This is a genomic window from Ensifer sp. PDNC004, assembly GCF_016919405.1.
Lineage (GTDB): Bacteria > Pseudomonadota > Alphaproteobacteria > Rhizobiales > Rhizobiaceae > Ensifer.
Genome location: NZ_CP070352.1, coordinates 1085256 through 1310648 on the forward strand (window position 1 = coordinate 1085256; position 225393 = coordinate 1310648).

At 63.9% G+C, this 225393-nt stretch carries 211 protein-coding genes, 1 pseudogene and 1 riboswitch (2 of these 213 running past the window's edge); of the genes and pseudogenes, 99 read left to right on the forward strand and 113 right to left on the reverse strand.

What is annotated here, in order from left to right; genetic code table 11:
- From JVX98_RS04770 to JVX98_RS04790, 5 genes are all read right to left on the reverse strand, one after another.
- Positions 1-671: the 5' portion of a response regulator transcription factor gene (locus JVX98_RS04770; RefSeq protein ID WP_034787757.1), read on the reverse strand. 4 nt of this gene lie to the left of the window's left edge; only the first 671 of its 675 coding nucleotides appear in the window; it begins with the start codon at positions 669-671; its stop codon lies off the left edge, out of view.
- Positions 672-736: 65 nt separating this feature from the next.
- Positions 737-1117 carry a hypothetical protein gene (locus JVX98_RS04775; RefSeq protein WP_205235983.1) on the reverse strand — a complete coding sequence of 127 codons (381 nt, stop codon included), beginning with the start codon at positions 1115-1117 and terminating at the stop codon, positions 737-739.
- 243 nt (positions 1118-1360) lie between these two features.
- Positions 1361-1861: a hypothetical protein gene (locus tag JVX98_RS32225; protein ID WP_246764800.1), complete on the reverse strand. Its 501-nt coding sequence runs from the start codon at positions 1859-1861 to the stop codon at positions 1361-1363.
- Between the two features lie 153 nt (positions 1862-2014).
- Positions 2015-2782: an EAL domain-containing protein gene (locus JVX98_RS04785; RefSeq protein ID WP_205235984.1), complete on the reverse strand. Its 768-nt coding sequence runs from the start codon at positions 2780-2782 to the stop codon at positions 2015-2017.
- 77 nt (positions 2783-2859) lie between these two features.
- Positions 2860-3603 carry a hypothetical protein gene (locus JVX98_RS04790; RefSeq protein WP_192451169.1) on the reverse strand — a complete coding sequence of 248 codons (744 nt, stop codon included), beginning with the start codon at positions 3601-3603 and terminating at the stop codon, positions 2860-2862.
- 279 nt (positions 3604-3882) lie between these two features.
- Here JVX98_RS04790 and JVX98_RS04795 point away from each other — a divergent pair, with 279 nt between their 5' ends.
- Both JVX98_RS04795 and JVX98_RS04800 read left to right on the forward strand, forming a co-directional pair.
- On the forward strand, positions 3883-5268 hold the full coding sequence (locus tag JVX98_RS04795; protein ID WP_246764801.1) for a sensor histidine kinase: 1386 nt from the start codon (positions 3883-3885) through the stop codon (positions 5266-5268).
- A 5-nt stretch (positions 5269-5273) separates the two neighbouring features.
- Entirely contained in the window at positions 5274-5915 is a 642-nt protein-coding gene (locus JVX98_RS04800; protein WP_205235986.1) for a response regulator transcription factor, read from the forward strand.
- 53 nt (positions 5916-5968) lie between these two features.
- Here the strand turns inward: JVX98_RS04800 and JVX98_RS04805 are convergent, their stop codons facing one another.
- On the reverse strand, positions 5969-6559 hold the full coding sequence (locus tag JVX98_RS04805; protein WP_371826494.1) for a hypothetical protein: 591 nt from the start codon (positions 6557-6559) through the stop codon (positions 5969-5971).
- Positions 6560-6840: 281 nt separating this feature from the next.
- On the opposite strand from JVX98_RS04805, the gene JVX98_RS04810 reads away from it, so the two are divergent.
- Entirely contained in the window at positions 6841-7989 is a 1149-nt protein-coding gene (locus tag JVX98_RS04810) for a hypothetical protein (protein ID WP_205235987.1), read from the forward strand.
- Positions 7990-8076: 87 nt separating this feature from the next.
- On the opposite strand, the gene JVX98_RS04815 is transcribed toward JVX98_RS04810, so the two are convergent.
- The 14 genes from JVX98_RS04815 to JVX98_RS04880 form a co-directional block, all read right to left on the reverse strand.
- Positions 8077-9159, reverse strand: a complete 1083-nt coding sequence (locus JVX98_RS04815) for an ABC transporter ATP-binding protein (protein WP_205235988.1) — start codon at positions 9157-9159, stop codon at positions 8077-8079.
- A gap of 3 nt (positions 9160-9162) precedes the next feature.
- Positions 9163-10209 (reverse strand): NAD(P)-dependent alcohol dehydrogenase, encoded by a 1047-nt coding sequence (locus JVX98_RS04820; RefSeq protein WP_205235989.1) that lies wholly within the window; start codon positions 10207-10209, stop codon positions 9163-9165.
- A gap of 32 nt (positions 10210-10241) precedes the next feature.
- On the reverse strand, positions 10242-11063 hold the full coding sequence (locus tag JVX98_RS04825; RefSeq protein WP_192451163.1) for a carbohydrate ABC transporter permease: 822 nt from the start codon (positions 11061-11063) through the stop codon (positions 10242-10244).
- Positions 11063-11923: a carbohydrate ABC transporter permease gene (locus JVX98_RS04830; protein ID WP_205235990.1), complete on the reverse strand. Its 861-nt coding sequence runs from the start codon at positions 11921-11923 to the stop codon at positions 11063-11065. The genes JVX98_RS04825 and JVX98_RS04830 overlap by 1 nt, the downstream gene beginning before the upstream one ends.
- 90 nt (positions 11924-12013) lie before the next feature.
- The gene (locus tag JVX98_RS04835; RefSeq protein WP_205235991.1) at positions 12014-13291 is read right to left on the reverse strand and encodes a sugar ABC transporter substrate-binding protein; all 1278 of its coding nucleotides are present in this window, start codon (positions 13289-13291) and stop codon (positions 12014-12016) included.
- 227 nt (positions 13292-13518) lie between these two features.
- The gene (locus tag JVX98_RS04840) at positions 13519-14451 is read right to left on the reverse strand and encodes an AraC family transcriptional regulator (protein WP_205235992.1); all 933 of its coding nucleotides are present in this window, start codon (positions 14449-14451) and stop codon (positions 13519-13521) included.
- Positions 14452-14547: 96 nt separating this feature from the next.
- The gene (gene pepT, locus JVX98_RS04845) at positions 14548-15780 is read right to left on the reverse strand and encodes a peptidase T (protein ID WP_205235993.1); all 1233 of its coding nucleotides are present in this window, start codon (positions 15778-15780) and stop codon (positions 14548-14550) included.
- 153 nt (positions 15781-15933) lie between these two features.
- Complete coding sequence (gene hpaI / locus JVX98_RS04850; RefSeq protein WP_205235994.1) at positions 15934-16746, reverse strand: 4-hydroxy-2-oxoheptanedioate aldolase; 813 nt, start codon at positions 16744-16746, stop codon at positions 15934-15936.
- Between the two features lie 8 nt (positions 16747-16754).
- The gene (hpaH, locus tag JVX98_RS04855; protein ID WP_205235995.1) at positions 16755-17558 is read right to left on the reverse strand and encodes a 2-oxo-hept-4-ene-1,7-dioate hydratase; all 804 of its coding nucleotides are present in this window, start codon (positions 17556-17558) and stop codon (positions 16755-16757) included.
- Positions 17559-17561: 3 nt separating this feature from the next.
- Positions 17562-18431, reverse strand: coding sequence for a fumarylacetoacetate hydrolase family protein (locus JVX98_RS04860; RefSeq protein WP_205235996.1), 870 nt, complete (start codon positions 18429-18431; stop codon positions 17562-17564).
- On the reverse strand, positions 18428-19864 hold the full coding sequence (locus tag JVX98_RS04865; RefSeq protein ID WP_205235997.1) for a pyridoxal-dependent decarboxylase: 1437 nt from the start codon (positions 19862-19864) through the stop codon (positions 18428-18430). The genes JVX98_RS04860 and JVX98_RS04865 overlap by 4 nt, the downstream gene beginning before the upstream one ends.
- Before the next feature lie 52 nt (positions 19865-19916).
- Positions 19917-20897 carry a 3,4-dihydroxyphenylacetate 2,3-dioxygenase gene (gene hpaD, locus JVX98_RS04870; RefSeq protein WP_192451154.1) on the reverse strand — a complete coding sequence of 327 codons (981 nt, stop codon included), beginning with the start codon at positions 20895-20897 and terminating at the stop codon, positions 19917-19919.
- 33 nt (positions 20898-20930) lie between these two features.
- The gene (gene hpaE / locus JVX98_RS04875) at positions 20931-22448 is read right to left on the reverse strand and encodes a 5-carboxymethyl-2-hydroxymuconate semialdehyde dehydrogenase (protein ID WP_205235998.1); all 1518 of its coding nucleotides are present in this window, start codon (positions 22446-22448) and stop codon (positions 20931-20933) included.
- A 65-nt stretch (positions 22449-22513) separates the two neighbouring features.
- Positions 22514-22906 carry a 5-carboxymethyl-2-hydroxymuconate Delta-isomerase gene (locus tag JVX98_RS04880; RefSeq protein WP_205235999.1) on the reverse strand — a complete coding sequence of 131 codons (393 nt, stop codon included), beginning with the start codon at positions 22904-22906 and terminating at the stop codon, positions 22514-22516.
- 108 nt (positions 22907-23014) lie between these two features.
- On the opposite strand from JVX98_RS04880, the gene hpaR reads away from it, so the two are divergent.
- Entirely contained in the window at positions 23015-23503 is a 489-nt protein-coding gene (gene hpaR, locus JVX98_RS04885; protein WP_043612226.1) for a homoprotocatechuate degradation operon regulator HpaR, read from the forward strand.
- 23 nt (positions 23504-23526) lie between these two features.
- On the opposite strand, the gene JVX98_RS04890 is transcribed toward hpaR, so the two are convergent.
- The 6 genes from JVX98_RS04890 to JVX98_RS04915 are packed head-to-tail and all read right to left on the reverse strand — an operon-like array spanning position 23527 to position 29894.
- A complete protein-coding gene (locus JVX98_RS04890; RefSeq protein ID WP_205236000.1) occupies positions 23527-24534 on the reverse strand; it encodes a phosphotransferase enzyme family protein in 1008 nt (335 codons plus the stop codon).
- 7 nt (positions 24535-24541) lie between these two features.
- Positions 24542-25825 carry an aspartate aminotransferase family protein gene (locus tag JVX98_RS04895; RefSeq protein WP_205236001.1) on the reverse strand — a complete coding sequence of 428 codons (1284 nt, stop codon included), beginning with the start codon at positions 25823-25825 and terminating at the stop codon, positions 24542-24544.
- A gap of 4 nt (positions 25826-25829) precedes the next feature.
- On the reverse strand, positions 25830-27185 hold the full coding sequence (locus tag JVX98_RS04900; protein WP_205236002.1) for an aspartate aminotransferase family protein: 1356 nt from the start codon (positions 27183-27185) through the stop codon (positions 25830-25832).
- Between the two features lie 2 nt (positions 27186-27187).
- Complete coding sequence (locus JVX98_RS04905; RefSeq protein WP_205236003.1) at positions 27188-27850, reverse strand: HAD family hydrolase; 663 nt, start codon at positions 27848-27850, stop codon at positions 27188-27190.
- 8 nt (positions 27851-27858) lie between these two features.
- Positions 27859-29112 carry a Tm-1-like ATP-binding domain-containing protein gene (locus JVX98_RS04910; protein WP_205236004.1) on the reverse strand — a complete coding sequence of 418 codons (1254 nt, stop codon included), beginning with the start codon at positions 29110-29112 and terminating at the stop codon, positions 27859-27861.
- Entirely contained in the window at positions 29112-29894 is a 783-nt protein-coding gene (locus tag JVX98_RS04915) for an IclR family transcriptional regulator (RefSeq protein WP_192451146.1), read from the reverse strand. The genes JVX98_RS04910 and JVX98_RS04915 overlap by 1 nt, the downstream gene beginning before the upstream one ends.
- Positions 29895-30192: 298 nt before the next feature.
- Here JVX98_RS04915 and JVX98_RS04920 point away from each other — a divergent pair, with 298 nt between their 5' ends.
- Both JVX98_RS04920 and JVX98_RS04925 read left to right on the forward strand, forming a co-directional pair.
- Positions 30193-31644, forward strand: a complete 1452-nt coding sequence (locus JVX98_RS04920) for an APC family permease (protein ID WP_205236005.1) — start codon at positions 30193-30195, stop codon at positions 31642-31644.
- Positions 31645-31713: 69 nt separating this feature from the next.
- The gene (locus tag JVX98_RS04925; RefSeq protein ID WP_205236006.1) at positions 31714-33192 is read left to right on the forward strand and encodes an aldehyde dehydrogenase; all 1479 of its coding nucleotides are present in this window, start codon (positions 31714-31716) and stop codon (positions 33190-33192) included.
- 41 nt (positions 33193-33233) lie between these two features.
- Here JVX98_RS04925 and JVX98_RS04930 read toward each other — a convergent pair whose 3' ends face one another.
- Positions 33234-34136, reverse strand: coding sequence for a LysR family transcriptional regulator (locus JVX98_RS04930; protein WP_205236007.1), 903 nt, complete (start codon positions 34134-34136; stop codon positions 33234-33236).
- 174 nt (positions 34137-34310) lie between these two features.
- On the opposite strand from JVX98_RS04930, the gene JVX98_RS04935 reads away from it, so the two are divergent.
- Entirely contained in the window at positions 34311-36038 is a 1728-nt protein-coding gene (locus JVX98_RS04935) for an amidohydrolase family protein (protein WP_246764802.1), read from the forward strand.
- 162 nt (positions 36039-36200) lie between these two features.
- Complete coding sequence (locus tag JVX98_RS04940) at positions 36201-36908, forward strand: YitT family protein (protein WP_043614046.1); 708 nt, start codon at positions 36201-36203, stop codon at positions 36906-36908.
- A gap of 82 nt (positions 36909-36990) precedes the next feature.
- Here the strand turns inward: JVX98_RS04940 and JVX98_RS04945 are convergent, their stop codons facing one another.
- The 3 genes from JVX98_RS04945 to JVX98_RS04955 all read right to left on the reverse strand — a co-directional run bounded on the left by JVX98_RS04945 (position 36991) and on the right by JVX98_RS04955 (position 40476).
- On the reverse strand, positions 36991-38244 hold the full coding sequence (locus JVX98_RS04945) for a diguanylate cyclase (RefSeq protein ID WP_205236009.1): 1254 nt from the start codon (positions 38242-38244) through the stop codon (positions 36991-36993).
- Positions 38245-38392: 148 nt separating this feature from the next.
- On the reverse strand, positions 38393-38905 hold the full coding sequence (locus JVX98_RS04950) for a flavin reductase (RefSeq protein ID WP_192451139.1): 513 nt from the start codon (positions 38903-38905) through the stop codon (positions 38393-38395).
- An 8-nt stretch (positions 38906-38913) separates the two neighbouring features.
- Complete coding sequence (locus tag JVX98_RS04955; RefSeq protein WP_205236010.1) at positions 38914-40476, reverse strand: 4-hydroxyphenylacetate 3-hydroxylase N-terminal domain-containing protein; 1563 nt, start codon at positions 40474-40476, stop codon at positions 38914-38916.
- Between the two features lie 94 nt (positions 40477-40570).
- Here JVX98_RS04955 and JVX98_RS04960 point away from each other — a divergent pair, with 94 nt between their 5' ends.
- Entirely contained in the window at positions 40571-41449 is an 879-nt protein-coding gene (locus JVX98_RS04960; protein ID WP_205236011.1) for a helix-turn-helix domain-containing protein, read from the forward strand.
- Between the two features lie 36 nt (positions 41450-41485).
- On the opposite strand, the gene JVX98_RS04965 is transcribed toward JVX98_RS04960, so the two are convergent.
- The 4 genes from JVX98_RS04965 to JVX98_RS04980 are packed head-to-tail and all read right to left on the reverse strand — an operon-like array spanning position 41486 to position 45449.
- Positions 41486-42610 (reverse strand): P1 family peptidase, encoded by a 1125-nt coding sequence (locus JVX98_RS04965; protein ID WP_205236012.1) that lies wholly within the window; start codon positions 42608-42610, stop codon positions 41486-41488.
- A gap of 2 nt (positions 42611-42612) precedes the next feature.
- The gene (locus JVX98_RS04970) at positions 42613-43443 is read right to left on the reverse strand and encodes an ABC transporter permease (protein ID WP_205236013.1); all 831 of its coding nucleotides are present in this window, start codon (positions 43441-43443) and stop codon (positions 42613-42615) included.
- A gap of 7 nt (positions 43444-43450) precedes the next feature.
- Positions 43451-44353: an ABC transporter permease gene (locus JVX98_RS04975; RefSeq protein WP_205236014.1), complete on the reverse strand. Its 903-nt coding sequence runs from the start codon at positions 44351-44353 to the stop codon at positions 43451-43453.
- Position 44354: 1 nt separating this feature from the next.
- Positions 44355-45449: an ABC transporter ATP-binding protein gene (locus JVX98_RS04980; protein WP_205236015.1), complete on the reverse strand. Its 1095-nt coding sequence runs from the start codon at positions 45447-45449 to the stop codon at positions 44355-44357.
- Positions 45450-45612: 163 nt separating this feature from the next.
- On the opposite strand from JVX98_RS04980, the gene JVX98_RS04985 reads away from it, so the two are divergent.
- Complete coding sequence (locus tag JVX98_RS04985; RefSeq protein ID WP_246764803.1) at positions 45613-46692, forward strand: spermidine/putrescine ABC transporter substrate-binding protein; 1080 nt, start codon at positions 45613-45615, stop codon at positions 46690-46692.
- Between the two features lie 76 nt (positions 46693-46768).
- A complete protein-coding gene (locus JVX98_RS04990) occupies positions 46769-47626 on the forward strand; it encodes a MurR/RpiR family transcriptional regulator (RefSeq protein WP_113539463.1) in 858 nt (285 codons plus the stop codon).
- A gap of 15 nt (positions 47627-47641) precedes the next feature.
- Here the strand turns inward: JVX98_RS04990 and JVX98_RS04995 are convergent, their stop codons facing one another.
- The 6 genes from JVX98_RS04995 to JVX98_RS05020 form a co-directional block, all read right to left on the reverse strand.
- Positions 47642-48940 (reverse strand): amidohydrolase family protein, encoded by a 1299-nt coding sequence (locus JVX98_RS04995; protein WP_205236016.1) that lies wholly within the window; start codon positions 48938-48940, stop codon positions 47642-47644.
- A gap of 45 nt (positions 48941-48985) precedes the next feature.
- Positions 48986-49945, reverse strand: coding sequence for a GlxA family transcriptional regulator (locus tag JVX98_RS05000; RefSeq protein WP_205236017.1), 960 nt, complete (start codon positions 49943-49945; stop codon positions 48986-48988).
- Positions 49945-50940, reverse strand: coding sequence for an SLAC1 anion channel family protein (locus JVX98_RS05005; RefSeq protein ID WP_205236018.1), 996 nt, complete (start codon positions 50938-50940; stop codon positions 49945-49947). The genes JVX98_RS05000 and JVX98_RS05005 overlap by 1 nt, the downstream gene beginning before the upstream one ends.
- 157 nt (positions 50941-51097) lie before the next feature.
- Positions 51098-51859, reverse strand: coding sequence for a sulfite exporter TauE/SafE family protein (locus JVX98_RS05010; protein WP_205236995.1), 762 nt, complete (start codon positions 51857-51859; stop codon positions 51098-51100).
- A gap of 28 nt (positions 51860-51887) precedes the next feature.
- Positions 51888-52763, reverse strand: a complete 876-nt coding sequence (locus JVX98_RS05015) for an MBL fold metallo-hydrolase (RefSeq protein WP_192451130.1) — start codon at positions 52761-52763, stop codon at positions 51888-51890.
- A complete protein-coding gene (locus tag JVX98_RS05020; RefSeq protein ID WP_205236019.1) occupies positions 52756-54252 on the reverse strand; it encodes an aminotransferase class V-fold PLP-dependent enzyme in 1497 nt (498 codons plus the stop codon). The genes JVX98_RS05015 and JVX98_RS05020 overlap by 8 nt, the downstream gene beginning before the upstream one ends.
- Positions 54253-54352: 100 nt before the next feature.
- Between JVX98_RS05020 and JVX98_RS05025 the strand changes: the two genes are divergently transcribed.
- Positions 54353-54835 carry an Lrp/AsnC family transcriptional regulator gene (locus tag JVX98_RS05025; protein WP_043614014.1) on the forward strand — a complete coding sequence of 161 codons (483 nt, stop codon included), beginning with the start codon at positions 54353-54355 and terminating at the stop codon, positions 54833-54835.
- Between the two features lie 31 nt (positions 54836-54866).
- Here JVX98_RS05025 and JVX98_RS05030 read toward each other — a convergent pair whose 3' ends face one another.
- Positions 54867-55559 carry an RraA family protein gene (locus JVX98_RS05030; protein ID WP_205236020.1) on the reverse strand — a complete coding sequence of 231 codons (693 nt, stop codon included), beginning with the start codon at positions 55557-55559 and terminating at the stop codon, positions 54867-54869.
- Positions 55560-55567: 8 nt separating this feature from the next.
- A complete protein-coding gene (uxuA, locus tag JVX98_RS05035) occupies positions 55568-56758 on the reverse strand; it encodes a mannonate dehydratase (protein WP_205236996.1) in 1191 nt (396 codons plus the stop codon).
- A 201-nt stretch (positions 56759-56959) separates the two neighbouring features.
- Between uxuA and JVX98_RS05040 the strand changes: the two genes are divergently transcribed.
- The 10 genes from JVX98_RS05040 (at position 56960) to JVX98_RS05085 (ending at position 66984) form a co-directional block, all read left to right on the forward strand.
- Positions 56960-57703, forward strand: coding sequence for a FadR/GntR family transcriptional regulator (locus JVX98_RS05040; RefSeq protein ID WP_205236021.1), 744 nt, complete (start codon positions 56960-56962; stop codon positions 57701-57703).
- Between the two features lie 112 nt (positions 57704-57815).
- Positions 57816-58775, forward strand: coding sequence for a substrate-binding domain-containing protein (locus JVX98_RS05045; RefSeq protein ID WP_052201675.1), 960 nt, complete (start codon positions 57816-57818; stop codon positions 58773-58775).
- Positions 58776-58849: 74 nt separating this feature from the next.
- A complete protein-coding gene (locus JVX98_RS05050; protein ID WP_205236022.1) occupies positions 58850-60394 on the forward strand; it encodes a sugar ABC transporter ATP-binding protein in 1545 nt (514 codons plus the stop codon).
- Positions 60391-61383 carry an ABC transporter permease gene (locus tag JVX98_RS05055; protein ID WP_052201674.1) on the forward strand — a complete coding sequence of 331 codons (993 nt, stop codon included), beginning with the start codon at positions 60391-60393 and terminating at the stop codon, positions 61381-61383. The genes JVX98_RS05050 and JVX98_RS05055 overlap by 4 nt, the downstream gene beginning before the upstream one ends.
- 107 nt (positions 61384-61490) lie before the next feature.
- Complete coding sequence (locus JVX98_RS05060; protein WP_192451125.1) at positions 61491-62276, forward strand: SDR family NAD(P)-dependent oxidoreductase; 786 nt, start codon at positions 61491-61493, stop codon at positions 62274-62276.
- A gap of 19 nt (positions 62277-62295) precedes the next feature.
- Positions 62296-63408 carry a mannonate dehydratase gene (locus JVX98_RS05065; RefSeq protein WP_192451124.1) on the forward strand — a complete coding sequence of 371 codons (1113 nt, stop codon included), beginning with the start codon at positions 62296-62298 and terminating at the stop codon, positions 63406-63408.
- Between the two features lie 9 nt (positions 63409-63417).
- Positions 63418-64311 (forward strand): SMP-30/gluconolactonase/LRE family protein, encoded by an 894-nt coding sequence (locus JVX98_RS05070; protein WP_192451123.1) that lies wholly within the window; start codon positions 63418-63420, stop codon positions 64309-64311.
- Complete coding sequence (locus tag JVX98_RS05075; protein ID WP_192451122.1) at positions 64308-65330, forward strand: hypothetical protein; 1023 nt, start codon at positions 64308-64310, stop codon at positions 65328-65330. Before JVX98_RS05070 ends, JVX98_RS05075 begins: the two co-directional genes overlap by 4 nt.
- Positions 65331-65371: 41 nt before the next feature.
- A complete protein-coding gene (locus JVX98_RS05080; protein ID WP_192451121.1) occupies positions 65372-66214 on the forward strand; it encodes a fumarylacetoacetate hydrolase family protein in 843 nt (280 codons plus the stop codon).
- 20 nt (positions 66215-66234) lie between these two features.
- On the forward strand, positions 66235-66984 hold the full coding sequence (locus JVX98_RS05085; RefSeq protein ID WP_192451120.1) for an SDR family oxidoreductase: 750 nt from the start codon (positions 66235-66237) through the stop codon (positions 66982-66984).
- Positions 66985-67099: 115 nt separating this feature from the next.
- Here the strand turns inward: JVX98_RS05085 and leuB are convergent, their stop codons facing one another.
- The 11 genes from leuB to JVX98_RS05140 form a co-directional block, all read right to left on the reverse strand.
- Positions 67100-68209 carry a 3-isopropylmalate dehydrogenase gene (gene leuB, locus JVX98_RS05090; protein ID WP_205236023.1) on the reverse strand — a complete coding sequence of 370 codons (1110 nt, stop codon included), beginning with the start codon at positions 68207-68209 and terminating at the stop codon, positions 67100-67102.
- A gap of 64 nt (positions 68210-68273) precedes the next feature.
- A complete protein-coding gene (locus tag JVX98_RS05095; RefSeq protein ID WP_205236024.1) occupies positions 68274-68501 on the reverse strand; it encodes a hypothetical protein in 228 nt (75 codons plus the stop codon).
- Positions 68501-69889 carry an amidase gene (locus tag JVX98_RS05100; RefSeq protein ID WP_205236025.1) on the reverse strand — a complete coding sequence of 463 codons (1389 nt, stop codon included), beginning with the start codon at positions 69887-69889 and terminating at the stop codon, positions 68501-68503. The genes JVX98_RS05095 and JVX98_RS05100 overlap by 1 nt, the downstream gene beginning before the upstream one ends.
- Positions 69890-69899: 10 nt before the next feature.
- Positions 69900-70874, reverse strand: coding sequence for an ABC transporter ATP-binding protein (locus tag JVX98_RS05105; RefSeq protein WP_205236026.1), 975 nt, complete (start codon positions 70872-70874; stop codon positions 69900-69902).
- On the reverse strand, positions 70871-71887 hold the full coding sequence (locus JVX98_RS05110; RefSeq protein WP_205236027.1) for an ABC transporter ATP-binding protein: 1017 nt from the start codon (positions 71885-71887) through the stop codon (positions 70871-70873). Before JVX98_RS05110 ends, JVX98_RS05105 begins: the two co-directional genes overlap by 4 nt.
- Positions 71884-72744: an ABC transporter permease gene (locus JVX98_RS05115; protein WP_205236028.1), complete on the reverse strand. Its 861-nt coding sequence runs from the start codon at positions 72742-72744 to the stop codon at positions 71884-71886. The genes JVX98_RS05110 and JVX98_RS05115 overlap by 4 nt, the downstream gene beginning before the upstream one ends.
- Positions 72744-73694, reverse strand: coding sequence for an ABC transporter permease (locus tag JVX98_RS05120; protein ID WP_205236029.1), 951 nt, complete (start codon positions 73692-73694; stop codon positions 72744-72746). Before JVX98_RS05120 ends, JVX98_RS05115 begins: the two co-directional genes overlap by 1 nt.
- 152 nt (positions 73695-73846) lie before the next feature.
- Positions 73847-75322, reverse strand: a complete 1476-nt coding sequence (locus JVX98_RS05125) for an ABC transporter substrate-binding protein (RefSeq protein WP_371826522.1) — start codon at positions 75320-75322, stop codon at positions 73847-73849.
- Between the two features lie 56 nt (positions 75323-75378).
- Positions 75379-76125 carry a glucose 1-dehydrogenase gene (locus JVX98_RS05130; protein WP_205236031.1) on the reverse strand — a complete coding sequence of 249 codons (747 nt, stop codon included), beginning with the start codon at positions 76123-76125 and terminating at the stop codon, positions 75379-75381.
- 84 nt (positions 76126-76209) lie between these two features.
- Complete coding sequence (locus JVX98_RS05135; protein ID WP_205236032.1) at positions 76210-77655, reverse strand: aldehyde dehydrogenase family protein; 1446 nt, start codon at positions 77653-77655, stop codon at positions 76210-76212.
- Positions 77652-78335, reverse strand: coding sequence for a GntR family transcriptional regulator (locus JVX98_RS05140; RefSeq protein ID WP_205236033.1), 684 nt, complete (start codon positions 78333-78335; stop codon positions 77652-77654). The genes JVX98_RS05135 and JVX98_RS05140 overlap by 4 nt, the downstream gene beginning before the upstream one ends.
- 200 nt (positions 78336-78535) lie before the next feature.
- On the opposite strand from JVX98_RS05140, the gene JVX98_RS05145 reads away from it, so the two are divergent.
- Both JVX98_RS05145 and JVX98_RS05150 read left to right on the forward strand, forming a co-directional pair.
- The gene (locus JVX98_RS05145) at positions 78536-79288 is read left to right on the forward strand and encodes a DUF599 domain-containing protein (protein ID WP_371826523.1); all 753 of its coding nucleotides are present in this window, start codon (positions 78536-78538) and stop codon (positions 79286-79288) included.
- A gap of 78 nt (positions 79289-79366) precedes the next feature.
- The gene (locus JVX98_RS05150) at positions 79367-79747 is read left to right on the forward strand and encodes a DUF427 domain-containing protein (RefSeq protein WP_205236035.1); all 381 of its coding nucleotides are present in this window, start codon (positions 79367-79369) and stop codon (positions 79745-79747) included.
- A 42-nt stretch (positions 79748-79789) separates the two neighbouring features.
- Here the strand turns inward: JVX98_RS05150 and JVX98_RS05155 are convergent, their stop codons facing one another.
- Positions 79790-80701: a LysR family transcriptional regulator gene (locus JVX98_RS05155; protein ID WP_205236036.1), complete on the reverse strand. Its 912-nt coding sequence runs from the start codon at positions 80699-80701 to the stop codon at positions 79790-79792.
- Between the two features lie 91 nt (positions 80702-80792).
- Here JVX98_RS05155 and JVX98_RS05160 point away from each other — a divergent pair, with 91 nt between their 5' ends.
- Entirely contained in the window at positions 80793-81752 is a 960-nt protein-coding gene (locus JVX98_RS05160; protein WP_205236037.1) for an MBL fold metallo-hydrolase, read from the forward strand.
- Positions 81753-81773: 21 nt separating this feature from the next.
- Here the strand turns inward: JVX98_RS05160 and JVX98_RS05165 are convergent, their stop codons facing one another.
- A complete protein-coding gene (locus tag JVX98_RS05165) occupies positions 81774-82343 on the reverse strand; it encodes a helix-turn-helix domain-containing protein (protein ID WP_205236038.1) in 570 nt (189 codons plus the stop codon).
- A 204-nt stretch (positions 82344-82547) separates the two neighbouring features.
- On the opposite strand from JVX98_RS05165, the gene JVX98_RS05170 reads away from it, so the two are divergent.
- Entirely contained in the window at positions 82548-83681 is a 1134-nt protein-coding gene (locus tag JVX98_RS05170) for an aminotransferase (RefSeq protein ID WP_205236039.1), read from the forward strand.
- An 18-nt stretch (positions 83682-83699) separates the two neighbouring features.
- Here JVX98_RS05170 and JVX98_RS05175 read toward each other — a convergent pair whose 3' ends face one another.
- On the reverse strand, positions 83700-84425 hold the full coding sequence (locus tag JVX98_RS05175; RefSeq protein ID WP_205236040.1) for a glutathione S-transferase: 726 nt from the start codon (positions 84423-84425) through the stop codon (positions 83700-83702).
- A gap of 158 nt (positions 84426-84583) precedes the next feature.
- Between JVX98_RS05175 and JVX98_RS05180 the strand changes: the two genes are divergently transcribed.
- From JVX98_RS05180 to JVX98_RS05205, 6 genes are all read left to right on the forward strand, one after another.
- Entirely contained in the window at positions 84584-85585 is a 1002-nt protein-coding gene (locus JVX98_RS05180; protein ID WP_205236041.1) for a LacI family DNA-binding transcriptional regulator, read from the forward strand.
- A gap of 147 nt (positions 85586-85732) precedes the next feature.
- The gene (locus tag JVX98_RS05185; protein ID WP_205236042.1) at positions 85733-86767 is read left to right on the forward strand and encodes a sterol desaturase family protein; all 1035 of its coding nucleotides are present in this window, start codon (positions 85733-85735) and stop codon (positions 86765-86767) included.
- Between the two features lie 8 nt (positions 86768-86775).
- Positions 86776-87087, forward strand: a complete 312-nt coding sequence (locus tag JVX98_RS05190; RefSeq protein ID WP_192450521.1) for a MocE family 2Fe-2S type ferredoxin — start codon at positions 86776-86778, stop codon at positions 87085-87087.
- Positions 87088-87168: 81 nt separating this feature from the next.
- On the forward strand, positions 87169-88113 hold the full coding sequence (locus tag JVX98_RS05195) for a substrate-binding domain-containing protein (RefSeq protein WP_205236043.1): 945 nt from the start codon (positions 87169-87171) through the stop codon (positions 88111-88113).
- Between the two features lie 203 nt (positions 88114-88316).
- Positions 88317-89522 (forward strand): NAD(P)/FAD-dependent oxidoreductase, encoded by a 1206-nt coding sequence (locus JVX98_RS05200; RefSeq protein ID WP_192450074.1) that lies wholly within the window; start codon positions 88317-88319, stop codon positions 89520-89522.
- Positions 89522-90403: a sugar phosphate isomerase/epimerase gene (locus tag JVX98_RS05205; protein WP_192450075.1), complete on the forward strand. Its 882-nt coding sequence runs from the start codon at positions 89522-89524 to the stop codon at positions 90401-90403. Before JVX98_RS05200 ends, JVX98_RS05205 begins: the two co-directional genes overlap by 1 nt.
- Here JVX98_RS05205 and JVX98_RS05210 read toward each other — a convergent pair.
- The gene (locus JVX98_RS05210) at positions 90396-91337 is read right to left on the reverse strand and encodes a LysR family transcriptional regulator (protein ID WP_192450076.1); all 942 of its coding nucleotides are present in this window, start codon (positions 91335-91337) and stop codon (positions 90396-90398) included. The two genes, JVX98_RS05205 and JVX98_RS05210, sit on opposite strands and share 8 nt — an antisense overlap.
- Positions 91338-91490: 153 nt before the next feature.
- Here JVX98_RS05210 and JVX98_RS05215 point away from each other — a divergent pair, with 153 nt between their 5' ends.
- The 9 genes from JVX98_RS05215 (at position 91491) to pcaD (ending at position 100093) form a co-directional block, all read left to right on the forward strand.
- Positions 91491-92672, forward strand: coding sequence for a muconate/chloromuconate family cycloisomerase (locus JVX98_RS05215; protein WP_205236997.1), 1182 nt, complete (start codon positions 91491-91493; stop codon positions 92670-92672).
- 10 nt (positions 92673-92682) lie between these two features.
- Positions 92683-92973 (forward strand): muconolactone Delta-isomerase, encoded by a 291-nt coding sequence (catC, locus tag JVX98_RS05220; protein ID WP_192450077.1) that lies wholly within the window; start codon positions 92683-92685, stop codon positions 92971-92973.
- Positions 92974-93047: 74 nt separating this feature from the next.
- A complete protein-coding gene (gene catA / locus JVX98_RS05225; protein ID WP_205236044.1) occupies positions 93048-93986 on the forward strand; it encodes a catechol 1,2-dioxygenase in 939 nt (312 codons plus the stop codon).
- Positions 93987-94086: 100 nt separating this feature from the next.
- Entirely contained in the window at positions 94087-95445 is a 1359-nt protein-coding gene (locus JVX98_RS05230; protein WP_205236045.1) for a Rieske 2Fe-2S domain-containing protein, read from the forward strand.
- Positions 95442-95930, forward strand: a complete 489-nt coding sequence (benB, locus tag JVX98_RS05235) for a benzoate 1,2-dioxygenase small subunit (protein ID WP_205236046.1) — start codon at positions 95442-95444, stop codon at positions 95928-95930. The genes JVX98_RS05230 and benB overlap by 4 nt, the downstream gene beginning before the upstream one ends.
- Positions 95931-95964: 34 nt before the next feature.
- Positions 95965-96987, forward strand: a complete 1023-nt coding sequence (gene benC, locus JVX98_RS05240) for a benzoate 1,2-dioxygenase electron transfer component BenC (RefSeq protein ID WP_192450081.1) — start codon at positions 95965-95967, stop codon at positions 96985-96987.
- Positions 96984-97769 carry a 1,6-dihydroxycyclohexa-2,4-diene-1-carboxylate dehydrogenase gene (locus tag JVX98_RS05245; protein WP_205236047.1) on the forward strand — a complete coding sequence of 262 codons (786 nt, stop codon included), beginning with the start codon at positions 96984-96986 and terminating at the stop codon, positions 97767-97769. The genes benC and JVX98_RS05245 overlap by 4 nt, the downstream gene beginning before the upstream one ends.
- A 41-nt stretch (positions 97770-97810) precedes the next feature.
- Positions 97811-99142, forward strand: coding sequence for an MFS transporter (locus tag JVX98_RS05250; RefSeq protein WP_205236048.1), 1332 nt, complete (start codon positions 97811-97813; stop codon positions 99140-99142).
- A 165-nt stretch (positions 99143-99307) separates the two neighbouring features.
- On the forward strand, positions 99308-100093 hold the full coding sequence (pcaD, locus tag JVX98_RS05255; protein ID WP_205236049.1) for a 3-oxoadipate enol-lactonase: 786 nt from the start codon (positions 99308-99310) through the stop codon (positions 100091-100093).
- Positions 100094-100234: 141 nt separating this feature from the next.
- On the opposite strand, the gene JVX98_RS05260 is transcribed toward pcaD, so the two are convergent.
- Both JVX98_RS05260 and JVX98_RS05265 read right to left on the reverse strand, forming a co-directional pair.
- Positions 100235-100714, reverse strand: coding sequence for an SRPBCC family protein (locus JVX98_RS05260; protein WP_205236050.1), 480 nt, complete (start codon positions 100712-100714; stop codon positions 100235-100237).
- Positions 100715-100723: 9 nt separating this feature from the next.
- Complete coding sequence (locus tag JVX98_RS05265; RefSeq protein WP_060521861.1) at positions 100724-101047, reverse strand: helix-turn-helix transcriptional regulator; 324 nt, start codon at positions 101045-101047, stop codon at positions 100724-100726.
- A gap of 107 nt (positions 101048-101154) precedes the next feature.
- On the opposite strand from JVX98_RS05265, the gene JVX98_RS05270 reads away from it, so the two are divergent.
- Entirely contained in the window at positions 101155-101796 is a 642-nt protein-coding gene (locus JVX98_RS05270; RefSeq protein ID WP_192450085.1) for a dihydrofolate reductase family protein, read from the forward strand.
- A 124-nt stretch (positions 101797-101920) separates the two neighbouring features.
- Here JVX98_RS05270 and JVX98_RS05275 read toward each other — a convergent pair whose 3' ends face one another.
- Positions 101921-102982: a serine aminopeptidase domain-containing protein gene (locus JVX98_RS05275; RefSeq protein WP_205236051.1), complete on the reverse strand. Its 1062-nt coding sequence runs from the start codon at positions 102980-102982 to the stop codon at positions 101921-101923.
- 166 nt (positions 102983-103148) lie between these two features.
- Between JVX98_RS05275 and JVX98_RS05280 the strand changes: the two genes are divergently transcribed.
- On the forward strand, positions 103149-104180 hold the full coding sequence (locus JVX98_RS05280; RefSeq protein WP_205236052.1) for an AraC family transcriptional regulator: 1032 nt from the start codon (positions 103149-103151) through the stop codon (positions 104178-104180).
- An 81-nt stretch (positions 104181-104261) separates the two neighbouring features.
- Here JVX98_RS05280 and JVX98_RS05285 read toward each other — a convergent pair.
- From JVX98_RS05285 to JVX98_RS05295, 3 genes and pseudogenes are all read right to left on the reverse strand, one after another.
- Positions 104262-105440, reverse strand: a pseudogene (locus JVX98_RS05285) (Do family serine endopeptidase); the annotation flags it as partial.
- Between the two features lie 194 nt (positions 105441-105634).
- On the reverse strand, positions 105635-106081 hold the full coding sequence (locus JVX98_RS05290; protein ID WP_043618779.1) for a hypothetical protein: 447 nt from the start codon (positions 106079-106081) through the stop codon (positions 105635-105637).
- A 326-nt stretch (positions 106082-106407) separates the two neighbouring features.
- The gene (locus JVX98_RS05295) at positions 106408-107538 is read right to left on the reverse strand and encodes a citrate synthase (protein ID WP_205236054.1); all 1131 of its coding nucleotides are present in this window, start codon (positions 107536-107538) and stop codon (positions 106408-106410) included.
- Between the two features lie 75 nt (positions 107539-107613).
- On the opposite strand from JVX98_RS05295, the gene JVX98_RS05300 reads away from it, so the two are divergent.
- Positions 107614-108705 carry a citrate synthase/methylcitrate synthase gene (locus JVX98_RS05300; RefSeq protein WP_205236998.1) on the forward strand — a complete coding sequence of 364 codons (1092 nt, stop codon included), beginning with the start codon at positions 107614-107616 and terminating at the stop codon, positions 108703-108705.
- A gap of 5 nt (positions 108706-108710) precedes the next feature.
- Here JVX98_RS05300 and JVX98_RS05305 read toward each other — a convergent pair whose 3' ends face one another.
- Positions 108711-108950 (reverse strand): MurR/RpiR family transcriptional regulator, encoded by a 240-nt coding sequence (locus JVX98_RS05305; RefSeq protein WP_205236055.1) that lies wholly within the window; start codon positions 108948-108950, stop codon positions 108711-108713.
- Positions 108951-109232: 282 nt separating this feature from the next.
- On the opposite strand from JVX98_RS05305, the gene JVX98_RS05310 reads away from it, so the two are divergent.
- The 10 genes from JVX98_RS05310 to JVX98_RS05355 all read left to right on the forward strand — a co-directional run bounded on the left by JVX98_RS05310 (position 109233) and on the right by JVX98_RS05355 (position 118620).
- Positions 109233-110492: an ABC transporter substrate-binding protein gene (locus JVX98_RS05310; protein ID WP_371826524.1), complete on the forward strand. Its 1260-nt coding sequence runs from the start codon at positions 109233-109235 to the stop codon at positions 110490-110492.
- A 66-nt stretch (positions 110493-110558) separates the two neighbouring features.
- Positions 110559-111434, forward strand: a complete 876-nt coding sequence (locus JVX98_RS05315; RefSeq protein WP_205236057.1) for a sugar phosphate isomerase/epimerase — start codon at positions 110559-110561, stop codon at positions 111432-111434.
- Positions 111431-112228, forward strand: a complete 798-nt coding sequence (locus JVX98_RS05320; protein ID WP_205236058.1) for a 6-phosphogluconolactonase — start codon at positions 111431-111433, stop codon at positions 112226-112228. The genes JVX98_RS05315 and JVX98_RS05320 overlap by 4 nt, the downstream gene beginning before the upstream one ends.
- Positions 112228-113154 carry an ROK family protein gene (locus JVX98_RS05325; protein WP_205236059.1) on the forward strand — a complete coding sequence of 309 codons (927 nt, stop codon included), beginning with the start codon at positions 112228-112230 and terminating at the stop codon, positions 113152-113154. The genes JVX98_RS05320 and JVX98_RS05325 overlap by 1 nt, the downstream gene beginning before the upstream one ends.
- Positions 113151-114224, forward strand: a complete 1074-nt coding sequence (locus tag JVX98_RS05330) for an ABC transporter ATP-binding protein (RefSeq protein ID WP_192450094.1) — start codon at positions 113151-113153, stop codon at positions 114222-114224. The genes JVX98_RS05325 and JVX98_RS05330 overlap by 4 nt, the downstream gene beginning before the upstream one ends.
- Positions 114225-114228: 4 nt before the next feature.
- On the forward strand, positions 114229-115137 hold the full coding sequence (locus tag JVX98_RS05335) for a carbohydrate ABC transporter permease (RefSeq protein ID WP_052201844.1): 909 nt from the start codon (positions 114229-114231) through the stop codon (positions 115135-115137).
- Between the two features lies 1 nt (position 115138).
- The gene (locus tag JVX98_RS05340) at positions 115139-115978 is read left to right on the forward strand and encodes a carbohydrate ABC transporter permease (protein ID WP_205236060.1); all 840 of its coding nucleotides are present in this window, start codon (positions 115139-115141) and stop codon (positions 115976-115978) included.
- A 34-nt stretch (positions 115979-116012) separates the two neighbouring features.
- Positions 116013-117098 (forward strand): Gfo/Idh/MocA family protein, encoded by a 1086-nt coding sequence (locus JVX98_RS05345; RefSeq protein ID WP_205236061.1) that lies wholly within the window; start codon positions 116013-116015, stop codon positions 117096-117098.
- 34 nt (positions 117099-117132) lie between these two features.
- The gene (locus JVX98_RS05350; protein ID WP_043618747.1) at positions 117133-117699 is read left to right on the forward strand and encodes a TetR/AcrR family transcriptional regulator; all 567 of its coding nucleotides are present in this window, start codon (positions 117133-117135) and stop codon (positions 117697-117699) included.
- Positions 117700-117768: 69 nt separating this feature from the next.
- Positions 117769-118620 carry a cupin domain-containing protein gene (locus JVX98_RS05355; protein WP_205236062.1) on the forward strand — a complete coding sequence of 284 codons (852 nt, stop codon included), beginning with the start codon at positions 117769-117771 and terminating at the stop codon, positions 118618-118620.
- A 101-nt stretch (positions 118621-118721) separates the two neighbouring features.
- Here the strand turns inward: JVX98_RS05355 and minE are convergent, their stop codons facing one another.
- The 3 genes from minE to minC all read right to left on the reverse strand — a co-directional run bounded on the left by minE (position 118722) and on the right by minC (position 120674).
- Complete coding sequence (gene minE / locus JVX98_RS05360; RefSeq protein WP_034798387.1) at positions 118722-118982, reverse strand: cell division topological specificity factor MinE; 261 nt, start codon at positions 118980-118982, stop codon at positions 118722-118724.
- Positions 118979-119794 carry a septum site-determining protein MinD gene (minD, locus tag JVX98_RS05365; RefSeq protein WP_192450099.1) on the reverse strand — a complete coding sequence of 272 codons (816 nt, stop codon included), beginning with the start codon at positions 119792-119794 and terminating at the stop codon, positions 118979-118981. The genes minE and minD overlap by 4 nt, the downstream gene beginning before the upstream one ends.
- A gap of 115 nt (positions 119795-119909) precedes the next feature.
- Positions 119910-120674, reverse strand: a complete 765-nt coding sequence (gene minC, locus JVX98_RS05370; protein ID WP_205236063.1) for a septum site-determining protein MinC — start codon at positions 120672-120674, stop codon at positions 119910-119912.
- A 329-nt stretch (positions 120675-121003) separates the two neighbouring features.
- On the opposite strand from minC, the gene JVX98_RS05375 reads away from it, so the two are divergent.
- The 4 genes from JVX98_RS05375 (at position 121004) to JVX98_RS05390 (ending at position 125222) form a co-directional block, all read left to right on the forward strand.
- Positions 121004-121189 carry a hypothetical protein gene (locus JVX98_RS05375; protein ID WP_205236999.1) on the forward strand — a complete coding sequence of 62 codons (186 nt, stop codon included), beginning with the start codon at positions 121004-121006 and terminating at the stop codon, positions 121187-121189.
- A 605-nt stretch (positions 121190-121794) separates the two neighbouring features.
- A complete protein-coding gene (locus JVX98_RS05380; RefSeq protein WP_192450101.1) occupies positions 121795-122199 on the forward strand; it encodes a DUF1236 domain-containing protein in 405 nt (134 codons plus the stop codon).
- A gap of 181 nt (positions 122200-122380) precedes the next feature.
- Positions 122381-122794 (forward strand): cupin domain-containing protein, encoded by a 414-nt coding sequence (locus tag JVX98_RS05385; RefSeq protein ID WP_371826495.1) that lies wholly within the window; start codon positions 122381-122383, stop codon positions 122792-122794.
- A gap of 379 nt (positions 122795-123173) precedes the next feature.
- Complete coding sequence (locus JVX98_RS05390) at positions 123174-125222, forward strand: calcium-binding protein (protein WP_205236064.1); 2049 nt, start codon at positions 123174-123176, stop codon at positions 125220-125222.
- Positions 125223-125232: 10 nt separating this feature from the next.
- Here JVX98_RS05390 and JVX98_RS05395 read toward each other — a convergent pair whose 3' ends face one another.
- From JVX98_RS05395 to JVX98_RS05405, 3 genes are read right to left on the reverse strand one after another with little or no spacing between them, the layout of a single operon-like run.
- Positions 125233-125955, reverse strand: a complete 723-nt coding sequence (locus JVX98_RS05395) for an ABC transporter ATP-binding protein (protein WP_205236065.1) — start codon at positions 125953-125955, stop codon at positions 125233-125235.
- Complete coding sequence (locus tag JVX98_RS05400) at positions 125952-127193, reverse strand: ABC transporter permease (protein WP_205236066.1); 1242 nt, start codon at positions 127191-127193, stop codon at positions 125952-125954. The genes JVX98_RS05395 and JVX98_RS05400 overlap by 4 nt, the downstream gene beginning before the upstream one ends.
- Before the next feature lie 7 nt (positions 127194-127200).
- Complete coding sequence (locus tag JVX98_RS05405) at positions 127201-128211, reverse strand: efflux RND transporter periplasmic adaptor subunit (protein WP_205236067.1); 1011 nt, start codon at positions 128209-128211, stop codon at positions 127201-127203.
- Between the two features lie 144 nt (positions 128212-128355).
- On the opposite strand from JVX98_RS05405, the gene JVX98_RS05410 reads away from it, so the two are divergent.
- A complete protein-coding gene (locus JVX98_RS05410; protein WP_192450106.1) occupies positions 128356-129042 on the forward strand; it encodes a TetR/AcrR family transcriptional regulator in 687 nt (228 codons plus the stop codon).
- A gap of 52 nt (positions 129043-129094) precedes the next feature.
- Here JVX98_RS05410 and JVX98_RS05415 read toward each other — a convergent pair whose 3' ends face one another.
- Complete coding sequence (locus tag JVX98_RS05415; protein WP_205236068.1) at positions 129095-130831, reverse strand: penicillin-binding protein 2; 1737 nt, start codon at positions 130829-130831, stop codon at positions 129095-129097.
- Between the two features lies 1 nt (position 130832).
- Positions 130833-133289, reverse strand: coding sequence for a penicillin-binding protein 1A (locus tag JVX98_RS05420; protein WP_371826525.1), 2457 nt, complete (start codon positions 133287-133289; stop codon positions 130833-130835).
- A gap of 319 nt (positions 133290-133608) precedes the next feature.
- Between JVX98_RS05420 and JVX98_RS05425 the strand changes: the two genes are divergently transcribed.
- Positions 133609-134526, forward strand: a complete 918-nt coding sequence (locus JVX98_RS05425; RefSeq protein ID WP_205236070.1) for a LysR family transcriptional regulator — start codon at positions 133609-133611, stop codon at positions 134524-134526.
- Between the two features lie 131 nt (positions 134527-134657).
- On the opposite strand, the gene JVX98_RS05430 is transcribed toward JVX98_RS05425, so the two are convergent.
- The 11 genes from JVX98_RS05430 to JVX98_RS05480 form a co-directional block, all read right to left on the reverse strand.
- Positions 134658-136205 carry a SpoVR family protein gene (locus JVX98_RS05430; RefSeq protein ID WP_192450110.1) on the reverse strand — a complete coding sequence of 516 codons (1548 nt, stop codon included), beginning with the start codon at positions 136203-136205 and terminating at the stop codon, positions 134658-134660.
- 12 nt (positions 136206-136217) lie between these two features.
- Positions 136218-137537 carry a YeaH/YhbH family protein gene (locus JVX98_RS05435; RefSeq protein ID WP_192450111.1) on the reverse strand — a complete coding sequence of 440 codons (1320 nt, stop codon included), beginning with the start codon at positions 137535-137537 and terminating at the stop codon, positions 136218-136220.
- Between the two features lie 43 nt (positions 137538-137580).
- Entirely contained in the window at positions 137581-139530 is a 1950-nt protein-coding gene (locus JVX98_RS05440) for a PrkA family serine protein kinase (protein ID WP_043613002.1), read from the reverse strand.
- 479 nt (positions 139531-140009) lie between these two features.
- Entirely contained in the window at positions 140010-141701 is a 1692-nt protein-coding gene (locus tag JVX98_RS05445) for an aconitase X (RefSeq protein WP_205236071.1), read from the reverse strand.
- The gene (locus JVX98_RS05450; RefSeq protein WP_205236072.1) at positions 141698-142699 is read right to left on the reverse strand and encodes a 4-hydroxyproline epimerase; all 1002 of its coding nucleotides are present in this window, start codon (positions 142697-142699) and stop codon (positions 141698-141700) included. Before JVX98_RS05450 ends, JVX98_RS05445 begins: the two co-directional genes overlap by 4 nt.
- Positions 142700-142712: 13 nt before the next feature.
- Positions 142713-143960, reverse strand: a complete 1248-nt coding sequence (locus JVX98_RS05455) for an FAD-binding oxidoreductase (protein ID WP_205236073.1) — start codon at positions 143958-143960, stop codon at positions 142713-142715.
- A 7-nt stretch (positions 143961-143967) separates the two neighbouring features.
- Complete coding sequence (locus JVX98_RS05460; protein ID WP_043612991.1) at positions 143968-144690, reverse strand: amino acid ABC transporter ATP-binding protein; 723 nt, start codon at positions 144688-144690, stop codon at positions 143968-143970.
- Positions 144683-145333, reverse strand: a complete 651-nt coding sequence (locus JVX98_RS05465) for an amino acid ABC transporter permease (protein ID WP_034798414.1) — start codon at positions 145331-145333, stop codon at positions 144683-144685. Before JVX98_RS05465 ends, JVX98_RS05460 begins: the two co-directional genes overlap by 8 nt.
- 13 nt (positions 145334-145346) lie before the next feature.
- The gene (locus JVX98_RS05470) at positions 145347-146012 is read right to left on the reverse strand and encodes an amino acid ABC transporter permease (RefSeq protein WP_192450115.1); all 666 of its coding nucleotides are present in this window, start codon (positions 146010-146012) and stop codon (positions 145347-145349) included.
- Between the two features lie 71 nt (positions 146013-146083).
- The gene (locus tag JVX98_RS05475; protein ID WP_113540836.1) at positions 146084-146890 is read right to left on the reverse strand and encodes a transporter substrate-binding domain-containing protein; all 807 of its coding nucleotides are present in this window, start codon (positions 146888-146890) and stop codon (positions 146084-146086) included.
- Between the two features lie 223 nt (positions 146891-147113).
- Positions 147114-148631: an aldehyde dehydrogenase (NADP(+)) gene (locus JVX98_RS05480; protein WP_192450116.1), complete on the reverse strand. Its 1518-nt coding sequence runs from the start codon at positions 148629-148631 to the stop codon at positions 147114-147116.
- Positions 148632-148787: 156 nt separating this feature from the next.
- On the opposite strand from JVX98_RS05480, the gene JVX98_RS05485 reads away from it, so the two are divergent.
- Entirely contained in the window at positions 148788-149825 is a 1038-nt protein-coding gene (locus JVX98_RS05485; RefSeq protein ID WP_192450117.1) for an Ldh family oxidoreductase, read from the forward strand.
- 323 nt (positions 149826-150148) lie between these two features.
- Here JVX98_RS05485 and JVX98_RS05490 read toward each other — a convergent pair whose 3' ends face one another.
- Together JVX98_RS05490 and JVX98_RS05495 are read right to left on the reverse strand one after the other, a co-directional pair.
- Positions 150149-151111 (reverse strand): dihydrodipicolinate synthase family protein, encoded by a 963-nt coding sequence (locus JVX98_RS05490; protein WP_043612977.1) that lies wholly within the window; start codon positions 151109-151111, stop codon positions 150149-150151.
- 114 nt (positions 151112-151225) lie between these two features.
- A complete protein-coding gene (locus JVX98_RS05495; protein WP_090426227.1) occupies positions 151226-151936 on the reverse strand; it encodes a GntR family transcriptional regulator in 711 nt (236 codons plus the stop codon).
- A gap of 373 nt (positions 151937-152309) precedes the next feature.
- On the opposite strand from JVX98_RS05495, the gene JVX98_RS05500 reads away from it, so the two are divergent.
- The 3 genes from JVX98_RS05500 to JVX98_RS05510 all read left to right on the forward strand — a co-directional run bounded on the left by JVX98_RS05500 (position 152310) and on the right by JVX98_RS05510 (position 153643).
- Positions 152310-152456, forward strand: a complete 147-nt coding sequence (locus JVX98_RS05500) for a DUF1127 domain-containing protein (RefSeq protein ID WP_064817045.1) — start codon at positions 152310-152312, stop codon at positions 152454-152456.
- Positions 152457-152647: 191 nt separating this feature from the next.
- Positions 152648-152977 carry a hypothetical protein gene (locus JVX98_RS05505; RefSeq protein ID WP_371826496.1) on the forward strand — a complete coding sequence of 110 codons (330 nt, stop codon included), beginning with the start codon at positions 152648-152650 and terminating at the stop codon, positions 152975-152977.
- Positions 152978-153145: 168 nt separating this feature from the next.
- A complete protein-coding gene (locus JVX98_RS05510) occupies positions 153146-153643 on the forward strand; it encodes an EVE domain-containing protein (protein WP_192450118.1) in 498 nt (165 codons plus the stop codon).
- A 12-nt stretch (positions 153644-153655) separates the two neighbouring features.
- Here the strand turns inward: JVX98_RS05510 and JVX98_RS05515 are convergent, their stop codons facing one another.
- Complete coding sequence (locus tag JVX98_RS05515; RefSeq protein ID WP_043623554.1) at positions 153656-154597, reverse strand: AraC family transcriptional regulator; 942 nt, start codon at positions 154595-154597, stop codon at positions 153656-153658.
- Between the two features lie 188 nt (positions 154598-154785).
- Between JVX98_RS05515 and JVX98_RS05520 the strand changes: the two genes are divergently transcribed.
- From JVX98_RS05520 to JVX98_RS05545, 6 genes are all read left to right on the forward strand, one after another.
- Positions 154786-156249, forward strand: a complete 1464-nt coding sequence (locus tag JVX98_RS05520) for an alpha-glucosidase/alpha-galactosidase (RefSeq protein WP_205236074.1) — start codon at positions 154786-154788, stop codon at positions 156247-156249.
- Positions 156250-156359: 110 nt separating this feature from the next.
- Positions 156360-158444 carry an ABC transporter substrate-binding protein gene (locus JVX98_RS05525; RefSeq protein ID WP_192450120.1) on the forward strand — a complete coding sequence of 695 codons (2085 nt, stop codon included), beginning with the start codon at positions 156360-156362 and terminating at the stop codon, positions 158442-158444.
- 66 nt (positions 158445-158510) lie between these two features.
- A complete protein-coding gene (locus tag JVX98_RS05530; RefSeq protein ID WP_043623545.1) occupies positions 158511-159521 on the forward strand; it encodes an ABC transporter permease in 1011 nt (336 codons plus the stop codon).
- Positions 159522-159529: 8 nt separating this feature from the next.
- On the forward strand, positions 159530-160645 hold the full coding sequence (locus JVX98_RS05535) for an ABC transporter permease (RefSeq protein ID WP_371826526.1): 1116 nt from the start codon (positions 159530-159532) through the stop codon (positions 160643-160645).
- A gap of 12 nt (positions 160646-160657) precedes the next feature.
- Positions 160658-162331 (forward strand): ABC transporter ATP-binding protein, encoded by a 1674-nt coding sequence (locus JVX98_RS05540; RefSeq protein WP_205236076.1) that lies wholly within the window; start codon positions 160658-160660, stop codon positions 162329-162331.
- Between the two features lie 23 nt (positions 162332-162354).
- Positions 162355-163728: an alpha-glucosidase/alpha-galactosidase gene (locus JVX98_RS05545; RefSeq protein WP_205236077.1), complete on the forward strand. Its 1374-nt coding sequence runs from the start codon at positions 162355-162357 to the stop codon at positions 163726-163728.
- A 107-nt stretch (positions 163729-163835) separates the two neighbouring features.
- On the opposite strand, the gene JVX98_RS05550 is transcribed toward JVX98_RS05545, so the two are convergent.
- A complete protein-coding gene (locus tag JVX98_RS05550; RefSeq protein ID WP_205236078.1) occupies positions 163836-165206 on the reverse strand; it encodes a HAMP domain-containing sensor histidine kinase in 1371 nt (456 codons plus the stop codon).
- A complete protein-coding gene (locus tag JVX98_RS05555; protein ID WP_205236079.1) occupies positions 165203-165877 on the reverse strand; it encodes a response regulator transcription factor in 675 nt (224 codons plus the stop codon). The genes JVX98_RS05550 and JVX98_RS05555 overlap by 4 nt, the downstream gene beginning before the upstream one ends.
- A 227-nt stretch (positions 165878-166104) precedes the next feature.
- On the opposite strand from JVX98_RS05555, the gene JVX98_RS05560 reads away from it, so the two are divergent.
- Entirely contained in the window at positions 166105-167586 is a 1482-nt protein-coding gene (locus JVX98_RS05560) for a patatin-like phospholipase family protein (RefSeq protein WP_205236080.1), read from the forward strand.
- A gap of 46 nt (positions 167587-167632) precedes the next feature.
- Here JVX98_RS05560 and JVX98_RS05565 read toward each other — a convergent pair whose 3' ends face one another.
- The 3 genes from JVX98_RS05565 to JVX98_RS05575 all read right to left on the reverse strand — a co-directional run bounded on the left by JVX98_RS05565 (position 167633) and on the right by JVX98_RS05575 (position 174541).
- Positions 167633-168700: a GH25 family lysozyme gene (locus tag JVX98_RS05565; RefSeq protein ID WP_205236081.1), complete on the reverse strand. Its 1068-nt coding sequence runs from the start codon at positions 168698-168700 to the stop codon at positions 167633-167635.
- Between the two features lie 169 nt (positions 168701-168869).
- Entirely contained in the window at positions 168870-170429 is a 1560-nt protein-coding gene (locus JVX98_RS05570) for a radical SAM protein (RefSeq protein ID WP_192450129.1), read from the reverse strand.
- Positions 170426-174541 (reverse strand): AAA family ATPase, encoded by a 4116-nt coding sequence (locus JVX98_RS05575; protein WP_205236082.1) that lies wholly within the window; start codon positions 174539-174541, stop codon positions 170426-170428. Before JVX98_RS05575 ends, JVX98_RS05570 begins: the two co-directional genes overlap by 4 nt.
- Before the next feature lie 171 nt (positions 174542-174712).
- On the opposite strand from JVX98_RS05575, the gene JVX98_RS05580 reads away from it, so the two are divergent.
- Entirely contained in the window at positions 174713-176398 is a 1686-nt protein-coding gene (locus JVX98_RS05580) for an amidohydrolase family protein (protein ID WP_205236083.1), read from the forward strand.
- Positions 176399-176432: 34 nt separating this feature from the next.
- Here the strand turns inward: JVX98_RS05580 and JVX98_RS05585 are convergent, their stop codons facing one another.
- The 4 genes from JVX98_RS05585 to thiO are packed head-to-tail and all read right to left on the reverse strand — an operon-like array spanning position 176433 to position 178974.
- A complete protein-coding gene (locus JVX98_RS05585; protein WP_205236084.1) occupies positions 176433-177038 on the reverse strand; it encodes a thiamine phosphate synthase in 606 nt (201 codons plus the stop codon).
- Entirely contained in the window at positions 177035-177808 is a 774-nt protein-coding gene (locus tag JVX98_RS05590) for a thiazole synthase (protein WP_205236085.1), read from the reverse strand. The genes JVX98_RS05585 and JVX98_RS05590 overlap by 4 nt, the downstream gene beginning before the upstream one ends.
- 3 nt (positions 177809-177811) lie before the next feature.
- The gene (thiS, locus tag JVX98_RS05595) at positions 177812-178009 is read right to left on the reverse strand and encodes a sulfur carrier protein ThiS (protein WP_192450134.1); all 198 of its coding nucleotides are present in this window, start codon (positions 178007-178009) and stop codon (positions 177812-177814) included.
- The gene (thiO, locus tag JVX98_RS05600; protein ID WP_205236086.1) at positions 178006-178974 is read right to left on the reverse strand and encodes a glycine oxidase ThiO; all 969 of its coding nucleotides are present in this window, start codon (positions 178972-178974) and stop codon (positions 178006-178008) included. Before thiO ends, thiS begins: the two co-directional genes overlap by 4 nt.
- A 163-nt stretch (positions 178975-179137) precedes the next feature.
- Positions 179138-179257: riboswitch (TPP riboswitch) on the reverse strand.
- A 422-nt stretch (positions 179258-179679) separates the two neighbouring features.
- Between thiO and bioB the strand changes: the two genes are divergently transcribed.
- From bioB to JVX98_RS05625, 5 genes are read left to right on the forward strand one after another with little or no spacing between them, the layout of a single operon-like run.
- On the forward strand, positions 179680-180696 hold the full coding sequence (gene bioB / locus JVX98_RS05605; RefSeq protein ID WP_205236087.1) for a biotin synthase BioB: 1017 nt from the start codon (positions 179680-179682) through the stop codon (positions 180694-180696).
- Positions 180693-181838, forward strand: coding sequence for an 8-amino-7-oxononanoate synthase (locus JVX98_RS05610; RefSeq protein WP_205236088.1), 1146 nt, complete (start codon positions 180693-180695; stop codon positions 181836-181838). Before bioB ends, JVX98_RS05610 begins: the two co-directional genes overlap by 4 nt.
- Positions 181835-182473, forward strand: a complete 639-nt coding sequence (gene bioD / locus JVX98_RS05615) for a dethiobiotin synthase (RefSeq protein ID WP_205236089.1) — start codon at positions 181835-181837, stop codon at positions 182471-182473. The genes JVX98_RS05610 and bioD overlap by 4 nt, the downstream gene beginning before the upstream one ends.
- Positions 182470-183738 (forward strand): adenosylmethionine--8-amino-7-oxononanoate transaminase, encoded by a 1269-nt coding sequence (locus tag JVX98_RS05620; RefSeq protein ID WP_205236090.1) that lies wholly within the window; start codon positions 182470-182472, stop codon positions 183736-183738. The genes bioD and JVX98_RS05620 overlap by 4 nt, the downstream gene beginning before the upstream one ends.
- Complete coding sequence (locus JVX98_RS05625; RefSeq protein ID WP_205236091.1) at positions 183735-184724, forward strand: beta-ketoacyl-ACP synthase III; 990 nt, start codon at positions 183735-183737, stop codon at positions 184722-184724. The genes JVX98_RS05620 and JVX98_RS05625 overlap by 4 nt, the downstream gene beginning before the upstream one ends.
- 47 nt (positions 184725-184771) lie before the next feature.
- Here JVX98_RS05625 and JVX98_RS05630 read toward each other — a convergent pair whose 3' ends face one another.
- Entirely contained in the window at positions 184772-185773 is a 1002-nt protein-coding gene (locus tag JVX98_RS05630; RefSeq protein ID WP_192450141.1) for a LacI family DNA-binding transcriptional regulator, read from the reverse strand.
- Positions 185774-186067: 294 nt separating this feature from the next.
- On the opposite strand from JVX98_RS05630, the gene JVX98_RS05635 reads away from it, so the two are divergent.
- From JVX98_RS05635 to JVX98_RS05650, 4 genes are all read left to right on the forward strand, one after another.
- A complete protein-coding gene (locus JVX98_RS05635) occupies positions 186068-187000 on the forward strand; it encodes a sugar ABC transporter substrate-binding protein (RefSeq protein ID WP_205236092.1) in 933 nt (310 codons plus the stop codon).
- Between the two features lie 114 nt (positions 187001-187114).
- On the forward strand, positions 187115-188680 hold the full coding sequence (locus JVX98_RS05640) for a sugar ABC transporter ATP-binding protein (protein WP_371826497.1): 1566 nt from the start codon (positions 187115-187117) through the stop codon (positions 188678-188680).
- 1 nt (position 188681) lies between these two features.
- On the forward strand, positions 188682-189695 hold the full coding sequence (locus tag JVX98_RS05645; RefSeq protein ID WP_205236093.1) for an ABC transporter permease: 1014 nt from the start codon (positions 188682-188684) through the stop codon (positions 189693-189695).
- A 146-nt stretch (positions 189696-189841) separates the two neighbouring features.
- Positions 189842-190318: an RbsD/FucU family protein gene (locus JVX98_RS05650; RefSeq protein WP_205236094.1), complete on the forward strand. Its 477-nt coding sequence runs from the start codon at positions 189842-189844 to the stop codon at positions 190316-190318.
- A 40-nt stretch (positions 190319-190358) separates the two neighbouring features.
- Here the strand turns inward: JVX98_RS05650 and JVX98_RS05655 are convergent, their stop codons facing one another.
- The 4 genes from JVX98_RS05655 to JVX98_RS05670 form a co-directional block, all read right to left on the reverse strand.
- On the reverse strand, positions 190359-191405 hold the full coding sequence (locus JVX98_RS05655; RefSeq protein WP_205236095.1) for a glutathione synthetase: 1047 nt from the start codon (positions 191403-191405) through the stop codon (positions 190359-190361).
- An 8-nt stretch (positions 191406-191413) separates the two neighbouring features.
- Complete coding sequence (locus JVX98_RS05660; RefSeq protein WP_205236096.1) at positions 191414-193291, reverse strand: flavohemoglobin expression-modulating QEGLA motif protein; 1878 nt, start codon at positions 193289-193291, stop codon at positions 191414-191416.
- Entirely contained in the window at positions 193288-194112 is an 825-nt protein-coding gene (locus JVX98_RS05665) for an N-formylglutamate amidohydrolase (RefSeq protein WP_205236097.1), read from the reverse strand. Before JVX98_RS05665 ends, JVX98_RS05660 begins: the two co-directional genes overlap by 4 nt.
- Before the next feature lie 131 nt (positions 194113-194243).
- Entirely contained in the window at positions 194244-195143 is a 900-nt protein-coding gene (locus JVX98_RS05670) for a LysR substrate-binding domain-containing protein (protein WP_205236098.1), read from the reverse strand.
- 15 nt (positions 195144-195158) lie between these two features.
- Here JVX98_RS05670 and JVX98_RS05675 point away from each other — a divergent pair, with 15 nt between their 5' ends.
- From JVX98_RS05675 to JVX98_RS05685, 3 genes are all read left to right on the forward strand, one after another.
- The gene (locus JVX98_RS05675) at positions 195159-195443 is read left to right on the forward strand and encodes a hypothetical protein (RefSeq protein WP_246764804.1); all 285 of its coding nucleotides are present in this window, start codon (positions 195159-195161) and stop codon (positions 195441-195443) included.
- Positions 195444-195672: 229 nt separating this feature from the next.
- Positions 195673-195888: a hypothetical protein gene (locus tag JVX98_RS05680; RefSeq protein ID WP_371742633.1), complete on the forward strand. Its 216-nt coding sequence runs from the start codon at positions 195673-195675 to the stop codon at positions 195886-195888.
- 68 nt (positions 195889-195956) lie between these two features.
- Positions 195957-196553, forward strand: coding sequence for a nitroreductase family protein (locus JVX98_RS05685; RefSeq protein ID WP_205237002.1), 597 nt, complete (start codon positions 195957-195959; stop codon positions 196551-196553).
- Between the two features lie 49 nt (positions 196554-196602).
- Here the strand turns inward: JVX98_RS05685 and JVX98_RS05690 are convergent, their stop codons facing one another.
- Complete coding sequence (locus JVX98_RS05690; protein ID WP_192450149.1) at positions 196603-196920, reverse strand: potassium channel family protein; 318 nt, start codon at positions 196918-196920, stop codon at positions 196603-196605.
- A 410-nt stretch (positions 196921-197330) separates the two neighbouring features.
- Here JVX98_RS05690 and JVX98_RS05695 point away from each other — a divergent pair, with 410 nt between their 5' ends.
- On the forward strand, positions 197331-198890 hold the full coding sequence (locus tag JVX98_RS05695) for a SulP family inorganic anion transporter (protein WP_205236099.1): 1560 nt from the start codon (positions 197331-197333) through the stop codon (positions 198888-198890).
- A gap of 214 nt (positions 198891-199104) precedes the next feature.
- Here the strand turns inward: JVX98_RS05695 and JVX98_RS05700 are convergent, their stop codons facing one another.
- Positions 199105-199539 (reverse strand): GFA family protein, encoded by a 435-nt coding sequence (locus tag JVX98_RS05700; RefSeq protein ID WP_205236100.1) that lies wholly within the window; start codon positions 199537-199539, stop codon positions 199105-199107.
- Positions 199540-199819: 280 nt separating this feature from the next.
- Here JVX98_RS05700 and JVX98_RS05705 point away from each other — a divergent pair, with 280 nt between their 5' ends.
- The 10 genes from JVX98_RS05705 to JVX98_RS05750 all read left to right on the forward strand — a co-directional run bounded on the left by JVX98_RS05705 (position 199820) and on the right by JVX98_RS05750 (position 211978).
- Positions 199820-200344, forward strand: a complete 525-nt coding sequence (locus tag JVX98_RS05705; RefSeq protein ID WP_205236101.1) for an RNA polymerase sigma factor — start codon at positions 199820-199822, stop codon at positions 200342-200344.
- Positions 200344-201282, forward strand: coding sequence for a FecR family protein (locus tag JVX98_RS05710; RefSeq protein ID WP_205236102.1), 939 nt, complete (start codon positions 200344-200346; stop codon positions 201280-201282). Before JVX98_RS05705 ends, JVX98_RS05710 begins: the two co-directional genes overlap by 1 nt.
- Before the next feature lie 93 nt (positions 201283-201375).
- Positions 201376-203868: a TonB-dependent receptor gene (locus JVX98_RS05715; RefSeq protein ID WP_205236103.1), complete on the forward strand. Its 2493-nt coding sequence runs from the start codon at positions 201376-201378 to the stop codon at positions 203866-203868.
- A gap of 305 nt (positions 203869-204173) precedes the next feature.
- Positions 204174-205310 carry a transporter substrate-binding protein gene (locus JVX98_RS05720; RefSeq protein WP_205236104.1) on the forward strand — a complete coding sequence of 379 codons (1137 nt, stop codon included), beginning with the start codon at positions 204174-204176 and terminating at the stop codon, positions 205308-205310.
- A complete protein-coding gene (locus JVX98_RS05725) occupies positions 205307-205888 on the forward strand; it encodes an ANTAR domain-containing response regulator (protein WP_192450155.1) in 582 nt (193 codons plus the stop codon). Before JVX98_RS05720 ends, JVX98_RS05725 begins: the two co-directional genes overlap by 4 nt.
- Positions 205888-206736, forward strand: coding sequence for an ABC transporter permease (locus tag JVX98_RS05730; RefSeq protein ID WP_192450156.1), 849 nt, complete (start codon positions 205888-205890; stop codon positions 206734-206736). Before JVX98_RS05725 ends, JVX98_RS05730 begins: the two co-directional genes overlap by 1 nt.
- Position 206737: 1 nt before the next feature.
- Positions 206738-207658: an ABC transporter permease gene (locus JVX98_RS05735; protein WP_034805440.1), complete on the forward strand. Its 921-nt coding sequence runs from the start codon at positions 206738-206740 to the stop codon at positions 207656-207658.
- Positions 207659-207687: 29 nt separating this feature from the next.
- A complete protein-coding gene (locus JVX98_RS05740) occupies positions 207688-209307 on the forward strand; it encodes an ABC transporter substrate-binding protein (protein WP_205236105.1) in 1620 nt (539 codons plus the stop codon).
- A gap of 59 nt (positions 209308-209366) precedes the next feature.
- Complete coding sequence (locus JVX98_RS05745; protein WP_205236106.1) at positions 209367-210311, forward strand: acetamidase/formamidase family protein; 945 nt, start codon at positions 209367-209369, stop codon at positions 210309-210311.
- Complete coding sequence (locus tag JVX98_RS05750; RefSeq protein WP_205236107.1) at positions 210308-211978, forward strand: ABC transporter ATP-binding protein; 1671 nt, start codon at positions 210308-210310, stop codon at positions 211976-211978. The genes JVX98_RS05745 and JVX98_RS05750 overlap by 4 nt, the downstream gene beginning before the upstream one ends.
- 70 nt (positions 211979-212048) lie before the next feature.
- Here the strand turns inward: JVX98_RS05750 and JVX98_RS05755 are convergent, their stop codons facing one another.
- Positions 212049-213422, reverse strand: coding sequence for an ATP-binding protein (locus JVX98_RS05755; RefSeq protein ID WP_192450161.1), 1374 nt, complete (start codon positions 213420-213422; stop codon positions 212049-212051).
- The gene (locus tag JVX98_RS05760; RefSeq protein ID WP_192450162.1) at positions 213422-214084 is read right to left on the reverse strand and encodes a response regulator transcription factor; all 663 of its coding nucleotides are present in this window, start codon (positions 214082-214084) and stop codon (positions 213422-213424) included. Before JVX98_RS05760 ends, JVX98_RS05755 begins: the two co-directional genes overlap by 1 nt.
- 115 nt (positions 214085-214199) lie before the next feature.
- Between JVX98_RS05760 and JVX98_RS05765 the strand changes: the two genes are divergently transcribed.
- Both JVX98_RS05765 and JVX98_RS05770 read left to right on the forward strand, forming a co-directional pair.
- On the forward strand, positions 214200-214958 hold the full coding sequence (locus tag JVX98_RS05765) for a L,D-transpeptidase (protein ID WP_192450163.1): 759 nt from the start codon (positions 214200-214202) through the stop codon (positions 214956-214958).
- Between the two features lie 185 nt (positions 214959-215143).
- The gene (locus JVX98_RS05770) at positions 215144-215860 is read left to right on the forward strand and encodes a L,D-transpeptidase (protein ID WP_205237003.1); all 717 of its coding nucleotides are present in this window, start codon (positions 215144-215146) and stop codon (positions 215858-215860) included.
- A 48-nt stretch (positions 215861-215908) separates the two neighbouring features.
- Here the strand turns inward: JVX98_RS05770 and JVX98_RS05775 are convergent, their stop codons facing one another.
- From JVX98_RS05775 to JVX98_RS05790, 4 genes are all read right to left on the reverse strand, one after another.
- A complete protein-coding gene (locus JVX98_RS05775; protein ID WP_192450164.1) occupies positions 215909-216748 on the reverse strand; it encodes a L,D-transpeptidase in 840 nt (279 codons plus the stop codon).
- Positions 216749-216831: 83 nt separating this feature from the next.
- Positions 216832-217821, reverse strand: coding sequence for a murein L,D-transpeptidase family protein (locus JVX98_RS05780; protein ID WP_205237004.1), 990 nt, complete (start codon positions 217819-217821; stop codon positions 216832-216834).
- Positions 217822-218154: 333 nt separating this feature from the next.
- Positions 218155-218409 (reverse strand): hypothetical protein, encoded by a 255-nt coding sequence (locus JVX98_RS05785; protein WP_034805462.1) that lies wholly within the window; start codon positions 218407-218409, stop codon positions 218155-218157.
- 130 nt (positions 218410-218539) lie between these two features.
- The gene (locus tag JVX98_RS05790) at positions 218540-219448 is read right to left on the reverse strand and encodes an SDR family oxidoreductase (RefSeq protein ID WP_205236108.1); all 909 of its coding nucleotides are present in this window, start codon (positions 219446-219448) and stop codon (positions 218540-218542) included.
- Positions 219449-219537: 89 nt separating this feature from the next.
- On the opposite strand from JVX98_RS05790, the gene JVX98_RS05795 reads away from it, so the two are divergent.
- Complete coding sequence (locus JVX98_RS05795) at positions 219538-220110, forward strand: TetR/AcrR family transcriptional regulator (RefSeq protein WP_192450166.1); 573 nt, start codon at positions 219538-219540, stop codon at positions 220108-220110.
- 97 nt (positions 220111-220207) lie between these two features.
- On the forward strand, positions 220208-221257 hold the full coding sequence (locus JVX98_RS05800; RefSeq protein WP_205236109.1) for a serine hydrolase: 1050 nt from the start codon (positions 220208-220210) through the stop codon (positions 221255-221257).
- A 37-nt stretch (positions 221258-221294) separates the two neighbouring features.
- On the opposite strand, the gene JVX98_RS05805 is transcribed toward JVX98_RS05800, so the two are convergent.
- From JVX98_RS05805 to JVX98_RS05825, 5 genes are all read right to left on the reverse strand, one after another.
- Positions 221295-222107 (reverse strand): arginase family protein, encoded by an 813-nt coding sequence (locus tag JVX98_RS05805; protein ID WP_205236110.1) that lies wholly within the window; start codon positions 222105-222107, stop codon positions 221295-221297.
- A 333-nt stretch (positions 222108-222440) separates the two neighbouring features.
- Positions 222441-223457, reverse strand: coding sequence for a zinc-binding alcohol dehydrogenase family protein (locus tag JVX98_RS05810; protein ID WP_205236111.1), 1017 nt, complete (start codon positions 223455-223457; stop codon positions 222441-222443).
- Between the two features lie 41 nt (positions 223458-223498).
- Positions 223499-224599, reverse strand: coding sequence for an alkene reductase (locus tag JVX98_RS05815; protein WP_192450170.1), 1101 nt, complete (start codon positions 224597-224599; stop codon positions 223499-223501).
- A 59-nt stretch (positions 224600-224658) separates the two neighbouring features.
- Positions 224659-225330, reverse strand: coding sequence for an SDR family oxidoreductase (locus JVX98_RS05820; RefSeq protein WP_205236112.1), 672 nt, complete (start codon positions 225328-225330; stop codon positions 224659-224661).
- A protein-coding gene (locus JVX98_RS05825; RefSeq protein ID WP_205236113.1) for a glyoxalase crosses the window boundary here: on the reverse strand, positions 225317-225393 show its 3' portion. The gene runs 331 nt beyond the window's last position; only the last 77 of its 408 coding nucleotides appear in the window; its start codon lies off the right edge, out of view; it ends in the stop codon at positions 225317-225319. Before JVX98_RS05825 ends, JVX98_RS05820 begins: the two co-directional genes overlap by 14 nt.

Consider the following 225393-nt stretch of genomic DNA (forward strand, 5'->3'; position numbering starts at 1 on the left):
GTCGTCGCGCGCAGGAGATAGCCGAGGTTGCGGATCGCCCGGATTTCGACGCCGGCGCCGACATCGTCGAGTTTGCGGCGCAGGCGCGAAAGATGGGAGTCGAGCGCGTTGGATTCGATCTCGTCTTCCATGGCGTAGACCGATTCCTCAAGCGTCGCCCTGAGCACGGTTCGGCCGGGCCGCCGCATCAGCGCTTCGAGCGCAAGCCGTTCCCGGCGCAGGAGGTCGAGCGGCTTGTCGTCCACGGCAGCCTCCCGGTGGCGGAAGTCATAGATGAGCCGCCCGACCTTGGTTTGCTCCGATTTGAGCGTGACCGGCCGGCGGGCAAGCGCGCGCAACCGCGCCATCAGTTCTTCGACGGCAAAAGGCTTGGAAAGGTAATCGTCGGCACCGGCATCGAGACCGCTGACCCGGTCGTTGATCGATCCGAGCGCGGTCAGCATCAGGATCGGCGCCTCGACGCCGAGGCTTCTGAGCTTCGGAATGAGGTCCAGCCCCTCGCCATCGGGCACCCGCCGGTCGAGCACGACCACGTCATAGGGCCAGAGCTCGGCAACGGCCTCGGCGTCGGCGAGCGTCGAGACATGATCGACGATCACCTGGCGCCGCGCGAGCGCCGCCTTGAGGGCCGAGGCCATCTCCGGCTCGTCTTCCAGCAGCAAGATGCGCATGCGAGTTTCCCCCTGTGCCCGCACCTATGCGGGTCGCCGATCCGTCTCGTCACCTGCCTGAGGCGTCATTCGCATTCCAGCTTCGGCTGGCGGAAGTTGGTGATGTACCAGCGGCCCTGCTGCATCCGGGCGTAGAAGCTATAGAAGCACTCCTGCTCCTCGACATAGCCCGGCGTCGAATACTCCTCGTAGCGCATTCCGCGCCGGGTGTCCCTGATTTCGCCGCTCGACGAGCCGGAGACGACATTTGTCGAGATCTTGCGCCATTGATAGGCGCGCTCGTTCCAGCCAAGATCAAGAACATTGGTGGGCGGACCATAGTCGATGATGACGGATTCGACCGGTTGGCCGATATAGGTCTTCATCGTATCGGATGCACAGCCGGCCAGCAGAACGGCGGCGGCGGCGAAGCAGGCGAGGGTGCGAAACCCCTTAATGGAGAGCATGGCGGATCCCGGTTTTCCTGCAGCGCCTGCCGTCCACGGGACGCGCGAAGCCAGCAGTTGTCGTTGACGTCTCGCATGAGCGGATCGACTGCGATCCGGATCGTTGCGGCGACTGACCGGGAGCTAAAGCGCCAAGATTACAGGGGCATTGCAGGGTCGGCGTGAAGCTGGCGAAAGCTGCGCCGACGAAGCCGGCGGCGGGGCAACGGATGTAGTTTCGACCGATAAAGTGCTGCTTGCTGCTTAGGCAGCGCGGTCTGTGTCAAGGGTTTGCGTGGCCTTGGGATCCGCCGCGTAAACCAGGCCCGGCTTGACGATCCATTCGCCCGTGCGAAGCGCCAGCACGTCAAAGCCGCCGCCTGCCAGGCGCGGTGCCACACCGACGAAACGGTAGACAAGACCATCTCCGTCGCGCACGGCTTCCCGTATAGGGCAACCGCCCAGAGAGCCGATAACGGCGCCCTCGAACGCGACATCCGCCAGCATGAAATATTCCGTCGGCAGACGGCGGCTGGCTCTGGAGGAGAGTTTGAACCCGTTTGTGAATTTCATAATCTTGCTCGTCTGAGACGCTTTCGGATCCGGCAAGGCCGGTGCCGGCAAGCGTCTGCGTTGTTCTGCTCGCGTCCGGAGCCGGACGGCATGCCGCCAACGGAAAATCCGGCCGATCGCAGGAAAGGTGAATGCAGCGGCACCGGGTTGCGGCGCGGCACGTCTCAAGCCATTCAAAAGCGGCGCCAGCATGGCAGCTTGCCTGGGGCAAAACGACCTATCGGCTCATTGCCTTCAACTGCTTCTATCGCGCGGATCGGCGTAGGATTTCGCTTGGGAAGGCGGGACGGAAAGATCAGGAAAGCATAAGGGGTGGGCTGTGCACTTGCTTGATTTGGCGGAACGCTAGCAAAGCATTGCGCTATGCGCTGGGCGTATCTCACCGCCAAACAACGGGCTAAGCGTCGGCTCGGAGAGCAGGAACCCTTGCACATGCGTTGCGCCGGCGCCTTGAGCGGCCTCGAATTGCGCGTAGGTTTCAACGCCTTCGACCACGATGACGGGGGCGACGCAGGAAGCCAGGCCTACCATGTGCAGGAGGAACCGCTCCGCGTCGGGGCGTCCAAGCCGCAGGAAGAAACCGTCGATCTTCACGATATCGACCGGCAGGGACAAAAGTGCCTCCGGTGTCGAAAAACCCGTTCCGAAGTCATCGACGGCGACCCGATATCCAAGGTCACGCACGCTTCGCACGAAGCGTCCGGCGGTCGGGAGCGCCGAGATCGGCAAGCTTTCGGCGAGTTCGAGCACGAGGCGCGATGCCAGCCACCGATGGGTTGACAGCAGATCCAGGAGCAGCGCCCGGTTGCGCTCGTCACAGATGCTCTCGACCGAGATGTTGCAACCGAGGTCACCGGAGGGATGATGCGCCAGCCATTCGAAGGCAAGCGTGAGCATGTGCCTGTCAAGCGCCGCGATCCGCCCGGCCGCCTCCAGATAGCGTACGAACTCGCTGGCGGTCATGACCTCGCCGTCCGGTCGGATGATCCTTCCCAGACACTCCGAATAGAGTACGGTGCCGACATCGGCGACGGCATTGACGTGTTGAAGTGAAAACCCGACGCGGCCTTCTTTTGCTGCGTAGTCGAAAATTTCCACAACACGATCAAGCATTTAAACTCCATTGGCTTGGACGCGGGTTCGGTCGCAGCCGCCGACTCACCAGAGATGAGCCGGCGGCCAGCTTCTGGCTATTGGGCAATCTCCGGTTCGGGCTCGACGACGACCACCGTCGGCGGCGGCAGCGTGCCGCGGATTTCGTCGATCTTGCCGACGGCCGGGCCGACGCCAAGGATGCCCTTAGCTTCGTCGACCATACCGTCGGTTACCACGCCATCCTTGGTGAAGCCGGCAAGCGCCTCGCGCAGGGCTTCGTCGCTGAGCGCCGGATCGGTGGGGATGGCGTCGACGCCGTTTTCAGCCTCGAACTGGGCATAGGCAACGGCATAGGCGGAAACCGCTGACATCTTCGGATCGTTCGAATTGAGGTAGGCGTGGTAATTGCGATTGAGCGAACGGAAGCCCGGTGTTGCACCAGGCGCCAGAGGCTCGACGATCACCGGATCTGCGACAACCGGATCAATGACAACTGGCGCCGATTTTGCGGCCTTCTCGATCTTTTTCGACTTGGTTGCCTTCTCGGAAGCCTTGCCGCCAGTGGACTTCTGCTTGTGAGAGGATGTCCCGCCGGATTTTTCGCTTTTGGTTCCCTTGCTCCCTCGGGAACTGTCGGACTTGCCGTGACTGGAGCTCCCACCGTGGCTGCCGCCATTGCCACCACCGTTGCCGCCACCATTGCCGCCGCCATTGCCGCCGCCGCCGTTGCCGCCTTTGGCGTAAGCGGAAACAGTGAGCCCCAAAGTGCCGGCAGCCATTGGCGCAACGGCAAGCGTCAACACCATGATGCTTCGGGTGATCAGATTCGTCACAGGCATGATAATCTCCATACTTCCAGCCAGTTGTTCTTGGTTCCTGCATGGATTGAGCGAACAACCTAAGATGCAGCGACGATATCTGCGCCTCGTATAGCGCGCCATCGGCCCCCGACCATTGCCTTTGCAGCTAGGACCTAGGTCCTATTTCCACGGGTCAAAGGTCCGAAGCGGGCGGGCGAAATGGCGGCGTCATTGACCACGCCGCGAGAGTGGTTAGGTTGGCGGGGCCTTGCTACAATCGCGCGCCGCACAGACCGGCGGCCCGATCCGAGAGACCTGGTGCGCGTCCATCAACTTATCACCCACTGGAATTCTCAATCCCTTGCCAGGCAGTTCTTGCTGATCGGCGGAGCGGTCGCGGCTTGCGCGATGGTTCTGGTCGGCGCCTTTGTTTCCAACCGGATCGAAGATGCGGTCACCCGGAATTCCGCCGCGACGACGGCGCTTTATGTCGACAGCGTGATCGCACCGCTCTTGCCCGACATGCAGACGAACGAGGTGCTTGACGAAACGGTCGCCCGTGCGCTGGACGAGACGCTTGGCCAGGGAGCCCTGGGTGAGCGGCTCCTCTCGTTCCGGCTTTGGCGTGCGGACGGCACGCTCCTTTATGCGAGCGATCAGGCCGCCGTCGGCACCAAGGTCGAACTCAGCGGCGAATTGCAGGCGGCCTTCTCCGGCAGGATGGTCGCGCGGTTTGACCAGGACGGCGATGTTGCGACGGACAAGGGGGCGGGCGTGCCGGCGCTGGCCATCTACAATCCCGTGCTGCAGCCCTGGTCGGGGCAGGTGGTTGCGGTGTCGGAATTTCATGAAGTCGCCAATGACTTTCAGAAAAGCCTCGATCAGGCGCGTGCACACACCTGGCTGGCGGTGGCAGCCTTCACGCTCTCCTTCTTTGTCGTGCTGTCGGCGATCGTGCTTCGCGGCAGCAAGACGATAGAGAGCCAGCGGCATGCGCTCGCCCAGCGCGTTGACGAGCTTTCGGCATCGCTGGCACAGAACGAAACGTTGCGCGGCCGGCTGCAGCGCGCGTCGCAGCGCGCCACTGCCTTGAACGAAAGCTACCTGAGGCGCATCGGCGCGGATCTGCACGATGGCCCCGCCCAGCTCGTCGCCTATGCTTCGCTGAGACTGGGCAGCGAGACCCTGAAGCGCGACGCGACGCCGGCGGCCACCCGTGCGCGCGAAATCGGCGCGATCAAGGCGAGCCTCGACGAGGCGATGCAGGAAATCCGCACGATCTGCGGCGGCCTGGTTCTGCCGCAGATCGAAACGGCCGGGCTGGCAGAGATCCTGCAGCGATGCGTGAAGGCCCATCATCAACGCACCGGGTCGGCGGTCGAACTCATCCTTGCCGATCCGCCGGACCGTCTGTCGCAGGCGGCAAAGATCTGCATCTATCGTTTTGTTCAGGAAACTCTCAACAACGGCTATCGGCACGCCGGCGGCGTGAGGCAGCAGGTGTCGCAACGGACGGTCGGCGACCGTGTCACCATCGATGTCGGCGATGGCGGTCCCGGATTTGACCCGGACAAAGTTCCGCCCACAAGTGTTGGTCTTGCCGGCCTGCGCGAACGGATCGAAAGTCTCGGCGGAACGTTTGAGATCATCATCGGGCCAACCGGCACCACCGTTCGCATGACGACCAGCGTCAAGGAGATCTGACTATCATGACGTCAAGGATACGCGTTGCCGTGGTCGACGACCATCCTCTGTTTCGCGAAGGCGTGACCCGGAGCCTGTCGGAGATCGAGGGATTTGAGATCGTCGCCGAGGGCAGTTCGAAGGACGACGCGACCAGTATCGCGCAAAGCCTCGGACCGGACGTGATGCTCATGGATATCTCCATGCCGGGCGGCGGGCTGGAGGCGATACCGGCAATCCTGGAGGTCACTCCGTCGCAGAAGATCATCATGCTCACGGTTTCCGAGGACGGAGACGACGTGACCACGGCGCTCGATCGCGGCGCGACCGGCTATGTGCTGAAGGGCGTCGGCGCATCGGCACTCGCCGAGGTCATCCGCACGGTCGCCTCGGGCGAGCGCTATGTGGCGCCGACCCTGTCGGCCAAGCTTTTGTCGACGAAAGCGCCGGCTCAGCCTGGAAAATCCGGCCTGGTTGCAGGCCTGACGCCGCGCGAAAAAGAGGTTCTGCACCTGGTGGCGGCCGGCATGAGCAACAAGCATGTCGCCATCGAGCTGGACCTGCAGGAAAAGACCGTGAAGCATCACATGACGCAGATCATGACGAAGCTGGGGGTCGCCAACCGCACCGAAGCGGCGATGGTTCTGCGCGACGCGCGCGAGCTTTAGCTGCCGGGAACGACGGAAACCGCGGCCGCACCGGCGCAGATCAGCGGCGCATGCTAATGCGCGAGGGTCTCCATGCGCTGCTTGTCAGCTGATGTCGCGCGCCGGTTGATGATCGTCCTTCCGCGGGCATCCTTCATGATGTAGCGCCCCTTCCGGACCTGCTCGGTTATGCCGCCCTTGTGGCGGATACCGGTTTCGTCATCGTCGGTGGCGTCTTCGCTGGCACGGGAGGCCTTGGAGTTTCCGCCGGAACGGTTTTCGTTGGAGTTTCCGTTTCCGTTGCTACCGCCATTGCCGTTATTGCCGCCGCCGTTCCCGTTCCCTCCGCCATTACCACCACCGTTGCCGCCGCCACTATTGCCGTTCTTGGCAAGAGCGATCGCCTCGCTGATCGACAGGCCTGCGCGGGTCAGATCGAGCTTATAAGGAAGGGTCGTCACCAACAGGACCGAGGGCCAGAAGAAGGCAGCAAGAAAAATCCGGCACTTGGGCATTTCGGTCCTCTGGCGATGTCGCAGCACCGGGTTGGCACACTCCGGCGGATACCGGCAAGCTCGACTTTGCTCATGGCCGGCATGGCCAGTCAACGCGCGTCTGCGCCGGTTACGCTTTCTCAGACCTTTCCCCGGCGAAAGACCGGACAATCGTCGGAATCCCTTAGGACCAAAGTCGGGCTCCTTGCGACGTCGCTTGGCGGCCGTTACCTGCTGAGCCGCGGATCGGGGCGTGATGCAGGTCGTCGGGCCATGGCGCAATCGAAATTGTCATGCCTGCCGTTGCATCGTTTCATTTGGCCATATTCTCGACACCGAGATCGTTGACGTCTCCGGCAGGCTGGGACCACCCGGCGCTCATCGAGCGCCCGCTCCTGCGTCTCATAGGAGGCCCGGGGGCGGGCGTTTTGCGCCTATTGAAAGATCAACCATTGTCACACGACAAATCGACCGGGCACGTCAAGAAACGTATCGTGCTGCATTTTCCCGGCTTCGAGCCGCTGGATGCCGGCAAGCATCAGGCGCGCTACCAGCGATCGGCCTTGAAGACCGCCAAGCTGCAGGACTTCGCCGTAAAGGTAGGGACTGTGCAGGGCGAAGGGCGCAGCCGCTATTTCGACGTCGAGAGCGAAGGCCTCGACTGGCAGACGACAAGCCGCGTCTATCTCTTCGACCACGACGACCTCGTGAGGAATCTGAACGACCGGTCGACGCTGACGAGAATAGCTGCCGGGTTCTCAAGTGCTGCCCGGGTCGTTTGGGAAGGTGGAGCGCTTGCCTATTTTCGCCATGCGTGGCGCTTCGGCCTGTTCTTCGTCTTTCCGTTTCTGCTGGTGGCGATCGGGCTGGCACTGAGCGTGCTGATCGGCACGGCGCCCTATTGGCTGGCGCTTGAATCATCACTGCTGATTGTAAGTGCTCTCGCTGCGTGCCTGGTGTTCTTCAAGCTCTTTCTCCCCTGGTCGGAGCGGTGGCATACCTTGCATCTCTTCGCCGATTGGGAACTGGCCGTTGCCGTTGCCAGCCTGGAAAAACTCTATTTTAAACAATGGGTTGATGAATGTGTCACGTCGGTGCGCGCTGCCCTTGAGGAACCCGCCGACGAATATGTGATCAGCTCCCACAGCATGGGATCCAGCATCGCCGCGCAGGTGATCGGTGCGTTGGTCGAGCGGGACCCCGCCCTGTTCGAAGGAAAACGCGTGGTCTTCGTCACGCTCGGCGGAGCAATCCTGCAATGTGCGCTGCTGCGGTGCGCCGAGGTCCTGCGGGCGCGTGTCGGTGCGATCGCCCGTGTCAAGGAGATCTTCTGGTTCGACGTGCAATGCCTGACCGATGCAATCAATTTCTACCGCTGCCAAGTGGTCGCGCTCGCCGGCCATCGGGATGCGCCGCAACCGCCGATCGTCTTTATCCGGGTAAAGCATCTGCTTTCCCCCGAGCGCTATCGCCGGATCAAGCGCGATTTCCTGCGGGTGCATCGCCAATACGTGCTGGATGCCGATGTTCCCGCGAGTTTCGATTTTACGATGATGACCGCCGGGCCGTTGCCGGCGGCATCCTTCGCGACCGCTTACTGATAGCGGCGAACCTGCGTCGGCCCCGGAAATGCAAGACAGCCCGGCTTTGGCCGGGCTGATCTCTTGTGACAAGTGAAGGCGCCGGTCTCACGGCTTTCGCAGGGACAATCCGCTTTCCCGATCGAAGAGATGCAGCCTATTCGGTTCGAACACGAACGAGACGGCCTCTCCGGGCTTCGGGCAGGCGCTGGCCTTGACCAGCGCACCGATCTCCTTGTCTGCGAAGAGGAACGTCACCAACGCGTCATTGCCGTGAAATTCGACGAGATCGGCGGTGCCAAAGAGACGGCCTGGCCCCGTCATTGCCGGTTGCAGGTCGGCAGGGCGAATGCCAAGCACCAGCTTCTGCAGATGACGAAGCGCGAATTCGTCGTCCGAGACCGGGAAGTTGCCGCCGGCGCTGCGCAGCAGCCATCCGCCTTCAGTCTTCTCGGCGGTAACATCAATGAAGTTCATGTTGGGCGTGCCGATGAAACCGGCAACGAACAGGGTGCGCGGACGCTCGTAGATTTCCGAGGGCGTACCGACCTGCTCGATCGCACCGCCCTTCATCAGGACGATCCGGTCGGCAAGCGTCATCGCCTCCAGTTGATCGTGCGTCACATAGATCGTCGTGGTCTTCAGCTTCTGGTGCAGCCGGGCGATCTCGACCCGCATGTGATTGCGCAGCTTCGCGTCGAGATTGGAGAGCGGCTCGTCAAAGAGGAAGACCCGTGGCGTCTTGATCATCGCGCGGGCGATAGCGACGCGCTGCTGCTGCCCGCCGGACAGCTCGGTCGGCTTGCGGGCGAGATAGGGCTCGAGGCCGAGCGTTCCCGAAACAGCGCGAATCCGCGTATCGATCTCCGCCTTCGGCACCTTCATGCGCTTCAGTCCGAAAGCGATGTTGTCGTAGATCGTCATGTGTGGGTAGAGCGCATAGTTCTGGAAGACCATGGCGACGCCGCGGTCGCGAGGCGGCAGGTCGTTGACCGCCCGCCCGCCGATCGAGACGATGCCGCCGGATATGTCTTCGAGACCGGCAATCATGCGCAGCAGCGTGGACTTGCCGCAGCCGGATGGACCGAGAAACACGATGAATTCATGATCGGCGACATCGAGGTTGAAATCCTTGATGACATCAACGGCGCCGTATTGCTTGCCGACGTTGGAGCAGACGATGTTCGCCATGGCTCAATCCTTCCCACTGTCCATGCGGATCTGCAGTTTGATATCAGTCGGTCGGGCGGATGCGGCCCGCTCGAATGCCCTGATGCTGTCTTCGAAGCGAAAGGTTTCAGTGATCAGCGGCTTCAGATCGACCTTGCCGGACGCGATCAATTGCAGGGCGCGGTCGAAGATGTTGGCGTAACGAAACACCGTTTCGATCCGGACTTCCTTGGAGATTGCGCCCGGAACGTCGAATTGTACCGGTTCGACCGGCAGGCCCACCAGAACCACGGCACCGCCCGGGCGGACCAGATCGAATATCCTGGAAAAGGCCTTGGCGCTGCCGCTCGCCTCGAAGACGAGATCGGCGCCCCAGCAGCCGGTTTCCGCGGCGATGACATCGGCAAAAGGCCGCTCGGCGATGTTGACCGGGATGATGCCCGGATACTGAGCGGCGATCGCCAGCTTCTCCGCGCTGAAATCGGAGATGAAGACACGGCTGCAGCCACCGGCAAGGGCTGCGAGCGCCACCATGATGCCGATCGGCCCGCAGCCGATCACCGCGGCGACATCGCCCGGTGCAATCCGCGCGCGGGCGGCTGCCTGCATGCCGATCGCGAAGGGTTCGATCATGGCACCCTCGGCAAAGGAGACCTTGTCAGGGAGCTGGTAGGTGAAGGCGGCCGGGTGGATGACGAAAGGAGCGAGCACGCCATGAACCGGCGGCGTTGCCCAGAACCGCACCTTGGGATCGACATTGTAGATGCCGAGTTTGGAAGCGCGGGAGGTCAGTTCTGGAACACCCGGCTCCATGCAGACCCGGTCGCCGACGTCGAGCGTTTCGACATTGCTTCCGACCGCGACGACGGTGCCGGCCGCCTCATGACCGAGCACCATCGGTTCGCGCACCACATAGGGGCCGATGGCGCCGTGGGTGTAGTAGTGCACGTCGCTGCCGCAGACGCCGACCGTGTCGATGGCGATCTTGACGTCATCGGGACCAAGTTCCAGCGGGAGATCGATCTCCCGGATTGCGAGCTTGCCTTTTTGCTCGAGGACCAACGCTTGCATGAGGGATTTCCTTGTTTTTCCAGTCTTGGGATTCATTGGGTCTTGCGCTTGAAGGCGCTGTTGAGCATGCCACTTAGAACCCCGATGAAGAGCAGCGGCGGGATGGAGAGCAGCACAACGGAGGCGTTGAGGATGCCCCAGGGCACGTCGCGACCGAGCTGCGTCAGCTCCGAGGCGACGATCGGCAACGTCTTGGCGTCGGACGTCGTCAGCATCAGTGCAATCAGGAATTCGTTCCAGACGAGCACGAAGGCAAAGGCGACAGCTCCGATCAGCGACCGAAGGGCAATCGGCAGCGCGATATGGAAGAAGATCGCATAAGGACCGTAGCCATCGACGCGGGCAGCCTCCTCGACTTCCTTCGGCACCCGCACAAAGGCCGGGACGCTCAGCCAGATGATGGTCGCGAGCGTCAGCAGCGAATAGGTGACGATCATCGACAGGCGGGTGTCATAGAGGCCGAAATCGAGCCAGATCACCATCAGCGGAATGGCGATCGCGACCGGCGGCAGGAAGCGCAGCGACAGAACGAAGAACTGAATGTCGCGGGACCAGCGGTTGGGATAGCGCGCGATCGCATAGGCGGCGGGCAGGCCGAGAGCGGCACCGATCAGCACCGCAGCGCCCGATATCAGCAGCGAATTGACGAGGCCGGCAAAGACGCTTTCGCGGCCGAGCACATAGGCGAAGTTGTCGAGCGTCGGCTCGAAGAAGAAGAGCGGGGTCGGTGTCACGATGTCGACCCGGTTCTTGAAGGCATTGAGCGCGGTCCAAAACATTGGAAACACGGCAGAGAAGGCGGCGGCGGCAAGGATGAGCCGGCCAATGAAGCGGCCAAGGGCGTGGGCGGTCATCACTGAACCCTCTTCCAGATGAAGGTGAAGGCGATCGAGGTGGCGATCATCATCAGAACCGCCATGCTGGAGGCGTAGGAAATCCGGCCGGACTCGATGAAGCCTTGCGAGAAGGCGTACATGTCGAGCGTTTCGGTCGCGATGCCGGGGCCGCCGCGGGTCATGACGTAGATCAGGTCGAAGGCGCGCAGCGACTCGATCATCTTGACGAAGGCAAGCGAGATCAGCGGCGCCTTCAGCATCGGCAGCGCGATGAAGGCATAGATCTCCCATGTGCGGGCATGGTCGAGCTTTGCTGCCTCGAAGGGCTGCGGTGGCAGCGTTTCCAGGAGCTTCAAGACGATGACGGCGAAGAAGAGGCCCCATTGCCAGACATCGACCAATGCGACTGTCGCAAGTGCAGTCGCCGGATTGGACAGGAGATCGAGTGGCTGACCGGTGATTGTCTTGTAGGGATAGGTGGCGATGCCATAGAGCGGATGGAAGGCGAACTTCCAGACGAAGGCGGCCGAAACGCGTGGCAGGATCACCGGTACGAGAAAGAGGAGCGCCAGCAGGTTGCGCGTGCGCGGCGAGACGCATTCGAACAGCAGAATGCCAAGGCCGACGGCGATGGCGAGCGTTATACCGACGGTCACGGCTTCCCAGGTCAGGGAGACGCCGATCGCATTGATGAAGCGGCGGTCCGAGAAAAGGTCGATGTAGTTGGCGAAACCGACGAAGCTGCCGTCCGGACGGCTGAGTTCCCGGTTTTGGAACGATATGTAGATCGCATAGGCCGTCGGCACGAGGGCGAGAACGGCAAGGATGCCCATGGCCGGGGTGAGGAACACCGCCGGCAGGCTGTTTTTCTGCTTCATATGATCAGTCCTACGGCTGGGCTTTGAGCGCCCCCGATGGTGCGGGCCACCGGCGGCTTTGCCGGCCGATGGCCCTTGGGAGGAACCGGCTTACTGGCTGCGGGCAACCAGGTCTTTGGCGAAGCCGTCGAGTTCGTCGAGGCCTTCCTTGATGTCGGTGCGCGTTCCGGTGATCAGCTCCTCGAGGATGATGCCCCAGCGGTCGCCAAGATCAGGCCATTGCGGGTTCTGCCAGAAGTTGACGGCCGTGACCTTGCCGGTATCGGCGAGCGCCTGACCGAGATCGGGGCCGTAGAGCTCGGCGAATTTCGGGCTGGTCATGATGCTTGTGCGATTGAGTTCGCTGAACTGTCCGGCTTCGAGCCGCCGGGCCTCGTTTTCCTTCGAGGTCGCCCAAGCTACGAACAGACCGGCGCAGGCCTTGGAGGCCTCATCCTTGTTGGCCTTCATGCCGATCGCGAGACCATGGCCGTAGCCGCCGCCCGTCAACGGTGCCGGAGGCGGCAGGTAGCCGACCTTGCCGGCCACCTTCGAGGACTTCGGATCGATCGCCATGCCGACGAGCGGGGTGGATTCGATCAGCATCGCCACCTGGCCGGAGGTAAAAGCACCAACCGCCTCGTCCCAGCCGCCGGTCTGGCTGCCCGGTGCCGAGTACTTGAAGAGTTCGAGATAGGTCTCGGTCGCCTTGACCGCCTGTTCGCCGTCAAAGACCGGCGTCTTGCCGTCGAACCAGTTGCCGCCAAAGCCCTTGAAGAATGGCATCCAGCGCCAGACATTCGCGCCCGAGCCGCGCTGGCCGCGAAGGGCTGTGCCGTAGATACCCTGGTCGGGCTGATTGAGCTTCTTCACTGCGGCAACATATTCGTCGAGCGTCTTCGGCGGCGTAATGCCGGCCGCCTCAAGCAGGTCCTTGCGGTAGACCATGAGGTCCCCGCCGCCAGTGACCGGCGCAAACCAGACCTTGCCGTCATAGGTCGCGACCTTCTGGCGGCCCGCATCGAAATCGGCGTAGTCGTAGTCGGCAGGATAATAGTCCATCAGCGGCGCGACCCAGCCGGCCGACGCAAATAGCGCCACATTTGCCTCGTCGATGTAATAGACGTTGTACTTGCCGATGGTCGAGGCGTCCGCCTTGGTCTTGGCGCGGCGGTCGTTTTCGTTGAGATAGTCGATCTCGAAGGATGCGCCGCCCGAGAGCTTCTCGAATTCGGACTTGTAGTCTTCGAGCAGCGTCAGGCCGTCGCGCGGCTGGGCGAGCACCTTGATCGTGCCGGAGCATTCGGCAGCGATCGCAACAGTCGTCAGGCCGGTGGAAAGAAGGCATGCGAAGGCGATGCTCGAAACGAGCGTTTTGGCTTTTTTCATTGTGAAAAGACCTCCCCAGGTCTGCGATGCGCGCCGGATACTCCTCAGATCCAGTGCGTTTTCCTCATAGCGAACCGTTTCGCTGGGTTCGATGATAGGCCTTACGCTCTGCCGAGCTAGCGTGCGCGATGCGGCGATTCTGTACTTTCTTGCAGAAAATTGCCACATGCCAGCCGTTTGCAGCGCAGCAAACGCAAGGATTCATCGCCTGGGTGGGTGAAACGCGCCTAAGAACGGGAAGTACGACGCTGGCCTGTCAGCCGCCTGTAGGCCGAAGGCGTCATCTTGTGCTGGCGCAGGAAGGTGCGGTTGAAATTGGAGATGTTGAGGTAGCCGACCTCGAAGCAGATGTCGGTGATCGGCATGTCGGTTTCGGCAAGCAGCTTACACGCCTGCCAGATGCGCAGCTTGTTGACGTGGTCGGTAAAGGTGTTGCCGGTATTCTTCTTGAAGAAACGGGAAAAGGCCGTTTCGCTCATGCCGGCCTGCCGGGCAAGATCGGCAAGATGAATGTCGGTGGCGATGTTCTCATAGATGAAGGCCAGAGCGCCGCGCAGCACGTCAAGCGATTGTTGGTCGAGTTCTGGCGCGAATTCCGGCGAGGAGAGCAACTCGTATTCCTCGGTGTTGACCAACAGATCGAGCAGCTGGATGAACAGCGAGAAGCGCGAGAGCCCTTTCAGGCTGCCCATACGTTCGATCAGATCGGCGCCCTTGGCGCGAGCTTCGCCATGAAACACCAGGCCGCGCTCGGCGCGGGCGAAGAAGGCCCCGAGCTCGGCAAATTCCGGTAGGGCGTCGGTGATCTCGCGCATCCTGTCGGGATGGAACTGGATGACGATGTCGCGCCCTTCGATGATCTCGTCCGGTTCGGTGACCGTCACCCAGTCATGCGGCAGGTTGCTGCCGATCACTGTCAGATAGCCGGGATCGAACTGGCCAATATGATCGCCGACGAAGGCAAGGCCCGAGGCCTTGCGGATGAGATGGATTTCGATCTCCGGATGGAAGTTCCAGACGTTCCGTTCCCAGGGATAGTTGTCGAGACGCCATAGGAACGTCTCGTTGACGCCGGTGACGATGTGCTCGAAGGTCGGCGGGTTGGTCGCGAGCGAAGCGGGCTTTGCCGGCGCACGTTTTGAGCCTCGCGCCGTGCTCATCGCCTGACCCTCCTTCGCGCCGTGTCGATCGGTCGTCTCCTTTGGAGAAGGAGCGGCTGCCTATTGCACCCAAGCCGCCCCGTTTTCCGGACTATGTCAGGCGCGTTCGGCCCAGATCTTGGCGAGCTCGACCAGCGTCTTGACGCTGCGCTCCATGTCCTGGCGGCTGACCCATTCGAGCGGCGAGTGGAAGGCATGGCCGCCGGCAAAGAGGTTGGCCGAGGGCAGACCCATGAAGGACAGACGCGAGCCGTCGGTGCCGCCGCGAATGCTGCCGCGCACCGGCTGCATGCCGGCGCGACGGATCGCCTCGATGGCATTCTCGACGATCTCCGGGTGGCGGTCGAGGATGGCCTTCATGTTGCGATACTGCTCTTTGACCTCGAAGCTGTAGGTGGATCCGGGATAGGCCGTCATCACATCCTTGACGATGCCTTCGAGCATGGCTTCCTTCGTGGCCAGGCCTGCCTCGTCGAAGTCGCGCACGATGAGGCCTAGCTGCGCCTTGTCCATTGAGCCGCTGACACCGGTCGGGTGCACGAAGCCGTCGCGGCCTTCTGTGCCCTCGGGAGACACGTCGCGCGGTAGCCGGCTAATGATGTCGCCGGCGATCTTAATCGCGTTCTCCATCTTGTCCTTGGCAAAGCCCGGATGGATCGCGACGCCATGAATGACGATCTCGACGCCATCGGCGGAGAAGGTCTCGTCCTCGATATGTCCGGCTGTTTCGCCATCGACCGTATAGCAGAATTCGGCACCGAGCTTCTTCAGGTCGACCTTGTCGACGCCACGGCCGATTTCTTCGTCCGTGGTGAAGAGCAGCTTGATCGTGCCGTGCTTGATGTCGGGATTGTCGACGAGCACCTGAGCGGCTGTGACGATCTCCGCAAGCCCGGCCTTGTCGTCGGCGCCGAGCAGCGTCGTTCCATCCGTGGTGACGATGTCGTTGCCGATCTGGTCGTTGAGGACGGGATGGTCGCTGACGCGGATGACCTGCTGCGGATCGCCCATCAGCTGGATGTCGCCGCCCTGGTAGTTGCTGACGATCTGCGGCTTGACATTGGTGCCGGTGAAGTCGGGCGCCGTGTCCATGTGCGAGCACCAGCAGATGACCGGCACTGGCTTATCGACGTTCGAAGGGATGGTGGCGTAGACATAGCCGTTTTCGTCGAGATGGGCGTCCTCAAGTCCGATCGCCAGCAGTTCTTCGACGAGTACGCGACCGAGGTTTTTCTGCTTCTCCGTTGAAGGCTGGGTCTTCGACCTGGCATCGGACTGGGTGTCGATGACGACGTAACGGAGGAAGCGTTCGAGAACGGTATCGGTCATGGGCGGGATCCAGTGCTGGTGAGCGTGCAACCGCTATACTCCCGCGTCACGATTCCTCAAACCGGATTCGGTGGCGAAACGTCGAGGCTGTCGGCCCAGGCCTGTAATGTCCGGCGCTTGATGACGCGGCCCGCGTCGACATCTGAGCGCGCCTCAGTAAGACCCGCCCGACCGTTCCACCGTTCCGGCATCGCCTCTGATGCCTTTGAACTCCGCGGCCAGCTTGGAAGTCGCGCCGACCAGCAGGCTGACGTCATTGCCGACGGCGACGAAGGTGGCGCCGAGTTCGAGGTAGCGGCGGGCGAGCGCCTGGTCGGAGGTCAGAATGCCGGCCGCTTTCCCGTACGACTGGATGCGCACCAACGCCGCTTCTACGGCTTCCTGCACTTCCCGAGCGCCGGGCTTGCCGAGAAAGCCCATGTCAGCGGCAAGGTCGGCCGGGCCGATGAAGACACCGTCGACGCCGTCGGTGTTCGTGATCTCGTCGAGCGCGGCAAGGCCGGCCCGACTTTCGATCTGCACAAGTAGGCAGACCTCGTCGTTGGCGGTCTGCAGATAGTCCGGAATGCGATTAAAGGCAGATGCCCGCGCAAGCGCGGCACCGACTCCGCGCACGCCATGGGGCGGATAACGCACGGCGCGCACCAGGGCGCGGGCCTGCTCGGCGCTTTCGACCATCGGGACCAGCAGCGTCTGCGCGCCGATGTCGAGGATCTGCTTGATTATCCAGGTCTCGCCGATCGGCGGGCGGACGATGGCATGACTTGGCGACGCGGCCAGCGCCTGGAGTTGCGCGGCCAGTAGCGGTACGTCGTTCGGGGCATGCTCGGCGTCGATAAGCAGCCAGTCGAAACCGGCACCGCCGCAGACTTCGGCGGCGTATGGATTGGCAAGCGCCAGCCAGAGGCCGATTTGCGGGCGATTCTCGGCAAGCGCCTGTTTGAACGGGTTGCGGGGAGCGGGCATGGTCGATCCTATTCGAAGAAGCAGCTGACGGTGCCCGACGGACCGAAGTCGGCGACAATGGTATCGCCGTGGCGGGCCTCGATCGGGCGGATGAAGGAACCGGCAAGCACGATCTGGCCGGCCTCGATGCGTTCGCCGTAAAGCGACAGGCGATTGGCGAGCCAGGCGATGCCGCGGGCCGGATGGTTGAGCACGCCGGCGCCGAGCCCGGTTTCTTCCACCTCGGCATTGCGCGAGACGATTGCGCCCATCCAGCGCATGTCGATCGCATCGGGCCGCATTTGCCGCCCGCCGAGAACGATGCCGGCATTGGCGGCATTGTCCGAGATGGTATCGACGATGGTGCGGGCCTTCTTCGTTTCCGGATCGACGCGCAGGATGCGGGTGTCGAGGATTTCGAGCGCAGGGGTGACATAGTCCGTGGCGTTCAACACGTCGAAGACGGTGACGTTGGGGCCGACAAGCGGCGCCTTCATCACGAAGGCGATCTCGGCCTCGATGCGTGGCTGGATGAAGCGGTTGCCGGGAATGCGCGCACCATCCTCGAACAGCATGTCGTCGAAAAGCACGCCGGAATCCGGGATGTCGATGTTCAGCGCATATTGCATCGCCTTGGAGGTGAGACCGATCTTCCAGCCGATCACCCGGCGTCCCGCCGCGATCTTCTGCTTCACCCAGGCGGTCTGCACCGCATAGGCGTCGTCCATGGTCATGTCGGGGTGCTGGAGCGAGAGCAGTCCGGTCTGGACGCGCTCGCGTTCGGCGGTGTCGAGGGCGCTAGCTGCGGCCTCGATCTGGGATTTGTCGAGCATCGATCAGGCCTCGTCGGCAATGGGGTTGATGAGGGTGCCGATGCCCTCGGCCTCGACCTCGACGATGTCGCCGGGCTTCAGCCAGATCGGCGGATCGAAACGGGCACCGGCGCCGGTCGGTGTGCCGGTGACGATAACGTCGCCGGGAACCAGCGTCGTGAAGGTCGAGACGTAGCTGATGATTTTGCGGAAGGAGAAGATCATCCGGCTGGTGCGATCCTGTTGGCGCACCTCGCCGTTCACCCGCGTTTCGAGCTTGATATCGGCAAGCTGGGCCTCGTCGGTGAAGGGCACCAGCCAGGGGCCGATCGACCCCGTGCGGTCGAAATTCTTGCCCTGGGTGACATTGAACTTGGCATGGCGAACCCAGTCGCGGATCGTGCCTTCGTTGCAGAGCGACAGTGCCGCGATATGGTCGAGTGCGCTCGACTCGGGAATGCGTCGACCGCCCTTGCCGATGACGATGACGATCTCGCCTTCATAATCGAACTGTGGGCTTTCCGGCGGGCGGATCAGCGGCTGGGCGTGCCCGGTGAAGGAGCGCGGAAAACGGATGAACAGCGAAGGATTGGAAGGTGCCGTCTGCCCGTCCTTGTACTCTTCGTTGCGGTCGGGGAAGTTGACGCCGACGCAGATGATCTTTTCCGGTGCCGGCACCGGGATTTCGTAGCGAACGTCCTTAAGCGACAGGTCCGGCGACATTCCCACTGCGTCGTCGGCGAACCGGGCAAGGGCGCCCGCCTCGATCACTTCGCGCAGGGTCGGGAAGGTCGATCCGTAGCGTTTTGAGAGGTCGATCAGGCCGTTGCCGGAAACGAGACCGTAGCCCCGTCTGTCTCCGAGCGAAAAGGTGACGAAACGGGGAGGGGTCATCGGGAAGCCTTCGTCTTTTCGTGTTGTCCTTCGAGCGCTGCGGCGACCTCGGTAATGACGTCGAAGGCCACCTCGGCATCTTCCTCCATCATGTCGAACTGGCCGGCCTGGAAGCGGATTGCGACGTGGCCGTCGACGCGGGTCTGGGTCAGGTAGATGCGGCCGTCGTCGTTAATCGCGTTGACCAGCGCGATGTTATGGGCATCCGCATCGCCCTGGCTGCGATGACGGAACGAAAACAGCGACAGCATCGGCGGCGTGATGATCTCGAAATCCTTGTGGCTGCCCAACCGCTCCGCCAATTGTTCCGACCAACGCACATGGTTGCGGATCATCGTCTGCAACCCGTCGAGTCCGTGGAAGCGCAGCAGGAACCAGAGTTTCAGCGCGCGGAAGCGCCGGCCGAGCGGGATCGTCCATTCGGAATAGTTGATGATGCCGTCGCGGCCATGGGTCTTCAGATATTCCGGCTGGATCGCGAGCGTTTTCACCAGATCGCCGGGACTGCGGATGAAATGCGCCGAGCAGTCGAACTGCGCACCCAGCCACTTGTGCGGATTGAAGACGACGGAATCCGCCGTCTCGACGCCGGTCCAGAGGTCGCGAAACTCTTCGCAGATCATCGCGGCCCCGGCCCAGGCGGCGTCGACATGGACGTAAAGACCGTGCGCATGCGCGACCCGCACGACCTCGGCGATGTCGTCACAGGCGCCCGTGCTGGTGCCGCCGGTGCAGGCAATCACGCCAGCCGGCAACAGGCCTGCCGCCTTGTCCTTGAGGATGGCGGCTTCCAGCGCGCCGGTGTCCATCGCGCGTCGTGGTCCCTTGGCCGGAATGCGCACGAGGTTTTCCTCGCCAATACCTGAAACCCAGATCGCCCGGTCGATCGAGGTGTGGACCTGGTCGGAGGAGTAGATGCGGAGCTGCTGCTGGCCGGAAAGTCCCTTCTTGTTGCCCTGCCAGCCGAGCGCCTTCTCGCGCATGACCAGCACGGCAGAGAGCGTCGCCGAGGAGGCGGAATCCTGGATCACGCCGGAAAAGCCTTCGGGCAGCCCGATCGCCTGGCGCAGCCAGTCGAGCACCTTGGTCTCAAGCTCGGTCGCTGCCGGCGAGGTCTGCCAGAGCATGCATTGCGCCGCCATGGCGGTGACCAGATATTCGGCGACGACAGAGACCGGCGCGGCATTTGCCGGGAAGTAGGCGAAGAAGCGCGGATGCTGCCAATGGGTCATGCCGGGCAGGATGATCTTCTCGAAATCCTCGAAGATCGCCTCCATGTCCTCGCCCGTCTTCGGCGGCTGCGACGGGATCTGGGCGGCGATCGCGCCCGGTGCCGTCTGTGCCCGCACCGGCCGGTCGCGCAACGACGCGCGGTAGTCGGCGCCCCATTGCGCTGCCTTCAGCGACCATTCTCCGAAACTTTTCTGATCCATGTGCGTCCTCCCGTCTGCTCTCTGGCTCTACCCGACCCTTATCTCCAAACCGTCAAGGCGCGACGATCGGCTGGGCTTTCAGGATCGAGTCGCGGATCTCGGCGCCGGCGAAGGCACTGCCTTCCTCGAACCAGGATTTTGGCGCCGGCGCGCCCCAGAGCGTCTGGCGCTGAGGGTCCTTCAGATCCCACTTGATTGGCTCGAGATCCGGGTCGACGGTTTGGTAATCCGAGCAATAGATCTCGATGCGGTGGCCATCAGGATCACGGACATAGAGGAAGAAGGCGTTGGAGATGCCGTGGCGGCCGGGGCCGCGCTCGATATTGGCAAGCCAGCCGGAGGTCGACATCAGGTCGAGCAGGTCGATGATGTTGAGCGGCGTCGGCACCCAGAAGGCGGTGTGGTGAAGGCGCGGACCGCGGCCGTTGGTAAAGGCGATGTCGTGCACGCCGCCCTTGCGATGGGTCCAGGCAGCCCAGAGACGCCCCGTCTCCTCGTCGGCGGTGTATTCCGTCACCCGGAAGCCGATCTCGTTGTAGAAGGCGACAGCTTCGTCGACATTGGGCGAGAAGCAGTTGAAGTGGTCGATGCGGAGCGGCTTCACGCCGCGATAAAGGGCGTACTTCTGGTGGATTGGTGGCAGGCGGTCCATCTTCGAGTAGAACTCGAGCGGGATGCCCTGGGGGTCACGGGTGCGGAAAGTGCGCGCCTGATACGGGCGCTCGATCCACTCGACCGGCAGATCCTTGGTCTTAAAGAAATGCGCGGCCTTTTCGAGGTCCTCGTCGCCAAAAACCTTGAAGCCGAGGTCGCGTGCTTCTGCCGATGCCGCCTTCTTGAGGATGATGCAGTGGTGGCCGCGCTCCTCCATGGCCCGCAGATAAATGGTGTCCGCCGTCTCGTCGGTGACCTGCAGGCCGAGCACGTCGACATAGAAGGCGCGGGACTTGGCGAGATCGGTGACGGCGAGCTCCACATGGCTCAGCCGCACGATGTTGAAGGGCGGGTGAAGGTTCGGTTTCGGCAAGGGCATTGATGTCTCCTCCAGAATATTCTGCCAGCGCGCTCAACCGCCGAGCTTGGCGATCGCATGCGCCGAGCTGGCAAAGGCGATGTTCTTGGTTTCCATGTAAAAGTCGAACGACCAGTCGCCGCCGTCGCGGCCAATACCCGAACTCTTGACGCCGCCGAAGGGTGTCGGCAGGTGGCGCACGTTTTCCGAGTTTACCCAGATCATGCCCGCTTCGAGGTGGTCGGTGAAGCGGAAGGCGCGGGTGACGTCGGAGGTCCAGAGGTAACCGGTCAGGCCGTATTGTGTGTCGTTGGCGAGCGACAGTGCCTCCGCCTCGTCCTTGAAGGGGATGGCGGTCAGCACCGGCCCAAAAATTTCTTCCTGGGCGATGCGCATGCCGTTGTTGGCGCCGGTAAAGAGCGTCGGGGTGACGTAGCAGCCACCGCCAGGGCCTTGGAATTTCTCGCCACCCGCAGCAACAGTCGCCCCTTCCTCGCGGCCGATGCGGATGTAGTCGAGCACCTTCTTCTCGTGCACAGGGTGAATGAGCGGGCCGACCACGGTCTCGGGGTCGAGCGGATGACCGACCTTGATGCGCTTGGCTTTTTCGGCAACCAGTGCGGTGAAGCGATCGTAGATGCTGTCTTCGACGAGGAGCCGCGAAGACGAGGTGCAGCGTTCGCCGTTCAGCGAATAGATCATGAAGACGGCGGCGTCGGCGGCGCGTTCGAGATCGGCATCGGCAAAGACGATGACAGGGTTTTTGCCGCCAAGTTCGAAATGCACGCGCTTCAGCGTGTCGGCACCCTGCCGCATGATCATCGAGCCGGTGCGGCTTTCGCCGACGAAGCCGATCGCCTTGATATCCGGATGTTCGGTGAGCGCCCGGCCGGCATCTTCACCGAAGCCGTTGACGAGGTTCCAGACACCCTTCGGCAGGCCCGCTTCCTCGGCGATCTCCACCAGCAGCCGCGCCGTCAGCGGTGAGAATTCGGCCGGCTTGTGCACGACCGTGCAGCCGGCGGCGAGCGCCGGGGCGATCTTCCAGGTCGACAGCATGAAAGGTGTGTTCCACGGGGTGATGATGCCGACCGGGCCGATCGGCACGCGCGTCGTCATGTTGATCTGGTTTCCGCCGCGCAGCACCTTGCCGTCGCGCGCCTCCGGCGCCCGGTCGGCAAAGAAGCGGAAGTTTTCCGCACCGCGCAGCGCCGCCTTGGCCATGAACTTCAGCGACTGTCCGGTATCCATGCACTCGACGAAAGCGATCTCCTCGGCGCGGGCGACGATCGCGTCGGCGATTTTGTGCAGGAGCTTCTTGCGCGTCTCGCCGGGCATCGCGGCCCATTCGGCGAAGGCCGCTTTCGCAGCCTTGGCGGCGCGGTCGATATCGGCTGCCTTGCCACGCGCGATCTTTGCCAGCGGCTTCAAGTCGACAGGCGAGATTGTCTCGAAGGTCTCGCCATCGAGCGAAGGGATTGCCTCGCCGTTGATGTGGTTGAGCACGCCGTCGCTTTTGAAGCGGGCAAGGTAGCGTTCCGCCTTGGCGAGATTTTCGTCGAGCTTGGACATGGTGTTCTCCGATGCTGGCGCAGACCTTCGCCGCGCACTGCCGTGTTTTTGTGGGAGGGCCGCGCTCAGCCTTTGGAGGCGCGCAGCCTGGGGTGAATGGCGTTCTTCTTCCAGCTCAGATCCGGGTCGATCTCACGGATTTCGAGGCTGAGGGCGAAGTGCGGCGTGGCGAAAAGCGTGGAAAGTTCGTCGCTCACGGCCTTGAAGATCGCTTCGCCGGTCGCCTTCTTCTCAGCTTCCGTACGCCCGCGGCCGATGCGGAGGGACATGTCGATGAAGCCGTTCTCGGGCAGAAGATCGGCGATCGCGTAGTCGAGGCTCCGGATCGTGCGCACCCTGACCGCACCGAGCTCGAAAAGGCCGGTGCTGAGGATCGTCCTGTGAACGGTCCGGCAAAGCCGGGCAAAGTCGACCTTGGTGTCGAGATTGCCGGAATATTCGATTGTCAGGTGCGGCATCTTTCCTCCCGATGCGCCATGATTTAATTAACACGTTAATGAAATTGGCGACCGTGTCAAGTAACTCTCTTTCAGCACTTGTGGCTGACAATTGCGGAATGACGGAAAATGTCCGATAGAGCGCTTATGAGCCGTGAGAAAACCAAGACCGATCTCGGTCCCGACGCCCTTTTGCCGCACAATACGCGCCGATCGCTGCCGATCGCGCTGCTGCGAGCGCGCGAAGCGGTCATGGCGCATTTCCGCCCGATGCTCGCCCGTCACGATATCACCGAGCAGCAATGGCGGGTAATCCGCATCCTCGCCGAGGCTGGCCGGGTCGATGCTTCCGAAATGGCCGACAAGGCCTTCATCCTGGCGCCGAGCCTCACGCGCATTATCCGTTCGCTCGAAGAGCGCGGCCTGATCACCAAGCACAAGGACGCCGACGACGGACGCCGCGTGCTTCTGGAGATCGCGCCCGAGGGCATGCGGGTGATCGCCGATGTCAGCCCGGAAAGCCGCGCGATCTACGAGCAGCTCGAAGCTCGCTATGGCCACGAACGTGTCGAAGTTCTGCTCGACATGCTCGACGAGCTTGCCACCCTCAACGACTGAGGGCTTCGACAGCGCCCGGATCATCATAGAGCCAGTTCTTCGGCAAGCGTCAGCGTCTCGTCGGCGTAGTGGCGGACGCGCTCGCGGGCGCCTGGCAATTCCGGTCGTGCGGCAAACCAGCCGATATAGGTGAGGCTGCGAAGCACGAGAAAAAGCGGCAGGTGGGAGAGCGCTTCGTCCGGCAGGGCACGGCGGCTGCGATAGCCTGAGATCAGCGCGGATTGGATCGCCTCGTACGCCGGCTCGCGGCGGTTCTTCAACAGAGCGGTGGCGATGTCGAACAGGCGAAAACCATGGCCGGCATCATCGAAATCGATGAAGGTCACGGCGTTCTCGGCGACCAGAACGTTTTCCCGAACAAGATCCGCATGGATCAGCCCAAAATCCTGAGCCGGCGTCGGCAGCGTTGCCACGTGCCGTCGGAGATCATGCCGCAAGGCCGAAAGCCCGGCCGCCTGCGCCGAAGAAAGGCCGTCGCAGTCCCAGAACCTTCCCCAAAGCGGTCGCTCGCCAAGCAGCCCGTCCGCGTCCCAGGCTGGACGCCAGAACTCCGCAGGCGGCGCCCAGCGGTCGGCAATGTCGTGCATTCGCGCCATCGATGCGCCGAGTGCGGCAAAGATCGTGCTGAGCATTTCCGGCGGAAGGGCCAGCGCTTTGCCGCTTTCGCCCAATGGTTCGCCGCCCATCCAGCCGATGACATCGGCGTGCTGCGCGGCAAACACTCCATCTTCCGGCAGAGCGACAAGCAACCGCCCGTCCACTGCCGTGATCGGCTGCGGCACAGCAAGACCGCCATCGCCGAGTGCTGCCATCCATTGCAGTTCCGAGCGGAGCGAATCCTCGCCGTGATAGCCGGCACGGTGCAGCCGTAGCGCCGCCGGGCGACCATCGCCAAGCCGGACGCGAAACACCGCGTTTTCGCGGTATTTCAGAAGTTCCGGCCGTTGGTCGGAGACGCCCCAGTGCGTAAGCGCCTGGCAGGCGCGCCTGTCGAGCGCGGCGCGAAAGTGCGGAGGCAGGTCGGCGACCATCGTCGGATCACAGACCCGAAAGCACGTCGTCGAGCGTCGACAGCATGAAGTCGGCGTTGTCGCGCGTGAACGGCATCGGCGGCCGGATCTTCGTCGTGCATTGGTGGATGCCGAGCTTGCCCATCAGGATGCCGCGGTCGCGCATGCCGTTGATTACTCGGGTCGCGAGATCGCTGTCCGGCGTTTTGGCTCCGCGGTCGGTGACGAGTTCTGCGCCGAAGAACAGGCCGCTGCCCCTGATGTCGCCGATCACCCCGTGCTTGTCCGCAAGTCGCGTCAGGCCCGCCTTGGCGTAAGAACCCACCGTGACGGCGTTTTCGATGAGCTTCTCGTCTTCGATCACGTCGAGCACCGCCATGGCCGCGGCACAGGATACCGGGTTGCCGCCGAAGGTGTTGAAGTAGCGAAACGCTTTGCGGAAGGCGTTGAGCGTGTCGGCCCCCGCCACCACGCCACCGATCGGATGACCGTTGCCCATCGGCTTTCCGAGCGTGACGATATCGGGGACGAAACCTGCCTTCTGGTGTCCCCACATATGGCCGCCGGTGCGGCCGAAGCCCGGCTGGACTTCGTCGGCAATCACAAGGCCACCGGCCTTTCTGACGGCGGCGATGGCGCCATCGAGAAAGCCCGACGGCAATGCCGGAAAGCCCTCATTGGCAAAGAAGGGATCGATGATCAGCGCCGAGAAGCCGTGCGGGCTCTCTTCAAGCGAGGCGATCGCCTCTTCTACCTTGGCGGTGAAGGCGGCGGCAAAGGCGGCACCCGGTTCGCGCCCAAGCGGCCGGTAGCTGTCGGGCGCCGGCACGTGGCGCACATGGCCGCCGAAGCCGCCGACCGGCGGCATGCGGGTCGAAAGCTGCGACACGGCCGTGGTGTTACCGTGATAGGTATGATCGGTGGCGATCACTCCGGTCCTGTCGGTCACGGCTTGAGCCATGCGCAGCGCCACGTCGTTCGCTTCGCTGCCGGTGCAGGTGAGGATCGCCGTATCGAGGCTCTTGTCGAAGGTGGCGGTCAACCGCTCGACATAGTCGAGTATGCCTTCGTGCAGGTAGCGGGTGTGGGTGTTGAGGATCGACGCCTGCCTTGCGATTGCCTCGGTCACCCGCGGGTGGCAATGACCGACATGCGGCACATTGTTGTAGCAGTCGAGATAGCGGCGGCCGTCGGCGTCATAGAGCCAGACGCCTTCGCCGCGCACCAGATGCACCGGCTGCTCGTAAAACAGCGACATGTTGCGCCCGAGCAGCCGCTCGCGGCGCGCGATCAGATCCGCGTTGTCGGCCATCGCGTTATCCCCTTGCGGCGGTCAGGCCGGCGTCGAGCGCCGAGAGGATACGGGTGACGTCAGCGGCGGTGATCACCAGTGGCGGCGACAGGATGACGTTGGCGCCGGACGTCCGCACCATCACGCCGGCGTCATAGGTCACGTCCTGGACCCTTTGGACCACATCCTTCGCGGCACCGGTCTTCTTGTCGCGATCCGAAACCAGTTCGAGCGCGCACATCAGACCCTTGCCGCGCACGTCGCCGATCAGTTCGTGCCTCTCCTTGAGTGCTTGAAGACCGGCCATCAGCTCCTCGCCGCGCGCGCAGGCATTCGCCGCCACGTTCTGCTTGCGTGTCTCCTTCAGCGTTGCCAGCGCTGCCGCGGCGCCGACCGGATGGCCGGAATAGGTGTAGCCGTGTCCGATCGATCCGGCGGCCGTCTTGTTGCTTTCGAAAGCTTGCGCCACCTTTTCGGCGATCATCACGGCGCCGAACGGATAGTAGCCGTTGGTGATCGCCTTCGCCGTCGACATGAAATCCGGCTTCACGCCAAAGAGACGCGAGCCGGTCCAGGCGCCGGTGCGACCGAAGGCGGTGATCACCTCGTCGGCTACGAGCAGGATGCCGTGGCGGTCGCAGATCTCGCGCATCAGCGGCATGAAGGTTTCGTGCGGCACGATCACGCCGCCGGCGCCGAGCACCGGTTCCATGATCAGCGCGGCGATCGTGTCAGCGCCCTGGAAGGCGATCTCGTCCTCGAAAAGCCGGGCAATCGCCTTCGCAATGACGGCGCCGTCGGTCGTGTCGAAGGGGTTGCGGTAGGTGTAGGGCGCCGGCAGGTGAAAGACGCCCGGAAGCAGTGGCTCGTAGTTGCGGCGGAAATTGGCGTTGCCGTTGACCGAGGCGCCGCCGAAATGGGTGCCGTGATAGCCCTTCTTCAACGCGACGAACTTGGTGCGCTCGGGCTGGCCGTTGAGCTTGTGGTACTGGCGGGCAAGCCTGAGGCAGGTCTCGACGGAATCCGAGCCGCCCGAGGTGAAGAAGGAGCGGGTAAGGCCATCCTCGCGGAACCATTCGGCGAGCTCGTAGGAAAGCTCGATCAGCGGCGAATTGGTAGTGCCGCGGAAAGTCGAATAGTAGGGCAGCTCGTCGAGCTGGCGGCGGATCGCTTCCTTCACCGGTTCGCAGGAATAGCCGAGATTAACGTTCCAGAGGCCGCCGACCGCGTCGAGCACCTTCTTGCCGTGGATATCGACGATCTCGACGCCTTCGCCGGCATTGATGATGCGCGGTGGCGTCGCCTGCATCTCGGCCGGATGCGCCATCGGGTGCCAGAGATGGCGGGCGTTGTTCTCGATGAGGAAGTTGGTTTCGCGCATGGTCATGCTCCTGTCAGTTCAAGGCCGAGCATCTGAAGCGCTCTGGCATAGCTTTCCGCGGGGCGGGTGACGTCGAAATGGACGTGAGGCAGGCCGACGGCCCGCGCACCCTCGATGTTCTTCAACTGGTCATCCACGAAGACGCAGGCCTCGCGCGGCAGGTTGAGCTGGCTCAGCACCAGCTCGTAGGCGCGGGGGTCCGGTTTCAGGATGTTGGTGTAGGTGGCGTCGACGATCGTCTCGAAGCGATCGATCAACGGGAAACGCTCGCGGAACGCGATCCCGTAAAAGAGATCGAGCTCGTTGGAGAGGATCGCAAGCCGGATGCCGGCCCCATGGGCGGCGAGGATCGCGTCGCGTGCCTCCGGTCGGAGCACGAGTTCCGGCTCCGCCCCGCGCGCCCGCTGCACGAAGGTCTTCATGTCGCTCCAGTCTTCGCCGAGCAACTGGCCGACCTCGCTGGTGCGCGTCGTCCAATAGTCCCGTTCGGTGATCTCGCGCCGCTGCATGGCCGCCCAGAGCGGATCGGTGGCGGGTTCGAACGGCCCGCGCCAGGTGAGCGTACCGGGCTGAAGCCCGAGGGTGCGTTCGGTGACGTCATGGGTCTCGAACAGCGTGCGGGTGACGACGCCGCCGAAATCGAGGATGAGGGCCTTGGCGCTCATGTTCGTTCTCATGGCCGGCCCTCGGGCACGATGCCGCGCGCCACCCAGTCGTCGAAGATTGCCAGCGCTGCCATCGAAAACTCAGGCGCGTTGATATGGCTGTCGACCTCGTGCAGCGCGATGCCTGACGGGATGGAACGGCGCATCTCGTCGATGAAGGCGCCGAGCGCATCCGGTTCGTGGAGCGGCTCGTCCGGTTGATCCCACTCCTGAATGCCCTTCAGCGGCAAGATGAAGGCGACCTCCGCCTCGGTGTCGGCAAGTTTGCCGCCGATGACGCGGGCGATCTCGCGCCGCCCTTCGGCCGAGGTGGTCACGGAGCCGAGCAGCCGGTTGTGGGCGTGATAGGGACGGTCGGCGAAAGCGTCCGGAACGGGCTGCCAGGCCGGCAGGTCGACCATGTCGACGGCGCCGGGTGCGATGATCTGCGGGATGCCGGCGCGTCCGGCATTCTCCAGCCGGTCCGGTCCTGAGGTGACGACCGTGCCGTGGTGATGGTTGCTGACCTCCTGGATGCAGAAGTCGAAGACAGCGGTGAAGCCCTTCTCAGCGGCGATCGCCTCGAAGGCGCGCCCGCCCATGCCGGTCGAGTGGAAGACCGCGACGTCATAGCCGCGACGTTCGAGCTCGGGCTTCAGGTATTTCATGTATTTGAGGCAGCTCGACCCGAGCGAGGTCATGCCGATCAGCGGCCGCGATCCGTCCGGCTTTGTACCGAAACGGGCCGCACCGACGACCGCGCCGCAGGCCTGTGAAAGAACGGAACGGCAGATGCCGTTGAGACCGTAGAGACCGCCGGCCCAGAGGATCATCATCAGGTCGGGGGCGATGCGCTCCGGCGGAAGCAAGTGCGAATAGGCAATTGTTGAGACGATGAATTTCGGCACGCCGAGCGGCAGGGCAGCGGCAACATCGAGCGCGAGATCGGTGCCCATGGAACCGCCAAGAATGATGACACCATCGGCCTGGCCAGCCTCGTAGAGCGAGCGGGTGAGGGCGCTAGCACCTTCTGCCATCAGCGCCATGGCGCTGTGTTCGTCGCCGCTGGATGCGATCGCGGCGATGGTGACGCCGGCCGCTTCGGCGATGTCGTGGCGCGAGTATTCCGGCTGGTAGGGCGGGTCGCCGAGAATGCTGACATCCATCATCACAGGCAATCCGCCGGCTTCGCGGATGACGGACGCCATGAACTGGAGTTCGTCGCATTTGGTGTCTCCCGTACCCACGACCAGGATATTGGGGAGACGGTTCATCGCATTCATCAGCCGGCCCTCCTTGCCAGCGGATCGGCAGCAACCTGCTCCAACCCGAAAAGTCTTTCGGAAATGCGCCTGGCCGTTGCCATCGCGGCGCGGCCCATCTGTTCCACCGTCTCCTTGTCGGCCCGTGTCGCGGGGGCGGCGATCGCGATCGCGCCAACCGGCGTGCTGCCGGGCGCTCGGATCGGGGCGGCGACACTGACGACGCCGGTTTCGAGCCCGTGATGGCAGATCGAGTAGCCGCGCCGGAGCGTCTCGCCGAGTGTCTGGCGCAGCGCCGCCGGGTCGGTCAGCGTGTGGTCGGTAAAGGCTTGAAGCGGCGCCGACAGCGCCGCATCGATGTCCTTCTGCGGACAGAAGGCGAGAAAACCGAGGCCGGATGCGGTCGCGTGGAAGGGCAGGATGCTGCCGACATCGACGATGACGCGATGGGCGCGCTGCGAGTCTTCCACATGGACGGTCGAGAGGCGGCCGGCTGCGTATTCGGAGAGGTGAACGGTCTCGCCCGCAAGGCCTGCGAGTTCCCGCGCAAAAGGCGTCGCGACGCTCAGATATGGAAAACGCGCCTCGCGGATGCGGGCAAGCCGCACCGGCGCGCCGCCGAGCCGATAGCGCCGCGTTTCCGTGTCCTGCTCGACGAAGCCGTGTTTTTCCAGTTCCACGAGGAAGCGTCTGGCCGTCGCCTTGTCGAGCCCACAGTGGCGGGCGATGTCGCTCAAACCCGCTTCCTTCTCCAGGCGCGAGATCGCGTCGAGCAAAGTCAGGGCCTTACCGATGGTGCTCATCCATTCCTCCGTTGTCGAGCGCCCCGTCAGTCCTCTCGCCTGTTCCCTCCTAAGGAGCGGTAGGCCCGCTCTCCCGGTCGTTTTGGGTCGAGATACTTAACATGCGAAATAACTTGACAGGGCCAGATGCAATTTGCAAGTCTATATTTGAAGCTGAGGTTCAAATAATGAACCGAAAGACTTGCGCGGCAAAGACAAAAAGCAAGCCCCGCGCCTCAAGTCCGCTTCAGGGAGCAGCCGCCGGAGAGAAGGACCGGAGGCGAAAAGGCGTTCGCGCCAGCAAGGGGAGCTTAAGACCATGACCAATTCACCCACGCCCGTGACCGGGGCGAACCAATTGCGCAAGAACGCCCTCGGCGTCGGCGCCGTCACCTTTCTCGTCGTTTCCGCCGCCGCACCGCTGACCGCGGTTGCCGGCGGCGTTCCATTGTCGATGATGCTCGGAAACGGTGCGGGCATTCCCGGCACCTTTCTGATTGTCACGCTGATCTTGCTGTTGTTTTCCGTGGGCTACGTCGCGATGGCGCGGCACATCCGAAACGCCGGTGCCTTTTATGCCTATACGGCCCAGGGCCTCGGCGGGCTGATGGGCGGTGCCGCCGCGATGATCGCGATCCTCGCCTATAACGCCATGCAGATCGGGGTCTTCGGCCTCTTCGGCGCGGCGACGGCAGGGCTCTTCGCCGGCCTGGGGATAGATTTCCCCTGGTGGGTCTGGACTTTCGCCGGCATCGCAGCGGTCGGCATTCTCGGCTATCGCCGTGTTGACCTTTCGGCCAAGGTGCTGACCGTCCTCGTCATCCTCGAATATCTGGTCGTGCTCGTCATCGATGTCGCGATCCTCGCCAAGGGTGGTGACGGCGGTTTGGGCACGGTCTCGTTCACCCCCTCGGCCATCCTCTCCGGCTCGCCTTCGATCGGCATTCTCTTCTGCTTCGCCGCCTTCATCGGTTTCGAGGCGACGACGATCTACAGCGAAGAGGCCCGCGATCCGGAAACGACCGTACCGCGCGCGACCTATATTTCCGTGCTGATCATCGGCATTTTCTACATGTTCACATCCTGGCTGATGGTGAACGCTGCCGGTGCCGACAAGCTGGTGCCGGAACTGCAGGGCCTTGCCGATCCGACCACCTTCCTCTTCGGTCTTGCCGAGCGTTTTGCCGGTGGCTGGCTGCCGCCGCTGATGAACGTGCTCTTCGTCACCAGCCTTTTTGCCGGCGTGCTGGCGTTCCATAACGGTGTCGCGCGCTATCTCTACGTCGCCGGCCGCGAGCGGCTGCTGCCGGCCTCGATCGGCGTGACCCATCCGGTCTATCACAGCCCGCATGTCGGCTCGCTGATCCAGACGGTGATTGCCGTGCTGGTCGTCGCGCTCTTTGCGGCTACGGGCCAGGACCCGGTGCTGGCGCTCTTCTCCTGGCTGACGAATGTCGGCACGCTTGCGGTCATGACGCTGATGGCCTTCACCGCCTTTGCGATCGTCGCCTTCTTCGGCCGCAATCCTGGACTTGAAACGAACCCGCTGGTGACCAAGGTCATTCCCGTCGTCACCGGCCTGATCCTCGTTGCCGTCATCATCGCGATTGCCGCCAATTTCGGCGATCTCGCCGGCGCCACCGGCATGCTCGCCGTCTTCCTGCCGGGGCTGGTGGTGATCTTCGGGGTCATCGGGCTCTTCCTGGCGGCATCGCTGAAATCGGGCAACCCGATCGAGTTCGCCCGCCTGGGCGCCGGCCAGGAGATCTGATCTCTCGGGGACATCGCCTTTGGGCATGGTGGCTCGCCGCCATGCCTGCAACAAACGGGACAGGACACCATGCAGGACAAGATCGATCAATTGCGCAACCTGCCCGTCGCGGCTCAGAAACTGTTCATCGGCGGCCGTTGGCAGGAGAGCCTCTTGGGCGTGACGCTCGACGTCGTCTCGCCGATCGACGGTCGGCATCTGACGACGATTGCCGATGCGGCAGCCGGTGACGTCGATGCGGCGGTTCGCGCGGCGCGCGCCGCTTTCGAGAAGGGAAGCTGGTCGAAGGCTGCCCCGGCGCAACGCAAAAAGGTCCTGACGCGCATTGCCGAGATCATCGAGGCGCACGCGCTGGAACTGGCCGTTCTCGGCGTGCGCGATAACGGCACCGAAATCTCGATGGCGCTGAAGGCGGAGCCAGGCAGTGCTGCCGGCACATTCCGCTACTATGCCGAGGCGCTCGACAAGGTCTATGGCGAAATCGCGCCGACGGCCGACAATATCCTCGGCCTCATTCATCGCGAGCCGATCGGCGTGGTCGCCGCGATCGTTCCCTGGAATTTTCCGCTGATGATCGGCGCCTGGAAGATCGCGCCGGCGCTTGCCGCCGGCAATTCCGTCGTGCTGAAGCCAGCCGAGGGCGCATCGCTTAGCCTGCTGAGGCTCGCTGAGATCTGCGCCGAGGCCGGTTTGCCCGAAGGCGTGTTGAATGTCGTCACCGGCCGCGGCGCGACGACGGGCGAAGCGATCGGGCTTCACGGCGATATCGATGTACTCGCCTTCACCGGTTCTGGCGGCGTCGGTCGTCGGCTGCTCGAATATTCCGCCCGCTCGAACCTGAAGCGCGTCTATCTCGAACTCGGCGGCAAGTCGCCGAACGTCGTCTTTGCCGACGCACCCGACCTCGACCAGGCCGCACGCATTTCCGCCTATGGCATCTTCCGCAATTCCGGCCAGGTCTGTGTCGCCGGCTCCAGGCTCCTAGTTGAGCGCTCGATCTATGAAGCCTTCGCAGAGAAGGTGGCGGCGATCGCGGCCGGTCTGAAGTTCGGCGACCCGCTGCTTCTTTCGACGGAGGCCGGCGCCATCTCCAGCGATGCGCAACTTCAGAAGAACCTCGAATTCGTCGGCGAGGCCGAAGGGGAAGGCGCGCGCCTGCGCACTGGCGGCAAACGTATCCTCAAGGAGACCGGCGGCTATTATATGCAGCCGACCGTTTTCGACGTTCAGCCGGAGATGAAGCTGGCAAGGGAAGAGGTCTTCGGCCCCGTGCTCGCGGTCATTCCCTTCGACGACGAGACGGACGCGCTCCGGATCGCGAACGCGACCGAGTACGGTCTCGCGTCGGCCGTCTGGACCGCAAACCTGTCGCGCGCGCACCGCATGGTACGCGGCATCCGCGCCGGGGTCGTGCACGTCAACACCTATGGCGGCGCTGACAATACGGTGCCGCTCGGCGGCGTCAGACAGTCGGGCAACGGTCACGACAAGTCGCTGCACGCGCTCGACAAATACACCGACTTGAAGACGGCCTGGATTCAACTCTGACCCGGACGAGAAACCGTATCGGCGTTGGGCCGGGTAGCCGGCTATTCCACCGTCGTCCGCAAAGCCCGGATGATCTCCTCGGCAAACATCGCGGCGGCGAGGCCATGGCCGCGCCTTTCCCGCTGCACCAGCGAAAGCACGTTCTTGGCGAAAGTCCGGTCGCGGATCTGCAGGTAGGTCAGCACGCCGTTTCGCTGTTCCTCGGTAATGTCGAATTTGCTGAGGAAGGCGATGCCGTCGCCGGCCGCGGCGAGAAACTTCATCGCCTCGATGGAGTTGGTGAGATAGCTCGGCTCGACCGTTAGCCCAGCCTCGGCGAAGGCGTCCGCGACGATGCCATGGATCTGCATCGACTTGTCCGCGAAGATCAGCGGGTAGGGCTGGCAATAGGCAAGCGGCAGCGTCTCCATGCCGACGAGCGGATGTTCCGGCGCCACCACCGCGCCGAGGCGGGTGTCCATCTTCCAGAGTGTCTCGAGCTGCGGCGTAGACGGGAGATTGAAGGCAAAGCCGAGATCGGCCTCGCCATCGGCCACCGCCTGGGCGATATCGCGGGCAAACATCACCCGGATCGTGATCTTGAGACGCGGATGGCGTGCGCCGAAGATCGCGGCCACCTTCGGCACGATGCCGCCCGCAAGGCCGTTCATTGTGGCGATGATCACCTCGCCGCTCTGCAGCGCCTTGATATCGCGGATCTCGGCCTCGACCTGGCTGTATTCCTTCATCGTCCGGCGCACATGCGCAACGAGGATTTCGCCGGCCGGCGTCAGCCTCAGGCCACGCGGCAGCCGCTCGAACAGCGGTTCGCCGATGTCTTCCTCAAGCTGCAGCACATGCTTGTTGATGGCCGAGGCAGCGACGTTCAGCCGCTCGCTCGCCCCGCGGATCGAGCCTGAGCGCGCCACCTCGTCGATGTAGCGCAGTACGCGTGAATGCAGCATGGCCATCCCTCACAATCGTTCTCGAAAAGCGAACGGTATGAGCAGAAAATACTGCTTTTCGGAAGCGGTGCAATGACTTCTTATGGTTGGCGAGGGCGCGCTGCCGGCACCGCACCCGCTGAGAATGGCGGGTTGTCGGCAGGCGCCGACGACTATGAAAGTGGAGGATTATTCGTGAACCAGACTGAAGCCGCGCATTACGAAAAGGTGCGCGCCATCTTCGATATCCTGAACGGCGAGAGGGAAGCGGATCTTCTCCTGAAGAACCTGAACATCCTCGATGTCCATGGGGAGACCGTCTACCAGGGATCCATTCTCGTCTATGACAAGCGCATCGTTGCGCTCAACCCGGACGAGACCGTCTTGAAGGTCAGGCAAGTCTTCGACGGCAAGGGTCTTTACGCGATCCCCGGCCTGATCGACGCGCATATTCATTTCGAATCCCAGCTCGCGCATCCGACGGCACTCGCCGAAGCGATGGTGCCCTGCGGCACGACCACGATCTATGCCGAATGCCTGGATCTCTTGAGCGCTGCAGGCAAGGAAGGCATCGAAGCCGCCGAGAAACTCTTCAAGGATTACGATCAACTGCCCTACCGGCTCTATGCTTTCGCGCCGGGCAAAAAGACGGCGGCGTCGGTAACGGAAGCAGTGCTCAAGATGGAGCCGGTGATCGGCCTCGGGGAATTCGAGCATTTCACCTACAGTTCCGGCAACGATGACGATTTCCGCAAGGCGGCCTGGGTTCGCGCCAAGGGCGGCTTCATGAACGGCCACTGGGGCGTCACCGCGCTCTCCGACATGATCCTCAACTACCTGCCGGCGATCGGCGTCTCCAACAATCACGACGTCTGGAACGAGAAGGATATCGAGAAGAGCATTCGCTACGGCTTCCCGACGCACATCAAGTTCGGGGTCGGCAGCAGCGAGGTGATCAAGGTGCTGTTGCGCGCGATCGTCGACCGCAAATGGCCGACCGACAACTTCATGCTGTGCACCGACAACATCTCGATCGAGCGACTGCTGACGATGGGCCACATGGACTGGATCATTTCGCTTTGTGCAGAGATGGGCATCAACCCCATCCACGCGATCAAGATGGCGACCTACAACACTGCCCGCTCGTTCCACATGGAAGACAGGATCGGTTCGCTGACGCCTGGCCGCTTCGCCGATATCGTCTTGACCGACAGTCTGTCGAAGATCAATCCGCTCTACGTGTTCAAGGACGGCGAACTGGTCGCAAAGGACCGCAAGCTGCTGAAGAATGCCGACATCGACTATTCCGGCATGTGCAAGGACGGCGTTACCGGTCTTGCCGATCTCTCGCCGGAGCAGCTCGACATCGTGCCCCTGGAGGTGACGGAAGACGGCACGCAGGCCAAGGTCTATCTTTTCGACGTCTACGGTCGCGGCCACGCCAAATTCTACCAGGAAATCTGGGTGCCGCTGAAGGATGGCAAGGTCGTTGCCGAGCACGAGGGCAAGAAGTTGAGCCGGCTGTCGGTCGTCCAGCGTTATGCCGACGGCAAGCGCCATGTGGTGAACGGGCTGTTCAAGGGCGTGCATGTCGATCGCGGCGCGGTCGCGACCTTCTGGCCGGCGCCGAAGCCCTATTTCGTCGCCGTCGGTCAGGACAGCGCCGAAATGTGCCATTGCCTCAAGCGGGTCGATACCCATGCCGGCGCCTGCATCGTCACCGAGGAGAAGGTGGAGAAGGCCGTCATGCCGCTCGAGATCTATGGCGTCATGGCAAACATGAGCGTCGACGAACTGACGGCCAGCGCCGCGGCGATCGACGCAGCGCTCGAAGCTCTCGGCAACCGCAACGAAGGCGAACCGGTGGTCAACAAGCTGCTCAGCCTGTTCATCTCGTTGCACCGGTTCCGCTTCATGGCCTAGAGCCGTTCAGGAAAAGGAGACGGACGTTTCGGCGTCCGTCCGCCAGGAAAGTGGCGTGCTGTCCCGACAACAGGTGGCACGCCGAGGGATTAAAAAGCGCATCGCTGAGGGGGCGATGGGCAGGCGGGGCAACAAACCCGCATCGTTTCGAGGGAGGAAACAATGGCACACAATGCGGCGGAAGCCGAAATCGTCGATACCGGTAGCCTGACGCGGCGCTGGATCATGTATGTCGTCGGCATCTACGTGCTGACCTTTGGCGTCAGCCTGGCGATCCGGGCCGGCATCGGCATTTCACCCCAGAGCAGCCTGACGCGGACCATGACGCTGGTCTATCCGCCCTTCAGCCAGGGCACCTACAACTTCATGCTCGAACTGATCATGCTGTTCCTGACCTATCTGGTCTTGCCGAAGGACTTCAAGCTCAAGAACTTCGCGTCGCTGATCCCGGCTTTCGTGCTGGCGGTCTTCCTGGATTTCAACCTGGGCATCACCGAGTTCATCAAGCTCGAAGCCTATCCAGTCCGGGTGGCTTTGCTGGTCTTCGCCGACGCGGCGCTCGCTTTCGGCCTGTTCCTGATGATCCGCGCCAATCTCGTGCTGATGCCGATCGACATGTTCGTCAACACGATCTTCAAGCGCACCGGCTGGAAGTGGGGCAACATCAAGACTGGCTTCGACTGCACGCTGCTGGTGCTCTCCGCCTGTATAGGCCTGCTCTTCCTCGCCGAGGTCAAGTTCATCCGCGAGGGTACGATCCTGAACGCCATTCTCGTCGGTCAGTACATCAAGCTCTACTTCTTCCTGTTCAAGAAGTTCCAGGGCAAGCCTGCGCCGTCGCCGAAGGGCCTGGAGGCGGCCGCGGAATAGCATCCCGCAATAATGCGAGAGGGGGCGCCTAACCGGCGCCCCTTCATCATGTGTCGTGATGGATGCCCATGGGCGAACAGGCCTATCCGAAAGCGAGTTCGAGGTTCTGCCGGTCCCGCGCCACCACCTGGCACTTGGTTTCGAAACCATCACCGGCAACGACCAGGACGAGTTCGGGCGGTATACCGGCGGAATTCGAAACCGTAACCGCGGCGCCATCGGCGCCCAGCGACCGGATGGTGCAGTCGATCCGCGAATGCCTGTCATCGAAGAGGATGGTGCCGGCCTTCAGCACGCGCTGGCGCGGGCCGAGCGGATAGCCGGCTTCGAGACTGCTCCATTCGACGCAGCGGTTTCGCCCTCCGGCCTTGGCGAGATACATCGCCGCATCCGCCTGGGCGAGCAGCGTGGCGCCATCCCTGCTCTTGGTCGAAAGGGCGGCGGTGCCGAAGCTCGCGGTTACCGCCAGTTGGCCGAAGTCGCCGTGGATCGTCTGGGCGGCGATCGCTGCCCGCAGCTTTTCCGCCGCGGCCAGCGCTCCCCTCGTGTCGACATGCGGCAGCATGATCGCGAATTCCTCGCCGCCGAGCCGCCCAAAGAGGTCGCTTGCTCGCAGGTTTGACTGGCAGATGGAGGCGACTGCCTTCAAGACCTCGTCTCCCGCCGCATGCCCGTGGGTGTCGTTGACACGCTTAAAGTGGTCGACATCGAGGACGATGCAGGACAGATCATGCTGGTGCCGCACGGCAAGCGAGATCAGCTTGTCGGCTTCCTCGCGAAAGGCGCGCCGCGTCAGCGTCCCGGTCAGCCCGTCCGTCGCGGCCGAGCGGAGCAAATCGATTCGGTCCATCGCCACGCCCGCCAGTTCCGTCAGGATCGCAAGATTCGTCGCAGTGAACTGTCGTGGCGCGCGGTCGATCGCACACACGGTCCCCACCGTATGTCCGTCCCGCGTCTTCAGCGGAACGCCTGCGTAGAACCGGATATGTTCGGGGCCGGCCACGGCCGGGTGCTGCGAAAAGCGTGCATCCTTCGTCGCGTCGTGGACGACGAGAGGCTCCTCGGACGCGACGACATATCGGCAGAAGGTGTCTTTGCGCGGGACCTCGTCGGCCGAAAGGCCGGAGCAGGCCTTGTACCATTGGCGATGCGCATCGACCAAGGAGACGATGCCGATATCGATGTCGAAGACCTGTTTGATCAGCCGTACGACGCGTTCCAGGCCTTCATCCCTGGGCGTGTCGAGGATATCGAGATGTCCAAGGGCGGCCAAGCGATCGAATTCCCTGCCTTTCGCGTCCATCGTCGGACGTCCGGCTGGCCTAGCCATCACCATTCCGTTTTCCTTTCTCATTCCGCGCCTGGCAATAGACGCGTTTCGGGGAGAAAACAAAAGGCGCTGAAGAGCAACTGGATGTGGATTGCGTCGGCTCTATGGCGAAAGATGCGGTGTTGGCACCCGAACCGCGGTGCCGCGTCCGCGCCTAGCCGCCGAAACTTCCGAGCTGGGTCGGCACGTGTACGTAGTTGCGGTCGAAGTAGAGCAGCGCATTGCCGTCGCTGCGCGAACGGATGCCGACGACCCGGCCGATCAGGATATGGTGGGTGCCGAGGAGCCGCGCCTCGGCCAGTTCGCAGTCGAGCGAAACGATCGCATCCTTAACCGCGAAGCTTCCGGAGCTCATCTCCACCCAGTCGGCCGCTGCATAACGGGCGGCCATGTCCTGCGTCGCGCCGGCGAAATGGCCGGCGAGGTCCCGGTGGTCGTGGCTGAGTACATTGACGCAGAAGCGCCGGTTCTCGATGAACAGGCCGCACTGGGTGGAGTTGCGGTTCATGCAGACGAGCAGCGTCGGCGGCTCGTCGGTCACCGAGCACATGGCGGTAGCGGTGAACCCGCCGCGTCCGGCGGGTCCGTTTGTGGTGATGACGTTGACCGGCGCGCAGACCCGCGCCATGGCGTTGCGAAACTCCGTCTTTGAAACAAGCGGCTCCATGGCGGACCTCATTCGGCGGCGTTGCTGAGAACTTGGCCGTCGCTCAGCGGCGGCAGCCAGGTGTTGCCGGTCCAGCCGTTCTCGTCATAGTCGGCCATGCACTGGTCGACGAGCGCTTCCATCTCCTTCAGCCGCCCGCCACGCTCGGCGCCTTTCAGCACCTGCAGCCGCACTTCTTCCGGCGCGCCGGCATAGTTCAACTCATAAAGCGCGTGGCGGCCGCCAAACTCGGTGCCGGTCGCATCCCACAGCAGCTTCATGATCTTGATGCGCTCGATATGGCCCATGTCGTTGGAGCCGCGCACATATTGCGCCAGGTAACGATCGATTTCCGGATTGCCGAAGTCGCGCGCCGAGGACGGCAGGTAGATCAGGCCCGACGCGATTACCCTGCGGATCGTCTCGACGACCCGCGGATAGGCCTCCGACATGAAGGTGCGATAGGAAAGGGCGGCCTCCAGATTGGGAAGCACGGCGCCGTCGGCCCAGGGGATGGGGTTGTGCGCCATGGCGTTGGAGAAGCTCCAGAACATGTGACGGAGCGCGATGACCTCGCCGAGTGCTGCCTGGTTGCCACGGAACGCATCGCCGCCGGTCGCCTTCAAAGCCTTGGCGAGCAGGCCGGCGAGGAAATCGAGCTTCACCGCAAAGCGAGTGCAGCCCTGGAAGCAATAGCCGTGCATGAAGCCGGAGGCGGGGTGGAAGGAGAGGATCTTGGCGGCGTCCCTGAGGACCAGCACGTCCTCCCAGGGCACGAAGACGTTGTCGAGCACCAGGATCGCGTCGTTCTCGTCGAAGCGCGACGACAGCGGATAATCGAAGGGATGGCCGACCGTGTTGGCCGTCTGCTCGTAGGAGACGCGGCAGAACATCTTGATGCCTGGCGCATTCATCGGCACGATGAACATGACGGAGAGCGAGGGATCCTCCGTCACTGTCGCCGAGCTTTGCGCCAGGAAATTATAGTGCGTGAGCGCCGAAGACGTGGCGACCACCTTGGCGCCGGAGACGTAGATGCCGGCATCGGTTTCCTTGGTGATGTGAACGAACACGTCCTTGACCGCATCCGCCGGCTTGTGGCGATCGATCGGCGGATTGACGATCGCGTGGTTCATGAAGAGCGCGGCTTCCTGGGCGCGTCTGTGCCAGGCGAGCGCATTGTCCTTGAACGGCCCGTACCAGTTGGCATTGGCGCCCAGCGTGTTCATCAGCGCCGCCTTGTAATCGGCGGTGCGGCCCATCCAGCCATAGGACATGCGCGCCCATTCGGCGATCGCGCCCTGCTGGGCCGCCAGGTCGGTGGACGAGCGGGCGACGCGGAAATATTTGTGGGTGTAGCCACCGGAACCGGTGTCGGTCGGTGACGTCAGAATGTCTTTCTTCGCCGGATCGTGCAGCGCGTCATAGAGGCGTGCAAGCGACCGGGCGGAGTTGCGCATGGCAGGATGACTGGTGACGTCGTGCACGCGCTCGCCGTTGATGTAGACCTCGCGGCCGTCGCGCAGGCTCTCCAGATATTCGGCGCCGGTAAAGGGCCGCGTCCGGTCGGCGCGGAAATCCTCTGCTCTCATGTTCTCCTCCCTTGAGTTTCGTCAAGGCTAGGCGTTGAAATCGTCAGCCGCCATGGACAGAATGGCAAAATGACTTGGACTTTTTCGGGTGGGTATGAGCAGCAGCATTCCAAGTTTCTTCGTCTACGGCGAGCCGGAGCAACAGCTCGAGCCCGGGTTCTTCCACGTCGAGACGGTGATGGCCCGGCGCGGCCTGCATCAAGGACAGGTGAAGGCGCACAAGCACGACCAGATGGGGCAGATCACCTACTGGCTGAGCGGCGGGGGAACCTACTTCATCGATGACAAGCCATTGGACTTTTCCGCGCCCGCGGTCAGCTTCGTGCCGAGCGGCATCGTGCACGGCTTTTCGGTCGACCGGGAGACGAGCGATGCGGTCGTCGTTTCGGTCGCCGACGGCGCGCTGCTCTCGATCCGCGAGAACTCGACGCTGGCGCTCGATAGGCCGACGATGATCCGTGGCGACAGTGAAGACCGGCATTGGCGCCGCCTAGCCGAACTGCTCGATATCGTCGCCGACGAATATGCCGGGGGTGCTCCCGGCACCCAGCGGATGCTGGCGTCTCTGGTTACTGCGGTGCTGACCCAGATCGCCCGTCTGGCGGCGGCCACGCCGGACACCGCCCAGCCGACGCAGGCGATGTTGGCAACGGAATTGCGCCGGCTCATCGACCTGCGGTTCCGCGAGAACTGGAGCGTCGGGCACTACACCGAAGCGCTCGCCACCACCCCGCACCTGCTTGCCAAGGCGAGCAGGGACGCCTTCGGCATGCAAGTCAAGGAGCTGATCAACGAGCGTCGATTGCTCGAGGCCAAGCGTTTGCTGCTCTTTACCGTCCGGCCGCTCGAAGACATTGCCTATGAGATCGGCTTTGCCGATGCCGCCTATTTCTCGCGCTTCTTCCGCCTGCGTGTCGGCGCGGCGCCGAGCGACTGGCGCCGGGCGCGCGTGGGCTCAATAGGAGCCGGCTAAGTCACCGGCCCCGAGAGGTATCGGCAGGGCTGACGGTTATCGGCCATAAGCCCGCATCAGCTCCATCAGCGGTTCGTGCCGGATGGCCTGAATCTTGAAGCGATCATGGGCCGTGCCGCCGGAATCCTCAGCTGCGATCATCGCATTCACCACCGCCTCCTCGACGCTGTCGACGGTCGCGAGGTAGACAGGATCGAGCAATTCGTCGTTGACGATTTCGAGCGACAGACGCGGCGGCGCCTTATGCGCCATCGGCTGGGTGTTGGCGGTCGAGAAGGCGAGAAAGATGTCGCCGGAATTGTTGCCGCCGGGCGTGCCGTTGCGGCCGATGCCGATCGCCGCGCGGCGCGCCAGACGCTTCAACTGATGCGGCGCCATCGGCAGGTCGGTGGCGATGACGACGATGATCGAGCCGCGCTCCTGCATCTGGCTCTGCGGCGTGCCGTCGCGCATGTGCTCGCCGACCGGAACGCCGCGGATCGTCAGCCAGTCGCGCTGGCCGTGATTGGCCTGGACCAGCGTGCCGATCGTGTAGTCGCGTCCGCCGAACGCGACGACGCGGGACGCGGTGCCGGTGCCGCCCTTGAAGCCATAGGCGATCATGCCTGTGCCGCCGCCGCAATTGCCCTCCTGGACCGGGCCGGACGTGGCGGCGTCGAGTGCGGCGTGCACGTCCGTTTCGGTGATCGGCTGGCCGTTGATGTCGTTCAAAACGCCGTCATAGGTCTCGGCGACGACAGGCATCAGCCAGAGGAAATCATCGGTGTCGTAGGTCGTGCTGTAGCGTTCCAGCATCCACTTTATGGTGGCGTGATGCGTCATGCCGACCGCGTGGGTGTTGGTGATCATCACGGGTCCGAGGAAGAAACCGCCGTCCTCGATCCAGTGGGTGCCGGTCATCTCGCCATTGCCGTTGAAGCGGTGCACGCCGGCATAAACCGGGACCGGCGTTTCCGATCCGGCATGCGGCAGGATGGCGGTGACGCCGGTGCGCACCGGACGCTTTCGGCCGGGCCGCGGCGTCTGTTCCTCGATGGTGCGGAAACCGACGGCAATGCCTTCGACATCGGTGATGGCGTTGAAGCGGCCGGTGCGGCCGGCAAAGGGCAGGCCGATATCGCGGGCGCGGGCGCTGGAGGGCGTAGAGGTTTTGTCGTTCATGATCATTTCTGCCGGGAGCGAAGGTAAAGGCCGAGCGAGGCGACGACGAAGGAGAAGGTCAGCATCATCACGGCGATGGCGTTGATCTCCGGTTTGATGCCGCGCCGAAGCATGGAGAAGATGAACATCGGCAGCGTCGTGACGTCGACGCCGGCGATGAAATAGGTGATGACGAGATCGTCCATCGAGATGATGAAGGCGAGCAGCGCGCCGCCGACGATCGCCGGAAAGAGTTGCGGCAGCACCACCCGACGAAAGGTCATCCATTCGTTGGCACCGAGATCGGCCGACGCGTGTTCCAGCGTCCGGTCCATGCCGGCAAGGCGCGCCGAGACGACGATGAAAACGTAGGAGATCAGGAAGGTGCACTGGCCGATGATGATCGTCGTCAGGCCGAGCTTGATGCCGGAATTGACAAAGAAGATCAGGAGCGCGATGCCGAGCACGATATCCGGCATCAACATCGGCATGAACATCACCACCCGGTAGAAGCGCTGGCCGACGAATTCGAAGCGATAGAGGGCAATCGCGATCGCCGTGCCGAAGATGGTCGCAATCGCGGTGGTCGAGGCGGCAATGACGAGGCTGTTCCACACCGCCTGAAGCAACTGCCCGGTCGATTCGATGTAGAGCGCGCTTTCTGAGACCTTGGTCTTGAAGCCGAGAACCTGGGCGTACCATTCGGTGGTGAAGCCCGTCCAGGTCATCATGTTCACCGGATTGGCATTGAACGAATAGACGGCGATGACCACGAGCGGGATATAGATGAAGGCGAAGAACAGGCCGGTGTAGGCAAGCAGGCCACTGGCAAAAAGGGATCGAGCGATCTTCATGTGCGCCTCACCGTGCCAGCGCCGCGGCGGCAGCGCTGCGCCGTCCGGAGATGACCACTTGGGCGATCATCATGATCAGCATGACGCTCATCACCATCATCGCCAGCGCCGCACCGAAGGGCCAGTTGCGGGCAGCGAGAAACTGCTGCTCGATGAGGTTGCCGAACATCATCACCTTGGCGCCGCCAAGCACCGCCGGCACGACGAAGTTGCCGAGCGCCGGGATGAAGACGATGACGGCGCCACCGGCGATGCCGGGTGCGGTCAGGGGCAGAATCACGCGCCAGAATGTGCGCACCGGACCGGCGCCGAGATCGAGCGAGGCGCGCACCAGCGTCCAGTCGAGCTTTTCGACGCTCGCATAGACCGGCATGAACATGAAGGGAATGAACACATAGGTCATGCCGAGAATGATCGCGCCCTGGGTATAGATCAGGTCGAGCGGCCTTTCGATCAGCCCCGTGGATAGAAGCACCTCGTTGACGAGACCGGTCTGGCGCAGGATCAGCACCCAGACGAAGAGCCGCACGATCAGGCTGGTGAAGAAGGGCAGCGTGATCAGGAACAGGCAGAAATTCTTCCAGCGCTCGGAGAGCCGGGCGATGCAGAAGGCCGCGGGGTAGCAGACGAGAAGGGTCGCAAGCACCGTCAGTGCGGCGATCTCGATCGAGCGCAGGAAGATCGCGATGTAGATCGGATCGAATTCCTCGAACATCGGATCGGCAAAGCCGAGAATGCGGCCGAAATTATGCGGATAGAAGGTCCATTCCACGCCGCCATAAAGGCCGGGCGCGAGGAAGCTTGTCACGATCATGATCGCGAGTGGCCCGAGGAAGAAGACGGCGAGGAAGGCCGAGACGGGCCCGAGCAGGAGCGCAAGCTGGAAGCGGCGGCGACTGGCGATCGTCATCTTACGCCACCCCCGTGTTTGCGCCGATCAGGTGCACGGCCGCGGGGTCGTAGGCGAGCCGCGCCTTGCGGGTCTGCTCGACCGTGCCGACGAGATTGCGGCGGTTGGCCGGGATCTCGGCAACGACCTTGCGGCCCTCGGCGGTGCGGCCGAACAGCTCGAAGGTGGACCCGACGAAGACGATCTGGTCGAGATCGACGTCGATCGTCGGGAAGGGGGCGTTGTCCTCGGCGAGGAAAAACTGTTCCGGCCGGATCAGCGCCGTCGCCTCTGTCGAGATTTTCCGCTCGCAGGGCCGGTGGCGGATCGCCATGCCGTCAGCCGTCATCAGCCGGTCGCCGTCGAGCCTGCCTTCGAACAGATTGCTGGCGCCGATGAAGGTGGCAACGAAAGTGTTGACCGGATGGTCGTAGATGGCGCGCGGTGTATCGAGCTGCTGGATGCGCCCGCCTGACAGCACCGCGACGCGATCCGACATCGTCAGCGCTTCCTGCTGGTCGTGGGTGACGAAAATGAAGGAGATGCCGAGCTCGTTCTGCAACGTCTTGAGCTCGATCTGCATGGCCTGGCGCAGGTTCTTGTCGAGCGCCGACAGCGGTTCGTCGAGCAGAAGCAGCTTCGGCCGGGCGATGATCGCGCGGGCGAGCGCCACGCGCTGTTGCTGCCCGCCGGAGAGCTGGCGCGGCTTGCGTGCTTCCATGCCTTCGAGCCCGACCATCTTCAAGGCGGAGGCGACCTTCTCCCGGCGCTGCGGCTTGGCAACGCCTGCAACCTCCAGCGAATAGGCGACGTTTTCGCCGACCGTCATATGCGGAAACAGCGCGTAGTTCTGGAAGACAGTGTTGACCGGGCGACGGTAGGGCGGCCGGTCCGTCATGTCTTCGCCGTCGATCAGGATGGAGCCGCCGTCGAGTTCGACGAAGCCGCTGATCGCCTGCAGCAGAGTGGTCTTGCCGCAACCGGATGGGCCGAGCAAGGTCAGGAACTCGTTGCGGCGGACATCGAGATCTATACGGTCGAGAGCGGTCACGGTGCCGCCTTCCGGAGTGGTAAAGGCCTTGCTCGCCTCCACCAGCCGGACGATGGAATTCTGCATACTTCTGTTCCCCAAAATGTTATGCAAATAACGCTTGTGCGTTTTCGATATATGGATACCATTTGCCTATCGGAGTCAACGGCCACGAGAAGCCGTGATCCGTAAGCGGCCGGTCAAGGTCGTGTCAGGCCGTCCGGCCAGAAACCATCAGAGGAGAATTTCAATGACGACGACAAACGGGACGACCCGCGGAGGCAGGAGAGCTTTCGCGACCCGTGCACGCACAGTGGCACTTTCCCTGGCGACGCTGACAGCCCTTTTCGGCACGTCGCAGGCGGCCGAGCTCAACATCTACAACTGGGGCGAATACATCAATCCGGCCGTGCTGAAGAAGTTCGAGGAGGAGACTAAGATCAAGGTCAACCTCTCGACCTATTCCTCCAACGAGGAAATGCTGGCGAAGATCCAGGGCGGCGCCACGGGCTATGACATCGTCTTTCCGTCGGTGCACATGCAGGACATCATGGCCAAGCTCGACCTGCTGGAAAAGACCGACATCAACACTTACGAGGGCTTCAAGAACATCGACCCCACGTTCCTTCGTGCCAAGAGCGACCCGAAGGGCGAATATTGCCTGCCCTATGCCTTCGGCACGGTCGGCATCCTCTATAACCGCACACTGCTCGGCAAGGACGTAACCGGCTGGCGCGACCTGATCGAGACGGTGAAGGCCAAAGGCCTGAAGTTCACGCTGCTCGACGACATGCGCGAGGTGCTGTCGGTCGGCCTGATCCTCAACGGCCACAAGGTCAACTCCACCGATCCGGCGGAACTGCAGCAGGCAGCCGATACGATCATCGCCATGAAGCCCGAAGTCGCCGCCTTCACCTATGACACCCGTCCAATGGTGGCGGCCGGCGACGTGGCGGCCGGCCACTTCTTCGTCGGCTCGATGGTCGACGTCTTCGGCAATCCGAAGGATCTCGGCTACGTGATCCCGGAGGAAGGCGCGACGATGTATCAGGAGGATATCTGCGTCCTGAAGACCGCGCCGAACAAGGAGAACGCCGTCAAGTTCATGCAGTTCTACACGCGCCCCGAAGTGGCTGCACTCAACATCGAGCAGCAGACGAACGGCACCGCCAACGTCCCGGCGCGGCAATTGACCCCCGAGCAGATCAAGAATAGCAAAGAAATCAATCCGCCGCCGGAAACCATGCAGAAGCTGCAGATTTTCGAAGATCTCGGCCCCGGCGTGCGCCAGCTCGATCGGGTCTGGACGAAGGTGAAGACGGCGCAATAAACAGGCGATGCGACGGAGCGGGGTGTGCGGCGAAGCCTTGCCGGCATCCCGCTTTGATCATGCAAGGGGAGGGGACGTGGCACAGCGAATCCTGAAGCTGGTGCGCAGCGACGAGCTCAGACGCTCGAAATCGGACAAGCTCATCGCCAATTACATCGAGCGAAATCTCGCCGACATTCCCTTCGAGACGGCGCGCTCGATCGCGACCCGGCTCGAGGTCTCACCGATGACGGTCGGGCGCTATCTCCGGCGCATGGGCTTCGACGGTCTCGACGAGCTGAAGCTGGAGCTTCGGCGCGACGGCTCCAACAATCCGGCCTGGCAGGTGAAGGGATCGGTCGGCCGGCTGCGCGACGACAATCGCGAAGGCAAGCTGCTTGCCGGTCTTATCCAGCAGCAGATCGACAATCTCGGCATGATCTATGAGCTGACGACCGCGCCGGAATGGCAGCAGGCGATCGACGCGTTGATCTCTGCCAGCGAGGTCTATGTCGCGGCCTATCAGAACGTGCGCGGCATCGCGCAATATTTCGCCAGCCAGCTTTCCTATACCCGGTCGCGGGTGCAGTTCGTCGACGGCCTCAACGGCACCTATGCCGAGCTGCTCGACGGCTCCGTCGAGGGTCGGGTGCTGTTTCTGCACGACGTGCGCCGGTTTGCCGCCAAGGCGCGGCCCTTGGCGGAGGAGGCGCGCCGGGCCGGCGTCAAGGTTATACTCTTCACCGACGAGTTCTGCCCTTGGGCGCCCGAGGTTTCCGACATCTGCCTCATCGTGCCCGGTTCCCATGGTCCGCTCTGGGATGGGGCTGCGACGACGGTCGCGGTCATGGACCTGCTCTTGAGCAACGTCATCGTCGTGCTCGGCGACGAGGTCGGCGAGCGTGTCGCCCAGCTGACCCGGCTACAGAACGTCTTCGGCGACTTCGAGGATTGACGCCGCAGCCTCCGCTCAGGGCGTCGGCGCCTGCGGGATGTAGTCGAGCCCGATATCGATCGAGGCCGGGCGACCGTCGAGGAAGAGTTCGCCGATGCGCGGCGCTGTCCGTGCGATGACCTTGCCGGCCCTGATAACGGCGAGCCGGTTCGGCTTCAGCCTAAGGGCCTCGCTGACATCGGCCGCCTGCAACAGGACGAGGTCGGCCTTACAGCCGACATCGAGCCCATAGCCTTCGAGACCCATGGTCCTTGCCGAGTTCACGGTGATCGCATCGAAGATCTTCCGCTTGTCCTCGATGCCGCCCATCTGCGTCACATGGATGGCCATGTGGGCTACTTCCAGCATGTCGCCCGATCCCATCGAGTACCAGGGATCCATGACGCAGTCGTGCCCGAAGGAGACGTTGAGGCCGGCCGCCATCAACTCCTTCACCCGCGTCATGCCGCGGCGCTTGGGATAGGTGTCGTGGCGTCCCTGCAGCATGATGTTGATCAGCGGATTGGGGATCACGTTGATCTTGGCCTCCGCCATCAGCGGAATGAGTTTGGAGACGTAGTAGTTGTCCATGGAATGCATCGAGGTCAGATGCGAGCCGGCGACGCGGCCTTGAAGACCGAAGCGGACCGTCTCAGCCGCCAGCGTCTCGATGTGGCGCGACATCGGATCGTCGGTCTCGTCGCAATGCATGTCGACCGGCAGGCCGCGGTCGGCGGCGATCCGGCAAAGCGCTTCCACCGAGCGGGCGCCGTCCTCCATCGTGCGCTCGAAATGCGGAATGCCGCCGACGATGCCGATGCCCATGTCGAGCGCGCGGTTCAGTGACGCCACTCCTTCAGGCGCGCGAAAATAGCCGTCCTGCGGGAAGGCGACGAGCTGCAGGTCGATATAGGGTGCGACCGTCTCCTTCACCTCCAGCAGTGCCTCGGCCGTCACCAGCCGCGGGTCGGACGTGTCGACGTGGCTGCGGATGGCAAGCAGACCCTGGCTGACGGCGAGGTCGCAGTAGCGCAGCGCCCGCTCGATCAGCGCCTCCTTGGTCAACATCGGGCGCAGCTCGCCCCAGAGCGCGATGCCTTCCAGTAGCGTGCCGGAGACGTTCATGCGCGGCAGCCCGAGCGACAACGTCGCGTCCATGTGGAAATGCGGGTCGCAGAAGGGCGGGCTGAGCAGGCGGCCGCTGGCGTTGATCTCTTCGCCTGCTGTCGCGGCAAGTGCCTTTTCGATCGCTGCGATCTTGCCGCCCTTGAGGCCGACATCGAAACCTCGCCGTCCGTCCGGAAGGTTGGCATTGCGGATAATCAGATCGAACATGCTGGTTTCTCCGGTGGCGGTAACGGCGCGGGCCTTGAGCGAGGCTTAGGAGCCGAAGCTCTTTCGATAAGCCGCCGGCGACGTGCCGAATCGACGAACGAAGGAACGACGGAAGGCGATATCGTCATGGAACCCGATATCGGTCGCAATCTTTTTGAGCGGGATGCTGGTGTCTTCGGCCAGCCTGCGCCCGGCCTCAAGCCGCATGCTCTCAACATAGTCAGCCGGCGTCATGCCCACCTCCTGCTTGAATTGCCTGGAGAAGTTTCGCTCGCTCATGCCGGTGCGCCTGGCGATCGCCCCGACACCGAGATCGGCAGAGAGGTTGTCGGCAATGTAGTCCTGCGCCGCGCGAATAGGGGTCTTCTGCGCAAGCTGGCCGGCAAGGAGCGTGCTGAACTGGGTCTGGCCGCCGGGTCGCTTGAGGAAGACAACAAGTTCCCGCGCTACTTTCAAGGCGATGTGCAGGCCGAGATCCTTTTCGACGATGGCAAGTGCGAGGTCGATGCCGGCTGTCACGCCCGCCGAGGTCCAGACATTGCCGTCCTTGGTAAAGATGCGGTTGGGCTCGAGCTTCACCTCCGGAAAGCGCTTGCCGAATTCCGCCGCTTGCGACCAATGCGTCGTCGCCCGCCTGCCGTTCAACAGGCCCGCTTCGCCGAGCACGAAGGCGCCGGAGCATACCGATCCGAAGCGACTGGCACGGGCGGATGCGTCTTTCACCCAAGTCAGAAGCGATATCGGAAGCGGTCGTTTGTGAATGAGCGGGTCCCCGGCAACCAGCAGTGTATCGATGTCGGCAATGCCGTCATCCATCGCACGGTCGGGAAGGAGGGTCAGCCCGGAAGACCCACGCACCGGGGCGGTGGAGGCGCTGACTACCTCCACCGAATAATGGTCGGTGCCACTCTGACGGTTGGCCTCCGCGAACACGTCCGAAGGGCCGATAACGTCGAGGAGCTGGACGCCCTGCATTGCGACGATCGCGACTTTGTGAACGGCCATCAGCGAACCTCGAACAATCTGCCGGTGAGGATGATGCTGATCGTCCGATAGAAGACAACCGCAATCGCGCCAGCCAGAAACAGAAAGAACAGTCCAGCCAGCGCGGTGAGGACGGTGCTCTCGGCAGACGCAGCATACCGGAAGAAGGCGATCGAGAGCGCAGCAAGCGGAAAGCTGATCGCCCACCAGGCGACGCTGAAGGGGACATGGGAGCGGAATACCATCGGCGACAGGACGAGCATCAGAAACAGCGCGAAGTAGAAAAGGACCGTGGCGAAGAGATCGACCGAACCCGTGACATTGGTATAGGCGAGGAAGCCGACGGCAAAGGGGGCGACCAGAACCATGAGAGACGGCCGAGCCAGCGCCGGAAGCGGATCTTCATGGCGCAACCGCGAGAAGATCAGCGCAATGAAGACTGCGGCGATGACGCTGCCGACCGAGAAGGCAAGCATGTTGACCTCATGTGCCCAGGCGAACGGCATGGCGTGGCCGGTAACGGCGATATCCAGAGTGGCGACACCGGGGATGAGCAGCGGCGGCAGCGTCGTATCGCGCGACTGTTGCCGGCCGAGGAAGCCCCTGGCGACGACATAAGCGAGGGCGAAGGTCAGCGCCGACGCAGCCGTCCAGACGACTTCTGACAGCAGCGGGCTATAGCGGTTCAGAAAAGCTGACTGCAGAAGCAAGCCGATTGCGACCGTTGCGAAGAAGTTGCTTTGAACCGGATGGGCGAATTCGGCGGCGACCGAGGCCGGATGGCGGTGCCACTTGAAAGCGTAGCCGAGCGCAAGGCTTAGAAAGATCGAAGTCCCGAGCCAGCCGACATATTCGCCGGGAAGGGCCGGCAGACCGATCGTCCTGGTGGCTTCGCGCCAGGCGAGGCTCAGGCCGGTTACGCCCATTACCGAGGCGAACAGGTTGATCGGAAGCTGCGAGATCGACCTGCGGGTCAACGGCGTGCTGTTCGAGAGGTCCATGGATTGAACGGTCATTGGATTATTCCTGTCCGAAAGAGTGCTGACAGGATTAAAACACGCCACGCCGTTGTCTTGAATGATCCAGATAGTACGATTCCGGACTCGCTGCGTATGTTTCCGGCCAAGGACCGATCAGTCGCGCCGTCATATGGATTGCGGACGGCGAAGCCGGTCACACGGCTCCGTAGCTGCGCCAGAGAACGTAAAGGCTGACGGAAAAGATGATCGCACGGAAAATCTTGGTCAACGTATCGCGCTGGGTCGAAAGCTGCGTCGAAACGATCGTGCCGATCACGCCACCCGCGACGCCACCCAGGATGAAGTAGCCGGCGATGCGCCAATCCACCAATCCAGAGGCGGCATAGTTGATCGCGGTCGTCAGGCCGAAGGTGCCGACAGCAAGCAGCGACGTGCCCACAGCGTTGATGAGCGGCATGCCGGTCGCAAGCAGCAGTCCGGGAACGATGAGGAAACCGCCGCCGATGCCGAAGAAGCCGGAACAGGTGCCGGTCAGAAGCGCCGTCAGGCCGGTCTTGCCGTGTGTGCCGAGAGAAAGCGACTGCGGTGTCGCCGCCGTGTCGCATTTGACTTTCCGCATGGCGAAGCTGATGAACATCATCACCAGGCCGAAGAGAAACAGCAATCGCTGGCCGTCGATCAGCTTGCCGAGGCTGGAGCCGAAAAACGCCCCGAGCGAACCGGCGACCGTGAAGATCAGCGCGCAGCGCCACCAGAGATGGCCGCGAAGTGCGTGGCTGATGAGGTTGAGATAGGCGTTGGCGGATACCGCAAGCGCGCCGGTGCCAAGCGCCGTGTGCACGTCGCGGATGCCGACCACATAGATCAGGAGCGGTGTCGCCAGGATCGAGCCGCCGCCGCCGATCAGGCCGAGCGTGAAACCGGTGAGAGAACCGGAGCCGATCGCAAGCAACATCTGCTGGAAGGGATCCACCACGATGCCGCTACCCCCAGACCGAGCCGGGGAGCGCGTCGAGCGGGATCTTCAGATAGCGCCGACCGTTGTCTTCCGGCGCCGGCAGCTCGCCGCCGCGCACGTTCACCTGCAGCGCGTGCAGGATGAGCTTCGGCATCGGCAGGGTGCGGTCGCGTGCCTCGCGCAGGCCGACGAAATCGGCCTCGGTCTTGCCGGCCACATGCGGGTTCGTGGATTTCTGCTCGGCGACCGTGCTTTCCCAGCGCGCCTCCCGGCCGCCGGGGCAATAGTCGTGACCGGTGAAGAGCCGGGTTTCATCGGGCAGCGCCAGAATGGCCTGGATCGATCGCCAAAGATCGGCAGCGCTTCCACCCGGAAAATCGGCGCGGGCCGAGCCGCTGTCTGGCATGAACAGCGTGTCATGGATGAAGGCGGCATCGCCGATCACGTAAGAGATCGAGGCGAGCGTATGTCCCGGCGAATGCATCACGTGGGCCTTGAGTTCGCCGATCTGGAACATGTCGCCGTCGGCAAACACCCGGTCCCATTGCGAGCCGTCGCAGGCGAAGTCCGGCCAGTTGTAGATCGCCTTCCAGATCCGCTGCACGCCCTTCACATGTTCGCCGATACCAGTCGGCGCGCCGGTCTTCGCCTTGAGGTAGCGCGCGGCCGAGAAATGGTCGGCGTGCGGGTGGGTGTCGAGGATCCATTCGACGGAGAGGTTCTTGGCGGCGATATGGTCGAGGATCGCGTCGGCGTTGCGCGTGGCGGTCGAGCCCGATTTTTCGTCGAAGTCCAGCACCGGATCGATGATTGCGCATTTGCCGGTCGCCGGGTCGGCGACGACATATTGGATGCTGCCGGTGCGGGGATCGTAAAAGCCGGTCACATCGGGCTTATGCATAGGCGAGGGCCTCTTCAGCCGCGGCGCAGGGGAAGAAGATCGCGCGGGCGGGGTCAAAATCGTAGTCGGCTTCGAAGCTCGGCGCGTCGGCGGCCAGCTGCATGACGCAATCGAGGATGTATTTCACCTTGTCTTCCGAAAGCAGCACGCTGAAGTTCAGCCGGGTGAAGCCCGGCTTCTCGATTTCCTCGCCGGCAAGGATCGCCTGGCGGATCTGTTCGGAGTGCGCGGCATCGATCGACAGCAGCCGGTGCACGTAAGGTCCGGCGCAGGCGCAGCCGCCGCGCGCCTGAATGCCGAAGCGGTCGCTCAGCATGCGGGTGACGAGCTGCTGGTGGACGTAGCCGCCCTTGCCGTTCTTGATGCGGAACGAAAAGATCGGCAGACGGTCCGGTTCCTGCAGGCCGAGCAGCTCCAGTTGCGGAATGGCCTTCCAGGCGGCAAACGCCTGCTCCGCCAGTTCGCGGTTGCGCCGCTCCATGTTCTCAAGGCCGATGGCGTGCTTGACGATAAAGGCGAGCGCCGCCCGGATGTCGCCGACGACATTCGGCGTTCCGGCCTCTTCGCGGGCTTCGATGTTGGCGCTGTAGTCGTGCGTATCCGGCGAAACGAATTTCACCGTGCCGCCGCCCGGCCAGGTCGGCTTGTCCGTCGTGACGCTGTCGCGGCGAACGATAAGGATGCCGGAAGCGCCCGGCCCGCCGATGAACTTGTGCGGCGAAACGACGATGGCGTCGATTTCGGCACCGGACGCAGGGCACATGGCGATCGGAACATAGGGGCCGGCGCCGGCATAGTCCCAGATCATCTTCGCGCCGGCGGCCTTGACCATGCGGGTGATCGCGGCCACGTCGCTGGTGATGCCGGTGATGTTCGAGCCGGCCGAAAGCGTACAGACCATCAGCTCGGGCGAACCGGCATTCAGCGCTTCGCGAAGCTCCGTGAGGTCGGGTCCGCCCGCCGGGCACTCGGCGATCTCGACGATCTCAGCGCCGCTTTCGCGCCAGGGCAGAATGTTGGAGTGGTGCTCGTAGGGGCCGATGATGACGCGGACGGTCTTGCCGGCGGCAACCGCGTCGGTAACGCCGACGAGCTTGACCAGCCGGTTGATACCGGAGGTCGCACCGGAGCCGGTGAAGATCACGGCGTGGTCGGCCGTGGCGCCACAGAACTCACCGATCAGCGCCCGTGCTTCCCGCCGCATCCGGGTCATGAAGCCCCCGCAATAGGAGGCTTCCGTGTGGCTGTTGGCGTAGTAGGGCAGGACCTCTTCAAGCACGAAATCCTCGATCACCCGCAACGCGCGCCCGGAGGCGACATAGTCGGCATAAACCAGTGCCTTCGTGCCGTAGGGGCCGGCGATCCGCGCCTTCGCTCCGACCAGATCGTCGCGAAGATCGGCGATAAGACCCGGCCGGTTGAGGGATTGGCGGAACCGGGCGAGCGGCGAGAGCGCCTCGCAGGGCTGGTGGACGGCGGGCACGATCATCGCGCTTACTCCTCGGAGCGGACATTGACAGCAATTCTAATCCCGTCCAGGGTCGAAAACTTCACCTATCTTCTGCGGTTTCATCGAGGAATTGTGTCAAATGATCGAATCTTCGTTCAAAATCGATGCGTTCGATCTGAACATTCTTACCGCATTGCAAAAAGATTCGTCGCTGTCGCAGCGGGATCTGGCCGAGAAGGTCGGCCTGTCGCAAAACGCCTGCTGGCGCCGTCTGCAGCGCCTGCAGGCGATCGGCGTGATCCGGGGCTCGCACGCGGACATCGATCTTGACGTTTTGGGGCTGGATCTCACCGTGTTCGTGATGATCCGCACGCGCCATCATTCCAAGGAATGGAGCGACGGTTTCCGCCAGCATGTCGAGCGACTGCCGGAGGTGATCGATTTCTATCGCATCGGCGGGGATTGGGATTATCTGATCAAGGTGGTGACGCGCGGCATGCGCGGCTATGACGGCTTCTACCAGAAGCTCATCACCAATTTCGACCTCGCCACGGTCACCGGCTTTTTCTCGATGGAGGCGATCATCAATAGCCGCCCGGTGGATTTGAGCCGATTGAAGTGAGGCGCCGGGGTGCGGGCGCCTCATCCTGTGCTTACATCACACCGAAGCGCTCGAACGCCTCGACGGTGCTCATGCCGGCCTCGATGGCGAGCCGCACCTTGTTTTCGGTCTCGGCCTTTTCCAGCGCCAAGGCGATCGCCTCGCGCCCCGCCTCTTTCGGGATGACGAGCACGCCGTCGCGGTCGCCGAAAAGGATGTCGCCCGGCCGAATGCGGATGCCGCCGATCTCGATCGGGATATGGTAGTCGACGACCTTGCCGCGCGGTCCCTGGTCCTGGGCATAGGAGCCGTAGCAGAAGGTGGGGAAATCGAGCGCGAGAATGCCGGCGCTGTCGCGGCAATAGCCGTCGCAGATTGCGCCGGCCGCCTTCAGTTTCATGGCCCGCGTCGACATCAGTTCGCCCCAGACGGCGTATCGCGGCGACGAGCCGGAGCAGACATAGATCTCGTTTTCCTTCAGGCTGTCGAGCGCATGGAACATCAGGCCAAAGGGCTTGGCGCTGAATTCCGAATGACCGCCGGCCTCCGCCGTCGCGAAGAAATCCGCTTCAAGCACGGGCATCGCGCGGCCCACGGCGACCATGTCGTCGCGCAGCGCCTTGATCTGCGGCGGCAGGAACTGGTGCTGCAAGCCCATCGTGTCGAGAATGTCGCCAACCACGGCCGTGAACAGCCTGCTGCGCATGGCGGCAAAGAGTTGGGTATCGTCTTCAAAATGTTTCATGTCTTCCCTCAAGCCTTATGCGCCATGGCGGTCGCGATGCCCTGCATGACGCCTCTGATTTCTGCGAGACCCTTCAAGCGCCCGATCAGCGAATAGCCGGGGTTGATGCGCTCCTTGCCGATGTCGTCGGCAAGCAGATGCCCGTGGTCGGGCCGAAGCGGGATCTGCCAGTCGGTGCGCCCCTCGCGGACGCGGCGCTCCTGTTCCTCCATCAGCGCGAGGATCACCGCGGGCATGTCGCTCGATCCGCCAAGATGGTCGGCCTCGTAGAATGAGCCGTCCTCTTCGCGCCGGACGTTGCGCAGATGGGCGAAATGGATGCGCGGACCGAATTCGCGCACCATGGCCGGCAGGTCGTTATCCGCGCGCGTGCCGTAGGAGCCGGTGCAGAAAGTGATGCCGTTGGCGGGACTGTCGACGGCTGAGAGAATGCGCCTGACGTCGGCCGGCGTGGAGACGATGCGCGGTAGGCCATAGAGGGAAAAGGCGGGGTCGTCGGGATGAATGCAGAGCCGGATACCGACTTCTTCGGCGACCGGCACGATCTCCTTGAGGAAGCGCGCCAGGTTGTCATGCAGCGCGTCGGCGGTGACGCCGTCATATTCCGAGAGGGCAGCGAGGAAGCTTGCCCGGTTGAACTGGCGCTCGGTTGCCGGAAGGCCGGCGATCAGATTGCGTTCGATCCGGTCGATTTTCGCCTGGTCCATCTCATCGAAGCGCTGACGGGCGACGAAGATCTGCCGCTCGGAATAGCTGTCCTCGACGCGCGGACGCTTCAGCACGAAGAGATCGTAGGCGGCAAAGTCGACGGCGTCGAAGCGCAGTGCGTAGCCGCCGTTCGGCAGGGGCTGCACTAGCTCCGTGCGCGTCCAGTCGACCACCGGCATGAAATTGTAGCAGACGATCTCGATGCCCGCCCGCGCCAGGGCGCGAAGCGTGTCCTTGTACCAGCCGATGTAGCGGGCACTGTCCGATGTCGCGAGCTTGATCGAGTTGTGCACCGGAATGCTCTCGACGACGCTCCAGCGCATGCCGGCCGCCTCGATCAGCGCCTTCTGCTTCAGGATCGCCTCATCGGACCAGGGCGAGCCGTCGTAGATATGGTGCAGCGCCGAGACGATCCCCGTGGCGCCTGCCTGCCGGATGTGGCTGAGCGGCACCGGATCGTTTGGCCCATACCAGCGAAAGCACTCTTCCATCATTCTCATGCAGAACTCCTACCCGCTTCCGTGGTTATTGTTGGACCACGCTCGGCAATAATGTCCCATTGGTCCAACAATTCAAGCCTGAAATCGGCGAATTTGCGCGAAAATCAGTGATTCAGATGAGAGTATCAAATTTTCTCTTGACGGAAACTGTGATCTGGACCAACAAATAAAACATCGCAGGGAGGAGAGCCGGTGAGCAGTTCGGTACGGGAAGATGCACTGTCGGGCGTGGAGGCCGTCGAGCCGGGGAAGACCTCGGCCGTCGATCGCCTTGTCGAGCAGATCCGCGACATGATCTCCGAGCGTGGCCTTGGTGTCGGCGACGCGTTGCCGACCGAGCGTGATCTTGGCGAGCAGTTCCAGGCGGGCCGCAACACCGTGCGCGAGGCGCTGCAGGTTCTGCGCGCCTATGGCATGGTCGAGACCCGCCCGAAGGTGGGTGCCGTCATCAGCGGCGGCCACGGCGAGGCGATCCGTCGCCTCTTTGCCTTCCACAACGGTATCTCGCCGGACTCGTTTCATGACCTGCAGGGCTTCCGTCGTATCATCGAGACCGGTGTCGGCGAACACATCATCCTGACGGCCAGCGACGCCGATTTCGACCGGCTGGATGCGATCAATGCCCGCATTCTGGAGGCCGAGAGCGTCGAGGCGGCCGCACAGTGCGACTATGAGTTCCACTCGGCGATCGTCGAACTCTCGGGCAACCGCACGACGCTTGCCGCCTATCACATGCTGCGTTCTGTGATCGAGGAGGTCATGCGTCTCGGCAAGGCCGAGCGCCCGGTGCATGCGGCGACCTTCGAGGCGCATGCCGAGATCATTCGGGCGCTGCGGGCGCGCGATCGCATCGCCTATGTCTACCTGATGAGCCGTCATCTGGAGTTCGGCATTCGCTTCGTCGATGCCCCGCCGGGCGGCCTGCAGCCACGATAAGCATTTTGGAGATTGGGTCCGGACCGCGCTTCATGCGGTGCGGGCAGCCATTTGCCGGATTTTCGCCCGTTGGTCCGGCGGCACGAACAGGGCACTTGGGAGGAGAACCAATATGAGCAACATGAAACGTCTGGCGCTTGCCGCACTTCTTGCCACCGTCAGCTTCGCGCCGGGTGCGGCCTTTGCCGGCGGCAAGGCGATCGCCGGCATCGTCTTCCAGCAGGACCAGTATTTCCGCGGCATCCAGATCGGCATGGAAAAGGCGGCGGAAGCCGCCGGTGACGAGCTTCTGGCCGGCAACAGCGACAGCAAGCTGGAGAAGGAAGCGCAGCTGATCGACACCTACATCGCCCGCGGCGTGAACTCGATCGTCGTCGCTCCGCTTTCCGCCGATGCCTCGGTGCCGGCGCTGAAGAAGGCACGTGACGCCGGCATCACCGTCGTCACCTACGGAACCTCGGCCAATGGCGACGTCGCCCAGGCAACGGTGACAAGCTCGGACCGCGATATCGGCATCGGCACCGGCAAGGCCGCGACCGATTTCCTGAAGACGCTCGGCAACGGCGGCAAGGTCAAGATCGGCACGCTCGCCTTCAAGGCACTGCTGCCCGAACAGTCGAACGCCCGCGTCGACGGGTTCCTGAGCGTCGTCAACGATCAGGTCGACATCGTCGCCCAACAGGATGCCTGGCTCGCCGAAAAGGCGCTCGCCGTCGCCAGTGACATGCTGACGGCCAATCCCGATATCCAGGTGATCTATGCGGCCAACGAAGGCGGCACGATCGGTGCGGTCCAGGCGGTGAAGAAGGCTGGTCTTGAAGGCAAGGTCTTCGTTTTCGGCACCGACGGTTCCGAGCAGCTCGCCAACATGCTGCTCAATTCCGACAACGTGCTGCAGGCAACGACGGCGCAGCAGCCGCTCGAGGTCGGCAAGCAGGCGATCGAAGCGGCGCAGAACCTGCTCGACGGCAAGAAGATCGAGACCAAGGTCAACGTGCCGGTGCTGCCTCTGACCCGCGCCGATACGCAGGCCGTCGCCGCCTACAAGGAAGGCCTGAAGGCGCTGAAGTGATTGGGTTCTGACGTGAGCCGAGCGGCGGGTCATCGCGCTCGCCACTCCCTTGTCTTGCACAGCAGGAAATCCGCATGAGCTATCCGCAACCGAGTTCAGCCGCGTTGCAAGGGGTGCAGGGACGGCTGGACTTTCGGGCCGTAACCAAGCGTTACGGCCCGACTGTCGCCCTCTCTGAATTCACCCACAGCTTCGCACCCGGCCAGGTGCATGCCCTGATGGGCAAGAACGGCTCGGGCAAATCGACGCTCGTCAAGCTGCTCGCCGGCGTCACCGAGCCAACATCGGGCACGATCAGCGTCAATGGCGAGGATCGCCATTTCACTTCGCCGCACGACGCCTTTGCCGCCGGCATCGTCACCGTACACCAGGAGCTTTCGCTGGTGCCGGAGCTTTCCGTCGGCGAGAACATCTTTCTCGGCCGTCTGCCGCATCGGCGCCGGGCCGGCTTCAGCGTCGTCGACTGGACGGGCCTGCACAAACGCGCCGGCGAATTGCTTGCCGACATGGGGCTCGCAATCGACTCCCGCCAGCCGGTTTCGGCGCTCAGCGTCGGCCAGCAGCAGGTGGTGGAGATCGTCAAGGCGATGTCCTTTAACCCGTCGATCCTGCTCTTGGACGAGCCGACTTCGGCGCTGGCGTCGCGCGAGGTCAAGCAGCTCTTCACCCTGATCGAGCGGCTGCGCGCCCGCGGCGTGACGATGATCTACATCACCCACCGCATGAGCGAGCTTTTCGAGATCGCCGACACCTGCACGGTGATCCGCGACGGCCACTATATCGGCGCGGTCGAGATGAAGGCGACGACGCCGTCGGCGATCGTCGGCATGATGTTCGGCGATGCCGCCCGTGCGACGCGGCCGCCACGGCGCACACTCGATCGCACCAGGCCGGTGCTCGAAGTGCGCGACCTTAGCCGCTCCGGGCATTTTCAGAATGTTTCTTTCGATCTCTATCCCGGCGAGATTCTCGGCATTGCCGGCCTGCTCGGCGCCGGGCGCACGGAACTGATGCGGGCGATCTTCGGCGCCGACCGGATCGATGGCGGTAGGGTCACATTCGACGGTCGTGACATGACCGGCGCGAGCCCCCGCGACATGCGCAAGGCGGGGCTCGGCTACACGCCGGAAAATCGCAAGGAGGTCGGCCTGGTGCAGTCGCTTTCGACCGCCGACAATCTCTGCATGGCGAGCCTCGGCCCGATCTCCAACAAGGGCTTCATCTCGCGCCGGCGCGAACAGCCGCATGTGCGCCGCCAGATCGCCGATCTGCACATCAAGTGCGGCGATCCGGAACTGCCGGTGTCGTCGCTGTCGGGCGGAAACCAGCAGAAGGTGGTGATCGGCAAGTGGCTGAACCGGCAGCCGTCGGTGATGTTCTTCGACGAGCCGAGCCGCGGCGTCGACGTTCAGGCCAAGCGCCAGATCTTCGACATCATCTGGCAAAAGGCCGCCGACGGCCTCGCCAGCATCTTCGTTTCGACGGAGCTTGAGGAGGTGCTTGAGGTCGCCGACCGCATCCTCGTCATGCACCACGGCGCCGTTGTCGCCGAAGTGGATCCGACGAAAACCGACCTGACCGAACTTTACGGCCTGTGCATGGAAGGGGCCAAGCAATGACACTCGTAAGCCAGACCACGGAAGGCGGCGGGCAGAACACCCCGCTCAAATTCCTGAAAACCTACCCGATGGAGATCATCCTCGCCGCCTTGGTGATTTTCCTGATCTTCGTCGCACCGGGCTTTGCCTCCACCAGCAACGTCTTGAACGTGCTACGCACGGTCTCGATGCTCGGTATCATCGCCTTCGGCATGACGGCTGTGATCATCAGCGGCGAGATCGACCTTTCGGTCGGTGCGGGTGCTGCCCTTGCCGGCTGCATCGTCGCCTGGTTTGCCGATCGCTTCACCGATGTCTTCGGCGACTGGGGCGCGGTCACGGTAGGTTTTGCCGCGGCGTTGCTGCTCGGCTTCTCGCTCGGCTATCTCACCGGCCGCTTTCGGCAGTGGTTCAACGTGCCGACCTTCATCACCACGCTGGCGCTTTTCGCAGCGCTTCGCGGTGTCGCCAATCTGATCACCGGCGGCTTCCCGATGTCGTCTTTCCCGCTCGGCTTCGATTTCCTCGGCGGCGGTTACCTCTTCGGCATCCCGTTCCCGGTCTATATCTTCGCGCTGACCTTTGCGGCCATGCACTTCCTGATGAAGTACACGAGCTTCGGCCGCGAGGTTTACGCGGTCGGCGGCAACATGGAAGCGGCCCGCCTTTCCGGCATCGACATCTGGAAGGTGAAGGCGCTGACGCTGGGCCTGACGGGCGCTCTCACCGCCGTCTCCGGCACGCTGATCGCCTCGCAGATCGGGGCCGGCACCGGGACGACGGCGACCGGCATGGAGCTCGACGTGATTGCGGCCGTGATCATCGGTGGCACCTCGCTCTTCGGCGGCAAGGGCCGCATCTGGGGCACGCTGATCGGGGTGCTGTTCCTTGGCTGCATCTCCAACGGCATGACGCTGATGAATGTCAGCGAATACTGGCAATACGTCGTGCGCGGCGGGATCATCCTCGGCGCCGTGCTCCTGAACCAGGTTCTGGAACGGGTGCGCTGAGACCGGTGCGGGGTGTCCGCATCCCGCGCCCTCTATGAGTAACGATCACGCTTATGGTCCCGTGCCGACGCCGGCCCGGATCATCGCGATCCATCGCGGAGACAATCATGACTGAATTCAAGGGAAAAGTGGCACTGGTCACCGGCACGTCGGGCATCGGGCTTGCCTCGGCAATCCGGCTCGCCTCGTCAGGCGCGACCGTGCTTGCCTGCGGCAACGACGTCGCCACCAACGAGATCTTCGACCGCATCGCGAAAGAGCGTGACCTGCCGATGTCGACCCGGCTGACCGACGTCTCGTTCGAGGCGGAAGTGGAAGCGGCCGTGCGCGAGGCGGCGCTGCGCCATGGCGGCCTCGACATCATCGTCAATGCTGCGGCCGTCCATCCCTATGGCACGGTGCTCGATACCAGCGCCGAGACCTTTGCCCGCTGCCTCGCGGTCAACGTCGGCTCGATCTACCTCACCGGCCGCTTCGGCATTCCGGAAATGATGAAGCGCGGCGGCGGCGCGATCGTCAACATCTCCTCGGTGCAAGGCCATGCCTGCCAGCAGAATGTCGCGGCCTATGTCGCCTCCAAGGGCGCGATCCACGCGCTGACCCGCGCCATGGCGCTCGATCACGCGGCAGCAAAGGTCCGGGTCAATTCGGTGAGCCCCGGCTCGGTGCGCACGCCGCTGTTGGCGCTCGCTGCCCGCACCTATGGCGGCGAGGGCGTCAGCGAGGCGGAAGCCTTTGCCCGCTTCGGCGCTGCGCACCCGATCGGCCGCATCGGCGAACCGGAGGAGGTGGCCGAACTGGTCGCCTATCTCGCCTCGGATCGCGCCGCCTTCGTCACCGGCTCGGACTTCCGCATCGACGGCGGCCTCACGGCCGGCATCGGCGTCAAATAATCGGATAGGAAAAGACAAGATGAAAATCGGCCTTGGGCTCTACCGGGAGCAACTCACCCCGGATAACTTTCAGTTTGCCGTGCAGGCGGGGGCGACCCATGTCGTCGCGCATCTCACCAACTATTTCGCCGGCAAGGATCCGAAGATCGACAGCGGCGATCAGGGCGGCTGGGGCGATTGTTCCGGTGACCGGCTCTGGACTTACGAAGAGCTTTCGGCGCTGGTGAAGGACGTCAGGGCCGGCGGGCTGGAGGTTGCGGCGATCGAGAACTTCTCGCCGCGCTTCTGGCATGACGTACTGCTCGACGGGCCTGAGCGCGCTCAGCAGATCGAGGGGCTGAAGCAGCTCATTCGCGACGCCGGCCGCGCCGGGATTCCCTGCATCGGCTACAATTTCTCGCTCGCCGGTGTCTATGGCTGGACCCGTGGTCCTTATGCTCGCGGTGGCGCCGAATCCGTCGGCTTCGGCGTCGAAAACAGCATCGCGCCAAGCCCGGATGCACCGATCCCCGACGGCATGATCTGGAACATGCGCTATCGTCGCGGCGTCGCCGGCGCTGCCTCCGTTTCCGTCAGCTCGGCGGAGCTCTGGGAGCGCCTCGGCCACTTCCTGAAGGAGGTCGTGCCGGTCGCCGAAGAGGCGGGTGTCGTGCTTGGCGCTCACCCTGATGATCCGCCGGCCGAGGAACTGCGCGGCACCGCGCGGCTCGTCAACCGGCCGGAGAAGTACGATCGGCTGATGTCGATCGTCGACTCGCCCTCGAACGGGCTAGAACTCTGCCTCGGCTCGCTCCAGGAAATGCCGGGCGGCGACATCTACGAGCATGTCCGCCGCTTCGCCCGCTCCGGCCGCATCGGCTACATCCACTTCCGCAACGTGCGCGGAAAGATGCCGCGTTATGTCGAGACCTTCGTCGACGAGGGCGATATCGACATGGCGGAGATCATCCGCATCCTGCGCGACGAGAACTATCAGGGCGTGATGATCCCCGACCATACGCCGGCCATGACCTGTGGCGCCTCCTGGCACGCTGGCAAAGCTTTCGCGCTCGGCTACATGAAGGCGCTGGTGCAGAATGCCGAGGCGCTCGGCCCGTCGCGGTCGATCCCGACAAGCATCGCAGCGGAATAGGAGGTGGCGATGGCCCGTGAGCTTATCTGCGTCGCGCCTGTCGGTGACCGCTGCGGAGAGGGTGCCGTCTGGTCGGCGGACGAGGCGGCGCTCTACTGGACCGACATCAACCGGTTTCTGATCCATCGCTATGACGAGGCAACGCGAGCGGTCCGGACGTGGCTGTTCGACGAGCCAGTGGTGGCGATCTCGCTGACCCGTGAAGACGGACGGCTGCTGGTCGCCCTCGGTTCGAAGCTCATCTGGTGGTGGCCCGAAACCGACCGGCAGGAGGATCACGGCTTCGTCCTGCCCGGTTCGCCACGGGTTCGGCTGAATGACGGCCGCGCCGATCCAGTCGGAAATTTCTGGGTCGGCTCGATGAAGAACAATGTCCTTCCCGATGGCCAGCTTGGAGACGTCGCGCCGGGCGAGGGTATCCTCTACCGGATCGCGCCCGATGGTGCCGTCACCGAATGGCGGCGAGGCCTCGGCATTTCCAACACGCTGTGCTGGAGCCCGGATCGAACCACTTTCTATTTCGGCGATACGCTGGCCAACGAGATCTATGCCTTCGATTATGATGCAAGGGCTGGAGCGATCTCCGGCGAACGATACTTCTTCACCGGTTTCGGCCGCGGCGCGCCCGACGGTTCGGCGATCGACAGCAATGGGTTCCTCTGGAACTGCCGTTATGGCGGTGGCTGCATCGCGCGCATAGCGCCCGATGGGAGCCTTGCCGAGGCGATCGACATGCCGGTCACCAACATCACCACTTGCACCTTCGGCGGCGCAGACTTGAAGACGCTCTACATCACCACGGCCGGGGGAGGGCCAGCCGAGCGCCTTGCTGGCAGCCTCTATGCCATGCGTGTCGAAGTCCCGGGCATGCCGGAAAATCGGTTTGGGGTGGCAAGCCGGTGAGCGCGGAGACGACACGGCGCGCCCTTGCCTGGGCGCATGGCTGCCTCACGGTGCAGTCGCTCGGCGGCATGCTCGGCCCGGTGCTGTTCCTGCTGCCGGATGGACGCCAGGTCAGCCCCTTGCATGTGGCGCCATGGGGCAACAACCCCGAGCGGGAGACGCTGCCGGAAATCCTGAGGGAGTTGCGTGGTGAGTGGCCGTGTGTGCCTTTCGGCAGCGACACGGACCGCACGCTTCCCGCAGGCTGGCCCGTAGACGGTGAGAGTTTTGCGGGCGCCGACGTGCCGCATGGCCAAAGCTCCAACGTCCATTGGGACTGGGGCGCCTGCGACGACCGTCAGATCACCATGGAATGCCAATATCCGGAGACCCATCCGATCCGCCTGCTGCGGCGGCGGATCGTGCCGGATCCCAATGCGGCGGCTGTCGACCTCACCTTGGAAATCGAGGCTCGGCGTCCGTGCCGCCTGCCGATCGGCCTGCATCCGACGTTCCGGCTCTCGACCCGCCCCGGTTCGGTAGCCATCGAACCCGGTGCTTATGACCAAGTCTGGAGCTTTCCCGGCGATGTCGAACCGGGCGCGGCTCTGTTTTCGCCCAACCGGCAGTGGTCGTCGCTCGGTAAGGTCGATACGCGTGGCGATGCGAGCATCGACGCATCGCAGGTGCCGCTTGTCGAAGAGACCGAGGACCTGCTGCAGCTCTCCGGTATCGATGGCAGCTTGGTGCTCCACTATCGCGACGAGGGTTTTCGCGCGCGGCTTGCCTGGCAGAAGGAACATTTTCCGAGCCTTCTGCTCTGGTTCAGCAACCGCGGACGCAAGGCCTATCCCTGGAACGGGCGACATGTGGCGCTTGGTGTCGAGCCGATAGCTTCCGCCTTCGATCTCGGACCGGCGGTCTCCACAGGCGACAATCCCATCGCGGCATCCGGCGTTGCAACGGCGATTGCCTTCGAACCCGATCAGACTTTCACCACCCGCTATCGGCTGTCCGTCGAGGCCGCTCCGATCGGCTGAACGGCGTTCGCCCGGACCTATACAACTGAAAGGCCAAGAGAATGAAATTGCTGCGTCTCATCGTCGGCGGCTCCGCCGTGCCCTGCATCCTCGATGGCGAGGGCAAGGCGCGGGACGTGTCTTCGCTCGTCCAGGACTTCACGGCGGAAACTTTGCCTGGTGTCTTGGCAGTGCTCTCCGGCGCCGATTTCGCGGCGCTCCCTTTGATGCCGGTGGTCGATGCGGACATCCTGCCGCCTGTCGCAAGGCCCGGTACGATCTGGTGCGTCGGCCTCAACTACTCCGACCATGCGGAAGAGGCGGGACTGCCAGTGCCGTCCGAACCGATCCTCTTCAACAAGGCGGCCGGCACCTATTGCGGTCCGAACGCGCCGCTTCTCCACTCCGAAAACATGTCGAAGCTCGACTGGGAGGTCGAGCTCGGCATCGTTATCGGCAAGCGCGCACTCGGTATTTCTCGTGACGCTGCCATGGACCATGTCTTCGGCTATACGGTCGTCAACGATGTCTCCGAACGGGCCTGGCAGATGGAGCGCGGCGGGCAATGGGTGAAGGGCAAGAGCTTCCCGAACTTCTGCCCGACGGGCCCCTGGCTCGTGACGAAGGACGAGGTGCCGGACCCGCAGGCGCTGTCCATGTGGCTCGACGTCAACGGCGAGCGCATGCAGGCCGGCACGACCGCCCGCATGATCTTCGATGTCGCGACCATCGTCTCCTACATGAGCGAGTTCTGCGTGCTGGAGCCCGGCGATCTCATCTGCACTGGCACCCCGCCGGGCGTCGGCATGGGCAAAAAACCGCCGCGCTACCTGAAGCCCGGTGATGTGGTGGAACTTGGTATCGATGGCCTCGGCCGCCAGCGGCAGGTCGTTCAATCCCTCTAGACATGCGGAAGGATTTCACCATGAAGGAAAAGTCGGGACGATTGGCCGGGCGCATTGCCGTGGTCACGGCCGCCGGCCAGGGCATCGGCCGCGCCGTCGCCGAACGGCTGATGGCCGACGGTGCCGAGGTCCACGCCAGCGACATCAATGCCGAGCTGCTCGCCACCCTCGACGGTGCTGCGACGACGCGGCTCGATGCGACGGATCACGGGGCCGTCAGCGCCTATTTCGAAGGCTTCGATCGGGTCGATATCCTCGTGCATGCGGTCGGCTACGTGCATCAGGGCACGGTCGAGGAATGCTCGCCCGCCGATTGGCGCCGCTCGGTGAACATCACGCTTGATAGCGCCTATAACGTCATTGCCGGCGCGATCCCGAAAATGAAGGCCAATAGCGGCAGCATCATCACCATCGGTTCGGTCGCTTCTTCGATCAAGGGTTTCCCGCGGCGTGCCGCCTATGGTGCTGCCAAGGGTGGTGTTATCGGTCTGACCAAGGCAGTGGCCGCCGACTATGTATCCCAGGGCATCCGCTGCAACTCGGTCTGCCCCGGAACGGTGGCTTCGCCTTCCCTGGAGGAGCGCATCGGCGAACTCGGTGAAAAGCTTGGAAGCCGGGATGAGGCCTATCGATCCTTCATCGGTCGGCAACCGGCCGGGCGTTTCGGCACGGTCGAGGAGGTCGCCGCCATCTGCGCCTTCCTCGCCTCGGACGAGGCGGCCTTCATTACTGGCCAGGCCATCAACATCGACGGCGGCATCACGATCTGAGACCTCGTCTTCCCAAGGCCGGAAATGCAAAACACCTCCGGATGCGCTCCGGAGGTGTTTGTTTCTCAAGTTCCCGCTGGCGTCGGTGGGACGCCCGCATCTGATCTGTCGTCGTTTAAGCCGACAGCGCCTTGAACTCGGCGAGGATGGCGTCGCCCATCTCCGTGGTGCCGACCTTCTTCGCCCCTTCGGCCATGATGTCGCCGGTGCGGATGCCCTGGTCGAGCACGTTGGCGATCGCCTTCTCCAGATTGTCGGCTTCCTTCACGAGGTTGAAGGAGTAGCGCAGGCACATGGCAAACGACGCGATCATCGCGATCGGGTTGGCAATGCCCTTGCCGGCAATGTCCGGCGCCGAACCATGCACCGGCTCGTAGAGCGCCTTGCGCTTGCCGGTGACGCCATCCGGCGCGCCGAGCGAGGCCGACGGCAGCATGCCGAGCGAACCGGTGAGCATGGCGGCCACGTCCGACAGCATGTCGCCGAACAGGTTGTCGGTGACGATGACGTCGAACTGCTTGGGCTGGCGCACCAGCTGCATGCCGCCGGCGTCCGCCAGCATGTGCTCGAGCTGGACGTCGGAGTACTTCGCCTTGTGCGTCTCTGTCACCACCTGGTTCCAAAGCACGCCCGACTTCATGACGTTGCGCTTTTCCATCGAGCAGACGCGGTTTTGCCGCGTGCGGGCCAGTTCGAAGGCGACGCCGGCGATGCGCTCGATCTCGTAGGTGTCGTAGACCTGGGTGTCGATGCCGCGCTTCTGGCCGTTGCCGAGATCGACGATCTCCTTCGGTTCGCCGAAATAGACGCCGCCGGTCAATTCACGCACGATCAGGATGTCGAGGCCTTCGACCAGTTCGGGCTTCAGCGACGAGGCGGCCGCGAGCGCCGGATAGCAGATCGCCGGGCGCAGGTTGGCGAAGAGTTCAAGATCCTTGCGCAGGCGCAACAGACCCGCTTCCGGGCGAACCTCGTAAGGCACCGCATCCCACTTCGGACCGCCGACGGCGCCGAACAGCACCGCATCGGCGGCGAGCGCCTTTGCCATGTCCCCTTCCGAGATCGCCTGACCGTGGGCGTCATAGGCCGAACCGCCGACCAGGCCCTCGTCGGTCACGAAGCCGGCAGAAAGCTCGGCATTCATGTAGGCGATGATTTTGCGGACTTCCGCCATGGCTTCCGGGCCGATGCCGTCGCCGGGGAGGATGAAAAGTTTGCGGGCCATTGTCGGCACTCCTGTGGTTTTCAGTCTGTGTAAAGCGGCACGGCCGCGTTGATGATGATGCGGGCTAGGCCGCTGCCTTCGCGCCTTCGATCTGTCCGATGCGCTCACGCAGCGTATTGGCGACTGCTTGCGAGGCCGAAGACACGGCGATTTCGAGGCTGGCCTTGCCGCCATCCACCTCGATCGCGAGTTTCGAAACGCTGACGCCGAGCCGGCGAACGATGTCGAGCAGGCGGGAGACGATGTTTTCGAGATCGCCGCTCTCGATGGTGTAACGCATCGTGTCGCTCATCATGCGACCTTCGGCCAGGGGCGTTGCTCAGGGCGCATGATCTCGAAGGCACGTGCGAGGCGAAGCACGCCGATATCGTCGAACTGCTGGCCGATAATCTGCAGGCCGATCGGCAGGCCGCCTGCGGTATAGCCGCAGTTGAGCGAGATTGCCGGCTGGCCGCCCATGTTGACGGCGACGGTGAAGGCGATGTGCTCGAACGGCTTCTGCGGGTCGTTGACCGGCGAGGCCCATTCGGCCGGATAAGAGGCCGTCGGCGCGGTCGGCGAGAGGATGAAGTCATAGCCGGAAAGTGCTGCATGCAGCGCGTTGCGCATCGCCTCGATCTGGGCGAAGCCGGTATAAACCTCACGGCCGTTAAAGTCCTCGGCGGTTTTGATCCAGTCGAAGATGTAGGGCAGGATCTGCGCCTGCTTTTCCGGCGAAAGACGCGACACGTCTTCCCAGCCGCGCGCCCGCCAAAAGCGGTCGAGACCGTCGATCATCTCGCGCGTCAGGAACGGGCCGATCGGTTCGATGATCGCGCCGGCGTCGGCAAAGAGCTGGGCCGCCTTCTTGACCGCCTGCTCCGTTTCCTCCGTGACCGACTGGCCAAAGCCGGCGTCGAGCCAGAGGCCGATCTTCAGCCCTTTCAGATCACGATCAAGATCGAGCCAGGGAATGTCAGCATAGGGCAGGGACATCGTGTCCCGGGCGTCCGGCTGCGACAGCACCGACATGTAGAGCGCTGTGTCGGCGACCGTCCGGGTCATCGGGCCGGCGACGCGGCCGATGAACGGCGGGTTGATCGGCACGCGGCCGGCCGAAGGCTTCAGCCCGACGATGCCGCACCAGCCGGCCGGCAGGCGGACGGAGCCGCCGATATCCGTGCCGATGTGCAAAGGCCCATAACCGGCTGCGGCGGCCGCGCCGGCGCCGGCGCTCGATCCGCCCGGATTGGCCGAGAGGTCCCACGGGTTGCGGGCCAGCTTGTGGAAACTGGAAAGGCCGGAAGAGAGCATGCCGTAATCGGGCATGGTGGTCTTGGCGAGCAGAACGCCGCCTGCCTCACGGGTGCGGGCCGCCGGCGGTGCGTCGGCGGCAGCCGGCGTCAGCGACACGGCGGCGCAGCCGAGCGGCACGGCCGTGCCCTTGGTCGCGATGTTTTCCTTGATGGTCACCGGCACGCCGTCGATCGCCCCCAGAGGCTCCCCCTTTGCCCAGCGTTCCTCCGATGCCTTGGCGGCCTTGCGGGCTTCGGTCGGATCATAGGCCCAGAGCGCGTTCAGTTTCGGTTCGGAAGCGTCGATGCGGGCAATGACGGCTTCGGTGACCTCGACGGGGGAGAGCTTTTTCGAGCGGTAGGCGTCGACAAGGTCGACGGCGGTGAAATCGGCGAGTTCGGACATGGGGCACTTCCTAGGCAAAATGGCAGCGGGCGGACCAGGCCGGCGTCACCGGCTTGGCCTCAGGCGTTCGGTTCAGACAGATCTCCTGTCTCGCGGGACAGACGGCGGCATAGGCGCAGCCGGCTGCGGTCGTTGCGGTATGGACCGGCGTTTGCGGCGGCCCATCGGAGCGCACGCGCTTGCGCCGCCCGGAAAACGGCTTGGGTACGGCGGCGACCAGCGCCTGGGTGTAAGGATGGCGGGGGTTGTCGAAGACCTCTGATGTCGGCCCTTCCTCGACGATGCGGCCGAGATGCATGACCGCTACCCGATCGGTAATGGCGCGCACAACACCGAGATCGTGGCTGATGAAGAGGTAGGAAAGACCGAGCTTCTCTTGCAGGTCCATCATCAGGTTCAACACCTGCGCCTGGATCGAGACATCGAGAGCCGACACCGGCTCGTCGGCGACGATCAGCGCCGGCCGAGTGATCAGCGCGCGGGCAATGGCGATGCGCTGGCGCTGACCGCCGGAGAATTCGTGCGGATACTTGTCGGCCGACGCCAGCGGCAGGCCGACCGCCTCCAGCACCTCGGCGATGCGGCGGTTGCGCTCTGTGGTGCCGGTCTCGCGCTCCAGCGAAACGATCGGCTCGGAGATGATTGTCCTCACCGTATGGCGCGGATCGAGTGAACCATAGGGATCCTGGAAGATCGCCTGAAAGCCCTTGCGGGCCTCGCGCAGCCCGGCACGGTCGAGCGCATAGATATCCTTGCCGGCGATCGAGACCTGGCCAAACTGCGGTCGTTCCAGCCCCATCACGGCGCGTGCCAGCGTCGACTTGCCGGAGCCGCTTTCCCCGACGATGCCGAGGCTCTGGCCGGCGGCCAGTTCGACGCTGACGCCATGGAGCACGCGCAGGCGGCTCTGCTTCGAGAAGATCGACGGGCGCGGCAGGTCGTATTCGCGCACCAGATCGGTGGTCTTGAGGATCACCTCGCTCACGATGCCACCATCCTTTCGCGCGGATGAAAGCAGGCGGCGCGATGCTCGACATTTTCATCGGTGTTGATCAGGTCCAGCGCGGGGATCGCCAGACGACAGTCCGGTTGGGCATAGGAACAGCGGTCCGCAAAGGAGCAATGGGACGGCCGTCCGAAGGGATCGGGCACGATGCCCGGAATGGCGTTCAGCCTTGGCCGCCCTTCGCCGACTTCACGGGGCGTAAGTGCCGCTCCGTGTGGCAAGGCGGCAAAGAGGCCTCGGGCATAGGGATGCGCCATGCGCGCAAAGACGTCGTCCGTGCGCCCGGTTTCGATGATGCGGCCGGCATACATGACGGCGATGCGGTCGGTCATCTCCGAGACGACGCCGAGATCGTGGGTGATCAGCATCAGCGCCGTGCCGGTGTCTTCGATCAGCTCGTCGAGCAGGTCGAGGATCTGCGCCTGTACGGTGACGTCGAGCGCCGTCGTCGGCTCGTCGGCAATCAGCAGGTCCGGTTCGCAGGCGATCGCCATCGCGATCATCACGCGCTGGCGCTGGCCGCCGGAGAGCTGATGCGGGTAGAGATCCAGATCGAAGCGCGGCGCCGGCAGGCCGACGCGGTCGAGAAGCGCACGCGCCTTCTTCTCGGCGTCGGCTTTCGTTTCACCGAGGTGTAGCCGCCGACCCTCGGCGATCTGCGCACCGATCGACTTGACCGGATTGAGCGCGGTCATCGGCTCCTGGAAGATCATCGCCATGCGCCGGCCGCGATAGCCGCAGTAATCGGCTTCGCCCAAGCCCGCGAGATTGCGGCCGTCGAAGGAAAGTTCGCCGCGCACCCGCATGCGCTGCGGCAGCAGGCCCATGACGGCAAGGGCTGTCATCGACTTGCCGCTGCCGGACTCACCGACGATGCCAAGCCGTTCGCCGCGGTTGAGTTCGAGATCGATGTCGCAGACGATATCGACCGTGCTTTTGCCGGCCGTAAGTTCGACCGACATGCCGGCCATGTGAAGCAAGGGTCTGGTCATCGTTGCCGCCTCACGCGCGGGTCGAGAATGTCGCGCAGGCCATCGCCGAGCAGGTTGAGGCCGAGCACGGCAAAGGTGATTGCCAGGCCCGGGAAGATCGCGAGCCAGGGCGCTTGATAGATGAAGGTCTGGGCGTCGTTCAGCATCTTGCCCCAGCTCGGCATCGGCGGCTGCGTGCCGAGGCCGACATAGGAAAGGCCGGCTTCGGCAACGATTGCCAAGGCGAACTGGATTGTCACCTGGACGAGCAGCACGTGGTTGATGTTGGGCAGGATGTGCAGAAACGTGATTGCCACGTCGCCGCGTCCGGCGCAGCGCGCGGCCTGCACATATTCGCGTTTCCAGAGCCCCATCGAGGCGCCGCGGGTGACGCGGGCAAAGACCGGGATGTTGAAGATGCCGATCGCGATCATCGCGTTGGTGGCGCCGGGGCCGAAGATCGCGGTGATGATGACGGCGGTCAGAAGCGCCGGGAAGGCGAAGGCAAGGTCGCTCATGCGCATGACAAGACCATCGACCCAGCCGCCGCGGGCGGCCGCCCAGGCGCCGAGCGGCACGCCGATGCCGGCGCCGACCAGCACCGCGACGATCGAGACGCTGATGGAGTTGCGGGCGCCGACCATGATCATCGACAGGATATCGCGGCCGAAATTGTCGGTGCCGAACCAATGGGCAAGGCTCGGACCCTGCAGCTTGTCGCGGAAGTTCATCGCCGTCGGCGAATAGGGTGTCCAGACATAGGAGACGAGCGCCATCGCCACGAGGATGATGGTAACGGTGGCGCCGATCGTCAGGTTTCGGCTGTCGATGAGCTTTGAGAAGAGGCTGGGTTGCGCGGCGGCTGCTTGAGCGGACATCAGTGGCCTCCCCTCGACAGGCGCGGATCCAGATAGCCGTAGACCAGATCGACGAGGAAATTGATGGTGATGACCGAGGCCGCCAGCAGCGTCACCAGCGTCTGCACCGTCACGAGATCGCGCTGGGCAATCGCCTGGAAGACGAGGCGGCCGATGCCTGGCAGGTTGAAGACGTTCTCAATGATGATCGTACCGGCAAGCAGGAAGGAGAACTGCAGGCCGATGATGGTGACGACGGGAATGAGCGCGTTCGGCACCGCGTGCTTCCACAGAGCGCCGGCGCGGCTCAACCCCTTGGCGCGGGCGGTGCGAATGAAATCTTCGCCAAGCGTTTCGATGACGGCGGAGCGGGTGACGCGGCCGAGAATGGCGGCAAGCGGCAGGCCGAGCGCGAGCGCCGGCAGGATCAGCGAATGCAGGCCGTTCCAGATGCCGCCTTCCCAGCCGGCAAAGCCGGAGGCCGGGAACCAGGCGAGCTTCAGGGCGAAGAGCAGGATGAAGAGAAGCGCCAGCCAGAAATTGGGAATGGCGACGCCCACCTGGGCGATGCCCATGACGACGGTGTCGCCGGCCTTGCCCCGGTTGGCGGCGGCATAGACGCCGATGGCGATGGCGACGACGACGGAGATCGCCATGGAGAGCAGCGCCAGCGGCAGCGTCACCAGGATGCGCGGGCCAAGCAGCTCCCGGATCGGCACCGAATAGGTGAGGCTCATGCCGAAATCGCCGACGACGAAGCCGCCGATCCATTGGAGGTAGCGGATCCAGATCGGCTGGTCGAGGCCGAGCTGCCGGTGCAGCGCCGCGATCGCGTCTGCGTCGGCATTCATGCCGAGCATCAGCACGGCCGGGTCGCCGGGCAGCACCTGCATCAGCAGAAAGACGATGACTGAGGCGACCAGTGTCGTCAGCAAGAGCGACACGAGGCGACCGCCAATGAAGGAAATCACATCAACCTCCCGGAAAGAGCGAGCGTTGACCGGCGCCGGGTGCGGCGGCCAACGACAGATCTGCGCCCGCCCCAATCGAGAGGGCGGATGCTGGAGCGGGATGAGGAAAAGTGCATGCGGTTTCCGCCCGCATCCCGCTCAATGAACGTCGATCAGTTTTCCCAATAGGTCTGGGTCTGGTCGTCGGCCGGCACCGGCATGTTCTTCCAGAGACCCTTCACCTTCTTGTTCCAGACGCCGATCTTCGGCAGTGCATAGAGGAAGACGTTCGGTTCGTCCGCAGCCAGCTTGCGCTGGAGCTGGCCGATCAGGTCCATCTGCTCGGCTTCAGTCGAAGCCAGCGTGTAGGACTTGTAGAGCGCCTTGTACTCAGGGTTCTGGTAGTTGAAGTAGTACTTGTCGCGGGCATAGATATCGAGGTCGCGAGCTTCCGCATGGGCGATGATCGTCGCGTCGAAGTTCGAGTTCTTGAACACCTGATCCAGCCACTGCGCGAACTCGATCGGCACGAGGTTCACCTTGATGCCAACTTCGCTGAGCATGGCCGCGATGATCTCGCCGCCACGGCGGGCATAGGCCGGCGGCGGCAGCATGATGGTGATTTCGAGGTTCTGAACGCCTGCTTCCTGCAGCAACTGCTGCGCCTTGCCGGGGTCATAGGGGTAGGTTTCGTTGAGATCCACATAGCCGGGCTCGACCGGGGAATAATGCGAGCCGATCGTCGTGCCGAAGCCCGAATAGGTGCCTTCGACCAACGCCTTGCGGTCGATCGCATGGGCGAGCGCCTGGCGGACGCGAACATCGTCGAAGGGCTTCTTCGCATTGTTGAGCGCGAGCACCACCTTGCCCGAGGTGCTGCCGACCTCGACCTGCAGGTTCGGATCGCTCTGGAACTGGCTGACCAGTTCTGCGGCCTGGAACATCGGGAAGGCATCGACATTGCCGGCGAGAACGGCGGCGGCGGCAGCCGACGGGTCGCTGATGAACTTGAACGTCACTTCGCTGAGCTTGGCCGGTTCGCCCCAATAGTCGGCGTTCTTTTCAAGAACCACCTTGTCGCCCTTCGCCCACTCCTTGAACTTGAACGGGCCGGTGCCGACGGGCCTGGTCTTGTTGTCTGCGGCCGACGACGGCGCGATCATCACCGCGTCGCCCCAGGCCATGTTGAACAGGAAGTTGGAGGCCGGGCGCTTCAGCGTCACCACCGCGGTCGCCGGATCCGGGCATTCGGTCTTTTCGATCGGCTCGAACAGGCCTTTCTGCGCATTGGTGGAATCGGCCGAAACGGCGCGCTCATAGGAGAACTTCACCACGGAGCAGTCGAAGGCGGTGCCATCGTGGAACTTGACGCCCTGGCGAAGCTTGAAGCTGTAGGTCTTCTGGTCGTCGGAGACCGTCCAGCTTTCGGCGAGCAGCGGCTTCACCGTGCCGTCTTCGACCACGCGGACGAGACCCTCAAAGAGGTTGCCGTAGGTGATGTAGCGGATCGGTGCTGCGGCACCGGCGGTCGGGTCGAGGCCCGGCGGCTCGAGCACCTGGCCGACAGTGATCGTATCCTTGGCCATTGCCGGCGTCAGCGACGCGGCGATGAAGCACGAGGCAAGCGCCAGTTTCGTCAAGTTCATGATGGTTCCCCCGCTTTGCGGTTTCGTTGTTCATGGTCCCAGAAATCGGATCGAAGTAATCAGATCGAGCGTCCGCCGTCGACGTCGAGCGCCACGCCGGTGATCATCGACGCCTGCGGCGAGGCGACGAAGAAGGCGGCCTCGGCAAGGTCCTCCGGTTTCAGCAGGCGTCCGAGCGGAATGGAATCGCGGAACTTCTTGCGGATTTCCTCGGTATCCTCGCCCATGAAGGTCGAAAGCAGCGGCGTTTCGCCGGCAACCGGATTGAGCGCGACGACGCGGATGTTGAACGGCGCGAGTTCGATCGCCAGCGCCTTGGTGGCGGAAACGACCCAGCCCTTGGTGGCGTTGTACCAGGCAAGGTTCGGCCGCGGCCGGTTGGCGCCGGTCGAAGCGATGTTGACGATGACGCCGGCCTTGTTTTCCTTCATGTGCGGCAGCAGCGCCCGCGTCATCAGATAGACGCCGCGCACATTGACGCCGAGGATGCGGTCGAACTCGTCGGGTTCGACCAGTTCGGCGTTTTGCGGCTTGTGGCCAATGCCGGCATTGTTGATCAGGATATCGACGCGGCCGAACTGCTTGAGGCCTGCGGCAACGGCAGCTGCGACATCCGTCTCCTTGGCGATATCGGCAACCACGGGAAACGCGTTCTTGCCGAGTTCCTTGGCGACGCGCTCGGCGCCTGCGGCATCGCGGTCGACGACGATGACCTTCGCGCCGCCTTCGATGAACCGCTTCGCAATGCCCTCGCCGAAGCCGGAGCCTGCGCCGGTGATGAGAGCGACCTTACCTTCTAGTGACACGTGTAGTTCCTCCCGAGGAGACTTGGATCATGGGTTAGAGCGGGATGCGGGCGGAAAATCGCACACACTTTTCCTCATCCCGCTCTAGCCGTGGTAGACAGAAATGGTTTTCATGCTGGCAAAGCCGTAGAGGGCCTCGAACCCCTTCTCGCGGCCATGACCGGATTTCTTGACACCGCCAAAGGGCAGCTCGACGCCGCCGCCGGCGCCGTAATTGTTGATGAACACTTGGCCGGCGTGCACGGCGCGCGCCATGCGCAGCTGCCGTCCGCCGTCATTGGTCCAGACGCCGCAGACGAGACCAAAGGCGGTGCCGTTGGCAAGCCGGATCGCCTCCTCTTCACCGTCGAACGGCATGATCACCTGCACCGGGCCGAAGATCTCTTCCTGCACGGTGCGGTGCTCGTGCGGCACATCGCGCAAAAGGGTGGGGGCGACATAGGCGCCCTCGGCCGGCGCGTCGGCGACGATCTCGCCCTGCGCCGCAACCTTCAGGCCATCCTTGGCGGCGTCGAGAAGGAAGCCCTCGACGATCGCCTTCTGCCGCTGCGAGACAACTGGGCCGACCGAGAGATCGCTTCCGGCCGGACCGACCTTCAGCGCGCGGTATCGCTCGCTCATCCGCGCCACCACCTCTTCGTAGACGGCGCGCTCGACCAAAATGCGCGACGAGGCCGAGCAGGTCTGGCCGGCATTCTGAATGCCGGCATTGACGAGGAAAGGGACCGCGCGGTCGAGATCCGCATCGGCAAAGACGATCTGTGCCGACTTGCCGCCGAGCTCAAGCGTCACCGGCACGGCGTTCTTCGCCGCTGCCGCCTGCACCATTTCACCGGTGCGGACCGAACCGGTGAACGAGATGTGGTTGACGTCGGGATGCTCGGAAAGGGCCGCACCCGCCTCCGAGCCGAAGCCGGTGACGATGTTCAGTGCGCCTGAAGGCAGGCCCTCTTCCTCGGCGATGCGGGCGAATTCGAGGATTGTCAGGCAGGCTTCTTCCGCCGGCTTGACCACGGCCGCGTTACCCATGGCAAGGGCAGCGCCGAGGCTGCGGCCGAGGATCTGCATGGGATAGTTCCAGGGGATGATATGGCCCGTGACGCCATGCGGCTCGTAGACGGTCAGCACGGTGAAGCCGTTCTGATAGGGGATGGTGTCGCCATGCACCTTGTCGGCGGCGCCGCCGTAGAATTCGAGATAGCGGGCAAGCGCCACGACGTCGGCGCGCGCCTGGGTCAGCGGTTTGCCGACATCGCGCGCCTCAAGCTCCGTCAGAAGGTCGATGTTGCGCAGCACGCCCGCCGAAATCCGGGTCAGAACCCGGCCGCGCTCGGTCGGCGTCAAACGTCCCCACTCGCCGGAGAGCGCTGCGCGTGCAGAACGCACGGCGAGGTCGATATCATCCCGGGTGCCCCGGGCGATGCGTGCGAATTCCTGGCCGTTGGAGGGGTCCCTGACGGCAATGAACTCGCCGTTCGTTGCGTCCTGCCACTTGTTCGCGATGAAATTGCCGTAGCTCTTCACAGTCATGCCTCTTTGTCAGTCCCGCGCTCTTCAAGCAGCGCCTTCAGTCTCATGGCCGTCGCGTTGATGTGGGCGCGCGCCAGCTTCTCGGATTCATCAAGGTTGCGTGCGGCGATCGCCTCAACGATCAGCCCGTGTTCGGCGACGGCCGTGCTCGCCCGTTCGCTGGACAGCGAAAACGCCGGCGCAAACACCTGCGAGGTCATGCGCAGCAGCGGTCCGAGCGCGGCCAGCGACGCATTGCGCGAGGCGGCAACGATCGCCTCGTGAAAGACGACGTTGGATTGGGTGTAGGCGCCGGGATCCCAGTTCTCGACGATCTTGCGCTGGCGTTCGACCTGCTTTGCCAGGTCCTTGATCTCGGCAGTCGTTGCCCGCTCGGCGGCGTTGCGAGCTGCCACCCCATCCATCGCCTCGCGCACCGCATAGGCGTCCAGCAGCTTCGGCAGGTCGGCGGTTGCGACCCGCACGCCGCTGCCCGGCTTGTTGACGACCAGCCCGTCGCGCTCGAGCACCCGCAGGGCCTCGCGCAGCGGCGTACGGCTGATGCCGAATTCGGCGGCGATCTTCTCCTGCCGGAGCGTCGCGCCGGGGGCGTAGACGCCGGCATAGATGCGTTCGCGAAGGGCCTGCGCCACTTCGTCGAGCAGCCGTGACTGGCTTCGCCATTCAAAGGATTGGTTCATCGATCCCTCCCAAGATCGAGGCAAATTGTATCCAGGATACAGACCGTGTCAATCCGGTGATGGCATTTAAGTCCCAGGGATTATCGCCAAGCGCTAGCGCCGCCGCCGGCTTCGGCAATCCCGACTTGCGCCACCGCGTTGACGCGCCGCTCGTCGCGGCTTCTATTAGAAACAGCTATGGTGGGAGGCCGGCCGTGCAGATGCTTGATTGGATTGCGATTATCCTGTTCCTCGTGACCTGGGTGGGACTGGAGCCGATGATGGCGCTTGGCTGGCCGCGCCGGACCGACAGCCTGATGCTGGACATGGTGCGTGTCCGGCAGGCCTGGATGCGCGAGGTGCTGACGCGGGACAGCAACTTCATCGGTGACGCCGCCATCCTCGGTCACACGATCAACTCGGCATCGTTCTTCGGTTCGGCCAATCTCATCGTCATCGTCGCCATGAGCAGCGCGCTGTTCATCCAGCCGACGATCGGCCTTCAGTCGGGCATCATCGCGATGTTCGCGCCGATCGAGCCGCTGTGGCTGTTTCAATGCAAGGTGCTGCTCGTCATGGCGACCTTGCTGCGCGGGTTGTCCGAATTCATCTGGGCGGTCCGGCAGATCAATTATTGCCTCGCGGCGATCGGCGCGAGCCCGTCGCGCGAAGAGGCCCGCGACATTGCCGCATGGGCCCACGCCCTGTCGCTGATGATCAATCCGGCCCTTCGCTCCTTCAGCCAGGGTGTCCGCTCTTATTACTTCACCGTGGCCGCGGCGCTCTGGTTCCTGGGGCCGATCGCCTTTGTTATCGCCATCGTCGGCTCGGTCGCGCTTCTCGTCTGGAGACACAGCTGGTCGGATACGGCCAAGGGCGTGATGGAAGTGCGCAGGCTGCTCGACGAGAGCCATCCGGCGGCCGCCGCGGCAGAACCCTCAACAGCCGTCCATTCTTCGGCGGCAAACAGCTGAGGGTTTTTGGCGTGACCGGTTGGAATCGGCCGGCGAGGGTACCACCTAGTATTTGTAACGCTCTGGAGGTGGTCGCCCATGTCAGACAAACCGATCAAGATCCCCGGTCCCGATCATCCGATCACCACCGAAAGAAACCCGGGCCGCGTCGTCGTCACACTCGGCGGGCGCGTCGTAGCCGACACCCGCAATGCGCTGACCCTGCGCGAGGCATCCTATCCCGCGGTGCAGTACATACCGCGGGAGGATACCGACATGTCCCTGCTTGAGCGCACCGATCATTCGTCCCATTGCCCCTATAAGGGTGACGCCTCCTATTTCAGCATCCCTCTGGGCGGCGAGCGGTCGCGCAATGCGGTATGGACCTATGAAGACCCGCACCCGGCGGTGGCCGCCATCAAGGGGAGGTTGGCTTTCTATCCGGACCGGGTGGATTCGATCGAAGAGAGCCAGTCCTAGAGCTTCCGCGCTCACCCGACGCATGCGCTCCTGGCCGCAGGGTCACGCGTCGCGAAGCCGAAACGTTTCGCGCACGGCCTTCAAGAATTCCGCCACTTTCGGCAGATCGCCGAGTTGTTGGTGGAAGAGATAGTAAATGTGGGTGGACGGCCCGGACCACGCCGGAAGAACCGCAACGAGCCGTCCGGTGGAGACGCCGTCGGCGGCAAGCGCTTCGCTGAGCATGCCGATGCCGAGGCCCTCGGCGATCAACCGTTCGCTGATCGCCGGATCGTCGACGACGATCGACGGCGGGCGCTCGAGCGTAAACTGCCTGGTGCCGTCGGAGAGCACCCAATGGGCAAGGTCCCGCCGCATGCGCGTCCGGTAGGCGATCAGAGCCAAATGCATCAGGTCTTCCGGAGACGAGAGCGCCAATCCGGCGCAATAGGCCGGGGCTGCATAGAGGCGCGGCGCGATCGTTCCGATCTTCCTGTAGATCATCTCGCTGTCGACCGGCTGTCCCATCCTCAAGGCCACGTCGACGCCTTCGCCGATCAGGTCGACATTCTGGTGGGTGGTCTGCACGTCGACCTGGACTTCGGGGCAGAGCTCCGCATAGCGCTTCAGGATCGGCGGCAGGAAGGTGCGGGCAAAGGCGACCGATGTGGCGACCCGCAGGCGCCCCCGCGCCGTACCGTCGGCGGGCTGGAAGCCGGCGATGCCGCGGTCGATGAGTTCGACGGCACCGCCGACCGACTCCAGCAGATGTTTGCCGGCCTCGGTCAGCGAGACCCGGCGGGTGGAGCGCAGCAGCAGGGCAACGCCAAGGGCGGCCTCAAGCTCTCCCAGGCGCCGGCTGACCGTGCTCGGTGGCAGGTGCAGGCGAAGCGCTGCTGAGGAAAAGCTCTCGGAGCGGGCGACCTCGAGGAAAATCCTGAGGCTGTTGAGATCGGCAGATTGGGGGGATTTCATGCGTTTCCGGAACAATCACTTCCACGATCGCAGGATAATCGACCGGCGGTTGAATTGATAGCGTCTCGGCATCCAATCGAAGGAGCCGATCATGACCACCCGCAGACAAGCTTTGGGCCTTCTTGCCGCCACCGCCCTGTTGCCGCTCGCGCCGCGTTTCGCCTTTTCCGCCGCGCCATTCTCGACCGTCGCCAATGCCGGTTATTACCGCTTCCGCTTCGGAAAGTTCGAAGTCACCGCCTTGTCGGACGGCACCGTGGCGTTGCCGATGACGAAGATCTATCAGAACGAATCGGAAGGCGAGCTGCAGCGCAGGCTGGAGGCGAATTTCCTCGGCAAGGAGCCGCATCTGTCGATCAACGCCTACCTCGTCAACGACGGCGAACGGTTGGTGCTGATCGATGCCGGATCGGGCGCCCTGCTCGGTGCTGCCGCCGGCAAGCTCGTGCGGCATCTCACCGCCTCCGGCTACCGCGCCGAACAGGTCGACGCCGTGATCCTGACCCATGTGCACGCCGACCATTCCGGCGGCCTCATTGTCGACGGGAAGCCGCAATTTCCGAACGCGGAGATCCATCTCGCCGACCGCGAATACCGCTACTGGATCGAGCGCGAGGGCGTAACGGCGCTGACCGAGGCGCAGAAGACCGACTTTCAGCGCGCGCACGATGCCCTTGCTCCCTACATTGCCGCCGGAAAGGTGAAGCGGTTCGCCGATAATGGCGACGTCTTGCCGAACCTCGGATCGACTTTGCGTGCCGGCCACACGCCCGGGCATTCCGCGATCGCGCTGAAGGGGGATGACGGCCAGCGCCTCGTCTTCTGGGGCGACGTCATTCACGGGGATTACATCCAGTTCGACACGCCCGACGTCTTCGTCAGCTTCGACGTCGATGGCACCGCGGCGGCGGCTACGCGTGCCGTGGCGCTGGCGGATGCGGCCGATGGGCGATACCTCGTTGCCGGTGCGCATCTGCCGTTCCCTGGTGTCGGCCATGTGGCGCGCGACGAAACGCTCTATCGCTTCGTCCCCTGGAACTACGTCGAGTAGCGGGGGCTGCGTCTGCCCGGTCTACGAGATGACGTTGCGCACGAAGGTCACGACATCGTCGCCGTCATTGATGTAGGCATAGGCCTGGGCCGAGCTGTAGACGGTATAGGCGCCGGTTGCGTAGCGCTTTCGCTCGCCCGAGAGCTCGAGCGTCAGGGCGCCTTCCGTCACGAACAGCATCTCATGCCAGCCCTGCGGGTCGGGCTCGGCGTCGTAGCGTTCGCCGGGCGCCAGCGACCAGAGCCACATCTGCGCCTCGCTCGCAGCCGGGGTGGACGCAAGCAGCCGCGCCTCACTTTCCTTTTGCCGACCGCGCCAGGTCACCGCGTCGATGCTGTCGCCGGATTGTCGTTGCGGATCCCGGACGAGATCGATGAAGCCGACCTTCATGGCGGCTGCCAGCTTGTCGAGGCTGGAGAGGCTGATGTTGGCATCTCCGCTCTCGACCGCGACGATCATCCGCCGGCTGATGCCGGACGCATCGGCCAGTGCGGCCTGGCTGAGGCCGGCCGCCTGGCGGATCCGCTTCAGGTTTTCGGCGACGTGAGACAAAACGTCGGACCGATCTTGACTGTGCAATATATTGCTCATAACGTCTTTCTACAGCGACCGAACACCAATTGCCACAGCTTTTCCAGGGGGCTCCGATAGCAACGGAGTGTCTGTGCGGAGGCGTGTCAGCTCGTCGGTTCATGTCACAGCAGACGGCAATTCTCAACGAGAGCGTCGTGGCCGTCTCGACCATGGCACCGGCATGGTCGGGGCCATGCTTTCAACATTCGAAAGGAAATCCGCATGAAAATCCGCGACTTCGGCGTCGAGATCTGGATGAACCGCTACGAGAACCATTGCGAATGGAACCTCGCCGAAACCTGCGTCGAGCCCCTGACCGTCGCGGAACTCCTCGACATGGCGGGCAAGACGGATACGATCCTTGCCGAATTGCTGCCGCTGAAACTGACCTATGGCGCGATCGAGGGATCCGAGCGGCTGCGCGGGCTGATCGCGGGCCTCTATGCGAAACAGGCGATCGACAATGTCGTCACCACTCATGGCGCGATCGGCGCAAATGCGCTGGTGCACGAAACGCTGGTCGAACCGGGCGACCGGGTGATTTCGGTGCTGCCGACTTATCAGCAGCACTATTCGATCCCCGAGAGCTACGGCGCCGATACGCGGATCCTACGCCTGACGGAAGAGACCGGCTTCCTGCCCGACCTCGAGGAATTGCAGCGGCTGGCGATCCCCGGGACCAAGCTGATCGCCATCAACAATCCCAACAACCCGACCGGCGCACTGATGGACCGCGCCTATCTCGAAAGGATCGTCGAGATCGCGCGCGCTTGCGACGCGTGGGTCCTCTGCGACGAGGTCTATCGCGGCACGGATCAAGAGGGCAGCGGCCTGACAGCGTCGATCGCCGACCTCTATGAAAAGGGCATCAGCACCGGCAGCATGTCGAAGACCTTTTCGCTCGCCGGACTCAGGCTCGGCTGGATCGTCGCGCCGCCCGAATTGATCCAGGCCGTTTCGGTCCACCGCGACTACAACACCATCAGCGTCGGCATGCTCGATGACCATTTCGCGGCCATCGCGCTGGAAAACAAGGACAAGATCCTTGCCCGCAGCCAGGCGATCACCCGCACCAACCTCGCCATTCTGTCGGACTGGGTGGATGCTGAGCCGCTGATCTCTTGGATCAGGCCGCAGTCGGGCACGACGGCGCTTCTGAAATACGACCTGCCGATGACATCAGAGGCGTTCTGCCTGCAACTGCTTCAGCGAACCGGCGTGATGTTCACGCCGGGCAGCGCCATGGACATGGAGGGCTACATCAGGATCGGCTATGCCAACAACGAAGCCGTCCTGCGCGAAGGCCTGAGGCGCGTCTCCGCATTTCTGCGCGAACAGCGGGCTGCCGCCGCGTGACGTTGGCGGCGCATCTCCTCAGGGCGCGATGTCCAGTTCCGGATAGCGGCGGAAGATTCCGTTCTCGTTGAAGGCCAGCCGCCGCGGTGAGGCGAGATAGGCGGCGATGTTGGGCCGGCTTTTCACCGAAGCATGCAGCTTCAAAAGCCCGGGATATTGCGGCTCATAGTGGCGCATCGCCTTCGGGAAGGCATAACGCAGCCCTTCGATCACCTGGAACAGCGACAGGTCGACATAGCTGGGGCCGCCACCGACCGCGTGGCCGCCGCCCGCGGGGTTCTGCTCAAGCATCCGCTCGAAGTAACCGAGAAATTTCGGCATGCGGTTTACGACAAACTCCAGGGCCCGGTCCTTCGCTTCCGCCTTCTGGTCTTCGTAGTATTTCGATGTCGCGATCGGATGGTGCGTGTCGTGCACTTCGGCGATGAAATCGGTGATCGTCAATTGCAGGCCGTTGGCGAACCAGCGCAACGCTTCGTCTTTCGGCGCCAACCCCAGTTTGGGGCCGAGGTAGAAGAGGATGTTAGCCACATGCGAAATGATCTGGTCGCCGTCCCTGAGAAAAGGTGGGGCAAAGGGAATGTGCGCTTCGGTCGTGCTTTCCATCAGCCTCATCATTTCGCCGGTGCCGCGGCCCAGCTCGCGCGTGACGTCGACATAATCGGCGCCGGCATCTTCGAATGCCAGCCGCACGAACTCGCCGCGCCCCTGAATGCCGTCCCAGTAAAACAGTTCATAGCTCATGGAAGCCTCGGTGTGATTCTGAATACCGGCTTGATATAGGCGGCGAACGAGCGATGGCGAGGGCGGGCTGAACGAGGACAGACACTCTGTCGAGCAAGCCTCGCCCTATGCTAAGGCGTTACAGGCGGGCGTCGTTGGTCTATATGAGGGAAGTCTCCGTGAGCAAGCCGAACTATCGCGACATTGCCGAGCTTGCAGGCGTCGGAACCGCGACGGTCGAGCGGGTCTTGAACGGCCGCGGTGGTGTCCGCCCGGACCTCGTCGAAAAAGTCGTCGTCGCGGCGCGCGCTCTGAACTATCCGCGAACCCTTCCCGAGGCCCATCGCGGGCTGCTGCGCATCGACGTGCTGATGGTGCGGCCGGAGACGACCTTCTATCGCCGCCTGTCGCAGGCCTTCCAGCGGATCGCCGAGACGCTCGATCCGCTCGTCGTCGTGCATCGCAGCTTTACCGAGGAAATGAAGCCGGAGGAAATCGCCAGGCGCATCCTCTCGACCGAGGTCAGCCGCGCCGGATTGATCCTGGCCGTACCCAACCATCCGCTGATCAGCGCCGCCGTCGAAGCCGTGATCGCGCGCGGCGTGCCGGTGGTCCATGTCGTGACGAGGGCCTCGCACGAACTGGGCGCGTTCGTCGGCATCGACAATCATGCGGCCGGACGAACGGCGGCGCTCTTCATCGCGCGCGTGGCGCGCCAGACAGGGCCTGTCGTCGCCCTTTGCCACCCGATCTATCAGGTCCACCGCGACCGCCTCAGCGGCTTTTCGGATTATTTTGCAGCGCATCCGGGCGAGCGCCGGTTTGAGTGGCTGGGCTTTACCCGCGACGAGGAGCATTACGGTGCCGAAGCCTTGCGATGGGCGCTCGACATGTATCCTGACATGGCCGGCCTCTATAATGCCGGCGGCGCGAATGCGGCCCTGATCGACGTGCTTCGCCGGCATAAGCGCGGTAACGAGATCTTCTTCGTCGGTCATGAACTGACCGACTACACCCGCAAGGCGCTAAGCGATGGCATCATGGACGTGGTGCTCGACCAGGCGCCGGAGGCGCAGGCCCGTCGCTCGCTTGACCTGATGCTGCGCCGGATCGGGCTTTCCGAGATGGAGCCGGATACGGCGCCCATTCGCTTCATCACCATCACCGCCGAGAGCCTTTGATCTGATTTGATCAAACAAGCTTTCGCCGTTCCCACCGCCCCCTGCTAGATTTTTATCAAGAAGGAACGCGGATCGGACCGAACCGGACAGCGATCTCCTTCATCGGAGTTTGGCGGAGCGCATGCGGTCCGCCGGGAGGAGAGCGTCATGGATGATCTGAAATATGGAAAGCGCAACAAGCGCGGCGACTGGGCGCCGAACGACCCGATCGAAACCGCGCCGCTGTTTGCCTTCCCGCCAAAACTGCTGGCGCTCGTAAAGTGGCTGCCACACTATTTCTTTCCGTGGAATGCGATCTTCGCGGCCTCGGCCGTTGCCTATTGGGCCTGGGTCATCCCGCCGGTCGAGACGATGCAGAGCTTGAGCGTCGGCTGGATCGCCTGGCTCTATGCGGTCAACGCGGTCTGCGTCTTCCTGTTCTACGGCGCGTTCGAGATGCACCTCTATGTGCTGAAGCGGCAGGAAAACCGCTTCAAGTACAACGGCAAGTTCCCGGCCGAGCAGAAGAGCAAGGCTTTCTGGTTCGAGAGCCAGAACCTCGACAATATCCTGCGCACGTTCTTGTCCGGCGTGACTATCTGGACCGCCGTCGAGGTCGGCATGCTCTTCGCCTATGCCAATGGCTATGCGCCGTGGCTGACCTTCGCGGACAATCCCTGGACGCTCGCTCTGGTCGCACTCGTCGTGCCTGTCATCCACGAGTTCCACTTCTTCTGCATCCACCGGCTCATCCACACGCCGCTGCTCTACAAGTGGGTGCACTCGGTCCACCACAATTCCGTGAACCCGTCGCCGTGGTCGTCGCTGTCGATGCATCCGGTAGAGCACCTGCTCTACTTCGGTACCGCCTTCTATCACCTGATCCTGCCGTCGAACCCGATCCTGATGCTTTATCAGCTGCACTATGCGGGCTTCGGCGCCATTCCCGGTCATGTCGGCTTCGACAAGGTCGAGGTCGGTGAAGAGACCCTGGTCGATAGCCACGCCTATGCGCATTACCTGCACCACAAGTACTTCGAGGTGAATTACGGCGACGCCCTGATCCCGCTCGATCGCTGGTTTGGCACCTGGCACGACGGCTCCAAGGAGGGCGAGGCGCGGATGCAGGAGCGCTATCGCAAACGCAAGGAAAAACTCGCTAGCCGCAAGGCACGCAACACCATCGGGGAGGCAGCAGAATGAGCACCGTGATCACCTGGATACCCGCCTGCAAGCTTGACGACATCGAACAGGAAGGGGCGATCCGCTTCGATCATGGTGGCCGCACCTACGCCGTCTACCGCGGCCCCGACGATAGCGTCTATTGCACCGCCGGCCTCTGCACCCACGAGGCCGTCCATCTCGCCGATGGCCTCGTCATGGACTACGAGGTCGAATGTCCCAAGCATTCCGGCGCCTTCGACTACCGCACCGGTGAAGCCATCAGGCTTCCGGCCTGCGAGAACCTGAAGACCTATCCCGCCGAAATCGTCGACGGCGAGGTTCGCGTGGCGCTCGGCTAGGGCCGCCCACGCAAGCATTGATCAGGCCCATCGGGGCCTCCGGAATGCGATCGGGTGATCCGGCACCCTCGGGAGGAAATCATGAAATCCATGTACCTGGCGGCAGCGCTTGCCGCCTTGATGGGAAGTGCTGCCTCGGCGGAGACGATCGGCGTCTCGATGCAGAGCTTCGACAACAACTTCCAGACCCTGCTGCGCGAGGGCATCAATGCCCGGGTCGGCGAGGTCAACGGCGCCACCGTCCAGATCGAGGATGCGCAGACCGACATCTCCAAGCAGCTCAACCAGGTGAACAACTTCATCGCGGCGGGCGTCGACGCCATCATCATGACACTGACCGATACCTCGGCCGCAGCAGGGATCAGCGAAGCCGCCGAGAAGGCGGGCATTCCGCTCGTCTACCTCAACCTCGAGCCGGAGAACCTCGGCAAGCTGTCGGCAAAGCAGGCCTATGTCGGCTCGAAGGAAACGGACTCCGGTAAATTGGGCGCGGAAGCCGCCTGTTCGCTGCTGAAGGAAAAGGGCAAGGCCAGCGATGCGCAGGTCTACATCCTGATGGGCGATCTTGCCCACCAGGCCTCGCGCGACCGCACCTCGGCGTTCAAGGAAACGCTCGCTGCCGGCGACTGCAAGGGTGCCACCATCGCCGACGAGCAGTCGGCCGCCTGGACGCGCACCAATGCGATGGATCTCACCACCAACTGGATCACCGCCGGACAGCCGATCGACGTGGTCTTTGCCAACAACGACGAAATGGCGATCGGCGCCATCCAGGCGCTGAAGGCCGCTGGCGTGTCGATGGACGACGTGATCGTCGTCGGCATCGACGCGACCCAGGACGGGCTTGCCGCCATGGCTGCCGGCGACCTCGACGCAACCGTGTTCCAGAACGCCAAGGGGCAATCGGCAAGTGCCGTCGACACCGCCGTCTCACTGGTGCGCGGTCAAAGCGTCGAAAAGAACGTCTGGGTTCCCTTCGAGCTCGTCACGCCGAAGAACATGGCCGATTACGCAGCGCGCAACTGATCTTCTACGGTCCTTTGATCGTCGCCGGTCAAGGGACTGCAGGAACTCGAAGTCCTACAGCGACCGTGTCTGATCAGACGTGCGGCGCTGAGGGCCGGCGCATTTCTCCTGCCTGCGCCGGCCACCTTTTTTGAACGGACTGACAAATCTACGTGCGGTTCTGCTGAACCGCACCCGTCAACGCCTGGTCTACGGAGCAAGCCATGGATCGCATCGTCATCATCGGTGCCGGGGAATCCGGCACGCGCGCGGCCTTTGCGCTGCGTGAATCGGGCTTTGCCGGCAGCGTCACGCTCATCGGTACGGAACCGCATCTGCCCTATGAGCGCCCGCCATTGTCGAAGCCGCTCAATGGCGCGGTGCAGATGAAACCGATCTGCGGCGCCGAAGCGCTGGAGGCTGCCGGTATCGACTATATCAAGGGCGTTTCCGCGTCTCGACTGGACCGGCATGCACGCTCCGTGACCTTGAGCGATGGGCGGACACTCGCTTACGACAAGCTGCTGCTCGCCACCGGTGCCCGGCCGAGACGGCTCACGTGCCCCGGTGCCGAGCGCGCGCTCGATTTCCGCACGTACACAGATGCGGCGACGATCTTCGCCCGCGCCGATGCCGGCAGACAAGTCGCGATCATCGGCGGCGGGCTGATCGGCATGGAGCTCGCGGCCGTGCTGCGCGGCAAGGGCATCGCTGTCAGCGTCATCGAAATGGCACTGAGGCCGCTCGGTCGCGCGGTGCCGCCACGCTTCGCCGCGAGGCTCCACGCCCGGCATCTCGACGAAGGCGTCACCTTCCATCTCGGTCAGGGGATCGCTGAAATCACCGAGGATGCGGTTGTTCTTTCCGATGGCACGTCAGTGCCGGCCGATATCGTTGTCGCCGCGATCGGGGTCCAGCCGGATACAGCACTCGCCGAGGCGGCAGGGCTCGGCGTTGGCAACGGCATCCTGACGGATGGCCATCTCTTGACCAGCGATCCGAACATCTATGCATCAGGCGATTGCGCCGCCGTGGCCCAACCGGGTGGCGGGCATGTTCGGTTTGAGAGCTGGCGCAATGCCCGCGCCCAGGCGGAGGTCGCCGCCCGCAATATGGCCGGCGGCAAGGAGGTTTTTGCCGCGATCCCCTGGTTCTGGACCGATCAATATGATCTCGGTCTGCAGGTGGCGGGTCTGCCGCATCCGGACCATCAAAGCGTGACGCGCCGGCTCGACGGCGGCGAACTCGAATTCTACCTGAACGGCGGTCGCCTCGTCGCGGCCGCGGGCCTCGGTCTCGGCAATTGTGTGGCCAAGGACATCAAGCTTTCGGAAATGTTGATTGCCGCCGGCATCAGCCCTGATCCGGGAGCGCTCGCCGACGCCAGCGTGAACCTCAAGGCGCTGCTGAAAAGCGCGCGGGCTGCGTGATGCAGAAACTGCTTGTCTTTCAGTCGCTCTGGGCGATGGAGCGCCGGCATGCGGACGGTCATGAGCGCAGTCTCGAAGAGAATATCGCTGCTATCGTCGAGGCCGGGTTCGACGGCATCAGCGCACACTATACCAACCGTCGGAATGTCGAACGCCTCAACGAAGCGATCCGCGGCACCGGCCTGAAGATCGAAGGTGTCTGTTTTCCTCGAAGCGTCGAGGATCTGCGCTTGACGCTGGAATTGGCTGCGGAATTTCCGGTCAGCCACATCGACCTGCAGGCCGACATTCGTCCGCGCCGGGTCGAGGACTGCCTGCCGCTTCTCGACGGATGGATGCGGTTTGCCGAGGATACGGGCGTTCCCGTCTATATCGAAACCCATCGCAATCGGATCACCAGCGACCTTCTGTTCACGCTCGACCTGCTCGACCGTCGCTCCGACCTGCCGCTCTTGGCCGACCTCTCGCATTATCTCGTCGGCCGGGAGTTTGCCGTCCCGGTCGAAGACGAAAGCCATGCACAAATCCATCGCATCCTGCGCAACGCTAGGGCTTTCCACGGCCGCATCGGCTCCTGCCAGCAGATCCAGATCGAGATGTCCTTTCCGCAGCATCGGCTGTGGGTGGACCTCTTCCATCAGTGGTGGACCTACGGCTTTCGGCACTGGCGCTCCCGTGCCGCTAAAGATGCCGAACTGGTCATGACCTGCGAACTCGGCCCAAGGCCCTATGCGATCACCGACAGGAACGGCAACGATACGACCGACCGATGGGCCGAAGCGCTTTTGCTCCGCGATATGGTCCGCGAGATCTGGGCGGAGAGTGCCACTTCCCCGACGGGTGAAGCACGGGAATTGCGGACGCCCGAACGCGTCACTTAACGAAGGACGGCCGGAACGGCAGATTGTGCTCGAGACCAAGCCATGGCGGGTTTTCCGCATACATCTCCACGATCAGCGCCTTGATCAGCTCGATGTAGCGCGAATTGTCGCCGACCCGGTGGTTGAGGATAACGGGCGAGGTCGCCCGCTCGCCCTCGATCATGCGATAGTGCAGGTCGGAGCGGACCTGACGCGCCGAGGAGGGGACGATGCAAAGTCCGGCATCCGAGGCGACGAGGCCAAGTGCACTCTGGATTTCGCGCACCTCATGCACTTCGGCCGGGCGCACATCCTCAGCGTGAAGCAGGCTCAACACGTGGTCGGCATAGCTCGGGCGCGGTTCCTTCGGGTAGACGATCAGCTTTTGCCCGGCAACCGCGCTTAACGGCAGCGGAGACGTATCATCGGCAAACGGCGTGCCTTGCGGTATCGCTAGGGCGAGCCGCTCTTCCCGCATGAGGATGCCGGCGACGTTGGGGTCGTTGTGATGCAGCCGGCCGAAACCGACATCGATCCGGCCCTCCTTCAACGCCGCGATCTGCTGCACCGACACCATCTCCAGCAGGCGGATGTCGAGTTCCGGCGCGTTCTGCCTGAGCTTGCGCACCAGCGTCGGTAATCCGCCATAGAGCGTGGACGCGACAAAGCCGATCGACAGCACCCGGTTCTGGTTGAGGCCGACACGACGCGTCGCCTCCACCATCTGTTCCACCCGGCCGAGCACCTGTAGCGACTGTTCGTAGAACAATCGGCCTGCCTCCGTCAGCCGCACCGGCCGGCTCTTGCGGATGATCAGCGGCACGCCCAGTTCTTCCTCAAGAAGCTGGATCTGCCGGCTGAGCGGCGGCTGGGCGATGTGCAACTGCTCGGCGGCGCGGGTGAAATTGCGCTCGCGGGCCACGGCGACGAAGTAGCGAAGCTGGCGCAGATCCAATGTTACGGCCCCTATTGTCCTACCATTGCGGTATGTTGCAGTGCGGCAAGCGCATGAATGCGCGTAATCTTTGTCATACTATACCGTGAAGGTATCGTAGATAACCTATTTGGTGTTGGACGTCACCCGGTGCGTGAGCGCACAGTTCACGGCATGAACACGACCCTTGCACCCATCGCTCCGACCGCAGCCTTTTCTCCCGTCGTCGAACGGGTCGAAACTGTTCTGGTCGATCTGCCGACCATCCGGCCGCACAAGCTCTCGGTCGCGACAATGACCGGCCAGACCCTGATGCTGGTGAAGGTGCATTGCAGCGACGGCACGGTCGGCCTCGGCGAGGGCACGACCATCGGCGGTCTCGCCTATGGCGGCGAGAGCCCGGAATCGATGAAGCTTGCAATCGATACCTATTTCGCACCGCTTATGGTCGGCGAGAACGCGACCCGCGTTCGCGCCCTGATGGCCCGCATCGGCAAGGCGGTGAAGGAAAATCGCTTCGCCAAGAGTGCTGTGGAAACGGCGCTGCTCGACGCCCACGGCAAGCGCCTGGGTCTGCCGATCAGCGAACTGCTCGGCGGGGCACTGCGCAAGCGCCTGCCGGTCGCCTGGACGCTGGCGTCGGGCGACACGGCCAAGGATATTGCCGAAGCTGGGAAGATGCTCGACCTTCGCCGCCATCGGATCTTCAAGCTGAAAATCGGCGCACGGCGGCTGAAGGACGATATCGCCCACGTGGCAGCGATCAAGCACGCCCTCGGGGACCGCGGCGCGGTGCGCGTCGACGTCAACATGGCCTGGAGTGAGTTTGAGGCGGCCTATGGCATGGCAGCACTTGCGGACGCCGGTTGCGAACTGGTCGAGCAGCCCGTCGCCTCGACCGCAGCACTCGGTCGCCTGGTCCGTCGCTTCCCGGTGGCGCTGATGGCGGACGAGTCGCTTACGGGACCGGAGAGCGCGTTCGAGATTGCCAAGACCAAGGGTGCCGACGTCTTCGCGATCAAGATCGAGCAGAGCGGCGGCCTCTTCAATGCGCAGCGCGTGGCTGCCATCGCCGATGCCGCCGGCATCGAACTTTATGGCGGCACGATGCTGGAAGGCGGCGTTGGCACGGTCGCGTCAGCCCATGTGTTTTCCACCTTCGCCAACCTGCAATGGGGCACGGAACTCTTTGGCCCGCTGCTTCTGACCGAGGAAATCCTGGCGACGCCGCTCGACTACAGCGACTTTGAACTGACGGTGCCGGACGGGCCGGGGCTCGGGATCGAACTCGACGAAGACCGGCTGAAATTCTTTGCGCGCGACGGGCTGCGCAAGACGATCAGCGTTGCAAAGTGAGGATCAAGCCATGCTGTTTCACGTCAGAATGGACGTTCACATCCCTCACGATCTGCCGGCCGAGCAGGTGGCGGAGATCCTCGCCCGGGAGAAGGCCTATTCGCAACAGCTGCAACAGAGCGGCAAGTGGCGGCATATCTGGCGGATCGCCGGCCAGTACGCGAACTACAGCGTCTTCGACGTGAAGGACAATGCCGAGCTGCACGAGCTTCTCTCGGGCCTGCCGCTCTTCAAGTTCATGCAGATCGAGGTCACGCCGCTGCTCCGGCACCCATCCTCGATCCGTGACGACGATAGCTAGAATTTGTGAGCGCCGCGGCCGGGAGGTTTGGCAGGCGGCTCGAGCTTCAAGACAATCCAAGTGGAGGAATTGATATGAGCGTGAAGATTTTCGACAAGCCGGAAACGCAAGCTTTCCTGAAGACCTTGAGCGGACTCGACAAGGACGGCGGCAATCCGCGCGTCAAGCAAATCGTGCACCGGGTGATGTCGGACCTGTTCAAGGCGATCGACGATCTCGACATCACGCCTGACGAATACTGGACCGGGATCGCCTGGCTGAACGAGATCGGCGCTGCCGGCCAGGCCGGCCTCATCTCGCCCGGCCTCGGCCTCGATCACTTCCTCGACGAGCGTCTCGACGCGATCGACGAAGCGCTCGGCATCCAGAACCAGACGCCACGCACCATCGAGGGCCCGCTCTATGTCGCTGGCGCGCCGGCTTCGGAAGGCTTTGCCCGTCTCGACGATGGCCGCGACACCAATGGTCAGCCGCTGATCATGCACGGCACCGTCTATGACGCCAATGGCCAACCGCTGAAGGGCGCGACCGTCGAAGTCTGGCACTGCGATACCCGCGGCTTCTACTCGCATTTCGATCCGACCGGGCTGCAGGCGCCGTTCAACATGCGCCGCACGATCGTCACCGACGCCAAGGGCTGTTACAAGTTTCAGAGTATTGTGCCGCACGGCTACGGCGTGCCTCCGGGCAGCCCGACCGAGCAGTTGCTTTCCGCCCTCGGCCGCCATGGCCAGCGCCCGGCCCATATCCATTTCTTCATCAGCGCCGATGGCCACCGCAAGCTGACGACCCAGATCAACATCGCCGGCGACCCGCTGGTCAACGACGATTTCGCCTATGCGACCCGTGACGGCCTGGTGCCCGATGTCACCGAGCGCACCGACGAGGCGAGCATCAAGGCCAACAATCTCTCCGGCCCCTTCGCCGAGATTGTGTTCGACATCCATCTCACCTCGCTGGTGAACGGCGTCGACAACCAGGTGAACGAGCAGCGCAAGCGCGCCGCCGCTTGATCACCTCTGCGGCGGCCGACTGAGCCGCCGCCCCCTGACATCAGACATTGTTGCAATCGCTAGAGCCGAGCACGGATCAGCTGGTTGCGGGAGAAGAACCATGTCCGCAGTTATCGACAAAGCCCAAGCCCTCGACGACCTGCTCGCCACCGCGGTCGAGGACGATCATGAGGCCGGCTCCTTCCGCTGCCGCCGCGACATCTTCACCAACGAAGACCTCTTCGAGCTGGAGATGAAACACATCTTCGAAAGCAACTGGGTCTATCTCGCTCATGAGAGCCAGATCCCCGAGAACAACGACTATTACACCACCACGATCGGCCGGCAGCCGGTTGTCGTCACACGCGACAAGACGGGCGAACTGCACGCCGTCATCAATGCCTGCGCCCACCGCGGCGCCATGCTCTGCCGCCGCAAGCACGGTAACAAGGGCAGTTTCACCTGTCCTTTCCACGGATGGACTTTTTCCAACACCGGCAAGCTCCTGAAGGTGAAGGATGAAAAGACCACACAATATCCGCCGCAGTTCGCGAAAGACGGTTCGCACGATCTCAAGCGTGTCGCCCGTTTCGAAAGCTATCGCGGCTTCCTCTTCGGCAGCCTCAATCCGGATGTGACTTCACTCGCAGACTATCTCGGCGAAACTAAAGTCATCATCGACCAGATCGTAGACCAGGCGCCCGGCGGGCTGGAAGTGCTGCGCGGCAACTCCTCCTATATCTACGACGGGAACTGGAAGCTGCAGATGGAGAACGGTTGCGATGGCTACCACGTCAGCTCCGTTCACTGGAACTATTCGGCGACCATGGGCCGGCGCCACGAGGAGGGCACCAAGGCGGTCGATGCTTCGAGCTGGAGCCGGTCCGTCGCCGGTGTCTACGGCTTCGACAATGGCCACATCCTGCTCTGGACCAACACCATGAACCCGGAGGTCCGGCCGATCTACAGCCACCGCGAGGAGATCAAGGCGCGCGTCGGCGAGGTGCAGGCGGATTTCATCGTCAACCAGACCCGCAATCTCTGCCTCTATCCGAACGTCTTCCTGATGGACCAGTTCAGCACGCAGATCCGCGTCACCCGTCCGATCAGCGTCGACAAGACCGAGATCAGCATCTTCTGCTTTGCACCCAAGGGCGAAAGTGCTGCCGATCGCACCCTGCGCATCCGCCAGTACGAGGACTTCTTCAACGTCTCCGGCATGGGTACGGCCGACGATCTCGAGGAGTTCCGCGCCTGCCAGCAGGGTTATGCGGGCATTACCGCGCTCTGGAACGACCTGTCGCGCGGTGCGCCGCTCTGGATCGACGGACCCGATGAGAATGCCAAGCGCATGGGGCTTCAGCCGCTGCTCTCCGGCGAGCGCAGCGAGGACGAAGGCCTCTTCGTCCGACAGCACGAATATTGGGCGAAGGTCATGCGCGATGCGCTTGCCTTAGAGAGACAAGGAGCGGTCGCATGACGATCTCCTATGACACCGCCTGCGCTTTCCTCTACCGCGAAGCGCGCCTGCTCGACGACCGGCAATGGGACGAATGGCTGACCTGCTATGCGACCGATGTTAGCTATTGGATGCCGGCCTGGGACGACGACGATCAACTCACCGAGGACCCGCAATCGCAGATCTCGCTGATCTACTATCCGAGCCGAGACGGCCTGGAGGATCGCGTCTTCCGCATCAAGACCGAACGCTCCGGTGCGTCGACGCCGGAGCCGCGCACCAGCCACAACGTGAACAATGTCGAGCTTGTGGCCGATCGCGGCGAGGAAGCGGACTTCCGCTACAACTTCCATACGCTCAACCACCGCTACAAGGTCACCGACCATTTCTTCGGCACCATGTTCGTCACGCTGCGCAAAAGCGGCGATGGGCTCGTGATCTCGCGCAAGAAGATCGTGCTGAAGAACGACTACATCCGCCAGGTCATCGACGTCTACCACATCTGATGACCGGCGCCTGACAGGACTGGGAGGAACAACCATGATCAGCTACAGGATCGCTTTGAATTTCGAGGACGGCGTGACCCGCTTCGTCGAATGCCGGGACGACGAGAAGGTGCTCGACGCCGCCTTCCGCAACAAGATCAACCTGCCGATGGACTGTTCCGACGGTGTCTGCGGCACCTGCAAGTGCCGCGCGGAAAGCGGCGCCTATGACCTCGGTGACGATTTCATCGACGACGCGCTGACGGCGGACGAGGCGGCAAGCGGGCTGGTGCTGACCTGCCAGATGAAGCCGTCGAGCGATTGCGTCATCGCCGTGCCGACGACGTCGTCCGCCTGCAAGACCGGGCAGCAGAAAATCTCGGCAACAGTCGCGCGTGTCACCCCGCACAATGATGCGGCGATCGTGCTGGAACTGGAGGTGGACGCAGCCCCCGCCTTCCTGCCCGGTCAATATGTCAACATCGACGTGCCCGGCAGCGGCCAGAGTCGGTCCTATTCCTTTTCGTCGGCGCCGGGCGAGCAGCGTCTCGGCTTCCTGATCAAGAAGATCCCGGGCGGTGTGATGAGCACCTGGCTGGAGCGCGCCGAAGTGGGCACGAAGCTCGATCTGACCGGCCCGCTCGGCAGTTTCTATCTGCGCGAAGTCCAGCGCCCGTTGTTGCTTCTCGCCGGTGGAACGGGCTTGGCGCCGTTCCTGTCGATGCTCGAACAACTCGCCCAGACGAACCGCGAGCAGAAGGTGCATCTGATCTACGGCGTCACCCGCGATCTCGACCTGGTGCTGGTCGACCATATCGAAGCCTATGCGAAACGCCTGCCCAACTTCACCTTCGCAACAGTCGTGGCTGATGCCGGCTCCAACCATCCGCGCAAGGGCTGGGTGACCCAGCACATGCCCGAGGACGTGCTCAATGGCGGGGACGTCGACGTCTATCTCTGCGGCCCGCCGCCGATGGTCGACGCGGTGCGCAAGCACCTCGACGACACCGGGGTGAAACCCAACAGCTTCCACTACGAAAAATTCACGCCGAATGTGGTCGCGAAGGTGGCGGCATGACCTCCGCGCGCTTCGAAGGTCGTTTTGCCGGCAAGGTTCTCGTCGTTACCGGTGCGGCGCAAGGCATCGGCCGCGCCGTGGCGCTGCGCGCGACTGCCGAAGGCGGCAAGGTGGTGTTCGTCGATCGCGCCGATTTCGTCGCCGAGGTGGCGGCGGAGGCGGGCAGGGAGCGGGCGGCTTTCGTTGCTGATCTCGAAACCCATGAGGGGGCAGCCGCAGCGATGCGCTTTGCCGCCGATACATTCGGCGGCATCGATATCTTGATCAACAATGTCGGCGGCGCGATCCGCATGCGTCCCTTCTCGGAGTTCGAACCGGCACAGATCGATGCGGAAATCCGCCGCTCGCTGATGCCGACGCTCTATTGCTGCCATGCCGTGCTGCCGCATCTTTATGCCCGCGGCGGCGGCACCATCGTCAACGTGTCGTCTAACGCCACGCGTGGCATTCACCGTGTGCCCTATTCGGCAGCCAAGGGCGGCGTCAACGCCATCACCCAATCGCTGGCGATGGAGCTTGCCGAGCGCAATATCCGCGTCGTCGCCACCGCACCCGGCGGAACGGAAGCGCCGCCGCGCCGTATTCCACGCAATGCCGCGGGCGACAGCGACGCCGAAAAGGCCTGGATGGGCGAGGTCGTCGCCCAGGTAAAGCAGTCGAGCTTCATGAAGCGCTACGGCAGCATCGAGGAGCAGGCGGCGCCGATCCTTTTTCTGGCCTCGGACGAGGCCTCCTACATCACCGGCAACGTGCTGCCGGTCGCCGGCGGCGATCTCGGCTGACGGTTGTTTTTTGAAACGCGCAAACACCTGGGGAGGAGATGATGCGCTCTATCGATGTGAATGAGGCGATTGACGGGAGCCCGCTCGGGCGCTTCCAGTGGATGGTAGTGGCGTTGACCGCCCTACTTTTGATCGTTGACGGCTACGACGTCTTCGTAGCCGGCACGGTGCTGCCGACGCTGATCAAGGAATGGGGCCTGAGCAAGCCGCAGGCTGGCGCGCTGCAGGCCTGGGCGCTGTTCGGCATGATGTTCGGCGCGCTGATCTTCGGGCCGCTCGCTGACCGGATCGGCCGCAAGAAAGGCATCGCCATCAGCTTTCTGCTGTTTACGCTCTCCACCCTTCTGACCGGCTTTGCCAATTCGCCGGAGCAGTTCAAGGTCTTCCGGTTCTTCGCCGGTCTCGGCTGCGGCGGGTTGATGCCGAATGCCGTCGCCTTGATGAACGAATATGCGCCGAAGCGGCTGCGCGGCACGCTGGTGGCGCTGATGTTCTCCGGCTACTCGGTCGGCGGCATGGTCGCCGCCGGTCTCGGCATCGGCCTTATTCCGTCCTATGGCTGGAAGCCGATGTTCTTCATCGCCGCCGTGCCGCTGCTCCTCTTGCCCGTGATCCTCTGGAAGCTGCCGGAATCGCTCGGCTTCCTCATCCGTCAGGGCAAGCAGGACGAGGCCAAGCGCATCTACGCCAAGATCGACCCGAACGCGCGTCTTGGCGCCACCGACAGGCTGGTCTTCTCCGAGACGAAGGGTGCTTCCGCATCGGTGCTGGAGCTCTTCCGCCATCAGCGGACGCTGCGCACCGTCATGCTCTGGGTCGCCTTCTTCTGCTGCCTGCTGCTCGTCTATCTCCTGTCGTCCTGGCTGCCGAAGGTACTTCAGGAAGCCGGTTATGCGGAAAAGGCAAGCCTGCTCAGCCTGTTCTCGCTGAATTTCGGCGGCATGGTCGGCGCGATCGCCGGCGGCTGGCTCGGCGACCGCTTCGGCTTGCCGAAGGTGGTGGTCGGTTTCTTCGTTGCCGCCGCCTTCTCGATCGCGCTGATCGGCTTCAATCCGCCGACGGGTGTCCTGTTTCTGATGGTCTTTGTTGCCGGCGCCACTACGATCGGCACGCAGATCCTGCTCTATGCGAGCGTGGCGCAGCTCTACAACCTGTCGGTTCGCTCCACCGGGCTCGGCTGGGCCTCCGGCGTTGGCCGCATCGGCGCGATCGTCGGCCCGACGCTCGGCGGCGTGCTCCTGGCGCAGGAGCTTCCGCTGCAGCAGAACTTCGCGATCTTCGCCATCCCGGCGGCGATCTCAGCCGTCGCCATGCTGGTCTTCGCGGTCAGCAATGCTCGCCGTGTCGAGATCGCACGTCTGGCGGCCGCATAGGTCGAGGCGAGGCGGTCGGGCCATGAAAGGCCCGGTTGCCACCCCTTGAGCGCGCGCTGTCGATATCTACCTATTGCAGGGCGCGTGCCACCTGAGGCGCAGTGTTGCGCCAAGAACGACAAAGCCGCCCTCGCTGGCGGCTTCCCCGATCGGAGCTTCTCTTTCATGGCCTATTTCGACCTGCCCAGCCACCGGCTTCACTACCGCATCGACGGCGACCAGAGCGGCAACGCGCCCTGGCTGCTCTTCTGCAATTCGCTCGGCACGGACCTCTCCATGTGGGATGCGCAGATCGCTGATCTGTCGCCGCATTTCCGCGTGCTGCGCTATGATCGCCGCGGCCATGGCCGCTCCTCGGCGCCGCCGCCGCCCTATGCGCTGTCCGACCTCGGCCAGGATGTGCTCGCGCTCATGGATGGCCTGGGGATCGAGCGGACACATTTCTGCGGCCTGTCGATCGGGGGCCTGACCGGACAATGGCTCGGTATCCATGCCGGCAAACGTCTCGACAAGATCGTGCTCTGTGCCACGGCGGCGCGGATCGGGACGCCCGAGAGCTGGGGCACCCGCATCGATAGCGTGCGGGTGGACGGTCTCGCAGGGCTCGCCGCGGCCACGGCAGAACGCTGGTTCAGCCCGCAGTTTGCAGCCAGCTACCCGCAAGCCGTCGATCGCACTCTGGGCGCGTTCACCGCCACCTCGACGGACGGCTACAAAGGTGGCTGCACTGCGCTCGCGGGCGCGGATCTGAGGGAGGAGATCGTAGCGATTGCCAACCCCGTGCTCGCCATCTCCGGCAACGGCGATCCGGTATGCCCGCCGGCGGACCTCGAATATATCGCCGCCCGGGTGCAGCGAGGCCGGCACCTGTCGCTGCCTGGTCGGCATATCGTCAATATCGAGTCGGCAAAGGCCTTCAATTCGGAGCTTCTCGACTTCCTTCGGCCATAGGTGCCGCGCAGATCCGTCACTTGATCGGAACGAGCGGCGACGCCTTCGCCGGCGGTGCCAGTCGCAAGCTCAGACGTGGCTCCGAACAATCCTGAAAGCGGCCAATCATGAAGGCGGAGACCAACGTTCAGGCGGGCCGCGTCAGCCATCGAGCCAGGCGGCAAGACTGTCAAGCGTCTGCAGCCCGTACTCCACCGCGCCGAAGTCGATGACCGCTTGGCGGCGCTCGCGACTTGGGTGAAGCTGGCGCAGGGTCAGCACGGTCTTGCCGTCGGCCTGTTCATCGAAAGTAATCGTCATATAGAAGCGATCGGGGTCATCGGGCTCAGCAGTGCCATAGTCCACTACGATCAATTCGTTGGGCACGATCTTCAGGAAGCGCATCAGACTGGGGAAGCGCTGCTGCCGATCATCAAACTCGCCCACCATGTCGAAGCGCCATACCCCGCCCTCACGGATGTCAGCCTCATGGTTCTCGATGCTGAAGCCAGCCGGGCCATACCATTGTGCCAGCGCTTGCGGGTCCATCCAGGCGGCGAAAACCTTTTGTCGCGGGTGCTTCAGCACCTTGACCAAAACGATTTCGCGGTCGGGCGACCAGGTCTCAAAAATCGGTTCCATTGCCGCTCCCTACGTCTTGTCCAGATAGGCTTCCAATCGGTCGAGCCGTTCGGCCCAACGTCGTCGCTCCGCTTCCATCCAGGTTGCCGCCTCTTCAAAGCGCCCCCGCTCCAGTCGACACCAGCGGCTGCGGCCACGTTTCTCGCTTGCGATAAGTCCGCAATCTTCAAGCACCTTGAGGTGCTGGGCGAAGGAGGGCAGTGCCATGTCGAAGGGCTCGGCAAGGACACTCACGGGCATCTCCCCGTCCGCAAGCCGTGAAACAACGGCGCGGCGCGTCGGGTCGCTGAGTGCATGGAAGGCAAGGTCAAGCGGGGTCGAATGATAGGGCATGCGCCACACTAAAGCGGACCGCGCACGCGCGTCAATGATAATAAGGTACTTGCCTTTGTATTCGGGTGAAATTAATAAGGCATCTACCTTACTATTAGGAGAGACCAATGTCAGTTCGTGTCGATCTCAACATTTCCCTGGACGGTTTCGCGACAACCACAGATCAGACCCCGGACAATCCGTTTGGCGCTGATTGGCCGCGTCTGGTTGCCGCCTATGCTGCGACCCGAACGATGCGGGAGCGCGTGTTCAAGGACACGTCCGGAGCGGGCACCACGGGCGTCGATGAGCAATATGCGCAGTCATACTTCTCAAACATCGGTGCTGAGATTATGGGCGCCGCCATGTTCGGATTTCACGCGCACCCAAACGATCCCGACTGGCGCGGCTGGTGGGGGGAAGAACCTCCGTTTCGTGTCCCGGTCTTCGTGCTCACGCACAAGCCGCGGCCTCCGATCGAGATGGCCGGAGGCACCACATTTCATTTTCTGAACACGTCCCTTGCCGATGCACTCCAGCAGGCGACGAGCGCCGCTGACGGTAAGGATGTCCGTATTGGCGGCGGACCCACGGTCGTGCGCGCCTATCTCAAGGCAGGCCTTGTCGATAGCTTGCACGTGGCGATCGCACCCATCCTGCTCGGGCGGGGTATCCGTCTTTGGGACGATCTGCGCGGGTTGGAGGCCGGCTACACCGTCAAGGCAGAAACGGCCGAGAGTGGGACCGTCCACCTCACGTTTCAGCGCTAGCAGCGGACCAGAGCGATGGCAGCTTCTCGTCTCCTCGGACGATGCCATCTCTCCGGGCAAGACCGAAATCGAACAGACCGAGCGCAGGGCGACGTGTCATCGCCCTGCGGCCAGTATGACGAAGCTATCGATTCGCCAGTGTCTTCTGGAGGGCCTCGCGGGTCAGCTTGCTGATCTCGGCATGAATATCGGCGCGCGGCCGTTCCGTCGTGCCGCAAATCGGGTCGACCTCGCCGAAGGATTTAAGCAGTTCGGCGGCGCCGTCCTTGCAAATCGGCAGGAAGCTGAAGTGGTCCGCTCCGGCGACCGCGGCATAGGAGCCCTTCGGCGTCAGCGCCGCCAGCGGCTCGGAGGCGACGGCAAGCGGGATCGTCTCCTTGCTGCCGAGATTGATGAAATGCATCGGGATCGCGATCGCCTTGAGGCTGTTTTCTACATAGGCCTGGGCGAGGCCGGGGTCGACGAGTACGGCGGCTTTGATCCGAGGATCCCGGTTCGACTGCTCGAAACGCGCCTTGTCGACGGTGCGCAGATCGAGCTTGTCGACGTCGACCGGCGCATCATCGACATAGCCCCTGCCGCCGACAAACCAGGCGCAGTCCCACTTTTTATAGCTGTCGCAGTAGCTGGCATAGGCATCGAGACTGGCCCTTGCCCCTGAAATCTCCATGGCGGTCGAGCCGCCGAGAGAGAATCCGAGGACGCCGATCCGCTCAGGGTCGATTGCAGCGCTCCATTGCGGATCCCGGGTGAACGTGTCGATCAATGCCGAGAGGTCGGCCGTCCGTTCCCAAAGCTTCGGCGTGTTGGCGGGCATCGAGTCGCCGCTGGTGGTGCCGGGATGGTTGGGGCCCGCGACGATGAAACCCGCTTGCGCCAGGTCGGCTGCAAGCCAGCTCATGGCTTCGACGCGACCGCCCGACCCATGGGACAGAACCACCAGCGGATATCGGCCTTGGCGCAAGGGGGCGTTCTTCGATGCGGGCGATCCCTTGAAGATGCGGTTGTCGCCGATAAGCACGGGCTCACCCCCGGCTCCGGCGGGATACCAGACGGTGACGGCAAGTTGGCGTTCCCGCTTGGGTGCGGCAACGTCGATCTCGCGGACGCCGACGTCATCGGCCTGCGCCGAGGCAGCCAGGCTCAGAAGGAAGGCAGCGGCGGGAATGAACTGGAGGAGGGGCATGGGTATCTCGCTGTGTTGGAAAAGACGGCCGATCGTCACAAACGCCCCGCTTGTCCGCGTCCTCGATCGTGATTGAGGTCGTCCCGAATCGCGATCTAGGCAATGATCTGCCCATCGAATGCTTGCTCGCCTTTCGTCTGCCAGCCTTTCCTTTGAAGGACATGTCTTGATCTTCCTGCCGCTCCCGTTCGTCGTCGCCTTGCTGCTTCTTGTCCTGCTTGCCTTCGTGCTGCACGGCGACGAGCCGGCGCGGCGGAACCGGCCGTTCTTTGCCCTGTTGACGCTGTGCGCACTCCAGTCGGTGACCGTCGGGCTGCGTTGGGGCTATGACCTCGCGGCGCTGAAATTCGCACTGCCGGTGCTCGCGAGCGGTGTGCCGCCGCTGGTGCTTGCGAGTTTCCACAGCCTGATCCGCAAAGACGAGCGCAGCGCTGCTGCGGCGGGGTGGGTTCACGCGGCACCGACGATCGGCATGCTCGTGCTCGTGCTGTTTGCGCCGCGCTACATCGATTTCGCCTTGATCGTCGAATATGTCGGATATGCGCTGGCGCTCCTGAACCTGGCGCGCGTCGGTACGGATGCGCTGGACGAAGCGCGTTTCGAAGGCGCCACCGCGGCGCACCGCGCCCTGCTCATTGCCGCGTTCTCGCTCTGCCTGTCGGCGCTCTTCGATCTTGCGATCCTTCTGGATTTCGAATGGACGAAGGGCGCGAATATCGGCCTTATCGTCAGCAACGCGAACTTGCTGGGCCTGCTCTTCATCGGGCTGACAGCCGTGGTCGCGGACCGTGCGCGCGCGCTTCCGGCCGCCGGCGCGGTCGCCGAAGAGGATCCGGTTGCAACGCCGCAGGATCGCGAAATCCTCGACAGGATCGAGCGCCTGCTCGTCGGCCAGAAACTGGCCCGCGACGAAAACCTCACCCTGTCGCGATTGGCGCGCCGCGCGGGCCTGCCCGCCCGGCAGATATCGACCGCCGTCAACCGGCTGGCGGGCAAGAACGTCTCGCAATACATCAACGAGATCAGGATTGTAGAGGCCTGCCGGCTGTTGCGCGAGACCGATATGTCGGTGACTGCGGCCATGCTTGAATCCGGCTTTCAGACGAAATCGAATTTCAATCGCGAATTCCGCCGCGTCACCGCCTTGAGCCCCGTCGCCTGGCGCGAGCAGAACCGGGCCGGTTCGCTTGCCGCCTGACTGCTGCCATAGCGATGCCCGGTCGCGATGCGGCCGGGCTAGCGGGATGCAAGGTATACGGTGACGCCCTTGCGACCGTTACTGCTGATCTGCGGTATTGTCGCCGATCGTGATCGGAACGTCCTTCGTCTTGCCGGTCCGCCATACGCTCACGTTCTTCGAGGTGCCGGGCGAGAGGTCGGCGACCATGCGTGACAGGTCGCGCGGCGACCTCACCGGGTTGCCGCCGAGCGCGATGATGACGTCGCCGGCCTTGATGCCGGCCTTGGCGGCAGGCGTTCCGCCGTTGACGCCGGCAACGAGCGCGCCCTCGGGCTGGGCAAGGCCGATGGCGTCGGCGATATCAGCCGTGACCGGCTGTATCTGCACCCCGATAAAGCCGTGCTGGATCGAACCATCCTTCATCAGTTCAGTGACGACTTTCTGCGCCTGGTCCGAGGGGATGGCAAAGCCGACGCCGACGCTACCGCCGTTCGGCGAGTAGATCGCCGTGTTGATGCCGACCACCTGGCCCTTTGCGTCGACCAGCGGTCCGCCGGAATTGCCGTGGTTGATCGGGGCGTCGATCTGGATGAAGTCGTCATAGGGGCCGCTGTGCAGGTCGCGGCCGCGCGCCGAGACGATCCCCGACGTCACCGTCGTGCCGATGCCGAACGGGTTGCCGATCGCCAGAACCTGGTCGCCGACCCGCAAGGTGTCGGAATCGCCCCAGGCAACTGTTGCAAGCGGCTTCGGCGCCGCGATTTTCAGGACCGCCAGGTCGTTCTTCGGGTCGGCGCCGACAAGCTTGGCGGGTATCTGCGTGCCGTCGTCGAGCGTCACCATGATGCTCGACGCCTTGTCGATGACATGGTTGTTGGTGACGACGTAGCCGTCCGAGGTCACGATGAAACCGGAGCCGAGCGCTTCGGCACGTTGCGGTTGGCGCTGCTCGGGCGCCTGGTCCGGAATCGGGATGCCCTGATCGTGGAAGAATTGGCGGAATTGTTCGTCGAAGGGCGAGTTTCCGCCCTGTTGCGAAGGTTCGCTCGCACCGGTGTTGTCGGCCTTGATCACGGTCGTGACCGTGACGACTGCGGGCTTGTCGGCCGATACGATCGGCGCGAAGGACCCGCCAGATGCGGCCGGGACTGTAACGGCCGGGCCGGCCGCGGCGGCGGCCACGTCACGGCCTGAGAAGGCTGCCACGGACAGGGGCGCAATGATGACGGCTGCGCCGAGGAGGGCGGCAGCTCTATACCTCGTGAGAATGTTTGACATGATCCTGTTCCTTTCGCTGCCTGTTTGCCGGACGAACGTGGTCGGGCGCAGCCCGAGGCAGGTCGGGTCTGCGGCGCGGCGTCGGCCGGCTTCGGATTAAGGGGCGTCTTGGTGCCGAAGGACCGGACCGTGGGAAGGGCCCGGCGCCATCGGCTACGGCTCACCCGAAGACCGGGTGAGCCTCAACGTGTCGGTCAAGCCATGCGGGCGATGTCACGGTTGAGGTGATGAACGTCACCCTGAAGCCGGGCATAGGACTTGTCCGGCAGCATGCCGTGATGGGCGGCGGCGGTGTTGATCGCTTCGGCGCGCACGGCGCCGTCCTCGCGTTCAAGCTTGCTGTAGTTTGCTGCCGTCAGCTTGCCCTGTTCGCGATCGACGTTGATGCGGTGATTGTCGACCCGGAGTTCATGCAGGACATGATCGAGCCGCGTCGATGCCATGTGGGTCGGTGTCCGGTAGACCGGCATGGCCGGGGTGGACATGTCGTCCTGGGCGAAAATGCCCTGGTAGTAATCGCCGGTATAGGCACCCTTTTCGTTGTCGCGGCCGAAATCGTGATGATCGGCGGCAAAGGCGGCGCCGCTCAGAAGGACGAGGGCGACGGTTGCGATGGTGGTGGTCTTGAAGGGCGAGCGCATGACTGCATCTCCTGAATTGAAGGAAGCGCTGTGCGCTTCCATTCGAGGCCGTCTCCTATTGTCGCGTCACGGCCGAAGCGGTCGCCGGCAATATTCAGCCTCGAAATGAAGGTATTACTTCCGTGCGCCGCCGTCATGTTAATAACGCGTAATATTTCGGTAAACATCTCCGGGAAGCCGCTTCATTAACATTATTTAATGAAGGCAGATTTGCTCCCATCTGGCGGTTATTCTTTTCAGGAGCGTGTATTGTGGCCCTTTTGCGGCGGTCAGCCTGCGCCTTTTCTAGTCAGCCCAGCCTTGGGGTTGCGAGCGTGGAGAAGGAGCTACGATCCCGCATAATGGGCGCGCGGCCGGATCAGATCACCGCTGATGACCTGTTCTATCGCGTGTGCGAGCCAGCCGACGGTGCGCGCGAGGGCGAATATCACCATCGGCGCGTCGTCGGGAAGCGCATAGGCGGCCGCGAGTGCGGCCAGCGAGAAATCGAGATTGGCCGGTTCTCCGAGCAGTTCTTCGCCGGCTTCGGCCAGCGCGGCATAGAGCGGCGGCACGTCGAAGCTCGACATGATCGCCTTCGCGCGCGGGTCGCCATCCGGATAGAGCCTGTGGCCGAAAGCCCGGACCACGCCATCCGAAGAAAGCGTGGCACGGATCGCCTCGCGCACCCCACCCACGGCCGCCTGTTCGGCAAGCCGCGTGACACTCAGCCAGGCGCCGCCGTGCCTTGGGCCGGTAAGGGTGGCAAGGCCTGAAAGCGTGGCGGCAGAAAGTGCTGCACCGGAGGACGCGGTGACCCGTGCCGCAAAGGCGGAGACGTTGAGCTCGTGTTCCGCCGTCAGCACCAGGCATCGGCGGATCGGTCCCGCCGCTTCCGGCCGCCCCCATCCCTGCGCCAGGCGGTCGTGCAGCAGCCCGTTTTCCCGCGAGGGCGCAAGGCCTGCGGCAACGGTCGCAAGTACCTCGGCGGCCTCGGCCTTCAGGATGGCGTGCCTGCGTCCGAGTGCCGGCAGGTCGGCTTCGATGCGCCCGGCAAGAAGCGTAAAGGTCGTTGCAAGCCGCGATTGGCCGCTGCCGGGGTCGTGCGCTGGAACAGGAACCGCCGCCGGTGTCTGCCAGAGCAGCGCGGCAATCTCCTCCAGTGTTGCCGTGGCGGCAAGTTCGATCGCGTTGCTGCCGCGATAGGAGAGCTGTCCGCCGGCAATGCTGGAGATCGTCGTCGGCAACACCGGTTCGCCCCAGCGGATCGTCTCGGCCGCCACGACCGATGCCTGTCTTCTGCCGGCGTGGCGCTCGGCCAGCCGGTGCACATCGTCGGCCTGGTAGAGGCTGCGGCGCGGATCGGCAGGGTCGGGCTTGGCGCGAATGCGGCCGCGGCTGACATTGGCATAGAGCGTCTGCCGCTTGCTGCCGAGCCTTAGGAGTGCCTCTTCGGCGGTGATCCAGAGTGTGTTCATGTTGATCAATTGCATCAAGATTGACGTCAATATGTCTAGGTCGGATCATTCTCCTCGTAAAGGAGAAACTTGATGATGAAGAACGGACTTGAAGACGTCGTCGCCGCCGAAACGCAGCTCTCCCATGTTGACGGCGAGGCGGGTCAATTGATCATCCGCGGTGTCTCGCTCGATCACCTGGCCGGCCAGGTGAGCTACGAGGATGTCGTGGCGCTGTTGTTCGAGGGGTTGCTGGGGCCGATGCCGGACCGGACCGAACTCGCGAAGCGCCTGGGTGAAAAGCGGGTGGACGTGTTCGCCCATGTCGGCGCCATCGACGACGCGCTGCTGGAACTGCCGCCGGTCGACATCATGCGCGCACTCATCGCCCGGCTCCCGGATGGGGAGGATCTCGATTCGGCCTTACGTCTGCTCGCCGCGCCGGCCGTCTTCCTGCCGGCGGCGCTGCGCATGAAGAGGGGCGAGGCCCCTCTCGCGCCGACGCCGGCGCTGTCGCACGCCGCCGACACCCTCGCAATGCTCGGCGCCAAGGTGCCGAGCAGGCAAGACGTGGCGGCGCTTGATGCCTATCTGGTGACGATCTCGGACCACGGCCTCAACGCCTCGACGTTCGCTTCGCGCGTGGTCGCCTCCACCAAGGCCGGTCTCACCTCGTCGGTGCTTGCCGCCATCGGCGCCCTCAAGGGGCCGCTCCATGGCGGTGCGCCCGGGCCGGTGCTCGACATGCTGGATGCGATCGGAACGCCCGAGAATGCGGAGGCCTGGCTTTCCGACGCGCTCGACCACGGCGAACGGCTGATGGGCTTCGGCCACCGCGTCTACCGTGTTCGCGATCCCCGCGCCGATGCGCTGAAGGGTGCGCTGAAACGACTGATCGCCACGCATCCGGCGAACCGCGATCGCATTCAACTGGCAGAAGCGGTCGAACAATCGGCGCTCGCCATCCTGAAGGCGCGCAAGCCCGATCGCCCGCTCGACGTCAACGTCGAGTTCTATACGGCGCTGCTGCTCGATGCGCTCAATTTCCCGCGCGACGCCTTCACCGGCGTGTTCGCGATCGGTCGCACCGTCGGCTGGATCGCCCATGCCCGCGAGCAGGCGCTGGAAGGCCGCCTTATCCGGCCGCGTTCGCTCTATGTCGGGCCGCTGCCGCAGCAGGCCGCGTGAGTGTTCTATGCTGAGGCGGAGACCATCCGCGCATTTCGCAGGTGTTGTTGAAAGAACGCCTTCAGGTCGCGGAAGTCATCGAAACCAAGGACGGTCGCAAAACGGGCGACCGTCGTCGGCGAGACGGCGCAGGCGAGCGCGATCGACCGGGCGCTGCCGAAGGCGACGAGGTCGGGCTGCGCCAGCGCGAACAAGGCGATCTGTTCGAGCTGGCGCGGAAGTCTGAGCGCTCGGGACGCAAACATCCCCTTCAATTCCCTCATGTCGCCGGGGCGCCTTTGCGCCGCGTTCGTTTCGGCGTCCGCATGTCCATGGCCTATCGGCATGCTGGTGCTCTCCATTCACTATCCTCCTCAACGCGCCTGCGCAGGCGCATCCCCACGAAAGCAGCCGGATGCGGGCTATTTCCCCACCTGCTGCTCGCCTTCATGATTTTTCACTTTACTGTACCGTCTGGACGGTATAGTAATTCAATCATCGCTGATCGCAACAACACGTTTTCTGGGGAGGAGACGAGAATGCGTTGGATGAAGTACTTCAAGGCGGCCGCCATGGCCGGCGTCGCTTTTGCCGCCATGCCGGCGGCTGCGGCCGAAGTCTCGATTTTCTGCAGCTCGGCCGGCGCGGAGCTTGAGCTCTGCCAGTCGGCCTCCGAGGCCTGGGCCAAGGAAACCGGCAACACCGTCAAGATCAACAAGATGCCCGCCAACTGGGGCGAGGCGCTGCCGCTCTACCAGCAGCTACTCGCCGGCAAGTCCGGTGACGTCGACGTCCTGACGCTCGACAACATCTGGGTCGGAACGCTGGCGCCGCATCTGGTCGACCTGCGCGAAAAGGTTCCGGCCGACGAAATCTCCGCCCATTTCGAATCCTCGCTCGCCGACGCCACCATTGGCGGCAAGCTTCTGGCCATGCCCTGGTTCGTCGATGCCGGCCTGATGTTCTATCGCAAGGATCTGCTCGAAAAGTACGGCAAGGGCGAGCCGAAGACCTGGCAGGAGCTGACCGAAACGGCGAAGTTCATCCAGGACAAGGAACGCGCTGGTGGCAGCCCCGATATGTGGGGCTATGTCTGGCAGGGCCGCGCCTATGAGGGGCTGACCTGCGATGCGCTCGAATGGGTCGCTTCCTTCGGCGGCGGCAATTTCATCTCGCCGGATGGCACCATCACGGCGAACAATCCTGAGGCCGTCAAGGCGCTCGATCTTGCCCGTTCCTGGATCGGCAACATCAGCCCCGAGGGCGTGCTGAACTATGATGAGGAAGGCTCGCGCGGCGTCTTCGAGGCCGGCAACTCCGTCTTCCATCGCAACTGGAGCTATGTCTGGGGCACGACCCAGGCTGAGGACTCCTCGCTGCGCGGCAAGATCGGCGTCATGGCGCTGCCGGTCGGCGCCGAGGGCCAGAAATCGAGCGGTTGCTATGGTGCAGGTCTGCTCGGCGTTTCGAAATACGCTGACGATGTCGATGCGGCCGTGAGCCTTGTGCGCTACCTGACAGGTGCGAAAGAACAGAAGCGCCGCGCGCTTCAGGCCTATAGCCCGACCTTGAAGGCGCTTTACGCGGACAATGACATCCTTGCTGCCAATCCGTCGCTGGCCTTTGCCGAAAAGGCCTATGCCGAAAGCGCCTCGCGGCCGTCGCAGGTGACCGGCGCTTCCTATAACCGCGTTTCGCAGCGGATCTTCAACGGCGTGCACAATGTGCTGAGCGGGAAGGAAAGTGCTGCGGATGCACTCGCCAAGGTCAGCAGCGATCTGGAGCGGTTGAAGGCGCGGGGCTGGTAAGCCCGCCTCGACGATACGGGGTCCGGTGTGACGGACCCCGCCACCACAGCATCTGAGGAAACCAACGTGAATATTGCGATCGCACCGTGCTGCTGGGGCATCTATTGGCCCCAGGGGAATGAACTCGGCTGGACCGACTATCTCGACCGCATCCGTGCGGCCGGTTACCGGCACACCGAGCTCGGCCCCTATGGCTATTTTTCCACGGACGCCAAGGTGCTTTCGTCCGAGCTGGCAAGCCGTGACCTAGAGGTCGTCGCGGCCGCCCATGTCCATACGCTTGCAGATGCGTCCACCTGGCCGGTGCTTGAGGAAAAGACGCAGGCGATCTGCAAGCTGCTTGCCGAAATCGGTGGCACGCATTTCATCCTGATGGACGAGTCGGAGTTCTACCCGAAGGATCGCATGGGTTTGGTTGACGAAGCCGGCTGGCGTGCGGTTGTCGATCAGACGAACCGAGCGGCGGCGATCGCCCGCAGGCACGGGCTGGCATTCAGCTTCCACCCGCATGTCGGCACCTGTGTCGAGCGTGAAGATCAGATCGAGTGGCTGCTGGCCGACACCGATCCCGATCTCGTCGGGCTTTGCCTCGATACCGGCCACCACGCCTATTGGAAGGCCGACCCGATCGCCTTTTATCGGCGCCACCGCAACCGCATCAACTCGGTGCATCTGAAGAATGTCGACGGTGCTTTCCGCGAGCGCGTGCTTTCCGAAGGCATCCATTCGGATCGTGCCTTTGAAGAGGGCATCATGACCGATCTCGACCGTGGCGTCGTCGATATCGCCGCCTTCGTGTCGGCGCTGCGCGAGACTGGTTACGACGGCCCGCTGGTGGTCGAGCAGGATCTGGCGCTGAACCATGCCGATACGCCGGAAACGATCGCCCGACGCAATTTTGACTTCGTCTCGAAGCTTCTTGCGAACGGGGCCGGCGCATGAAGGTCGAGATCCACGATACGCCGGCCGCCATCGGCGAGCGTCTTGCGGACCGGATCATTGCCGGTATCCGGGAAGCGAGTGCTGCAGGCCGCAACTACGTTCTCGGCTGCCCGGGCGGCCGCAGTCCGTTGCCGGTCTATGAGGCGCTCGGACGCCGTCTTGCTGGCGACCCCGTCGATTGCTCGCGGCTGATCATCGTCATGATGGACGAGTATCTCCGTCCCGCAGAAGGGGACGGTTTCGCCCCGCCGCCGGCTGAGGCGCATTACTCCTGCCGCGGCTTCGGGGAACGTGAGATCGTCGGCCGCATCAATGCGGGGCTGCCGGAAAACTTCCGCATTCCATTCGAAAACTTCTGGATGCCGGATATTGCGGCACCTGGCGGCTACGATGAGCGCATCGCTGCCGCGGGCGGTATCGACCTTTTCCTGCTTGCCTCCGGCGCCGGCGATGGACACATCGCCTTCAACCCGCCGGGCTCTGCCCGCGACAGCCGCACCCGCATCGTCGCCCTTGCCGAGCAGACGCGGCGCGACAATCTCGCGACCTTCCCCGATTTCTCAGGCATCGACGAGGTGCCCTCGCATGGCGTTACGATCGGCATCGGCTCGATCGCCGAACTGTCGAAGGCCGTCGCGATGATCGTCTGGGGCGAAGGCAAGCGCCACGCCTTCTATCGCCTGACGAGCGCCCGCGCTTACGACCCGAGCTGGCCGGCGACCATAGCCGTCGAATGCCGGGGCGCCGAACTCTACGCCGATGCGGATGCAGCCGGCGAATGGGGAGCGCGGTGATGGGCCAGCATGCCATCGGCATCGATGTCGGGGGAACGAAGACCAAGGCCTGCCTTGTGCGTCTTGCCGACGGTGCCGTGATCGCCGAGCGCACCGAGCCGACCCGCTGCCAGGAGGGCGGCGCTGCCGTGCTCGACCTGGTGGCCTCGCTTGCCGAGACCATCCGCCACGAAGGCGAAACGCTCGGTGTCGAGACGACGGGTCTCGGCGTCTGTCTGCCGGAACTGGTGACCGGCGCGGGCGAACCCGCTTCCGCCTGGAACTTCGACTGGCGCGGCCTCGACTATCACGGCCGTCTCAGCGGTTTCGGGCCGCTGCATATCGATAGCGACGTGCGGGCCGCCGCCTTCGCCGAGGGCTGGATTGGCGCCGGTCGCGGTATCGATCCCTTCGTCTACGTGACCATCTCGACCGGGCTTTCGCATTCGCTGGTGATCGGCGGCGTGCCCTATGCGGGTGCCCGCGGCTTTGCGATCCATTTCTCCGGCAGCGATCTCGTTGCCTTCTCGGGCGAAGGGCAGGACCAGGCGGTTCGCCACAACCTAGAGCTTTTTGCGAGCGGCAAGGCGCTCGGAGAGCGTTACGGCCGGTTGATCGGCCGACCGGACGCAAGCGCGCTGCAACTCTTCGAAGCCGAAGCGGAAGACCCGCGGGCCGCACAGATGGTGGCCGACGGTCTTCTGTCGCTCGCCTCCTATCTCGGCCAGCTTGTCAACACGCTCGATCCGGCCGTGCTCATCCTCGGCGGCGGAATCGGCGGCGACCCGTCGGTCAATGCGCGGCTCGCCGCGCTGACGCGGCCGTTCATCTGGGCCGACGGCGCGCGCGACATGCCGATCGTTTCGAGCCTCCTCGGTGATGCGGCCTGCGCCATCGGCGTTTCCGCGCTTGCAAACAGGACTGCCAACCAGACGGTGCGCCAATGAGTGGAATTGCCCTTACCAATGTCGTCAAGCGTTTCGGTGCGCTGACCGTGATCGACAAGGTCAACCTTTCGGTCGCAGAAGGCGAGTTCGTCGTCTTCGTCGGCCCCTCCGGATGCGGGAAGTCGACGCTGCTGCGCATGATCGCCGGGCTCGAGGAAATCACCGACGGCGAGCTGCAGATCGGTGGCGCGCGCATGAACGAGACGGCGCCGGCGCGCCGCGGCATCGCCATGGTGTTCCAGTCCTACGCGCTCTATCCGCATATGAGCGTCGAGCGCAATCTCGGCTTCGCGTTGGAAACGGCGCGGCTTGCCGGCGGTGAAATCAAGGAGCGCGTGGCGAAGGTTGCCCGGTTCCTCAAGATCGAACATCTGCTCGCGCGCCGCCCGGCCCAGCTTTCCGGCGGCCAACAGCAGCGCGTCGCCATCGGCCGCGCGCTTGTTCGCTCGCAGAAGCTGTTCCTGTTCGATGAGCCGCTCTCCAATCTCGATGCCGATCTGCGCATGGAGATGCGGGTGGAGATTGCCCGCATCCACCGCGAGCTCAAAGCCACCACCGTCTATGTCACCCACGACCAGCTCGAAGCGATGACGCTGGCGGATCGCATCGTCGTGCTGAAGGACGGTCGTATCTCGCAGGTCGGCACGCCGATGGAGCTTTACGAACGCCCAGCCAACAAGTTCGTCGCCAGCTTCATCGGCGCCCCGCGCATGAATTTTCTGACCGGGACGCTTGCCAGTGACGCGGGCGGAAGCCGCCTCGATGTGCTCGACGCCCGCCATGGGCTTGGGCACTTCGGCTATGAGGGCGAGGTCAGCGTCGGCATCCGGCCGGAAGACCTGATCCTCGGCGGCGGTGACGTCCGCCTACCCGCGACCGTGCAGCTTGTCGAGCCGCTCGGCGGCGAGGCGCTCGTTCACGCGCGCCTTAGCAACGGCCAGTCTCTGGTCGTCAAGGCGCAGGGCAAGCCCGATCTCAAGCCGAACGCCGACATCACCGTCGGCTGGCTGACGTCGAAGGCGCATATCTTCGGTGCCGACGACATGGCGCTTACGGCCAAGGGAGCGTGAGGCCATGATGGCGGGTTCACGATCAACAGGACTGCGGCAGGCGCGCGTTCGTACCGCCTGGCTGTTTCTCGCGCCAAGCCTGCTTGTCCTCACCGGCGTGGCGCTCTGGCCGCTCGGCCGCACCTTCCTTTTTTCCTTCACCGACGCCCTGCTCACCGAGCCGGACTTCTACAGCTATGTCGGCTTCGACAACTACTATGCGCTGTTTGAGGATCCGCTCTGGTGGCAGTCGGTCCGCAACACGCTTTACTTCACGGTCATTTCCGTGTCGATCGAGACCGTGCTCGGCCTAACGATCGCGCTGCTCCTGAACTCCCATATCGCCGGGCGCGGCATGATGCGCGCGATCATCCTGATCCCCTGGTCGATCCCGGTCGTCGTCAGTGCGCGCATGTGGCAATGGATGCTGCATGACCAGTTCGGCATCGTGAACCACGTGCTGAAGCTTGCCGGCGTGATTGAAAGTGGCGTCGCCTGGACTGCCAATTCGGCGCTGGTGATGCCCGTGATCATCGCGGTCGACGTCTGGATTACCACGCCCTTCATGGTGCTGCTGATCCTTGCCGGATTGTCGATGCTGCCGCGCGGCATCTATGAGGCCGCCTCGATCGACGGCGTGCCGGCATGGAAGCAGTTTACCTCGCTGACGCTGCCGCTGCTTGCCCCGAGCATCGCCGTCGCCGTGCTCTTCCGCCTGCTCGACGCGCTGCGCATGTTCGACCTGAGCTACGTGCTTTCCTCCAACAGCGACGACACCAAGACGGTCTCGATCTATGCCCGCGAAGTGCTGGTCAATTTCCAGGACATGGGCGTCGGCTCGGCCGCCAGCACCGCCGTCTTTCTGATGATCGCGCTGGTGACGGCCATCTACGTCACCGTCTTCCGTCTCAATCGCCGCCTCATGGGAGTTTGACATGGTCAGGAGCAACACCGGCAAACGCCTGCACAAGGTCGCGATCTACGCACTCTTCGGCATCGTCGCGCTGTACACGCTGTTTCCGTTCTACTGGATGATCGCCTCGTCGATGAAGTCGGGCCAGGCGATCTTCGACGTCACCTTCTTGCCCGACCTGAAGTTCAACAACTACGCGGCGATCCTCTCCGACGGCGTCTTTTTGCGTTCGCTGCTCAATTCGTTGATCGTCGCCTTCTCGGTCGTGGCGCTGTCGCTGCTGCTGGCGGTCGGCGCGGCCTACGCGCTGGGACGTATCGATTTCCGCGGCCGCTCGCCGATCATGCTGCTGGTGCTCGCGGTATCGATGTTCCCGCAGATCGCGCTGCTTTCCGGGCTCTTCGAGATGATCCGCTGGCTCGGGCTCTACAACACCATCGGCTCGCTGATCTTCGCCTATATGATCTTCACGCTGCCCTTCAACATCTGGGTGCTGACGACCTTCATGCGTGACCTGCCGAAGCAGATCGAGGAGGCGGCGATCATGGACGGGTGCTCGCCGCTACGCATCGTGCGCTGCATCTTCCTGCCGATGATGGGACCGGCGCTGATCTCGACGGGGCTTCTCGCCTTCATCGCGTCCTGGAACGAGTTCATGTTCGCGCTGACCTTCATCCTAACCGACGAGAACCGCACCGTGCCGGTGGCAATCGCTTTGATCTCCGGGTCGAGCCGCTACGAGTTCCCCTATGGGGCGATCATGGCCGCCTCGACCATCGTCACGGTGCCGCTGATCATTCTCGCGCTGATATTCCAGAAACACATCGTCTCCGGCCTGACGGCCGGTGCGGTCAAGGGTTGAAATGGCCTCCATTCGAGGCGGAAAGGGTACTCACATGCGTGTCGTTCGTGTTGGTTTGATCGGGCTTGGCGAAGTTAGCCAGCTCATGCATCTGCCGATCCTGGCCGATCATCGCCATCTGTTCGAAATCGCCGGCGTCTATGACGTCTCGCCGAGCCTGACGGCCTATTGTTCGGCCCGTTATCCCGGCGCAAAGAAATATGAGACGGCGGAAGCGCTTGTCTCTGCACCTGATATCGATGCCATCTTCATCCTGACGCCCGACCAGACGCACAGCTTCTATCTGGAGATGGCGCTGAAGGGGAAGAAGCATGTCTTCCTGGAAAAGCCCGCCTGCCTGACGCTCGGCGAAATCGACGCGGTCGCGCCGCTGGCGGACGCCACGGACCGGCTGCTCTTCGTTGCCTATATGCGCCGCTATTCGCCAAGCTTCCTGCGCGCCAAGGCGATGATGCCGGCCGCGAGCGACGTGCGTTACGTCCGCGTCCGCGACATCATCTGCGAAGGCCCGTTCTTCATTCGCCAGACCCGCAACATCTTCTATCCAAAGGACCTCGACGCCGCGTTCCTGGCGGATTCCCGGGCGCAGACAACGGCGCTTTTGAAACAGGTGGTTGGCGATGATGCGCCCGCCGATCTGATGCGCGCCTATCAGGTACTGACCGGGCTTTCTTCGCACAGCCTCTCGGCGATGCGCGAGCTGATCGGCCTGCCGAAGCGGGTGATTGCCGCCCATCACAAATGCAACGGCGAGTCCATCGTCGCGCTGTTCGATTACGGCCACTTCACCGCGATCTACGAAGCCATGATCGACAACGTCGCCCGCTTCGATGCCCGCATCGAGGTGCTTTCCGATCGCCGCCAGCTGCGCGTCAGCTACGACACGCCCTATATCCGCAACTTGCCGACTTCGCTCGAAGTGATCGACAGCACCGATACCGAGACCGAAACGCGCACCTTCGGCCCTGATTACACTGATCCCTTCGCCCTGGAGCTGCGGGCCTTCCACGACCATCTTGTCAACGGCACCAAGCCGAAGACGACGTTGTCGGACTCGCGTCAGGATCTGGCGTTGATGGCCGAGATCGTCGGTCGCCTGCGCGAGAGTTCGGGGCTATAGCAGGACACGTTTCACACACTAGAGTTGTATCGACATGGCAAAACGCGAAACCGCACGTGACCGCATTCTCACCGCCGCCGAAGCGATCGTCGTCGGCAAGGGCGTGTCATCCCTCACCTTCGACGAAGTGGCGGAACAGACCGGCCTCAGCAAGGGCGGGATTCTCTACCACTTCGCGAGCAAAGACGCGCTGGTGCGGGCGATGGTCGAGCGCTTCGTCTACCGTTTCGAGACCGGTCTCTCCGGCCTCGAAACCGAGGACGAGGACCCGCATGGCCGCTACACCCGCGCCTATGTGCGCGCCACGCTCGGCGAGGCCACCAGCACCGGCGATCAGTACGACCGCCTGGGTGCCAGCATCACCGCGGCGCTCTCGAACTTTCCCGACCTTCTTGAGATTGTGCGCCAGCAGAACATCCGCTGCCAGGCATCCGTCGAAAACGACGGCCTCGATCCGGTCGAAGCGACGATCACGCGACTGGCGGTCGAGGGCATGTGGCTGGCTGAGGTCTTCAATGTCATGCATCTCGACCCCGAGATGAAGCGTGCCGTCACCGCCCGGCTTTTGGAGCGTACGCACGCCCAAGCACCGCCGAAATAGCACGCGTCGCGCGCTGACATTCCCCCGCATCGGCGCGCCGCTTCGCGCCCAGAACCAAGGAGTTTTCCGATGGGATACAAGCCGTCTCCCCGTCCCGTTTTCGATCGTCCCAGCCACATCCCCTATGCCGGCGTCACGCGGCATCTCTGGGGCGAGGAAAATGCCGGTCTCGTCGACGACTGGATCTATGCCTCGACCGAATGCATCCACCAGATCGTCTTCGGCATGCAGCCCGGCGGCTGCTTCAAGCATACGGAGGCCTTCCGCACGATCTTCGGGGCGGATGAGGTTCTTTACGTGCTCTCCGGCACGCTCGGTCTCGCCAATCCCGAGACGGGTGAATTCTGCATCGCCAAGGAAGGCGAGGCGCTGTTCTTCCGCAAGGACACCTGGCATCACGGCTTCAACCTCGGCAACGAGCAGGTTCGCGTGCTGGAATTCTTCGCGCCGCCGCCGGCCAAGGGTACGTCAGGCCCCTATGCGCGTACCAAGCCCTATATCGAGATCGAGCAATCGCGTTATGGCCAGAGCCAATTCATCGGTCGCTGGCCGATGGAGGCCGAAGCGCAGCGCAAGGCCAGGACAATCCATCCGATGCGCGAGGCCGATCTGCTGCTGAGCCTCGATCCGGCGACACAGGGCGCCTATACCGGCCTCTATTGCGCGACCGACCAGCTGACCGTCGGCAAGACGACGCTGCTTTCGGGCAAACGCACCGGCATGGAGCGCCACAAGGGTGACGAATGCCTCTACGTGGTGTCGGGCACCCTGAACATCCATGTGCCGGATGCCGAAGGCCAGGTCTGGTTCGAGCTCAACCCGCGCGACGGCTTCTATATTCCGGCGGGGTTCGATCACCAGTATTTCAACATGACGGGCGACAAGGTGGAGTTCGTCTTCGGTGTCGCCCCGGAGTACTGATCTCAAACAAAAAAATACGGCAGTACCCGCTGGATGCTGCCGTATCTGAAAACAGGAAGTCGTCCGAGAGGAACGTTGCTTCCGAAATCCGTCGGCGGCCCTTAGGCCGCCTTTTTTGCGTCGAAGGGGATCTCGATGTCGACGGCGAGCGTCGAGACCTGGGGGCCGCGTTCCATCGTGACGCGGACCTTGTCGTCGTCGATCTGCATGTGCTTGGAGATCGCCTGGAGGATCTCGTCGCGCAGTTTGGTGACGAGATCGCTATCGCCGGCGGATGCGCGCTCATGGGCGAGCAGCACCTGCAGCCGTTCGCGGGCGGCCGGCGCTGACTGGGTGCGGGAGAAGAAACGGAAAAGGTTCATGCCGCTTTCCTTCCGAAAATCTTGCCGAGGAAGCTGCGCTTCTCGCCGGGGATGGTGATCGGCAGGGCTTCGCCTTTGAGCCGGCGCGCCGCGTCGAAGTAGGCGAGTGCCGGCGCGCAACGGTTGTCGGCGAGTGTCACCGGTGAACCGACGTTGGAGGCGCGCAGCACGTCGGCGCTTTCCGGGATGATGCCCATCAGTGGGATCGACAGGATTTCCAAGACGTCGTCGACCTTCAGCATGTCGCCACGCTCGGCGCGGATCGGGTCGTAGCGGGTGAGCAGCAGGTGCTTTTCCATGCGCTCGCCGTTTTCGGCCTTGAGAGTCTTGGAATCGAGCAGGCCGATGATGCGGTCGGAATCGCGCACCGACGAGACTTCCGGGTTGGTCACGACGATCGCGATGTCGGCATGGCGCATGGCCAACGTCGCGCCGCGCTCGATGCCGGCGGGGCTGTCGCAGATAACCCAGTCGAAGGCGCTCTGAAGGGCGGCGATGACCTTCTCGACACCTTCCGGCGTCAGATTGTCCTTGTCGCGGGTCTGGGAGGCCGGCAGCAGATAGAGGGTTTCCAGGCGCTTGTCGCGGATCAGCGCCTGCGACAGCTTGGCCTCGCCCTGGATCACGTTGACCAGGTCATAGACGACGCGGCGTTCCGCGCCCATGACGAGGTCGAGATTGCGCAGACCGACGTCAAAGTCCACGACGACGACTTTCTCGCCGTTCTGAGCGAGTGCGGCGCCCAGTGCGGCGCTGGACGTCGTCTTGCCGACGCCGCCCTTGCCCGATGTAACTACGACTACCTTGCCCATTCGTCTCTCCAAGTATCTGTGAATTCGCCTTCGCCTACGTCCTCGTGACCCCGGCCGGATCGACCTGAATCACCAGATGCGGATGGTCAGCATCCACACCCTTCCTTGCCTCGGCCTAACCGAGCGTTCCCGCCTTCAGCTCTTCGCCGTCGAGCCAGATCTGCACGGCCTTGCCGCGCAGGTTCTGCTCCATGTCGTCGGCCGTCTTGTAGAAGCCGTCGATCGCAATCAGTTCCGCTTCGAGCTTGCGGCAGAAGATCCGCGCCGAGGCATTGCCCGTGGTGCCGGCCATCGCCCGGCCGCGCAGCGCGCCGTAAATGTGGATCGAGCCGCCGGCGACGACTTCGGCGCCCGAGGCGACCGAGCCGATGATCGTCACGTCGCCTTCGGGGAAGAACAGCGACTGGCCCGAGCGTACCGGCTGGGTGACCACGATCGACGGTGTCGCCTTGGCGGCAACCGGTTCTGCCGTGATCACCGTTTCCGCGCCTGCTTCGGCTTCGGCTTCCGCTTCCGGCGCCTCGGTCTTTTCGGCCTGTTCCGCCATCTTGGCTTCGTAGTCCGCCGCCGGGCGACCGTCGGTCATCGCGGGCGGAAGGTCGGCGCCGAGCAGCGACTGGCGCGCACCTTCAATGCCCATGATGCGCACATTGCGCTTGCCGAGCTGGTCGACGAGTTCGCGCAGTTGCGACCGGTCGATATCAAGGCCATCGACGTCGAGCACCACCGGGCGCCGCAGGAAGAAACCGGCGGAGCGGGAGGCGAGATGGTCGAGGCGGGTGAGCCAATCCTCGAGCGGAAGCTCGGGGGTCAGCGCTAGCGCAAGGAAGGATCGCCCCTTGAGGCGGATCGGCCGGGATTCGGTTAACACATCGTTCATCTTGGTAAATTTTCCGTTGCTTCGGTGTATCGATCAAATGGTTAACAAATGGTTAATTCGGCAATGCGAAGGTTAATGAGGCGGCCTTGAGGACCGGTCGCCGAACGTTGGAAAACAAGGAAAATCGGGCGGCGGAAAAAGCTGCTCTTTTGCCCATTGTTGCCCTGGATTCGGCCGACCAGGCCCGGCGCCCGGCGCCGGGAGACGCAGAAAGCGTCGATGAGGCAAGAGCGATTCGTCCGGCCCCCCTAAGGGGAGTTGACATTGGAACACTAAAATAAGAACATAACAAGAACAAAACGGAGGTTCCCATGATTGAGATGGAGACCATGAGCCACACGGAAGAAGTGATCGAACGCGCCATGGCCGCCGTTGCGGCCGCCCGAAAGAAGCGGGAACGCGAGGCCGAATGGCGCAAGCGCACCTTCGGCCGCATCGACATGGCGCCGCCATTGCCACGGCTGAAGCGTGGCGGTGTCCAGCTTTCGCTTCGGCTCGACGGTTCCGCCCGCTGACGAAAGCGCCGGCCGCTTCAGGTCCCGTGGCTGGATGACGTGCGAAGCGAGCCGAGGCTTCGAGAGGAATGAACATGAGGCATCGTCGAAGCATCGACCTGATGCCGCGCGAAGACGCCGCCGATTACGGGGCGACCCTGGAACTCTTGCCGGAATGGTATGTGCTCGTGGCGAAATGCGGGAACTGCCGGCACCAGGGGCGGATCGATCGCCGGCTTGTTGCAAACAGGCGCGGATGGGGCGTCTCTCTCAATTCCATAGGCCCGGCGCTGAAATGCGTACGCTGTGGCAACAGGGAAGGGAACAAACTGCTCCTTGGCCGGTTGCCTCGGGACTGATGGGTCGGCGTGGGCAGAAAGCCTGGCGGGGCAAATGTGTTGCCTTGAGCTCCGAAGTGCATTCTTATCCGGTTGGAAATGAATCCTCATTATATATAGTATAGAATCGGAATTTATCGATATTTTCTGCGGTTGTCTGTCGTTTAAGTCGATCGTGGTTTGATTGTTAACGAAAGTTATCAAGCGTGATTCGCCGAAAACGGCGTGAAGTCGGAACAATTTATTATTCTTTTCGTTGATGTCGTGATCGAACGAAAGGATGAGATCATGAAGAAGCTTGTAATCGCCGCGGCTGTTGTTTCTTTGGTGGCAGGATCCGCATTTGCTGAGGATGCCAACCAGAAGGCTGGCACGGCCGCAGGTATCGTTGGCGGCGCGACGGCGGGTGCCGTTGTCGGTGGGCCGATCGGTGCCGGTGTGGGTGCCGTGGTCGGTGGCGCGCTCGGTGGAGCGCTGACGCCGCCGCCGCCGGAAGTCATCACCTATGTCGAACAGCAACCCGCCCCGCCTTCGGTCGTCGTGCAGGAGCAGGTGGTGATCGGTAAACCCATCCCGCAAGCCGTCGTCCTGACGCCCGTACCCGATAATCCGCGCTACGCCTATGCGGTCGTAAACGAGCACCGCGTGATCGTCGAGCCGCAGTCGAGAACGGTGGTCCAGGTCATCAACTGACCGTAGACGGTTTTTACACCCTAGTCTCGGAAGAAGGGGCGGCGCTCCGCGCCGCCCCTTCCTTCTGCCCAGCTGTTGGCAAGGCGAGGCATCAAGTGCTTTGAGCGCCGTACGGGCGACTGAGAATGACTGATCGGTCGTGTTGATTGGCTCAAGTTGATACACTGAAGCTTGGATTTCATTGACGGGGAAGCACGTCATCGGAGCTATCGCGCACGAGAACTGGCCGATCGAGACGTGGCGCCCGGGCGTCGAGACCCGCATGCTCATCTCCGCGCTCAATGGCGCTTCCGGACTGTGCCTGTTCGAACAATGGATCGCGCCCGGCGCCGGCGCGCCCACCCATAGCCATCCTGTCGAAGAGGTACTGACGGTGGCCGCGGGGCAGGCGGAAATGTGGATCGACGACGAACGCTTCATTCTCACCGCCCATCAATCGCTGATCGTGCCGAAGCGACGTCGGCGCGGTTTTGCCAATGCCGGCGGCGAAACGCTCCACATTCGCGCCTTGCTCGCATCCGCGGCCTTCGAGGCGAGCTTCGACGGTACCGCGCAAGCGACGAGGCGCTGGGCAAGCGCATCGATGCGGGGATAGCGCAGGCCGCAAGCGCGTCAGGCCGCCACCTCCCAGTGGGCGAGCTGCGCCATCACTCCTCTTAAGCGCGAGCAAAATTCGTCGTGTCCGCAATCGAGTGGCTCTCACGGTTCGTGGCTTGAGTTCTGTCTTTTCCGAAAGCTCGCGCGCGTTTCTCGCGCCCGGGGCTCGCGGCAAGGCCACGGCGGTCGTCCGGCAACGCGACGGCGATGAAAATATACGCGCGAAATATCTAATATAAATCTCGAATTATATTGCCGGTATTTCAAGTATTTATTTCGGTATTGCTTTACGTATTTATATACATACAGTCCAAAGCGACGAATTAACATTCATGCAGCAAAGTATTTTTGAAAATGGTTTGAAGGGGAGTGGTCGCATGGCGAGGATCGTAGGTTCCTATGGCAACGACGTTTTGAAGGGGACCGGGGAAAGCGACCGAATCTGGGGGCTGTTCGGCGCCGACACGATCGATGGCGGCGCTGGTGATGATTTCGTCAGCGGCGGCGGCGGGCGTGATACCCTGATCAGCTCGAGTGGCTACGATCGGCTCGACGGCGGCGCCGACGACGACCAGATCGTGCTCAACGGGACGGGTGGCGCGGTCACCGGAGGGGCTGGCTATGACGGTCTCGTGGTCGATTTCTCGCAGACCGCCGAGAAGATGGTGTTCAACGGCGCGGCCGGCCACGGTTATGTCGGCGATCCCGCGGTCGCCGGGCGCCACGTCTTCTTCCACGATATCGAGTGGTTGCGGGTGCTTGCCGGCAGCGGCGATGACAGGATCACCGGTACCGCCTCGGGCGACAACATCTCGACCGGCGCCGGCAACGATGTCGTCTACGCCGGTGGCGGAAACGATCTCATCACCAACAGCGGCGGTCACGACCGTCTCGATGGCGGCGCGGGCAACGACCGCTTCGTTCTCATCGGTACCGGCAGCACCGTTTCCGGCGGCAGCGGCACCGATACGCTGGCCATCGATCTCGTCGCCGCCAAAGCCCCCGTCGTCTTCAACCTGGAGAACGGCCACGGCATCATCGGTTACCAGACAGCGGGCGAGCGGCACATCTTCGTCACCTATGACGGCATCGAAAAGATCGAAGTGACGACGGGAAGCGGCAACGACCGGATTCTCGGGAGCACGCTTTCCGATGTCATCCAGACCGGCGGCGGCAACGATTTCGTCGATGCGGGTGCTGGCGACGATACGATCATCGATGGGCTTGGCGCCAATCGTCTGTTTGGCGGCGACGGCCGGGACCAGATCACCTCGACGCTCTATTCGGCAGAGATCGACGGCGGAGCGGGCCAGGACTGGCTATGGATCAAGGAAACACAGCGCACGAGCGACCTGACGATCGACTTCTCCGCCGGACGCGCCTCGACCGGCACGGTCATTAACGGCATCGAGGAGGCGAGCCTCATGTTCGGCAGCGGCAACGATCGGGTCATCGCCGGCGATCTGACCTACCTCGTGGTCGAGGCCGGCGGTGGAAACGATCATCTCGAAGGCGGCGCCGGGGCGGATGCGCTTTATGGCGAAGACGGCAACGATTACATTCACGGGGGTGCCGGAAACGACTCGATCGTCACCGGCGCCGGCGACGACGTGGCCTATGGCGGCGACGGAAGGGACACGCTTGCCAATACCGGCGGCAGCGACGTGCTCGATGGCGGGGCCGGAGACGACTGGCTACAGGACACCTTTCCCGGCAGCGGCAGCCTCGGCGTCGCGTCGATCCTGCGTGGCGGCGCGGGCAACGATACGATCAATGCCCGCTACCTCGGCGAGGTCGATGGCGGCGAGGGCCGGGATCTGCTGAACCTCAACTATGGCGGCCTGCCGGAGGCGATGGACTTCGACGCGGTACGGGGTGTCACCCATACCGGCCTGACCTTCACCGGTATCGAATATTTCAACATTTCGAGCGGGCGCTACGACGATGTGCTGCGCGGCGGTGACGACAACGACACCTTCTATTCTTCGAGCGGCAACGACATCCTCGACGGGCGCGGCGGCGACGACAGGCTGAGCGGGGCGTCGGAAAACGACCAACTTTTCGGTGGCGACGGGGCGGATTTCCTCGATGGCGGCTCCGAGAACGATCTGTTGAGCGGCGGTAACGGCAGCGATGTGCTGATGGGCGGTCGCGGCGCCGACACCTTTTCCTGGTCGTCGGAAACCTCCGGCGAGGCAGGCCTCGATCGCATTCTCGATTTCGATGGTCGGCAGGGTGACCGCATCGCCTTTTCCGACGAGGCCCAGGACACGACGGGTATTCACAGCTATGCCGATTTCCTGGCCGCGGCGCGCGATACGGCCGATGGCGTGTTCGTCTCCTTCAACGGCTCTGAGACCGAAGGCATTCTGATCGAGGATGTCTCGCTCTCGGTGCTCTCGGAGAGCGATCTCGTCTTCGGCTGAGGCCTCGTCGTCAGACCTCCGCTGCCGCACCTTCGTCTTTGGGTGCGGCATCGTCGGCATCCGTGGTCAGGCGCCCATCGATGAGCTGAAGGCGCCGGTCCATGCGCGCGGCCATGTCCAGGTCATGGGTGACCGCGACCACGGTCTTGCCCTCTTCGCGCACCAGCGTTTCCAGGATCCTGAAGACCTGCTCGGAGCTCTTGCTGTCGAGGCTGCCGGTCGGTTCGTCGGCGAGGATCAGCGGCGGATCGTTGGCGAGCGCACGGGCGACCGCGACGCGTTGGCGCTGGCCGCCCGAAAGCTGGTCGGGCCGCTTGTCCAGGTGATCGGCGAGCCCGAGCGCGGCAAGCAACTCGCCTGCCTTCTCACGCATCTCGCTCCGGCCAAGGCGACCGAGCTTGCGCATCGGGATCTCGACGTTCTCGCGGGCAGTAAATTCCGGCAACAGGAAGTGAAACTGGAAGACGAAGCCGATATTGGCGAGCCGCGTGGCGGCCCGTTCGTACTCGTCCATCTGCGCCGTATCGCGACCGCGGATCGAGAGTGTGCCGCCCGTCGGCCGGTCGAGCAGGCCGAGCAGATAGAGAAGCGACGATTTGCCGGAACCGGAGGGGCCGGTGACGGCGACGAATTCCCGCTCGCCGATGCTCAAGGTGATGTCCTTCACCAGCGTGACCGGTACGGTCTCCCTCAGGATCCGCGTCAGATCCCTTGTTTCGATTAGCGTGCTCATGTCGCGCCCCGGATGATGTCGACGGGATTGGCGCGGGCGGCGCGCCGGGCCGGCAGATAGCCGGCGACCGCTGCCGATCCAACTGCGAAGGTGGCGGCGATCAGATAGTGAAGCATGCTCCAGGCGATCGGCAGCCGGGTCATTTCCTGGCCAGTGGCCGCGAGTTCGAAACGGACGAGCGAGAGCGCGTAGATCATTGCGAAACCGAACGCCCAGCCGAGAAGCGTGCCGGCTGTAGCGATGGCCACGCCTTCCAGTACGAAGAGGATGCGCATGTCGGTCTCGGTGAAGCCGAGCGACTTCATGATGGCGATGTCGCGCGCCTTTTCGTGCGTGATCGTCGAGATGATGTTGAAGATGCCGAAGCCGGCGACCAGCATGATCGCGGCGACCACCGTGTACATGATGACGTTGCGCACGACGAGCGCCTCGAGGATGGACTCGTTGGCTTCCTGCCAGGCGACCGCCTTGTAGCCGAGCTCCGCCTCGATGCGCCGGGCGACGGCCGGGGCGGCGTTCGGATCGTCGAGCTTGATGTTGATCACGTTGATCGCGTTCGGCCGGGCCGAGAGGATCTGCGCGTTTTTCTGCAGCACATAGGCCTCGCCCTCGTCGCGGGCGGTCGTGCCGGTGTGGAAGAGACCGACGATCTTGAAGCGGCGGCTGAGCCCTTCCGAAGAGACGGCGGTGATCGTGTCGCCGAGCTTGGCGCCGAGCCGGGCGGCCATGGTATCGCCGATCACCACATTGTTGCCGCCCGCGGCAAGGGCTGCGAAGCTGCCCGCCTTGAAATCGCCGATGATCGGCGAGACCCGCGGCTCCGCCTGCGGATCGATGCCGATGACGGCAGCGCCCACCTCCTGGCCGGAATAGCGAAGCACGCCCTGCGTCTTGAGGGTGGCGGCAAAGCGGCCGGGAACCCAGCCGTCGAGCCAGGATAGGGCTGCCGTCGGGTTGATGATGCCGCGGCGGTCGTCGCGTGGTCTCAAGCCGGAAATGGCGGCGGCATCGAAAAGGTCTTCTGCCGGCTGGCGGCGTGCCGTGCGCTGCTCATCGGTCACCTGCACATGCGGCATGGTGTCGACGAGTTGGCGGACGAAATCGTCTTGGCCGCCTTGCATCAACGCTGCCATGGCAATGGAGAAGCCGACACCGACCGCCACACCCATCATCGCAACGATCGTCTGCCGGCCCCGGCCGGATATGTGCGTCAGTGCGATGTCGAGGATGAGGCGCATGGCGGGCTCATTTCTCTGGGGCAGGGGTGGCCTTCACCCGCGTGCCGTCGGCAAGGCCGGTCGGGAAGGGCGAGACGACGCGCACGTCGTCTTTGAGGCCAGAGAGGATCTCGACGCCGTCGGCGCCGCGGATGCCTGTTTTCAGCTCGCGGATCCGGGCGCGATTGCCGTCGATCACGGCGGCCTTCGTTCCCTCCAGCGCCACGGTCGGGATGATCAAGGCGCCCTTTGCGACCCGCACGATGATGTTGACGTCGGTCGACATGCCGATCCGAAGCGGCGTGTCGTCGGGCAGTCGAAAGCGCACGCGATAGGTCTTCGTTACCGGATCACCCTTGGGCGTGATGCTGTCGACCGTCGCTTCCAGCTTTCGATCGGGGAAGGCGTCCGATCGGAGCAGCGCCTCCTGGCCGACTTCGACGCGTGGGATATCCTCTTCGTTGACGTCGGCGGTCACGATCAGCGGTTTCGGCTCCCCGACCCAGAAGAGTACCGTGCCGAGGTCCGCAACCTCGCCGATCTCGCCGTCCTGCCTGAGCACCTGTCCGGCGCTCGGTGCGCGCAGCACATAGGTCGCGAGCCGCGCCTGGTGGCCGGCAACGAGTGCTTCGAGCTGGCCGAGTTCGCTGCGCGCCCGGTCGACCTCCTGTTCGCTGATCGTGCTGCGCTCGGCAAGTGCCAGCTTGCGGCGATATTCCTCCTGCGCCAGTGTCAGCCGCGCCTGCAGTTCGCCGAGCGCCGCTCGCGCCTCGGTGTCGTCGAGACGGGCGAGCACGTCGCCCTTGGCGACGCGCTGCCCTTCGCAATTGCACTGCTCGACGATGCGCTCGGCGACTGTCGGCGTGACTTTTGCCCAGGTGCGCGGCTCCACCACGCCATCGGCATAGATGATCTCCGCCGCATCGCCGCGTTTCGGCGAAATGACGGAGACGGGAACCGGGCGAAGAAAATACCAGGCCCCCGCCGCACCGACGGCAACGACAACGGCCGCTCCGATTGCATAACGAGTGAGCCGCACGAGACGCTCCTTGAACGCTTCCTATCCGTTCAGTATAAATAGACCGACGGTCGGTTTGTTTCAAGGCCATCGACTCCCTCGACCTTCGGCAGCATCGTGGACCGCGCCGCAAACCCGTGCTAAGCCGCCCTTCTGGGAGCGCTCATGGTCAGAACGAAGAAATCGCCGGAAGTCCGATCGAACGAGTTGATCGATTGCGCCGAGCGTTTGTTCTTCCTGCACGGCTACGAGAACACGACGGTCAACGACGTCATCCGTGAAGCCAATGTCTCCAAGGGCGCCTTTTACCACTATTTCGTCTCGAAGGAGGCGCTGCTGGAGGCGGTCGCGACCCGCCTGGCTGCGCGGAACCTGAAGGAATTGCAGCCGCTTTTCGAGGATCCGTCGCTCGACGCGGTCGGACAGCTGAACGCGCTTTTCGCCGGCTCGCGGCGGCTGAAGCTCGACATGGCGCCGCAGCTGAAGAACAGCTTCAATGCCCTCTTCAAGCCCGAAAACGTCGCGCTTTACCACCGTATCGACGAGGCGCTGATGACCGTCAGCCTGCCGCTGGTCGCCGAGATGCTGCGGCGTGGGCATGCGGACGGAACGCTCGATGCACCCGATCCGGAAGCGTCCGCCCTGATGCTGCTCCAACTGCGGCTGAGCGTCGCCAAGGTGATGCACAAGGCTTTGCAGCGGCAGGAGGCCGGCGACCTCGACGGCGCGGCTGCGATGCTCGACGGCTGGATGCGAACCTACGGCACCGCCATCGAACGCTTTCTGAAGCTTCCGGATGGAACGATCGAAGTGACCGAACCGGGTTTCTCCCGCGCTTTCCTCGAGGCATAGCCGACGGGTCGGTAGCCGGCTCGCGCGTCATTGCCTGCCGCGGCGGCAGGGATCAAAGCGCTCCGTCGACCGCGCCGCTGCTGCGCTCGCCGGTGCTCGTCGGCGACGGAAAAAGCTGCGAGCCGAAGGCGCCCTGGCTGCTGATCTCGGGGAAGCTGACATCGGCGATTCTGAAATCGGGCATCAGGGCGAGCATCGGCAAGATTCGTTCGAACACCGCGCCGCCCAGTGGTGCTGCGTTCCAGCCGGAGGTGCGGAAGCCGTAGGTCTCTTTCAGACCCTTGGGCTCGTCGAGCAAGGTGAGAAGCAGGTAGCGCGGGTTGTCGACGGGAACGACGCCCATGAAGGAGGTGATGTTCAATTCCTTCGAGTAGCGCCCGCCAACCACCTTTTCCGCCGTGCCGGTTTTGCCGCCGATGAAGTAGCCTTTGACCTCCGCCTTCTTGGCCGAGCCGGTCTTGGCGTTGAGCCGTAGCAGATAGCGCAGCGCCTCGCCGGTCTCCGGCTTGATCAGATCGCGCGCGATGATGCGCTCGTCGAGAGCCGCGCCCTTGATCAGCGTCGGCCTTATGAGAAGCCCGCCGTTGACCAGCGCCGCGACCGCGATGCTCGCCTGCAGCGGCGTCACGGCGATGCCGTGACCGTAGGACGCGGTGGCCGTGTCGATCTCGCCCCAGCGCCGGGGCAATTGCGGATGGGCGCTTTCCGGCAGTTCCGTCGTCAGCCGCGACATCTGCCCGAAGCGCGTCAGGAACGCCCGCAGGTTCTCCGGGCCGACCGCGATCGCCATCTTCGCCATAGAGATGTTCGAGGAATAGATGAAGGCTTCCGGCACCGTCAGCGGTCGATGCTGGCCGCGGTAGTCGTTGATGCGGAAGCGGCCGAAGGCAAGCGGCTTGCTGGCGTCGATGACGGAGCGGAGCGTGAACTGGCCGGAATCGAGCGCCATGGCCGTCGTCAGTGCCTTGAAGGTCGAGCCCATTTCGAAGGTGGCGGCGGCGATGCGGTTGATGCGGTCGGGCTTCAGCGCATCGACAGGCAGGTTCGGGTCGAAATCCGGGTAGGAAACGAGCGCCAGGATCTCGCCATTGGTGACGTCGAGCACCAGGCCGGCGCCGGCCTTGGCGCTGAACTTGGCGATCGCCTTGCGCAGTTCGACCTCGAGCGCGTGCTGGATGCGGATATCGAGCGTCGTGCTGACCGGCTCAAGATTGCGATGGGAGAGATCCATGCCGCTTTGGCGCAGCACATCCAGCCCCTGGCCCTCGATCCAGCGCTCGATCCCGGCGATGCCGATATTGTCGATATCGACCGTGCCGAGCACATGGGCGGCGAGCGTGCCGTTGGGATAGAAGCGCTGCTTCTCGCGTTGGAAACCGATCGCCGGGAGGCCGGCGTTCCAGACGGCCTGCTCTTCGGCGGGCGTGACCTGGCGCTTGATCCAGGCAAAGGCCGCACCGCTCTTCAGGCGTCGATAGAGGTCGCGCCCGTCGAGATCAGGAAAGATCTCGGTCAGCTTCTCGACCGCCTCGTCGACATCGACGATCAGCCGAGGCTCGGCGTAGAGCCCGGAACTCGGCACGTCGATCGCCAGCAGATTACCGTTGCGGTCAAGGATCGAGGGGCGGCCGAGCGATGGCGGTGGCGGTATGTAGCCGGTGCGCTCGTAGTCGGCGACACCCAGCTGGACAAGCCGCGCGAGCATGAGGCCGAAGACGAGCGCGAAGGCACCGATGACAAGGAGAAGGCGGCCGCGGGGATCCGGCCGGGGCTGAACCTTGCGTGCCATCTCAATAAAGCCCGCTGCTGTTGGTGAGAAGTTTTTCGCGCTGTTCGGGCGTAAGGTCCGCATCGACGGTTGCCGATGTGCTCGCCGTTTCGAAGCCGTCGATGACCGGGCAGCCGCCGGCGCAGGGCGTGGTCCCCGGCTTGAAGGATTCGGGAATGGCGCCCGGCGTGCCCGCCGGCACCGGCTGGCCGCTCTTCCGGTCGATCGCCTCGACCGTCATGCCGGTTGGCGCGTGGAAATCGGCCGCCGGCCTCCCAGCAAGGGCCACCTTCATGAAGTCGATGAAGATGGGTGCGGCAAGGCCGCCGCCGGTTTCGCCATAGCCCATCGGCTTCGGCGTGTCGTAGCCGAGGAAGACACCCGTGACGACATTAGGCGTGTAGCCGACGAACCAGACGTCCTTCTCGTCATTGGTGGTGCCGGTCTTGCCGGCGATCGGGACGCCGAGCGCGCCGACGTTTCGGGCGGTGCCGCGCTCGACAACGCCGCGCAGCATCGAGGTCACCTGATAGGCGGTCATCGGATCGAGTACGTAGTCGCGGTCGTCCACGGGCGCGGGCTCTTGTTGGCCGGTCCAGTCGGAGGCGGTGCAATCGTCGCATTTGCGCTGGTCGTGGCGAAAGATCGTGCGGCCGTATCGATCTTGGACGCGATCGACCATCGACGGCGTGACGGCCTTGCCGCCATTGGCGATGACGGCATAGGCCGAGACCAGCCTGAGCAGCGTCGTCTCGCCGGCGCCGAGCGACATCGGCAGGTAAGGCTTCAGCTCGTCATAGATGCCGAAGCGCTTGCCATAGTCGGCGACCAGATCCATGCCGAGATGGCGGGCAAGGCGCACGGTCATCAGGTTGCGGCTGTTTTCGAGCCCGACGCGTAGCGTCGATGGCCCGCTGAAGCGCCCGTCGTAGTTCTTCGGCTTCCACATCCGCCCGGCGCCATCGGCAAGGGCGATCGGCGCATCCATCACCAGCGTCGTCGGCGCATAGCCGTTGTCGAGGGCGGCGGCATAGACGAAGGGCTTGAACGACGAGCCCGGCTGGCGATAGGCCTGGGTTGCGCGGTTGAACTCTGACTGGGCATAGGAAAAACCACCGGCAACTGCCAGCACCCGGCCGGTGTTCGGGTCCATCGAGACGAGCGCGCCTTGCACGAGCGGCGGCTGCCGAAGCGCATAGCCGTCGCCCACCTTTTCCACATAGACGACGTCGCCGGGCGCAAGGACCCCGTCCGGTCCTGCGGCGCAGCCCCGCTTCGCCTTGGCCGAGCGGCAGGCCCAGGCCATGCCGGGCCGGTCAAGGCGGATCGTCTCGTCGCTGCCAAGTGCCCCACTTCGTACCGCAGCCGGAGGTCTTAGCCCGATCTCTGCTCCATCCCTGTCGGTCGCGAGCACCACGCCGAGCCGCCATTCCGGCACGTCGGCAAGCGGCTGCAGCTTGGCGAGTGCCGGTGCCCAGTTTCCGGTCGAGGGCAGCCGGGTGACGGGGCCGCGGTAACCCTTCGCCTGGTCATAGGCGACGAGGCCCTTGCGCAGTGCCGCCATGGCAGCCGCCTGCAATCGCGGATCGAGTGTCGTTCGTACCGAGAACCCGGCCGTATAAAGGGCGGCCTCGCCATACCGGGCGTTGAGTTGGCGGCGGACGTCCTCCGTGAAATAGTCGGAACTCGCGACCGCGGGCGATTGCTGGCGTTGCCTGACGCCGAGCGGGGTGGCGGAGGCCTTGGCGGCGGCAGCAGCGTCGATGACGCCGTTCTGCCGCATCTGGTCGATCACCCAGTTGCGGCGGCCGGTGGCCCGTTCCGCCTGGCGGTCCGGGTCGTAATTGTTGGGCGCCTTCGGCAGGGCTGCGAGGAAGGCGGCCTCCGCGACCGAGAGTTCGCTGACCGGCTTGTCGAAATAGGTGAGTGCTGCCTGCGCCACGCCATAGGCACCGCGCCCGAGATAGATGTCGTTGAGATAGAGTTCGAGGATGCGGTCCTTGGAATAGGTCTGGTCGATCCGCAGCGAAAGGATCGCCTCACGCAGCTTGCGCTCCACCGTCCGGTCCGACGTCAGCAGGAAATTCTTGGCGATCTGCTGCGTGATCGTCGAGCCGCCGATCATGCGCCGACCGGAGCCGTAGTTGGCGAGATTGGCGAGCAGCGCCGTGCCGATGCTCGCAATGTCGATGCCGGGATGTGTGTAGAAGTTCTTGTCCTCGGCGGAGAGGAATGCCTGGCGTACACGGGCGGGGATGGTGGCGATGGGCAGGAACAGCCGGCGCTCCCGCGCGAGTTCGGCGACCATCGTGCCGTCGGCGGCATAGAGGCGGCTGGTCACCGCCGGCTCCCAGTTGGCGAGCGTGCGGTGATCGGGCAGGTGCCGCGTCAGGGCTGCGACGAGCGCGGCGGAGGCGAGCGCGACGACGACAGTAAGGTTGAGGCATATGCCGAGCAGATTTGCGACGAACTTCATAATGGGCAGAGCGGACCTTAAAGGCGGCAGGCAGCATCGACGGCACGGGTGTTCGTGCGGCGGGCGGCGCATGCGGAGCGGAGTGGTGAGGTACGCCTACGTCCGCGGACGTGGGCTCGGCGACGGTGCCTGCGGCCGCTAGGGCCAGATGAAACGGCGCATGGATCGGGTCTCCGAAAGCGGTGCGATTGACCGCGCCTTTCCTGAGTTGGCGGCTGCCGGACAACGGCACGCACCGCCGATAAAGTTCACCGTAAAGGGATTGTGCTTGCGCAACAAACCACGTTTATTTGCAAGACCCATTAGGTGAGTTAGGGCATTCATGGTCAGGCCATATCTTCCGCTCAATGCGCTGCGCGCTTTCGAAGCCTCGGCGCGGCATCTGAGCTTTACCCGCGCGGCGATCGAGCTCTGCGTTACGCAAGCCGCGGTCAGCCATCAGGTCAAGCTTCTCGAAAGCCGCCTGAACGTGACCCTGTTCAAGCGGCTGCCGCGCGGATTGATGATCACGGCCGAGGGCGAGGCGCTGCTGCCGGTCCTGCGCGATAGCTTCGACCGGATGGCGGACATGCTCGACCGCTTCGAGGCGGGGCATATCCGCGAAGTGCTGATGATCGGCGCCGTCGGTACGTTTGCGGTCGGCTGGCTGCTGCCGCGGCTCGCCGACTTCCAGGCGAAGTATCCCTTTGTCGACGTTCGTCTTTCCACCAACAACAACCGTGTCGACATGGCCGCCGAGGGCCTCGATTTCGCCATCCGCTTCGGCGGCGGCTCCTGGCACAATATCGAGGCGACGCGGCTCTTCGAGGCACCTTTGTCCGTGCTTTGCATCCCCGAGATCGCCGAGCGGCTGACGACGCCGGCCGATCTGCTCGACGAGACGCTGCTTCGGTCCTACCGAGCCGACGAGTGGGTGACCTGGTTCGATGCAGCCGGCATCGCCTATCCGGCGCCGCTGCTCAAGGGCATCGTTTTCGATAGCTCGCTGGCGATGATGGAGGCCGCCGCCCAGGGGATCGGCGTGGCACTGGCGCCGCCGCTGATGTTCTCGCGGCTGCTGTCGAACGGCACGATGCGCCAGCCCTTCGACGTTCATACCTCGATGGGAAGCTACTGGCTGACGCGGCTGAAATCGCGCCCCGTCACGCCGGCGATGACCGCCTTCCACGATTGGCTCGCCGCGGCCGCCGAGCAGGAGGCGGCGACCTTGCCGGCCACGCCGGACGTTATCGCAGGCTGATCCTCCGCCACAGGGCCGTGGCGCCGCAAGGTGTGCCACCCATGCGCTGCGCGGAGCTGCGTCTTGTAGGCTTAATAATTCTAATGCCTACCACCAATTCTACTGATGGTCACGACGCGCGGCTTTTCCGCTCACTCGGACGATTTTGCCGTCGAGCACTCGTATACCGTCCGCCCGCTTTGCGCATCGACGCCGGCAAGGCTCACCTCATAGCCCCAGAGATGGCGGATATGGCGCATCGTCGCGTCGCGGCTGCCCTCGTCGAGCAGGATACCGTGCTTGACGTTGTGCTGCAGCCGCAATTGCCGGTCACCGAGCAGATCGACGTCCATCACCTGGATGTCCGGCTGGTTGGCAGCAACGTCGTAGCTGTTGGCGAGCGCCGAACGAACCGCGGAATAGCCGCGCTCGTTGTGGATCGAGGCAACCTCGACGAAACGATCCGACGAGCGGTCGGAGAGCTGGAACAGCCGGAATTTACGCATCACCGCCGGGCTCAGATACTGCAGGATGAAGGACTCGTCGCGATGGTTCGCCCAGGCGTCACGCAGCGTTTCCATCCAGTCGCCGTTGCCGGCAAAGGCGGGGAACCAGTCGCGATCTTCCTCCGTCGGCTCGGTGGCAATCCGCTGGATGTCCTGCATCATCGCAAAGCCGAGCGCGTACGGGTTGATGCCGGGATAGCGGCGGTCGTCGAAATCCGGCTGGAATACGACGTTGGAATGGCTCTGCAACAGCTCCAGCATATGGCCTTCGCCGATCCTGCCCTGGTCGTAGAGGCGGTTGATGATGGTGTAGTGCACGAAGGTGGCGCAGCCCTCGTTCATGACCTTCGTCTGGCGCTGCGGTGAAAAATATTGCGCGATCACGCGCACGATCCTGAGCAGCTCCCGCTGCCAGGGCTCAAGGATCAGGCTGTGTTTTTCGAGAAAATAGAGCAGGTTCTCTTCCGGCAGGTTGAGCACCTTCTTGCGCTCCGAAGCGTCGCGTTCGGCCTCGGCCGGATCACGGCTTTCGGCGACTTGCGGCAGGGTCCGCCAGAGGTCGCTATAGGTCTGCTCCTCATATTCCAGCCGCTCGCGCGCCCTTTCGCGCACCTTTTCAGAGGAGAGGCGTGGCGGGCGGCGGTAGCGGAAGACGCCCTGGTCCATCAGTGCGTGGGCGGAATCGAGGATCGCTTCCACGGCGGCGGTGCCGTGGCGCTCCTCGCATTTGGTCACGTATTTCTTGGCGAAATCCATGTAGCTCAGGATCGCGCCGGCATCGGTCCACTGGCGGAAGAGATAGTTGTTCTTGAAGAAGTGGTTATGGCCGAATGCGGCATGCGCGGTCACCAGCGCCTGCATCGCCATGGTGTTTTCTTCCATGAGATAGGTAATGCAGGGATTGGAATTGATCACCAGCTCATAGGCAAGACCGCGGTGGCCCTTGCGGTAGTGATGCTCCTCATAGGCAAAGCGCTTGCCGAAGGACCAGTGCTGGTACATGAGCGGCATGCCGACGGAGGAATAGGCGTCGAGCATCTGTTCGGAAGTGATGATCTCCAGCTGGTTCGGGTAGACGCTGAGGCCCATTTCTTCGATCGCGACCTGCTCGATCGCGTCATAGGCACGCGACAGCGTCGCAAAATTCCAGTCGGACCCCTGGAACAGGAGACCTGAGGTCGTGCGTCGTGCCATCCGGTCTCCCCCTCATTTCCGGGTGCGTACGGCCGGCTGCCGGGCAAAAAGCCTGCGGAAGACCGGGTAGATGTCGGCGGGTTTGGCGATCCGGGTCATCTGGAAATTCGACTTCTCGCCGTCCACCGTGCGATAGGCGCGCCAGAGCGCGGTGCCGTTGTCCGTCGAGCCGAAGATTTCCGTCTCGCGCTCGTCGATGATTTCGACATAGGCATAGTACTGGCAGAGCTTCGTCAGCTTTTCCCTGAGCAGGGCCGCACAGTGTTCGCTGTCGCCGATGATGTTGTCGCCGTCGGACGCCTGGGCCGCATAGATGTTCCAGATCTGCGAGGGGTAGCGATCCTCGACGATCCTGATCATTTCTTCGAGCGCGGTCGATACGATCGTGCCGCCGCTCTGGGTGCTGTAGAAGAAGGTCTCCTCGTCGACCTCGCGCGCCTCGTCCGTGTGGCGGATGAAGACGATGTCGATGCGTTCGTAGCGCCGCTTCAAAAACAGGTGCAGAAGCACGAAGAAGCGCTTGGCGAGGTCCTTCTCGCGCTCGCCCATCGAGGCCGAGACGTCCATCAGGCAGAACATCACGGCGTTGGCGTTCGGCAGCGGCTGCTGCTCGAAGCGGTTGAAGCGGATGTCGACCGGATCGACGTAAGGGATGCGCCGGCGTTTCTTCTCGATCCTTTCCAACTCGCCGCGCAGTTCCTTGAGCCTCTGTCGGCTCTTCGCCGTCGGCTCCGGTTCCGCTTCCAGTTGCGCGATCTCGTCGGTGACCGCGGTCAGTTCCTTCTCCTTCGGTCGGTGCAGCGCCAGGCGTCGGCCGAAACTGTTGCGCATCGTGCGCCCGACATTGATGTTCGTCGGCGTTCCCGCCGTGGCGAAGCCGGCGCGGCGGGGCTTGAAGGTGACGGTTTCCTTGAGGCTGAGCTTGACCATGTCAGGGAGCTCCAGATCCTCGAAGAAGAGGTCCAGCACTTCCTCGCGCGACAGGATGAACTGGAAATCATCGTCGCTTTCGCCGGTGCCGGGCTTGCCCTTTCCGCCGCCACCGCCGCCCGCTTCCGGTTTCGGCAGGCGGTCGCCTGCCGAAAACTCCTTGTTGCCGGGGAGCACGTAGTTGCGCTCGCCCGAGCCGCGGGACGGCTGGAACGTCGGCTCGCTGGCACCATCGGTCGGCATCGGCACGCCATGGGCGGCATCGACGTCGATGATCCTGTCCGACTTGACCTGATCCTTGATGACCCGCTTGAGCTCTTCGCGGGCCCGCTTCAGAAAGCGTTGTCGATTGCCGAGGCTCTTATCCTTCGGATTGAGCCGCCGGTCGATGAAATTCGGCATATACCAATCCCCTGCTTCGGCCCAATCCCCTGTTTCGGCATCGTCAGCCCGCCTTGTTGACCCGCATGTACCAGTCGACCAGCCGTCGGACCTGACGCTCCGTGTAGCCGCGTTCCGTCATGCGTTGGACGAACTCGGCGTGTTGCTTTTCGGATGCGCTGTCCTTCTTCGAGCCGAAGCTGATGACCGGAAGCAGGTCTTCGACCTGGCCGAACATGCGCTTCTCGATCACATCGCGAAGCTTTTCGTAGCTCGTCCAGGAGGGGTTCTTCCCATGGTTCTTGGCGCGGGCGCGCAGGGTGAACTTGACGACCTCGTTGCGGAAGTCCTTGGGATTGGCGATGCCGGCCGGCTTTTCGATCTGCGACAACTCGCTGTCGAGGATTTCCCGGTTGAGGATCTGTCCGGTATCCGGATCCTTGAAGTCCTGATCTTCTAGCCAGGCGTCGGCATAGGCGATGTAACGGTCGAACAGGTTCTGGCCGTATTCGCTGTAGGATTCGAGATAGGCCTTCTGGATTTCGTGGCCGATGAATTCGGCGTAGCGCGATGCCAACTCGGACTTGATAAAGTCCAGGTAGCTTGCTTCCGTCTCCTTCGGGAACTGTTCGCGGCGGATCGCCTGTTCCAGAATGTACATGAGATGCACGGGATCGGCCGCAACTTCCTTGGTGTCATAGTTGAAGGTTTCCGACAGGACCTTGAAGGCGAAGCGGGTGCTGATGCCGGTCATGCCCTCGTCGACGCCGGCGGCGTCGCGATATTCCTGAACGGACTTCGCCTTGGGATCGGTGTCCTTCAGGTTCTCGCCATCATAGACCCGCATCTTGGTATAGAGCGGCGAGTTCTCGTGACGGGCAAGGCGGGTGGAGACGGTGAAGCGGCTGAGGCTTTCCAGCACTTCCGGTGCGCAGGGGCTCTTGGTCAGCTCGCTTTCGCGCAAAAGCTTCTCGTAGATCTGCCGCTCTTCGGTGACGCGCAGGCAGTACGGCACCTTGACCACGAGGATGCGGTCGAGGAAGGCCTCGTTGTTCTTGTTGTTCTTGAACTGCAGCCACTCGGACTCGTTGGAATGCGCAACGACGATGCCCTGATAGGGGAAGCCGCCGAAGCTTTCGGTACCGTTGTAGTTGCCTTCCTGGGTGGCGGTCAAAAGTGGATGCAGGACCTTGATCGGCGCCTTGAACATTTCGACGAATTCGAGCAGGCCTTGCGTCGTGCGGTTGAGCCCGCCGCTGTAGGAATAGGCGTCGGGATCGGCCTGGCTGTAGTTTTCGAGCTGGCGGATGTCGACCTTGCCGACCAGCGAGGAAACATCCTGGTTGTTCTCGTCGCCGGGCTCGGTCTTGGCGATCGCCACCTGGCGCAGCCGCGACGGCATCAGCTTGACGACGCTGAACTTGGAGATGTCGCCATCGACTTCGTCGAGCCGCTTCGTCGCCCAGGGCGAGATGAGGCCGGTCAGCCGGCGTCGGCCGATGCCGTATTTGTCTTCGAGCAGATCGGCCATGCGGTCGGGGTGGAAGAGGCCAAGCGGTGATTCAAAGACTGGGCTGACCTTGCCGCCGACAGCCAGCGTGTAGATCGGCTGAAGTTCCATCAGCTTTTTCAGGCGCTCGGCGAGCGACGACTTGCCGCCGCCGACCGGGCCGAGCAGGTAGAGGATCTGCTTGCGCTCCTCCAGCCCTTGTGCTGCATAGCGGAAGTAGCCGACGATGCGCTCGATCGTGTCCTCCATGCCGTAGAAGTCGGCGAAGGATGGATAGATCTTGACGGTCCGGTTTGAGAAGATGCGGCCGAGACGTTCGTCCGCGCTGGTATCGATGAGGGTTGGATTACCTATGGCTGTAACCATCCGCTCCTGCGCGGTGGCATACATGCTTTTGTCGTCACGACATGCCAGAAGGTATTCTTGAAGGCTGATTTCTTCTTGCGCTGCACTTGTATAGATCTCCGAGAAGAGATCAAAAACGTCGCATTCGCTCTTTTGCATCATGCTCTCCCGCGGCCGCTGGCTGAGACGGGGATCGCTGCTTATCGGCTCGCTCATTCGAATAAACGGCGTCCCATGCGCAATGTTCCTTCAGAGTACTCGCTTTCTCGTGATTCTCGAAGGGGTTGTTTCAATGAATGAAAAATCGTGACTGCGGCATCACGAAAACCTGATCGAAGCGGCGGTCACGCGGCGTTGGAGGCGGGCGCAAGCGCGCTTGGCGCCGCGTGTGACCGGGCGTTTTCTGTGTCGCCGCCGCGTTCGGTTGCGTCAGCCGCCGCCGGGTTCGCCAAGGCGGCGAACAAGAATGACCAGGGCCGCGTCGCCCATGGTCGCGGCCCCGACATCGCCGACGCCCGGCGCTGCAACCATGGATAAGTTGTCTTCGACACCGGCGGCGCGATGGCCGCCCCGTGCTTCGGCATGGGCGTGCTCGATAGCGCCGCCACGCAGCGGCGCTTGAGCGAGGGGGAAAGGCGTTAGGCGAGCCAGGCCGGCAGCCGCGCCGGAACGCGGCCGGTGAGCGCTGCCTCGACGCAGTCGGCAAGGTTGCTGAAGCGCACGGCGCGGCCGGAAAGACCGGGACCGTAATGGGCGTATTTACCGGAATTGGTCATCAGCGCCCGGGTCTTGGTCGGAAAGACCGGTTCGGAAATCGAGCACCAGCAAAGATCCGGCAGCACCTGGATGCCGCTTTCTTCAAGGCGGGCAAGCAGACCTTCGTCGCGCGCGGCGGCAATCGCGTCTCGTCCGGCGGTGACGATGACGGCGACGTTGCTGTCGCGCTTGCGGCCGTCGAAGGCTGTGGCCAGTGCGCGGCATTCCTCAAGCGACGCATGCGGGCTGCCGATGGCGACGAGTTCGACCTCCTCCGGACCTTCGTTCAGGAGCGACCAGGCCGCGGCCATGTCGGCGCGGGTGATCGTCGTGCGGTCGGCATCCTTGGCCGCGGCGCCTTCCGCTTCCGGGGTCACGCCCTCCACATGCAGCATCGGGGATGCAGACGTGGTGCCGAAGGCGGCGCAAAGCGCCTTGAGGTCGTCACGCGACGGGCGTGCCGATGCAAGACCGCGCAACAGCGGAATGCGGTCGGGCGCTGCCTTGCCGGCGAGGTAGCCGATCAACGGCCAGAAGGCATCGTCGATATTCTCAGGCAGTTCCACGTCGATGACGCGCGTCGCCTTGCGCGGCGCGTCGAGATAGACGCCCGAGAGCGGTGCACGACCGGTGAGCGCAATGCAGAGATCGAGAAAGTCCGGGTGTTTGGCCGTGCGCGCGCCGAGCACCGTGTTGGCGAATATGACGGCGTTCGATTCCGCCCAGGCGATGGCTTCGCCGGATTTCGGCGCGCTGTCGAGCAGATAGGGCGAGCAGGTGAAGGTCGGGCGGCAGCCCATGCGCACATAGGCGTCGGCAAGCCTTGCTGCCGGATCGCCGAAGCTCTCCGGCACGCCCTGCGCCTGCCAGTTGGCGCGGTCGACCGAGATCGCGTTCATGGTTGTCGGCACGCGAACCTTGGCCCCCATGTCCGCCATCTTCTCGGCGAAGGTGAGGTTTGCCGGGCTCGCATAAATGCAGCCGTCGATATGGCCCTGGACCACGTCGATGAGCTTTTCCGCACCCTGCTGCGCCGCCATCGCCGCGATGATGCGCATCGCCTGTTGCACGGCGACGCCGTCACGACCGTCGAGCATGGCGCGATCGTCGTCGGTGAGATCAAGCGCCGTCATTGCTGGCGGAGCGACCGGAATTGCCAAGCCATCGGCTTCGATTGCCGTATCGCTGATACGCGCGGTCTTTGCCTCAGCCAGCGCCTTGAAGGCGTCGCGCGAAAGCCGCACCACCGGCAGGGATTTTCCGAACATTTCGGCCGCGATCAGCGCGCCGAGCGTCAGCACGTCCTCGGCTTCCGAGAAGACCAGGGCCGCCGGCGCACGGCCGGTCAGCGCCATGTCGAGCAGCACGCCTGAACCGGTGCAGGAGCCGCGGCTCGACGGCATCATCAGGATGCCGTCGGTCAGACAGAGGCCGTGCAGCGGATGGTGCACGTCGATCACCCGGCCCGTTGCCGGATCGACCCCGCCCCAGAAGCTCAGGGCCTCCTCAGTGGCGATGACGGGGCCATCGGCGGAGCCGGAAAGAATGCTGCGGGCGGAGATCGATTGGGTCATTTTACGACAAATCCATGGGCAAAGGGGTCGCGGTCATCGATGAAGATCGTGTTGATGCCGGTCATGCGGGCCCAACCGGCGATCGAGGGAATGATGGCTTCACGGTTGGCGACCTTGGTCGCCGCCTCGACACGGCCCTTGAACAGCGAACCGATGATCGATTCATGCACGAACTCGTCGCCGACCTTGAGCTTGCCCTTGGCGGCAAGCTGGGCCATGCGCGCCGACGTGCCGGTGCCGCAGGGCGAGCGGTCGATCGCCTTTTCGCCGTAGAACACGGCGTTGCGCGCATGCGCTTCTGCCTGCGTTGGCTTGCCGGTCCACTGGATGTGGCTGAGGCCCTGAATTTCCGGGTGCTCCGGATGCACGAACTCGTATTTGGCGTTGAGCGCCGTGCGGAGCTTCGGGCTCCAGCCGACAAGTTCTCCGGCCGTATGGTCGGCCATGTCGCGAAAGTTCTTCTGCGGTTCGACGATGGCGTAGAAGTTGCCGCCATAGGCGACGTCGACGACGATCTCGCCAAGACCCTCGACTTCAGCCGTCAGCCCCTCGGCGTAGAGGAAGCCCGGAACGTTGGTGAGGCGCACTTCTTCGACGAAGCGGCCTTCCTGGCGATAGGTGATGTCGACCTTGCCGGCCGGCGCGTCGATTGAAAGCTTGCCCGGTTCGCGCGGCGTGATCAGGCCGTTTTCGATCGCCATGGTGATGGTGCCGATCGTGCCATGGCCGCACATGGGCAGGCAGCCCGACGTTTCGATGAAGAGCACCGCCACGTCGCAGTCCGGCCGGGTCGGCGGATAGAGGATCGAGCCCGACATCATGTCGTGGCCGCGCGGCTCGAACATCAGGCCGGTGCGGATCCAGTCGAACTCGCGCAGGAAATGCGCCCGCTTCTCCAGCATGTTGGCGCCTTCGAGCCGCGGCCCGCCGCCGGAAACGAGGCGGACTGGATTGCCGCAGGTGTGGCCGTCGATGCAGGAGAAGGTGTGATTGGCCATGGTCTAAACTCTGTCAGAAACGTTGGGGCGAGAAGGAGCTGATATCGATCGCCGGCCGCCGGCCGGTGAGCAGGTCGGCAACGAGCCGGGCGGTGCCGGCCGATTGCGTGAGACCAAGATGGCCGTGGCCGAAAGCGTAGACGACGCGGCCCGTGGCGCGGGCGCGGCCGATCGCCGGCAGGCTGTCGGGCAGCGACGGGCGGAAACCCATCCATTGCACGCCGCCCCCGCTCTTGAAGCCGGGCAGGAAGGTCTGCGCCTTCTTCAGCATGGCCTCCGAGCGGCGGAAGTTCGGCGGCAACTTCAGCCCGCCGAGTTCGACGGCGCCGCCGACGCGGATGCCGGTCGAAAGCCGCGTCACGACGAAGCCGTGGCCGCCGAAGGTGACCTGGGTACGCAGGTCAAAGGCATCCTGCGGCAGGGTGGTGTTGTAGCCGCGCTCGGTTTCGAGCGGGATGTGCTCGCCAAGCGTGCGGGCGACCTGGTGCGAGAACGCGCCGGCCGAAAGGACGACCTGCTCCGTCCGCCGGGTCTTGCCGTCGGCCGTCAGTTCGACGCCGCCTTCGACAGGCTTTAGCGCCGTGACCTCGGCGCGCTCGATCACGCCGCCCTTGGCGCGGAAATGGTCTGCCAGCGCCAGCGTGTAGAGCTTGGGATCGGCGATCGAATACCAGCCGGGGGTAAAGGTGCCATGGGTGAAGCGCGATGCGAGACCGGGCTGGATCTCGGCCATCTCGGCCGCGCCCATGTGCCGGAATTCGATGCCGTGTTCGGCGCGCGCGGTCCAGCCGGGAAGCGAGGCCTTCAGCTCGGCGTCGCTTTCATAGACCTGCAAATTGCCTTCCTTGCGCAGCATCGGCAGCGTGCCGGTCTCTGCCAGGAACGGTTCGAGTTCCGCCTTGGAGAGATCCATCATCGCCGTCTGCGCGGTCGTCGAATGGGCGACACGGCTTGCCGAGCAGGCGCGCCAGAAGCGGAACATCCATGGCGCAATCTGCGCGGCATAGGCCGGCGGCACACTCAACGGGCCGAGCGGGTCGAGCAGCCACTTCGGCGCCTTTTTGAGGATGCCGGGCGAAGCGAGCGGCAGGATGTCGGTGAAGGCGAAGGCCCCGGCATTGCCCGCCGAGGCACCCGCTGCCGGACCTTCCCGGTCGAGCACGGTGACGGAAAGTCCCCGTGCCTGGGCGGCAATGGCCGCAGAAAGGCCGACAACGCCGGCGCCGATGACGATGACGTCAGGCTGAACTGCATTCTTCATGATCGGCTCAGTGCGTCGCTGCCAGGAACTTCTGGAGTTCCGGATCCTTCGGCGCGCCGAAGAGCGCCTCCGGTGCGGCGATTTCCGCCATCACGCCCTTGTGGAAGAAGGCGACGCGGTCGGAGACTTCGCGGGCAAACTTCATCTCGTGGGTGACGCAGATCATCGTCATGCCTTCGGAGGCCAGCATGCGCAGCGTGTCGAGCACTTCGCCGACGAGCTGCGGGTCGAGCGCCGAGGTCACTTCGTCGAACAGCATGTATTCCGGCGACATGGCGAGCGCGCGGGCGATCGCCATGCGCTGCTGCTGGCCGCCCGACATGCGGGTCGGATAGACGCCGAGCTTCTCGCCGAGGCCGACGTGGGTGAGCTGCTTGACGGCGATTTCCTCGGCTTTCTCCTTGGAAAGGCCGAGCACCTTGCGCGGCGCCAGCGTGACGTTTTCAAGCACGGTCAGGTGCGGGAAAGCATTGAATTGCTGGAAGACGATGCCGAGCTTGCTGCGCAGCTTGTTGAGGTTCGTTGATTTCGCGTGGACCTCGGTGCCGTCGACCAGGATGCGGCCGGAATCGATCGGCTCGAGACCGTTGATGCAGGTGAGCAGCGTCGATTTTCCGGAACCGGAGCCGCCAATGATGGTCAGCACCTCGCCCTTGTTGACGGTGAGGTCGATGCCTTTGAGAACCTCCAGCGAGCCGAAGGATTTGCGAACGTTCTGGATCTCAATCATTGGACCACCGTTTTTCAAGGTAACCGCCGAGCCGGGCGATTGGGAAGCTGATGAGGAAGTAGATGGCGCCGCAGATCAGAAGGATCAGCAGCGGTTCCTGCAGGCGGGTGACGAGAACCTGCGAGGCGCGCAAGAGTTCGATCAGGCCGAGCCAGAGCACGAGTGCGGAGTCCTTCATGACGCCGAGCGTCAGGCCGATCCAGGACGGAAGCGAAACGCGGGTCGCAAGCGGCGCCACGATGTAGCGCATGTCCTGCCACCAGGTCATGCCGAGCGAACGGGCCGCACGGCGCGTCGTCGGCGGTACCGACGAGATGCCGCCGCGAACGATCTCGGTGCAATAGGCGGCCGTATAGAGCGACAGCACCACGCAGGAGGTCGTGAACGGCGCCCAGCCGAGCTTGGCGATCGCCTGGAAGGCGTTGGCAAGCACCAGCTGGATCAGCAGCGGCACCGAGCGGAAGATGTCGAGCACGAAGGTGAGCGGGGCGGCCCAATAGGGGCCGACCTGGTTGCGCACGACGCCGAAGATGATGCCGAGCACGGTGCCGGCGGTAACCGAGACGGCGGTAACCGCGAGCGTCATCAGGGCGCCTTGCAGCAGGAAGCCGAGATCAGCGAGGGTGAGGGCGGTATTGAACATCTCTCACCTCTCCTTAATAGCGGAACATGCGCGCGGCGAGCAGGCGCGCGCCCAGCGTCACGGCCTTGGCGATCAGGTAGTAGATGACCGCCGCGATCGCGAAGAATTCGAAGGTGCGGAACGAACGGGCGTTCAGTTCCTGGGTGATGCCGGCAAGGTCGGTGTTCATGCCGACGGTAACGCCAAGCGACGTCATCAGGATTGCCCAGACCATCTGGTTCGTCACCGGTAGGAAAGCGATGCGCAGCATCTGCGGCATAACGATGTAGCGGAACGCCTGAACCGGAGTCATGCCGAGCGAGCGGCCGGCCCGTGTCTGGGTATCCGGAATGGCCTTGAGCGCGCCGCGGAAGTTTTCCGCGAGATAGCCGGCGTTGTTAAAGGCAATCCCGACGAGCAGCGCCGTGTAGGGGCTCAGGTGGATGTTGAAATTGCCGAGGCCGAAGTGCGCCATGTAGATCTGGAACAGCGCCGGCGTGTTGCGGGCGATCTCGATCCAGGCGATGGCGAAGCCACCGAGGATGCGATTGCCGGACAGGCGGCAGGCCGTGAGCGCCAGCGCCAGTGCCAGGCCGATGACCATCGAGAGCAGAGCCACCTGCAAGGTGACCAGCGCTCCATCGAGCATCTGCGGCAGGGCCTTCAGCGCCTGATTCCAATGAAAGGTATAGCTGAACATGTTTCGTCTCACCTCTTCGGAAACGAATAGCGGCGCGAAGCTAGACTTCGCGCCGCCAGATAAACGGCATATTAGCGGTAAACGCCCTTAGCCGTAAGGTCCGGAAGTTCGCCGCCGACCCACTTTTCGTAAAGTTCAGCGTAGCGGCCGGTGCGGACCTGCTGGTTGATGAAGAGGTTGAGGAAGTTGATGAAGCCGTATTCTTCGCGGTTGGTGAAGAGCGCAACGTAGTCGGTGTCGAACGGAGCCTTGCCGACGACGGAGATGCCGGCGAACTTGCCGCCCTTCACGTTGGCCTGGGCGACCGTCGAGGTCGAAACCGTGGCGTCGATCTGTCCCTGGCTGAGCGCGAGGAAGACGTCGGCCTGGGTCTGGTACGGACGGAACTCGCCGGCACCCCATTCCTTGACCTGCTTCTCGAGCGCGATCGCCTCGAACGTGCCGGCGGTCGCGCCGACGGTCTTGCCCTTCATGTCTTCGAAGGACTTGACGCCCGACTTGTCGTTGGCGGTCACGGCCATTTCGAAGGCGAAGTAGGGGATCGTCATGCCGACGGTCTTTGCACGCTCAAGCGTGTCCGAGGTCGAGGCAACGCCGACGTCGACACGGCCCGACATCAGAGCGGGAATACGCTCCGGGAACGGGGTCTCGACGATTTCGGCGGTGACGCCGAGGGCCTTTGCGAGATCGTTGCAGTAGTCGACGTCAAAACCGATCGGGTTGTTGTTCTCGTCGCGAGAACCCATCGGCGGGAAGTCGAGCACCACTGCGCAACGCAGCGTACCCGAGCCGATGACGTCATCCAGCTTGTCGGCATGGGCCTGGCTGGTCAGAGCAGCGGCCGCAACGAGGCCGAGCGCGAGCACCGAAGTCTTCATTTTCTCTCTCCCTGAAATGAGTGCCGTTTGACGGCTGAGGCACTATTCCGTTTTAGAGAGCACAAATCAATAGAAAAATACAATTAGTATACAAAAAGTATAAGTTCATAACGCAGAACGCACGCAGGCATCCCATTTGTTTCGCGAAATGGGATGCCTGCGAAGCGATCTGTCGTGTCTTGCGGCTGCGGGCGGCAAGCCACCCGCAGCGTCTGCCGGTGCCTTAGCCCTGGAAATCCTCGGGCAGCAGGCCTTCCGGCATGTTCTGGTAGGCGACCGGACGCAGGAAGCGGCGGATCGACATCGTGCCGACGCTGGTTGCGCCGAAGTTGGTCGATGCCGGATAGGGGCCGCCATGCACCATGGAATCCACCACCTCGACACCGGTCGGGAAGCCGTTGACGAGCACGCGGCCGGCCTTGCGCTCGAGGATCGGGCGCAGGCGGCGGGCGGTCTCGAGATCAGCCGCATCCATGTGGATGGTGGTGGTCAGCTGCCCCTCGAAACCGCGGGCAAGCTGTTCCATCTCTTCGGTCGAACCGACGCGGACGACGAGGCCGAGCGGGCCGAAGACCTCTTCGCCGAGCGCGTGGTCGGCAAGGAACTGGTCGCCCGTGGTCTCGAACAGGTTCGGCGAGACCGAGCGGCCGGAAGATTCGGTCGTCAGCAGCGGCTTTACGGTATTGCGGCTTTCAAAGCGCGCCTGGCCGTCGTGATAGGCCTTGGCGATGCCGTCCGTCAGCATCGTCTGCGGCGCGACCTTGCCGAGCGCCTCGACGGCGGCCGACGTGAAGCGGTCGGCATCGGCGCCTTCGACAACCACGGCGATACCGGGGTTGGTGCAGAACTGGCCGGCACCCATGGTCAGCGAGCCGGCCCAGCCCTGGCCAAGACCTTCGGCGCGTGCCTTCAGTGCTTCCGGCAGCAGGAACATCGGGTTGACCGAGCCGAGTTCGCCGAAGAACGGGATCGGTTCCGGACGGGCGGCGCAGAGATTGAAGAGCGCGCGGCCGCCGGCGAGCGAACCGGTAAAGCCGACGGCCTTGATCAGCGGATGCTGCACCAGCGCTTCGCCGACCTGGCGGTTGCCGCCCTGGATCAGCGAGAAGACGCCCGGGTGGACGCCGGTCTTGCGGATGGCGGCTTCGACGGCCTGCGCGACGATTTCACCGGTGCCCGGATGGGCCGAGTGGCCCTTGACGACCACGGGGCAGCCAGCGGCAAGGGCGGCAGCCGTGTCGCCGCCGGCGGTCGAGAAGGCCAGCGGGAAGTTCGAGGCGCCGAAGACAGCGACCGGGCCGATCGGGCGCTGGATGAGGCGGATTTCCGGGCGCGGCGCCGGCTGGCGCTCGGGCAGGGCCGCATCGAAACGGCGGTCGAGATATTCGCCCTTCTCGATGTGATCGGCGAAAAGGCGGAGCTGGCCGGTGGTGCGGCCGCGTTCGCCCTGGAGACGCGCTTCCGGCAGGCCGGTTTCCTGGGTACCGATCTCGGTGATGGCTTCGGCGCGTGCTTCGATCTCATCCGCGATGGCGCGCAGGAACGCAGCGCGCTCGGCGCGGGTCGAATAGCCGTAGCTCAGGAACGCTTCTTCGGCCGCTTCAGCGGCGCGGTTGACCAGCTCTACCGTGCCGGTGGCGAACTGATGGACCGGCCCGTGGGCGGGTGCGGATGCGAAGGTACCCGCGCCGTCGAGCCATTCGCCGGCGACAAGGTGTTTTCCTTTGGGGGTGAAGGCCATCTGCCGATCCTTTCGTTCGATCCCGGATTGCCTTTTCTGGCAGAGGGGATCATGGCTGAATTGCACTTGTCGGATCTTTGTATACTATATGTATGCAGAACATCAATCGCCTGACTGGCCCTTCCGGATCAGGCGCAGCATTTGAGAGGGAGAGAGATGAGCGAAACCAATACCCTGACGATCGCAGCACTTTTCGAGCGCGTCGAGGCGATCTTCCTGAAGGCGGGGCTCAACGCCATTCAGGCCGGTGCACTGGCCCGGGTGATCGTCGCCGGCGAGCGCGATGCCTGCAAGTCGCACGGCATCTACCGCATCGAAGGGGCGCTTCGCACCGTCAAGGCGGGCAAGGTGAAGCCAGATGCCGTTCCGGAGCTCGATACGCAGGAAGGCTCGGCCATCGTCAAGGTCAACGCCAAGGGCGGTTTCGCCAATCCGGCCTTCGAACTCGGCCTGCCGGCGCTGGCCGAACGTGCCCGCAGGCTCGGCATTGCCGCGCTCGTCATCAATGATTGCACCCATTTTTCGGCACTCTGGCCGGAAGTGGAAGGCCTGACCGGCGAGGGACTTGCCGGCCTCGTCATGTGCCCAAGCTATGCGACCGTTGCGCCGACCGGCGGCAACAAGCCGCTGCTCGGCACCAACCCCTTCGCTTTCGGCTGGCCGCGCGAGAACAAGCCGCCCTACGTCTTCGATTTCGCGACTTCGGTTGCTGCCCGCGGCGAGATCGAGCTGCACCGCCGTGCCGGCAAGCCTTTGCCAGAGGGCTGGGCGATCGATGCTGAGGGTAATCCGACCACCGACCCGGAAGCAGCGCTTGCCGGCGCCATGCTGCCCTTCGGCGGCCACAAGGGTTCGGCGATCGGCACCATGGTCGAGCTTCTCGCCGGCATCATGATCGGCGACCTGACGAGCCCGGAAGTGCTCGACTATCTCGGCACGACGACGCTCGCACCCTTCCACGGCGAACTGATCGTCGCCTTCTCGCCGGAAAAGTTTGCCGCCGGCCGTCCGGGCGATCCTTTCGCCCGCGCGGAAGTGCTGTTCGAAGCGATTGTCGGCCAGGGCGCTCGCCTGCCGTCGCAGCGCCGCTTCGTCGCGCGCGCCAAGTCGGAGGCCGAGGGCGTCGTGCTCAATACCGCCGAAATGGAGCAACTCGACCGCTTGCTGGCTCTCGGATTGGATGCCGTCGCGTAAGCGACGGCTGACCTTTCCGCGGTTTCTTCGCTGCGCCGCCATCGCCGTCGATAAAAGAAGGCCCTCTCAACCGGAGGGCCTTTTCTGCGAGAGGTGCCCCCACTCGCCCTCTTCATCTTCCCGCTTGTGCCGGGATCCAGTGACCCGATGTCCATCAGGTCTAAGGACTCTTTCACCTGCTGGAACCTGTGACAGGCACAGGAATGAGGGAAATCTTGGCTGGTTCTTGCGATGCAAACGCGGCTTGCGGTCTTGACCGGGTCGACACAAAAAAGGCCCTCCAACCGGAGGGCCTTTCTGGCTTTACGGGCCGATATTGATAATCAGGCCTTGTACTTCTGGACGGCGCCCGGGAGCTTGCTCCACTCGCCGTACCAGCTGTTGAACAGCTTGAACTGGGCTTCGACGTAGCCGCGCTGGCTGTCGGAGAGAACGTCGCTCTCGTTGAAGTGCAGCGTGTATTCCTTGTCGCCCTTCAGCACCATCATGTGCTTGAAGTAGAGAACGAGGTCCGGGCCTTCGTCGAAGGACGAGAGCACGGCGAGCGCCTGCTCCAGTTCCAGTGCGCGCAAACGGGCGTCGACGTCGCCTTCGGCGGCGGCACGCGACAGGTTGCACATGTGGATGACTTCCTTCGGCAGGACGCAGCCGATGCCGGTGATCGCACCCGTTGCGCCGCAGTTGACGAAGCCATGGAACACGGCTGTGTCGACGCCGATCATCAGCGAGACGCCATCGTCACGGCTGGTGATGTTTTCGGCCGCATAGCGCATGTCGGCAGCGCCGCCGAACTCCTTGAAGCCGACGAGGTTCGGATGTTCGGCGCGCAGCGCGAAGAACAGGTCGGCGCGGGTGGCGAAGCCGTAGTAGGGGCTGTTGTAGATGACAGCCGGCAGGCTTGGAGCAGCCGAGAGAATGGCCTTGAAGTGGTTCTTCTGGGCAGCAACGACCGAGCCACGCGACAGAACGCGCGGGATGACCATCAGGCCCTGCGCGCCGACCTTCTCGGCGTGCGCTGCATGTGCGACGGCCGAAGCGGTGTTGACGGCGCCGGTGCCGACGATGACCGGGATGCCGGCCTTGACCAGGCGTTCGACGCCTTCCATGCGCTGTTCGTCGGTCAGGAGCGGCCAGTCACCCATCGAGCCGCAGTAAACGACGGCGGACATGCCCTGAGCGATCAGCTCCTTGCCCTTGCGCACCAGCGCGTCGAAATCGGGGGTGCGGTCTTCCTTGCAGGGGGTCATCAGCGCCGGGATGACGCCGGTGAAAATCTGAGCCTTCATCTGAAACTCCTCTCGGGCTTTGTCTTCAGGGCAGCGGCGCACCTACGCCCCTGCCTTTGATCTAGACAATAGCCGTTTGTATTTTATTTGTCGACAAGAAAAATACAAAAGCCGCTACAGGGCGATGTCGAGCTTGTTGTTGCGGGCAAAAAGCTTCTGCACCTGCTCGACGATCTGCTCCGCATGCGCCTTCCCGAGCCGATCGGCAGCCTCGACGTCGCGCGCCGCGATCGCCGCGATCATGGCCGCGTGCTCGTCGACGAAACGCTGGGGGAACTGCTCGTCATAGGACTGGTAATAGAGACGCAGGATCCGCCGCCCTTCGTCGAGCAGTCGACGAAACAGGCTGGTGAAGTAGGGGTTGCGTCCGCTTTCCGCGATTGCCGCATGGAAGGCGGCGTTGGTGGCGATCATCGTCAGCGCGTCGCGCGTCTGCACGGCTGCCGCATAATCTTCGTGGAAGCCCCGAATGATCGCCAGGTCTTCCGGCCTATGGTTCTGCGCCGCAAGCCTTGTCGTGACGCGGTACATCAGCACCAGTGCGTCGAAGAACGGATTGAGATTGAGGAAGTCGATGTTCGCCACCATCGTCGAGCGGTTCGGCAGCGTGTCGATCAGTCCTTCGCCGGCAAGGCGCACCAGCGCTTCGCGGATCGGCGTGCGCGACATCTTCAGCCGCTCGGCAAGCTGCACTTCGTCGATCGGGCTGCCTGGCGGCAGCACCAGGTCGAGGATCTCGTCGCGCAAGAGGTCATAGACCATCTTCACGCCGGAGCCGCGCTTGCGCTCAGGGATGGGGCTGTTGTCGGTGTCGATATCGGTCATGTCAGATTCCTTTGTCGACAAAAGAAATACTTGTCTCTGCCGCAGGGATCAACCGTTTCCGTGATGGGTGCATGGTGGCGGGGATATCCAAATACGTGTGTTTGCCTTCAGCGGCACTTTGTTGAAGGCCCGGCGCGGTTGCAACGCGCGTTGTTATAAAAGCGCTGTCTGGAAACAGGATTGTGCAATCGGGCTGCCCGCACCTGGGGCAGACCCGGCGCTTTCTGCCGACCCATGCATTTCCCACATGGGAGCGCTGAGTTTTGAGCGCTGCAACTTACGGAAAGCCTGAGCTATAAGCTGTTCACCGAAGTGAAACGAGGCGCCACGGACTGGCAGCCAGGCTTCGAAAGCCCATTGAAAGGGGGATCAAATGAACATCGCACGCTCCATCAACAACTGGCGCAAGTACCGTCAGACGGTCACCGAACTGGGCCGCATGTCGAACCGCGAACTTCGCGACCTCGGCATCGAACGCGCCGACATTGACCGCGTTGCACGCACGGCCTTCGCCCGCTAAGGCGACCCACATAGACTGAAGAATTGCCAAGCGCCTGCATCTCCTGCGGGCGCTTTTGCTTTTTGGCGCCTTCATTGCGCCATTGTCGTCGCACACATCGCTGGCACTGCGATTTGATTAATCGATTACTCCATTAATCGCACCTCTCGCCGCTTCCCGCGGGCGCGTGTTCCTTCAAGAGATAAAGTGCCATGCCGTCGTTTTCCCTTGAGATTACCGATTTCTGGAGCGCATCCTTCGTGGGCGATGTTCTCGCAAGCGCGGATCGGTTCACCGTCACGGTCAATTCCGACCTCGACGAGGACAGCCCGGCTATGGTGCTGCACACCGCTGAAAACGGCGTAAGGGCCGTTCTGTCGCCGGGGCTCGCCGCCGCGCTGTCGCCGACGACGGGACAGGTGACGCCCGCAAGGTTGTGCGCGCCATCAGCCGGGCTGCGCTTGAAAGGGGCTACCAGCCGCAATATCGCTGCCAGCTCGACAACCATGCGTCGGTGGCGCTTGCCGGAGCCGCGGGCTTGACGCTTTTCGGCCAATGGGAAGCGCCCTCCGAAGAGAGCTGGGACGCGGCTCGACGAGTATGCCGGAGCGTCAAAACGATGCTGACAGAATCTGGCAGGGGTCGCGCGTAAAGTGGTCGCAGGATAAGAGATCGAGGGATTGCAGATGTCGGCGCAGGATATGTTTCAGATGGGTGCAGCAAACAGGTCGGGCGAGCGCAATTTCTGGATCGGCGCGGTTTCCGGCGATGACCTGCAGCATGCTGCGGAAGACGGATTCTCTCGCTTTGGCTACGGCTACGGCAATGTCCAGGCGATGACGCGCATGAAGGCGGGCGACGGCTTCATCGGTTATGCGCCGAACGCTGCCTTCAATGGCCGGGCGGGGCTCGCCTGTTTTGCCGCCATCGGCGTCGTCAAGGAGCGCCCGCCCTACTTCTTTGCCATGGGCGGTGTCGCGCCGCATCGCGGCGACATCGACTGGGCCGACAGCATGGAGGCCCCGGTTCGCCCCTGGCTCGACAGCCTGGAGTTTGCCGAAGGCAACCGCAACTGGGACCAGAAGCTGCGTGTTGGTCATCTCGCCATCAGCGAGCGGGATTTCCGCGTGATCGCGCGGGCCATGCATGCCGACCTCGGCATGGTTTTCCCGAGAGCGTCGGCCTATCGCCAGCAACTTGCCGGCTGACCGCCGTCGCCCTCAACCCGTCAACAGCACCGTCGCTTCTTCCCCCGTGTCGACAGGTTGCTCCACGGAGCCGGCCGGCACGCTGGCATACATGCCTGTGGTTCTGAATTCGGTCGGGCTCAGCCCGAACGAGCGGCGGAAGACCTTGGCGAAGTAGTTGGGATCCTCGAAGCCTGAGAGGATCGCCACTTCCTTGACCGGCAGGCTTGCCGTTTTCGTCAGCAGTTTGACCGCGCGCTGCAAACGCTTCTGCAGCACATATTCGGCCGGCGCCATGCCTTCGCTGGCGGCAAAGACGCGGGAGAAATGCGCCCGGCTCAGACCCGACACGCGCGCCAGTTCCTCTACCGGAAGCGGGTTCTGCAGGTTGTTCATGATGTGGTCGACGACGCGGTGCATCGTCCTGTGCTCATGACTGAACACCGGATGCGAGCCGAAGACGTCGTCGTAGAGCGCCATCGCCGCCTCGTAGGCAATCGCCGAAGCGCGGCCCGGCGTCTCGCCGCCGCGGATCAGGCGCAGGCTGCAGTCGGCCAGATGTTCGATCGTTTCCGGTTGCAGCTTCAGGACCGGGCCGGTGACGGCAAGCAGGGCGCGGTGGATGCGCAGCGCCTCGTCGCCGTTCATCGAGATCCAGAAAAACTCCCAGCGCCCGCCATCTTCCAGCCAGTAGCGATGATTGTGCGGCACCAGCAGCAGCAGCGTCTCGCCCCCGCGTACCCGATAGCTGCGGTTTTCGTAGCGCAGGTTTCCGGCGCCCGCGATCGTGTGCTGCAGCACAGTGAAGGGCGTGTTTCCGCGCTTTCTGCCGTCCCAGTCATAGGTCGCATTGTTGCGGATTTCATAGCCGGTGCTGGTCGGCATCGCATGCAGGCTCTGGCGTCCCCGCGGCAGCGAAACCGTGCGCATAATCGGGCCGTTGTCGATCAAATCTTGCAGCATAAAATTACCCATGAAAGCACAATACCGCTCTGGCGGGGTCGGCGATTATACACATAATGACCGCCAACAGCGCAACAGGCGGTGCTTTCGGCCCGTAGAAAATGAGGGGATGCATCGAAGTTGCGCGTAGAGACGGTGAGAAACCGTGAATTGATTTTACCCTTTGTCAGAAATGCATGCAGTTCATGAGGAGTGAGGGCATGGCAACGTTCAAGATCGCCATCATCGGCGCCGGCAGCATCGGCTTCACCAAGAAGCTGTTCACCGACATTCTCGCCGTGCCGGAATTGCGCAACATCGAGGTTGCGCTGACCGACCTCAGCGCCCGCAATCTGGAAATGATCAAGGCGATCCTCGACCGGATCGTCGAGGTCAACCGCCTGCCGACGAAGGTGACGGCAACCACCGACCGGTTGAGGGCGCTGGAAGGCGCCCGCTACATCATCAGCTGCGTGCGCGTCGGCGGTCTCGAAGCCTATGCCGACGACATCCGCATTCCGCTCAAATACGGGGTCGACCAGTGCGTCGGCGATACGATCTGCGCCGGCGGCATCCTCTACGGCCAGCGCAACATCCCCGTCATCCTCGATTTCTGCAAGGATATCCGGGCCGTCGCCGAGCCGGGCGCGAAGTTCCTGAATTATGCCAACCCGATGGCGATGAACACCTGGGCGGCGATCGAATACGGCAAGGTCGACACGGTCGGTCTTTGCCACGGTGTCCAGCACGGCGGCGAGCAGATCGCCGAAATCCTCGGCGCCGGCGAGGGCGAACTCGACTACGTCTGCTCCGGCATCAACCACCAGACCTGGTTCGTCGATGTCAGGCTCAAGGGGCGCAGGATCGGCAAGGAGGAACTGGTCGCGGCCTTCGAAGCGCATCCGGTGTTCTCCAAGCAGGAGAAGCTCCGGATCGACGTCTTGAAGCGTTTCGGCGTCTATTCGACCGAGAGCAACGGCCATCTCTCGGAATATCTTCCCTGGTATCGCAAGCGCCCGGAGGAAATTACCCGCTGGATCGACATGTCGGACTGGATCCACGGAGAGACCGGTGGTTACCTCCGCCATTCGACCGAGACGCGTAACTGGTTCGAAACCGAGTTTCCGCAGTTCCTCGAAGCGGCCGGAAATCTGCTCGATCACAACAAGCGCTCGAACGAGCATGCAAGCCATATTCTCGAGGCCCTGGAAACAGGCCGGGTCTATCGCGGCCATTTCAACGTCAAGAACAATGGCGTGATCACCAACCTGCCCGCCGACGCGATCATCGAATCCCCCGGCTTCGTCGATCGTTTCGGCATCAACATGGTCTCGGGCATCACCCTTCCTGAGGCCTGTGCTGCCACCTGCCTTTCCTCGATCAACGTCCAGCGCATGTCGGTCCATGCAGCCGTGACCGGCGATCTCGACCTTCTGAAGCTGGCGATGCTGCACGATCCGCTGGTCGGCGCGATCTGCACGCCGGACGAGGTCTGGCAGATGGTTGACGAGATGGTGGTCGCGCAAAGCCAGTGGCTGCCGCAATACGCCCACGCGATCGATGGTGCGAAGGAGCGGCTTGGCCGCGCCACCGTCAAGACTCGCGAGTGGAACGGCGCCGCGCGGCGTCAGATGCGCTCGCTCGACGAGTTGCGCGCCGAGCGCCAGGTCCGCGCCGCCGGCTGATGATTGCAGCGCTGCTTGCGTGAGGAGACGCAAGCAGCGCTGCCTGAACTGCAGACTTTACAAGGAGGAGGCCGCGTTCCGGCGCGGCGAAAGAGGGAGAATCTGAGCCAATGACCAGCCACAGACTGACGAAAATGGCGAGCCTGCTGCTTGTCGGCATCTCGACCTTTGCCTTGGAGGCGGCCGCCTCCGAGCCCACCGTCGTGCCGCAGCAGCCGGCATTCCCGGCCGAGGGCAAGATTACCTATGTGCCGCGCGACTCGATCGCCGAATTCAAGGCGCTGCCGGAATACAAGGAACCGGCCTGGGTTACCGAGAAATACGTCAAGACCGGCAAGCTGCCGCCGGTCGCCGAGCGGCTGCCGAAGGAGCCGATGGTCTTCAAGACCGGCAACATGCCCGACGGCGTCGGCGTCTATGGCGACACGCTGCGTCACGTGATCGGCGGTCGGCCGGAAGGCTGGAACTACTCGGCCGGCCAGAGCCAGGGCTGGGGCGGCATCGATATCGGCATGTCCGAATGCCTGACCCGCACGGCGCCGCTCTTCCAGGTGGAAGCCAAGGACGTCGAACCGCTGCCGAACCTCGCCAGGAGTTGGGACTGGTCTTCTGACGGCCACAAGCTGACGATGCATCTGGTCGAGGGTGCCAAGTGGTCGGATGGCGACCTCTTCGACGCCGACGACGTGATGTTCTATTGGGAAGACAATGTGCTCGACCCGAGCGTGACGCCGCTGAACGGCGCAACGCCCGAGACTTTCGGCGCCGGCACGACGCTGAAGAAGATCGACCAGTATACGGTCGAATGGACCTTCAAGGAGGCGTTCCCGCGCCAGCATCTCTATGCCATGGCCTACGGCACCTTCTGCCCCGGCCCGTCGCATATCCTCAAAGCCAAGCATCCGAAATATGCCGGCACCACCTATGACCAATACAAGAATGCCTTCCCGCCGGAGTATATGAACATCCCGGTCATGGGCGCCTGGGTGCCGGTCGCCTATCGCCCCGACGATATCATCGTATTGCGCCGCAACCCCTACTACTGGAAGGTCGACGAGGCGGGCAACCAGCTGCCCTATATCAACGAGCTGCACTACAAGCTCTCGACTTGGGCCGATCGCGACGTGCAGGCAATCGCCGGCTCCGCCGATCTTTCCAACCTGGAGCAGCCGGAAAACTTCGTCGAGTCGCTAAAGCGCGCAGCGCAGGACACGGCTCCCGCTCGCCTCGCCTTCGGCCCACGCCTTATCGGCTACAATCTGCACATGAACTTCTCGGCCAACGGCTGGGGTGAGCCGGACGAACGCGCCCAGGCCGTGCGTGAGCTCAACCGCAACGAGGATTTCCGCAAGGCCGTGACCATGGCCGTCGATCGCAAGAAGCTCGGCGAGGCGCTGGTGAAGGGCCCCTTCACGGCGATCTATCCGGGCGGACTTTCCTCCGGCACCAGCTTCTACGACCGGGAGTCGACCGTCTACTATCCCTTCGATCTTGATGGCGCGAAGGCTCTGCTTGAGAAAGCTGGCCTGAAGGACACCGACGGCAACGGCTTCGTCAACTTCCCGGCCGATAAAGCCGGCGGCAAGGACGTGGAGATCGTGCTTCTGATCGACAACAGTTACGCGACCGACCGCAACCTCGCCGAAGGCCTGATCGGCCAGATGGAAAAGCTCGGCCTCCGGGTGGTCCTGAACTCGCTTGACGGCAAGCAGCGGGACGCAACCAACTATGCCGGCAAGTTCGACTGGATGGTTCACCGCAACGCCGCCGAATATGCCTCCGTCGTGCAAAACACGCCGCAGTTGGCGGCCGCCGGTCCGCGCACCAGCTGGCACCACCGTGCACCGGAAGGCGGACAGCTTGACCTGATGCCCTTCGAACAGGAACTCGTCGACATCATCAACAAGTTCATCGCCACCAACGACAATGCCGAGCGCGCGGAGTTGATGAAGCAGTACCAGAAAGTCGCGACGACGAATCTCGATACGGTCGGCCTTACCGAATATCCAGGCGCGCTGATCATCAACAAGCGCTTCGCCAACGTGCCGACCGGAGCGCCGATCTTCATGTTCAACTGGGCCGAGGACACGATTATGCGCGAGCGCCTCTTCGTCCCCTCGGACAAACAGGGTGATTTCGAGCTCTTTGCCGAACAGCTTCCGGGCAAGCCCGGCGACAAGGGCTTGAGCAACTAACGCAACCGCTCCTCCGGCTACAGGCCGGAGGAGCGCTCGATCACCCCAACGACAGAAGGAAACGGCATGTTCAGGTTTCTGCTTGTCCGCCTCGCCTCTGCCATTCCCGTGCTGCTTGTCTTGAGCGTGGCGACCTTCGCCATCATCCAGGCGCCGCCCGGAGACTATAGCGATTACATTCGTTCGCAGCTGATCAACCAGGGTGGCGCGTCCTACGAGGAGGCCGAAGCACAGGCGCAGGCCTACCGCAAGGAGCATGGCCTCGATAAGCCGCTGCCGGTGCAATACGTCAACTGGATGACCGGCATCCTGACGCGCGGCGATTTCGGCCACAGCCTCTACTACAACAAGCCGGTTGCCGATGTCGTCGGCGAACGCCTGCCGCGCACGCTGGCATTGGCGCTCGTCTGCCATATCCTCGCGTCTATCATCGGCATATCCTTCGGTATCATCGCCGCGACACGGCAGTATTCGTGGATCGACAGCCTGCTTTCGACGGTGGCCTTCCTCGGCATGACGGTGCCGCGCTTCCTGATGGCGCTGATCATCGTCTACATCCTCGTCTTCCATTTCAATGTGAGCGAAATCAACAGCTTCCACTCGGCCCGTTATGGCGGTGCGCCCTGGTCCTGGGACAAATTCGTCGACCTCGTCAAACATGTCTGGCCGGTCGTGGCGATCGCCACTTTCGGCGGACTCGCCTACAATATGCGGGTGATGCGGGGCAATCTGCTCGACACGCTGAACGCGCAATATGTCGAAACCGCCCGGGCGAAGGGCCTGAGCGAAGGCGCGGTGGTCATGCGCCATGCGGTGCCGAATGCCCTGCATCCGCTGATCATGTATCAGGGTGTCGTGCTGCCCTACATGCTGACGGGCGAGATCGAGACGGCGATCATCTTCGCGCTGCCGACCGTCGGCCCGGCCATCGTCGGCTCCATGTGGGTGGGCGACGTCTATGTCACAGCCACCTTCATGCTGGTGCTGTCGGCAACCCTCATCCTCGGCAACATCATCGCCGACATGTTGCTGGCCGCGCTCGATCCGCGTGTGCGTCTCGGAGGAGCCCACGCATGACCGCCGAGATGCAAACAACCATTCCGCTCGCCGCCGAACCCCGGCAGGAACATCACAACGAAAGCTACCAGGCGCTCGTCTGGCGCCGGCTGAAGCGGTCCTGGACCGGCATGCTCGGCCTCGTCCTCGTCGGTCTGCTGATTTTCATGGCGGTCTTCGCCGACTTCCTGTCGCCGGTCGATCCGAAGGCCACGGGTGTCGCCTTCGCGCCGCCGCAGGCGATCAGCTTTAGCGACAAGGACGGCAATTTCGTCTTCTCGCCGCGCAGCTATCCGCTCAGCGAAGGTACGGAACTCGACCCGATCACCTTTCAGCCGATCATCGGCCCCGACTACGACAATCCGCAGATCCTTGGCTTCTTCGTCAAGGGCGCGCCCTACAGTCTCTTCGGCCTGATCCCGGCGGAACGGCATTTCTTCGGCGCGGTCGATGGTTCGCCGGTGCATCTACTCGGCACCGACAAGTTCGGCCGCGACGTGCTGTCGCGCATTCTCGTCGGATCGCGCATCTCGCTGATGATTGCGCTGGTCGTCGTCTCGATCGTCACTGCGGTCGGCACCACGGTCGGCATGGCGTCGGGCTATTTCGGCGGCCGCTTCGACGTCTGGACGCAGCGCTTCGTCGAGCTGGTGCTCGCCTTTCCGCAACTGCCGCTCTACCTGGCGCTGACCTCGCTGATCCCGGTGACGGCGCCGACCAACGTCTTCCTCGCCTTCGTCATCATCGTCATGTCGGCGCTCGGCTGGGCGCAGATGTCGCGCGAGGTGCGTGGCAAGACGCTGGCCCTTGCCCGTATCGACTATGTGCGCGCCGCGATCGCCGTCGGTGCCAGCGACCGGCGCATCATCTTCCAGCATATCCTGCCGAACGTGATGAGCCACGTGATCGTCGCGGTTACGCTGTCGATCCCGCAGGTGGTGCTCTTGGAATCCTTCCTTGGGTTCCTGGGCTTTGCGGTCAAGCCTCCGCTCATTTCCTGGGGGCTGATGCTGCAGGACACCTCCACCTATTCCGTCATCGGATCCTATCCATGGATCCTGTCGCCCGTCGCCTTCGTGCTGGTCACGGTCTTTGCCTTCAATGCCCTTGGCGACGGCCTGCGCGACGCTATCGATCCCTATTGAGGAGGACGCATCATGTCTGAAGCAATCGACGTCCTCACCGCTGCGCCTTCCGAGCGCAGGGACCTTGCCGAACGCGATGGCCGGCCGGTCATCGACGCGCGCAATGTCGCGGTTCGTTTCAAGGTCGAGCATGGCACGGTGGACGCGGTGAAGGACGTGTCCTTCCAGCTTTACCGCGGCGAGACCATCGCCATCGTCGGCGAGTCCGGCTCGGGCAAGTCGGTCACCGCGCGCAGCGTCATGGGGTTGCTCTCCAAGCGCGCGACGATCGCCGCCCAATCGCGCATCGAATATGACGGCAAGGACGTGTTGAAATTCTCGCCACGCGAACGCCGCGCCTTGCGCGGCAACCGACTGGCGATGATCTTCCAGGAGCCGATGAGCTCGCTGAACCCGGTCTATACGGTCGGTTCGCAGATCATCGAGGCGATTCGGGCGCATCGCCGGATGAGCCGTCGTGCAGCAACCGAGCGGGCGCTCGAACTGCTGCGCCACGTCAAGATCCCGGATCCGGAGCTTCGCATCAACCAGTATCCGCACCAGCTCTCCGGCGGCCAGCGCCAGCGGGTGATGATCGCCATGGCGCTCGCCAACGATCCCGATGTCCTGATCGCCGACGAGCCGACGACGGCGCTCGACGTCACCGTCCAGGCGCAGATCCTCAACCTCATACGCGACCTGCAGCGCGAGCTCGGCATGGCGGTGATCCTGATCACCCACGACCTGACGGTGGTGCGGCAGTTCTCGGACTATGTCTATGTCATGCAGCATGGCGAGGTGAAGGAGCACAACACGACGGCGGCGCTGTTTGCCAATCCGCTGCACCCCTATACCAGGCGGCTGTTGTCGTCGGAGCCTTCGGGTGCGGCCAAGCCCTTGCCGGACGACGCGCCGATCATGCTCGACGGGCGGGACGTGAAGGTCTCCTTCATGCTGAAGAAGGGCGGCCTGTTCCGGTCCGAGTTCTCCGAACTCGTTGCTGTCGACAAGCTCAGTCTCAATCTGCGCAAGCACGAGACGCTCGGGCTCGTCGGCGAATCCGGGTCGGGCAAGACGACCTTCGGACAGGCACTGATCCGCCTGCTCAATGCCGATGGCGGCGAGATCTTCTTCGACGGCATTCCGATCCACGACAAGGACCGCACCCAAATGCGGCCCTTGCGCTCGCGCATCCAGATCGTTTTCCAGGATCCCTTCGCCTCGCTCAACCCGCGCATGTCGATCGGCCAGATCATCGAGGAGGGCCTGGTCGTCAACGGCATCGGCGAGAACCGCAAGGAGCGGGTCGACCGGGTGGTGGATGCGCTTGTTGCCGCCGGCATGCCCGGCAACATCCTGTCGCGCTTCCCGCACGAGTTCTCCGGCGGTCAGCGCCAGCGCATCGCCATCGCCCGGGCGATCGCTCTCGAGCCGGAATTCATCCTGCTCGACGAGCCGACCTCGGCGCTCGATCTTTCTGTCCAGGCCCAGATCATCGAGCTGCTGCGCAAGCTGCAGGACGAGCGGGGCCTGAGCTATCTCTTCATCTCCCATGACCTCAAGGTTGTGCGCGCGCTCTGCCACCGGGTGGTGGTGATGCAACATGGCAAGATCGTCGAGGAGGGGCCGGTGAGCGAAATTCTGTCCAATCCCAAGACCGCCTACACCGAAAGGCTCGTGAGAGCCGCCTTCGATGTGGCAGCATGACCGCTAGAAAGCAGAGGCAATCCATGACCAGACAACCCAAGATCACCTTCATCGGCGCCGGCTCCACCGTCTTCATGAAGAACATCATCGGCGACGTGCTGCAGCGCCCGGCGCTGTCGGCCGCAACGATCGCGCTGATGGATGTGAACCCGGAGCGCCTCGGCGAAAGCGAGATCGTCGCCGGCAAGCTGGTGCGCACGCTCGGCGTCAAGGCCAAGATCGAGACCCATTCCAACCAGAGACAAGCGCTCGAAGGGGCCGATTTCGTCGTCGTCGCCTTCCAGATCGGCGGCTTTGAGCCCTGCACGGTCACCGATTTCGAAGTGCCGAAGAAATACGGCCTGCGCCAGACGATCGCCGACACGCTCGGCGTCGGCGGCATCATGCGCGGCCTTCGCACCGTTCCGCATCTCTGGAAGATCTGCGAGGACATGCTGCAGGTCTGCCCGAACGCGATCCTCTTGCAATACGTCAACCCGATGGCGATCAACACCTGGGCGATCTCGGAGAAGTTCCCGACGATCCGCCAGGTCGGCCTTTGCCATTCGGTCCAGGGCACGGCCTACGAACTTTCGCGCGATCTCGATATCCCAGTTTCGGAGATCCGCTACCGCGCCGCTGGCATCAACCACATGGCCTTCTTCCTCAAGTTCGAGCACAAACAGGCCGACGGCAGCTTCCGCGATCTCTATCCGGATCTCGTGCGCGGCTACCGCGAAGGCCGCTTCCCGAAGCCCAGCCACTGGAACCCGCGCTGCCCCAACAAGGTGCGCTACGAGATGCTGACGCGGCTCGGTTACTTCGTCACCGAAAGCTCCGAGCATTTCGCCGAATACACGCCCTATTTCATCAAGGACGGCCGGCCCGACCTGATCGAGAAATTCGGCATTCCGCTCGACGAGTATCCGAAGCGCTGCGTCGAGCAGATCGAGCGCTGGAAGGGGCAGGCGGCCGCCTTCAAGGAGGCAGAGACGATCGAGGTGGCCGAGAGCCACGAATACGCTTCCTCGATCATGAATTCGGTCTGGACCGGCGAGCCCTCTGTCATCTACGGCAACCTCAGGAACAACGGCTGTATCACCTCGCTGCCCGAGAACTGCGCCGCCGAAGTGCCCTGCCTGGTCGACGCCTCCGGCATCCAGCCGACCTTCATCGGCGACCTGCCGCCGCAGTTGACCGCGCTGATCCGCACCAACATCAACGTCCAGGAGCTGACGGTTGAGGCGCTGATGACGGAAAACCGCGAGCATCTCTACCATGCGGCGATGATGGATCCGCATACGGCGGCCGAACTCGACCTCGACCAGATCTGGTCGCTCGTCGACGACCTGCTCATCGCCCATCGCGACTGGATCCCGGAATGGGCACGCGTGTCGAAGAAGGTCCAAGCAGCCTGATTTTTTCTCCCGGTCAGGCCGCGTCGAGCCCCGGAACTTCATGCCCTCTTTCCCAATGTCCTAGCCGATTCAAGGGAAAGCAGCGTAGGTTCCGGGGCTTGTTCTTTTCAAGCTGTCTTGGCTGCCGCCAGCGGCAGGACGATGCGCATGCAGGCCCCGCCGGACGCCGAGCGCGCGACATCGACGTAGCCGCCATGCAGGTGCACGATCTTCTGCACGAGGTTGAGGCCAAGCCCCGCGCCCTTGCCGTCCTTGCGCAGGCGCTGGAACGGCTCGAAGATCCGGTCGGCTTCGCTGCGCGGAATGCCGTCGCCGTCGTCGCAGACATCGATCGCGCCCAGCGGATCCACCTTCACCGTGATGGTGCCACGCCTTCCGCCGTGATCGATGGCGTTCTGCACGAGATTGGTGAGCGCCCGCTCCAGCGACGCCTCGTCGCCGGAAATCATCACCGGTCGTTGATCCGCCTCGAAACTCATCTCGTATCCGGCACCGAAGCCGAGCGGCGCGAGCGCAACGATCACCCGCTCGGCCAATGCCGCAAGATCGACCGGCCTGAAGTCATCGTTTTCGGCGTCGAGCCGTTCGAGGTCGAGAAGCTGGCCTGCCAGGATGGAAAGGCGCGTCACGTCCTCGTTGAGGCGCGTCTTGTCCGGTCCCGGCGGCAGCGAGGCGATGCGGGCGCCAAGGATCGCGACCGGCGTGCGCAGTTCGTGGGCGGCCTGCGCCAGGAAGCGCTTGTGCCTCGTATAGCCGTCGTCGAGCCGCGTCAGCGCATCGTTGACCGCCGTCACCAGAGGCAGGAACTCGTTGGGAACGCCCGTCACCGGCATCTGGATGCCGCGCTGGTCATATTCGATGTGGGCGGCATGCGCGGCCGCGTGCGACAGGCCAGAAAGCATCCTTCTAACGACGATCGGTGTGACCACCACGGTCGCAAAGGCGAGCAGCAGCAACATCGGCACGAAGATGGTGAGGAAGGCGCCGGTGGTTGTGAGCAACAGACGGCCGAGGGTCAATTGTCCCTCCGTGCCGCTGAAGATCTGGACCATGCCGGCCGGCGACTCGAGCCATTTGACCACCGCCTCCGGGCGCGCGTTCTTGTCGGGGGAGCGCCGGAAGCGGGCGTCGTTCATGCGCTCGAGTCCGGCGACCGCAAAGGCGAATTCTTCCGGCACCGTGCCCTCCGCGAGGCTGTGCCCTTGCTTGTCGCGGACGATGAACCAGATCTTTCCGGCTTGCTGGCGCAGTCGCTGCAGTTCCGGCGTTTCCTGAAGTTCGAGCCCGCCATCGGCTTTGCGGGTGATCGCATCCTTCAAGACGTCGACATTGCCGTTCTCGTAGCCGTCGATGAGATAGCCGGTCACCCAGAGCAGGCCGACCGCAATGGCGATGACGATGAGGATCGCGACCGTTTCGAACAGCACGAGCCAGCCGACGAGCCTCCATTTGAAGGAATGGGAAGCGCGGACGCTCATTGGTCTTCCCGTAGCAGATAGCCGACGCCGCGGATGCCGTTGATGGTCACGCCGGCGTCTGCGTCTGCCAGCTTGCGGCGCACACGCGAGATATGGGTGTCGAGCGCATTGGACTGGATCTCGTCGTCGAGGCCGAAGACGGCCTCCATCAGGGCGGCGCGCAGCACCATGCGCCCCATGCGGCGGGTCAGCGTCTCAAGCACCAGAAGCTCGCGCCGCGGCATCTTCAGCGGTGTGCCGGCCACGCTTGCCTCGCAATGGGCGAGATCGAAGGAGAGACGCCCGACGGTGACGACATCGCATTGCACCGGAACCGGGCGACGGGCCAGCGCCCGCAGCCGCGCCAGCAGTTCCTCGAAGGCGAAGGGCTTGCCAATGTAGTCGTCGGCACCGCCATCAAGCCCGGCGACCCGGTCGGCGAGATCGTCGAGCGCCGTTAGCATCAGCACCGGCACGGTGTTGCCGCGCGCCCGTATCACGGGGATGAGCGAGAGCCCGTCGCCATCAGGCAGCTTGCGATCGAGCACGACCACGTCATAGACGGCATCATTCAGGATCAGCGCGGCTTCGGCGAGATCGCGCGCATGATCGGCGATCATCCGGTGATGGCTCAATGCGGCCTTCAGCGCCCCCGCCAGTTCCTTCTCATCTTCGACCAGCAAGACCCGCATGAATGCGCTTTACCCTGTGCAATGTGCCTACGCGCGCGACCTTAGTGCCGCTTCATAGAGGGAACCTGTCATCCCGCCGCAACGTAATCCCGATCTTCGCCGCCGCACAATCATTCGTTGCGAGCGCCCTGCATGACATGCAGTCTCAATCTTGATCCTTAGGCTTGCGCGCCAGTGACACCTGGAAAGACAGGTCTCGCGGGCAAAGCTAACCCGGATCACGGCGCATGACACTCAACAAACAGACGTCGATTACAATCAGGCAACGCAGGCAAAAGCCGGCTGGTTACCGCGTGGCCCGCTCGGTTGCGCTTGCGCGCGCCAGCCGGTTCCTGCGCCACGGTACCCTGGCGCTCGCTTTTGCTGCAGCCGGCTGCGCCGGCCCGGACGTGACGCCCACCAACAGGCGACTTGAACTGACGACGGGCGCCGTGCCGCTTGCGCAATCGACGCCGGATGTGAGCGACACCGGCATCATCCTTGCCTTCTCCGGCGGCGGCGCCCGCTCAGCGGCCTTCGGCTACGGCGTCCTGTCGGCGCTGGCCGAGGCGCCGTCTCCGGGCGGGCGAGGGCGTCGGCTAGCCGACGATGTCGCGGTTGTTGCCGGCGTCTCCGGTGGTGCTGTGCTCGCCTCTTATTTTGCCTTGAACGGCCGCGCGGGCCTTGAGGACTTCCGCAAACGGTTTCTCGGGCGCGATGTCGAGGCCTCGCTCAGGACGTCGTTTTCACCGCCCAATATTCTGCGCGGCTATCGCGGCGGCGTGAACGATCGCACCGGGTTCCCAGCCTGGCTCGATGCCAACCTGTTCGAGGGCGCGACGCTCGGCAGCCTCGAGCGCCGCCCTGGTCAGCCGCGCCTGGTGATCCACGCGACCGATCTCTACAACCGTGCACCGTTCATCTTCGACCGCGCCTCGTTCACCGCCATCTGCAGCAGCTACGACGACTATCCGCTCGCCTATGCGGTCGCGGCCTCGGCCGCTGTTCCGGTCGTTTTCGCGCCGCTGACCTTGAAGAATTTCCGAAGCGGTTGCGAGGCGCTACCCGAGGCGAAAACACCGAAGACAGGGCCTCGGGCGCCGGGCTCGCTGGTTGCGCGCGAATACGCCGGTTCCCTCAAGCGCTACGAAACGGCAAGCGACCTCAACTATCTGAAGCTCTACGATGGCGGTCTCGTCGATGGCGTCGGTACACAAAGCCTGCTGCATGTGATGGGTCGGCCGGCCCCGGACCCCATCCCGGTGGAGCGTGCCTTGCGTCTCAGGCATCTGGTGGTCATCGTCGTCGATGCCTCAACGCGGATCGGCGGGGACATCTCGAAAACCGTCGACAGCCCGAGGGCTCCCGATGCGATCGTCGCCGCCATCGACGCGATGATCAATATTCCCAATCTCCAGAGCTTCGACGCGCTGCGCGATCAGCTGCCGGCCTGGCGGCAGAAATTCGTGACGTGGCGGTGCGGCAGTGGCGGCGGCAAGCGTGGCTGCGGCGACCTCGATGTCGATATCGTCCGGCTGGCGCTGTCGGATGTCTCCGATCCGGCGCTGGCGGAGCGGATCCTCGGGCTGCACAATCGGCTGAGCCTCAAGGAAAAGGACGTCGATTTTCTTGCGGGTCTCGGCCGGCGCCTTTTGCGCGACCATCCCGGCTATCGGCGGTTCCTCGACCGTATCAACCACGGCGGGCCGAAGGTGGCCCGCGCGGGTTGAGAAGGCATAAGGTCAGATCAGAGAAACGAGAGGCGTGCCAGCGGGCTCAGTTCGCCCGGGCCTCCAGCCAGTCGTGCCACTGGTCCTCGCTGCCGTGGAAGACGTTGAGGTCGATCTTGCCATCGACGCCCTGCGAAAGGCCAGAACCGGAATACTGCCAGAACAGCCATTTGCGGTTCGGGTAGACGATCGACGGGTGCTGGGCGACGGCACGCAGCCAGAACGGATAGTTCTTGAACGCGCCCTGCAGGTTGTCGGCATAGAAGTCCGGCGCCGTGTAGATGATCGGACGCTGGCCGTAATGGGCCTCCAGCTTGTCCATGAACACCTGCATCTTTTCGCGCACGCGCTCGGGCGACAGGCGGCGCTTGCAGCTGGATTCGCCGTTATATTCGACGTCGATCACAGGCGGCAGCGCGCCCGGTTCACGCGGAACGTTACGGATGAACCAGTCGGCCTGTTCGCCGGCCGTGCGGCACCAGTAGAAGAAGTGATAGGCGCCGCGGCGGATGCCGGCCGCCTTGGCGGCGCGCCAGTTCTTCTTGAACATCGGGTCGAGGTGGTCGCCGCCATCGGTTGCCTTGATGAAGGCGAAGTTCGCCCCTTGCGTACGCAGCCGGGCCCAGTCGATGTCGGCCTGCCAGCGTGAGACGTCGACGCCATGCACGGCCATCTTGCGCGGATTCTTGGCACGACCGAAGTTGATCGGCTTGGCGTCGCGGAAGCGGTGACCGTAGATCCGCGAGCGGCCCTGCGGCATCGCCTGCGTCACCGGATTTTCCGGTGCGACGAAGGCAACCGGGCGCGCGTCCGGAACAGGCGCGGCGAGCGTTGTCGTCATCGTGGTGTTTGCCGCGGGCGCGAAGGCTTCCGGTTCCGGAACGGGGCCGGCCCAGGCGAGCATTTCCTGCGCCGGTGCCGATTGGACGTTCTGCGGCGGCGTCACCTGCCCGACCCGTGCACCGACATTGGCGGCGGGCACCGGTGCGGCCGACATAGCGACCGAACTCGTCGTTTCGCGCGAGGGCGGCGCGATGGTGTCCAGGCTGGAACTGGAGGAGCAGCCCGAAATGAGGCCGGCAAAAAGGATTGCGGTCGCAGCTGAAAGACGCATGGGCACCCGTACGCAAAACAAGGTCGACGGCGATCGCCGGCCGACAGGTGTGAAATAGCTAACGGAAGCTTACTCAAAAAGTTTGAATCCAATCTTACCAAGCGAACCCAATTTCACGAACTAGAGGTTGCATCGGGCCGGGCACTTTGACGCAGGCGTGGTGGCGCCTTCAGCCGGACGAATGTTCGATGCCAGTGCCTGTCCGTTGCCGGCGGCTAGTGCGGAATTCGAGGTTGCGGGCGATGGTTTCGTCGAGCGCGCCGGACGCGTCGGTGATCATCGTCGGCGCAAAATGCGAACGGAAACCTTCTCCAACCCTGAAGGCCGGCGTGTAGAGCGGGCCGAGCGGCTGCGTCGTCGTCACGTAGGTGAGATTTTCGTCGCTGCCCGAGCGCGTCGGCAGGCCGTGGCGATGGAGGACCGAAGGAAGCGCCAAGCGCAGGCTGTTGGCAAGCAGATGGATCATCTGCCGACCGGAAAGCGAATGGCGGTAGTTGCGGTAGAACCCCAGGCAATGGCGCAGGATCCTGGCACGGTTGCCGTCCAGACGCGACAGCTTGCGGGCAAAGAGCGCCACCTCCTCAAGACCGTCGAGCGGACGGGTCATCAGCGTGAACCCATCCATGTCACGCAGCTTGGCCGAGGGAAGGAAGCGTTCGTCGGCGACGCATTCGTCGAACAGCGGCGTGCCGAGCAGCGGGATCGTCAGGCTCAGGAACGCCGGCAACGGCATCGTGGTTTCGCCGGTGATGAAGGAGAGTTCCTCCTGCATCGCCTCGATCGTCTGCGACGACGGGTCGAACATCAGGCCATACTGGAAGGCGACGCCGGCATTGAGGCAGGTCTTGATCGCCTCCAGCTGCGGCACCACCAGGTTCTGCTTCTTCTGGTAGCGCTTCAGCTGCGCTTCGCTCAGCGTCTCGACGCCGCTGAACAGACCGAGACAGCCGGCCGCCCGCACCGCGTCGAGATTTTGCGGATCGCGGTAGAAATCGCCGGTGACAAGGGCGATCCAGCCCTGAAACAGGCCCTGTCGCCACAACGAGCGGATCACGTCGAGCTTGGCATGGAAGACGTCCTTGCTGTTGCCGTAGAAGTTGTTGTCGATGAACAGCACGTATTTCTTCGGCGGCGCGTTGCGCAGCTGCGCCTCGATATAGGCGGGATCGTAGCTGTGGTAGCGCCGGCCTTCGGCGGTCAACGCACAGAAGCTGCACTTGAAATTGCAGTAACGGCTCGTCTCGACGTAGCTGACCGGACCGCGCCAATTGGCAAGGTCGAAGCGCGGCAGGATCGTCTCGGAGACGGCCCATTCGCCAAACACCTCCCGGATGACCGCCTGCATCTCCTCGACGTCGCCGTCGCAGGCGTAATCGAAGGTCTCGGCGCTCGAGACCGGGAGATTGCGCACGACCGGCCCGCCAGCGACAACGACGCAGCCGGGCGACTTGGTGCGGGCATAGGCCGTCAGGTGCTGCATCCGGTCGAAGGCTGCGGTCACGCCGGTCAGCACCAGCATGTCGAGTTCTGCGAAGGCCGCCTCGTCGACGAGCGGTCCGTCGTGGAACTCGCTATAGGCGCGAAGGTCCACGCGGTCGCGGGCAAAGGCGCCCGCCAGGAACAGGTGACCGGTTCCCTGGGGAATGAAGTCGGGGCGGCCCCTGGGGTTCCGGGTTTCGTCGAAATGGGCAAGCACGATCAGGATGCGGGGAGGACTGGTACGGTTCATGCGCGGCTTCCCTGGGATCTGGCAAACTGGACATGCGGCGCCTGGTCGGTTTGACCAAGCGGAAGAACCTCGCACCAGGTGGCCCGGCGCAGAGAAAACATCGTCTCGAACGCCTGGCGCGATTCGGCATCCCGGGGTCCGGCGGCATGCTGCAGGGCGGCGAGCGCCACGGCCGGCATCTCCAGGCGGATCGCTTCCGCGAAGGCATACTGGGTGACGCGCTCGGCGCGGCGTTGCTGGCCGCGGCGCAGGTGCAGGGTCGCTTCGCCGAGTGCCGCCGCGGGCCGGCCGATCGGGTAGACCCGCGCGAAGCGCTCGAGTTTTCGAAGGACAAGCTGAGCTGCCAGCAGGTCACCGCCATCGGTGTCGCTTGCAACATCGAAGAGACGGGCAAGCGCCGGCAGCGTCCGCGTCTTCATCGCCGGGTTGAGCGTCTCGCACCAGGACAGCGCCCGCTCGAGCCAGCTTGCGGCCTCCGTCGCGTTGCCCCGTCGCCGCGCGGCCTCGCTCAGAAGCGATGCGCCTTCGATCGAATGGACGAGTTCCAGCCCGTCGCCCTTTTCGCGAAGGATCTGTTCGAGTTCGTCTAGGTCGGTCTCGATCGCATTCCACCGGCCAAGCGCTGCATGGCCCCGGAGACGGCCGAGCAAACCGCAACCGAGCACCTGCATGTCCCCGCGCCGGCGTCCTTCCTCGCAGATCCGTTGCACGAGGATCTCCCAGGGCGCGATGCCCTCGAAGGCCGAGGTCAAAAGCCACGGGCCGGAAATCGTCTCAAGCCCGACCGCTACCTCGCACCAGCGCCTCAGATCGCCGACCTTAGCCGCATTGTTGAGGCCGGCCTCGAAGGCCCGCTTGCCCGCGTGCCAATGACCGATGCCGATCTGGTACATGCCCGACAGAAGGTCGACCCGAACGCGCGTTCCCAACTGGTCGACGCGTTCGGACAATGCCGCCGCTAGCCGGCTGTAGTGTTCGGCCTGGCTGTGCAGCGGGATCACGCCGCAGATAGCGCCGAGGCTCGCATAATTGGCGGCGGTCGTCGGCGAGACGTATTTGTTTCTCTCGGCAAGGTTCGTCGCTCGCAGCGTCGCATGGATCAGCCGCAGCTTCTCGCTGGTGAAGTAGTAGATCCGTGTCAGGTCCTCATGCGCCTTCGCCGCAAGCAGGAAGGGATCGGACGGCGATCGCGAGATTTCTCGTTTCAGGATCCAGTCCGCGTCGCGATGAGTGGTGCGCCGCCACACCTGTTCGGCGAGATCGAGCACGAGATGCAGCGCGAGGCCGGCGGAGGTGCGCGGCAGCGGCAGGCCGGAAAGCCGCAGGCCTTCCTCATAGGCATGGCGGGCCGCTTCGGCGCGGCCAAGGTTGAGGCTGGCTTCGCCGAGCAGGAAACAGGCGGCCGCCCGTCTGGCCGGTAGAATGGTGATCGAAAGATCGCGCGCCGTCTTGAAGAAGCGTTCGATCAGGTCGACGACGGCGGCGTTGTCGAACTGGCGCAGCCGCAGTTCGGCAACGCGGTCCAGATAGTTGAAGGCCCGCGCGGCGTCGCCGGCGCGCTCCCAGTGGCTGAGCACGCGCGGCAGGTTTTCGGCATTGTCCGGCTGCCCGCCTTCTTCCATCGCCTTGGCGATGGCGCGATGAGCTTCATGGCGCTGTTCCGACAGCAGGCTCTCGTAGATCGCCTGGCGGATGACGGCATGGCTGAACATGAACCGGCCCGGGCGGTCGTCGGCGGGCTTGATCAGGTGCGCCGCCTGCAGCCGCTCGATACTCGCCTCGATATCCAGTGCCGTCTTCCTGATCGGCGGCAGCGCGCCAAGCTCGGCGAGCGAGAAGGTTGCGCCCATGGCGCTTGCGATCTTCAGCAGCACCTGCAGCTCCGCCGGAAGCTGGTCGGTCCGGGCAATCACGGTCACCTTGGCGGTGTTGAGCAGGGTCGCATCGTTCGAGCGGGGCTCGGAGAGCAGCGAGACGGCTGCGGCGGGCTCGGCCGCCTTGGGCAGCCGACGCTCGCCGATCATCCGGCAGATCTCGCAGACCAGCAGCGGGTTTCCGGCCGATTGCGCATAGACCGCCTCGCCGAAGCCGTCGGCGGGCGAGTTGCTGCCGATCGATGCGCGAACGAGCGCGATCGTGCCCTCGAAATCGAGCGGCAAAAGATCGAGCGTCTGGGCGCCGTTATGGTGCAGGCCGGTCCACCGGGTCAGGTCTTCCTGCGTGCGGGTCGTCCGGGTCGACACGACGACCGGTACCGGTGCCGCCCCTGAAACCAGCCGCCCCAGCAACTGACCGGACGCCTCGTCGAGCCAGTGCACATCTTCAAGCACGACGAAGCCCTGCCCTCCGGCGAGGCTGTCGGTCATGAGCTCGCTCAGCAGTTCGCGCAGCCGGTGGGAGCGCCCGTCACCGGACATGGCCCGGGTTTCCGGCGTGTCCGGCAAGGTGAGGTTGATGGCATCGTTGAGCAGCGGCGCGAGCGAGGCGAGTTCCGGTCTTTCCGCAAAGAAGAGCCCCACCTGGTCCGTGGCCTCGGCGCCGCGCAGATCGCCGATGCCGAGCAGGTCGCGGATAACCCCGCGCCAGGCAAAATAGGGCACGTCGCTTTCGATGTCGTCGGCATTGCCGACGAGCACGCGATTGCCGCGGTCGCGACAGCGCTCCACGAAGGCGCGCAGCAGCGCCGACTTCCCGACGCCGGAATCGCCTTTGACGATCATGATGCCGGACTGCCCCCTGGGCGCGCTGTCGAGATAGGCGGAAAGGGCCGTCATTTCGGCTGCGCGGTTGAGGAGTGCCGGCGACTTGGTGTCGATCGTCGCGACAGTCTCGGCGATCGGCGCGAAGGCGGACACGCCGCCGCGCACACCCGGTATGGCCAACGACCACGGTCCGGAGAAAGCGATCTGGCTGGCAGTCTCCTTGGCCGTCGCCTGGTCGACCAGGATGCGCCCGGCGGCGACGCTTGCCAGGCGCGCGGCCATGTTCACGGCGGCGCCGACCACCGTGTAGTCCGCGCGGTGGCTGGCGCCAAGCGCGCCGCAGAAGCTCTCGCCGGTGGAGATGCCGGCCGAAAGGCCGATGTCGGGATCGTCGAGTTCGCCTGAAAGACGCAGTGCCGCAACAATCGCGCGACGCGCGTTGTCGGCATGTTTGGGGCCGGGCAGGCCGAAGACCGCGAAGATCTCGAGACTGTTTGCATGGAGGGCCGTATGGAGGATTTCGCCGCCGGTGCGGCCGACGACGGCGATCGACCGTGCAACGAGCTGGTTCAGCCGGTCGAGATCTTTCTCGAGGTCCGGGCCGACGATATGCACAAACAGGGCCGTCACGGTTCTCAGGTCCGCCAGCCATTCCGAAAGCGGCGACAGAAGCCGGCCGCGCAGCGAAAGCGGCAGATAGGTTTCCAGCCGCTTGCTGGCGGCGCCCGAAAGGGCGCGGGGCGGCCTGGTCGCGGTCGAATAGGGATCGATGCGTTCGAGGCGGGCGGTGCCCTCCCGGCCGGGCGCGCCGGTTGCCCGCTTACCGATCAGCTGCCACACGGCGTCGGAGACGAGAATTTCGCCGGCATCGCTCAAAAGACCGCAATGGTCCGCCTGCGCCAGGCAGTCGCCGCCGACGATCAGCCAGCGCTGGTCGACACGGGGAACGAGGTGCAGCAGGGTGATGGTGCCGACGCCGACGGCGATGCGCAGTTGCAGCGCGTCCTCCGGCCCGCCGGGGCCGCCGATCTCTTCACGGATGCGGCCGGCGCAATAGCAGCTGCGCCAGGCGGCCTGCTCCAGCTCGCTGTCGGAGGCAGCCTGCCAGCCGGCAAGCAGGCTGTCGCCGGCAAAGCTCAGCACCGTGCCGCCATGTTCCTCGATATGCCGGACGAGTGGTCCCATGTAGCCGTTGAGCAGCCGGCTTACCCGTTCGGCGCCGGCGGCGCGGTCGCTTTCGGACCATTTGGCGGTCAGCCGGGTAAAACCGGAAATGTCGGCGAACAGCAATGTGCCGGGAAAGTCCTCGCGCGTCGGGCCAGCCGAATCCGTCGCCGCCGGGGCAGACCATCGAACCAGGGCTCCCGACAGGTAACGTTGGAATTCATTCTTGCCGGCGCCACCTACCACGCAAAATTCTCCCCAAGATTTTAGAGTAACATGCCTCCTTTCGCACTTAAAGTCCGCCCGTGTTGACCTACGGGGTTCCAGTAACGGCAAGTAAATATCTGTTCCACGCCGCTTGCGAACGGAGTAATGTTTGCCCGATTGTTCGAGGGGGTCTCGCAACAGGAGGGGATGATGGGGGTCGACTGGGGTGGTCCGGTCGCCGCCGTGACACGCCGCAATGTCTTGCGGCTGTTCTCGGCAGGCGTGATGGCGAATGTGCTTTCCGGGTGCCGACACGACTGGCCACCGGCTGCGGCCTGCGAGCTGCCCTATCCGATCGTCGACGTTCACTGCCATTTCTTCAACGCGGCTGATGTACCGGTCGAAGGGCTCGTGCGCTATGTGGCGCTGCGGGAAAAGTTGCCGGAAGCGAGGCTCTCCGCCGATCCGCTGCAGTCGAAGCGCCTGGAAAACGCCCTGGTGGTCTTTCTCGTGACGGCCCTTGGCGATGTCGCGCCAAAGGCCAAGGTCGAGGACGCCATTCTCAAGAGGCGGATGCCGCGCCCTTCCGACGCCGAGTTCGAGCGGCAGAAGGACGAGCAGTTGCGCACCGCCGTCAAGCAACTGGTCGCGCTAGCGGGCGAGCAGCGCGCGTCGTTGACCGCACAAAGCGGCGCCGAAACGCCGGATTATCAGGGCCTGCTGGAACAGATCGGCGGCGCCCCCGGCCTGCCGCAGGGCCTGCAACGGCGCTCCGGCAGCGTGGAGGAGACGGATGTCGATGCGCTGGCGTCGGCCGCCAAGGCCCACGACCAGATCGGCAACTACCTTTCCTTCGTGCGCCTCATGCAGGACTACCGGGAAAACCTCGCGGAAACCTATGCCCGGATCTTCGCGTCGAAATGCCGGTTCTCGATGATCACGCCGAGCATCCTCGATTTCGAGAAATCGATCGGCGGCAGGGCATCGCCGCAGCACGACCAGATCGACGTGATGGACGAGATCCAGCAGCTGGTGATCAAGCGGCACGGCATCCACATGCACAGCTTCGTCGGCTTCGATCCGCATCGGGAGGCGCAGAAGCGCGGCTCGTCGCTGGAAAACGTCCGCTATGCGATCATGGAAAAGGGCTTCATCGGTGTGAAGATCTACCCGCCCATGGGCTTCAAGGCCTGGGGCAATGCGGATCCGGCGATCGATGCGGCGCTGAAGCGGCTCTACGACTGGTGCCGCGACAACAGCGTGCCGATCATGGCGCATGCGGAAAACAGCATCGGCGCCGGTTGCGGCTATGGCAATATGGCGAGCCCCGCCTACTGGGAGAAGCTGCTCGATACCAACCGTTACAATGACTTGCGCATCAACCTCGCGCATTTCGGCGCATTCGATGAAGTCATTCGCCCGGGCGCGCCGACGGGCGTCATGGTGTCCTGTGCCCAGGACAAGTTCTCCGGCCCGCCGACCTGGGAGGACATCATCGGCAGGACGATCGACCACGGGCGCCGGCCGAACCTGTTTGCCGACCTGAGTTACCTCAGCGAACTCGTCACCGACAACACGCCCGGGCTGCACGAAAAGATCCGCGCGCTGCTCGACAAATGGCTGAAGGACTACGATCCCGGTGCGCGCCATCTGATGTTCGGCACCGACTGGTCGATGATGGCGCTGGAGAAGGACTACAACGCCTATGTCCCGCGGATCGCCCAGCAACTGAAAGAGGCCAATGTCAGCGAGGAGGACCAACAGAACATCTTCTGGAAGAACGCCTCCCGTTACCTAGGCCTCGACCGGCCGGGGCCGACCCGCCAGCGGCTCGCCACCTATTGCCGCAAGCGCGGCCTGGATGCCTCCTGGCTGTCGCAGCTGGAGATCGCCTGACCGCGGAGATCGACGCCCGCGGTCTGGCACGTGCTCATCGCCACGGTGCGGTTCTGGTAATCCATTCGCGGGTCCGGCCTTCCGGGTCGGCATTGCGGGTGATGTCCGTCACGACGGCGGCGATGTCGGCGCCGTGCTCGAAGACGCCGGCAATCCGCTCGACGTTGAGACCGCCGATAGCGACCAGCGGCAGGGAGCCGACGCGCTTCCGCCAGGCGGCAAGACGCGGCAGTCCCTGCGGCGCCCACTTCATCGCCTTGAGGATGGTCGGGTAGACCGGCCCGAGTGCGATGTAGTCCGGGTCGGCTGCCAGCGCCGTCTCCAGTTCCGCCTCGTCATGGGTGCTGAGGCCGAGCTTCAGGCCGGCGGCGCGGATCGCGGCAAGGTCGGCCTCCGCCAGGTCCTCCTGACCGAGATGGACGAAGTCGCAGCCTTCGGCGATCGCCAGCTGCCAGTAGTCGTTGACGATGAGCTGGCAGTCCTGCTCGTCGCAAACAGCCTTGGCCGCGCGGATCTCGCGGCGGAGCTCCGGTTCCGGACGATCCTTGACGCGTAGCTGCACCAGCTTGACGCCGAGCGGCACCAGCCGCTCGATCCAGTCCGCGCTGTCGACGATGAGGTAGAAGGGATCGAGTTTCACGCAAACACCGCCTTTCCGATGACGGGGGTGGAAGGAACGGCAAAATCGCGCGGTTCGAGCATGCCCGCCTCGAAGGCCTGCCGCCCGGCATTGATCGCGCCCGCAAACGCCGAGGCCATCAGCGCGGGCCTGGCGGCACCGGCGACGGCCGTGTTGAGCAGGACGGCGTCGAAGCCGAGTTCCATCACCGTCGTTGCGTGCGAGGGCCGGCCGATGCCGGCATCGACGATCAGCGGCACATCGGGGAAATTGGCCCGCATGGCCCGGAGCGCCTGGATGTTCTGTGGCCCCATGGCGCTGCCGATCGGCGCGCACCAGGGCATCAGCACCTTGCAGCCGGCTTCCAAGAGCCGCTCGGCAACCACAAGGTCATCCGTGGTGTAGGGAAAGACCTCGAACCCTTCGGCCGAGAGGATGCGCGCTGCCTCGACCAGCCCGAAGACATCGGGCTGCAGCGTGTCGTGGTGGCCGATCACTTCGAGCTTCAGCCAGTTGGTTGCGAAGACCTCGCGGGCCATCTTGGCCGTCAGCACCGCCTCGGACACCGAATGGCAGCCGGCGGTGTTCGGCAGCACGTGCACGCCGAGCGCCCGGATCAGTTCGAAGAAGGCGCCGCCCTGGCGGCCTCCGGCGGTTTCGCGCCGAAGCGAGACCGTGACGATCTCGGTGCCCGAGGATCGCACCGCATCTTCGAGCACGGCGGGGGAGGGATAGCGGGCGGTGCCGAGAAGCAGTCTCGAGCGCAGGTCCTGTCCATAAAGCGTCAGCATGTCTCAGCCTCCTTTCATCGGCGAGAGAATTTCGATGCGGTCCCGGTCGCAAAGCGCATGACCCGAACGGTCGGCCCGGTGCACCAGTTCGCCGTTGACGGCAGTGGCGAGCCAATCGCCTTCGAAGTCGAGCGCAGCCAGAAGCTCGGCGAGGGTGGCGACGGCGAGGTCGTGATCCTCGCCATTGACGGTCAGTCTCATGCGGCATCTCCCTTCAGGTCCTGCACAAGGGCAAGGTCGGCTGCTTCGGCCGCCAGGGCCGGCGAAAGCAGGAAGCCATGGCGGTAAAGTCCGTTGATCGTGATGGTCTGCCCGGCGCGCAGGGCACGCGGCAGGTTGTCGGCGAAGGCGGGGCGGACACCGGCGCCGGTCTCGACGAGGCGCGCTTCGCCGAAGGCCGGATGCAGCGCATAGGCGGCGTTCAGCAGTTCCATGAGCGAACGAGCGGTGATCGGTCCGCCATCATCCGTCTCGATCATCGTCGCCCCGCACATGAAGAGGCCGCCGCGCGGCACGATATAGAGCGGGATGCGCGGATGAATGAGCCTGACGGGCCGCGACAGCTCCACGTCGCTTGTCTCAAGATAGAGCATTTCGCCGCGCACGCCGCGCAGGCCGGGCGTGTCACCGGTGCCTGCCGCACCCGTGCAGTCGGCGACGAGATCGTGCTGTCCGTTGTCGCTCGCCTCGGTGACGAAGGCGATGCCGCGATCGACAAGCTTCTGCCGCAGCCGGGCGAGCGCCCGGCGCGGGTCGAGATGCGCCTCGCCCGGAAAGAACAAAGCCTCCCGGAAGCGCCCGGCAAGTGCCGGTTCCAGCCGTTCGATCGCGGCAGCATCGAGCCATTCGTAGCCGGAGGTGCGCGAGGCGAAGCGCCTGAGTTCGCCGGCGTCCCGTGGCGGGGCGACGACCAGCGTACCGTTGCGGGAAACTTCGCCTGGCAGGACGTCGTCCCACCAGTCGATGGCGCCGATGCCCTTCGTCAGCACCGCCTCTTCGGCGCTTTCGCGCTCGCACCAGGGCGCCAGCATGCCGCCGGCAAACCAGGATGCCGCACCGGCAAAGCCTGGCTTACGCTCGACGACCGTCACCGCGACACCGCGGGCGCTGAGTTCATGGGCCAGACAGAGCCCTGCGACGCCGGCACCTTTCAGGAGGACCCGCATCGCTCAGCGCTCCCGTGCGGCGCGGACGGGCCGTCGTAGGCAACGAAGCGGGATGGTGTTGGCGGTGTGCATGCCGAGGCTCCAAAGGTGGAGACCCAGTTCAGGAGCGGGGGAGGGGAAGGACGCCTTGCCGATTGATCCGTCACGTGAGCGCGACGTTTGCGGCAGCGAGTCTGCACCGTCCCTACGCCAGTATGAACTGGATCAGGTTCAACGGGTCACTGCGCCGCGCAACCGCATAGCAGAATCTCAGCCCCTTGGCGGGACACCCCTGGTGAATGCTCCAAGCTGACCGCTCGGGGCCGTTTTTGTCAAGAGCCAGCATTCGTGCTGACTGTGATCTGACTGCCGAAAAAATTATCTATAATTTTGCTGCGAGAAAGCGGAGGTGTCGGTGGCGTGATGGAAGGAAGGGTGTTGGCCGACCGGAGTGGAGCTTGGAGTGCCGGGAAAGTCCGGAGTCGTAACGGTTTCGTTGGTGGACGTGCGAGATTTCCGGGCTGACGCGAGAGTGATTGATTGTCGGTTCTTGCCCTCTGTCGACGGCGTCCGGACCCTCATGTGATCCGAAGATACAACCTGAAGAATATAAGATGTAAGAATTTCTCCGCTTGGGTGCTTGCGAATTCCCGCGTCCGTCAAAATTATAGATAATATTGGATTCTATCTATTTTACGATCGCGACGACCTGGAGGACAAGCTGAAATGCTGGACGAAAACCGACCGACTGGTGCTGATTTGATCCCGGGCGACGCGGCCCAATCCCGCTGGGCCCGGCCGGAAGCGGAGAAAATCTATAATCTGCCGTTCAACGATCTGCTCTACCGCGCCCACACCGTCCACCGTGCGCAGTTCGATCCCAACGCCGTTCAGATGAGCCGGCTGCTCTCTATCAAGACCGGCGGCTGCGCTGAGGATTGCGGCTACTGCAGCCAGTCCGCTCACTACCCGACCGGGCTCAAGGCATCGAAGCTGATGGAGGTCGAGCGTGTGCTTGCCGAGGCGCGCAAGGCGCGCGACGGCGGCGCGACCCGCTATTGCATGGGGGCCGCGTGGCGCAGTCCGAAGGACCGCGACATGGATGCCATCGTCGCCATGGTCGGCGGGGTGCGGGCGCTCGGCATGGAAACCTGTATGACGCTCGGCATGCTGACGCCGGCCCAGTCTGCGCGGCTCGCCGAGGCCGGGCTCGACTACTACAACCACAATGTCGATACGTCCGAACTCTTCTATAGCGAGATCATCACCACCCGCAGCTTTGCCGACCGGCTGGAGACGCTCGCCAATGTCCGCGACGCCGGCATCAAGGTCTGCGCCGGCGGCATCCTCGGCATGGGCGAAACCGCTGACGACCGGATCTCGATGCTGGTAACGCTCGCCAACCTGCCGGTGCCGCCCGAAAGCGTGCCGATCAACATGCTGATCCCGATCCCGGGTTCGAAGCTGGCCGATGCGGCACCCGTCGATCCGATCGATTTCGTCCGCACCATCGCGCTTGCCCGCATCCTGATGCCGCAATCGAATGTCCGGCTTTCGGCCGGGCGCACCGACATGAGCGACGAGACGCAGGCGCTCTGTTTCTTCGCCGGCGCCAATTCTATTTTCGTCGGCGAAACCCTGCTGACCGCCGACAATCCCGGCGAGGACCATGATGCAGCACTCTTCCGGCGGCTGGGGTTGAAGCCGATGGCTCCACCGGCAAGGCAGGACGCGGCGGAATGACCGCGGGTCTGTTTGCGCGCCATGAGAAGACGCTGGAGGGCCTCGAACGCAAGGGCCGCCGGCGCGCTCTTGCCCCCGCTGGCGGAGTGGATTTCACCTCGAACGACTACCTGGCGCTCGCCGCCTCGCCGCGGCTGAAGGCAGCGATAACGGCCGCCATCGCGCGCGGCGTGCCTGTCGGCTCCGGCGGCTCAAGGCTGTTGCGCGGCAATCACGAAGAACACGAGGCGCTGGAGACGGAAGCGGCCGCCTTCTTCGGCGCCGAACGGATGCTCTTCTTCGGCAGCGGCTATGCCGCCAATGCTGCCATGTTTTCGACGCTGCCGCAGCGTGACGATCTCATCGTCCACGATGCCCTGATCCATGCGAGCGCTCACGAAGGCATCGCCGCAAGCAAGGCCGATGCGGTGGCAGCAGTGCACAACGATGTCGGCGCCTTTGCCGATGCCATCGAAAAATGGCGCCGCGCCGGCGGCACAGGGCGCCCGTGGATTGCCGTCGAAAGCCTCTATTCGATGGATGGCGATCGCGCGCCGCTTGCCGACCTCCTCGCGCTTGCCGCGCAGCATGACGGCTTTCTCGTCGTCGACGAGGCGCACGCGACCGGCGTCTTCGGACGGGAAGGTCGCGGTCTGGCGGCGGAACTGGAGGGTCGTGAGAATGTCGTCGTGCTGCACACCTGCGGCAAGGCGCTCGGTGTTTCCGGCGCGCTGGTCGGGGCGGGCGCCCTCCTTTGCGACTATCTCGTCAACCGCGCCCGCAACTTCATCTATTCGACCGCGCCTTCGCCGCTCGTCGCGGCCGCGGTGCGTGAAGCGCTCGCAGCCCTCGTCGACGAGCCGGAACGCCGCGCCGCATTCGACGGCCTGAGGTCTTTCGCCAACCGGGCGCTTGTCGAGACGCTCGGCATCGAAGGCAGCGGCTCGCAAATCCTGCCCATCCCGATCGGCGACAACGGCCGAGCGCTCCGCATCGCCGCCCGCATGCGCGCCGAGGGTTACGATATCAGGGCAATCCGCCCGCCGACGGTGCCGGAAGGCACCGCGCGTCTTCGGATCGCCATCACGCTCAACGTCGACCAGCCTGCAGTCGTGCGGATGCTGCAGCAGTTGAAGATCGCGATCGCCAAGGAGCGGCCATGAAGACCCGTATCGTGGTCACCGGTACCGATACCGGCATCGGCAAGACCATCTTTTCCGCAGCCCTCACCGACGCGCTCGAAGGCTGCTACTGGAAGCCTGTGCAGTCAGGTCTCGACGAAGAAACCGACAGCGAAACCGTCGCCCTGCTTGGCCGGTTGTCGGCCGACCGCATCCTGCCTGAGGCCTACAGGCTCGCGACGCCGGCCTCGCCGCACCTGTCGGCGCGGATCGACGGCGTCACCATCGCTCCGGAACATCTGTCCCCGCCCGCGGTGGACCGATCGCTGGTGATCGAGGGCGCAGGCGGGCTTCTGGTGCCGCTGACGGAGCGCATGGTCTTTGCGTCTGTCTTGGCGCGCTGGCAGATCCCGGTGGTTCTCTGCGCGCGCACCGGGCTCGGCACGATCAACCACACCCTGTTGTCGCTCGAAGCGCTGCGTCGCCGCGCCATTCCCGTTCTTGGCGTCGCCTTCATCGGCGACGCGCAGGAGGACAGCGAAGCGGTCATATCCGAACTTGGCGCCGTGCGGCGTCTCGGCCGGCTGCCGCGACTCGATCCGCTGACGCCCGACCGCCTGCGCCGCGCCTTCGCTGAAAATTTCAACATCGCCGATTTCCTGGAGGTGCCGGCATGAGAAACTCCGCCGTCTGGTATCCCTTCACCCAGCATGCGCTGGAATCGGCGATGCGCCGCATCGTCGGCACCGAGGGTGCCTATCTCGTCGACGAGGACGGCGCGTCGATCCTCGACGCGATTTCGTCCTGGTGGGTCATCACTCACGGCCACCGTCACCCCACCATCATGGAGGCGATCCGCAGGGCCACGGAGACGTACGACCAGATCATCTTCGCCGAATACACCCACGCGCCGGCCGAGGAACTCGCGCGCGGGCTGATCGAGATCGCGCCGCCCGGGCTCTCCCATGTGTTTTATTCCGACAGTGGTTCGACCGCAGTCGAGGTCGCGCTGAAAATGGCGCTCGGTTTCTTCCACAACAGCGGCCAGCCGCGGAGCCGCATCTGTGTGCTGGAGCATGGCTATCACGGCGACACGATCGGCACGATGTCGGCCGGCGAAAGAGGCGTCTTCAATGCCGCCTACGCGCCGCTGCTTTTCGCCGTCGATCGCCTGCCTTTTCCGGAGCCGGGCCGGGAGCAGGCAACGCTCGACGCCTTCGAACGGGCTTGCGCCTCCGGCGAGGTTGCCGCCCTGTTGATCGAGCCCCTGCTGCTTGGCGCCGGTGGCATGAAGACCTATCCGGCTTCCGTGCTGTCCGAGCTGAAACGCATTGCCGAACGGCATGGCAGCCTGCTGATCGCCGACGAGGTGATGACCGGTTGGGGGCGGACGGGCAGCCTGTTTGCCTGCGAGCAGGCCGGGATCACGCCGGATATTCTCTGCACCTCGAAGGGGCTGACCGGAGGCGCGCTTCCTCTGGCCGCGACGCTTTGCAGCTCGGAGATCTTTACGGCGCATCTTTCGGCCGACCGGCGCAAGACCTTCTTCCATTCGAGTTCCTACACGGCCAACCCGATCGCCTGTGCCGCGGCACTCGCCAATCTCGCCGTCTGGAGACAGGAGCCTATAGAGGCGCGCATCGAAACCTTGGGCGCACACCAGCATCGGCATCTGGCGCGCTTCGCCGATGATCCGCGCTTCGCCGACGTCCGCCAGCTCGGCACCATTACGGCCCTCGATCTCGTGGTGCCGTCCGGCGGCTATCTCGCCGAGGTCGGCCCGCGGCTCCGGGCGTTTTTCCGTAAGCGCGGTTTGCTGATCCGTCCGCTCGGCAACGTCATCTATCTGATGCCGCCCTATTGCGTCACCGATGCCGATCTTGGGCGGGCCTATGACGCGATCGACGAGGCGGCGTCGCTCTTCGGGGCAGGGCAGCTATGAGGCCCGCTCGCTCCTCCCGGATTGTCGGCTTCGGCCATGCGGTGCCCGAACGGCGTGTCGCCAATAGCGAGATCGAGATGACGCTGGGGCTTGAGCCCGGCTGGATCGAGCGCCGCACCGGCATTCGCGAGCGGCGCTGGGCCGCGCCCGACGACACGCTTTCGGGGCTCGCGGCAAAGGCGGGCGCAATGGCGCTCGAGGATGCCCGCACCCCGCACGGCGATATCGCCCTGGTCCTGCTTGCGACCTCGACGCCGGATCACCTGCTGCCGCCGTCCGCTCCCCTGCTTGCCCACCATCTTCGCCTTTCGAATGCCGGCGCGATCGACCTTGCCGGCGCCTGTTCGGGCTTCCTCTACGCCCTGACGCTTGCCGACGGCTTCGTGCGGACGCAGGGAAAGTCGGTGCTGGTGGTGGCCGCCAACATCTTGAGCCGCCGGATCAACCCGGCCGAGCGGGCGAGCGCCGTGCTGTTTGCCGATGCCGCCGGTGCCGTCGTCGTCGCCCCCAACGATGATCGGAAAACCGGTCTGCTCGGCGTAGACCTCGCCGCCGATGGCAGCCGCTACGACCTGATCTCGATTGCCGCGGGCGGCAGCAACAGGCCGTTTTCTGCCGACACCAGGCCGCAGGATCTGCTGATGACGATGCGCGACGGGCGCGAAATGTTCGCGCAGGCGGTGGAGATGATGACGGCCTGTGCCGTCAACGCCATGGACGCCGTCGGCTGCAGCGCGACGGACATCAGTCGCTTCGTGCCGCACCAGGCCAATGCGCGCATCTTCGACGCCGTGTGCGACCGGCTCGGCATTGCGCCGTCGAAAACGGTGCGCACGATCTCGGACTACGGCAACTCGTCGGCCGCGACCATCCCGCTGTCGCTATCCCTGTCGCACCGGCAAAAGCCCTTCATCGCCGGCGAAAAGCTGTTGCTGACGGCGGCCGGCGCGGGGCTTGCTGGAGGGGCGGCGGTGCTCGCGATCTGATGAGGCGCCGAGGGCAGCAACACCCCGTATCGCGAGGCGCCGTGATCTCAGCGCGTTGAGGGCGCAGCGCACGAGCCGCGTTTCATCAGCTTTGGCTGCAGCTTGTATTCTTCCTGCAGCGCATGGCTGCCGAGCACGCCTTCAAGCGCGAGCCGTGCGATCTCGTCGATCGGCTGGCGAATGGTGGTGAGCCGCGGCAGCACCAGCGAGGCCAGCGGAATGTCGTCGAAGCCAACGATCGAAAGGTCGTTCGGAACCCGAAGCCCCATGTCGTCGGCAGCGCGCAACAGGCCGATCGCCTGCTGGTCGCTGGCGGTGGCGATCGCCGTCGGGCGGGTTGCTTCGGACTGCGTCAGCAGCTGCTTACCAAGTTCTTCGCCCGAGCGGTAATCGAAGTGGCCTTCGACGATCTGCGGCTGAACGTAGTCGCCGGGGTGGCTCTTTCGGAATTCGTCGAGCCGTTGAACGAAGCCGCCGCGGCGCTCGCCGGAGACCTCGGTCGTGCCGGGACCGCTGATGTAGCCGAGCCGACGATGGCCGAGCGAAAGCAGATGGTCCGCGGCCAGATAACCGCCCTGACGGTTGTCGACGGAGACGAGCGCATGGCCGCTCAAGGGTCGGTCGACGGTCACTGTTCGCGTGCGCGACGCCAGCCCGTCGGCAAGGCTGTTGCTGACCGGCACGAGGATCAACCCGGCCGGCAATCGTCCGAGCAGGGTTTCGATCTGCTGCTTCTCTGCGTCCGGGTCGTCATGGGTGTTGGCAAGCAGCACCGAGTAGCCCTCGGCGGACGCCAGCATCTCCACCTGTTTGGCAAGCTCGGCAAAGAAGGGGTTGGTGATGTCGGGCACGACGAGGCCGATGATGTCGGTCTTGGCGAGCCTGAGGCTGCGGCCGAGAATGTTCGGCCGGTAGCCGATCGCGTCGATTGTCGCTTCGACCTTTGCCCTGATGTCCTCGCTCACCGTCTTGTTCTTGGCAAGCACACGCGAAACCGTGCCGACAGAGACGCCGGCGCGCTGTGCAACATCCTTGATCGTCGGGTTCAAACGTTGCCTCCCACTTACGCATGTGCGACCGGCGACAAGCGAAAATCGCGCGCCAGATCAAAGTCTTGCACCAGCGACCGCAGGTTCGCCCGACGGCGCTGGTCTTCCTCTTAAATCAGAGAATGCCGCGAACGGGTAGCAGCTTCCAGCACAATTTTCTTTTTGATGAAACGTTTCATATTGACAGCTATGCCGCCTTTCTATCTTCTAAAGCTCGAAGCGGACCACGTATACTCATGCGATGAAACGTTTCATTGATGGTTGGAGGACCATCTTTTCACCGGAGGAGAACCCATGAAATTTTCCCTGTACGCATCTATCGTCGCACTTACCGTTGCCACCGCATTGCCGACGCTTGCCATGGCGGCCGATAAACCCGTCGTCGGCCTCGTCATGAAGTCGCTGGCCAACGACTTCTTCAAGAACATGCTGGAAGGCGCCGAGGCGCATGCCAAGAAGCGTGGCGACTACGAACTCAAAGCCATCGGCATGCAGAACGAGACCGATTTCGAGAGCCAGTTGAACGGTGTCGAGAACTTCATCACGCAAGGCGTGGACGCGATCGTGATTGCGCCGGCCGACTCCCGCGCCATGGTCGCGCCGCTGAAGAAGGCGATGGATGCGGGCATTGTCGTCATCAATTTCGACGTTTCGCTCGACGAGCAGGCAAAGAAGGACGCCGGCGTCGATCTGGCCTTCGTTGGCCCTGACAACCGCGGTGGCGCCAAGATGGTCGGTGATGCGCTCGCCAAGGATCTCGGCGCCGGCGGCAAGGTCGTGATCCTCGAGGGCAATCCGGGCGCGGACAATGCGGCACAGCGCAAGCTCGGCTTCGAGGATGCGATCGCGGCCGGCAAGCTCGATCTTCTCGATTCCCGCACGGCGCATTGGGAAACGGAAGAGGCCAATTCCGTCTTCTCGACCATGCTGACGGCGCATCCCGATATCCAGGGTGTGCTCGCCGCCAACGATTCCATGGCGATCGGTGTTGTCAAGGCGCTGGACGCGGCAGGCCGCAACGACATCAAGGTCGTCGGCTTCGACAATGTGCCGGCGGTCGCGCCCATGCTGAAGGACGGCAAGCTTTTGGCAACGGTCGACCAGTTCGGTTCGCAGATGGCGGCGAACGCCATCGACAAGGCGCTCGAAGTCGTGGCCGGCGGTCCCAAGCTCGAAGGCTGGGTGAAGACCGACATCGAGCTCGTGACCAAGGACAACGTGAAATAACCCTGAGACCGCGCGTGCGCACCGGGCAGCGCCCGGTGCGCTTCGGCAAGGACAGCATCCGCCGCAAGCCAATGGTTCGCGTGCGCGATTGCTGCGTTTCAAAAGGGCTAGGTCATGATGAACACGCAAACCGTGAAGGCGGAAGCGGCCGGCGTTTGGATGCCGCCGGTTCTGGAACTGCACGATGTTAAAAAGGCCTTCGGTGGCACCAAGGCACTGAACGGCGTCAGCCTCTCCATTCAGCCGGGCGAGGTGCACGGTCTCATCGGCGAGAACGGTGCCGGCAAATCGACTTTGATCAAGGTTCTCTGCGGTATCGTCCGTCCGGACGAGGGCGCAATCAATCTCGCGGGCCGGCCTTACGCGCCGGCAACACCCCGCGAAGCCAAGGCCAACGGCCTCCAGGTGGTGCACCAGGAATTCAACCTTCTGCCCCATCTGTCGGTGGCGGAAAACATCTTCATCGAGCATCTGCCGCGCAACGCCTTCGGCGTCGTCAGACGGCAGGAGATGCATGCCGGCGCACGAGCCGCACTCGACGCCATTGGCCTCAGCGACATAGACGTGCGTTGGCCGGTCTCGCGCCTCGGCATCGCCCACCGACAGTTGGTCGAGGTGGCGCGCGCGCTGATGACGGAAAGCCGTATCCTCATACTCGACGAACCGACGGCGACGCTGACGTCGCGCGAAACCGAGCGGCTGTTCAATATCGTCAGCGACCTTCGCAGTCGCGGCGTCTCGATCGTCTTCGTCTCGCATCATCTCGACGAGGTCTTCCGCATCTGCGACCGGGTGACGGTGTTGCGCAACGGTGAGACAGTGTTCTCGCGGTCGATCGCCGAGACCAATCAGGACGAACTGGTGCGCGCCATGGTGGGCCGCAAGCTGCAGCAGCAGATGGCGAGCGAAGTGGTCTCGTTTGCTCGGCCGGCACAAGCGTTGTCGCTTAACCGGTTTCGGCCGCTGCAATCGCCGCACGCCGAGGGCATTTCACTTGAACTGCACAGGGGCGAAATCCTGGGGATCGCCGGGCTTGTCGGCTCCGGTCGCACCGAGCTACTGCGGGCGATCGCGGCCGCTCAACTGCCGCTCTCCGGCGAGCTCTTCCTTGAGGGGAACCGCGCCGCCTTCCGCTCGCCGCGCGAGGCGATCAATGCCGGTATCGGCTTCGTGACCGAGGACCGAAAGGAGGAAGGTCTGATCCTCAACATGCCGATTTCGGCCAATGTCACGCTCGCGTCCCTCTCGGACGTCTCGCGTGCTGGCATTCTCGACAGGGGGGCGGAAATCGAAGTGACGGAACGGCTCGGCGCCGAGCTCAAGCTGAAATATGGCGGCCCCGGCAAGAATGCTGCGACGCTCTCGGGCGGCAACCAGCAGAAGGTGGTGCTCGCCAAATGGCTGGCACGCAACCCGAAGGTCCTGTTGCTCGACGAGCCGACACGCGGCGTCGACGTCGGCGCCAAGGCGGAGATTTATGCCCTGATCCGCCAGTTCGCCGAACGCGGCTTGGCGTTGTTGATCGTCTCGTCCGAGCTGCCGGAACTGATGACCCTCTCGGACCGCATCCTCGTGATGTCGCAGCACCGTGTCGTCGGCGAGCTGTCGCGGCCGGAATTCTCCGAAGAACGTATCCTGCAATTTGCCTACCAGGGCGAGCAGCAACAGGTGAGGCAGTAAGATGCAAGCACTCGAAAAGACACAATCCGGCGAAACCATCGACACGCGCCGGCTTTCGGGCTGGTCGCCGAAGGTGCTCCTGCGCGACGCCGGCATCGGCTTGGCGCTCCTGCTTCTGCTCGTCTTCTTCTCGGTCTCGACCGAGCATTTCCTGACGGCCAACAACGTCTCCAACATCCTGACGCAGATCACCATCAACCTGATCCTCGCCGTCGGCATGACATTCGTCATCCTGATCGGCGGCATTGATCTCTCCGTCGGCTCGATGCTCGCCTTCTGCGCCGTCGTCGGCGGCACGGTGCTGACGATCCCCGATCTCTCGGTGTTTCAGGCGGTCGCGCTGGCAACGCTCGCCGCTGTCGGCACCGGCGTCGTCTGTGGTTTCCTCAATGGCTGGATCAGCGCCTTCTGGGGGCTGCCTTCCTTCATCGTCACGCTCGGCATGCTCAATATCGCCCGCGGTGCAGCACTTCAGGTGACGGATGCGCGCACGATCTATTCGTTTCCGCCGAGCTTCAACGCCTTCGGCTCGCAGATGATCTTCGGCATCCCCGTCGTCTTCCTGATCGCGCTGCTGCTCGTCGCGATCGCCTGGTTCGTGCTGTCGAAGACGGTGTTCGGCCGGCTGCTCTATGGCATCGGCAACAACGAAGAGGCGGTGCGTCTCGCCGGCCATTCGCTGATGTTCTACAAGGTGGCGGCCTTCACGATTGCCGGCGCGCTCGTCGGCATTGCGGCCATGGTCTACATGGCCCGCCTCAACATCGCGAGCCCGATCATCGGCATCGGCTTCGAGCTGAACGCGATCGCCGCCGTCATCATCGGCGGCACCAGCCTCAACGGCGGCCGTGGTACTGTGATCGGCACGCTGCTAGGCGCCTGCATCACCGGGGTGCTTGCCAACGGCCTCATCCTGTTCGGGCTCAGCGACTTCATGCGCCAGATGATAACAGGCGTCGTCATCATCCTTGCTGTCATCATCGACAAGTATCGCGAGCGGCTGACCGGCATCTAGGACCTGGGGCCACCGTGCGGGCGGATCGTTGCCCGCCACGACGGACGAGACACGGTGAAGGACAGGGTGGTCGGGTCGATGGACCCGCCCGCGGGGATTTCTGCGGCTTAGCTTTCACCGCAGAAGCAAATGGGAAGGTTAGGCTGATGCTCAAGAACATCGATCCGGCACTGAACGCCGACGTGCTGCACGCGCTGCGCTCAATGGGACATGGAGACCGGATCGCGATCGTTGATGCGAATTTTCCCGCCGACACCATCGCCCGCCACACCCGGCTCGGTCTGCCGTTGCACATTGCGAATGTCTCGGCCGCGCGTGCGGTGCGCGCCATCCTATCCGTCATGCCGCTCGACACGCCGCTGCAGCCTTCGGCGGCGCGGTTGACGCCGGACGGGGCGGCGGGCGAGCTGCCGGAGGTGCAGCGCGAGGTGCAGGCCGAGGTCGCGCGCGCGGATGGTCCTCTTTCGAAGATGTATGCGATCGAGCGTTTCGCCTTCCACGAGGAAGCCAAGCGCGCCTATTGCGTCATCGTCACGGGCGAGGCGCGCCGCTTCGGCAGCTTCCTCTTCACCAAGGGCGTAGTGTCGCCAGCCAGCCACTGGGACGAGACCGTCGCCGGGTGAGAGCCACCTTGGGATAGTCGGCGGTGGCGAGCACCACCGATCAAAGGGTCGCAAGTTCCCGATTGGAAAGCACGCCATCATTGGCGCGCCTTATCTCGACCTTCCGTTCGAGCTCCGCGACGATGTCTTCGCTGAACTCGATCGAGGTCAGCTCGGCGATCTCCGGCAGGGCGCCGGGCGTGAAGACATTGACCTCAACCAGCTTGTCGCCGACGACGTCGAGGCCGACCAGGAACATGCCGTCGCGCACCAGCTTGGGGCGCATCTCCTCGGCGACGGCGAGCATCGCCGGGGTGACGACGGCGGCGACAGGCCGGCCGTTGACATGCATGTTGGAGCGCAGCTCGCCTTCCGCCGGAACGCGCCGCACGGCGGCGTAGGTGTCGCCGCGCTTGAGCGGCCGGCCGTTCATCAGGAACAGGCGGACATCGCCTTCCGTCGCCGCCGGCAGGTACTCCTGCGCGATCACATAGCCCATCTCGCTGACGGCCTCGAAGATCTGGTTGAGGTTCGTTTCATGGCTGGAACCGACCTTGAAGACGTTCTTGCCGCCGGAGCCCTGCAACGGCTTCAGGATGACGCCCTCGGGATGGGCGTCGAGGAAGGACCGGACCTCCTCCATGTGCTTCGTGATCAGCGTGGTCGGACGGACGACCTCGGGAAAACCCTGCAGATAGAGCTTGTTTTGTGCTGCGGCCAATCCGTCCGGATCGTTGACGACGATCGCGCCGCGCTCGGCGGCGAGCCGCCCGAAGATGATGCCGGCCTGGGCCGCCCAGGGCCGTGTGGCGGCGTCCTCCGAAGGGTCGTTGCGCAGAAAGAGGATCTGTATATCCGTAATGTCCAGGACCTCGCGCCGCGTCGCATCACCCCGCAGTGCCGCAATGAAGGTTTCAGCCTTGCGCGGCTTTGCCGTTCCGAGAGAAAGCGCATGGACGGTCAGTCGGCCGTCGGGTGTCAGAACGAAATCGCCGGGCGTAAGGTAGACGATCTCATGGCCGCGGGCGAGGGCGGCGAGTGCCAGCGACGTCGTCGCATAGAACGTCTCTTCGCCCTCGATGGAGTTGACGAGAAAGGCAATGCGCATTCGGTTTCCTACTCTGCGATCAAGTCGAGCGGGGACAGTCCCCCTTGGGCTCGCTGAAGTCGGTCGCGCGCTTTGACCTCATCGAGAAAGATAGGGCGGAGCGCTGCGGCACCAAGGAGGCCGCGCAGGCTGAGCTCCTGGATCGCGCTGAAATGCGAGGCGGCGATCTTGCCCATCCAAAACGGTTCGAGACTGCCGCCGCGGGCCAGATGATCGAGAAGCTGCAACAGGCCGCGCAGGTAGATCGCGTCCTTGACCAGCCCGCCGCCGCGATAGATGCGCAGCGTGATGTTGAAGGCTTCGGCGGCGGTAAAGCCATGTCCGTCGACGAGCAGCCGGTAGGTCTGCGGAAAGGGTGCGCCGTCGAGCATGGCGACGCAGCCGACGACCCGTGCTGCCAGCACGCGCAACCGGTCGATCGTCATGCCGGCGCTCAGATATTCGGCAAAAACAGCGAGCCCCTCCTGCATGCCTTCGTAACCGGCCAGTCCGGAGCGGAGGATACGCAGTCCCTGGGCAGAACCGTTGAAATAGGTCAGCAGATGCACGCCGATCTCGTGGTTGAGCAGCGCCTCGACGCGATCGGCGTCGAGCGCGGAACTCCTGGCAATCAAAAGCTGGCCGCGCGAAACGAGCAGGCCGGCCGGCAGGTCGTCGCGGATGTCGATGGAGGCGGAAAAATCGGCCGACTGGCGCCGATAGGCCGTTATCATCGCCTGGGCGCGCTCCCTTATGTACTCGCAATCGCGCCTGTCGGCGCGAGATGACGGGGCGTCGGGATCGGGCGCCGTGCGTGCCAGGATTTCGGAGGCGGCGTCATGAAGCGTGGCTTCCACCGGGCCGTACAGGGCGCGGCCGAACTCGACGAAGGTGCGGGTTTCCCGCGCCGAGATCATCGACAGCTGCAGGTCGACCTCCTGCTGCTTTTCCCGGTAGAGGGCATAGAGCAGCGGATCTTCCAGGTGTTCGAAATTGAGCGAGAAGAGCTTCCGTTTGGCCGTCTCGATCTGCAGCGTCAGCGGGCGGTAGTAGAGGCGCGGGCTCTTGGAGAAGCCGCCTGAGGCGAACTCCGCCCAGGCGGCTTCCGCGTTGATGGGGGTCACTGCCAGCAGGAAGTCGAAGCTCGACGCGATCTCGTCGATGCCGCGGTCGGCGCGCACGACGGCATCGACGAAGGCCTTTCGGCCGAAAGCGCGGTGCGTCGGCAGTCGAAAATCGTCCGATTTTGCGCGGGCGAAAGCGGCAACGGCTCTCAGCCCAGCGTCGAAGACGCTCGCGACCAGCCGCTCGCGCAGTTGCGGATAGATGCGGCGCGTTCCCGGCTCGCAGTAGATCGGCGCGAAGCGCACCGTCAGATGCGGATAGTCGGGCACAAGCGCCTTTCGGCCTGTCGTCGTCGGGCGCTCGACGAGCGTCACATGCGGCGTGCGGAACTTGCCTTCGATCGTCGCCGCCGTCTCGATCAAGGCCTTGGCGGCGACCTGTTCGGCGGCGCGCGCGCCGGCGACCACCTCGATCAAGAAGGGCGGAAGGAAGGGTGCGTCCTTGGCGGGCGGATCGTCGCTTTCCAGCTCGCCGAATTCGAGCACGATGAACAGGCCGAGACGCTGTTCGATCACCCGCCCGACACGTTCGATGATTGCGGCGGCGATATCAATATCGGGCGCCAGCAGATAGGCGGCGTTCGCCTGGGCGATGTCGCGCGCCACCGGCTGCTGGTGCCCGGCGGCGATGTGCACGCAAAGGAAGGGAACGAGGCGGTCGATGTGCAGCCGCCCACCCTCGCCGAAGTCCCGCCGGACGGCGCGGCCCTCCGTCAGCCGGCCGATGGCTTCGTCGAGCCAGACCGGAGCCGAACTTGTGGGTGCCGCTTTCTCCTCCGTCATCGCTGCCTCGCCAGCGTTTCGGTCAGGATCGGGACGAGCGAGCAGATCAGCGTCCGCAGTGAACGAAGCGCCTCGATATCCGGCTTGCCGGTCCACTCGTCCATGAAGGTCTTCTTGAGTTCGATCGCGATCGCACAGCCGGTCTCGGGAAAATGCTCGTGGATGAAGCGCGTCTGCTCTCCGCGCCCCTGGAAGGCGACGTTCTCGCGCACATCCACGGGTCGGCCGTCGATACGCGCGCCCCTGAGCACCGACATCAGCGTATCGATAACACCGGCCCACCTGGCTCGATCCATCGAGGCGGTGCCGATGTTGATTTCCGGGGCTTGGTCGGCGGCCGTGGGCGCGGCCTCCGGTCCCTGTCGCCGGTGGTTGTAGCTGTGCATGTCGAGCACGATGAAGCGACCGTGGCGGCGCTCGATCGCCGCCAGCATGGCATGCAGCATGGCATAGTATTCGTCGTGGACGGCGAGGGACGCCTCGATCATCTCCACGGGCGGATGTTCCCGCCAGACGGAAAGGCCCCAGGCTTGCGCCGGTTGAAGATAGACCGCGCCCGTGCGGGCCCGGTTGAGATCGACTTCGAAGCGGGACCTGTGAACGACGATGCGGTTGGCAAGATCGCGGATGACGAATTCCGTGTACGGATCCTCCTCGCGCAGCCGTTCCTCGTCCGTCAGGGCGGTGAGCGCGCGGGCGTCGCCGCGCATTGCATGCCCGTTGTGGATCGCGGTGCCGACGATCGGCCCGTCGCCGCGTTGCACGGTCCACCAGGTGGTTTCGCTGGCTGAGCGGAACTGTTCCGTCGGCTCGCTTGGCATCTTCGCTCCGGCACTCCCTCGCTCTGGTCGCTACGGGGATGCAACTCCCCGGTGGCCCGAAGGGTTCCGGAGCCGAGGAAAATTCCCGGGGGCCGTCGAGACGCAAGATCACTCTGCTCCGACAGCCGTCTTCACCCTTTTTGCTGGCCGATCTCGCCGAGAATCCACTGTCGGAAGGCGCTGATTTTCGGGGAGTTTCGCCGGTTTTCCGGATAGACCAGCCAATAGGCCTGGCTTTCGTCGCACAGCAGATCGAAGGGTTGGATCAGGCGCCCGTCGGCAAGTTCCGCGGCAAAGAAGGCCGGCGTCAGGATCGCCACGCCCTGTCCGGCGGTCGCCGCATTCCCCTCATAGACCTGGGCGCCCATGCTGGCGCCGGGCCGGCTCGCAAGCCCTTCCACTGGCACGTTGGCGGCGGCAAACCACCGCGCCCACCAGGGATCGCCGGGGTCGAGAAGCGGCAGCTGCAGCAGGTCGGCCGGTTCCTTCACGCCGCCGATGCTGGCCGCAAGGCCCGGGCTCAGCATCGGTGAAAAGTCGGCGTCGATCAGACGGTGGGCCGCGAGTCCCGGCCACGCGCCGCGGCCCGAGCGGATGCCGATATCGACCTCCTCGCGGCTGAAGTCGACGAGATGCGGCTCGGTCTGAAGGCGCACGGCAAGCGAGGGGTGGGCGATCTGAAACGAGCCGAGGCGCCGCGCCAGCCAGTTGGAGGCAAAGGTCGCGATCGTGCTGATGACCAGCGTTCCCTGGGCGCCGCCGCGCGCGTTCACATAGGCTTCGCTGAGCTGCTCGAAAACCTGCGTCACCACGGGGGCGAGCCGCTGGCCGACCTCGGTGAGCGCGATCTGGCGCGGGCGGCGCAGGAACAGCGGCGCGCCGAGCCGATCTTCGAGCACCTTGATCTGATAGCTCACTGCGGCTTGCGTCATGCCGAGTTCGCTTGCGGCGTTGGTGAAGCTTCCATGGCGCGCGACCGCCTCGAAGACGCGTATCGCCGTCAATGGTGGGAGCGGAAGTGTCTTATGCATTAAATGGCCTTATGCATGGTGACCGATATTCGATTGGAAGTTGATGCCGCCACAACCATTTTCAAGGTCCGTCCATTAGACGGATTGATGAAGAGGATGACGGCTATGACAACCATTCAAGTACGTAGTTTTTCGTCGACAAACGATTTTTCCGTCGGTTCCTGGCTGGCGTTCCTGTTCGCGAGGAAGAGCCGGACGACCGATGTCGTCGACGTCAGGGATCTGTCGGATCACCTGAAGCGGGATATGGGCTTTCTCGACGGCAACCGCCCCGAGGGGCACGACCTCCCGACCACGTGATTTCGCCCGCCCGTATGATTTCGCCCTACCGGATGATTTCGAAAGACCCGGGCGGACCTCCCACCGCCCGGGTCTTTTCATGCCCGCGACGCGTCGTTGTCGTCGGGGAGCAGTTTTCCACGACCCGCCTGCTCTTTGGGTCAGAATTCCTTTAATCTACTAGTTAAGTGGATAATCTCGGTAATGTCCGGTCGACGCAGCTTTGCGGCGGCCGCCTGAGATGAGGTCCATGATGAGCATGCTGCGGCAATATGAGCGTTTGAGTGCGATCCGCGAGGTCCTGCAGGGCCGGCTGGAACTGCACGAGGCACGCGATTGTTTTGGTTTCGAGGATATCGAGGATGGCACGGTCCACGAACTCAAGGACCGTATCGCCGAACTCTCCGAGGAGATTTCGACCTTGAAAAGCCGCTGCGATCGCTATCAAAGCTTCGGCCGTCGGTGATCAAACCCGCCAACAATGACCCCAAGTGACGGCGGAACGCCGTCGATGAATGGAACATCCCCATGACATTGCATGTGAATTCCCGCGTCGCAGATTATGCGATCAACCCGCTTTTCCTCGAGCGCTGGTCTCCGCGCGCCTATTCGGGTGCCGAGATCTCCGAGTCCGAACTGCTTCAGATTCTCGAGGCTGCCCGCTGGGCGCCGTCCGCCTACAATGCCCAGCCTTGGCATTTCGTCTATGCGCGCCGCGGCGGCGAAGGCTGGGAGAGCCTGCTCGGCCTCCTCAACGAATTCAACCGGAGCTGGGCGGCGGAGGCCTCGGCGCTGATCTTCGTGCTGTCGAAGACCTCTCTGCTGCCGCCGGGCGCCAGCGAGGAAGTGCCGTCCTACACCCATTCCTTCGACGCCGGTGCCGCTTGGGGTGCGCTGGCGCTGCAGGCCGCCCATTCCGGCTGGCAGGCGCACGGCATGGCCGGTCTCGACTATGAGCGAGCGCGCGCCGAGCTTGGCGTGCCGGAGAACTTCCGGATCGAAGCGGCCGTCGCGATCGGGCGCCTCGGCGACAAGGCGCTGCTGCCGCAAGCGCTGCAGCAGCGCGAGCAGCCTAGCCCGCGCAAGGCGCTGTCGGAGATCGTATCGGAAGGCCGGTTCGTCGCTGGCTGATCCGTGAAACCAGGTACCGCGGGGAGGTGGGGCTTGCCGGCCCGACCTCTCAGGGGTCGTCGCTCTCATCCCGGCTGGTCTCGTTCAGCGCCTGCACGGTGACAGCTGCCACGAGGCCGGTCAGGACGATGCCGGAAAAGCCGATCACCAGTGCCAGTACCCGCGCGCTCAGATGCTTGGGCGTGATGTCGCCATAGCCGATGGTCAGGCCCGTGACGAAGGTGAAGTAAAGCGCCTCGTCGAGCCGCCAGTCTTCGATACGCCAGATGATGATGCCGGCCCCTACCATCACGATCAGGATCGCCGAGAAGATCGGCCAAAGCAGCTGAAGCTGCTGGTAGAGATTGAAGAAAAATCGGCGTCGCATTCTTTTCGTCTGCCGCCGGCGTTGAGACTCTGCCACCGCATTCCTCCCTCTCGCGGGTAGGCCCGATGCGACCACGCCCTCGTGACGCTCCACCCCTGGCCCGTTTCCCGTCGGCGAAATCCCCTCTCGACGCGAGCTGCCGTGATCAGGATAGACCTGAGTCGGGACGGCTTCCAGCGCCCGTTTTGCCAGTCGGCAGGTAAGGTACGATGCGGACAATTGCATTTCTTGCAACCGCTTTGGCCGAGTGTTATCGATTTAGAATAATCTCATGAATCTCCTGCCGCAGGAGGATCCCGTTGGCATCGCATGAGCATTCACTTGCCGGCGACGGCCGCGGCCTCTCCGCGGGCCTGCGGCTCGACGTGATCGCAGGTCTGACGGCCGCTGCCCTGGTCCTGCCCTAGGCGATGGCCTATGCCACGGTCGCGGGCCTGCCGGTCAGCGTCGGTCTCTACACCGCCTTCGTGCCGATGATCATCTATGCGCTTCTCGGCACCTCCCGCGTCCTGAGCGTTTCATCGACCACCACCCTTGCGATCCTCGCCGGCACGCAGCTCGGCCTTGCCGTCCCCGACGGCGATCCCGCCAAGCTCCTGACGGCAACCGCGACGCTGACCGCCCTGACCGGCGCGCTTCTCTTCCTCGCATCGCTGCTGCGCTTCGGCTTCGTCGCCAACTTCATCTCGTCGCCGGTGCTGATCGGGTTCAAGGCCGGCATCGGCCTCGTCATCGTGCTCGATCAGGTGCCGAAGCTGCTCGGCATCCACATTACCAAGGAAGGCTTCTTCCGCGATATCCTCAGCATCGCCGGCCACCTGTCCGAGACCTCGATGCTCACGCTCGCGATCGCCGCCGCGGCGCTGGTGGCGCTGCTGGCGATGGAACGGCTCTGGCCGCATTCGCCGGCGCCGCTTCTGGCCGTGGCCGCTGCCATCGCGCTTTCCTGGTTTGCCGGGCTGCAGGCGCTCGGCGTCTCCACCGTCGGCTTCATCCCGCAATCGCTGCCGTCGCTGACGCTTCCGAGCCTCGGTCTTGTCCAGGAACTGTTGCCGGGCGCGCTCGGCATCGCGTTGATGAGCTTCACCGAAACCATTGCCGCCGGCCGCGCCTTTGCCGCGCCGTCTGATCCGCCGATCCGGGCGAACCGGGAATTGCTGGCAACGGGTGCTGCCAATTTCGCGGGCGCTTTCTTCGGCGCCATGAGCGCCGGCGGCGGTACGTCGCAGACCGCCGTGGTGCGGGCTGTCGGCGGCCACAGCCAGATGGCGTCGCTGGTCACCGCGGCGGCCGCGGCGGCGACCATGCTGGTGCTGGCGCCGCTGCTCGGTCTGCTGCCGCAGGCCGTCCTTGCGGCCATCGTCATCGTCTACTCGGTCGGGCTCATCAAACCGGCGGATTTCCTCTCCGTCCGCAAGGTCCGGCTGATGGAGTTTCACTGGGCGCTGGCCGCCTTCCTCGGCGTGCTCTTCTTCGGCACGCTGCAGGGCATCATCGTCGCGATCGTGCTGTCCTTCATCGGGCTCGCGCGCCAGGCGGCCTCGGCAAAGGTCTATGTCGTCGGGCGCAAGCGCGGAACCGATCGGCTGCGGCCGCTCTCGCCCGAGCACCCCGATGATGAGACCTTCGAGGGGTTGCTGATCATCCGCCCGGAGGGCCGGCTCTTCTTCGCCAATGCCCAGCAGGTGGCGGACCAGGCGCAGATGCTGGTCGCGCAGCAGAAGCCAAGGGTGCTCGTGCTCGACATGAGCCGGGTGATCGACATCGAATATTCGGCGCTTCAGATGATGATGGAGGGCGAGCGGCGCATCAGCGGGCAGGGCGTTACCGTCTGGCTGTCCGAACTGAACCCGGATGTGCTCGCCTATGTGCGCGCATCCGGCTTTGCCGACCAACTCGGCCCCGACCGCCTGTTCGTCAACACCCGCACGGCGCTGCAGCATCATCTGGCCGGCACCGCGCCGGCCTAAGCAATTCCAGGAAAAGTGCGCAGCGGTTTTCCGTCCGGAATTGCGGGGCAGGAAAGCCAATTCCAGGAAAAGTGCGCAGCGGTTTTCCGTCCGGAATTGCGGAGCAGGAAAACCAATCCCAGGAAAGTGCGCAGCGGTTTTCCGTCCGGAATTGCGCGATAGGAAGGCGAGTTCCAGGAAAAGTGCGCAGCGGTCTTCCGTGCGAATTTGCGCTCTATTCCGCCATCATCTCGCCCGTTCCGCCGAAGGCCGGCGGGAAGTCGCGATATTTCGGCAGGCCGTCCTTCATCGGCAGCACCGTATCCTGATAGTTGACGTGCAGCATCGGTTTGAAGGCCAGCGACGGGATTGCCGCGGCAAAGACGTCGGTGACACCCCAGAGCGGATGCTCGGTCATGAGATGGCCGCCGCAGGCCTTGCACCATTTGCGTACGCTCGTTGCCGTCTTCTGGTAGCCGACGAGATTGTCCGCACCCTTGACGATCTTGACCTTTTCCGGTGGCCAGAGCGTGAAGGCGTTGACCGGACCTGCCGACCAGCTGCGGCAGGAACTGCAATGGCAATAGCCCATGGCGGCCGGATCGCCGCTCACTTCGATCTCGACTGCGCCGCAGAAGCACTTTCCGTTGAGGCTGCCGTTTCCTGCCATGACTTTCTCCTTTCGGCTCTTGTCACCCGGAAATCTGGCTCTAGCGGATCACCGGCGTGAACCCTGACTGAGGGTCTCACTCTGAGCCCTGAGGTCAACGCCTCCTTTCGAGCTAGTTGCATTGCCGGCGGTTTTGGAAATAAAAGATGAGTACAATACTCATATTTGTTGTGTGTGCTGCGAGGACACGCTAATGAACGCCGGCGCTGCCTCGTGCGCGCCGCGCCATGTCTCTCATCTTCGCTCTGCCGACGGCTCCGGATCGGCCCTGAAAATTGTCATGCCAGAGAAATCAGCTTCGCATTTGATGCTCGACGACGCGATTGTGGCCTACTACGACGAGCTCTGCGCGATGACGCGGCGACGTGGTCACCAGGCGGCCACCGCAAACGAGGTCGTGCACGAGCTTTATGTCCGGCTGGTCGATCGGCGCACGCCGCTTGAGGGCAAGTCTTCGCTGAGGGCGTTCCTGCGCCGCGCCTGCGCCAATCTCGGCATCGACCGGCTGCGGCGCGACCGTTTCGAGCTCAAGCTCTTCTCCGGTAGCGAAGAAGACGCCCTGGCGGTCGCCAGCGATATCGCCGCACCCGACGCCAACATCGATCTTCCCCGGCGGCTGACGATCCTGAAGAGAGCGATCATGGAGATGTCGCTGCAGCGGCGGCGCGTCTTTCTCGCAAGCCGCATCGGCAACCTCACCTCGGACGAAATCGCCATGCGCACGGGGATCAGCCGCAACATGGTCTACCGCCATCTGCGCAAGGCCTATCTGCATTGCCTCGACCGGCTGGAGGAGGTGTTGTGATGGCGCGTGACAGGCGGGTGCGCGAGCAGGCGGTGGACTGGCTGGTCCGCCTGACGGGCGATCCCGGCGATGAAGCGTTGCGGCTCGCCTTCGAACGCTGGCGCGCGGAGGATCCTGCCCATGCCGAGATTTTTGCCCGCGCCCAAAGGGCGATCGGCGACGCATCGCTCTTGATCCGGCGCGAACCGGAATTTGCCCAAAAGGCTGTGACAGCGACCGGGACGCGGCGAAAAACCGTAACCGCGCTCGCGGCCGTCGTAACCATCGGCGCCTGCCTCTTTCTTGCGCTCGACGGCCCCATGTGGGTGCGGGCGGACGTCATCGCGGGCAAGGGCGAACGGCCGATCCTTGCGCTTGAGGATGGCTCGACCTTGCAGCTCAACGCCCAGTCGGCCGTCGCCTATCAGTTCAATTCCGCCGAGCGGCGGATCGTACTGCTGCGTGGCGAGGCCTTCGTCCAGGTCGCAGCCGACAGCAGCCGACCCTTTGTCGTCGAGGCTGGAGGCGGCACGACGACCGCACTGGGCACTGCATTCGACGTCAATCTTACCGACGACGGCACCAGCGTCACCGTGATCGAACACGCGGTATCGGTCGCGACCGACGCGGCGATGCTGCCGCGCCGCATGGCGGTCAACGAGCAGGTCCGCTACGACCATGACGGCCGGCTCGGCGATATCACCCCGATCGATCCGTTCGTGGCGGCAGCATGGCGACAGGGGCGCCTGGTCTTCGAGGAACGCACGATCGCCTCGGTCGTCGAGGAAATCGGGCGCTACGTTCCCGGCAAGATCCTGATCGCCGATGCCGGCGTCGGCGCCAGGCAGGTCTCCGGCAGCTTCGATCTCTCCGATCCTGTCGGCGCATTGCAAGGTCTTGCCGAAGCCTTCGACGTCAAGGTCACCCGGATTGGACCCTACGTCACGATCCTTCGCTAAAAAAAATCGAGGACAGGTATCCCTGAACCGGCACCTCGTTCGTCCAGAAACCAGACCCCGGCCGTTTCGGCCATCTCTCTGTCTGGAACCATCATGCCATATTCGAATACGACCGGCCGCCGCCGCCAATCCGGAATTTTCAGCCTGCTGATGGCAGGCACCGTTTTTGCCCTCACCACGACTGTCGCGCTCGCGCAAGATGCGTTGCGGTACCCGGTCGACGTGCCCGCGGGCAAACTGACGACCGCCGTCAACCGCCTGGCCGCGCAGCTCAAGCTGCAGGTGGTGTTCGACAGCTCGGTCGCCTCAGGTGTCACCACGCCAGGCCTTTCCGGCGAGATGACGGCCGAAGAGGCGCTGGCGCGGCTGCTAAGCGGAACGGGTATCCGCTATCGCTTCGTCGGCGGCTCGACGGTGAAGCTGATGGGTGCCGTGGAAGCCGCGCCGCCGGCAGACGGCGAAGGCACGAAGCTCGCACCCATCGTCGCCCGCGGCGACGCCAAGGACGGTGACCGTGCGCCGAACATCGCGGTTCTTGACGCCGAGGATATCGAAAAGGCCCAGGCATCGAGCCTTCCGGAATTGCTGCAGAAGACGCCCGGCGTGTCGATGGGCGGTGGCGTGCGCCTCGAAGGACAGACGCTCGCCATTCGCGGTTTTGCCCGGCAGTCGGACGTTCGCATCATCCTCGACGGCGCGCCGAAGAACTTCGAGAAATACGATCAAGGCACCGTCTTCATCGAGCCCGAACTGCTCAAGCGCGTGGAGATCGAAAAGGGCGCGACGTCGGTGCGCTACGGCAATGGCGGCTTCGGCGGCACGGTGCTGATGGAGACCAAGGACGCGGCCGACATGCTCCGGCCGGGCGAAGAATGGGGCGTCTGGGCCAAGTCCGGTTTCCAGAGCGCCAACAAGCAGTTTCTCGAAACCGGCGCGCTCTACGGAAAGTCGGATTTCGGCGGCCCGATCACCTATGACGGCCTTCTGGCGGGCACGTGGCGCAAGAGCGACGACATGCGCGTCGGCGGCGGAGAGGTCTACAACTATTCCAACTCGAAGCTGACCTCCCTGCTTGCCAATGTCGGTGCCGTATATGACGGTCATGAGATCAGGGGCACGGTCGCCTACGGCCAGAACGACAACTGGGGACCCGTGGCCGCCATCCGCGGCCAGTCGGCGCCGTCGGACTACAACATCACCCGCTATGGCTACAAGGAAGCGATGCGCCGGCTGCTCACCTGGCGCGAAATCGAGGATTTCACCTCGACGCTCACCTACACCTACACCGGCGACAGCGACCTGGTGAACTACCGCATGATGGGAAGCTTCTCGTCGACCGGCCAGCATGCCAGGCGGCCCGACATTCCGGGGCTCAATCCCAGCGCATCCGTCGGCGGCTACGAAAACGACGCCACCTACACCGACATCAAGTTCGAAGCGGAGAACACCTCCAATTTCTCGCTCGGCGGCCTGTCGCACAGCCTGAACTATGGCATTCAGTACCTCGATCATGACCGTGATATCTGGATGTACGACATCGCCAATCGCACCCAGGCCCAGTACAACTACGGCTACTACGCCCCGTGGTTCATGCCGGAGGGCACGCAAAGGACCTTTGCCGCCCTCGTACGCGACCGGATCGAACTGACCGACACGTTCACCGTGACGCCCGGCTTGCGCTATGACCATGTGCGTTCGAAGGGCGTGCCGAACGCGGCGCCGCGATTCAACAATCCGCTGGCCGGCCACGACTATTCCGCAGTCTCCCACCAGGGCGTGACGCCGGCGATCAGCCTGGCATGGGAAGCGACGCCGTCGGTGCGGTTCTTCGCCGACTGGGCCTATGCGATGCGCGTGCCCAACATCGACGAACTCTATTCGACCCAGAGCGCTCTCACCAAGGCGTCCGGCACCAGCCGCGGCCTGGAGGTCGAGCGCAACAGTACCTTCAACATCGGCGTCGACTTCAGCTTCAACGACGTGCTGACGACCGACGACATGCTGTCGACGCGCATCTCGGTCTACAATAACCACGTCTCAAACCCGGTAACGCGCCGGTTCGGCACGGCCAACCTCGCCGACGTTACCGGCAACGTGCCGTTCTACTGGAACACGCCGTCCTACGATATCCGCGGTATCGAGTGGCAGGCGCATTACGAGACCGAGCGCCTGTTCGGCGATCTCGGCGTGTCCTGGATGACCGGCGAGCGGACCGGAGCGGTCAACAACGTCTGGGGGCCGGACACCTATATCAACGATCTGGCGCCCCTGACCGTGATCGCGACGGCCGGGATCAAGGTGCCGGACCGGGATCTCGCCTTCGGCTGGACGGGCAGCTTCGTCGACGACCAGAACCGCACACCCTATAACCAGGGGGGACAGACCTATGCGCGGCCCCCGAGCGCCGGCTATGCGGTGCACGGCCTCTTCCTCGACTGGACGCCGACATCGGGCTTCATGCAAGGCGGCGAAGTGCATCTCGCCGTCGACAACATCTTCGACAAATATTACGAGCCCTATCTCAGCGACGGGATCTCGGCGATGCCCGGCCGCAACTTCAAGATCGCGATCAGCCGCAAGTTCTGACCGTCACGGAGGCTCGACCGGTTCGCATGCGGGCCGGTCAAATTTCTTCGTACGTCCCTCCACGCAGCAGTGGCGCTTGATTGCGGGGCTCCGCCCGGCTCTGTGTGTAAAGTTGCGCGCAATCGCGTATGAGCTTGCCAATCCTTGCTTGACAGGCGTCGATTGCCCGTATCTTAATCATGCTCTCAGATTGAGCATGATCAATCCATTCACATGACCTCGATGGTCGACGGGCAGTTTGGCCCCATGATGCCCCCATCTTCGATGGGCACGGCGTCGTGGGGTTTTTGGTTTTTGGCGGGTACATGAGCGGCGCGGTAAAGATCGGCATCCTCTATTCGACCACCGGACCCTACGGGACGATGGGCCGCGACTGTCGCGACGGCGCGGAACTGGCAATCGAGGAGATCGCGGCAAGCCATCCGGGCCGGATCGAACCGGTTTTCATCGATCCGGAAGCCAATATCGACCGCTATCTCGAAGGCGCCAGATCGCTGCTGCGCGATCACGGATGCCGCCACATCATCGGCACCATCACCTCGCTCGCCCGCAAGGAGGTCATTCCGCTCGTCGAAAAGCACGACGGCCTGCTCTGGTACATGTGCCCCTATGAGGGTTTCGAAGCCAACGACAATGTCATCTACACGGGCGGCTGCCCGAACCAGCATTTGCTGCCCTTGCTCGACTATCTGCTGCCGCGCTTCGGCAACCGGCCCTATCTGATCGGCGCCAACTATGTCTGGGGCTGGGAAATGAACCGCCTGGCGCGAGAACTGGTGGAGGAGGCCGGCGGTGCCATCCTCGGCGAGCGCTATCTGCCGCTCGAGGAAACCGCGGTCGAACGCATCGTCGCCGAAATCGAGCAGCGTCGGCCGAGCTTTATCCTCAACAACCTCGTGGGGCCTTCCAGCTACGCCTTCCATGCGGCGATCCGGGCGCTGGCCGAACGCAACCCCGCCTTCCGCCCGGAAAATTGCCCGGTCGTCAGCTGCGACCTGCAGGAATGCGAGTTGACGGATATCGGCCTCGGGGTTGCGACCGGCCAGCTGTGCGCCGCTTCCTACTTCGACACGGTGGTCTCGCCCGATAATGCGGCCTTCAAGCTGCGCGTCGCCAGTCGCTTCGGACCCGGGCGGCGCATTTCCAGCCTGTTTGCCAGCGCCTATGCTTCCGTCAAGCTCTGCGCCGAGGCGATCATCGAGGCGGGCGCCGACGACCCCGCGACGATCACGCAGCTCGTTTCGGCCGCGCCGCATCAGAGCGTGCTTGGCCCGCTCAGGATCGATCCGCAGACCCACCATGCGGCGTTGCCGTTCCATCTCGGCCGCATCAGCGACGACGGCGGCTTCGACATCGTCACGTCGCTGCCGTCGATTGCCGCCGACCCCTATCTGACCGGCCAGCGCAAGCGCAAGGCGCCCCAATTGCGGATCGTCTCATGAGGGAAACACCGAACTTCACCGGCTGGCGTGCGGCGATCCTGCACCGCGAAGACCAGACGACGGAGCGGCTCGTGCGACAGCTCAAGCTCTTCGGCTTCGACGTCACCGTGCAATGGCAGCCGCTTGATGCGCGCGACCTGCCCCACATCATCCTCGTCGACGCCGACCAGGGTTGGAGCGGGCTGTTGCCCTGGAAGGACGAACAGGCGCCGCGGCCGTTGATCGCCCTGCTCGGCTCGGAAGCGCCGGGCCGGGTCGCCTGGGCGATGGGGCAGGGGGCTGCGGCCATCATCGCCAAACCCGTCGCCTCGTCGGCGGTCTATCCGGCACTGGTCATGGCCGTCGGCATCCACCAGGAACGCCGGGCCGTTGCCGACAAGGTCGCCCATCTTGAAGAACGCGTGCGCATGCGCCCGCTCGTTCATGCCGCCGTACAGAAGATCGGCCAGGCCTGCCATGTCGACGAGGAGCGCGCCTACGGCATCCTGCGCAATTGCGCGATGAAGAAGCGCCTGTCGATGGAGCAGGTCGCCGGTTCCATCCTCGGCGGTGCCGAGCCGCTGCCGGAGGCCGGTTGATGCAGGTTCTGAAATCCATGCTCAGGCAGCCGGCAGCGCTGTTCGGTCTCGTCGTCGTGGCGCTTGTCGTCCTGCTCGCTTTGGCCGCGCCGCTGATTGCGCCCTATAGCCCGGACGAGCAGATGTTCGACGGGCTGACGCTCGAGGGCGCGCCGCTGCCGCCGAGCGCGCAGTTCCTGCTCGGTACCGACACGCTCGGCCGCGATCTCTTTTCGCGCCTGCTCTACGGCGCCCGAACCTCGCTCGTCATCGGCCTCGTTGCCAACGGCGTCGCCGTCTCGATCGGTCTCATGATCGGCATTCTTTCGGGCTACATGCGGGGTCTGGTCGGCAATGCGCTGATGCGCTTTACCGATCTGATGATGGCGTTCCCGGCGCTGCTGCTGGCGATCGTTCTTGCGGCCCTGCTTCGCCCGAGCCTCTGGATCGTTGCCATGGTGATCGCGCTGGTCAATTGGGTCCAGGTCGCCCGCATCGTCTATACTGAGACCCGCGGCCTCGTCGAACGCGACTTCATCCTCGCCGAGCGCTCGCTCGGTGCCGGACACGGCCGCATTCTCTTTCACCACATCCTGCCGCATCTGGTGCCGACGGCGATCGTTTGGGGCACGCTCGGGATCGCGACGACGGTGCTGCTCGAAGCGACGCTCTCCTTCCTCGGTATCGGCGTGCAGCCGCCGACGCCCTCCTGGGGCAACATCATCTTCGAAAGCCAGAGCTACTTTCAGGCTGCCCCCTGGCTGGTCTTCATCCCCGGCGCCGTCATCCTCTTGACCGCGCTCTCCTTCAACCTGGTTGGTGATGCCCTTCGCGATATCCTCGACCCGACACAGCGCGGGAGGGGTTGAGATGGCATTTCTCCTGCTGCGCCGTCTCGTCCAGACCGCGCTCATCCTGCTCGGCGTTGCCGCGATCACCTTCCTGCTGCTCTACGCGCTTCCGGCCGATCCGGCCCGCATGATCGCCGGGCGCAGCGCGACGGCGCAGACGGTCGCCAATATCCGCCGCGAACTCGGGCTCGACCAGCCGCTGCTCGTGCAGTTCTGGAGCTATCTGCAGGGGCTGGTGCAGGGCGACCTCGGCCGCTCCTATGCGCAGAAGACCGATGTCGGCACGCTGATAGCGGCGCGCCTGCCGGCAACGCTGATCCTGATGGCGGCCGGCATCTTCGTCGAAGTCCTGCTCGGGGTGTTTCTCGGTGTCGTCGCGGCCATCCGGCGCGGCGGTTTCGTCGATCGGCTGGTGATGATGGCGTCCTTCGTCGGTGTCTCGGCGCCGCAATTCGTCGCTGCGCTGCTGCTGCTCTATGTCTTCGCGGTCACGCTCGCCTGGTTCCCGATGAGCGGCTTCGGCAGTTTCGCCCATGTGGTCCTGCCGGCCCTGACGCTCGGCATTCTCGGCGCTGGCTGGTATGCACGCATGGTGCGCTCGGCGATGATCGATGTCTTGAACCAGGACTATGTGCGCACCGCACGCGCCAAGGGTCTATCGTCGTTCCGCATCATCTTTCGCCATGCGCTGCCGAACGCGCTTCTGCCCGTCATCGCCATGATCGGCATCGATATCGGCCAGTTCATGAGCGGGGTCGTCGTCGTCGAGGCCGTCTATGGCTGGCCGGGCATCGGACAGCTCGCCTGGCAGGCGATCCAGCAGGTCGACATTCCGATCATCATGGGGGTGACGCTCGTCTCCGCGCTGGCGATCGTACTCGGCAATCTCCTTGCCGACCTCGTCGCCCCACTCATCGATCCGCGCATCCGCGCCCGCTAATCCGAAACCAACCAAAAAGGGGAACAACAATGTTCAAAAGCTGGCTTCGTACTTCAACCGTCGCTGCGGCACTGCTCGCAGCACCGCTCTCGGCCCTCGCACAGGACGCGCCGAAACAGGGTGGCGACATCGTCATCACCTACAAGGACGATATCGCCACGCTCGATCCCGCCATAGGCTACGACTGGGTCAACTGGTCGATGATCAAGAGCCTGTTCTCGCGCCTGATGGACTATAAGCCGGGCACCACAGAGCTGGTGCCGTCGCTCGCCGAAACCTTCGAGGTCGCGCCGGATGGCCTGACCTATACGTTCAAGCTGCGCAAGGGCGTGAAATTCACCAACGGACGCGAGATCGTCGCCTCGGACGTGAAATATTCGATCGAACGCGCGGTCGATCCCAAGACCCAAGGTCCGGGCGCCGGCTTCTTCGGCGCGATCAAGGGCTTCGACGACCTGTCGGGCGGCAAGGCGGCAACGCTGGAAGGCATCGAAGCGCCGGATGATCAGACCGTTGTCTTCCACCTGTCGCGTCCGGACGCGACCTTCCTGCACGTGCTCGCCGTCAACTTCGCCTCGGTCGTGCCGAAGGAAGCGGTCGAAGCCGCCGCCGGCGACTTCGGCAAGAAGCCGGTCGGTTCCGGCACCTTCATCCTCAAGGATTGGACCGTCGGCCAGAGCCTGACCTTCGAGCGCAACCCCGACTATTTCGTCAAGGACATGCCGCGCATCGACAAGTTCACGGTCGAGGTTGGCCAGGAGCCGCTGGTGGCATTGCTGCGCCTGCAGAAGGGCGAGGTCGACATTGCCGGCGACGGCATTCCGCCGGCCAAATTCCTCGAAATCAAGAACTCGCCGGAGGGCGCGGAGATCATCGTCGACGGGCAGCAGCTGCATACCGGCTATGTCACGCTCAACACCAAGGTGAAGCCCTTCGACGACGTCAAGGTTCGCCAGGCCGTCAACATGGCGATCAACAAGGAACGCATCACCCGCATCCTCAATGGTCGCGCGACGCCCGCCAACCAGCCGCTGCCGCCGCTGATGCCGGGCTACGACAAGGCGTTCACCGGCTATGGCTATGACGTCGAGAAGGCGAAGGCGCTGCTCGCCGAGGCCGGACATGGCGATGGTTTCGAGACGGTGCTCTATTCGACCAACACCGATCCGCAGCCGCGCATCGCCCAGGCGATCCAGCAGGATCTGGCCGCCATCGGCATCAAGGCGGAAGTTCGGGCGCTCGCCCAGGCCAACGTCATCGCCGCTGGCGGCACGGAAGGCGAGGCGCCGATGATCTGGTCGGGTGGCATGGCCTGGATCGCCGACTTCCCGGATCCGTCCAACTTCTATGGCCCGATCCTCGGCTGCTCCGGTGCGGTCCAGGGCGGCTGGAACTGGTCGTGGTACTGCAACGAGGCGCTCGACAAGCGTGCGGTCGCAGCCGACTCCATGTCCGATCCGGCAAAGGCTGCCGAACGCCAGGCGGAGTGGGGGAAGATCTTCACCGACATCATGGCCGATGCGCCCTGGGTTCCCGTCACCAACGAGCGCCGCGTCGTCGCCAAGTCGCCGCGCATGGGCGGCGAGGGCGAGATCTACGTCGATCCGACCCGGGTCATCAACTACGACGCCATCTTCGTGAAGCAATAAGCGGCGGGCTCCCCGGGACACGTTTTCGGGGAGCCTTTCTTACGTTTGGGAGAGAGTCCATGTGCGTTGCCTGCACACACACCGTCCATCGCGCCAAGCACCACTTCGGCTGGAACCGCGACTTCAAGCCGACGCTGATCGCCAAGCCCGGTGAGACCATCCATTTCGAATGCCTCGATTCCTCCGGCGGCCAGCTTGGCGCCGGCTCGACGCTGGAGACTTTGGCCTCGCTCGATTTCGACAGGATCAACCCGGTGACGGGTCCTGTTTATGTCGAGGGCGCAAAACCCGGCGACGCACTGAAAGTGACGATCCGCCGCTTCGTTCCCTCGGGTGTAGGCTGGACGGCCAATATTCCGGGCTTCGGCCTGCTCGCCGATCAGTTCACCGATCCGGCGTTGCACATGTGGTCCTATGATGCCAACACCATGGCGCCGGCGCTCTATGGGCCGGGCGGGCGCGTGCCGCTGAAGCCGTTTGCCGGCACGATCGGCGTGGCACCGGCAGAACCCGGCCTGCATTCCGTCGTGCCGCCGCGCCGGGTCGGCGGCAATCTCGACATTCGCGATCTGACATCGGGCGTCACGCTCTATCTGCCCGTCGAGGTCGAGGGCGCGCTGTTCTCGATCGGCGACACGCACGCGGCGCAGGGCGATGGCGAGGTCTGCGGCACGGCGATCGAAAGCCAGATGGAGGTGGAAGCCACGATCGAGCTCGTCAAGGACGCGCGTCTCGCAAGCCCCCGCTTCACAACGCCGGGTCCGGTGACCCGTCATCTGGATGCCGCCGGCTATGAGGTGACAACCGGCATCGGCCCGGATCTGATGACCGGCGCGCGCGAAAGCCTGATGCGCATGATCGACCTGCTTGGCGCCGAACACGGCTTGAGCCCGGTCGATGCCTATCTGCTCTGCTCGGTCTGCGGCGATCTCAGGATCAGCGAAATCGTCGACCAGCCGAACTGGGTCGTTTCCTTCTACTTCCCGAGGATCGTCTTTTCGTGACAACGGCAGTACCCGTGCTCGGCATCGATGGCCTTTGCGTCGATGCACTGACGCCGCAAGGACCGCGAAGGGTCCTTGATGCGGTCAGCTTCAACCTCATGAGCGGCGAGACGCTGTGCATTGCCGGCGAGAGCGGCTCGGGCAAATCCGTGACGTCGCTCGCCGTCATGGGGCTGCTACCGAAAGCCTCGCTCAGGATCGCCTCCGGCAGCATCAAGCTCGAAGGGCGCGAACTCTCGAAGCTCTCCAACAGCGCAATGCGCAGCGTGCGCGGCGGCGATGTCGCCATGGTCTTTCAGGAGCCGATGACATCGCTCAATCCGGTGATGTCGATCGGCGAGCAACTGACCGAGGCCATCCGCGAACATCAGGGATCCGAGGGAGGAACGGCGAGCGCCGTCGCCCTGCGCATGCTGGATGCGGTGCACATCACCGAGCCGGCGCGGCGCATGACGCAATTTCCGCACGAGCTTTCGGGCGGCATGCGGCAGCGGGTGATGATCGCAATGGCGCTCTCGTGCCGACCCAAGGTGCTGATCGCCGACGAGCCGACGACGGCGCTCGACGTCACCGTGCAGGCGCAGATCCTGACGCTGATGAAGGAGCTGAAGCGCGAATTCGGTGCCTCGATCGTACTCATCACGCATGACATGGGCGTGGTCGCGCAGATGGCCGACCGCGTGGTCATCATGCAGCAGGGCCGCATCGTCGAGCAGGGCGACGTGCTGCCGATCTTCCGCTCGCCGCGCGAGCGCTACACGCAGGAGCTATTGGCGGCCGTGCCGCGGCTCGGGGCGCATGCCGGCACCGACGGCCCACCGCGTATCGCCGCCGCGGCTGCGGCAGCGGTCCCGCGCACCGCAAGCCCGGTCCTCTCGGTGCGCGACCTTGCCGTCTTTTACGGCAAGAAACCGGGCGGCCTTCTGGGCGGAAAGAAACAGGCGGCCGCCGTCAGCGACGTTTCCTTCGACATCTTCCCCGGCGAAACGTTGGGGCTCGTCGGCGAAAGCGGATCGGGCAAGTCGACCACCGGCAAGGCAGTGCTCGGCCTCATTCCATTCGATGGCGATGTGGCGATCGACGGCCAGCAGATCGGCGCGCTGTCGCAGCGCCAGATGCGGCCGGTGCGCCGGTCCGCGCAGATGATCTTTCAGGATCCCTATGCCTCGCTCGATCCGCGCATGGCGGTGGGTGCGGCGATCGCCGAGCCGCTGCTCATCCATGGCATCGGCAATCGCAGCGAACGCACGGATCGCGTTGCCGATCTGTTGCGCCGTGTCGGCCTTGGGCCCGACGCCGCCAGCCGCTATCCGCACGAGTTTTCCGGTGGACAGCGCCAGCGCATCTGCATTGCCCGCGCGCTTGCGGTCAATCCGAAGCTGATCGTCGCGGATGAAAGCGTGGCCGCGCTCGACGTTTCTGTTCGGGCCCGCGTGCTCGACCTGATGCTCGAACTGCAGGAGACGATGGGCCTTGCCTATCTCTTCGTCTCGCACGACATGGCCGTGATCGAGCGGATGTCGCACCATGTCGCCGTCATGCGCGGCGGCCGCATCGTCGAGATGGGAACGCGCCGCGCCGTGTTCGAGGATCCGCAGGACGCCTATACCCGGGCGCTGATGGCCGCGGTGCCGCTGCCGGACCCGCCGATGCGCAAAAGCGCCTAGAGCGATATCAGAAGAAGGTGGGTGCGGTTTTCGCCCGCATCCCGCTGCTGCTCGAAACAATCCGGCTCGCTCATTGCGCGAGGGCCTGCGGCAACACGATGCGGGCCGAGAGCCCAGCGCTCGGTCGATTGCGCAGTTCGAGTTCGGCGCCGGTGCGGTCAAGCGCCCGCTCGACGATGCTGAGGCCGAGCCCGCTGCCGGCGGCCGCCTTGAACCGGCCGCGGAAGAAGCGCTCGGTCACGCGCGGCATTTCCTCTTCGGGGATTCCGGGGCCCTCGTCGTCGATCGCGATCACCAGATACTGGTCCCGACGCTCGGCGTGGCAGCGGACCGTTGCGCCCGGTGGCGAATGGTTGACGGCATTTTCGAGCAGGTTGCGCGCAGCGAGCCGAAAGAGGTCAGGATCCATGTTGATGCGCAGACCGGACATCGCCGCGTCGATGACGACATCGGCGCGATGGGGCTGACCGGCAAGTTCGGTCCTGAGACTTGCCAGCATCTCGCCGACATCGAAGCCGGCTGCCGGCCTGGCGCTCTCGGTGGCTTCGACCGAGGCGATGTCGAGCAATTGCCGCACCAGCTTGCCGGTGCGGTCCACCCCGGCGACGATCTGTCCGAGCGCCTTTTCGCGGATTTCTCCGTCGTCGCTGGCGAGCGCCACCTGCGCCTGCGTCTTCAGGCCGGCGAGCGGCGTGCGCAGTTCGTGGGCGGCAAAGGCGATGAAATTCTGCTCGCGCTCGCGGGCGCCGGCGACACGGGCAAAAAGGCCGTTCAGCGACTTCAAGACTGGGCTGATCTCGCGCGTCGTGCCGGTGTCCTCGATCGCGTGCAGGTCGGAGGCTTCACGCGCGGCAAGGTCGCCGGCAAGCTTGCGCAGCGGCGCGAGGCCACGCCCGACACAGAGCCAGATCAAGACGGCCAGAAGCGGAATGATCAGCAGCGCCGGCAGCAGCAGCCCCTTGACCAGGTCGTTGACCAGCCGGTCGCGGATGCGCAGGTTGTCGCCAACGAGCACGCGCACGCCGAGGCTCGCATTCTCCACCGCAAAGACGCGCCAGGTCTCACCGTTGATGACCGTTTCGGAGAAGCCCATCGCATGGGGCGCAAGCGTCGTGTCGGGCGCGCTGTCCGATTTGCCGATCAGTGTTCCGTCCAGCGACCAGATCTGGCAGGAAAGCTGGCGGTCGTAATGCGGGTGCTCGAGCAGCGGGATCCGGATCGCGCTCTGCGCCGGGCGGCTGACGGGGGTATCGCCTTCCTCCTTCATCATGTCGGGGCTGACGATCAGCGAATTCACCATGCGCGCCGCCTCCATCAGCCGCGCGTCGAGCACGCGCTCCACTTCGGCGCGGGTGCTGAGGAAGATCCAGACGGTGGCCGACAGCCACAGAAGGCCCGTCGTGATCAGGAGGATGGCGAAAAGCCGGGCGCGCAGCGATTGCATCAGCCGGCTCCGCCCAGCCGGTAGCCGATGCCGCGGATGGTTTCGATCAGTCCCGGGCCGAGCTTGTTGCGCAGATGGTGGATGTGCACCTCGACGGCATTGCTTTCGATTTCCTCCTGCCAGCCGTAGAGTTTGTCCTCCAGCTTGGTCTTGGAGAAAATCACCCCCGGGTGCGCCATCAGCGTATGCAGGATGGAGTATTCGCGCCGCGACAGCTGCACCGGCTTGCCCGCCTGTTCCACCGATTGCTTGGCCGGATCGAGCCTGAGCGTCGACCATTCCAGCGCGGCGGTTGCCCGGCCGCTCGAGCGTCGCGCCAGCGCCCGAAGCCGGGCGGCGACCTCGTCGAGGTCGAAGGGTTTGCCGAGATAGTCGTCGGCACCGGTATCGAGGCCGGCGACGCGGTCGCGCACGGTGTCGCGTGCGGTCAACAGCAGCACCGGAATGTCGCTCTGCCTGGCGCGCAGGTCCCGCAGGATGTCGAGGCCGGAGCCGTCGGGCAGCATCAGGTCGAGCACGACCGCGTCGAAGCCGTTGGCGGCAAGCGCCGTCGCGGCCGCGTCGCAGGTGCCGACGGCATCGGTGGTGAAGCCCGCAAGCGCCAGGCCGACCTTCAGGCCGTCTCTAAGGATATCGTCGTCTTCGACGATCAGGACTCGCATCGCTTCTCCTAACATTTCTGAGAGCGTGATCCTTTAACCGCTCCCTTAAGGCAGCCTTAAGGTAGGACTTCCCTCTGAGGCGGCATTGCAACAATCGAATCGTTGAATGCCCGATATGACCGAAGCACACGAGCCTTCTTCTTCCACGGCCGATCACAAGACCGGCATCACCCTGACCCGCCGCAGCCTCGTCGTCGGCGTGGCCTCGCTGTTTGTCACCGGCTGCGCGACCGCCCGCCCGACGCCGGCGGTGGTGCCGGCAGCCGTAACGCCCGTCCGCCCGGCAGCCGGGCGCACGGTGCCGCCGATGTACTATGCAATGCCCGACGAGCAGTTTCCGATCCCCGAGGTGAAGATCGCCGAGGTCGATCCGAAGTTCTGGCGGCAGGAGGTGGACTATCCGACCAGCGAGCGGCCCGGTACGCTGATCGTCGATACGCCGGCGAAGTACCTCTATCACGTACTGCCGGGCGGCCGGGCGATGCGCTACGGCATCGGCGTCGGGCGCGAGGGCTTTGCCTGGTCGGGCCGGGCCATCGTCGCCTACAAGCGCAAATGGCCGCGCTGGACGCCGCCCGACGAGATGGTGGCGCGTCAGCCGAAGCTCGAACCCTACAGCATCGCCAATGGCGGCATGCCTCCGGGCATCAAGAACCCGCTCGGCGCCCGGGCGCTCTATATCCACAAGGACGGCAAGGACACGCTCTACCGCATCCATGGCAGCCCCGAGGCGTTTTCGATCGGCAAGGCGGTCTCTTCCGGCTGTATTCGTCTACTCAACCAGGATGTCGTCTACCTTCACGATCAAGTCCGCGACGGCAGCACCATTGTCGTCATTCCGGATCCGACCAAGGGCGACATGGCGATCGGTTAGGCGAGCGCAGGCGGCGAGCGCGGGAATTCTGCAACACTTCGAAGATGAGTCCCGCCTCGCGCAAGCGATCCACGCCAAAGAAAGATTTTCACCACATTTCGGTCACGGTTCGGCCCAACAGCCTTGGGCCTCCCCTCGGATCCTCCCAACCGAAATCTCCAACCCTGGAATGAATTAAAGTGTCGATGAATTTGTCCCGCCGGTCGCTGCTCGCGGTGGTCGCCAGCTCTGTTTTGAGCGCCTGCACGCAGATCCCGAAACCCGAACCGAAACCGAAGCTGATAGAGCCGATCGCCGGTGACGGCGGCTCGCCGGAGAAGGCGGCGGATGCGGCGGGCGTGCCGACGAAGACCTTCGACTATGCGAAGGTCTACGCCCCGGTGAAGGACGAAGGCTACGACGTTCCGGGCATCCAGTACACCGAGATCAAGTCACAGTTTCTGCGCCAGGAAGTGGCCTACGCCACCAACGAACCGCCCCATTCGATCGTCGTCGATACCAACACGATGTTCCTCTACTACGTGCTGCCGGGCGGCCGTGCGATCCGCTACGGCGTCGGTCTCGGCGCTGCCGGCCGCGCCTGGAAGGGACGCGCCGTGGTGCAGTGGAAGCGCAAATGGCCGCGCTGGACCGTGCCGGACGACATGGTCGCGCGCCAGCCCCATCTCAAGAAGTACGGCATCGATGCCGGCGGCATGGATCCGGGCCTCAACAACCCGCTCGGCGCCCGCGCCATGTATATTTTCCAGGACGGCCAGGACACGCTCTACCGCATCCACGGCTCGCCGCAGTGGCGTTCGATCGGCAAGAATGCGTCGGCCGGCTGCGTGCGCATGCTGCAGCAGGATGCGATCGACCTCTATGATCGCGTCAGAGGCAAGACGCCGCTGCTCGTCCTGTAACGGGCGACACTCCGGCGGAATTTCATCGCCCTTGCCGGACGGATTGCCTCAGAGCGGCTGCGGAAGCGGCAGCCCGTCCGGTCCCATCAGCATATAGTCCGGCGACCGCCGCACCGGCTGGGAGTCCGGCAACGGTTGCCCATCCGGCAGGGGCTGCGCGTCCTGCATCGGCTGCGATTGCACCATGCCACCGCCCGAGAGGTCGGTGACGACGATCGGCGTGCCGTTCGGCACGCGGTTGTAGAGATCGACGACGTCCTGGTTGATCATGCGCACGCAGCCCGACGACACCGACTTGCCGATCGTCCACCATTCCGGCGAACCGTGAATGCGGTAGAGCGTGTCTTCGCCGTTCTGGAAGATGTACATGGCGCGGGCGCCGAGCGGGTTCTTGAGGCCGGGATCCATGCCGCCCGCCTCGATGCTGAATTGTTGCAGCTCGGGCTGGCGCGCCACCATCTCGTTCGGCGGCTTCCAGCGCGGCCATTCGCGCTTGTACTGGATGACGCCGCGGCCGGCCCAGGCGAAACCGGCACGCCCGAGGCCGACGCCGTAGCGCATGGCCTGGCCGCCTTCATAGACGCGGTAGAGAAAGTGGCTGCCGACGTCGACGACGAGCGTTCCCGGCTTTTCTCCGGTCGGGTCGGCGACCATCTGGCGATAGAAGCGCGGATCGATCTTCTCGTAGGGAATGGCCGGCAGCGGGTAGGTCTCGTTCGGCTTCTCGCCGTACATGTCGGCCAGGAACGTATTGGTCTCGGGGACCGGTTCCGGCGCGTAGGAGCGCGTCACCGTGGGCCGCGGCGAGGCGCAGCCGGCGAGACCAGCGGCCGCCAACCCGGCGGAAAGCTGCAGGAAGGCGCGGCGGCGGATCTCTCTTTCGGGCATGGAATCCTCGATCGTCCTCTATTCGCTACCGGCGATGCAACCGACCCTTTAAGTCAATTGTGCGTCGCCAGCCGACGGAACGATCACAGGCCGGCGTAAGGGTCCGCCAGCGCCGCTTCGGGTCGGCTGATAGGATACTTAGTTCCCGAGATCTTCGCGGCCAGCTTTTCAGCGCCGTTTTTCTCAAGAAGTGCCCGGAAGCTCGGATGCATGCCGCCATCAACATAGGCGTTGATGGGCGCCGACGTCTGATTGGCCATCATGCCAGCGAGCTTCGCGTCCTCCGATTGCAGCCGCGCCACCAGTCCGGCATCGGGCGTGGAGATCGCCGCCGGGCAGGCGGCAAGCGGGTCGGACGGTTCGCCATCGGCAAAATCGGTGTTGAAGACGTAGCGGCGGCCACATGCCGCAACCTTCGGCTGGCGCTTCGTCGCCTCGAAGATGTCGTAGCCCTGCTTGATGTTCTTCCAGAAATCGAAGTTCGGGTCGCCGCGGTGCTTGGCCATGTTCTCCGCCGTCATGCGGAAGGGATAGGCCTGCACCTGGAACGTGCCCTGGCCGCCGGCGAGCGCGCGCTGCACCACGGCATAGATTTCGCCGACGCCCTGGTCGGTCATGGCGTAGCAGCCGGACGACGAACAGGCGCCGTGCACCATCAGCGCCTCACCGGTGTAGCCGAGCGCCGATTCCAGCCGGTTCGGGTAGCCGAGGTTAAACGACAGGAAATATTGCGATTTCGGGTTCAGCATGCCGGCCGAGACGTGGTAGAAACCTTCCGGCGCCTGGCGATCGCCCGACTTCGTCTTCGGGCCGAGCTTTCCGGACCAGCGGCACATGGGGTAGCTCTTCAACAGGGCGTACTGTCCCTGCTTGTTCTGCTTCCAGACCTCGAGTTCGCTTTCCTGCTTGAAGATGCGGATCAGCACCGGGCTTTCCGGCTTGCTGCCGTTCTTTGCCATCGCGGCGATCAGCTTTGCCGGGATCGGCGGCGGCTCGCGCACGTCGTCGGCGTCGAGCGCCATGCAGCCGGACAGCGCCAGAGCCATCGCGCCGATCGCCAGGGCATGCCGCATCCGTCGCAACTGCGCGAATATCCTGCCGGCCTGGAGTGTCTCGGAAGAAGGGCTCTTGATCGTCTCGCGCCGCATGCGGGCTCCTGGAAATGCTTCCGCCACCAAGCGTCCTTCGTGTGGCGTGGGTGCCGACCCGAAGCGTTCGACGCTGTTCGGTTCAGCCTCAAGTTCAGCGATTAAGCGGTGACAGCCCTGGCTGCAAGCCTTTGTCCCTGGCACTCGCGATCAACAATTCTTGAACGCGCGCCGCCATAGCTGACCGCCGATTGGGTCGATGTTGAGACAAGATGGTGAATTTTTTCTCAACGCGGGCGCCGGAAAAGTCCCGATGCGTCAGTCCCGCGGCTCACTGCCGGGCGCATAGACGGTCTTCTGCTTGAAGGCAAAGACGTTGCCGCAGCGGCAGCGCACCATGTGCTTGGCGGGGTCGGGAGAGGTGCGTTCAGTCGAGAAGCCCTTGGGCATCACGTCGATGGTAAAGCCGCGATTGCTGCCCTTGCCTTTGTCGTTTTCCGACGCTTCGGCGAAGCCGGCGGCTCCGCATTTGGCGCATTCCAGCTTTCTCGAATACCGATCCCGCGATGCCATGTTCAATCACACTCGATAGCGCTGCCGCATCCAGAAGGGGGGGCGGCGGCGCTTGGTTGCCCGAAACACCGAACTATAGGAGGCCGTCCGTCGTTTCAAGTTTGCCGGTGACGGGTTTTGGCGGCAACGCCTAACGATAGCCGGTTGCGTCGGCCGGCTTGTTCGCCTCCATCACCTCGCGCATGTAGCGCCAGCAATCGGGCCGCGAGCCGTCGAGATCGGAAAACCCGTAGACCTGCGCCAGCCCGCCGCTCGACAGCGACTGGCCGTTCCAGCGGGCCTTGTCCGGATCCGCCGCGAGCGCCGCAATGGCGCGACCGACGAAGCGCGGCGTTTCCGAAATGACGAAATGCGGCTGGTTTTTCGTGGCGTCGTGCCAGTTGTCTTCCCCGACCTCGAAATGTTCGAGCATCATCTCCGAGCGCATCCACCCGGGCGTGATCGAAACCGCGGTGGCGCCGTGCGGCGAAAGGTCCTTGGCGTGGGCCCAGGCCATGCGGTTGGCCGAAACCTTGGCGAGATCGTAGAAAGGCGACAGCCGGTAGTTCTCGGCATTGTATTCGGCGGTGCCGTCGGTCACCTCGACCAAGAGGCCGCCGGGTTTCTCGATCATCAGCGGCAGGGCGTAGTGGGCGGTGATCAGGTGGGTATCGACACCGAGATGCAGAAGCTTCAGCCCGTTTTCGAGATTGTGCTCCCAGACCGGCTTGTTCCACTCGAACAGCAACTCGCCGCCCCAGACGTCGTTGACGAGGATGTCGAGCCGTCCCTGTTCATTGCGGATGCGCTCGACGAGCGCCTTGACCTGCTCCGGTTGCAAATGGTCGACCTGGACGGGAATGCCCTTGCCGCCTAGGCTGGTGACGATCTCGGCGGTGTCCTCGATCGTTTCGGGGCGCCTGTAGTCGGACTGCTGTTGCCGCGTCGTACGACCGGTCACGTAAACGGTGGCGCCGGCGGCGCCAAGTTCGGTCGCGATGCCGCGCCCGCCGCCGCGCGTCGCGCCAGCGACGAGTGCGACTTTGCCTTCTAGCGTCATGATTTTTCTCCTTCATGGACGATTGCCAACTGGCGTTTCCCGGCTCGTATGATATATAAATGATTGTTCGGTTATAAATGAGAGTCAAGATGCCTCGCCCAAAAACCATGCCCGACGAAGAGGTGCTGGCCGCCGCCTTCACATTGATGCGGGCCGATGGTCCCGATGGCCTGACCTTCGCGGCGCTGGCCGCGCGCACGGGCCTTTCCGGCGCAACGCTGGTGCAGCGCTTTGAAAACAAGGCAAAGCTGATCCAGCGGGCGCTCAGCCAGGCCTGGGACGGGCTGGACGGGCAGACGGCGGAGCTGATGGCGAGCGTACCGCGGACGCCGGAGGGCGCCATCGCGCTGCTGGTGGGTCTCTCGGGCGATTACGGCGGTATCGACAGCTATGCCGACGACCTCAGGATTCTGCGGGAAGACCTGCGCGATCCGTTGCTCCGTGCCCGCGGCGCAAAGTGGCGCGACGTGCTCTCGGGCGTGCTCGACGAATGCCTCGCCGGCCTTCCCGCTGCGAGCCCGGGGCTCGGTCTGCTGATGGCGTCGCAATGGCAGGGATCCTTGCTCTGGTGGAGCTTCGACCCGCAGGTGCCGGTCACGGCCTTTGTCGAGCAGAGCCTGACGCGCTTCGTCGAAGCTTTTGCGAGACGGCCGGCAGGCTGACAACTGCGGCAGTGGCGTGCTCACCGGTCTGTCAAATCGCCGTGAGATGGCCGTGCGGTGGATGACGGCGGCGCAAGCTGGTCTTAGATGCTGATCCATGATCAGATTTGTCGCAGTCCTCGTTGCCCGCATCGCCACTTTGGCACTCGTCGTCTCGACGCTTGTCGCCTTGCCGGTCGCGGCTCAGACGCCACCGCCGATTTCGGCCTTGCTGGACGAACTGGCCTCACGGTCAGAGCTTGATCCCCTGAAGACCGTGATCGTCGCCCGCGACGGCAAGATCGTCGCCGAGCGTGGTTACGGTCGCAACCGCGTGACGGACTCGACCAACATCAAGTCGGCCTCGAAATCGATTATCTCGGCGCTGGTCGGCATCGCCATCGACAAGGGGCTGCTCGACGGGACGGATCAGAAGGTCGCGCCGATCCTGAAGGCGGACCTGCCGGCCTCCCCGGATCCGCGCATCAACGACATCACCGTCGGTCACTTGCTTTCGATGCAGGCGGGGCTTGGCCGTCTCTCGGGGCCGAACTACGGTCGATGGGTCGCCAGCCGCAATTGGGTGCGCACCGCGCTCGCCCAGACCTTCGACGACGATCCGGGCGGCGAGATGCTCTATTCCACCGCCTCCACCCATCTGCTTTCGGCGATCCTGACGAAGGTCAGCGGCAAGTCGACCCTGACGTTGGCGCGCGAGTGGCTGGGGCCGCTCGAAGGCTTCCGCATCGGGGCCTGGGATCGCGATCCGCAAGGCATCTACCTCGGCGGCAACCAGATGGCGATGAGCCCGCGCTCGCTGCTGGCCTTCGGCGAACTCTATCGCAATGGTGGCCGCACGGCGTCAGGTCAGCAACTGGTCTCGGCAGGGTGGATCGCGGCCTCCTGGCAGCATCGCACCAATTCGCGCTTCTCCGGCGACGAATACGGTTATGGCTGGTTCGAGCGCCAGATCGCCGGCGAGGAGGTGCATTTCGCCTGGGGCTATGGCGGCCAGATGCTCTACATCATCCCGAGCCTCGATCTGACCGTGGTGATGACCTCGGCCGAAAGCGGACCGTCGGCCCGCAACGGCTATCGCGACGCGCTGCATCTGGTGCTCGGCGAGATCATCACGAAGGTGAAAGCCGAACCGGAAACGGACGGGTGACGAGGCGTCGGCCGCGCTGGCTCGACGCTGATCTGCGTCAGGCCAGCAACGGTTCCACGATGCCGAGCAGGCATTCGATCGCAGCTTCATCTCTTCGCGCGTCCTCGGACGCTTCGAATTCCGCGAGTTCGATGCCGGCGATCTGTTCCTTCGGGATCGCCGCGAAGATGGCGCGCAGGGTCCGCGGATAAAGGCCGTCGCCGATGGCATAGGCGGCCGGCACATGGTTCGGCTCGAGCACGTCCCAATCGACATGGATCCAGACCGGCGCATCGCCGATAGACGAAAGAATGGCCTCCGGCGTCGCTTCCGCGGGCGATACGATGCGCACGCCCGCCTGCTGCAACAGATCCATCTCCGCGGGATCGATGTCGCGCGCGCCGACGATGACAACCTGTTTCGGGTCCAGCCCGCTGCCGTGGCCGCTTTTCCAAAGCCCGCAGGCGGCGGCCAGCACCATGCCGCCGAGATAGCCGCTTTCGGTTGTCTGCGGCGTGTTGAAATCGCCATGGGCGTCGATCCAGAGCAACACCGCGTCGGCGCGTTCCCGCGCGACGACAGGCAGTGTCGCAAGGCTGGCGGAGCAGGTATTGGCGATGAGAAGCGATTTGTCGCCACGTTGCAGTGTTGCGGCAATCGCCGTCTGCAGGCCGGCCAGGGTCTCCCCGGCCTCGGGCAGGCTTGCCGACCAATCGTCTTCCTTCGCCGGCGACGGAATGCCGATAGTGATCGGCTGCAGCCCGGTGCGCTTGCCCAGAGCTTCTGCCGTCAGGGCCGCCCCGGGGATGGCGCCAGGCGTTCTGTCGGCGATGCGTCCCTGGGAGACGACGAGTTCGTAGGGCACGGGCATTCTCCTTGCATTTTCTTCGGGCGTTTACGCCGGCCTTTTCGCGCGCCGCGAGGCCGCCTGTTCGGGCGTTTTTGGGCGAATGTGTCGGGATTGGCCTGAAAGGAAGCCTCGAAGAATCGATATATCTGTTTGGATATATCGAGTTCGCGCCGCGGTCGCAATTTCATTGGGGCGAGCGTTGATGCGATTGCTGCGCACGGGGCGCCGCGATCGCCAAAGTTGCCCGGCGGTTTGGCGCGGCGCGGTATGCTGCCGAAATTTCAGAGATGAGGGGGCGCTTGCCGCAATTTGTGTCGCGGCAAGCGATTTCACTTGGATCGCCGACCGCGGCGGTTAGCCGCCAAAGCCTTCGATGACGATCTTGCCCTTGGCGGCCCCGGTCTCGATACGGCGATGCGCTTCGCGCAGGTTTTCCGCATTGATCGGCGAGAGCACCTCGGCAAGCGTCGTCTTCAGCCGTCCGGCGTCGATCTCGTCGGCGACGAAGCTGAGCAGACGATGCTGCTCGATCATGTCGGGCGTCTGGTGCATCGGGCGGGCGAACATGAACTCCCAATGCAGGCTCGCCGCCTTGGTCTTCATGCCGGCCATCGGCATCGGCACGTCGGTGTTGTCGATCGAGACGATGCCGCCTTGCGGCCGGATCAGCTCGACGGCGTCGTCCCAGTGGCGCATGTCGTTGAAGATGGCGATGTGATCGACATGGGTAAAGCCGAGCGCCCGGACCTGCGCGACCAGCGGTTCACGATGGCTGACCACGTGGTCGGCGCCGAGTTCCTTGACCCAGGCGATGGTTTCCGGCCGCGATGCGGTGGCGATGACGGTGAGGCCGGCGCGCTTTGCCAGCTGGATGCCGATCGAGCCGACGCCGCCGGCGCCGCCGACGATGAGGATCGACTGTCCTCGGTCGGCGCCGTCCCGGTCGATGCCGAGCCGGTCGAAGAAGGCCTCGTAGGCGGTGATCGTCGTCAATGGCAGGGCGGCCGCTTCCGCAAAGGACAGGTTCCTCGGCTTGCGCCCGACGATGCGCTCATCGACGAGGTGATACTGCTGGTTGGATCCCGACCGTGTCAGGTCGCCAGCGTAATAGACGGCGTCGCCCGGCCGGAACAGCGTCACGTCAGGACCGACGGCTTCGACGATGCCGCTTGCGTCCCAGCCGAGCACGCGCGGCGTTTCCTCGACCTTGTCCTTAGGGGCGCGCATCTTCACGTCGACGGGATTGACCGCGACGGCGTGAACCGCGACCAGGATATCGTGCCCCTTGGGTTCCGGCTTCGAGAGCTCGACATCGACGAAACTCTCCGGGTCGGAAACCGGGAGATAGCGGGTGAGGGCGACAGCTTTCATGAGTTGCTCCTTTGTGGGCTGAAGAGGTGTGATTGCCGCGGTCATGCCACGCGCTCGAGTGTCGGATAGCTAGAGTAGCCTTCGGCGCTACCGCCGAAAAGCGTGGCCCCGTCGAAGGTTGCAAGCGGCAGCCCGTCTTTCAGCCGGCGCGGCAGGTCCGGATTGGCGATGAACGGGCGGCCGAAGGCGACGATGTCGGCAAGACCGGCGGCAAGGATCGCCTCGGCCTTGTTACGATCATAGCGGCCGGCGACGATGATGCGGCCGGAATAGGCGGCGCGCAGTTCGCGGCGGAAGTCGTCGGGGATAACGGGCGCATCATCCCAATCGGCTTCCACCAGATGGATATAGGCAAGGCCGACGCGGTCGATTTCACGCGCGGCTTTCAGGATCGTCGGGATGATCTCGTCGTCCTCCATGTTGCGCTGGGTGATATAGGGCGAAAGCCGGATGCCGACGCGGGAGGCGCCGATCTCGCCTGCAACCGCCTCGGCGACCTCGACCAGGAAGCGGATGCGGTTCTCGGCCGGGCCGCCATAGCGGTCGTCGCGTCGGTTGGACGAGCGGCGCAGGAACTGGTCGATCAGGTAGCCGTTGGCGCCATGGATCTCGACGCCGTCAAAACCGGCTTCGATGGCGTTTGCTGCCGCCTGGCGGAAATCCTCGATGATGCCGGCGATCTCGCTCAGCGCCAAGGCGCGCGGCACGGGGCTGTCGACCATCGCGCCGATGCCGGTTTCCGGATCGGCCACCCACACCTTTGCGTCCGGTGAAATCGCGGACGGTGCGACCGGGCTGGCGCCGTCGTGGAAACTCTCATGGCTCATGCGGCCGACATGCCAGAGCTGCAGCACGATGCGGCCTCCGGCCCGGTGCACGGCGTCGGTGACGAGCCGCCAGCCGGCGATCTGCTCGGAAGAGTGGATGCCGGGCGTAAACGAGTAGCCCTGGCCCTGCGCCGAGATCTGGGTGGCCTCGGTGACGATGAGCCCGGCCGAGGCGCGCTGGGCATAGTACTCGGCCATCAGGGCGTTGGGCACGTTGCCCGGCTGGCTGCTGCGCGCCCGCGTCATCGGCGCAAGCGCAATACGGTTGGGCAGGGTCAGCGATCCGAGCGAGATCGGAGAAAAGAGCGACGGCATGGTGAGATCCTTGGTGAGGGGCGGTCGCCGAGCGACCGGGCAAAGTGTGGGGAGGCGCGTCAGTTGATCAGCGCGCCGCCTTCGATGTCGATCACCGAGCCGGTGACGAAGGGGTTGTCGATGGCGAAGAGATAGCCGCTGGCGATATCTTCGGGTTGCCCGGCGCGGCCGGCAGGGAGGGTCGCTGCAGCGCGATCGAACATCGCGTCGCGCGCCTCGCCGGCCATGCCGGCATAGGCTTCCGTCCGCGTCAGGCCGGGGCTGACGACATTCACCCGCAGCGGCGCCAATTCCTTGGCCATGACCTTGGCGGTCGCTTCGAGCGCCGCGTTCATCGCCGTCTTGACGAAGGTGCCGGGGACCGTTCGGCGGGCGAGGAAACCCGAGGTGAAGGTGATCGTACCGCCGGCGCGCATGTATCGGGCAGCCTCCCGGGCGAGCACGACCGATCCCCAGAACTTGACGTCGAAGGCAGCCTTGGCGGCATTGAGATCGACATCGCTCATCTTGCCGCCGGGCGCGGCGGAGCCGGCGGTCATGATCAGGTGGTCGATCGGCCCGAGCCTGCGGAAATAGGCAGCCACTGCTGCGGTATCGGCAAGATCGAGACCGGTGGCGCGGCTGGCGATCTCCACCCGGCCCGGGCGTTTCGCAAGTGCCTTGGCGACGGCCGCGCCGATGCCGCTGGTGCCGCCGATGACGACGGAGACGGTGGTGTCAGTGAAGGTCATGGTCATTCTCCGGGGGAAGGGTGGGAACGGGTTCGGAAAAGACGGCTTCAAGCAGCGGTCCGC

What these genes read in the sequence shown, in the direction of transcription:
- JVX98_RS05100 (WP_205236025.1), bottom strand. Translation starts at nt 69,889, where the DNA reads ATGTCCGAACTCGCCGATTTCACCGCCGTCGACCTTGTCGACGCCTAC.
- JVX98_RS05195 (WP_205236043.1), top strand. Translation starts at nt 87,169, where the DNA reads ATGAAATCCATGTACCTGGCGGCAGCGCTTGCCGCCTTGATGGGAAGT.
- JVX98_RS05580 (WP_205236083.1), top strand. Translation starts at nt 174,713, where the DNA reads ATGGGGGTCGACTGGGGTGGTCCGGTCGCCGCCGTGACACGCCGCAAT.
- thiO (WP_205236086.1), bottom strand. Translation starts at nt 178,974, where the DNA reads ATGCGGGTCCTCCTGAAAGGTGCCGGCGTCGCAGGGCTCTGTCTGGCC.
- JVX98_RS05335 (WP_052201844.1), top strand. Translation starts at nt 114,229, where the DNA reads ATGATGGCGGGTTCACGATCAACAGGACTGCGGCAGGCGCGCGTTCGT.
- JVX98_RS05690 (WP_192450149.1), bottom strand. Translation starts at nt 196,920, where the DNA reads ATGCGACGCCGATTTTTCTTCAATCTCTACCAGCAGCTTCAGCTGCTT.
- JVX98_RS05720 (WP_205236104.1), top strand. Translation starts at nt 204,174, where the DNA reads ATGAGCGGCGCGGTAAAGATCGGCATCCTCTATTCGACCACCGGACCC.
- JVX98_RS05065 (WP_192451124.1), top strand. Translation starts at nt 62,296, where the DNA reads ATGAAAATCGGCCTTGGGCTCTACCGGGAGCAACTCACCCCGGATAAC.
- JVX98_RS05810 (WP_205236111.1), bottom strand. Translation starts at nt 223,457, where the DNA reads ATGAAAGCTGTCGCCCTCACCCGCTATCTCCCGGTTTCCGACCCGGAG.
- JVX98_RS05775 (WP_192450164.1), bottom strand. Translation starts at nt 216,748, where the DNA reads ATGCCCGAAAGAGAGATCCGCCGCCGCGCCTTCCTGCAGCTTTCCGCC.
- JVX98_RS04970 (WP_205236013.1), bottom strand. Translation starts at nt 43,443, where the DNA reads ATGAAGATCGCTCGATCCCTTTTTGCCAGTGGCCTGCTTGCCTACACC.
- JVX98_RS05005 (WP_205236018.1), bottom strand. Translation starts at nt 50,940, where the DNA reads ATGACCGTTCAATCCATGGACCTCTCGAACAGCACGCCGTTGACCCGC.
- pepT (WP_205235993.1), bottom strand. Translation starts at nt 15,780, where the DNA reads ATGACCGATACCGTTCTCGAACGCTTCCTCCGTTACGTCGTCATCGAC.
- JVX98_RS05355 (WP_205236062.1), top strand. Translation starts at nt 117,769, where the DNA reads ATGGGATACAAGCCGTCTCCCCGTCCCGTTTTCGATCGTCCCAGCCAC.
- minC (WP_205236063.1), bottom strand. Translation starts at nt 120,674, where the DNA reads ATGAACGATGTGTTAACCGAATCCCGGCCGATCCGCCTCAAGGGGCGA.
- JVX98_RS05250 (WP_205236048.1), top strand. Translation starts at nt 97,811, where the DNA reads ATGCGCTCTATCGATGTGAATGAGGCGATTGACGGGAGCCCGCTCGGG.
- JVX98_RS04910 (WP_205236004.1), bottom strand. Translation starts at nt 29,112, where the DNA reads ATGAATGCGATGAACCGTCTCCCCAATATCCTGGTCGTGGGTACGGGA.
- JVX98_RS05660 (WP_205236096.1), bottom strand. Translation starts at nt 193,291, where the DNA reads ATGACGGAGGAGAAAGCGGCACCCACAAGTTCGGCTCCGGTCTGGCTC.
- JVX98_RS05265 (WP_060521861.1), bottom strand. Translation starts at nt 101,047, where the DNA reads ATGCCCTATCATTCGACCCCGCTTGACCTTGCCTTCCATGCACTCAGC.
- JVX98_RS05555 (WP_205236079.1), bottom strand. Translation starts at nt 165,877, where the DNA reads ATGCGGGTCTTGCTGGTCGAAGATGAGAAGGAACTGGCGGGGGCGCTG.
- catC (WP_192450077.1), top strand. Translation starts at nt 92,683, where the DNA reads ATGCTGTTTCACGTCAGAATGGACGTTCACATCCCTCACGATCTGCCG.
- benB (WP_205236046.1), top strand. Translation starts at nt 95,442, where the DNA reads ATGACGATCTCCTATGACACCGCCTGCGCTTTCCTCTACCGCGAAGCG.
- JVX98_RS05735 (WP_034805440.1), top strand. Translation starts at nt 206,738, where the DNA reads ATGGCATTTCTCCTGCTGCGCCGTCTCGTCCAGACCGCGCTCATCCTG.
- JVX98_RS05700 (WP_205236100.1), bottom strand. Translation starts at nt 199,539, where the DNA reads ATGGCAGGAAACGGCAGCCTCAACGGAAAGTGCTTCTGCGGCGCAGTC.
- JVX98_RS04955 (WP_205236010.1), bottom strand. Translation starts at nt 40,476, where the DNA reads ATGAGAGCAGAGGATTTCCGCGCCGACCGGACGCGGCCCTTTACCGGC.
- JVX98_RS05740 (WP_205236105.1), top strand. Translation starts at nt 207,688, where the DNA reads ATGTTCAAAAGCTGGCTTCGTACTTCAACCGTCGCTGCGGCACTGCTC.
- JVX98_RS05175 (WP_205236040.1), bottom strand. Translation starts at nt 84,425, where the DNA reads ATGAGCTATGAACTGTTTTACTGGGACGGCATTCAGGGGCGCGGCGAG.
- JVX98_RS04980 (WP_205236015.1), bottom strand. Translation starts at nt 45,449, where the DNA reads ATGCAGAATTCCATCGTCCGGCTGGTGGAGGCGAGCAAGGCCTTTACC.
- benC (WP_192450081.1), top strand. Translation starts at nt 95,965, where the DNA reads ATGATCAGCTACAGGATCGCTTTGAATTTCGAGGACGGCGTGACCCGC.
- JVX98_RS05070 (WP_192451123.1), top strand. Translation starts at nt 63,418, where the DNA reads ATGGCCCGTGAGCTTATCTGCGTCGCGCCTGTCGGTGACCGCTGCGGA.
- JVX98_RS05135 (WP_205236032.1), bottom strand. Translation starts at nt 77,655, where the DNA reads ATGACTGTGAAGAGCTACGGCAATTTCATCGCGAACAAGTGGCAGGAC.
- JVX98_RS05820 (WP_205236112.1), bottom strand. Translation starts at nt 225,330, where the DNA reads ATGACCTTCACTGACACCACCGTCTCCGTCGTCATCGGCGGCACCAGC.
- JVX98_RS05530 (WP_043623545.1), top strand. Translation starts at nt 158,511, where the DNA reads ATGTTCAGGTTTCTGCTTGTCCGCCTCGCCTCTGCCATTCCCGTGCTG.
- uxuA (WP_205236996.1), bottom strand. Translation starts at nt 56,758, where the DNA reads ATGGAAGAGTGCTTTCGCTGGTATGGGCCAAACGATCCGGTGCCGCTC.
- JVX98_RS05015 (WP_192451130.1), bottom strand. Translation starts at nt 52,763, where the DNA reads ATGCATAAGCCCGATGTGACCGGCTTTTACGATCCCCGCACCGGCAGC.
- JVX98_RS05485 (WP_192450117.1), top strand. Translation starts at nt 148,788, where the DNA reads ATGAGCGAAACCAATACCCTGACGATCGCAGCACTTTTCGAGCGCGTC.
- JVX98_RS04930 (WP_205236007.1), bottom strand. Translation starts at nt 34,136, where the DNA reads ATGCTGCATTCACGCGTACTGCGCTACATCGACGAGGTGGCGCGCTCA.
- JVX98_RS05640 (WP_371826497.1), top strand. Translation starts at nt 187,115, where the DNA reads ATGATGAACACGCAAACCGTGAAGGCGGAAGCGGCCGGCGTTTGGATG.
- JVX98_RS05410 (WP_192450106.1), top strand. Translation starts at nt 128,356, where the DNA reads ATGGTCAGAACGAAGAAATCGCCGGAAGTCCGATCGAACGAGTTGATC.
- JVX98_RS05525 (WP_192450120.1), top strand. Translation starts at nt 156,360, where the DNA reads ATGACCAGCCACAGACTGACGAAAATGGCGAGCCTGCTGCTTGTCGGC.
- JVX98_RS05200 (WP_192450074.1), top strand. Translation starts at nt 88,317, where the DNA reads ATGGATCGCATCGTCATCATCGGTGCCGGGGAATCCGGCACGCGCGCG.
- JVX98_RS05645 (WP_205236093.1), top strand. Translation starts at nt 188,682, where the DNA reads ATGCAAGCACTCGAAAAGACACAATCCGGCGAAACCATCGACACGCGC.
- JVX98_RS05565 (WP_205236081.1), bottom strand. Translation starts at nt 168,700, where the DNA reads ATGCGTCTTTCAGCTGCGACCGCAATCCTTTTTGCCGGCCTCATTTCG.
- JVX98_RS05000 (WP_205236017.1), bottom strand. Translation starts at nt 49,945, where the DNA reads ATGGCCGTTCACAAAGTCGCGATCGTCGCAATGCAGGGCGTCCAGCTC.
- JVX98_RS05670 (WP_205236098.1), bottom strand. Translation starts at nt 195,143, where the DNA reads ATGCATAAGACACTTCCGCTCCCACCATTGACGGCGATACGCGTCTTC.
- JVX98_RS04905 (WP_205236003.1), bottom strand. Translation starts at nt 27,850, where the DNA reads ATGAGCGCCAAGGCCCTCATCCTCGATTTCGGCGGCGTCGTCACCCGC.
- hpaE (WP_205235998.1), bottom strand. Translation starts at nt 22,448, where the DNA reads ATGTCCAAGCTCGACGAAAATCTCGCCAAGGCGGAACGCTACCTTGCC.
- JVX98_RS05520 (WP_205236074.1), top strand. Translation starts at nt 154,786, where the DNA reads ATGGCAACGTTCAAGATCGCCATCATCGGCGCCGGCAGCATCGGCTTC.
- JVX98_RS05680 (WP_371742633.1), top strand. Translation starts at nt 195,673, where the DNA reads ATGATGAGCATGCTGCGGCAATATGAGCGTTTGAGTGCGATCCGCGAG.
- JVX98_RS05695 (WP_205236099.1), top strand. Translation starts at nt 197,331, where the DNA reads ATGGCCTATGCCACGGTCGCGGGCCTGCCGGTCAGCGTCGGTCTCTAC.
- JVX98_RS05805 (WP_205236110.1), bottom strand. Translation starts at nt 222,107, where the DNA reads ATGCCCGTGCCCTACGAACTCGTCGTCTCCCAGGGACGCATCGCCGAC.
- JVX98_RS04890 (WP_205236000.1), bottom strand. Translation starts at nt 24,534, where the DNA reads ATGGTCGCCGACCTGCCTCCGCACTTTCGCGCCGCGCTCGACAGGCGC.
- JVX98_RS05140 (WP_205236033.1), bottom strand. Translation starts at nt 78,335, where the DNA reads ATGAACCAATCCTTTGAATGGCGAAGCCAGTCACGGCTGCTCGACGAA.
- JVX98_RS05205 (WP_192450075.1), top strand. Translation starts at nt 89,522, where the DNA reads ATGCAGAAACTGCTTGTCTTTCAGTCGCTCTGGGCGATGGAGCGCCGG.
- JVX98_RS05045 (WP_052201675.1), top strand. Translation starts at nt 57,816, where the DNA reads ATGAGCAACATGAAACGTCTGGCGCTTGCCGCACTTCTTGCCACCGTC.
- JVX98_RS05450 (WP_205236072.1), bottom strand. Translation starts at nt 142,699, where the DNA reads ATGGCCAATCACACCTTCTCCTGCATCGACGGCCACACCTGCGGCAAT.
- JVX98_RS05610 (WP_205236088.1), top strand. Translation starts at nt 180,693, where the DNA reads ATGACCGCGGGTCTGTTTGCGCGCCATGAGAAGACGCTGGAGGGCCTC.
- JVX98_RS05345 (WP_205236061.1), top strand. Translation starts at nt 116,013, where the DNA reads ATGCGTGTCGTTCGTGTTGGTTTGATCGGGCTTGGCGAAGTTAGCCAG.
- JVX98_RS05020 (WP_205236019.1), bottom strand. Translation starts at nt 54,252, where the DNA reads ATGATCGTGCCCGCCGTCCACCAGCCCTGCGAGGCGCTCTCGCCGCTC.
- JVX98_RS05320 (WP_205236058.1), top strand. Translation starts at nt 111,431, where the DNA reads ATGAAGGTCGAGATCCACGATACGCCGGCCGCCATCGGCGAGCGTCTT.
- hpaD (WP_192451154.1), bottom strand. Translation starts at nt 20,897, where the DNA reads ATGCCCTTGCCGAAACCGAACCTTCACCCGCCCTTCAACATCGTGCGG.
- JVX98_RS04965 (WP_205236012.1), bottom strand. Translation starts at nt 42,610, where the DNA reads ATGAACGACAAAACCTCTACGCCCTCCAGCGCCCGCGCCCGCGATATC.
- JVX98_RS05785 (WP_034805462.1), bottom strand. Translation starts at nt 218,409, where the DNA reads ATGGCATCGCGGGATCGGTATTCGAGAAAGCTGGAATGCGCCAAATGC.
- JVX98_RS05395 (WP_205236065.1), bottom strand. Translation starts at nt 125,955, where the DNA reads ATGAGCACGCTAATCGAAACAAGGGATCTGACGCGGATCCTGAGGGAG.
- JVX98_RS05155 (WP_205236036.1), bottom strand. Translation starts at nt 80,701, where the DNA reads ATGAAATCCCCCCAATCTGCCGATCTCAACAGCCTCAGGATTTTCCTC.
- JVX98_RS05765 (WP_192450163.1), top strand. Translation starts at nt 214,200, where the DNA reads ATGACCGAAGCACACGAGCCTTCTTCTTCCACGGCCGATCACAAGACC.
- JVX98_RS05455 (WP_205236073.1), bottom strand. Translation starts at nt 143,960, where the DNA reads ATGAAGAATGCAGTTCAGCCTGACGTCATCGTCATCGGCGCCGGCGTT.
- JVX98_RS05590 (WP_205236085.1), bottom strand. Translation starts at nt 177,808, where the DNA reads ATGCTGACGCTTTATGGACAGGACCTGCGCTCGAGACTGCTTCTCGGC.
- JVX98_RS05375 (WP_205236999.1), top strand. Translation starts at nt 121,004, where the DNA reads ATGAGCCACACGGAAGAAGTGATCGAACGCGCCATGGCCGCCGTTGCG.
- JVX98_RS05340 (WP_205236060.1), top strand. Translation starts at nt 115,139, where the DNA reads ATGGTCAGGAGCAACACCGGCAAACGCCTGCACAAGGTCGCGATCTAC.
- pcaD (WP_205236049.1), top strand. Translation starts at nt 99,308, where the DNA reads ATGGCCTATTTCGACCTGCCCAGCCACCGGCTTCACTACCGCATCGAC.
- JVX98_RS05270 (WP_192450085.1), top strand. Translation starts at nt 101,155, where the DNA reads ATGTCAGTTCGTGTCGATCTCAACATTTCCCTGGACGGTTTCGCGACA.
- JVX98_RS04960 (WP_205236011.1), top strand. Translation starts at nt 40,571, where the DNA reads ATGAGCAGCAGCATTCCAAGTTTCTTCGTCTACGGCGAGCCGGAGCAA.
- JVX98_RS05160 (WP_205236037.1), top strand. Translation starts at nt 80,793, where the DNA reads ATGACCACCCGCAGACAAGCTTTGGGCCTTCTTGCCGCCACCGCCCTG.
- JVX98_RS05085 (WP_192451120.1), top strand. Translation starts at nt 66,235, where the DNA reads ATGAAGGAAAAGTCGGGACGATTGGCCGGGCGCATTGCCGTGGTCACG.
- JVX98_RS04785 (WP_205235984.1), bottom strand. Translation starts at nt 2,782, where the DNA reads ATGCTTGATCGTGTTGTGGAAATTTTCGACTACGCAGCAAAAGAAGGC.
- JVX98_RS04950 (WP_192451139.1), bottom strand. Translation starts at nt 38,905, where the DNA reads ATGGAGCCGCTTGTTTCAAAGACGGAGTTTCGCAACGCCATGGCGCGG.
- JVX98_RS05770 (WP_205237003.1), top strand. Translation starts at nt 215,144, where the DNA reads ATGAATTTGTCCCGCCGGTCGCTGCTCGCGGTGGTCGCCAGCTCTGTT.
- JVX98_RS05275 (WP_205236051.1), bottom strand. Translation starts at nt 102,982, where the DNA reads ATGCCCCTCCTCCAGTTCATTCCCGCCGCTGCCTTCCTTCTGAGCCTG.
- JVX98_RS05050 (WP_205236022.1), top strand. Translation starts at nt 58,850, where the DNA reads ATGAGCTATCCGCAACCGAGTTCAGCCGCGTTGCAAGGGGTGCAGGGA.
- JVX98_RS05325 (WP_205236059.1), top strand. Translation starts at nt 112,228, where the DNA reads ATGGGCCAGCATGCCATCGGCATCGATGTCGGGGGAACGAAGACCAAG.
- JVX98_RS05465 (WP_034798414.1), bottom strand. Translation starts at nt 145,333, where the DNA reads ATGTTCAATACCGCCCTCACCCTCGCTGATCTCGGCTTCCTGCTGCAA.
- JVX98_RS05510 (WP_192450118.1), top strand. Translation starts at nt 153,146, where the DNA reads ATGGGTGCAGCAAACAGGTCGGGCGAGCGCAATTTCTGGATCGGCGCG.
- JVX98_RS04915 (WP_192451146.1), bottom strand. Translation starts at nt 29,894, where the DNA reads ATGAGCACCATCGGTAAGGCCCTGACTTTGCTCGACGCGATCTCGCGC.
- JVX98_RS05145 (WP_371826523.1), top strand. Translation starts at nt 78,536, where the DNA reads ATGCTTGATTGGATTGCGATTATCCTGTTCCTCGTGACCTGGGTGGGA.
- JVX98_RS04985 (WP_246764803.1), top strand. Translation starts at nt 45,613, where the DNA reads ATGACGACGACAAACGGGACGACCCGCGGAGGCAGGAGAGCTTTCGCG.
- JVX98_RS05150 (WP_205236035.1), top strand. Translation starts at nt 79,367, where the DNA reads ATGTCAGACAAACCGATCAAGATCCCCGGTCCCGATCATCCGATCACC.
- hpaH (WP_205235995.1), bottom strand. Translation starts at nt 17,558, where the DNA reads ATGCTCGACAAATCCCAGATCGAGGCCGCAGCTAGCGCCCTCGACACC.
- JVX98_RS05515 (WP_043623554.1), bottom strand. Translation starts at nt 154,597, where the DNA reads ATGGGTAATTTTATGCTGCAAGATTTGATCGACAACGGCCCGATTATG.
- JVX98_RS05350 (WP_043618747.1), top strand. Translation starts at nt 117,133, where the DNA reads ATGGCAAAACGCGAAACCGCACGTGACCGCATTCTCACCGCCGCCGAA.
- JVX98_RS05060 (WP_192451125.1), top strand. Translation starts at nt 61,491, where the DNA reads ATGACTGAATTCAAGGGAAAAGTGGCACTGGTCACCGGCACGTCGGGC.
- JVX98_RS05310 (WP_371826524.1), top strand. Translation starts at nt 109,233, where the DNA reads ATGAAGTACTTCAAGGCGGCCGCCATGGCCGGCGTCGCTTTTGCCGCC.
- JVX98_RS05185 (WP_205236042.1), top strand. Translation starts at nt 85,733, where the DNA reads ATGGATGATCTGAAATATGGAAAGCGCAACAAGCGCGGCGACTGGGCG.
- JVX98_RS05535 (WP_371826526.1), top strand. Translation starts at nt 159,530, where the DNA reads ATGCAAACAACCATTCCGCTCGCCGCCGAACCCCGGCAGGAACATCAC.
- JVX98_RS05505 (WP_371826496.1), top strand. Translation starts at nt 152,648, where the DNA reads ATGCCGTCGTTTTCCCTTGAGATTACCGATTTCTGGAGCGCATCCTTC.
- JVX98_RS05745 (WP_205236106.1), top strand. Translation starts at nt 209,367, where the DNA reads ATGTGCGTTGCCTGCACACACACCGTCCATCGCGCCAAGCACCACTTC.
- JVX98_RS04925 (WP_205236006.1), top strand. Translation starts at nt 31,714, where the DNA reads ATGCAGGACAAGATCGATCAATTGCGCAACCTGCCCGTCGCGGCTCAG.
- JVX98_RS04865 (WP_205235997.1), bottom strand. Translation starts at nt 19,864, where the DNA reads ATGGATCAGAAAAGTTTCGGAGAATGGTCGCTGAAGGCAGCGCAATGG.
- JVX98_RS05330 (WP_192450094.1), top strand. Translation starts at nt 113,151, where the DNA reads ATGAGTGGAATTGCCCTTACCAATGTCGTCAAGCGTTTCGGTGCGCTG.
- JVX98_RS04820 (WP_205235989.1), bottom strand. Translation starts at nt 10,209, where the DNA reads ATGCAAGCGTTGGTCCTCGAGCAAAAAGGCAAGCTCGCAATCCGGGAG.
- JVX98_RS05425 (WP_205236070.1), top strand. Translation starts at nt 133,609, where the DNA reads ATGGTCAGGCCATATCTTCCGCTCAATGCGCTGCGCGCTTTCGAAGCC.
- JVX98_RS05445 (WP_205236071.1), bottom strand. Translation starts at nt 141,701, where the DNA reads ATGACCCAATCGATCTCCGCCCGCAGCATTCTTTCCGGCTCCGCCGAT.
- JVX98_RS05415 (WP_205236068.1), bottom strand. Translation starts at nt 130,831, where the DNA reads ATGGCACGCAAGGTTCAGCCCCGGCCGGATCCCCGCGGCCGCCTTCTC.
- JVX98_RS04975 (WP_205236014.1), bottom strand. Translation starts at nt 44,353, where the DNA reads ATGACGATCGCCAGTCGCCGCCGCTTCCAGCTTGCGCTCCTGCTCGGG.
- JVX98_RS05215 (WP_205236997.1), top strand. Translation starts at nt 91,491, where the DNA reads ATGAACACGACCCTTGCACCCATCGCTCCGACCGCAGCCTTTTCTCCC.
- JVX98_RS05430 (WP_192450110.1), bottom strand. Translation starts at nt 136,205, where the DNA reads ATGGCACGACGCACGACCTCAGGTCTCCTGTTCCAGGGGTCCGACTGG.
- JVX98_RS05540 (WP_205236076.1), top strand. Translation starts at nt 160,658, where the DNA reads ATGTCTGAAGCAATCGACGTCCTCACCGCTGCGCCTTCCGAGCGCAGG.
- JVX98_RS05460 (WP_043612991.1), bottom strand. Translation starts at nt 144,690, where the DNA reads ATGATTGAGATCCAGAACGTTCGCAAATCCTTCGGCTCGCTGGAGGTT.
- JVX98_RS05635 (WP_205236092.1), top strand. Translation starts at nt 186,068, where the DNA reads ATGAAATTTTCCCTGTACGCATCTATCGTCGCACTTACCGTTGCCACC.
- JVX98_RS04800 (WP_205235986.1), top strand. Translation starts at nt 5,274, where the DNA reads ATGACGTCAAGGATACGCGTTGCCGTGGTCGACGACCATCCTCTGTTT.
- JVX98_RS05815 (WP_192450170.1), bottom strand. Translation starts at nt 224,599, where the DNA reads ATGCCGTCGCTCTTTTCTCCGATCTCGCTCGGATCGCTGACCCTGCCC.
- JVX98_RS05470 (WP_192450115.1), bottom strand. Translation starts at nt 146,012, where the DNA reads ATGTTCAGCTATACCTTTCATTGGAATCAGGCGCTGAAGGCCCTGCCG.
- JVX98_RS05545 (WP_205236077.1), top strand. Translation starts at nt 162,355, where the DNA reads ATGACCAGACAACCCAAGATCACCTTCATCGGCGCCGGCTCCACCGTC.
- JVX98_RS04900 (WP_205236002.1), bottom strand. Translation starts at nt 27,185, where the DNA reads ATGCGCGAAACCAACTTCCTCATCGAGAACAACGCCCGCCATCTCTGG.
- JVX98_RS32225 (WP_246764800.1), bottom strand. Translation starts at nt 1,861, where the DNA reads ATGCTGGCGCCGCTTTTGAATGGCTTGAGACGTGCCGCGCCGCAACCC.
- JVX98_RS04825 (WP_192451163.1), bottom strand. Translation starts at nt 11,063, where the DNA reads ATGACCGCCCACGCCCTTGGCCGCTTCATTGGCCGGCTCATCCTTGCC.
- JVX98_RS05655 (WP_205236095.1), bottom strand. Translation starts at nt 191,405, where the DNA reads ATGCGCATTGCCTTTCTCGTCAACTCCATCGAGGGCGAAGAGACGTTC.
- JVX98_RS05305 (WP_205236055.1), bottom strand. Translation starts at nt 108,950, where the DNA reads ATGTTTGCGTCCCGAGCGCTCAGACTTCCGCGCCAGCTCGAACAGATC.
- hpaI (WP_205235994.1), bottom strand. Translation starts at nt 16,746, where the DNA reads ATGCCCGCTCCCCGCAACCCGTTCAAACAGGCGCTTGCCGAGAATCGC.
- JVX98_RS05665 (WP_205236097.1), bottom strand. Translation starts at nt 194,112, where the DNA reads ATGCCAAGCGAGCCGACGGAACAGTTCCGCTCAGCCAGCGAAACCACC.
- JVX98_RS05390 (WP_205236064.1), top strand. Translation starts at nt 123,174, where the DNA reads ATGGCGAGGATCGTAGGTTCCTATGGCAACGACGTTTTGAAGGGGACC.
- JVX98_RS05790 (WP_205236108.1), bottom strand. Translation starts at nt 219,448, where the DNA reads ATGACGCTAGAAGGCAAAGTCGCACTCGTCGCTGGCGCGACGCGCGGC.
- JVX98_RS04895 (WP_205236001.1), bottom strand. Translation starts at nt 25,825, where the DNA reads ATGGCCGACAACGCGGATCTGATCGCGCGCCGCGAGCGGCTGCTCGGG.
- JVX98_RS05495 (WP_090426227.1), bottom strand. Translation starts at nt 151,936, where the DNA reads ATGACCGATATCGACACCGACAACAGCCCCATCCCTGAGCGCAAGCGC.
- catA (WP_205236044.1), top strand. Translation starts at nt 93,048, where the DNA reads ATGAGCGTGAAGATTTTCGACAAGCCGGAAACGCAAGCTTTCCTGAAG.
- JVX98_RS05715 (WP_205236103.1), top strand. Translation starts at nt 201,376, where the DNA reads ATGCCATATTCGAATACGACCGGCCGCCGCCGCCAATCCGGAATTTTC.
- JVX98_RS05230 (WP_205236045.1), top strand. Translation starts at nt 94,087, where the DNA reads ATGTCCGCAGTTATCGACAAAGCCCAAGCCCTCGACGACCTGCTCGCC.
- JVX98_RS04920 (WP_205236005.1), top strand. Translation starts at nt 30,193, where the DNA reads ATGACCAATTCACCCACGCCCGTGACCGGGGCGAACCAATTGCGCAAG.
- JVX98_RS05705 (WP_205236101.1), top strand. Translation starts at nt 199,820, where the DNA reads ATGCCAGAGAAATCAGCTTCGCATTTGATGCTCGACGACGCGATTGTG.
- JVX98_RS05095 (WP_205236024.1), bottom strand. Translation starts at nt 68,501, where the DNA reads ATGAGCGACACGATGCGTTACACCATCGAGAGCGGCGATCTCGAAAAC.
- JVX98_RS05260 (WP_205236050.1), bottom strand. Translation starts at nt 100,714, where the DNA reads ATGGAACCGATTTTTGAGACCTGGTCGCCCGACCGCGAAATCGTTTTG.
- JVX98_RS04835 (WP_205235991.1), bottom strand. Translation starts at nt 13,291, where the DNA reads ATGAAAAAAGCCAAAACGCTCGTTTCGAGCATCGCCTTCGCATGCCTT.
- JVX98_RS05625 (WP_205236091.1), top strand. Translation starts at nt 183,735, where the DNA reads ATGAGGCCCGCTCGCTCCTCCCGGATTGTCGGCTTCGGCCATGCGGTG.
- JVX98_RS05435 (WP_192450111.1), bottom strand. Translation starts at nt 137,537, where the DNA reads ATGCCGAATTTCATCGACCGGCGGCTCAATCCGAAGGATAAGAGCCTC.
- JVX98_RS05025 (WP_043614014.1), top strand. Translation starts at nt 54,353, where the DNA reads ATGATCGAATCTTCGTTCAAAATCGATGCGTTCGATCTGAACATTCTT.
- JVX98_RS05490 (WP_043612977.1), bottom strand. Translation starts at nt 151,111, where the DNA reads ATGAAGGCTCAGATTTTCACCGGCGTCATCCCGGCGCTGATGACCCCC.
- JVX98_RS04880 (WP_205235999.1), bottom strand. Translation starts at nt 22,906, where the DNA reads ATGCCGCACCTGACAATCGAATATTCCGGCAATCTCGACACCAAGGTC.
- JVX98_RS04840 (WP_205235992.1), bottom strand. Translation starts at nt 14,451, where the DNA reads ATGAGCACGGCGCGAGGCTCAAAACGTGCGCCGGCAAAGCCCGCTTCG.
- JVX98_RS04860 (WP_205235996.1), bottom strand. Translation starts at nt 18,431, where the DNA reads ATGACCCCTCCCCGTTTCGTCACCTTTTCGCTCGGAGACAGACGGGGC.
- leuB (WP_205236023.1), bottom strand. Translation starts at nt 68,209, where the DNA reads ATGGCCCGCAAACTTTTCATCCTCCCCGGCGACGGCATCGGCCCGGAA.
- JVX98_RS05295 (WP_205236054.1), bottom strand. Translation starts at nt 107,538, where the DNA reads ATGAACACACTCTGGATCACCGCCGAAGAGGCACTCCTAAGGCTCGGC.
- JVX98_RS05030 (WP_205236020.1), bottom strand. Translation starts at nt 55,559, where the DNA reads ATGAAACATTTTGAAGACGATACCCAACTCTTTGCCGCCATGCGCAGC.
- JVX98_RS05795 (WP_192450166.1), top strand. Translation starts at nt 219,538, where the DNA reads ATGCCTCGCCCAAAAACCATGCCCGACGAAGAGGTGCTGGCCGCCGCC.
- JVX98_RS05550 (WP_205236078.1), bottom strand. Translation starts at nt 165,206, where the DNA reads ATGAGCGTCCGCGCTTCCCATTCCTTCAAATGGAGGCTCGTCGGCTGG.
- JVX98_RS05440 (WP_043613002.1), bottom strand. Translation starts at nt 139,530, where the DNA reads ATGCAAAAGAGCGAATGCGACGTTTTTGATCTCTTCTCGGAGATCTAT.
- JVX98_RS05710 (WP_205236102.1), top strand. Translation starts at nt 200,344, where the DNA reads ATGGCGCGTGACAGGCGGGTGCGCGAGCAGGCGGTGGACTGGCTGGTC.
- JVX98_RS05170 (WP_205236039.1), top strand. Translation starts at nt 82,548, where the DNA reads ATGAAAATCCGCGACTTCGGCGTCGAGATCTGGATGAACCGCTACGAG.
- JVX98_RS05080 (WP_192451121.1), top strand. Translation starts at nt 65,372, where the DNA reads ATGAAATTGCTGCGTCTCATCGTCGGCGGCTCCGCCGTGCCCTGCATC.
- JVX98_RS05055 (WP_052201674.1), top strand. Translation starts at nt 60,391, where the DNA reads ATGACACTCGTAAGCCAGACCACGGAAGGCGGCGGGCAGAACACCCCG.
- thiS (WP_192450134.1), bottom strand. Translation starts at nt 178,009, where the DNA reads ATGAGACTGACCGTCAATGGCGAGGATCACGACCTCGCCGTCGCCACC.
- JVX98_RS05800 (WP_205236109.1), top strand. Translation starts at nt 220,208, where the DNA reads ATGATCAGATTTGTCGCAGTCCTCGTTGCCCGCATCGCCACTTTGGCA.
- JVX98_RS05620 (WP_205236090.1), top strand. Translation starts at nt 182,470, where the DNA reads ATGAGAAACTCCGCCGTCTGGTATCCCTTCACCCAGCATGCGCTGGAA.
- JVX98_RS04790 (WP_192451169.1), bottom strand. Translation starts at nt 3,603, where the DNA reads ATGCCTGTGACGAATCTGATCACCCGAAGCATCATGGTGTTGACGCTT.
- JVX98_RS05380 (WP_192450101.1), top strand. Translation starts at nt 121,795, where the DNA reads ATGAAGAAGCTTGTAATCGCCGCGGCTGTTGTTTCTTTGGTGGCAGGA.
- JVX98_RS04995 (WP_205236016.1), bottom strand. Translation starts at nt 48,940, where the DNA reads ATGTTCGATCTGATTATCCGCAATGCCAACCTTCCGGACGGACGGCGA.
- hpaR (WP_043612226.1), top strand. Translation starts at nt 23,015, where the DNA reads ATGTCCGATAGAGCGCTTATGAGCCGTGAGAAAACCAAGACCGATCTC.
- JVX98_RS05300 (WP_205236998.1), top strand. Translation starts at nt 107,614, where the DNA reads ATGAAGAACGGACTTGAAGACGTCGTCGCCGCCGAAACGCAGCTCTCC.
- JVX98_RS05165 (WP_205236038.1), bottom strand. Translation starts at nt 82,343, where the DNA reads ATGAGCAATATATTGCACAGTCAAGATCGGTCCGACGTTTTGTCTCAC.
- JVX98_RS05570 (WP_192450129.1), bottom strand. Translation starts at nt 170,429, where the DNA reads ATGAACCGTACCAGTCCTCCCCGCATCCTGATCGTGCTTGCCCATTTC.
- JVX98_RS05755 (WP_192450161.1), bottom strand. Translation starts at nt 213,422, where the DNA reads ATGCAATCGCTGCGCGCCCGGCTTTTCGCCATCCTCCTGATCACGACG.
- JVX98_RS05115 (WP_205236028.1), bottom strand. Translation starts at nt 72,744, where the DNA reads ATGTCCGCTCAAGCAGCCGCCGCGCAACCCAGCCTCTTCTCAAAGCTC.
- JVX98_RS04815 (WP_205235988.1), bottom strand. Translation starts at nt 9,159, where the DNA reads ATGGCGAACATCGTCTGCTCCAACGTCGGCAAGCAATACGGCGCCGTT.
- minD (WP_192450099.1), bottom strand. Translation starts at nt 119,794, where the DNA reads ATGGGCAAGGTAGTCGTAGTTACATCGGGCAAGGGCGGCGTCGGCAAG.
- JVX98_RS05400 (WP_205236066.1), bottom strand. Translation starts at nt 127,193, where the DNA reads ATGCGCCTCATCCTCGACATCGCACTGACGCACATATCCGGCCGGGGC.
- JVX98_RS05480 (WP_192450116.1), bottom strand. Translation starts at nt 148,631, where the DNA reads ATGGCCTTCACCCCCAAAGGAAAACACCTTGTCGCCGGCGAATGGCTC.
- minE (WP_034798387.1), bottom strand. Translation starts at nt 118,982, where the DNA reads ATGAACCTTTTCCGTTTCTTCTCCCGCACCCAGTCAGCGCCGGCCGCC.
- JVX98_RS05290 (WP_043618779.1), bottom strand. Translation starts at nt 106,081, where the DNA reads ATGCGCTCGCCCTTCAAGACCACCACCATCGCAACCGTCGCCCTCGTC.
- JVX98_RS05725 (WP_192450155.1), top strand. Translation starts at nt 205,307, where the DNA reads ATGAGGGAAACACCGAACTTCACCGGCTGGCGTGCGGCGATCCTGCAC.
- JVX98_RS05245 (WP_205236047.1), top strand. Translation starts at nt 96,984, where the DNA reads ATGACCTCCGCGCGCTTCGAAGGTCGTTTTGCCGGCAAGGTTCTCGTC.
- bioB (WP_205236087.1), top strand. Translation starts at nt 179,680, where the DNA reads ATGCTGGACGAAAACCGACCGACTGGTGCTGATTTGATCCCGGGCGAC.
- JVX98_RS05675 (WP_246764804.1), top strand. Translation starts at nt 195,159, where the DNA reads ATGGTGACCGATATTCGATTGGAAGTTGATGCCGCCACAACCATTTTC.
- JVX98_RS05730 (WP_192450156.1), top strand. Translation starts at nt 205,888, where the DNA reads ATGCAGGTTCTGAAATCCATGCTCAGGCAGCCGGCAGCGCTGTTCGGT.
- JVX98_RS05760 (WP_192450162.1), bottom strand. Translation starts at nt 214,084, where the DNA reads ATGCGAGTCCTGATCGTCGAAGACGACGATATCCTTAGAGACGGCCTG.
- bioD (WP_205236089.1), top strand. Translation starts at nt 181,835, where the DNA reads ATGAAGACCCGTATCGTGGTCACCGGTACCGATACCGGCATCGGCAAG.
- JVX98_RS04945 (WP_205236009.1), bottom strand. Translation starts at nt 38,244, where the DNA reads ATGGTGATGGCTAGGCCAGCCGGACGTCCGACGATGGACGCGAAAGGC.
- JVX98_RS05110 (WP_205236027.1), bottom strand. Translation starts at nt 71,887, where the DNA reads ATGACCAGACCCTTGCTTCACATGGCCGGCATGTCGGTCGAACTTACG.
- JVX98_RS04775 (WP_205235983.1), bottom strand. Translation starts at nt 1,117, where the DNA reads ATGCTCTCCATTAAGGGGTTTCGCACCCTCGCCTGCTTCGCCGCCGCC.
- JVX98_RS05500 (WP_064817045.1), top strand. Translation starts at nt 152,310, where the DNA reads ATGAACATCGCACGCTCCATCAACAACTGGCGCAAGTACCGTCAGACG.
- JVX98_RS04830 (WP_205235990.1), bottom strand. Translation starts at nt 11,923, where the DNA reads ATGAAGCAGAAAAACAGCCTGCCGGCGGTGTTCCTCACCCCGGCCATG.
- JVX98_RS05560 (WP_205236080.1), top strand. Translation starts at nt 166,105, where the DNA reads ATGACACTCAACAAACAGACGTCGATTACAATCAGGCAACGCAGGCAA.
- JVX98_RS05650 (WP_205236094.1), top strand. Translation starts at nt 189,842, where the DNA reads ATGCTCAAGAACATCGATCCGGCACTGAACGCCGACGTGCTGCACGCG.
- JVX98_RS05780 (WP_205237004.1), bottom strand. Translation starts at nt 217,821, where the DNA reads ATGCGGCATGCCCTGGCGATCGGCGCGATGGCTCTGGCGCTGTCCGGC.
- JVX98_RS05475 (WP_113540836.1), bottom strand. Translation starts at nt 146,890, where the DNA reads ATGAAGACTTCGGTGCTCGCGCTCGGCCTCGTTGCGGCCGCTGCTCTG.
- JVX98_RS04940 (WP_043614046.1), top strand. Translation starts at nt 36,201, where the DNA reads ATGGCACACAATGCGGCGGAAGCCGAAATCGTCGATACCGGTAGCCTG.
- JVX98_RS05010 (WP_205236995.1), bottom strand. Translation starts at nt 51,859, where the DNA reads ATGTTGCTTGCGATCGGCTCCGGTTCTCTCACCGGTTTCACGCTCGGC.